Genomic DNA, 230,686 nt, shown 5'->3' on the forward strand with positions numbered 1-230,686 from the left:
ATCGCAAGAAAGGCAATGGTGGCTATGGCTCCGGTGAGCACCTCTTCCCATCCCGAACAGAGAAGTTAAGCCCGGACGCGCCGATGGTACTGGGGTCACACCCGGGAGAGTAGGTGGCCGCCAACACAACAACAAGACGCCCCCTGTTAGAGATAGCAGGGGGCGTTCTTGATTTAGAGGCTATCCTAATCTAGTAGGCGAGGCGTAACTAATCCAGCGGCAGCGTATCTAAACTTTCCGGTGTACCTTTCTTTGATCTCAGAGAGATTTTGAAATGTAGTATTACTCGCGCAGTTGATGCAGGTTATGGGTCAGAAATTCTTCCCAGGTTGAAACAAACCCTTTATCGGCCCATGGAAGATTTTCCTGTAATAATAGTTCGAATCTTAAGCGATATGAATCTTTTTCGAACGAATCGAAACTGAAAGGGAGCTTTATAACTTGAGAATTTCCTGGTTTGATGCTCAAATCATTTATCTCTCCCTGCTGAACTACTTTTTCCCCATCAAGTATTTTCCATTGTAACAGTACTTTGTCCAGCACAGCAAAATCCTGAAGATTAACCACATTAATACTGTTGTCTTTGCTGAGCTTTATGCTTACCGGCTGATACTCTTTTTTAAATTCCTGCAAACTCTCCGCGGAAAATTGCTCTAATTGTGGAGCAGAGGGAGGGAGATTAGCAATAGCCTTATTTTTGATGTTATTTAACACCGGCCTTTCTGGATCCAGGACTTTAAGGCTATCCTGTAAAGCAGAAACCCAGGGTTTTGGAGCATCAAAAATATTGTTTTCTGTAGCCCACGCTATCAGTGAGGGCCTGTTTCTGAGTTGGTATAGCATAGACAAACGCTGCTTGAGCCAAATATTGCCATCAATGTCACCCTCGCTGATTGGCTCCTGATCTACATCTAAGTACTGAATAAGATATAAGCCATACTCATCGGCTAAATCATACAAGTCATTATTGGCAGGTAAACCATATACACGTATGGTGTTAAAATGATGTTGCTTCAATTTTATCACGTAGGTTCTTAACTCTTCTGTTGTGGGCGCCGGAGCTCTTAATGGAGGGTGTATATAGGCAACTGCTTTGAGCCGTACAGGAATATTATTTATTCTTAGCTCGCCCTTTTTTAGCTCAGCTATTCTTAATCCTACTTTTTCGCTTATGACTTCAGATGCATTATAACGGGAGGAGTAAGCACCAGAGGTGACAAGAAAAAGGTTAGGTGTTTCAGCGGTCCATTTGTAGGAGTAAACTTCACGGTTAACATAAAAGAAATGATGATGACCTTTTATAGGCTCTTGATTGCCCTGCTTTGTACTGTCAGCTATAATATGGGTCACTACTTTACCGCTGAAGTCCCTGACTTTTTCCTCCCTTCTGATGAAGGAGGCATACCGGGGGCTTTGGGCATGATTTTTCATTCTGAAGCGGTAGGACCAGTTCAGGCCCCTGTAATTTTCTGGATAGGTGTGGAATACTCTTACACGGGAAGCTACAAAACGAATATCAGGGGTAGCTATAAGAAAGAATCTGTAGGCTAAACTATCTATATCGCCTGCATCCTGTTCGCTTGTTATCTTTATAGTTGTAGCTCCTCCTTTAGCTTTCAAAAAAGGCGAGATTCTTATTTGAGTATCTACACCTGGCGATGCCAGTTTTGACTTGTACCCGTTTACCTCTATTGTAAAAGAAGTCTTAGGAGAAAGTATCACCAGAAACTGCTCCTTCCCCAGCCACTGAGAGGGTGTTTCTGCTAAAGTAGAAAACACGGTGACTTGTGCTGTTTTTCCTGTTGCGGTTTTAACTTGCTGGGCCGCTTTATTCCACTTTATCTGTTTCACCCAAGTTGATGATACCGGCTCAAAGGTTAAAGCCTCTGCTTCGTCTTTAAAAGGAATAGTGACTTGCCCATGTTCTATTAAACTATCTGCAATCAGGGCTTCTTCTCTTGTCTGGGCCAGCGAGCCGAAAGCTATTACCTGAAATAATAATATGAACGGCAGAGTTCTCCTGATGCATAAGAAAAACAACCCTACAGGAGTCAATGTATTCCCAGAAGCTAACCTTTTACACATTTCTGGCATTTCGTGAAGGGGATTCGTCTAAGGAATATGAAGCTATCCAACTTTAAAAAGGTAGTAATAAAAGTGGAAACGTCACAGAAATGGGGTATAAAATACGCTGCCCCACCTAATTTTCAGGCTACACTTTCGTTATAACATCATTATACACTTCAGGAGAGGCAACACAATGAAAGAAACATCAGATAACTGCTGATTCAGTTTATGAGTATAGCAGTAAGCTGGCTGTTGTTTTTCAGGGCTTTCCTCTTTAACTTGTCTTATGGCTTTTTTATACCCGTCTTTTCTGTTTGCGCTTGCTGCTATCGCTGTGCCTGTTGTGCTACATTTAGTGCAACTGAGGCGGGCGAAGCGGGTTATATTCAGTAATGTTCGGTTTATTCAGGCTTCTAAAGACCTGACGGCCAGCCAGCGTAATTTAAAAGAGCTGCTGATACTGCTGTGCCGTATTCTGTTCATTGTTTTCCTGGTGCTGGCTTTTGCGCAGCCTTTTTTGCCTGCTTCTAACGCTGTTGCTCCTGCGGATGCGTCCCAGGTGGCGATTATAGTGGATAATACTTACAGTATGCAGAATGTGCACGAGCAGCAGGATTTGTCTCTCCTCAACGTTGCCTCAGACAGAGCGAAGGATATTGTAGGTATGTTTCCTGCATCTACTGCTTTTAAAGTAGCATCCAGCAACAGGGCAAAGCATGGTGCCGCTGTACAGGCTGCGGAAGCTACAGGTTACCTGGAGGAACTGGACTTTTCAGCTAAACAATATTCGGCTGTTGTACCCTCTGCTATTAGTCAACCGGCACATACCTTTATTCTTTCCGACTTTCAAAGAAGTACGTTTCAGCCTTCGGAACTTGCGAGGTATGACAGCACCACACAGGTCCATCTGGTACCTATTGCAGCAGCAGCCACTGGGAATGTTGGCATCGACTCTGTTTATCTGGAAGATGAGTTTATCAGGCCGTCAGCAGAAAATATCCTTCATGTGAGCTTGTTTAATGCCGGAGAAGAGGCTGTAGAAGGGGTTCCGGTAAAACTGATGATAGAGGACCAGCAGGTAGCGGCGCTTAGCGTGGACTTGCCGCCACAACAGGCGACAGAAGCGGTCATGAACTTTAGAGTAAACGGAGCAGGTGCCAAAAAGGCCTATGTGCTGGTAGAGGATTACCCTGTGGAGTTCGACAATACATACTATTTTGTTTTGTCACCCTCCACAGAAGTGAATGTTACTGAAGTGGCGGAAAGTCCTGCTAATTCGCTTCAGCGCCTGTACCAGAACGAACCTTTCTTCCAGTTTACTTCCTATAGTGCGGGCAATATCAATTATGCGCAGGCGGGTACTTCCGATATTATTATACTGAACGGTGTGTCTGACCTTTCGGCTGCCTTAGCCGCTACTGTTACCAACTTTGTGGAGGCAGGAGGTACGGTGGCTGTTATTCCTCCGGCAGGAGGCGAAGTGGCGGGCTATACTACCTTGTTTCAGAACCTGAACATACCTGCCAGCTTTACAGGAGCAACAGCGGCAAGCAGTAAAACAAGCCTGGCAGCGCCAGACCCGAATAATCCTTTTTTCCGGAGTATTTTTTCTGATTATGACCCTAAGATGCAGATGCCTGCTGCAGTGCGCAGTATTGCCTGGAACAGAGCATCAGAAGACATTCTGAAATACAGGGGAGGCGCATCTTTTATGTCAAGGTTCGATAGGGGCAGCGGCCATGTATACCTGATGGCGGCGCCGCTTCAGGAAGATTACAATGCGCTGGCAAACCATGCCCTGTTTGTGCCCATCATGTATAAACTGGCCATCAGTAGCTATAAGCAGCAACAAGCGCTGGCCTATACCTTGTCTGCCAACACCATACAAGTGCCGGCCATCAACAGAAGGCAGCAGGAAGGGGTATACGCACTGCAAAAGGACAGCCTTGCCTTTATACCAGAACAGCAGGTGCGGGGCGGGCGGCTATACTTCAATACACCAGCCGATATGGATGAGGCTGGTTTTTATACGTTGCAGCTTCAGGATTCCACTATCACGACTTTGGCCTTTAACTATGGCAAAGATGAGTCTTACCTGGCACAGTATACGCCGGATGAACTGAAAGCCTTGGTAGGGGCAAGCCGCCAGAATGTGCATGTCTACGAAAGCGGAGATGCTTTTTCAGTGAAGGGCGAGTTCGAAAAAAGTTATTTTGGCGTAAAGCTTTGGAAATATTGCCTAATATTGTGTCTGTTTTTCCTGATGGCCGAAATAGCACTTATTAGATTCCTCTAAAATGAAAATACTTCTCCAAGCAGCAACTATCTATCACCCACAATCTGAACATCATCTACAAAAAAAGAACATCCTGATCCAGGATGGCATCATCACTTACATAGGCTCCGAAACGCAGGAAGCGGATGAAACTATCGCAACCGAAGGACTTTGTGTTTCTGCAGGATGGATAGACATGTTTGCCTTTGTGGGAGAGCCGGGGCTGGAGTACAAGGAAGATTTGCATTCCATAGCTGCTGCAGCGGCGGCTGGTGGCTTCACGGAAGTGGTGTGCCTGCCAAACACAGAGCCGGTTGTGCAGACGAAAGGAACTGTAAATTATGTAAAAAGCATCGCGCAGCAATTGCCTGTGAGCCTTTTGCCGGCAGCAGCTATTACAGTAGATACCCATGGCAAAGACCTGACAGAAATGATTGACCTGCACCAGGCAGGAGCCGTTGCTTTTACAGATGGCACCAAGCCGCTGCAGGGGGCGGATGTACTGCTGAAGGCACTGCAGTATGTGCAGCTGTTTGACGGATTGCTGATGAACAAAGCCGAGCATACGCGCCTGACAGATCACGGGCAAATGCACGAGGGCGAGGTAAGCACCCGCTTAGGGATGAAGGGCATTCCTGCGCTGGCGGAAGAAGTAATGGTCACGCGCGATTTGCAGTTGCTCGCCTACACTGGAGGCAGGATGCATTTTTCACTGCTCTCTACGGCGGCAGCCATCGAGGCAGTCCGGGAAGCGAAAGCGGAAGGCCTGCACGTAACCTGCGATGTGGCCAGTTACCAGGCAGCTTTCACAGACGAGACCGTCTCACCTTTTGATACCAATTATAAAGTAGCCCCGCCTTTCAGAAGTGAAGCCGATGTGGCGGCCATAAAGCAAGGGCTGCAGGACGGAACAATCGATGCCCTTGTATCGGCACATATGCCACACGATACAGAAGCGAAGCGTCTGGAATTTGACCTGGCCGATTTCGGGATCATCAATTTAGAGACGTCCTTTGCTGTGGCAAACAGCACCCTTTCGGGCGTGTTATCGACGGAGCAGTTGGTAGTAAAGTTTACCTCCGGCCCGCGCGGGGTTCTGCGCCTGCCTGAACCGCAAATAGCGGAAGGAGAGGCCGCAAACCTGACGCTCTTCAACCCGAATGCCCCCTGGACCCCATCTGAAGCAGCCACGAAGTCTAAGTCAAAAAACAGTCCTTTCTTTGGCCAGGAGCTAAAGGGGAGGGTAATCGGGACGATACACAAAGGGCAGGCGGTGCTCAATCAGTCTTTTTAATATATTTATACTTATATTGAGCTTGTGTTGGCAAAAGCCCAACAGGGGCGAATTAGCAAAATGCTGAATCAGACAATTATCAGGGTTGGGATACGCTACGGCGTGTTGTGTAGTCTGGCTTGTTTCTTACTGGTGGTAGTCCTTTACTTTATGGGGTATAACCCGTTTGGTAACGCAGGTCGCCTGACGTACCTGCCCATACCTGTATTTATATTTCTTGCCATCCGCTACTTTAAGTTGTTCAACGAGGGCAACATGAGCTTCGGAAAAGGCTTTAGAGTGGGGCTGTCGGTGGCATTTTATACGGCCATGGCGACCGCCATGCTTATTTTCCTTTTCATTTACCTGGTAGGGCCAGAGGTGATACAGGCCCATGTGGCAGAGATGAGGGCTTTACTGGAGGAGACGAGGGAAGAGCAGGTGAGAATGTTGGGGGAAAGCCTCTACGAAGAAGGGTATAAAGCACTGGATTCTTTAACACCGAGTATGCTGGCAGCGGATGATTTTGTGCGGCGGATGTTTGTGGGAGGGATATTTTCATTGATAGCGGCCGTTTTCTTTCGTAAGTAAAACGTAAACCTATAAACACTAACAACATGACCACCATTGAAAAACAACCCTCTGTAGCCTCTGTAGCCCTTAAGTATGGTTTACTCTTTGGTCTGATAGGTGTCGTCTTCCAGGTTATCATTATGGTAACCGATTTAGGAGATAACCGCTGGCTCAGCAGCCTGGCCTATATCATCCTGATTGCCGGTATCGTGATGGCCATGAAAAACTACAAAGAGCAGAACTTCGGCTACATGTCGTATGGGCAGGGGCTGGGGATTGGCACTTTGTTAGGAGCCGTTTTTGGCTTTATGACGGGCTTGTTCACTTGGGTATACACGGAGTTTATAGATACCGAATATATGGCACGCATGATGGAGAAGCAGCGTGTGCAGATGCTGGAGCAGGGAATGACAGATGAACAGGTGGATGCAGGTATGGCGATGGCAGAGAACTTCCAGGGCCCGTTAACAATGATTATCGGCGGAACAGTCATGACTTTAATTTTTGGCTTTATCTTATCTTTGATCATCTCAGCGATAATGAAGAACAGCCGTCCGGAGTTTGAATAAAACATGCAGTATCCTTATGATATTTCGGTCGTGGTTCCCCTCTTTAATGAGGAGGAATCGTTGCCTGAACTTGTGCGCTGGATTAAACGCGTGATGCACGCGCACGAGTTTTCTTATGAAGTGATTTTAGTTGATGACGGCAGCACCGACCGCTCCTGGGACGTGGTGTGCAGCCTGAGTGCCGAAGACAACACGTTGAAGGGCATCAGCTTTAACCGTAACTACGGTAAATCGGCAGCGCTGAACGAAGGCTTTAAGCGCTGTTCCGGCGAAGTGGTGATTACCATGGATGCCGACCTGCAGGACAGCCCGGAGGAGATCCCGGCCCTGTACGATATGATCAAAAACCAGCGCTATGACCTAGTGAGCGGCTGGAAAAAGAAGCGCTACGATCCGCTGAGCAAAACAATCCCTACAAAGTTTTTTAACGCCGCTACCCGCAAGTTATCAGGCATTAAACTGCACGACTTTAACTGCGGCCTGAAAGCGTACCGCCAGCTGGTGGTAAAAAGTATTGAGGTGCACGGCGAAATGCACCGTTATATACCTGTTATTGCGAAGTGGAACGGTTTTACCAGAATAGGAGAGAAGCCCGTACAGCACCAGGAGCGCAAGTATGGCACCACCAAATTTGGCCTGGAGCGCTTTGTTTACGGTTTCCTCGACCTGCTTTCTATCACGTTTGTCAGCCGCTTTAAGAAGCGCCCGATGCACTTCTTCGGCACCATGGGTACGCTCATGTTTGTGGTAGGCCTCGGCATCACTGTTTGGCTGATAGCTCAGAAGATGTTCGGGGTTTACTTCGAAGGCCGTGTTCGCGACATCGTAGACCAGCCACTTTTCTTCCTGGCATTGGTGGCCGTAGTACTGGGAGTGCAATTGTTTCTGGCAGGTTTCCTGGCCGAAATGATCTCCATGGCCTCCAGCAAAAGCAACGAGTACCTTATCCGGGATAGGGTCGGGTCGTTAAGGAAATAAGAGGGGCAACAATGGGAAAGCGGGTAATTATTGTAGGGCCGGCACACCCGTTGCGCGGCGGCGGCATGGCCACTTTCAACGAGCGCCTGGCCTACGCCTTTCAGGAGGCAGGCGATGAGGTGGAGATCGTCACCTTCAGTCTGCAGTACCCTTCGTTCCTGTTTCCGGGCAAAAGCCAATACACGGATGAGCCTGCCCCGGAAGCCCTTCAAATCAAAGTACTGATCAACTCTGTAAATCCTGTCAGCTGGTGGCGCGCCGGCAATTATATCCGGAAGCAGAAGCCTGATCTGGTTATCTTTCGCTATTGGCTGCCTTTTATGGGGCCATCCCTTGGCACGATAGCACGCATCATCCAGAGAAACAGGCACAGCCGCATACTGGCTATCACAGACAACGTGGTGCCACATGAAAAGCGCCCGGGCGATGTGCCTTTCACAAAGTACTTTCTCAGTGCCTGCCAGGGCTTTATCACGCTCTCGCGTTCGGTGCTACAGGATTTAAAGCGTTTTGAGCCAAAGAAGCCAGCAACATACCTGCCACACCCGCTATACGATAATTTTGGCGAAGCCGAAACCAAAGCAGCCGCCTGTGCTGCTCTGGGTCTCGATCCGCAATACAACTACCTCCTGTTCTTCGGGTTTATCCGGGCCTATAAAGGCTTGGACCTGCTGTTGCAGGCCCTGGCAGAACCCATACTACAGCGCCCGGATATAAAGCTCATTGTGGCAGGTGAGTTTTATGAAGATGCCGCCCAATACCACGCCCTCATTCAAAAACTGAACCTGCAGGACCGCCTGGTGCTGCACACTGATTTTATACCTAACGCCGCTGTGCGCCATTATTTCTGTGCCGCTGACCTGGTGGTGCAGCCTTATAAGCATGCCACGCAAAGCGGCGTAACGCAGGTCGCCTATCACTTCAACAAACCTATGGTGGTGACGAATGTAGGAGGGCTTCCAGAATTGGTGCCGGACGGGGAGGTGGGACATGTAGTGGAGCCGCAACCTCAGGCGATAGCGCAGGCTATCCTTCGTTTTTATACTTCGGAACAAGGAGAGACATTCTCTCAGAACATAAAAGGCTACAAAAAACGCTTTAGCTGGTCCCACTTTGTGCAGGCTATCGGGGAAATGGCAGCTAAGCTGTAGCCCGATTTATTCACTCTCGCTTCTATAAAATTTTATAAGGATGCAAGTGATGCTTCACCGCTGAATGTGCCTTCCATTCTCTCTTTGGCTGTTTTGTAGCCCCAAAAATATCCTCTTCAATTTTAAAAACAGAATATTTGTTATAACACTTGTCTATATTTTATAATGAACTTAACTTACTGAAGAATTCATTCAAATTATACAATATAGCAAATGCAGCCGGTAAAACTAAAGTACCTGGTTCTGATAGGCCTAGCGCTACAGCTTTCCTTTTTATCCACAGGTATAACCCATGCACAAAATGATCCGGCACTGGCAGATACTGCGTTCCTGCAAAGCTCAGTACAGCACGCTCTGGCAACTTACGAGGAGGCAGTAGGAGTTCGAACGCATTTATATAACGGCACAGAGTATGTCGACTATAAAAAGCCTCATCTCGAAGGCGATCAGTTTTTCACTTCAAAGGCGGTAATACGGGGAAACATTTTTTACGATGGCGCCTGGTATACGCAAGTACCTCTGCTGTATGATGTAGTAACCGATGAAGTGATACTGCCTCATAACAGCAGCGGCTTGATGATGAAGCTTATCAACGGGAAGATTGACACCTTTCAACTACACGGACACACTTTTGTGCACCACAAAGCAGATAGTACCGGCCAAACCATACTACAGCCCGGATTCTACGATTTAATGTATAGCCAGGACACCCAGTTCCTGGTAAAGAGAAAAAAGGAGATGCAGGACAGAGCGACGCAGAATGGCATGGAGGGCGAGTTCAGGATGGTAGATAAGCTCTACATCCGGAAAGACGGGCAATTCCACCGGGTACACAGCAAGCGGTCTGTTTACAAAGTGTTCAAAGATAAAAAGAGGCAATTGAAAAAATATGCATCTGCACAGCGCTTTAAATTCCGGAAGCAGCGGGAAGAAGCCATACTTGCCTTAACCAGATATTACGATAACTTGTCTGCTGAAGAGGCACAGCGCAGTGATAACTAAAATAATCTACGTCCTATACTTCCATGCTTAAATCAACCCGCCTGAAGTGCCAACTGTAACGAACAAACTTATGACCCACCTGTACCGCTCCATTTTATCTCTTCTTGTGGTTTTGTGTTTTGTGGCGCAGGGGCAGGCGCAGCAAACGAGAACAGCCTTTATTAGCGGTAACTTTACGTCCGCTACTTTTGAGGAGTTTGCCCGTGAGGTGGAGGCGCAGACCAATTACCACTTTTACTTTGACGCTACTGCTGTCGACAGCCTTTCTGTTACACTGCAGGTAAAGGAACAGCCGCTTTCAGACGTACTACGCCAGGTTTTTCAGAATACAGACTTCCAGTTTGCCATAGACGCCACGCAGCGAGTATTTATCACGAGGGGCACGCAGCTCAGTGTAAGCCTGCCAAAGAATTTCTTCGAGCCTATGGAAAGCACAGCGGAAAGCGCACCACAGGTAGCAGCTACCCGATTACAGGGCGAGGAAAAAGAAATTAAAAAAGCGGGCTCAGAGCTAAAGCTTTACGAGATAGGTGTAAAAAGAGAGGGCGCAACAGGTAAAGCGAACCTGGCCGGGCACCTGCGCGATTCTAAAACCGGCGAACCGATTATTGGTGCGGCAGTATACATCGAGTCCCCGCTGATAGGCACCACTTCCGACCAGTACGGCTACTACTCCCTTACCCTGCCTGTGGGCCGCCACGAGCTGAAAGTAAAAGCCATCGGACTGCAAAACACGAGGCGCCACATCATGCTGTACTCCGAAGGAAAGCTGAACATTGACATAGCCGAAGATGTGCGGACGCTGAAAGAGGTGCTGGTAGAGGCGGAAAAAGACAAAAATGTGTCGGGGCTGCAGATGGGTATGGAAAAGCTGGACATCCGCACCATCAAACAGGTGCCCACGGCTTTCGGCGAAACAGATATCTTACGTGTGGTGCTTACGCTGCCGGGTGTAAAGTCGGTGGGAGAGGGTAGCACAGGCATGAACGTGCGCGGAGGCAGCACCGACCAAAACCTGATTCTGTTTGATGATGCCACCATTTACAACCCGTCGCACCTTTTTGGCTTCTTTTCAGCCTTCAACCCCGACATTCTGAAAACGGTAGAGCTTTATAAAAGCGGCATTCCGGCTAAGTATGGCGGTCGCCTGTCGTCGGTGCTGGAGGTAACAAGCCGCGACGGTAACAAAAAAGAGTTTGCTGGTTCTGGTGGTATCGGTTTGCTCACGAGCAGGCTTACCCTGGAAGGACCCATCAGGAAAGACAAAACATCCTTCCTCATCGGGGGCCGCAGTACCTATTCTGACTGGCTGTTGAAAAAACTCCCGAATAAATCATTTAACGAAAGCTCTGCCGGCTTCTACGATATCAACGGGCACATCAGCCATGAGATAAACGAGAAGAACACGTTATACCTGAACGGCTACCTGAGTAAAGACAGGTTTCAGTTGGGTGCCGACACCTTATACCGGTTCAGCAATCAGGCGGCAAGCCTGAAGTGGAAGCATATCTTCCAGAACAAATTGTACGGCGTACTCACGGGTGTTTACAGCCACTATGATTACGATGTAACCAGCAAGAAAAACCCAGTGAATGCCTCCAGGCTTACCTTCGGTATAAACCAATCGAACCTGCAGGCCGACTTTAGTTATTTCCCTACTTCCAAGCATACAGTGGATTTTGGCGCAAGCTCTATTCTCTACAATGTAAACCCGGGCACCCTAACGCCCAATAGTCCTGAATCGCTGATTGCGCCGAACAGGCTACAGGCAGAGCGGGCCATTGAAAGTGCCATCTATGCTTCTGACCGTTTTGATATAACCCGCCGTTTCTCAGTTTCTGTGGGACTGCGCTACTCGTTCTTCAATGCCATGGGGCCACGGTCCGTTAACAATTACGCCCCCGGAGCTCCTAAAACGGAGGGCACGATACAGGATACGGCTGTTTATAAATCAGGCGATGTGTTTGCGACATACCATGGGCCGGAGTACAGGCTGTCGGCTAGGCTTGGGCTAACCGATAATTCCTCCGTGAAGTTAAGTTTCAACCGCATGCGGCAGTACATTCACATGCTTTCCAATACTACTTCCATTTCGCCCACAGATGTGTGGAAGCTGAGTGATGCGAACATCAGACCACAGGTAGGCGACCAATTGGCATTGGGTTATTACAGAAATTTCAGGGCCAACACGATTGAGTTCTCCGTGGAGGGATATTATAAAAAGATGCAGGATTTCCTGGACTACAAGAGCAGTGCTACCCTGGTCATGAACCACCACATAGAAACGGATGTGGCAGGCGCAGAAGGCAAGGCCTATGGCGTGGAAGTGATGCTGCGGAAAGCAACCGGCAAAATGAATGGTTGGGTGAGCTATACGTATTCCCGCACGCTGGTGCGCCTGGATGACGCGGAGACCGGCGAAAAGATAAACAACGGTGAATACTACCCCAGCAATTTTGACAAGCCGCACGATTTTACCCTTATCAGCAACTACCGTTTCAGCCAGCGTTTCAGCACCTCGGTTAACTTTACCTACAGCACCGGCCGGCCTATAACCCTGCCGCTTGCCAAGTATACCCTGGGCAACAGCCAGCGCATTTATTACTCTGACAGAAACGCCTACAGGGTGCCCGACTATTACCGCCTGGACCTGGCACTAAACATAGAGGGTAACCATAAAATAAAAAAACTGGCGCACAGCTCCTGGACGTTGGCAGTCTATAACCTGACCGGGCGGCGAAACCCTTATTCCATTTACTTCAAAGCAGAGGAAGGCAGAATAAACGGGTATAAGATGTCCATCTTCGGCCAGCCTATCCCCACCATCACCTATAACTTTAGATTTTAATGCAGATGTATACCCGACGTCTTAAAAGTATAATTTGCTGCTGCTTACTGCTGCTTGTTGGTTGTGTGGAGCCCTATGCACCGGAGGTAATTGAGGGGCCGAATCACTACCTGGTGGTGGATGGTTTAATAAACGGAAACGGTATTACAACTGTAAAGCTGTCGCGCACGCAGAACATCTCAGAAGAGAGTATGCCTATGGCAGAGATGGGCGCTACACTACTGCTGGAAGAGGAGCAGGGGGCACAGTATCCGCTGTATGAGACTGATCCTGCTATGTATGTCAGCAACAGCCTTAACCTGGACCATACCAAAAAGTACAGGCTCTACATCAGGTTGTCTACCGGCAGGGAGTATGTCTCTGATTTTGTTGACGTAAAGCAAACGCCGCCCATTGAAAAGGTTAGCTGGGAGGCGCTGGACAACAGTCTGCAGATTTATGTCAGCAGCCGTGATCCGCAGAATAATACGCAGTACTATCGCTGGGAGTACGAAGATACCTGGGCCTATACGGCGGCTTTATATTCAAACATTAAGTACGATGAAGCCACCGGGACAATTGTTGCGCGTGGCCGTGGCGATGAAAATATTTATAACTGTTGGAGATCAGACAGCTCAAAAGACATTAAACTGGGCACCTCTGCCAAGCTCAGTCAAGATGTTATCCATGAATACCCAATCCTGACGCTGCGTGCTCTCTCGGAGGAGCTGCGCATAAAGTACAGCATCCTGGTAAAGCAGTATGCGCTCACGCAGGAGGCATACCAGTACTGGGAGGCGCTCCGGAAAAACACCGAGGGCATTGGGACGCTGTTCGACCCGCTGCCTGCCCAACTGACGGGAAATGTGCATAGCCTGGCAAACCCTGATGAGCCGGTGATTGGTTATGTCGGGGCCTCATCAGTGCAGGAGAAGCGGATTTTTGTAAGCCGGGACGAACTGCCGAAGGAGTGGCGGTATTTTTATCCTACCTGTCAGATGGACTCGCTGCTGCCAGCAGAAGGGGAGACTTTAGCCGATTTAGCAGTTCGTTTTAAAGGCGGAAATTACATGCCTGTCACCGAGATTTATCCTCCCCAAGGAGGGATTGCTCCCATCGGCTATATGGGAGCTACAAAAAGGTGTGTTGACTGCCGGACACGTGGCACCAACGTGAAACCTGATTTTTGGGAGTAAATCAACACCGATACATGAGAACAAACCACATGAAAGCGCTACACAGTACAGCACATACTGCTGCCAGGAGAGGCTTATACCTTTTGCTAAGTGCTGTGCTTGTACTGGCTGCAACAGGCCCTACGCTTGCCCAGACCGAGACATTAAAAAGTATTGTACAGGGCTTTGACGCCTACCGCAGCAAGGCTCTGCAGGAGAAGTTGTACCTGCACCTCGACAGGCCATTCTACGCTTGCGGGGAAACCATGTGGTTTAAGGTCTACAACACAGACGGGACCTTGCACAAGCCGCTCGACCTGAGTAAGGTAGCTTATGTAGAGGTGCTGGATGAGAGCCTGAAACCGGTGCTGCAGGGCAAAATTGCTTTGAAGGACGGCACAGGCAATGGTTCTTTTACGCTGCCTGTCTCGCTGACCTCTGGCAACTATAAAGTGCGTGCCTACACCAGCTGGATGAAGAACTTCGAGCCCGATTTTTATTTTGAAACGCCTGTCACGGTCGTCAACTCTTTTACCAGCCTTGGCCTGCCTCCTGTGCAGGATTCGGCCACTTACGCCATACAATTCTTCCCGGAAGGTGGAAGCCTGGTGCAGGGTATATCCGGCAAAGTAGCTTTCCAGGGAGTGAACAGAAAGACAGGCAAGGGCATAGATTTCACCGGAAAAGTAGTTGACGACAATGGTGTGGAGGTGGCGCAGTTTCGCTCCCACAAGTTCGGCATCGGGCAGTTTACTTTTATACCGGTTGCCGCTGCCACGTATACGGCCCTTATAGAACTCCCAAACAGGAAAGTGCTCCGGCAGAGACTGCCCCAGGTGTACGAACAGGGGTACAGCCTGCACCTGGAGGAGTATAATGCAGACCAGCTACAGCTAACTGTTGCAGCCACCGGTCAGCAACCAGAGGCGGTACACCTGCTGGGGCATGCCCGGCAAATAATAGGGGTGGCTGAAAGTGCAAGACTGCAGCAAGGTATCGCTACTTTTGTGGTGGATAAAAGTAAACTGGCAGAGGGTGTTAATCATTTCACCGTTTTCAACAGCCAAAAGCAGCCGGTTTGTGAACGCTTATACTTTAAGCGCCCGACACAAAAGCTGCAGGTGGATGCTAAAACAGACAAAGACCTATACACAACAAGAGAAAAGGTAACTGCCAACCTCCTGACGCAGGCACAGGAAGGGCAGGCAGTACCTGCTAACCTGTCGGTGTCTGTTTACAAACTGGATTCTTTACAGGGAGAGAGTGCCACCGATATCTATTCCTATCTGTGGCTAACTTCTGACTTGAAGGGAACGGTGGAACAGCCGGGGTACTACTTTACAACGTCAGGCCCGGAAGTTGATGAAGCCATAGATAACCTGATGCTCACACACGGCTGGAGTCGCTTCCGTTGGGAGGATGTGCTGCCGGAGCAAAACACCAACTATAAATTCCTGCCGGAGTATGATGGCCATTTTATCAGGGGCAAGATTACAGACGCTGAAACGGGTGCTATTGCCCCCAATATTACCACCTACTTAACTGCCCCCGGCAAGCATGTGCGCCTCTACAGCGCCACTAGTAATAAAGATGGTTTGGTGCAGTTTCAAGCGAAGGACTTTTACGGGCCAAAGGAAATTGTGGTACAATCCAACTTTCTGAAAGACAGCACCTATCATTTTGAGGTCTTTAGCCCCTTTTCAGATAAGTATGCTGCCAAACCACGGCCGGGTTTAGATATAGCAGAGCACCTGCAGCAGGAGCTGACACAGCGGCATATCGGGGTGCAGGTGCCCTATTCCTATCACGAAAAACACCTGAATATATACCGGGCGCCGGGCATTGATAGCACAGCCTTTTATGGCAAAGCAGATGCCACTTACCTGCTGGATGATTATGTTCGCTTTAAGGTAATGGAGGAGGTGATGCGCGAGTATGTGCCGGGTGTGCAGGTGCGCCTGCGAAGGGGCAGTTTTCACTTCAATGTATTAGACTCCCCGAATTCCTCCCTTTTCCATACAAACCCGCTGGTGCTGCTGGATGGTGTTCCTGTTTTTGACATTGACAAAATTATGGCGTTCGACCCCCGAAAGGTCCGGAAGTTAGAGGTGTTTACCAGTAAGTACTTCCACGGGCCACATGTATACACCGGCCTTGTCAGCTATACTACTTACCAAGGCGATTTGGCAGGCTTTCAACTGGACCCGCGCTCGCTGTTGATGGAGTACGAAGGCCTGCAACTACAGCGGGAATTCTACGCCCCTTCATACGACAACGAACAGCAAAGGCAAAACCGCCTGCCTGATTTCCGGAACCTGCTTCACTGGTCACCTGATGTAGTGACCAAAGCAGATGGTAAGACAGCACTTAGCTTTTTTACCTCAGACGAGGCTGGGAAGTATATGATTGTAGTGCAGGGAATGACGAAGAGTGGCCTGACAGGTAGCAAAGCATTTACGTTTGAGGTAAGGCAGCAGCCACTTTAGAGACTGTTCTGGAATATCAGTCACTAAGTAAATAGTGACTGATTGTAGAGCCCGAGTCAAAACTGATGCTGTGAGCTTTACTTTGGCCATGTAAAGTAAAAGGTGGTGCCCTGGCCAGCATCTGATTCTATCCAGACCTTACCGCCTTTGTCTTCCACTATTTTCTTTACAGTGGCGAGGCCAATACCAGATCCATGCTTTTTGCTGGCATCCCGGAGCAGGCGCTCAAACATAGCAAAAACTTTTTCCTGGTGTTGCAGCGGAATACCCGGGCCATCATCCTTCACACAGAAAGTGTAATATTTCTCTGACTCTTCGTCTATGCTAACCCATAGGTTTCCTTTGCCTGTGTGGTGGTATTTAAAGGCGTTGGAGATAAGATTGGCAAAAACCTGCTGTAACAGCACTTTCTCGGTAGTAAGAACCGGTAAGTCAGGTGAAACATGCGTCTTCATTTCACGGCCTCCGGAATGCTCCGCTATCAGGCCCTGTACCATGCCGTATACATCAACTTCCTCTTTAGGCAAGTCTTTTACTTGTGTCATGGAATACTGCAGGAGCCCTATGACCAGTTCTTCCATGGCAGCGGCGCTGTCTTTTATCAGCAGCAGGTTACTGGCCATGTTGGCGAAGTCCTTCGCAGCTAAATCATCCTGCAGCCATTCTATAATGGTGCTGATGTTCATGATAGGCTCCTTCAGATCATGTGATACCATGCGCACAAACTGTTCAAGCTTTTCGTTTGCCACCTTTAGCTGTAGCTTCTCTTTTTCCAGTTGCTCTTGTTTCAGGCGTAGCTCAAAATTCGCAACTACCTGTCGCGCCAGTGTATTTAAGGCATTCCGCTGCACCTCCGTGAGCTGCCTCGGAACAGTATCAAGTACGCAGAGGCTGCCGAGGTTATAGCCATTATCGGTTAAAAGTTGTGCGCCAGCATAAAACCTGATGTAGGGAGGGCTGGTCACAAGTATATTTTGCCGGAAGCGTTCATCTTCCAGGGTATCCTCAATCTCCAGAATATTGTTTTGAAGGATTGTGTGCTGGCAAAACGAGACAGAACGGGGCAGTTCACACACCTCTGTACCTACTTTGGACTTAAACCACTGTCTTTCTTCCGTAACCAGTGTTATAAGTGAAATGGGAGTATCGCAAATATGTGCGGCAAGCGCAGTGATGTCATCAAATTCTTTTTCGGCGGGGGTGTCAAGTATGTTAAATGCTTTCAGCGCCCTCAGTCTTTCTACTTCCAGCTTTTCAGTGATAGCCATTTTTAATGTTTCCTGTATAAATGTAATATCATACTAATTACATTTATATTTATATACGTAATTTTAAGCATTTGTGTATAAAAGGTATGTCTTTCAGAAAGGCAGAAGAATGAAAGATACCTCTGGTCAGGCATTCCAGATATATGACAATACTTTTATAACGTAGCAGAGGTGCATTAAATTATAGCTCAGGAAGCTTGTGAGTTATAAGCCTGAAAACGAGGAAGCCTCTGTGGGTATTCCACAGAGGCTTCCTGTATAAATAAATTCAAGTCTACAGCAGTGCTACACCTGTATAGTTGAAGGGCGATATCTGCTTCAGTTCTACTTTAATCTCATCAGTTACCTGCAGTGTTTCGATGAAATCATGGATGCGCTGTTCTGTTATCTTCTCATTTTTTCGGGTCAGTTCTTTCAAAGCCTCGTACGGCTGCGGATAGCCTTCACGGCGAAGCACTGTCTGAATTCCCTCTGCCACAACAGCCCAGTTATCCTCCAGGTGCCTGTTTAAAGCGGCCTCGTTCAGTTCTAGCTTTCCGATACCACGCTCCAATGATTTAAGGGCAACGATGATATGCGCCAATGGCACCCCCACATTGCGGAGAACGGTAGAGTCTGTCAGGTCGCGCTGCAGGCGGGAGATAGGCAATTTAGCGGACAGGTGCTCCAGCACAGCATTGGCAATGCCCAGGTTCCCTTCAGCATTTTCAAAATCAATCGGGTTTACTTTATGTGGCATCGCCGATGAGCCTACTTCACCTGCTTTGATTTTCTGCTTGAAGTAACCCATGGAGATGTACTGCCATATATCGCGGGAAAAGTCTGTCAGAATAGTATTCAGGCGTTTCAGGCCATCAAAATAAGCGGCCAGGTTATCGTAATGCTCAATTTGGGTGGTATACTGGCTGCGGTGCAGACCAAGGGCCTCCTGCACAAAGCGGTTACCGAACTCAGGCCAGTTAATGCCCGGGTAAGCCACGTAATGGGCGTTGAAGTTACCTGTGGCACCCCCAAACTTAGCTGAAAAGGGCACCTGGCGCAGTTGGTTTAGCTGCACCTCCAGGCGCTCGGCAAATACCATAAACTCTTTGCCCAGGCGGGTAGGGGAAGCAGGCTGGCCGTGCGTATGCGCCAGCATCGGGATGTCCTTCCAGGCCTGTGCCAGCGATGCCAGCGTCTGCTGCAGGTTCTGGTATGCCGGTTGCAGCACCTGCTCATTGGCTTCACGCAAAGAGAGTGGAATAGCGGTGTTGTTTACGTCCTGCGAAGTCAAACCAAAGTGGATGAACTCTTTATAGTCGCTCAGACCCAGGGCATCAAATTTATCTTTAATGAAGTACTCTACAGCCTTTACGTCGTGGTTCGTTACCTTTTCCGTTTCTTTTATAGTGAGGGCGTCTTCCTCTGAGAAGTTCTCATAAATAGCGCGCAGCTTTGGAAAGAGGCTGCTGTCTACCTGCTGCAGCTGCGGCAGGGGCAGCTCACAAAGCGCAACAAAATACTCCACCTCTACCAGCACCCGGTAGCGGATAAGCCCAAATTCTGAGAAATAAGCGGCAAGTTCAGTAGTATGGCGGCGATAGCGGCCATCCACCGGCGAAATAGCAGTAAGTGATGTCAGGTTCATACTGTAGATAATTCTTTGTTCAAAGATACATAGCTTTGCCACAGGAAGCCAAAGGCCTGCCAGCTGATTTAACGCTTAAGATACTTTTTTAAGGAATTAGATGCGCTAAGAGATTGTTAGCTATCTAGTTAAATAAATAGTAATTGTGCAGCTTTGGCACTATGCTTGTATAAAGGGCTTATAACATATATCTTAAGCTACATACACCCGTAATAGAGGAGGTTGTTGTATTATTGTAGCGCTGTATGTGTTCATTAGGGCAGCATGCATTGTAGATACAAAACATAATTTTAATTCGCATCAGAACATTTTGGACCATCGATTAAGAAACAGACTTATAGCTGTGTTTGGAGGTATCATTGCCTTCTTCCTGCTACTCATCGTACTTCTTTTTGTCTTTAGAGGTAGAGTGTTAGACTATACCATCGACCGCGTTGTTACAAGGGTGGAAAATAAATACCCTGCTGATTTCAATATAGGCAGTGCTGAGTTTACAGATTGGACCTCTGTGGTGCTGACAGATATTTCTTTTGTGCCGCATGGCCTCGATACGCTCTTTACAACTGATAGCGTAAATGCCACTGTCTCCTTCCGCTCTATTTTCGCCGGACGGGTTGTATTTAAGCGCCTGGAGGTGGCTAACAGTTATCTGACAGCTGTTAAAAGCGGAGACAAAACCAACTTTGGCTTTCTGTTCAAGAAAGAAGAAACGCAAGAGCCTGTGGATACAACTGGGGAGGGCCGCAACTATGGCGAATTGCTGAACCGCGTGATTGAAACGGCTTTCGAGAATGTGCCGGACCAGGTGGATTTCAGAAATCTGAATGCATCGTACGTTTCTACGAACCGCACCATCGACGTAAAGATGCCGTATCTGCGCATGGACGACGGTGAAATAGACTCCCAGGTGTCTGTCCGCACGGATTCACTGGTAAACAATATGCGCGTGCACGGCACCATCGACCCTCGCGCTTATCGGATTGCAGGTAGTTTGTATGGCTTTGACAACAGAGGAATTCGGCTGCCTTATGTAAAAAATAAGTTCGATGCGGAGGTGGCCTTCGATACGGCACATTTTAGCCTCGATAGCAAAGAGTTCAGAAACGAGAGGCTGACGATGCGTGGAAGTGCCATGGTGAATGACTTGATCCTGAACCACGAAAAGCTGGCAGGCGAAGATGATATACATGTGGAAGAAAGCGCAGTGGACTATGTGGTTACACTGGGGCCGAACCTGTACGTGATAGACAGCCTGACAGAAGTGCGTGTAAACAAGGCTAAGGCTAACATTTATGCCTCCTATCAGAATGAAGACTCCAAGGTTATTGACCTAATGGTGAAGACAGAGCAGATTCCTGCCAATGATTTCTTCCAGTCTCTGCCGACGGGTTTGTTTGAGAACCTGGAGGGTATAAAGGCACAGGGCCAGCTGCAGTATGACATGAAGTTCCACGTGAACATGGATAGCCTGAAGCAGGTAGCCTTTGATTCTGATCTGGATGCCTCAGAAGACTTTAAAATATTAGAATGGGGTAACACCAACATTGAGAAGATAAACGGTACGTTCATGCACACGGTGTACGAATACGGCAAACCGGTTCGCACCTTTCCGGTAGGTCCTTCCAACCCCTTTTATAGCCCCATCAACCAGATATCACCGCACTTGCGCAATGCCATTCTTTCTGCTGAAGATGCCGGGTTTTACAGCCACAACGGCTTTCATGAAGAAGCGTTCAGGCAAGCGATTGCAGAAAACCTGGAGGAAGGGGAGTTTGCCCGCGGAGGCAGCACCATCTCCATGCAGCTGGTGAAGAATGTATTCCTGTCGCGTAAAAAGACGGTGGCCAGAAAGGTAGAGGAGGCTATTATTGTATGGTTGATCGAAAATCAGGACCTTGTCTCGAAGCACCGCATGTTCGAAGTATACCTCAACATCATTGAGTGGGGGCCGGATGTGTACGGAGCCAAGGATGCGTCTAGGTTCTACTTCGGAAAGCAACCGTCAGAACTGAACGTGGCAGAAGCCATCTTCCTGACAAGCATTATTCCAAGCCCGAAACGGTTCCGCGCCTCCTTCGACAGCTACGGCAACCTCCGAAGCCATAAGCACGGCTATTACAGGCTGATTGGCGGACACATGCGCCGCCGTGGCCTCATTACGCAGGAAGAGTATGAAAACCTGTACCCGAACGTGCGCCTCTATGGCCGCGCCCGCGATTTGATTGTAACAGCCCAGGATACGTCTGTTGTGGAGGAAGACACCACACAGTATGAACTGGAAACAATAGACCTGCTGGATTTCTAAGCTTAACTGGCAACCTATACCTAACGGCCCCGCATTAAAACTGCGGGGCCGTTATTCATTTAGCGTGGCAAAGGATTTAGTTTTATACTTGCTGTATGAAAAAAGAGCAAAAGGTAGCAGAAGATGCTGTAGGCCTTATTCCGAGGGTTGGCGCTCTGGCTGCCCGCGCGGGTCTGGATTGGTTTCTGCTGGCCCTGGTTGGCATGATTGTGCTGGCATACCTGTTTCCGCAGGGGGGGATAGACCGTGAGCCATTGTCCTTAGGCGACGTGGCAAACTATGGCGTGTCGGTGATTTTCCTATTCTATGGATTGCGCTTGAGCCCGGAGAAGCTGAAAGCCGGCCTGAGTAGCTGGCGGCTGCATGTGGTGGTGCAGCTCAGCACTTTTGTGTTGTTTCCGCTGCTGATTTTGCCGCTGCATACTTTCTTTGAGGGCGGTGACAAAGAAATGCTTTGGCTGGGCACATTTTACCTGGCAGCCCTGCCATCCACGGTTTCCTCTTCCGTGGTGATGGTGTCGATAGCAGGAGGAAATATTCCGGCAGCCATTTTCAACGCCAGCATCTCCAGTCTGCTGGGTATTTTTATCACGCCCCTCTGGATGGGCCTCTTCCTGACCGCCAGCACGGAGGGCTTTGATATCTGGAGTGTGATGGGGAAGTTGATTCTGCAGGTGCTGCTGCCGGTGGTGCTGGGTATTGTGCTGCACCGCTACTGGGGCAGCTTTGCGGAGCGTAACAAAAAGAAGCTCCGTGTTTTCGACCAGATCATTATTTTGCTTATCGTATACACCTCCTTTTGCGAGTCCTTTGCCCGCAGAATGTTCAGTGGCTATAGCTTAACAGACCTGCTTTTACTTAGCACAGCCATGATAGGCCTGTTCTTCCTGGTGTACGGCATCACGAACGGCATCAGCCGCCTCCTGGGCTTTAACCGCGAGGACAGGATTACAGCTATCTTTTGCGGCTCCAAGAAATCACTTGTGCATGGTACGGTTATGTCGAAGGTGCTTTTCCCGAATGCCAACATGGTCGGAATCATCCTGCTTCCGATCATGATATACCATGCGCTGCAGCTTTTAGCAGCCAGCATTATAGCACAGGCTACTGCCCGTAAAGCCGGGCTGGAGGTGCAGGGGGAGTAGGAGGAGCAAGCCATCTGCTTCAGGAACCATCATAAAAAAGCCTGCCAGCAAATGAATGCTGGCAGGCTTTTTTATATAAATAATGATACCCTTAGGCTACTTTCTTCTGGAGCAGCGCCTTTTCTTCTTCCGTATGCAGCAGTTTCTTGTCCAGTATAAACGGGCCAAACGGCAGCAAAGAAGCGATGACACCAGCTGCCACTTTCATGATAGACCAGCGGTGCACCAGCGTTACCTGTAGCAAGGCCACCATGTAAAGTATAAACAGCACACCATGCGCCCAACCTACATACTTCACGACTTCAGGTATGCCAAACATGTGTTTTAGCGGCATACCGATGCCTAAAAGGAGCAGGTAAGAAATACCTTCGTAAATGCCCACAGTCCGGAGGCGGGAAATAGGAGTTTTCATGAGATAAACTTTTCTTTGTTGATGCTGCTATGCAACAGCGCAAAGGTAAAAAACGTGCCCTGCCTGCCACAACAAAAAGAGACATTATCTGCTTTTCAGAGCTTGGCTTTTTACTTTATCGCCTCTTTTTTAGGCGAAGTAGCAGCAGCATTTATCACTTCGTTCTGCACACCAATAGAGTGTTGATGGATAGCATCTAAGATAGCTCTGATAAAACCTTCGTCCACACCTACCTCGTTTGCCAGTCTTACTCTGTCCTCCACAAGCTCCTTCCAGCGGCCTGCCTGAAAAATATCCAGTGCGTTTGCGCGTTTGTACTCTCCAATTCTTTTAGACACGTCAGAGCGAAGGAACAACAGGTTAATAAGGTCATGGTCTAAACGGTCGATCAGGCTGCGCAGGTCCTGGAGTTGTTCCGGGCTTGCTACATGCTCGTGGTCAAGGTCTAAGGCATTCAGTAATTTGGTGAGCCCCTCCGGCGTTACCTGCTGCGATGCATCGCTCAGGGCCACATCCGGGTTAATGTGCGACTCAATCATCAAGCCATCAACGCCCAGGTGCAGCGCCTGCTGGCTCACAGTCTCTAATAAATCGCGGCGGCCTGCAATATGGCTTGGGTCGCAGAACAAAGGAATACCCGGCGCCAGGCTGCGGATTTGCTGAATGGTTTCCCATTTCGGGTGGTTGCGGTACGGTTTGTTGTTTGGTGTAGAGAAGCCCCTGTGTATCAGGCCAAGGTCCGTGATCCCGGCACGATTCAGACGCTCCAGGGCACCTAACCAAAGTTGTATATCAGGGTTCACCGGGTTTTTCACCAGTACCGGAATGTCAACACCCTGTAGGGCATCTGCCACTTCCTGCACCGAGAATGGGTTAACCGTGGTGCGTGCGCCCACCCATAGGATGTCTACGCCATACTCCAGTGCCTCTTCCACGTGCTGCGCGTTGGCTACTTCTACAGCCGTTGGCAGGCCGGTTTCCTGCTTTACAGTGCGCAGCCACTCTAATCCAACTCTACCCACACCCTCGAACAGACCTGGACGGGTGCGTGGCTTCCAGATACCTGCTCTGAAAATATGCACGCGGTGGTCGTTTATCAACCCGCGGGCTGTCTGGAGCATCTGTTCTTCACTCTCGGCGCTGCAAGGGCCACTGATGAGCGTAGGTATTGTACTACTCTTTAATATTTTGGAATCGGTAGTAATGTTTAGGTTTGAATTATTTGAGCTCATGGCTAACTGTAAGTATAGTATGTTGTTTAATTCTTTTAATTGCTTCTTCTAATTGGCCCGCTGATACACAAAGCGATACGCGCAGATATCGTTCCCCCTGGGTGCCGAAAACTTTTCCTGGCGTGATAAAAACACCTGGTCCGTATAGGATTTCGTCGAGGTAAGCCTCCACATCGGCTATATGGTCCGGCACGCGCGCCCACACAAACATGCCCACCGTGTGCTTCTGATACTGGCATTCCAGCGTATCTAATAACTGGTGCACGAGTACTTTACGCTTGGCATACTCTTCGTTGCGGGCTGCGTGCCACTCATTGTCATTTTGCAGCGCCTCTATGGCCGCCTGCTGTACCGGTAAAAACATGCCCGAGTCCATGTTGCTCTTCACCGCCAGGATGGTAGAGAGGTATTCGGGGTGGCCCAGCACCATGCCTACACGCCAGCCCGCCATGTTATGCGACTTACTCAGGGAGTTGAGTTCCAGGCAGCATTCCTTCGCGCCTTCCATACTGAGCAGGCTGAGCGGCGACTGGTTTGGCAGCACAAGGCTGTATGGGTTATCATTAATCAGCAAAACCTGGTGCTGTTTGGCAAATGCTATTAGCCGTTCAAAAAGTTCTGCTGTGGCTTCTGTGCCGGTAGGCATGTGCGGGTAATTTATCCACATCACCTTTACATTGCCTGCTTTAATTAATTGCAGCAATTCCTCCTCTTGTGGCAGCCAGCCATTTTCCTCATCCAGGGTATAGGAAACAGGCTCAGCACCAGCCAGACGGGCCGCAGCGGCATAGGCAGGATATCCGGGGTTTGGCACCAGTACTTTATCGCCGGGGTTCAGGAAAGCCATGGAAATATGGGCGATACCTTCTTTCGAACCCATCAGCGGCAGCACTTCGGCCTCTGTGAGGGCTACACTGTAGGCCTGCCCATACCAGGTGGCAATAGCCTCCCGCAACGAAACAATCCCGTTGTAGGACTGGTAACCGTGGCTTTGTGGTGCGGCTGCACTATTAGTGAGTGCTGCCACTGTAGCTGCGGAAGGCAGTTGGTCGGGGTTGCCGATGCCCAGGTTGATAATCTGCTTTCCTTTGGCGGCAAGCGCCCGCACTTCGGCCAGTTTCCTGGCGAAGTAGTACTCCTGCACGTGCTGGAGGCGGTCTGCTTTCGGTATAATCATGGTTTTAATGCTGTAGTAAGCTGTTTACCTTTTTCTTAGGGTTCGGATGCTCCGGATACTTTGTTTTCTGATAAAGCCCCAATAATCGCTGGTATTCTACTAATGGCTTCAGCGTGTCAATTGTCTCCTTCAGATTTTCGCTCGATGTTCCCTCCAGTTCGATGACCATATAATGTGCGTGGCTGCGTGCAGTAGCCGGTAGCGTCTGTATCAGCGCTACATGAATGTCGTGCGTATGCAGCTGCGAGAAAACATCTGCCAAAGAACCTTCGTGCGATACCTGCAGGAGGAGTGTAGCTTTGTTTATATAAGTCTCTCTTTCCTGTGGCTGCTCCCTGTTCACCACCAGGAAACGGGTGAAGTTATCGCGCCGGTCTTCAATGTTCTCTGCCAGCATCTCCAGGCCGTATAGAGCGGCGGCCTGCTTGCTTGCAATGGCTGCTACGCCTTCCAGGCCTTTTTCTCTTATCTCTTTTGCGCTATCAGCTGTATCGTGGCTTTCCTGCAACTGCAGCTGTGGCTGCTGTGTCAGAAACTCCATGCACTGGTTCAGGGCCATCGGGTGTGTCACCACTTTTATCAGGTCCTGCAGTTGCTGCCCCGGCAGCGCCATCAGGTTCTGCTCAATCGGCAGCCACAACTCACCGGTCACAAACAGGTTGAACTGGTGCAGCAGGTTGTAGTTAGGGAGAATGCTGCCCGCCAGGGTATTTTCCACGGCCATCACGGCCTGGTCGGCTTTCCTCTGCTCCAGCACCTCGCATAGCTGCCGGAACGACTGGCAAGGCACACTCGCTACTTCATGCTGCGGAAAGTACTGCTGGGCTGCCACCTCGTGGAAAGAGGCCGGGCCTCCCTGAATCGCTACTTTTAGTTTCTGTGTCATATAAAGAAAAAGCCCCGCTTTAGGCGGGGCTCTCTGAGTTCTATACTTTGATGCACTTACGCAATAGCATATCTCTGGAGCCCCGGCGGAGTACCAAAAAAGTAGTAGCTAAAGTAAAATGTAATGTGCTGAATCATGTCTTGTTTTAATTTCTGTGCTAAACTTACGCATGTAAATTTACAAAATCAAAATTGGAGGGAATAATTTTCTGATAAATTCGGGAAAAGCAGTGAAACTGCTTAAAACAGATGTAAAAGAATACTCCCTTAAAAGCAAAAGCACCTTCCTCTTATATGTTTGAGGAAGGTGCTTTTGCTTTTAAGCCACAGCCGATGCTCCAAGGCCACCGCTTTGGGAGTTTTGCTGTTGTATTGCGCTTAACACCGATAACACAAAGCCTTTGTCCACTGCATTCGGGTCAGCCTGCTGCAGCCAATCGTTTATTTGCTTCTGCCATTTCTGCGTTATCTGCAGGTTTGGCTGCAGGTCGCCCATCCGGCGCTGGCTTATCTTCTTGGAAACCTCAGTCCGGCGCAACAGCAGTTCCAGCAGCGCGTCGTCGAGGCTGCCTATCTGCTGGCTCAGCTCGTCGAGTTGTTCTACCAGTTCCGTAGTGCCTCCCAGTTTGGCGTTGGAGACCACGGCATTCACGAGCAAATCAAGTTCCTGCGGCAACAGCTGCTGCTGCGGGCTGCTTAGCGCTGCCGCCGGGTTCATATGCGATTCAAAGAGTAACCCATCTGTTCCCAAATCCACCGCCTTCTGGCTTACCGGGTAAAGCAGGCTGCGGCGACCAGCAATATGGGCCGCATCACACAGCACAGGAAGTTGTGGGTATAGCTCCTTCAGCTTAAGCATGTGGTCCCAGCGCGGGTGGTTGCGGTACGGCGACTGCTCATCTGTGGAGAAGCCCCTGTTAATCACCCCAAAATCAGTAAGGCCAGCGTATTGCAGACGCTCCAGCGCCCCAATCCAAAGTTCCAAGTTTGGGTATACCGGGTTGTTTACCAGCACAGGGGTATTAGTGCCTCTCAGTACAGCGGCTATTTCTTCTATGGCAAACGGGTTTACAGTAGCCCTGCCGCTGATGGTCAATATATCAACTCCATGCTTCAGGGCCTCTTCCGCGTGCTGCGCGTTGGCTACTTCACAGGCAGTTTGCAGGCCTGTCTCTTTCTTTACCATAGCCAGCCACTGTAGCCCCACCGTGCCCACCCCCTTAAAGGAATCAGGGCGCGTGCGCGATTTCCAGATACCCGCTCTGAAGACTGACATGCCCTGGATGTTCTTTAACTGCTGGGCTGTCTTTAGCATCTGTTCCTCGCTTTCGGCACTGCATGGGCCAGCAATCAGCACTAATTTACCGTCTGCGTTCCGAAAGCTGCTTTCTGGTGCTAAACTGATGGTGGTTCTACTTGCTTTCATGGTTAGGCATGTTAAGAATTTTACTTTCTGAGGCTTGTTTTGTAATGAATTGATAAATGGTTTGAATAAAAAAAGCCCTGCAACTTGCGGGGCTTCCTAGGTGGTGTTAGTCCGAAAACTTTGTGCAACGCACTACCATTGGAGCCCCGCATGGGGAACCTTAAACGGATTGGAGAGAATTTGCGCGACAAGCCTGTTCATATATTTCTTATTTTGAATCAAAGTAAATAAATATTTCTTATGTATACAAGTTAAATTAAAATTTGTTGATTTTTTTTCAACAAATTTTAATGATGATTGCTAAATTACTATTTGCTACTCTTTAATCGGAGGCTCTGGCAATTCCTCCTCCGGCTTAGGATACATAAGTGAGGCAATAACTGAGATAGCCAGTATAGCACCTACCACCAGCAAAGCATAGCGCATATCTATTTCTACAATGTCGCTTAGCAACAGTTTGGCGCCTATAAACACTAAGATAGCCGACAAGCCGTAGTGCAGGTAGTGGAACAGCTGCATAATGCCTGCTAAGGCAAAGTACAGCGCCCGCAGCCCTAACAAGGCAAACACGTTAGAGGTGTACACAATAAAAGGGTCTTTCGAGATAGCCAGAATAGCCGGAATAGAATCGGCGGCAAACACCACATCCGTGCTTTCCACCATAATAAGCACCAGGAAAAGTGGTGTGGCGTAAAGCTTGCCATTCTGCTTCGTGAAGAACTTTCCTCCATCAGGTGTTTTCGAAATGCGCATGTGCTTGCTTACCCAACGCACCAGGGGGTTGTCTTCCGGGTGCAACTCTTCAGCGCCGTGCGAGAAAAGCATCTTTACTCCTGTAAAAATCAGGAAAGCTCCCAGGATGTAGATGATAAAGTGAAACTTAGCAATAAGTGCTACACCTACCAGGATGAATATTCCCCGTAGCACCAGCGCCCCGATAATACCCCAGAAAAGGATCTTGTGCTGAAACTTGAGCGGTACTTTAAAGTAGCTGAAGATCATGATAAACACGAAGAGGTTGTCGACACTCAGGGATTTCTCTATCAGATAGCCTGTCAGGAACTCGAGGGCCGGGCCGGGGCCCTGCCAGTAATAGATGACTGCATTAAAGCCCAGGGAGAGCATAATCCAGAAAAGGCTCCAGAGCAGTGCCTCTTTTATCTTTACTTCATGCTCTTTGCGGTGAAACACAAACAGGTCCAGCCCAAGCAGCAGGAGCACGAAAGCGTTAAATAAAATCCAGAAAAGGATATTGTTCATAATAGCGAGGTAAACGGGTGTTACTTCTAAAAATCAGAGGTACTGTTGTAATTGTAACCCGTAAATTTAGTGGAAAAGGCTACAGTTCTAAAGAAAGAGGAAGAATTATAATTTGACCTGAAAAGGAGCCGGGAAAGAGGCCTGTCCGTAACCTGCTACTGCTCAATAATGAAGCAGGGTATCCCGGAGGCACTGCTGACGAACTAACAAAAGCACAGCAGGAAAACGTGATAGCCTGCCATTCATCGGCATAATGAAATCAGGGCAAAGGAAGGACGTTGGTTGTTAGCTAATACCTGTCGAAGTGGCGGAAGTAGCTGTTTATTTTCATTTGCAGCACCCCTAGTACGGCCTCCTTAAAGATACCGGACGACATTTTAGATACTCCTTTTGTGCGGTCTGTAAAGATGATAGGCACTTCCTTTATCTTGAAGCCGTACTTGTAGGTCAGGAACTTCATCTCTATCTGAAAGGCATAGCCTACAAAGCGGATATTGTTCAGTTGTATAGTTTCGAGCACTTTGCGGCGGTAGCACTTGAAGCCGGCCGTTGTGTCGGCAATCGGCATGCCGGTGACCATGCGCACGTAGGAGCTTGCAAAGTAAGACATCAGCACGCGGCTCATAGGCCAGTTCACCACGTTTACACCCTGTATGTAGCGGCTGCCGATGGCTACGTCGTAGCCGTCGATGGCGCAGGCATGGTACAGGCGTATCAGGTCGTCGGGGTTGTGTGAGAAGTCGGCGTCCATCTCAAAAATATACTCATAGCCCCGGTGCAGGGCATACTTAAAGCCGTGGATGTAGGCAGTGCCCAGGCCTAACTTCCCTTTGCGGGTTTCGAGGTGCAGGCGCCCGGGGTACACAAATTGCATGTCCCGGACAATGTCAGCTGTGCCGTCCGGTGAGCCATCGTCAACAATCAACAGGTCGAACGGGTGCGCCAACAGCATTACCTTCCGGATCATTGCCTCAATATTCTCCCGTTCATTATAAGTTGGGATGATCACCAACGAGTCTTTCATGCCTCAAATATAGGCAATCAGCTATTGAGGACATGAGGGCGCTTTAAATTAATTTTGTGAGCGAGCTCCTTTGCATAGTGAATACAATTTGCCACAGACACCCCCGATTGCCAGTTAGCAGCGATAAAAAGGCCTTCCTGCTCCAGGTCTTTGGCCATCGTATGGGCGTCCTCTATATGCATGTCGTATTGCGGAATAGAATGCTTCCAGAGGTAGGCGTGCTGAAAGTTGGGCTTGTCAGCGGAGATACCATGGAGTGCCGATAGCTCTTCGTGCACTCCCTGCAGCAGCTTTGGCCGCTCCATCAGCGCCTTCTCCGGCGACTGGCTTCCGCCTACAAAGGTTGTAAACAGCACCTCATGGGGGCGGCAGCGCCCGTCAAAAACAGAACTGCTCCAGACAGAGCCTGTGGCAAAAGCAGACTCTAGCTGCGGGTGCAACGCTCCAAAACCCTTGGGGGAGTGTGTGACGTCTTTGCGGTTGTACACCGTGTGCACCACTGCCAGTGGAGGGTAGTGGATATTCTGCATCGCTGCTGAAAGACCGGGAAAGGTGTACTGCAGGAGCTCTGCTGCCTGGTAAGCGGGAAGTGCGAGCACCAGCAGGTTGTACTCTTCGGTATCGTAGTCGCCGGGGGAGGCGCAGGAAATGATATACTTACCCTGGCTGCGCGTAATCATCTCCACACGGTGCTCAGTATGCAGCGAGATGAGCTTTCCGGCAATGGCCTTGGGCAAAGTGCGCATGCCTTTGGCAAACGAAAACGTCTTCTGCCGGACATAGCTGTTTTTCTGCTGCACCAGCCCCTTCAGCACGGAGCCATACCGCATCTCCAGTTCTTTAAGCCTGGGAAGCGCCTTCTTTATAAGCAGCTTCTCCGGATCTCCCGCATAAATTCCGGGCATAAAAGGGCTGACAGTATACGCTGCCATCTTACCGCCAAAGCGCCGCTCAAAGAATTGCGCTACTGTTTCATAATCTATGTCGGCAGGTGGTACGTCTTTCTCTTTCAGGATGCGGTACTTTGATTTCCAGGAGAAAAAATCACTGGACAAAAGCGAAAAAGGGGAAGATGGCAACCTTGTGTAACTGCCGGCGCGCAGCACATAGCGGTGATCGTGCTCGGGGGCGGCATGCATCACTTCCCGCTCCAGTTTCAGTTCCCGCACCAAATCCTTCAGCTCAGGCGTGCTTTGCAGCGAGTTAGGACCCATCTCCAGCAGGTACTCATGCACTTTTACCGTCCGAATGTTGCCGCCCACGTGTGTGGTAGCCTCAAACAAATCATACGGAATGCCCAGCTTCTGTAGGTAGTATGCCAGTGCTAACCCCGATATGCCTGCTCCAATTATTGCTACTCTCATCCAAGATAATTTAAGTCCCTGATGTACAGTCGGCCAGTGCCGAAAGAGATGTTTTCATCTACAGCAACAGTGCCTTGCTGCTGCTTCAGGCCTGTTCCTCTTCTGTGTATTTATACGTAGAACGTCTGCTTTTCTTAAAAGTATGCATGCTATCCATCCTGATGTTTATTTTTTAAAAGTCTGCTCTCTGTGCTGTCACTATAAACTCCTTCTACCACCGTTAAAAATATTGTTTCATAGCCTTATTAGGAATTAGCGATATGCCTTTTGGTATGTACAAACATGCTCTTATAGCATAAGAAAAGCTATTTCAAAAATAACGTCTGATTTTGCCTGCTTACTTCTAACACCTGGTGTTAGGGTAGGCCGCTGGTAAATAAATCTTTAATTTAGCGCCTCAAACATTACCTGTTCACTCATGCAAAAGAATAAATGTGTCTTCCTGGATCGCGACGGTGTGCTCAACCGCGAACGGGGAGACTATACTTATAGGCTGGAGGATTTTGAGGTGTTGCCCCGCGTACCGGAAGCCCTGGCGCTGCTGAAAGAAAATAACTACCTGCTGATAGTGATTACAAACCAGGCTGGCGTTGCCAAAGGTCTGTACCAGCGGGCAGATGTACTGGGTTGCCACCAGAAACTGCAGGAGTCATGTAATACACTGATTGATGCTATATACTATGCACCAAACCATCCAGCGTACTCTGAGTCACTGTCGCGTAAGCCGGACAGCCTGATGTTTGAAAAGGCTATTGCTAAATATAACATAGATCCGGAAGCGTCGTGGATGGTGGGAGATTCCCTGCGCGACCTGCAGGCTGCCGCCAAAGTGGGCGTGGCCTCTGTTCTGGTAGGAGAGCAGCACCTTGCGCAGACACACCCATGGCAGGCGCGGGACCTTTGGGAGGCCGCACAAATAATACTTCAGGAAACAAAAAAGCCGGCGTAGGGCCGGCTTTTTATATGGATAGGAATGAGGTTCAGTTTAGCCTTTGGCTACCTCAGTTGCTTCGTTAGCAGGGGTGGTAGCCGGTGCTTCTTCCTGTGCCGGTGTTTCAACAGTTGCATAGTTGTAAGCCGGGCAATAAGTCTTGCAAGAGGACACGCCCAAGGCTAAGCACAGGGAGCCCAATAAAATAACTTTCTTCATGATCGTATACTTTTCAGAGGATTTCAAATCAAAAATAATTCAATTAGTTTAAAAGGCAAACTATTTTCCTATAATATTCAGTTTTCTATATTATGCTTCCACTTCGTAGCCTAGTATCTTCAGCATAGACTCAGGTGTTTGTTCCGGAGCAAACTGCCAGTGCTTTAGCTCACCGTTCTCATCGCGGTCCACCAGAATGTGCTGCGGCGACGGAATCAGGCAGTGTTTAATGCCGCCGTAACCACTTAACTGCTCCTGGTAAGCCCCTGTATGGAAGAAACCAATGTAAAGCGGCTCGTTCTTTGGAATCTTCGGCAGGAATACCTGGAAAGAGTGCATCTCCGAGTTATAGTAGTCCTGGCTGTCGCAGGTCATGCCGCCTAACTGTATTCTACGGTACTCTTTGTCCCAATGGTTAACTGACAGCAAAGGCCAGCGCTGGTTAAGCGCCCAGGCATCCGGCAGGTTCGTGATAAAAGAACCATCAATCATGTACCATAGTTCCTTGTCGTTCTGAAGTTTAGCATCAAGCACAGAGTAAATGTTAGCGGCGCTTTCGCCTACTGTGAAAATTCCGAACTCTGTAAAGATGTTTGGCTCCGGCACCCCCTCTTCGGCACAGATACGCTTGATGGTACGCAGGATCTCCTGTATCATGTAGTTATAGTCGTAATCTACCTGAATAGAGGTTTTGATAGGGAAGCCTCCACCAATGTCCACTGTGTCCAGCTCCGGGCAAACTTTCTTCAGTTCGCAGTATTTGCGTAAAAACCTGCTCAGCTCAGACCAGTAGTAAGAGGTATCCTTGATGCCTGTGTTAATAAAGTAGTGAAGCATTTTCAGCTCAAACTTAGGGTTAGGCTTAATCTGCTGCTCATACAGGTCGATTACGTCATCGTAGCGCACACCGAGGCGGGAGGTATAAAACTCGAACTTTGGCTCTTCGTCAGAGGCCAGTCGGATGCCTACCTTCGTCTTCACGTTCACGTTCTCCTTGTAATACTCAATTTCGCCCAGGTGGTCGAGTATAGGCATGCAGTTTACGAAGCCTTCATTCAGCAGTTCTGAGATCCACTGGCGGTAGCGCTCGCGCTTAAAACCGTTACATATAATATAGGTGTTCTTGTCTATCTTGCCCTTCCTGTGCAGCGCACGCACAATCTGCATGTCGTAGCCGGAAGATGTCTCGATATGGACACCGTTTTTCAAAGCCTCCTCCATTACAAAAGAAAAGTGAGAAGCTTTTGTACAGTAGCAATAGGTATATGTGCCCTTATAATCAAGCTTTTCTATGTTCTCCGCGAACAAGCGCTTTGCCTTCTGAATCTGGGAACCGATTTTGGGTAAGTATGTTAATTTAAGAGGAGTGCCATATTCTTTGATGAGGTCCATCAGTGGAATACCGTTGAACTGCAATTCATCATCTACTACCTGGAACTCATCTGTAGGAAAATCAAATGTCTGATGTATGAGGTCTGTGTATTTATCCATTTATAGTGGTCGTGATATAAGAAAAAATGCAATATTGACTGTTATTTACCATCTTTGCAAAAAGTTTGTTCAGATAATGTAAGGCGCAGTCTGATATACTGTGATTCAAACAAAAAAGCTCATAAAATAAATTCACCGGCGTTTTGCATTTAGCAACGACAGCTATTCGCAAAACAGGTGCCAGAGAAGAGCTAACGTAAAAATATGAAGAAAATTAAACTGATAGAAGTAAGATCGGAGCTGGGTGCCGGAACAAGGGGGGCGAGTATGGGCATTGAGGCCTTGAAGGTGGCGTGCCTGGACAAGGGGTCTGATTATTTCAAGCGTTTCAACTCTGTCAGCGTACCCGACCTCAACTACACCCTTTTTGACAAGGATGTTTTCCCTAATGCGCACCGTATCGACAGTATCCTGACGGTGCAGAAGAACATCGTGAATGCCGTAGAGCAAACCATCGGCATGGGCATGTTCCCGCTGGTGCTGGCCGGAGACCACTCCAATGCACACGGCACGATAGCCGGCGTAAAGGCCGCTTACCCGGATAAAACGCTGGGCGTTATCTGGATTGATGCACACGCTGACATCCATTCGCCGTACACCTCTCCATCTGGCAACGTGCACGGTATGCCGCTGGCCATGGCCCTGAACATCGATAACCTGGATCGCCAGATAAACGACCCTGCACCGGAGACAGTTTTCTTCTGGAACTCGCTTAAGAAACTAGGCTATGAGGGACCAAAACTAAAGCCCGAGCACCTGGTCTACATTGTAGTGCGCGACACGGAGGAGCCGGAGGACTACCTGATGGAGAAGCATGGCATCAAGAACTTTACATATAAAGAGTTTGCTCAGAAAGGAGCTCAAAAGGTGGCCGAAGAAACGCTTGAGCGCCTGCGCGACTGCGACATTCTTTACGTGTCGTTCGACGTTGACAGCCTCGACTCCAAGTTCTCTAAAGGCACCGGTACTCCGGTAGAGGTTGGCCTAACGGTAGAGGAAGCACAGGAACTGAACTTCAGCCTGCTGCAGGACTCCCGCGTGGTGTGTTATGAAATGACGGAGATAAACCCAACATTGGATACAGAGAACACCATGGCCGAGAATGCCTTCGAAATTCTGGAGACGGCCACTACTGCTATTTTACACCGAGAGTTAAAAAGTACAACGATACATTAATGCAACTTCAAAACGTCCTTAGCCAAAGCATCAGTCAGGCGCTGCAAGCTTTGTTTTCTATTTCTGTTGATGCCTCACAAATTGCCCTGCAGCCTACCCGAAAGGAGTTTGCAGGAACCTTTACCTTCGTTACCTTCCCATACACCAAACAAGTAGGGAAAGGCCCGGAGCAAATAGGCCAGGCGCTGGGAGAGTACCTGAAGGAAAACACGACAGAGGTAAAAAACTTCAACGTAGTGAAAGGTTTCCTGAACCTGGAGATAGAAGAGAAGGAGTGGCTGCGCCTGTTTAGAGGATTGATGCAGGACGAGAACTACGGACAGGGGGAGCCGAGCGGCCGGAACGTGATGGTGGAGTATTCCTCACCCAACACAAATAAGCCTTTACACCTGGGCCACCTGCGCAACAACTTCCTAGGCTACGCTACAGCAGAAATTCTGAAAGCGAACGGCCACGAAGTGATGAAGGTGAACCTGGTAAACGACCGTGGTATCCATATCTGCAAATCGATGCTGGCTTATGAGAAGTTTGGTAATGGCGAAACACCGGAAAGCAGCGGCATAAAAGGCGACCACCTGGTGGGCAAATACTATGTGCTGTTCGACAAGGCTTATAAAGAGCAGGTAGAGGAACTGGTGGCGCAGGGCATGGACAAAGAGGAAGCCAAGAAAAAGGCCCCGCTCATGCTGGAGGCACAGGACATGCTGCTGAAGTGGGAGCAGGACGATGAAGCCGTGGTTGACCTCTGGAAGCAGATGAACAGCTGGGTGTACGCTGGCTTCGACCAGACTTACCGCAACATCGGCGTTGATTTCGATAAATTCTACTACGAGTCCCAGACCTATACCCTAGGTAAAGAAAGGGTAGAGGAAGGCTTGCAGAAAGAGGTTTTCTTTAAAAAGCCGGACGGTTCTGTGTGGGTAGACCTGACAGGCGAAGGGCTGGACGAGAAACTGCTGCTGCGCGCTGACGGCACCTCCGTATACATTACCCAAGACCTGGGCACGGCAGAGCTGAAGTATAATGATTTCCCCTATGACCAGTCAGTGTACGTAGTGGCCGATGAGCAGAACTACCATTTCCAGGTGCTGCAGGCTACGCTGAAGAAACTCGGCAAGCCTTATGCGGAAGGTATTTACCACTTGTCTTACGGCATGGTAGACCTTCCTTCCGGCAAAATGAAATCCAGGGAGGGTACGGTAGTGGATGCGGATGAGCTGGTGCAGGAGATGATTGACACGGCACGGCAGCAGACGGAAGAACTGGGGAAAATTGAAGGCTTTACAGAAGAGCAGGCGAAGGAGCTTTACCATACCCTGGCGATGGGCGCCCTGAAGTACTTCCTGCTAAAGGTAGATCCGAAGAAACGCATGCTGTTCAACCCGCAGGAATCTATTGACTTCCGTGGTAATACAGGGCCTTTTATTCAGTACTCGCACGCACGAATTTCCGCTATACTTCGCAAGGCAGGCGAAATGGGTATAACCGTGGATGTTTCTGCTTTTGATAAAGTGGAAAATCTGCACGAGACGGAGCAGGAGGTGATTGTGCAATTGGTGAACTACCCGGCTGTGGTGAAAGAAGCAGGCAACCTGTTTGCGCCATCCGTAATTGCGAACTATGGATATGAGTTGGCAAAGGCATACAACCGCTTTTATCAGGAGGTGTCTATCTTCAACGAAACAGACGAGCAGGCGCGAAACTTCCGTATAGCCCTGTCTGCCATGGTAGCCCGCTTTATCCGGCACAGCATGAGCCTGTTAGGTATTGAAGTGCCGGAGAGAATGTAAAATGTTTCTGCCAGTTTTAGGGGTTGAATTTGCCGCATGTTTTGCGAAACATGCGGCAGACTTTTCTGTTAAAGGAGCAGCTTAAGAGGTACTTTATATAATTTAGTCGTATACCATGACCAAAACTTTTACTTTGATATTACAGGTAGCAGCGCTGATGGGCCTGCTCAGTACTTTAGTAGCTTGCCAGAACAGCGCAAGCCAGAACTTAACCTCAGATTCAGAAACTATGGCAACAGAAACAACCTCAAACCCGAATGCACAAACCAGCGACTTTTATGGCTTCCAGATGAAGACACTGGATGGCAAAAACGTGGATTTCTCTGATTACAAAGGCAAAAAAGTGCTGCTGGTGAACACTGCCTCTGAATGCGGCTATACGCCGCAATATGCCGAGCTGCAGCAGTTGCACGAAGCACATGGTAACGAGGTAGTGGTACTTGGCTTTCCGGCAAATAACTTTGGAGGCCAGGAGCCAGGCAGCAACGAGGAGATTGCGTCATTCTGCCAGAAAAACTATGGCGTTACCTTTCCAATGTTCGAGAAAGTATCCGTGGTAGGCGAGGACAAGCACCCACTCTTCACCTGGTTGCAGCAAAACGCTCCAAACAACGAGGAGCCAGCCTGGAACTTCAGCAAGTACCTGGTTGATGAAAACGGTAATGTGGTAGCCTTTTACCCATCCAAAGTGAAGCCGATGGATGAGCAACTGCTAACTGCTATCAAGCAATAATTACGTTATGTGTCGAGGCATCAAATTGCCCTCACTTATCTGCTAATAAAAGTTGAACAATACATCTCAACAAACTACTTCCCCAAATCCAGGTCTGGCAAAGGCCTGGATTTCGGCTTTTAGGCCACGTACCCTTCCGCTGGCGCTTTCCTGTATCGGCATGGGAGGATTTATGGCAGCCGCTCACAATCAGTTTAACGGCACTATCGTCAGCCTCTGTGTGCTAACCACCCTTTTTCTGCAAATACTCTCGAACCTCGCCAACGACTACGGCGACACTAAACATGGAGCCGACAGCGTGCACCGTGAGGGGCCGAAGCGGGCGGTGCAGGCCGGGTATATCAAAGCGGAGCAGATGAAGAAGGGGATGTTGGTCTTCAGCCTGCTCTCTCTGGTATCAGGACTGCTTTTGCTGTGGGTGGCTTTCGGAACAGAGGGCATACTGCTGTTTCTGGTGTTCCTGGTACTGGGGCTGGCTTCTATCTGGGCTGCCATCAACTATACCGCCGGCGACAAACCCTATGGCTACGCCGGCCTGGGCGATATTTTTGTATTCATCTTCTTTGGCCTGGTGGGTGTGCTGGGAACTTACTTTCTGCAGGCGCAGGAACTGGAGGCGATGGTGATACTTCCGGCATTGGTCTGCGGTTTTTTCTCCACAGCCGTGCTCAACGTCAACAACATCCGCGACATTAAGTCTGACACCCTGGCTGGCAAGAACTCTATACCCGTGCGGCTAGGGCCAAAGAAAGCCCGTATTTATCACGTGATGCTGCTATTGGGTGGCGTGGCAAGTGCTTTTGCTTACGTATTATTGAATTACGAAAGCCCCTGGCAGTTCCTGTTCGCGCTTGCCCTGTCGCTGGTGCTGGTGAACGGTATAAATGTTTGGCGCAAGCAGACCTCTCAGGAACTGGACCCTTACCTGAAGCAAATGGCCCTGACAACGCTGCTGTTCGTGTTGCTGTTTGGGATAGGTCAGGTGGTGTAGTTGATATAGTTTTAAAAGTCCGCCAGTATTAGTTCAGGCTAAGAAAAGCATGATAATGTATGAAGTATGAATCATACATTATCATGCTTACTGCTTGGAAAGGTATAACAATTTGGGGGCGAGTTTGGGCTCAACTAGCCAATGTACTGCAAAACTGCAGCAATTTCTTCAAATCCTGCTCGTCACTCAGATCAGGAGAATGCTCCTTTAAATAAGCGTTTATTTGCTTTCTGTGTTTAGGGAATAGCTTCAGGATACTCGGTTTGTTCACTCTATGAAACTGGTTTCTTTCGTCTATCAGAAAATAGGCTACCTTCTCTGAAAAAACCACATCACCTTTTTGCTCCAGCGAATAACTTTGGCTGTTGCTGCCTATTACCGTGCTTGTATTTCTGATAGAGGAGGCTCCGGACGCCTGACCATAAGCTCCTACCTTGTCGGCTCCGGCAAATTCAAGCTTTTGTCTCTTTCCCAGTTTTACGGCATTGAACTCTGCCACAACTTCCAGAAATTCCTCTTCCTGGTTATGCAGATAGGTACTTTCTCCTACTAAAACTGATACAAGCGAAGGTTCACCAGCCAAGGCCATGGTATCTCCTTTGGGAGTGATAAACTGCACTTCTCCCAGCAAGTTATTATAATTGAATGTAGCCGACGTGAAGTTACCGTTCATGTAAACTACCTTCCCCTTTTGAAATGAAGGGTAGCGGTACTGAAGCTCAACAGGAATCACTTTAACAGGACTTTCTCCGGTTTTAACCCGGAAAGTTGTGGCAGTCTGCTGGGCCTGTACAAAACTGCCGCCGCTTAAAAATATAAATATGACAATGCACCATCCTGTTCTTTTCATAGCTACACAATTTAGACTGATTAAGTGAACCTGTTTTAGATCAAACGTTTATGAATTTAGTTCTTTTTGAGGATAAAAGTGTAAACGCAGGTATAAATTTTAATTATTTATCCGATGCTGAATATTCTCAAGAGTTGATACAAAGTTGTTTAGCAGTAGTGACATCTGCTCTTTAGCAACTGGCACGTTACCCTAGGGTTGCCCCAGCCACTCATATGAGTAACTGAGGCATGCAAGTTTTTTAAAGCTTCTCCATATCAGTTTCCATTCCCGCCGCCACTGGTGCTATCTCCACCACCGCTCTTCATGTCGTCGTTTCTTATGCCGCGTCTGGTGCGTTTGATATCCTCTTTCAGCTTCCCGAATTTGTAGCTGAAACCGATGCTAATGCGGCGGCGCACGTTGCGGGACTCGTTGCGCTGAAAGAAGTCCGGTCCGCTTAACTCGCTGTAGTAGGTGAAGTATTTGTCAAGCGGACTCTGCACCGAGAGGTTGATGCTGGCTTTCTCATTCTTCAGGAAGCTTTTGCTCACAGAAGCACCGTTCCAAAACTGCCCGGAGGACCTGCCCTGCAGCAAAACACGCGGCGCATAGTAGCCCATGTTTACACTGGCACGCCAGTTCTTCTCAAACCTATAGCTGAAGTTGCTGAACATATAGCCGCTTATGCCACTGTTCTGAAGATCGATGCCGTTTATGTTGCCGCTGAGATCGCTGTAGGAGAGGGATCCGTTCAGGTTCATGCTAAGCTTCTGGAACAGGGTGGCATTACCGCTTAGCGAGAGGGTGGTGGTGCCGTTCTTGCCGATGTTGCCAAAGGTGGTGCTACTTACTGAATCTGCCGGGTTATAGCTGGTATAGCTCTGGATGGCATTGTTAGTAAAGGCGTGGGTAAGGGTGCTGTTGATGGAGTTGCTCCCCTTAAAAAAGCTGTGTGACAGGCTGAGCACGTGGCTTGTCGCCGCCTCCAGGTTAGGGTTACCAAAGGAGACGCTCTTTTCAGTCAGCCTGTTAACGTATGGGTTCAGGTAGTACAGGCCCGGCCGCTCGATTCGCTGCGTATACGAGGCTTTTAGGGTAGCCATGCTCTTCAATGTGCGGGTAAGGGTGATGTTCGGGATCAGGTTCAGGTAATCTTGCTCGGCCACCGAGCCGGATGATTTAAAATTCGCATCTACCACCGTCTGCTCCAGGCGCGTACCCAGGCGCAGCCCCCACTTGTCGAAGCGCAGGCTGGCGGAGGTGTAGGCGGCGTAGATATCCTGGCTGTAATCGAATTCGTTGCTTAGCCCCGGCACTTCCTCGAAAGTATCGGTTTCCGCGTTATAGTTGCGGTAATAGTAGTCGCTGCCGTTGTCGCGCAAAATGGTTTTGGCGCCAACCTCCAGGGTGTGCTTCTTAAACGGGTGCACATAGTCGGCCTGGTAGGTTTGTTCTAGTGATTGACCGTCATTGAGTGTGCGGGTTTCTGAAGGTCCGGAATAGTTCAGGATAGGGTTAAACAGCAGGTCAGCCTCGCTTCCGTCCTGACTGTCCCCAAGCTTGTAAGAGAGTGTAAGGAGCTGGTTTTTATTGCGCTTAAAGGTGTACTGGTAGTCGAGGCCTATTTCGTAGTTGTACCAATGGCCAGAAGAAGGGTTAATGCGCTCGTAGGCTTGCGTCCGGTTGCCCGCCCGGTTCAGTTCCTCCACTGTCTGCAGCCCCTGCGATTCATAGTCATTCCCATTAAGGCTGAACTTTGCGGAAAGCAGGTTCAGCGTGTCAATCTCATAGCTCAGCTCACCGGACACATAGCTATAGTAACTTTCGCTCAGGCCCGAACCCAACTGCACCGTCTTTGCACCGGTGTTTTGGTTGATGCGTTCAAAAGAGGAGGTATAGCCCGGGCTGGTGAATTTATTTGTGCCACCGTACGCAGAAAGGCCGAACTTGCCCATTTTAGCGGTTACGTTGGCGGAGCCGCTTCTGCTGTCTGGTGTGCTCTGCGATAGGTAGATGCTGCCATTGTAGCCGTTACTGGGCTTGCCGATGGTAATGACATTGATAATGCCTCCAATGCCATCGGCGTCATATTTGGCAGGCGGGTCTGTGATGACTTCTATGCGTTTGATGGTGCTGGCCGGCATGCTGCGGAATACGTCTTTGGGGCTGCGGGCAAAGAGGGTAGAGGCCTTGCCGTTCACAAGCACCTTAAAGCTGCCGCTGCCGTTAAGCTGAATGTTCTCTTCGGAGTCGACGCTCAACATCGGTACTTTTCGCAGCATATCGAGGGCTGTAAGCGTCTTGCTCTCCGGGTCAAACTCTACATTGTAACTGATCTTGTCGATGTCCTGGGTAATGAGCATTTTCTCGGCTGTTACCTCTACTTCCTGCAATTGCCTGGCGGAGCTGGCAATAATGATTTGACCCAGGTCTGCCACAGAACTGCCAGGTTCCAATACAGGAAGTTCTAGCAGGAACGGCTTATAACCAACATAGGTCACGATGAGCTTGTACTTAGCCAGCGGCAGGCCTGTTATCTCAAACTGGCCATTATCCTGAGTAAAGGTAGTTTTGACCGGTTCGTCTTTGTCTGGCTTACTAACCATAATGGTTACATAGCTGAGCGGTTTCTGATTGGCAGAATCAACCACCACACCTTTGATGGTGCCGGTTGCGGGGCTCTGGGCCCAGGTAATAGAGCTGAATAGCAGGCACAAAGCCAGCAGCAGAGTTTGTTTCATGTGTGTATAGGTAAATTAGTGGAGCATGCTAAACATCCAGCTGAGGACAGGCAATGCCTGTACACTCACTTCCAGGTCCTCACAAATTTCCTTTTACACATCAGGCAGCCTTGCCTGGCTCTATCCCAAAAGCTCTTTGATGGAAAGTAAAGTCATCATTGCTAATGCTTTACCTGTACAAGGTAGGAATATTTTTCAAACTATAACTATAGTTAAGGGCTTTTTTTGTTTAAACAACAAATTTTTTTTATCGAAGGCAGTGCTTACCAATACTTCTGAGGAAATCTTGGGGAAGTACAAGTATTAAAGTCGTCTCAAAGGCAGCATGAAAAGAAAAGCCGCTCGATATGGAGCGGCTTTTATGCTTGTAAAATACTTTTACTTTATGATGGTGTGGCTCTGTACCAGTTTGCCTCCTTTGCTTTCTATATCTGCCTTCGCTTTGTCAAAACCTTCCGGGCTTATGGCACGTGTGGCATCTTCTATGACAAAAGCTTTAAATCCTTCCTGTAGAGCGTCCTTAGCGGTAAAATACACACAATAGTCAGCGGCCAGGCCAGCCAGGTATACTTCTGTTACCTCCTTGCTCCGCAGGTAGTCTGTCAGGCCAGTACTCTTGAGATGACCGTTGTCATAGAAGCCGCTGTACGAGTCAATTTCTGGGCTCATGCCCTTCCGGAAGATCACTTCCACTTTGCGCATGTCTACCGCTTCTGAAAATGCGGCGCCGTTTGTACCCTGCAGGCAGTGGTCCGGCCAAAGTACCTGTTCCAGTCCCTGCAGTTCAATCACCTCAAAAGCACTTTTGCCGGTGTGGTTAGAGGCAAAGCTTTTGTGGTTTTCCGGGTGCCAGTCCTGTGTCGCCACTACCAGGTCGAACTGCTCCTGCAACTTGTTTACAATAGGGATAATGGCGTCGCCTTCGGGCACAGCCAATGCGCCACCCGGTAAGAAGTCATTTTGTATATCGATTAATAAAAGGGCCTTCATGTATTTTCTGCTGTTGTTTTACCTGTGTCAGTGCTAAGGGAGATAGTTTGTTCTGATTACAGAAAAATTACCATCGGTATCGCTCCAAAACAGCCAGAGCCGCTTACAAAGCGGCTCTGGCTGTTTATGACTTGTTTATTTATGATGCAGGCTGGTTTTCCTCTTTCGGCCCCTGACCTGATGCACCACCCTTACGGTTCCGGTTTCGGTTGTTGCTTTTTCGCCTCTTGTCACCGCTTCCTTCGCCTGATACAGCTGCCTTGTCTCCTCCTTCGGGGCGAGGGCGAGGCGTATGGTTCGCAGCCTTTATCGGCCTGTTATTGCCTTCGTCTTGTCGCGGACCTGCTGGCTTACTGCCTCCCCTGTGGTGCTTGCTGCGGTGGTTTTTATCACTGCCTCCTGAACCAGGGCGGTTTCCGCCTCTTTGGCGGGGGCTACCGGCATCATAGCGTTTGCCGGGGTCATAGGCCGGGCCGGGGCCGAAATCTTCCGGCAGTGGCAGCTTGGGCACTTCCCGCTCAATCAGGCGCTCCACTTTCTGCACGCGGTACATGTCTTTCTCGTTTACAAAGGTAATGGCCATGCCGGTAGAGGAGGCGCGGGCTGTGCGCCCCACACGGTGCACATAATCCTCAGCGTCCTGCGGCATGTCAAAATTTACCACGTGGCTCAGGCTGTCTATGTCGATGCCCCTGGAAAGGATGTCAGTGGCTACCACAATCTGGTACTGCTTGTTTTTGAAACCCTGCAGTGCCTTCTCACGCTCGTCCTGCGTCATATCTGACGAGATGCCCTCGGCGGTAAAGCCCATCTTCTGCAGCGAGCGCACAATCTGGTTTACATTTGACTTTCGGGAGGTGAAGATGATCATGCTCTGGACCTCCAACTCACGCAGCAGGTGCTCTAGCAGGGGCAGCTTCTGGTTATCGTAAGTCAGGTAGATACGCTGATCGATGCCCTCGGCCGGTTTGGCGACTGCCAGGTTTATCTCAGCGGGGTCTTTCAGAATCTGCTGTGCCAAATCCCGGATTTTACGGGGCATGGTGGCCGAGAAAAGAAGCGTCTGGCGCTGCTTTGGCAGCTGGCCAATTATCTTCAGGAGGTCGTCCATAAAGCCCATGTCCAGCATCTTGTCTGCCTCATCCAATACAAGGTGGTTCAACTGGTCCAGCTTTACGTAGCCCATGGCAAGGTGCGAGAGCAAACGGCCAGGCGTGGCAATAATGATATCGGCACCAGTGGTGAGGGCACGCTTCTGCTGATCCCAGTCATCTCCTTTGTTGCCTCCGTAGATGGCAATGGAGCTTACTGAGGCAAAATAGCCGAAACCTTCCACCTGCTCATCTATCTGTTTAGCCAGCTCACGCGTTGGCACCAGAATCAGGGTGCTGGTATGGTCGTAGCTCTCATGGGAGATGCGATCGATAAGGGGGAGCAGGTAAGCCGCTGTCTTGCCGGTGCCCGTCTGGGCGCAGGCAATCATGTCTTTGCGGTCAAGTATAAGTGGAATAGCCTGTTCCTGCACGGGGGTGGGGCTATTATAGCCCATAGAATTAATGCCCGTTAGTACGTCGTCGTGTAGGTTAAATGAACTGAAATTCAAAATATGGGTGTGTTATGTTTCATCTAATAACTCTTACACAAGTATTATGTAGAGTGTCTGCATGGTAAAGATAACATAAATAAAGAATTGTTGCTCTAAAGTAACATCGTAAACAATTTTTATCTAAAATATTTTAATTTGTTACATAGTATTATATTTGTATAAACTATAACATTTATATATAGTTTTCAAAATATTTAAAACTTTAGTGCTGCTCCTGTGCCTGCTATATCAGGATGGGATTATGTAATATTAAATAATATTAATACTTATATATTATAATATTTATTTAAAAAGTTATAGATGCTGCAACCTTGTTTCGGAGCAGGCGTAAAACTTCATGTATTTTGAAAGCAATACCATCTAATTTAATATATCTTAATTTATATATTCATGAAAAAGGTTATACAAGATTCCCCTAACTTCTTTTTGCTGTTAGGCGTGAACATCATCAATGCCATCTTTATGTTTATGTTATAAGCAGCGCCTATACATAAACATATACTACTATACTCCACTGAAAGAGCAGCCTTGCCACAGCGCAGGACTGCTCTTTTTTATGCATCCGAAGGAAAATATGCTTTACTTAGGCTTGTTGCCTGAAAAGGAGAATAGTAAGTTTCACTTATCTAAAATATACCTCAGTACATGGCAGGACATAATAAATGGTCGCAGATAAAGCGCAAGAAAGGCGCTCTGGATGCTAAACGCTCCAAGATATTCACGAAACTGATCAAAGAGATAACGGTATCGGTGAAAGAAGGAGGTCCTGACCCTGATGCTAATCCGCGCCTGCGCCTGGCTATACAGCAGAGCAAGGCTGCCAATATGCCGAAAGACAATATAGAGCGCGCCATCTCAAAAGGGGAAGGCACAGACGGCGATTACAGTGAGGTGACGTATGAAGGGTATGCTGTAAATGGCGTGGCTGTATTCATAGAATGCCTGACAGATAACATTAACCGTACGGTACAAAACCTGCGCACTATCTTTAACAAAGGGAATGGCAGCCTGGGTGTAAATGGCTCTGTTGAGTTTCTGTTTGACAGGAAAGGTGTTTTTGCAGCAAAACAAAATCCAGAGCAACCTGTGCAGGAGGAGGAACTGATGCTGGAACTGGCAGATGGCGGTGCCGAGGAAGTAGAGTTTGAGGAAGATTATATTACCGTATACTGTGCCATGGAAGATTTTGGGGCGATGCAGAAGAAAATAGAGGAGCTGAACCTGGACCTGGAAAGTGCCGAACTGCAGCGAATACCACAGACAACCGTAACCGTAGACGACCCCGAGGCGGTGCGCCAGATACTGAAGTTACTGGATGCCCTCGAAGACGATGACGACGTGCAGAAAGTGTACCACAACCTCGAACTTAGCGATGAGGTGCTGGCCGAACTGGAGTAGGTTGTTGACATGATATTTATGATAAGACGGAGACCTATGTGTTTCCGTCTTTTTAGTTTTAGAGCCCTGTCAGTTAACATCAAAGCGGCTTAGCCACAGATTGGCACTATCAACAACGCCCCTTAGATTGGGCCACCCTGTCTGTCTGGAACATAACAGATAAATTGTTAGGTTTGTGAATAGTGACAAATATATACCATTGGGCGAATGCCTGAGACATTAGCAGTGTAAACATGCAGAACCCAATTTTCAAAGATATGCTGGTGCTGGAGCTGGCAAGCGTGCTGGCAGGGCCAAGTGTGGGGCAGTTCTTTGCGGAGCTGGGGGCCAAAGTTATTAAAATAGAGAATGCTGCCACGCAGGGGGATGTAACACGCCGCTGGAAAGTCAGTAGTGAACCTGCCGACACAGATACACCTGCTTACTTCTGTGCAGTCAATTGGGGGAAGCAGTCATTGCCACTGGACCTGACGTGCCAGGATGACCTAAGGCAACTTTATAAGCTTGTAGAGCAGGCTGATGTTGTGATTGCCAGCTACAAACCCGGGGACGCCGAAAAGCTGAAGGTAGATTATAGCGTACTTAGCAGCATAAACCCGCGCGTGATCTACGGCCATATCACGGGTTATGGACCGGACGATGAACGGGCAGGCTACGATGCCGTGGTACAGGCCGAGAGTGGCTTCATGTACCTGAATGGGGAACCTGACGGAGCACCCACTAAAATGCCGGTTGCGCTGATGGACATCCTCACGGCGCACCAGCTGAAGGAGGGACTGCTGGTGGCGCTGCTGCAACGTGAGCGAAGCGGAAAGGGGCAGTTGGTGCAGGTGTCGTTGCTGGAGGCGGCGGTGTCGGCGCTGGCAAATCAGGCCACAGGCTTTCTGGTAGCTGGGCACAACCCGCAGCGCCTGGGCTCAGAGCACCCCAGCATTGTGCCTTACGGCAGTGCCTATACCACCAAAGAAGGAAGACAACTGGTGCTGGCTATCGGCGACGACCGGCAGTTCAGAAAGCTGTGTGCGGTGCTTGACGCACCGGAAATTGCCGATAACCCGAAGTACAGCACCAACTACAATCGGGTGCAGCATCGTAACGAAATAAACGAACTGCTGCGTAGTCTGATATTGGAGCAGGAGCGGGAGCCCTTGCTCCAAAAGCTTCATCAGCAACACGTGCCGGCAGGCGCTGTAAACACCATTCCCGAAGTATTTGAGTTACCACAGGCACAGCACATGCTGTTGCATCATCCGGAGGTGAAGCCGGGAATACGGCAGGTGGCCTTTCAAATGGCAGGCCAGGACCGAAGAGAAATCACGCCACCGCCAGGTTACGGAGGGAAAACGTAAGAAGTTGGCAGGCTTCAAGGAGAGGGGTATTATTTTACTTGTGTTACTTACTGGTTGCCAACTGTTCTGGGGAGTACTTAAACAAAGTACCTGTTTCAGGTGTAAATTATAGCGATCAACACGTTATTGAATACCGTATAATGGATTATGGAAGATAAATTAGATGACATTATAAATGGCCTGCATCAGAAGTCCAAGACAAAGCAGGCTATTTACCGCAATACCAAAGAGACGTTCAACCGCATGAAGGAGATTTCGCAGGAACTGGTTGCGGAGCTGACAGAGCGGATTACCAGATTAGATGGCGATGTGCTTATTGAATATAAAAATGTAGGAGAACATGAGTTTCAAGTAAAATTCTCCGGTGATCTGCTTGTATTCGTGATGCATTCCAACATTATCACGTTCCCGGATGATTATGAAATTATGCGGAGTAACTATGTGGAGGAAGACTTCCGTCGCAGGTTCTTCGGGCATATTATGGCTTATAATTTTATGGCTGATACCATCAAGTATAACCGGTTAGATGATCCTGGTTACCTTGTTGGGCGCATGCTCATTAATATAGACAAGCACTTCTGTATAGAGGGAGTGAGACAACTGGACCTGCCGAAAGAAAAGATTTTGAATATGGAAGAAAACAGGATCAGCGATAAGGCACTGCGTACTATAGTGGAAAGCGCGATGATTGCAGCCGTAAACAATGACCTGATGGGGCAGGACGTAAGCGATATTGAACGCACCACGCTGAAGCAGAAACTTGAAAACTCGCAGCTGACGAAGCCACGCAAGCTCGGTTTCCAAATCAGTCACGAGCTGACGCATTAAGCAAAGCAGCTATAAGAAAGCGCCTGGGCTATTTAGCCCAGGCGCTTTCTTATAGACAACAGACAAACTGTTGCCTTCGTTCTGACAAAGCTGTGGCAGCTGCTCTATTTGCTAAATCCGTACATGAAATGGCATGGGCAGAGAGTGTTTATCCCTTCTTAGATGCAGTACTGAATAATGTAGCCTGCTAAACTACATCAGTTCAGACAGCTCCAGCCAGCGGAATTCTTTCTCCTCCAAGGTATCGTTAATACTCTCCAGCTCGGTGGCCCAGGCGGTAAGCTGCTCATGGTCGGTAGTGGTGCCAGCGGTCATGGTCTCTGTTAGTTCAGCTTTTCGGCTCTCCAGCTTCGCAATATCCTTTTCCAGCTGCTCATACTCCTTTTGCTCTGCATAAGAGGCTTTGCGTTTGTTGTTGTTGGCTGTCTCTTCTTTTTTTGCTGCCGGTGTTGCCACTGCAGGCGCGGCAGCGGCTTGTTTGGCCTCTTCCCGTTCCTGCTCTTTCTGCCATTCACGGTAGTCGGTGTAGTTGCCCGGGAAGTTGCGGATCTCGCCTTCGCCTTCAAAAACAAAGAGGTGCTCCACCAGCCGGTCCATAAAGTAGCGGTCGTGGCTCACAATAAGCAGGCAGCCCCCGAAATTGAGGAGGAAATCTTCCAGAATATTCAGCGTGATGATATCCAGGTCGTTGGTCGGCTCATCGAGAATGAGGAAGTTCGGGTTCTTGATGAGTACGCGTAACAACTGCAAACGGCGTTTCTCGCCTCCGCTCAGTTTGCTTACAAAGGTATACTGCTGTGCCGGAGGAAACTGGAAGTGTTGCAGAAACTGGCTGGCTGTAATCACCTCGCCATTGGCCATTTCCACAACCTCAGCAATGTCTTTTACAATATCAATCACACGCTGATCTTCCCTGAACGTGAGTTCATCCTGCGTATAATAACCGAAAACAGTGGTTTGACCAGGGTCTATGTATCCGGAATCCGGCTGTAGCTTACCTGTCAACATATTCAGGAATGTCGATTTGCCGGCTCCGTTCGGGCCAACAACGCCTATTCTGTCTTTCTTCTTGAATACATAGGTAAAGTCGTCCACAATCTTCTTTTCACCGAAAGACTTAGAAATGTGCTCTACCTCGATGATTTTGCCGCCCTGCCGCGTGGTTTTAACAGATAGCTCCAGTTGCGGACCAGATGTTTTCTTTGCTGCCTTTTCCTTTAGTTCCTCGAAGGCGTCCACTCTGTATTTCGCTTTGGTGCCACGTGCCTTCGGCATGCGCCGGATCCACTCCAGTTCTTTGCGCATCAGGTTGCGGGCCTTCTCTGTCTCGGCTACGGCAGCCTCCTCGCGTTCCGCCTTCTTTTCAATAAAATAGCTGTAATTGCCTTTGTAGGTATAAATTTCGCCGTTGTCGAGTTCCGCAATTTCATTGGCTACTTTATCCAGGAAATAGCGGTCGTGGGTCACCATCAGCAGTGTGGTGTTCTGTGTCGACAGCATTCCTTCGAGCCACTCAATGGTATCGAGGTCCAGGTGGTTGGTTGGCTCGTCCATAATTAGCAGATCGGGTTCCTCTATCAGTACACGGGCCATGGCCACACGCTTGCGTTGCCCCCCCGATAGGTTTTTGATGACCGCATCCAGGTTGTTGATGCCCAGCTTCGAAAGTACCTGCTTTACCTTTACTTCAAAGTCCCAGGCCTGCAACTCATCCATGCGCTCCATCAACTCCTGCATCTTTTCGCCGGTGGTGTCTGGGTTTGCCATAGCGGCTTCATAGTCCCGAATAAGGTCCAGCGTCTCGTTCTGGCCGGAAAAAATATTCTGGTGTACCGTCAGTTCCTCATCGAACGCAGGATTCTGTCCTAAGTAGCCGATAGTGACCTCTTTTCGCACGCTCACACTTCCTTCATCAGGAGGCAGATGACCAGCCAGTACGTTCAATAAAGTAGTTTTGCCGGAGCCATTCACACCCACTAAAACGATGCGCTGGCCCTGGCTGATGCCGAAGTTCAGGTTCTTGAAAAGCCAGCGTTCGCTGAAGCTTTTGGATATATTGTCTGCTGATAGGTAATTCATACTGCAAATTTAGCTATTTATCTGCACAGGTGCAGGCAAAATAAAACAGGCCAGCCATTTGGCCAGCCTGCTTCTATAATAGAGTTTTTTGCTAATTAACGTGCTCTTTCTTCCTGCGCATGCTCTCTTCTATATGATTCGCTCGGTATACGGTGTGTGGTAAGTGAAGCCAGAATAGCGAATATACCGAAAATCAAATGCGGCGTGTATACTGCATCAGCAAACCCAAACATCCATGGTGTTAGCGCTAATATAACACCAGCACCGAAGTCAAGCATCAGGTGGGTTTGCATTGGTATCTTCTTTATGATACCTACCTCGTAATCGGTCATTACAGTTAGCGCTGTAAGTGCTATACCTATTACCACAGCCGTCCATGTAGCGTAGCTAACATCGCTGAAGCCGAATAACCATGGTGATATAATTAGTAATGGTCCGTAAATATAGTCTAATATCCCGTGAAAACGGGTTGGAATAAATCTCATAATAATCCTCCTTTCAGTTTGTTACAATACACGTTTATACGATTAACTGAAAAAAGGGAGACAAAAGAATGCAATTTTTTTGGTGAATGGATGGTTAGTCTGTCACAACTACTGTGCGCGAAAGGTAATCGTGCAGTGTTTGCTTGCGGCGCGTAGAAAGCAACAGCAGGAAACCCAGGCACAGCGGTATAATAGAGAGAAATTTAGAGAAATAGCGAAGGTTTGCCCTTGCAAAACTGATGCGCTTCCCCCGTAAGTCGGTTACCCGCAGCCCCAGGGTATATTTGCCGATGGTGGCCTGTTTAAGCGAAGAATGCAATACCGTAAAATAAAGCCAGTGCATGACCAGGAAGTACGGGTTAAGGAACAGGAGCTTACTTAAATCAAACAACTCCTCCAGGCTTACCCCATTCTGAAAGATATCCTGCCAGGTATATGCCTGTTGTGGAGCGTCACTAATGCCATAGAGCACAAAAGAGTAAGAAAATACAAGGAGTGTGGTATCCACCAGAAAAGCTATGAGGCGTGCAGTTAAGTTGCCATATAAAGCAGCTTTTTTTACTGTAGGTGCTGGTAGCGTAAAAGTTCTCTGCATAACAATGTTTGTGTTTTCTTCGTCAGGCTGCCTTGCTTTCTACTCTTTATTTCTTCATCAAATGATATCCCTCTGAACCAATTCCTTTGAACAAGTCTGTTGTTGAGGTTATTCAATTCTAAATTAGAGTTATTGTTTTAAAGCAACAAATATTTAAACATAATTAATTTCGCTGCTGGTGGTGTGGTACCTATGGTTTTTATAGTTTAATTTTTCTGATGAGGAATGGATTTCCAGTAAAGGGCGGAAAGTAGGAAACTAACCTATTTTGATAAGCTAAGTGGCTTTTGCTGGCTTTTTATTTAAATTCGCTCTCTATGGTTCAGGATAAAAAAGAGAGGCCCATCGGCATTTTTGATAGCGGCATTGGCGGACTGACAGTTGCGCAGGCCATCATCAACGTATTACCGAACGAGCGCCTGATATACTTCGGCGACACCGCCCATTTGCCTTATGGTGACAAGTCTACAGCCGCTATACAGTCGTATGCCGTTAAAATCTGTGATTTGCTCATAAAACAGCACTGCAAGCTCATTCTGATTGCCTGTAACTCGGCCTCGGCAGCAGCCTATGAACTGGTGAAGGAGTATGTTGGGAGCAAAGCAAAGGTGCTGAATGTTATCGACCCTATTGTGCAGCACATAGGGCATACATACCCCAACAAAACAATTGGCCTGATTGGCACCAAACAAACGGTAAACTCTAATGTGTACCGTAAAAAGGTGGATGAATTGGATTCGGCTATCAATCTGAAGTCGCATGCGACGCCTTTACTGGCAGCTATGATAGAGGAGGGTTTTTTCAATGATTCTATATCGGAGAGTGTCATCCATACCTACTTGTCTGATCCGGACCTGCAGGGCATCGAGGCGCTCATACTTGGGTGCACGCATTACCCGCTCATCAAGAAGCAGATTGAAAACTTCTATGAAGGAGAGGTAGATGTGCTGGACGCCAGCCAGATTGTGGCGCAGCATGTGAAGGCTTACCTGGAGCAGCATGGCATGGCCTCGGATAAACTGGTGGGAGACCATAAGTTCTACGTGTCCGACTTTACCCGTTCTTTTGAGGAAAGCACCCGCATTTTCTTTAAGCGCCAGGTACACCTGGAGCATTATCCGCTGTGGGAGTGAGGGTTATCCGGTTGATAGCGTCTGAAACCTGATTAAAATTGGGGAGAACTGGTGAAAATCAGTAATATTTCCTCTCAAGCTTTACAACTACGCCATCGTTTCCGTAGAAAAGAATACCTTAAACCACACCCGAGTATAACAGATGAAAAAAAGATACCTCTCTATTGGCGACTTCAAGCGGAATGCCTTTATAGTGGCCGCCGCCGCTTGCATGGGCCTGACCAGCTGTGGAAACAGTGGCAGCCAGGACGAATGGAATGCAGATAGCGAAGTAGCTGTGCCGGATGGCATTGTAACTGAACTGACGGAGGAGGCCCCGGACCAATGGAAAATAACAGATGAACGCACCACAGCTCCCGGCCAGAGTATGGCCATACTGAAGCACAACGATGGTCGTGTAGACACGCTGCAGGGGCTGGAACTGGAGAATCAGATGAAGGCACTCGCAGAAAACCAGCAAACTTACCAGCAGGGTGGCTTTGGTTTGGGCAGTGTGCTTTGGTGGAGCGGAATGGGCTTTATGGCCGGCCGTATGATGTCACCCCGCCCTGCTTACTATGCCAACCCGAACCTGATCAACCGCACAGATAGCTGGCGCCAGAATGTACAGAGCTACAGGCAACGCACCACAGCGCCAGCCTCTGGCCGGAGTGGCTTCTTCAGAGGCCGCAGCGGCGGGGCCGGGTCCTAAATTTGTACGCTCAGAAAAACACACGATTGACTATGGGAAATAAGACCGTACGCCTGACCAAGCATACAGGCGACGTGGAAACTGCTGTGCGCGGCCTGGGTTGGGAATGGTGCGTAGAAGACGGTTGTGCGAACTACGTGCCTGGTGAGGCTGTGGTAGTAGCCGAGAAAGAGGCGGATGCCTTATTAGATGCCGCCGATACACTGTACGACATGATGGTGCAGGCGGTACCGGATGACCTTCCCGACGCATTTCTGCATGTACTAGGTATACCCGAAAAACTTTGGCCCCTGGTGCGGCAGTCCTGGAACGACGAGCGGCACTGGCACCTGTATGGCCGTTTCGATTTGGCACAAACCCCGGAAGGACCAAAACTGATAGAGTTCAATGCTGATACGGCGACCTCTATACCTGAAACTGCTGTGGTGCAGTGGGCGAGCCTGGCCGCTGCCGGTAAGAATGACGCCAATCAGTATTCCGGCTTGTACGAAGCACTGGTAGAGCAGTTCAAAACCTGGCGCATGCTCAATGATGATCTCCCACCCGCTTTGTTGCTAACTTATATTGGAGGCAGTGATGAAGATGAGACAAACTGCGCTGTGCTAGCCCAGGCTGCCCGCGAGGCAGGCTTTGATGCCCACCTTTGCCCCATTGAAGAAGTGACTGTTTCCACGGAAGGCGCTGAGAAAGGCATATGGGCACAAGTAGAAGCGGAGCAGTGGCAGCAGTTTCCGTTCCTTTTTAAGCTGCTGCCCTGGGAGCAGATTGCCTGGGAAGAGCCGGAGCTACTCGAGAGCCTGACGCTGCTTTCCCGTACCCGCAATGTAGTCATCGCCAACCCCGCTTATACCTTACTTTTCCAGAGCAAAGGAATGCTGGCGTGGCTCTGGAAAGCTTACCCCTACCATCCGTTACTCTTAGAAGCAGACTTAGAGCCTATAAGTGGCAAGTATATCCGCAAACCATATTTTGGGCGCGAGGGGCAGAGTGTGGAAGTGGTGGACAGAGTGCGTGTCACGAAAATGGAAGGAGAATACGATGCCCAGAAACAAGTGTACCAGCGCTGGTGCGACCTGCCGGAAGACACAAACAACTACCAGTATCAGGCAGGCGTTTTCTGGGCAGGAGAGGGCTGTGCCATCGGTTTCCGCCGCGAGAAGGGCATTATCACCAACCTGTCGCAGTTCGTGCCACACCTGGTGGAGGGGTAGGTGATGAAGATAGTCATTGCCCCGGATTCATATAAAGGCAGTCTGTCCGCTAAGGAAGCCGGCAACACTATCAGAGAAGCCTTTATGCTTGAAATGCCCGGAGCAGAAGTGGTCGTCATACCCATGGCCGATGGAGGGGAAGGTACTTTGGACTCCCTGCTTTTCTCTACGAACGGGGAAAGAGTGAATACTGTGGCAACCGGCCCCTTAGGAGAGCAAATCCATACCTGCTACGGCATTTTAGGTGACGGAGAAACGGCAGTGATTGAAATGGCCTTGGTGGCGGGGCTGCCGATGGTGCCGGAGGATATGCGAAATCCCACGCTGACCACTACCTTCGGACTGGGCGAATTAATAAATCAAGCTATAGACAAAGGGTTGCGAAAATTCATTGTCGGTTTAGGAGGAAGTGCCACAAACGATGGAGGGCTGGGTATGCTACAAGCCTTAGGAGCGGCTTTCTTGGATCGGAATGGAATTAATGTAAAGCCAATAGGCGAGTCACTGCAGCAGATTATTGCTGTTGATTTTACAAATCTTCACCCGAAGCTGAAGGAATGCACGTTCAGGATTGCCAGCGATGTGGAGAATCCGCTATGCGGAGAAAACGGCGCCTCTTACGTTTTTGGTCCGCAGAAAGGAGCAACAGAAGAACAGATACGGGTTCTGGATGAAGGTATGAGCAATTATGCCAACCTGGTAGAGGAACATCTCAAAACAAAATTACAAAACATACCTGGTGCAGGCGCCGCAGGAGGCCTGGGGTTTGGGTTCCTGGCTCTGGGAGCCGAAATCTTATCGGGTTCTCAGGTAGTAGCTGAGGCAGCCGGACTGGAAAATCATATTAAAGAAGCGGATTGGGTCATAACAGGAGAGGGGCAGAGTGATTATCAGACACTCTATGGCAAAGCACCCTTTTATGTGGCAGGCCTGGCGGAGAAATATGGTGTTGGCACCATTCTGATTTCGGGAGGATTGGGAAAAGGGCATGAGCAACTGCTGGAGCATTTTGTGAGCTGCCATTCCATTGTCAATGCCCCGATGCCCCTGGAGAAAGCCATCGCACATGCGCAGCCTCTTCTGTTTTCCTGCGCACGAAACATAGCCCGTTTAATCAACAGAGCATCTCAATCTAAATAGCCCGCTGTTAACTTCTCCATGGTACAAGGCCCCTTGCTTTTTCTGATTCTGCTGCTGGGCGTTGGGTTCATTGTACTGGCAACTGCTAAATTCAAGCTTCACCCGTTTCTGAGTCTGCTGATTGCTGCCTTTGGCGTCGGCATAGCCGCTGGCCTGCCTTTGAGTGAAGTGGTAAAAGCGATAAACGAAGGCTTTGGAGGCCTGATGGCTTATATAGGAATAGTAATCGTGGCAGGTACGGTTATCGGGAAAATTCTGGAGAAGTCTGGGGCGGCTCTCCGTATGGCAGAAGTGGTGTTGCGGATAGTTGGAGAGAAACGACCGCAACTGGCTATGTCGCTCATCGGGGCCATTGTAAGTATACCTGTGTTCTGTGACTCTGCCTACGTTATTATGGCCAGCCTGAAAAAATCGCTGGCGCACCGGGCAGGGGTTCCGCTGGCCTCTATGTCTATCGCCCTTGCAACGGGTTTATACGCCACGCATACGCTTGTTCCACCAACGCCGGGACCTATCGCTGCTGCTGGCAATATCGGAGCCAGTGGCTATCTCGGCACTATTATATTGATAGGTTTAGTGGTGTCCGTGCCCGTGATGGCAGTTGGGTATCTGTGGGCAATTAAAGTAGCGTCTACCATTAAAATTAAAGGAGAAGACGAAGTGGTGTACTCCTATGAGGAGGTGGTGAGGGAATTTGGGCAACTGCCTTCTGCCGCTAAAGCATTCACACCTATTTTCCTGCCCATCATACTGATAGGAATAGGTTCAGTAATAAGCTACCTGCAATATACAGGAGGTATAGCGGAGTTTCTTCTTTTTCTGGGCACACCCGTCGTGGCCTTGCTTATAGGAGTCTTTGCTGCTTTCCCCCTATTGCCAGCATGGAACGAGGAAACCTTAACCGGCTGGATAGGCGAAGGCCTGAAAGATGCAGCCATCATCCTGTTGCTGACAGGTGCAGGAGGAGCTTTCGGTTCAGTTATTAAAGCAACGCCTGTAGCGGGTTTGATACAGGATTTTGCAGCAGGCGAATCGCTGCACGGCGCTTTCATTTTACTCATACCTTTCTTTGTGGCCGCTGCCTTAAAAACGGCACAAGGGTCTTCTACAGCAGCGCTGGTCATTACCTCAGCACTTGTAGCACCCATGCTGGCAGAGGCAGGTATTACAGGTGCGGTACCATTGGCCTTAGTGGTCATGGCTATCGGGGCAGGCGCCATGGCCGTAAGCCACGTCAACGACAGCTACTTTTGGGTCGTAACACAATTCAGCGGCCTTAAAGTAACCGATGCTTACAAAGCGCATACCATGGCTACTTTGATGCAAGGCATTGTCGCTATCCTGGTGACGATGCTGCTCTGGTTTGTTTTGGTCTGAAATATGGCCCAATATAGCTGCGCAACAGTGCATGCATTCTGTTTTAGATGCGGCTTTGCATCTTGCCGTATTCTCAAAATCTCAATTACCATACCTGCTTATTAGCACATTCGCATATTAACTCCTAACTTTGCTTTCTTAAAACAACCAGAACGCCTATGCTCGCTTTCCTGCTGACACTTATGCTCTTGCTCGGAGTGGTAATTGTGCTGGCGTACGCAGAGCGGAAGGTGGCGGCCTTCATGCAGGACCGTCTGGGGCCAACCGAGGCAGGCCCTTATGGCTCGTTGCAGGCGGTGCTAGATGTGCTTAAGCTGCTGCAGAAAGAAGATATTGTGCCTGCCCTGGCTGATAAAGGCCTCTTTAAACTGGCACCCATTCTGATTTTTGCCGCTGTTTTTGCTGGCTTTGCAGTAATTCCTATCTCACCTACGCTGGTACCTGCAGGTATTGGCATCGGTGTATTTTACCTCCTGGCTATCATTTCGCTGGATGTGATTGGGCTGCTGATGGCAGGCTGGGGTTCGAATAACAAGTATGCGATGTTGGGAGCGATGCGATCGGTGGCGCAAATTGTGTCTTATGAAATTCCGGCCGGATTGGCTATTCTCTCTGCTGTCATGGTGAGTCAGTCGCTCGATTTCCAGGAAATTAGTTACCAGCAGGGTGTGCTCATGAATGCTTTCCCGGGAATGGGCTATGAGACAAACTGGTTGTTTGGAATTCAGGCATTGGGCATAGACACTACGAATATCGGAGGCATTACTACCTGGAACATTTTCCGGGCTCCCATGCTACTGGTGGCTTTTGTGATATACTTTATCGCATCGCTGGCAGAGAGTAACCGGGCTCCGTTCGACATACCGGAGGCAGAGTCGGAACTGGTGGCAGGTTTCCACGTGGAATACTCCGGCTTCCGCTTCGCGGTACTGTTCCTGGCAGAATACAGCATGATGGTGTTGGTGAGCCTGGTGGCAGTTATCCTGTTCCTGGGCAGTTGGAATACTCCTTTGCCAAATATTGGCTCCGTAGCCCTTGCCAACTGGACTACCGGTACGATAGGTGAAATTTCCGGGAACCTGTGGGCGGCTTTCTGGTTAATCTCCAAAACTTTTGTGCTGCTATTCGTGCAACTGTGGGCCCGCTGGACGTACCCGCGCCTTCGCGTAGACCAGCTCATGTACCTGTGCTGGAAAGTACTGACACCGGTAGCCCTGGTGGTTGTGCTGTTAGCAGGCGTATGGCGATTATTGATGATATAGGAAGAGTTAGAGAGTTAGAAGGTTAATGAGTTAGAAAGTTGAAATAGTTGGATACTGTCTTTTTAAGCTCTTTTCTGCCGCAGGGTTTTATTTTGTGGTTTTTAATGATGCAGGTTTTGGACTTGCGTTGCTGTAGTATGAAGTAAGCGTTCACATTTGAAATCTTACTTATTTTTCCTCAAGATGAAGTCTTGTGGTTGAAATATATGGAAACAATAAAGAAAGAAGCATATAAACATAAAAGTGGGTTCTGGCATGTGGTGAAGTCGCTGGTGAGCGGCGCGCGCCTGACGCTGCGCCACTTCGCAAATGCAAACAAGCGTCGCAAACCGGTATATGTGTCGGACGATAGCTATTTTAAGCAGCCGGATGGCCTGGCTACGCTCACGTACCCGTACGAAGCGCTGCCTATACCTGACAACGGGCGGTACCGCCTGCACAACGAGATAGAGGATTGCATTGTATGTGACCTTTGCGCAAAGGTATGCCCGGTGAACTGTATCACTATTGAGTCGGTGAAGGCGACAGAAGACATCGGCGTAACATCAGACGGGACAAAAAAGCGCCTGTATGCGCCGGTGTTCGACATCGACATGGCCAAGTGCTGCTACTGCGGCCTCTGCACCACTGTTTGCCCAACCGACTGCCTCACCATGACGCCGGTATACGATTTCAGCGAAGTGAATATCAAGAACATGATTTACCATTTCACTGACTTATCCCCGGAGCAGGCACAGGAGAAGCAGCGACTCTTTGAGAAACAGCAGGAAGAAATGGCCGCCGCAAAAGCTGCTGCATTGGCGGCTAGGAAGCAGCAGGGATAATTGCATAGACCTCGCAGTGTGCGCAGCTCCTGCGAGGTCTTGCTTGCTACGTGGCAAAGGATTTTGGCACCAGACGCTCGCAGGAACGAGGTCTTTTGAGCAATTTGTATTGAAACCTTACATTGATACTTGGTCAATGTCAACTGATAACTGAAAAGGATGCTTTTCTACTTATTCGCCTTACTGGCGGTACTTTCGGGGACTTACATGGTGCTGACGCGCAACCTGTTGTATGCAGGCTTTTCGCTGCTGGTCACCTTGCTGAGCGTGGCTGGCATATACGTGCTGCTGTTCGCTGATTTTGTGGCGGTCACGCAACTGATGGTATATGTGGGAGGCGTGCTGGTGTTGATTCTGTTCGGTATCATGCTGAGCAGCCGGGTACACGACCAGTCAGTCATGTCGGAGAGCGTGAATAAGGTGTGGGGTACGGTGATTACTTTCCTGATACTGGTTGGCCTGTGCTATACCATTTTGCATGCAAACCTCCACATGCTCCCCTGGCTGGAAACAGCTGATATGGATGTGTTGGGGCTGGAGAAAAGCACGGTACATATTATTGGCATAAAGCTGATGACGGATTTTATAGTGCCTTTTGAAGTAGCCTCGCTGCTCTTGCTGATTGCCCTGATGGGAGCCGCTTATATTGCCACTGACAAACAAAAAGTATAGAAATGGAGGGAGTCCCTTTAGAACATATCCTGATTTTGAGCGCTTTGCTTTTCAGCCTGGGCATACTGGCCGTCATTACGAAGCGGCATGCCGTGGTGGTGCTGATGGGGATAGAACTTATCTTCAACGCCGCTAACCTGAACCTAGTCGCTTTCAGCCGCTTTGATCCGCTGCTCCTGCAGGGGCAGTTGTTTTCGCTGTTCGTGATGTTGGTGGCTGCCGCCGAGGCTGCTGTGGCCCTTGCCATAGTGCTGCGCGTGTACCAGCTCTTTAAAACGGCCAACCTGAATCAAATCAATCACCTAAGCAAATAAAGGGACACGTTGGAGCTATCTTCACTTTTAGAGCCACTGCCGGGCACAGCGCAAACCACACTCGCGTTAATAGTGCTCCTGCTGCCCCTGTTGGCTTTTTTGATTCTGTTCTTTTTTGGCAGACGCCTGCCCCGCCGCGGTGATTGGCTGGCGGTAGGTCTTTCTGCGCTTTCCTTTGCTCTGTCGGTGTGGCTCTTCACCCAGACCTGGAACACCACCACCTTCCACAGCCGCACAGTGTGGTTTAGTATGGCATCCATAGGCGGTACGTTGGCTGATTTTACAGCAGGCATTCTGCTAGATAACCTGACAGTGCTGATGCTGGTTATTGTCACTTTTACCTCCACACTGGTGCAGCTCTTTTCAATAGGCTACATGCACGGCGACAGGGGCTATAGCCGATACTTCGCTTACCTGGGGCTGTTCACGTTCAGCATGCTGGGCATTGTGCTTGTGGACAACCTGCTGCTGCTTTTCATGTTCTGGGAGTTGGTGGGCCTGTCGTCTTACCTGCTGATTGGATTTTGGTTTACGCGACCTGCAGCCATTGCGGCAAACAAGAAAGCCTTTCTGGTGAACAGGGTAGGGGATATCGGCTTGTTGCTGGGCCTCTTCGCCTTTTATACCTATTTTCGCACATTTGACTTAGAGGTTCTGCGAGCACTTATAGGGGCAGGCAACTGGACAGACGAAGGCTTTGCGGTTTCATATATACTGAACGGGCAGCAGTGGCGGGTTGAGATGGGACCGGTGTTGCTGACACTGGCTGGTTTAGGTTTGTTCATGGGTTGTGTGGGTAAATCAGCGCAGTTTCCGCTGCAGGTGTGGCTGCCGGATGCCATGCAAGGTCCTACTCCTGTTTCTGCCCTCATCCATGCCGCCACCATGGTAGCGGCTGGGGTATACTTACTTGCCCGCTGCTATGCCTTTTTTACCACAGATGCACTCACCGTTATAGCCATCGTCGGCGCTATCACAGCTTTATTAGGTGCTGTTGCTGCACTTACGCAATACGATATAAAAGCAGTACTGGCTTTCTCTACTATTTCACAGTTGGGATACATGGTGATGGGCATGGGTACTGGCGCACACGATGCCTCGCTCTTCCATCTCACCACACACGCTTTCTTCAAGGCTGCGCTCTTCCTGAACGCCGGTATCATCATACATGCCATGCACCGCGGCCTGCACCACACGCATCAGCCACACGGCATAGATCCGCAGGATATCCGGAATATGGGTGGCCTGCGGAAGGCGATGCCGCTCACATTCTATTCCTATTTACTGGCTGCCGCAGCCCTTGTGGGTTTGCCTTTGTTCTCTGGTTTCCTTTCCAAAGATGCAATTCTGTCCGGCAGTTGGGCCTGGGCACAAAGCATGAGCGCTAACGGCAACAGTTTCTACTATATTGTTCCGGTTATCGGTTTTACGGTGGTGCTGCTGACGGCTTATTACATGGGAAGGCACATGTGGTTTATGTTCTTCGGTTCCTTTAGACTGCCGTTTGATGTGCGGGAACTGCGGGTATCGGCAGGGCAGGAGCTGGAGCGCGTGATGGCGCTACCGGTGGTGTTGCTGGCCATACTTTCCATAGGCATTTTCTTTTCCCTGAACCCGCTCGACTTCAGCAACAGTTGGGTAATGCAAGGCATCGGCCTCGAAAAACTTACAACAGGTGGCGCTCTGCTGGCAGACAACCTGCTGCAGGCGGTCGTGGCGCAGGACGAGGCAAATCATACCGCCCACCTGGTAATTGGTGTACTCTCAGCGCTGTTGGGTGTGGCAGGTGTAGGCTTAGCTATTGGCAAATACAGAAACAAGTCAGGTGAAGCCTTACTGCAGGAACACCCACAGAGCACCTTTGCCAGGTTCTCTTATAACCACTTTTACCTCGACCAGTTTTACGCAAAAGCCTTTGTAAGGCCCAGCCTGCTACTGGCCCGCGGCCTGTACCGGATGGATAAGCGTGTGATAGATTATACCCTGAATTATGGCAGTAAGTGGCTGGTCGTGTTGGCAAAGGTAATCGGAGGGTTCGATCGTTTTGTGGTGGATGGACTGGTATGGCTGGTGGCTGCCGCCTCCAAATTGCTAGGCCGCGTTGGGCGTGGCTTGCAGAATGGCCAGGTGCAATCTTACTACGCTTACTCTCTCTTCGGATTTATTTTGATTATACTATACATCCTCGTGTTTTGATGATTAATTTCGCGTGCAGAATACGAAGATGTGGGGATAAGAAAATTTCTAAGACGCTCATGGATACAGGTTATACCGTCTTATGTCCTTCGTCTCAATACTTGTGTCTATAAATATTGATGAACTTTATACTCAGTAGTCTCATTTTTACACCTTTGCTGGCGGCGCTTGTTGTACTGGTTATGCCTGCGCACCTGCACAGGCCGATAAAGGCAGTGGCGCTTTTGGGAACACTGGTGCAGATGGGGCTGGCTGTCTTTTCATACGTAAATTTCGATGGCGGCGCCTTTGCGAATGGGCAGCAGGGCTACCAGTTTGTGGAGAAGCTCAACTGGATTGGCTTTTCGCTCGGCAACCTGGGGCTGTTCCAGATTGAGTACTTTGTGGGTGTGGATGGTATCAGCATAAGCATGGTGCTGCTCACAGGTATTATTGGCGTGATCGGAATTATCTCCTCCTGGACCATCACCAGGAATGTAAAGGGGTATTTTCTGCTCTACCTGCTATTGCTCACCAGCGTGATGGGCTGCTTTTTAGCGCTGGATTTCTTCCTCTTTTACCTCTTCTTCGAATTCATGCTGTTGCCGATGTACTTCCTAATCGGTATCTGGGGCGGCCCGAGGAGGGAGTACGCAGCCATCAAATTTTTTATATATACCCTGGTTGGCTCGCTTTTTATCTTGATAGTGATGATTGGGCTGTATACTTCTGTAATCGACCCGGTGGCGACAGCAAGGCAGTTGGGGCTGCTGGAGCGTGATATGGCTGCCTCTCCGGATGTGATACGGCAGGTGCAGCAAATGCTGCAGCAAGGCGCTATCAGCACCCAAGGCATGGTGCATACCTTCAGCATTCCGGCCATGATGGAAGCGGCTAACTTTCTGCCTGATAGCCTGTTGCATGTGGTGTCGCGGGTAACACTTTGGGACCTGCCGATACGGTTTGTTGCTTTCCTGCTGCTGTTGGCTGGCTTTGCCATCAAGGTGCCGGTGGTGCCGGTGCATACATGGCTACCCGATGCTCACGTAGAGGCGCCAACGCCTATCTCTGTACTGCTGGCTGCTATACTACTAAAAGTAGGTGGCTACGGCCTTATTCGCATTGTGTATCCGGTTTTTCCGGATGCAGCAGCTTATTTCTCGGTATTGGTGGGCAGTTTAGGGGTGCTGTCTATAATTTATGGTGCCCTCAACGCCCTGGCCATGAACGACCTGAAAAAGCTAATTGCCTATTCTTCGGTGTCGCATATGGGCTTTGTGCTGCTGGGGCTGGCCTCTCTCACCACAGAGGGGGTGAATGGCGCTGTTTACATGATGTTCAGTCATGGTATTATCTCTGCGATGCTCTTCCTGGTGGTAGGGGTGATATATGACCGGGCACATGACCGTATGATACAAAACTTCAGAGGCTTAGCGAACGTGATGCCTGCCTATACTACGTTTGTAGTGATTGCTTTCTTTGCCTCTTTGGGCTTGCCTGGCTTTTCCGGGTTTATAGCCGAGCTGCTGGTGCTGGTAGGAGGCTTCAGTGCACCTGAGGCCACAGGTATGTTGCCCCGCTGGCTCACCATTGTCGCTGTGTTTGGCTTACTGTTAGCGGCTGCTTATTATCTGTGGGCCCTGCAGCGCATGTTCTTCGGCAAGTTCTGGGTATACCCTGAATTGCGCGAAAGCGCCGTTATCACAGACTTGAACTTCCGTGAGTACCTGATGCTCGTGCCTCTAACCCTGCTGGCCCTGCTCTTCGGCATCTTTCCACACCTTCTCCTGGATAAAATAGGTGTTGCCGTAAATGGGTTTTCAGAATTAGTGTTGCAGAACGGGCAGGAGCAACTGAATATCGTTTTATCTTCCATGGTACGCTAAGTGAACGAGCAGGCAGTCTATCTATCAGAAACTATTGATGCCATTGTAGCGGGTGCCGGATCCCTGGTGCCCGAACTGCTGCTGGCGGTCTTCTTCCTGCTGCTCGTTACCCTGGATCTGTTTAAGTCTCCAACTATAAAGCGACTGCTGCCGTGGCTAGCCCTCACCGGATTGTTCGCTTCGTTGCTGCTGCAAATTCTAGGGGGCTATACTGCCGGTGATGAGCTCTTTCTCAACCTGCTGCTTTCTGACGGGCTGGCTCGGTATGCCGGTATACTCTTTAGTGCGGCAGGCATTTTTACTATTCTGCTCTCCTTACAGAACAGGCCGCTGGAGCATTTGCAACAAGGCAAAGGAGAGTACTATGCCTTAATCCTGATGCTGGTGCTGGGGCTGAACCTGATGGGCAAATCGGTAAACCTGCTTATGGTTTTCCTGGCCATAGAAACCGTTTCTATTGCCTCCTATATCCTCACCCTTACACTAAAACACGAAAAGCGCGCGGTGGAGGCGGGCTTAAAATATATACTATATGGTGCGCTTTCGGCAGGAGTGATGTTGTACGGCATGTCTTTTTTCTACGGTCTGACAGGCACACTCAATTATTCCTCCGAAGTATTCAGAATTGGGCTGTTGCAGGCGAACACCTTGCTGGTAACGGTGGCGGCGGTACTTGTTTTCGCCGGGTTCTTCTTTAAGATATCAGCGGCACCGTTTCATTTCTGGGTGCCGGATGTGTACCAGGGGGCACCGCTCCCTGTTGTGGCGCTGTTCTCCACAGGGCCTAAGATGGCGGGTATTATCGTGATACTTCGTTTTGTAAGGCCATTCGAAAATCCGTTGGCTTATGCTGATGTGCAGTTGTTTTTAGGCATTGCAGCCATTGCCACACTTGTTATTGGTAACTTTACAGCGCTTTGGCAAGATACACCCCGCAGGCTGCTCGCGTATTCTTCTGTATCACACGCCGGTTTTCTGCTGACGGGACTGCTGGCTTTTAACACAGATTATACATTGAGTGTGCTGTTTTACCTCACGGTGCTGCTGTTTATGAATTTCGGTATTTTCCTGTTTCTGCAATTGTCAGAAGATATTTTCAAGGTTCAGAAGCTGGAGGACTTTGCCGGTCTTGGCCGCGCCCATCCATTTATAGGAATTATGGCGTTGCTGTACCTGCTGTCACTGACTGGTTTGCCTCCTCTGGCAGGATTTATGGGGAAGCTGCTCATCTTCAGTAACGTTTGGGAGGCTTATACATTGGGCGAAAATACCCTCTTGCTAACCTTATTAATCGTCGGAATTTTACTGACAGGGGTGGCGCTATTCTATTATATCAAGATACCATACTACCTTTTCTTTAAAAGGAATTTTCGGGAAGAAAATTTAGTTACTTCACTGTCAGATAAACTGCTGCTTGCGCTGTTTGCCCTGCCGCTGCTGGTCCTGTTTTTTAAACCTGACCTGCTGCTAAACTGGATGGAACAACTGCTGGCCCAGACACTTTAAAATTTAATAGCACCCATGAGCGACGCTATAAAGCATGAATGTGGTATTGCCTTAATCAGGCTTAGAAAGCCCATCGATTATTATGTGGAGAAGTACGGTACTCCTATGTACGGTATTAACAAGCTGTACCTGCTGATGCAGAAGCAGCACAACCGGGGGCAGGACGGTGCCGGCGTAGCCAGCATCAAAATCAATGCGCTGCCCGGAATAGAATACATCAGCCGCTTCCGTTCTGTTAAGACACGTGCCATCGACAGCATTTTCGGGAAGATTGGCAAGGAGTACAAAAACCTGAAGGAGGAGTATCCTGACCGAGCCGATGATACTGCATGGATCTGGGAGAACACGCCTTTCCTGGGAGATGTGTACCTGGGCCACCTGCGCTACGGCACGCACGGTATAAATAGTGTGGACAACTGCCACCCGATGGTGCGCGAGAACAACTGGCGCAGCCGCAGCCTTGCTGTTGCCGGTAACTTCAACATGACGAACGTGGATGAGCAGTTTGAAAAGCTACTGGAGTTGGGGCAGCATCCGAAGCAGAAGTCTGACACCATTACGGTACTGGAGAAAATCGGCCATTTCCTGGATGAGGAAAACCAGGATAAATTTACGCACTTCAAAAAAGGCGACTATACCAATAAAGAAATCACACAGTTGATTGAGGAGAACCTGGACCTGCAGCGTGTATTGCGCCGTGCAAGCCGCGATTTTGATGGTGGCTATGCCATGGCGGGGCTTACCGGCTACGGTGCCTCTTTTGTATTGCGTGACCCCAATGGTATCCGTCCGGCTTATTTCTACGCTGATGATGAGGTAATTGTGGTGGCATCTGAAAAACCAGCAATCAAGACTGCTTTCGATATCGAGTACAGCGATATACAGGAAATAAAGCCGGGGCACGCACTGATTGTAGACAAAGCAGGCAACCCGAAGCATGTTGAAGTGGTGGAGCCTCGTGAGAAACTTTCCTGCAGCTTCGAGCGCATCTACTTCTCCAGAGGCAACGACCCTGAGATTTATAACGAGCGCAAGAACATGGGCAAACTGCTGTGCCCGCAGATTCTGGAAGCCATCAACTACGACCTCAAGAACACGGTGTTCTCTTATATCCCGAACACAGCTGAGTCTTCGTGGCTGGGAATGATGAAGGGGATTGAGAACCACTTGCGGGAGTACCGCAAAAGAGCTATCCTGAACCAGGAACTGACAGAAGATCAGCTGGATGAAATTCTGCAGTTTAAGCCACGTGCCGAGAAACTGGTGATAAAGGATGTGAAGCTTCGTACATTTATCACAGACAACGATAGCCGCGACGACCTGGTGACGCACGTATACGATACAACCTATGAGGTGGTGAAGAAGGGGATAGACACCCTTGTGGTGCTGGATGATTCGATTGTGCGCGGTACCACATTGGAGAAAAGCATTATCAAGATGCTGGATAAACTGGAGCCTAAGAAGATTATCATTGTTTCCTGCGCTCCTCAAATCCGCTACCCTGACTGCTATGGCATTGATATGTCGCGCATGAAAGAGTTTGTGGCTTTCAGAGCGCTGCTGGCTCTGCTGAAAGACCGCGGGTTGTACTTCAAGGCGGAGGAAATATACGAGAAATGTACAGCCCTTGCAGGTACACCGGCATTTAGGGAAGCAAACTATGTGCAGGAGCTGTATGATATGTTTACAGCAGATGAAATATCCGCTAAAGTTTCTGAGATTGTGAAAGCACCGGATGTAAATGCCGAAGTGCAGGTTATTTACCAGCGCATCGAAGATTTGCACCTCGCTTGCCCGAACCATAAAGGCGACTGGTACTTCACTGGTAACTACCCGACTCCGGGTGGAACAGGCGTAGTAAACAGAGCCTTCATGAACTTTATGGAGAACAAGTTAGCGCGAGCTTACTAATGCTGTTATAATTTTTGACTTAGCTGTGCAATAAGGTACAGCTCAAAAGGCTGCTCTGGATTATCAGGGCAGCCTTTTCTTTTTTTATTATGATGCATGAAGAATATTTTTAATGTATAGTTGAACTTTATAAAGAGCTATCAGGTTGGGTTGCTGTTGTATCGGGGAATAGTTAAATATTTTCATTGCCTGATCATAAAGTAGTAAACCTCTTTATAAAGAATGAATAATAATTGTACTTCCCTCCGGCAGTTATGTGTGGCTTTCATATGCATAGCAGCAGTTCTTTTACCTGAATCTACAAATGCACAAATCAGCATGGGAAGAGAGCTTACAAACTATACGCAAGATTTTAATTCGCTACCTGCTGTGAATGATGGAATCTGGGAAAATGGCACCAGTTACATGGACAGCTGGTTTGTGCAGCGTACGAAGGAGACGAACACCATTGTAGCAAGCCCAGGGAATAACATTGCCGGCAACCTCTATAGTTTTGGTTCAGACAACTCTATAGATCGCGCTTTGGGTGCACAGAGTTCATATAATGCGGGAGAGTTTGCCTGGGGTGTACTGTTGCAGAACAATACAGGAGATACAATTCACACTGTTGATGTCAGCTTTTATGGTGAGCAGTGGCGCATTTCCAACATAGATGCCGGAGAGCACAAAATAGATTTTTACTATGCTGTCAGCAGTGACAAAGAAGCCTTTCAATTATCACCTAGATCTGATAAAAACTGGATACCTTATCCTGCGCTTAATTTCAATGGTCCGCACTTTTATACAAGAGGAAGAGCATTAAACGGAAACAATGCAGCGAACAGAAGACTGATGGAGGCCGTGTTGACGGTAGACATACCGGATGGGCACTACCTGATGCTGCGCTGGAAAGATGATAATGAGTATGAGGTTGATCACGGTTTGGCAATAGATGACTTCAGCATTACCTGGAGTGTGAAGCCGGATGAACCAATTGTGGTGCTGCCAGTCGAGTTAGCGCGCTTCACTGCCAAGGTTAGTGGCCCTGTGGTAGATCTGCAATGGTTAACTGCTTCAGAAATGCAGAATGATTATTTCTCCGTGGAGAGAAGCTCAGATGGTCAGGCTTTCGAAAGTATTGGCAGAGTGGCTGGTCACGGAACTACCGCTATAGGCGCTGCTTATAAGTTTGCTGATAACCATCCTTTGGCTGGGATTTCATACTATAGATTAAAGCAGGTGGATGAAGATGGTAGCCACGCTTACTCCGCTGTTGTAGCCGTGACACGCGCTGCGGGCTTAAAAGTAGCTAAAGTTTATCCTACAATTACAACTGATAAGCTGCAGGTTAGTGTTGAACAAACGGGTGTTATGCATCAGGTGTTGGTATTGGACATGCTGGGAAAGCAGTGGCTTCTGGAAGCGCTCGACAATACTGCCCTCCATCATACCATAGATGTGAGCAATTTAAGAGGTGGCAGTTATGTGCTGGTACTGCTGGATGAACAGGGGCAACGCCAGACAACCCGCTTTATAAAAAACTAAAAATTTCTCCCCTTATAATGAAGAAGGCCTTGCCATCAATAGCAAGGCCTTCTTCATTATAGAACTGTAAAAAACTTATACAGAGAAGCTGTCGCCGCAGCCGCAGGTGCGGGTAGCATTCGGGTTGTTGAAGTAAAAGCCTTTACCGTTCAGGCCATCGGAGAAATCAAGTTCCGTGCCTGCCAGGTATAGAAAGCTCTTCATATCTACTACTACCTTCACGCCTTTGTCTTCAAACTCCTGGTCCATCGGCTTCACTTCATCGTCGAAGTCAAGGTTATAGGATAGGCCGGAGCAACCACCACCTGCAACAGAAGCGCGCAAGCGGTACGTATCGTCCAACTGAGCATCCTGCTTCAGCTTTCCTACCTTCTCTTTTGCTTTATCTGAAACTGTGATCATAACATTATTATTTTTAAGAGACAGGATTCAGCACCACGCTAAAAACGGTGATGGTGTTCATGTCTCGGCCATAGTATAATTTATCGAGTGCCTCATACATATTACGTGCCCGGAAATAAGAAGTGTTCAACTCTTTATTGTCGCGGGATATCCACTGCACCGTATAGGAACCTTCCTCGTCGCGGTAGTTCTGTACGTATGCCAGCATCTTTCGCAGCACGTCCACCCGGTCATACCCCACTTCAGAGTGAAACAGGAACGATTGGTGGTGGCGCGGGTTTACTGTAATCAGGTCGAGGCGCTCTTTGTTGTCGATGTGCCTGAATTCAAAAAGCAGACTGTTGCCGCTTATGCCTAAGTGGTTTTCAATCTGCTTTTGAATGCGTGCACTTTCAACATGCACATCTGTGTTTTTTGACTCCATTGAGTCCGTGTCTTAGTGGTGCGACTTGGCTAACTCCAGTGCTGGCAAGCCATTCTTTACTCTGTAGTCGTTAATAGCAGATTTGATGGCATCCTCAGCCAATACAGAGCAGTGAATTTTTACCGGCGGTAATGCCAGTTCTTCCACAATTGCCATGTTGTCAATCGACAATGCCTCGTCTACTGATTTACCTTTCAGCCACTCTGTGGCCAGAGAAGAAGAAGCGATAGCAGAACCACAACCGAAAGTTTTGAACTTCGCGTCTGTGATAATCTGGTTTTCATCTACTTCAATTTGAAGGCGCATTACGTCACCGCACTCAGGGGCACCTACAAGGCCGGTACCCACAGTTGCCTTAGATTTGTCAAGCGTACCTACGTTACGTGGGTTGCTATAATGATCAATTACTTTATCTGAATAAGCCATAGCTATATTTAATTACAAATGATGAATTATTAATTATGAATTGAACCAGAAATTACAAATTATGAAATTCTACTCTTAGAACCATTCATAATTCATAATTTCTAATTCGTCATTTATTTCCTAGTGTTCTGCCCACTCAATTGAGTCAAGGTCTATACCTTCTTTAAACATCTCCCAAAGCGGGGATAGTTCACGAAGTTTGGAAACGGCTTCTTTCACGTGACCAATGGCATAGTCAATTTCCTCGTCCTTCGTGAAGCGGCTTAGGCCGAAACGCAGGGAAGAATGTGCCAGGTCATCACTAAGACCCAATGATTTTAATACGTAAGAAGGCTCCAATGAGGCTGAAGTACAGGCAGATCCGGAAGATACAGCCAGGTCTTTCACACCCATCATCAAACCTTCACCTTCCACATATTTGAAAGAGATGTTGGATACGTGCGGCAGACGGTGCTCGCGGGAACCGTTTACATAAGACTCTTCAATGGTGGTCAGTTCTTTTTCTAAGCGGTCGCGCATGGCAGAGATACGGGCCGTATCTGACTCCATATCCTGCTTAGCTATTTCGGCAGCTTTACCAAGGCCAACAATACCAGGCACGTTCAGCGTACCGGAACGCATGCCGCGCTCGTGGCCGCCACCGTCCATCTGGGCTGTTACTTTTACACGTGGGTTCTTACGACGCACGTACAAAGCACCAACACCTTTCGGGCCGTACATTTTATGAGCCGAGAAAGCCATCAGGTCAATACCGTCAGCTTCTACGTCCACCGGAATTTTACCTACTGCCTGTGTAGCATCTGTAAAGAACAGGATACCGTGCTTTTTGGCAATAGCAGAAATTTCACGGATTGGCTGTATAACACCAACTTCGTTGTTGGCATACATGATAGAGATAAGGATAGTTTTGTCAGTAATGGCCTCCTCCAGTTCTTTCAGGTCGATAAGACCTTCTGAGTTTACCTGCAGGTACGTTACTTTACCGCCAATTTTCTCAATGTGTTTGCAAGTGTCCAGTACGGCTTTGTGTTCTGTAGTAACCGTGATAACGTGATTGCCTTTAGAAGCGTACATTTCGTAAACTCCTTTGATGGCTAGGTTATCAGACTCTGTAGCACCAGAGGTAAAGATTATTTCTTTTGGAGAACAGTTGATAAGCGATGCGATTTGATCGCGGGCATAGTCAACGGCCTCTTCCGCCTGCCAGCCAAACGCATGGTTACGGGAAGCAGCGTTTCCGAACATGTTTGTCATGTAAGGCAACATCGCCTCCAGTACACGCGGGTCTAACGGCGTAGTGGCATTGTTATCCAGGTATATAGGAAGTGTTAGCATAGCACTGTTTTTTTCTATTTATTGTCTGTTTTATAAACAGTTGAAAGAAATTATTAGTTTTGATTTCACGCAAAATTACTAAAAAAAGCTTACTTAGACTAATTACAAATTCAAAATGCGCAACGTAGAACACATAGGGATAGCTGTGAAGGATTTTAGCGAGGCAAATGCTTTGTACTTCAAACTTCTGGGAGTAGAACCCTACAAGACCGAATTTGTTTCGTCTGAAAATGTGAATACTTCCTTCTTCAAAGTAGGCGATACGAAGATTGAACTATTGGAAGGAACGACAGAGGACAGCGCCATAACCAAATTTATTCAAAAGCGTGGAGAAGGTATCCATCATATCGCCTTCGAGGTAGACGATATACTAAATGAAATGGAGCGCCTGAAGCAGGAGGGGTTTACATTGCTAAACGAAACGCCAAAAAAAGGAGCCGATAACAAACTGGTGTGTTTTGTGCACCCCAAAAGCGCCAACGGTGTACTGATAGAACTGACGCAGGAGATAAAATAAACTGCTGAACTGTTGATTGATAAATTGCCTGTTTGGGAAGCAAGCCACGGCAACTTCAGTTTAGCGAATCAACAATCAACAACAAACAATTAACAATTAAATAAATGAGCCAGCTGATAAAAGCGGTACAGGCAGCAGAAGACGAACTGCTGGTGGGGAACGTAATACTTTACCCCACGGATACTGTGTGGGGAATTGGTTGTGATGCAGAGAATGGAGCTGCCGTGAAGAAAATCGTTGAAATAAAAGAGCGCGATGCCTCCAAAGCGATGATTCTGCTGGTGGCAGACCAGCAAATGCTGCTGCGCTATATAGAATCATTACCTGCTGATTTTCAGCAATTCGTTGAAGAGCAGGAGCGGCCTACCACCTACGTTTTTTCGAATCCCCAGAATTTACCCAAAGAAGTGTTGGCTGATGACAACACTGTAGCCATCAGGATAGTGAAAGACGAGTTCTGCCATCGCTTGTTAAGGCAGATTGGGCGGCCTTTGGTTTCTACATCTGCCAACATTAGCGGTGAGCCTGCGCCCAAAACTTTTGCAGATGTTTCCGAAGAGATAAAGAAACGCGTGGATTTTATAGTTAACTGGCGGCAGGAGGATGCAATGGAGTCAAAGCCATCACGCATTATAAAAATCAATCCGGACGGTAGCCAGAAAGTACTGCGGGATTAAGCACGCATACCTCTCCAGATAAAACGATGGCATTGGCAATTCGGAGCACGCAATTCGTATTTGATAAGGTAATCCTTAATTTTGCACCTCAGGCCGCGCCACCGTTGCCTGAGGTTTTTGATTTTTAGAGATGGATAAAGCAGAACTACCGAAACACCCGATTTTTAATGTTGTAGCCGAGGCGGCCGCTGAGTTAAGCACCGATGCCTACGTAATCGGAGGCTTTGTGCGCGACCTTATACTAAAACGACCGTCCAAGGATATAGACATTGTGTGTGTAGGTGATGGGATTGCCCTGGCTGCCATGGTGGCTCAGAAACTGCCGCATAAACCCAAAGTATCCATCTTTAAAAACTTCGGAACGGCCATGCTGCGGGCGGATGAGTGGGAGGTAGAGTTTGTAGGGGCCCGCAAGGAGTCTTACAGAGCGCATTCCCGCAAGCCGGAGGTGGAGCAGGGTACGCTGGATGATGACCTGAAGCGGCGCGACTTTACCATCAACGCATTGGGTATTAGCCTGAATAAACAGAACTACGGCGAGCTGATAGATGAATTCGACGGTATAAAGGATATGAAGCGCAAGATTATCCGGACGCCACTGGAGCCGGGTATTACTTTTTCGGACGATCCGCTGCGTATGATGCGTGCCATCCGTTTTGCTTCCCAACTTAGCTTTGATATTGATCCTGATACCTTTGATGCCATCACCGATAACAAAGAGCGAATCAAGATTGTATCGCAGGAGCGTATTACAGACGAACTGAACAAGATTATTCTCTCGCCCACACCCTCTTATGGGTTTAAACTTCTGTTTGTGTCCGGGCTGCTGGAAATCATCTTCCCGAAGATGACAGAGTTGCAAGGTGTGGAAACGATCAACGGCAATTCGCACAAAGACAACTTCTATCATACGCTTCAGGTGCTCGACAACGTGGCGGAGATGTCGGATGACCTGTGGCTGCGCTGGGCAGCCATCATGCATGACATCGCCAAACCCGACACCAAGCGCTACTCGCCCAAAGTGGGCTGGACCTTTCACGGCCACGAAGACCGTGGCGCCCGCATGGTGCCCAAGCTTTTCAAAGATTTAAAGCTGCCCCTGAACGAGCACATGAAGTTTGTGCAGAAGTTGGTAAAACTGCACCTGCGTCCGATAGCTCTGGTAAAAGAAACCGTAACAGATTCCGCCATACGTCGCCTGCTTTTTGAAGCGGGTGACGATGTGGAGGCACTCATGGCTTTGTGCCGCGCCGATATCACGTCTAAAAACGATACGAAGGTAAAGCGTTACCTGCAGAATTTCGATAAGGTGGAGAAGCGGCTGGTAGAGGTAGAGGAAAGCGATAAACTGCGCAACTTCCAGCCAGTAATTACGGGTGAAGTAATAATGGAAACTTTTGGGTTGAAGCCATCTAAAACGGTAGGAGAACTGAAAGAGGTGCTAACGGAGGCGATTCTGGAAGGCAAGGTCAGAAATGAGTTTGACGAAGCCTTCGCCTTCCTGTTAGAAAAAGGGAAGGAGAGGGGGCTTCGCCAGGGGCACTCATCAAACAACAACTAAACTAATTTACTTTTATAATAACGCAAATATCAGGCGTTATTATATAGTGTTACCTTATACTTCTGGCCTATATCTTTGAAAGCGTACTTTATGTCCAGCTTCAAATAGTCTTTCAGTTGCAGATTTACTTGATCTGGTAGTTAGGCGCTGCATTGCCGGAGTTTCTTTCCAGTTTAGGTAAGAGAGTAATTTTCCGTCGCAGGCTGTGGTGTTTTGATGCTGTGCCACGGCTTCAGGAGACATGCTTAACACCACAGTAGCGGCAGTTAGGAATAGGAAAGGCTTATTTTTCAAAATAGTTTTAGATTGTACTAGTGGCAGGTAAATAGAGCGGGTTGAGGTGTCTCAAAACTCAACCCGCTATTTTCATAGTTTAGGCACGGCTTGCTTTCCTAGCGGCGTTTCACGCTGCTGGGGCCGTTGCTGTCGATGGTGGTGTCGGAGGGGTTGCCTCTGTAGGTGATGCGGCTGGCGCCGGATGCCTGGGCACGAAGCTTGTTGGTGGCGTATACTTGTGCGGCACTGGCACCCGTTACGTCAGCATCTACTGAAGCTGCCTGAAGTCCGTCCGCATCCACAACACCGGCTCCCGTAGCATCCAGTTCAAAACTTTCGGTGCGGCCGGTAAACTTGCTGATAGAGGCTCCGGCAATATCTACTTTCAGGTTGCGTACATTCACATCAGCAGTAGACCTGATGGCACCTGCAAAGTTCATCTGGAGGTCGTCCGAACTGATTCGGCCAATATCTGCTTTGATGGCTCCGCTTAGGTCGATGCTTCTGTAATCCGGTGCTACAATTTGTATCAGCACTGGGTTTCGATCATCGAAAAGGTTAAAGTTCTCCTCAGCATAGCGGACGCGCAGCTCCTGGCCACTTTTTTCAATTGACAAAAGTCTGAGTTCTTTGTCTTCGCCTCGCACCCGTATGCTGTAGTTGCTGCCTTGCTTGATTTGTACATGGTATGGTCCGCTCACAGTTACCTCACTGAAATCGTCAAAATCAAAGGTCCTGGCGTTGCTGCTATACGCTTCCTCGTCGAGCAGCACGCTGCCGCTTATTCCCTCAAGGTCCATGGACAAGTTTTCGGAGTCTGCCTCTTCCGTATCCAGCGTATCTGCGGCACAGGTAAGACACTCCAGTTGGTCGCCGCTTGCCTGCCAGGTGTTGCGCACAATCTTGTCTACACTGTAACTCTGGGCGAAAGAGGCGCTTGGCAACAGGTACGTAAACGCGCGGGTCAGGCGCAAGGGCTTGTCTTGCGGGAGCATGAGCGTAATACTTAGTTCCTGATCGCGGTAAGCAGCATTTTCTCTAAACTCATAGCTGTTATCGAAGCGGAGCGTTGAGTCCTGCTGAACCACGCGGTATGTGATCATGCTGGCATTTTGCTTCGCCTCCTCTTCTGTTCTGCCTTTAGCCTCTGCTCGTTGTATAATCTCGATATTATCGCTGTTGTGGGCGCGTACATCGATGTAGACGTTATCATAGTTTGTGTTTGTGTCGTATGCGTCCAGCGTAAGAGTGCCATAGTTAGCCACAGGAATGGTTTTAGAGGTAACTACCTCGCCAGAGCGACGGAAGTTGGTGCTATGCATCGCGATAGTTGCAATCATAGTGAAAAGGCTCACGAGCCACACCGCAAACAAAGACCAGCCAACAAAGGGGCGCAGAAAAGTGCGTTTTACCAGAAGGCTCACGCTCAGTATAATCAGTAACAGAAGCGGAATTAAACCTACAAAAAAGCCTGCCACCAGTCCGAGCCTGGGAAAGCCCCCGAGATACACGGAGGCCGGAAAATCACCAGGAAAGATAAATTGGGGGTCGTCTACTAAGCCAAGGGAAACAAAAAACGTGGAGAAGAGGGCGATGGTCAGGCCAATGGATACAACCAGCAGTATAACACCGGCTCCAATACGGATAAGCGTGATCAGGAAGGCGAAGATAGGGCCGAGGGCCTTCCCGAGCCAGTTAAAAAGCTGGGAGATAAGGCGGAAAGGCAGCAGGATGACTTTAGCCAGTTGACTTTCCTCGCCGTTGCTGTCCTTCATGTTCAGGTTGTCTTTCAGCGTTTTCTCTATACCAGCCAGCGTTACGGGGTCACCCTGCATCTGCAGGCGCTCGGATAGGGTAACGGCTTCGGGCATGGCCACCCAAAGCACGATGTATGCAATAATACCAAACCCGCCAGCGAAGATTAGGGCGATAAACAGGACGCGGATCACAGCTGTATCTACACCAAAGTATTTGGCAATACCGCTGGCTACCCCCGCCAGTTTCTTGTCTTCAGGGTCGCGGAACAGCTTTCTGGCTGTTGTCTCCGGCAGTTGGTCATTTTCCGGCATGGCAATCCAGAGTACAACATAGAGGATAATGCCTGTTGCAGCTGATATGCCCGCAGACGCAATGCCTAATAAAACCAACAGCACAAAGAACAGCCTTACCCAGAGCGGGTCTGCATTCAGGTAATTGGCTAAACCAGAGGCGACGCCGGCAATAACTTTGCGGTTAACGTCCCTGAAGAGTTTTTTAGGGCCTGCTGTATAGGCGCCGGAGGTTTCATGTGTTCCGTAGGCTCCATCATATGTTTCTTCATATGCTCCTTCGTAGGCAGTTGGGGCTGGCTGCGGGTTTGGAATCCCTTCTTCTATTGGGTCCAGCACCTCAAAATCTGTCACACTGCCCATGCGCCCTATCAGGTATTCCACATCCTCCTGAGAGATGACCTGCTTGCCCGGAGAAAGCCGCGCGGAGAAAATCTCGGCAATGCGTGCCTCGATGTCGGCAACAATTTCCTCATGGCCTTCATAATTGGAGAAGTATGTTCTGATGGAGGCAAGGTATCTGCTGAGTTGCTCATAACCATCCTCCTCTATATGAAAGATGATGCCTTGCAAGTTGATGCTTATATTCTTTTTCATGATTGCTGCGCTTTCTTGTTTTGGATAATGTAATCAGTGGAGGCAACTAAGTCTGACCAGGTTAGCCGGAGTTGTTCTAAAAACTCGCGCCCGGTCTCGGTAAGGGTGTAATATTTGCGGGGCGGCCCTGAAGTTGACTCTACCCAGTTGTAGTCGAGAAGCGACGCGTTCTTGAGGCGGGTGAGCAAAGGGTAGAGTGTGCCCTCCACAACGATCATTCTGGCCGCTGTTAGCTCTTCCAACATGTCGGACGCATATACTTCACCACGAGAGATAATCTCCAGGATGCAGAACTCCAGAATTCCCTTCCTCATCTGCACTTGTGTGTTTTCTACTTTCATGATGATTCCGTTATAATGTTGAAGTAAAGATAATGAAAGGTACTATGTAACGCAAGGTACTGTATAAAAATAATTACGGAAGTTTTTTTTATTAGTTATCCAGTTCTCGGTTTATCTTGAATATTCAGTATTTTTGATTAAAATTAAAGTGCACCAAAAACAACTAAAAAGCCTTAGCCTGTGTTGCTTAGGGAATTTATGAGTCAGGAGATCCGCTTCAAGATTGTTAAAAGAGTGCAGTAAAATTTTGCTATTGATATAATATATACCTCCATACATGATCAGATTCACCCTTCGCTGTTTCATGGCCGCTCTGTTTATTATAGTATGGTCAGCTGCTGCAGCACAAGTGTCCGCTCCGAAATACAGCAATGAGTTTCTGAACATCGGAGTAGGAGGGCGTGCGCTCGGCATGGGCAATGTGCAGGCAGCTATCGCCAACGATGCCAATGCTGGCTACTGGAACCCTGCCGGCTTGCTGCGTCTCCAGAACAGGTACAATGTAAGCCTGATGCACTCGGAGCTTTTCGCGGGCATTGCCAAAAACGACTTCGCCAGCTTTGCCATGCCCCTCGACACCAACAGCGCCCTCGCTGTCTCTGTTATCCGACTGGCTGTGGACGATATTGCGGACACGCGCCGGCTGCAAAACGAGTACGGCTATATCCAGTATGACAGTATCCGGTTCTTCTCAGTCGCCGATTACGCCATGCTCCTATCCTATGCCCGCCGGAGTAACCTGGTAGAAGGGCTGATGCTGGGTGCCAACGCAAAAATTATTTACCGGAATGTAGGCCAGTTTGCCAATGCCTATGGTTTTGGAGTGGATGTGGGCGCGCAGTTGCAGCGCGATAACTGGCAGTTTGGCCTGATGGCAAAAGACATCACCACCACCTTCACCGCCTGGACGCACAACATAGAGGAACTGGAGGAGGCATACCAGCAAACCGGCAACGACTTGCCCGAAAGCACTGCCGAGCTAACCCTTCCAAGAGTAGTGCTGGGCGTCGGGCGCTCATTTCAGTTCAACGATAAATTCTCGGCTCTCATCGCAGCAGATTTTGACTTCACCTTCGACGGGAAGCGAAATGTGCTCCTGAAGTCTGATGTTGTGTCATTGGACCCGCATATAGGCCTTGAACTAGCCTATGCTAACGCTGTCTTTGTAAGAGGGGGAATCAACAACTATCAGGAAACCATGAATTTTGACGGAGGCACTACTAAACGCCTGCAGCCTAACTTTGGGATAGGCGTTAAAACCGGAGGCCTTCTCCTGGACCTTGCCCTTTCCCGTGTCAACAACAGCGAGAGCAATGCCATAGGCGGTACCAACACGTCGTCAGTCATCGTTTCCCTCGGTTACTCTTTCGATAAATAAAATATTTGCTATACCAGGCAGAAAACAGATAAGCAATACATAATGAAGCGACTACTACCCGCACTCCTACTTCTCCTGACTGTCATTGCGGGAGGTTCCGCAAAAGCGCAGGAAGTATACGGAAACGAGTGGATTGATTACTCCCAGACTTACTATAAAATTAGCGTTGTCAATACTGGCCTGCACCGCCTCAGCTACGGTTTCTTAGACAGCCTGGGCTTGAGTAGTGTAAACCCGCAGCACCTGCAGCTCTTCCGAAGAGGCAAAGAAGTCTCCATTTATGTTGCGGGTGAGTCTGATGGCAGATTGGACACGCAGGATTATGTAGAATTCTACGGCGAGCGCAACGACGGAGCTTTGGACAGTGAACTGTATAAGAATCCAGCCCACCAGGTACACCAGTTCTACAGCTTATATACCGATACAGCGGCCTATTTTCTCACAGTGAATGCGGCAGGAGGCAAGCGCATGCGGGAGTCAAATCCTGCCATTGCCGGCCGCACGCCGGAGCCGTACCATTTGCAGAAGGCGCTAACAGTAAGGACCGACCGCTTTAACTATGGAAAGTTCTACGATGTCTCTACTCGCCATGTAAGAATGCCTTGGATGGATGAAGGGGAAGGGTATTTTTCACACTACTATATCGCACCTACTAGCTATGAAATAAATAATATCACCAATGTAGAGCCTAGTGGTCCAAAACCTTATGTTGAGTATGCAACTGTTGGTGCATATCAGGAATATCATAAGTTTAATGTGAATGTGATTACTACCACAGGTAGCAGAAAGCTTAACTACTTTGAGTATGATTTTTTTGCTTCTGCAAAGGATCGACAACGCGTTGAGTTTAGTGATATTAATGAGCAGGGTAAATTTGTTATTCAGATAGCGCCTATACCCACTCCAACGAAAGGAAACGCCATTAGCTTTGCATATGGCAGACTTACATATCCTCAGAAACCAATATTTACAGGAACCGCTATGTACCTGTATACTGATTCAACAAGAAACATAAACCCCTTCTTTAATTTTTCAAATATTCCTGCTACAACTGTTGCTTATGATATTACTGATCTACAAAATATAGTAAGAATAGAAGGACATTCAAGCGGTACAACGAAGGGTTTTGTAATAGAAACTGATAATGCCAGAACACATAAACTACTTGTTGCGGATGCTTCTAAATCGCTAAAGCCTGTAAAGGTGAGCAGGAACGGAATTACGTTCCGTGCTATAACTCCAAGCGCTCACAACTACATCATCTTAACCAATAAGCGCCTGATGAAAGTGGCTGGCAACAGCAAACTTCCTGCTCCCAAGGAATATGCTGCATATCGATCTTCAACTGCCGGAGGAGGATATGATACATTGCTTGTTCAGATGGAGCAGGTGGTTAATCAATTTCATTATGGTGACTACTCCTCTAATGCCATCCGCCGGATGGTGCGATTCATGGGTACTTCCCCAAAGCCTACGCATTTGTTTATTATTGGTAAAGGAGTAACATACGCAAATGATGAATATAGAGATAAATACTATACAGGAAAATTCAGTTATTATCAGGTGGGCGCACGTCACCCTAAGGTCTATGAAATGGATTTGGTGCCTACAGGTATCTCTCCTTCATCTGATTTAGTATTCTCTGCAGATTATAAATACAGTTCTTATACTCCTGAAGTTCCTGTCGGCAGGCTCTCTGTCACCACACCAGAGGCTATCATCGCTTACCTTAATAAGGTAAAAGAGTATGATGCCGCTAAAGAGGGAGAGCCATGGCGAAAGAATATCCTACAGCTTGGCGGTGGCAAATCAAGAGATGAAATCAGGGACATTACCAGCTATCTTAAGAGTTACGCAGCTATAGCAGAGGGACCTTTATTAGGAGCTGTTGTTACAGAAAGGTATAGGAAGAATGTGAGTGAGGTAACTGAGTTCATCAATGTTTCTGAACAGGTAAACAAAGGTCTATCCATGCTGACATTTTTTGGACATAGTTCTACAAGTACTAATGACCTGGACATAGGCTATGTATCAAGCGCTGTTAACAATTATCAAAACAAAGGCAAATATCCTATTATTTTAATGAATGGGTGTAACCTGGGGAATAGCTTCGTTCCTGATTATGTTTCATTTGGAGAAGACTGGTTGCGTACAGCTGATAAGGGCGCTGTTGCTTTGATTGCACACATAGATACAGGAGGCGACACCTATCTGAACATGTATTCCACTAACTTTTATAAGGTAGCTTTTCAGGATCCTGCGTTCTACGGGGCCACCTTGGGTGCTGTCCAGCAGGAGACTATAAAGCGAGTTATGCGCCAATCAGCAAGCCCCTGGGCCATCGCCATGGTGTTAGAGATGACGTTGCAAGGTGATCCGGCCCTTAAGCCATACAACCCGAGTAAACCCGATTATGTAATAAAAGAGAACAATTTTAAGGTGACTGGCTTTGATGTAGGAGCAGTAACCGCCGCCGCTGATTCATTTATGGTGGCCTTTGATGTGGATAATTTGGGAAAAGCCATAACCGAACCCATCTATGTTTCTATTAAAAGAACCTTGTCTGATAACAGTGTTGTCCACCAGGAAGATATCCTGATTGACCCGATTATCCAGGGAAGAAGGGTGACACTTAAACTGCCTAATAAGGATGTGTTGGCAGTGGGGGTGAATACCTTTGAGATAACACTGGATAGCCCCAATGCTGTAGAGGAGTTGAACGAAGAAAATAACACAGCCGTGTTTCAGCACTTTTTCCCCATCAGTGGTATCGTAACTGTTTACCCTTCTAAGTACAGCATCGTCGGAACAGATAAAGTGAAACTAGCAGTGCAGGCAACGACTCTAAGCGAAAATCAGGGATTCTATTTTGAAATGGATACCACCACATCATTCACTAGTCCGCTGCGCCAGTCACAGACCGTGGCCAATGCTGAAGTGCCTGTATGGGAGGTATCGCTGCCTGCTGCCAGCAGCGACAGTGCGGTGTATTACTGGCGCGCCCGCTTTACTAACTACGAGGCAGGAGAGGACACTGTCTGGGCTAATAGCTCTTTCAGGCATATTACCGGTGCCAAAGGCGGTTGGTCGCAAAGCCACTTCGGGCAGTTTCAGGATGCAGAGACTGCAGGCTTTGATTCACTGTCAGAGAGCGACAGGACATGGCAGTATAGGAATGTTCAAAAGTTCATAGAAGTCAAAACTGTGGGAGGCGATACTAGATTTTCCTTCTCGCATCATGGTGTATTTATGAATGGAGCGCAAGAGCTGAGTGGTTCATGTGGCAATCCTGAGGGTTCTTCATTTGCCAGAATGTATTTCATTGTTATTAATAATGTCACTTTAGAAAATGTTACTTCGCTGCCTGGTCAAACTTTTTGTAATGCTGTGCCTTATCTGTTTGACACGGGAAACCTGTCACAGGCCGCCAATGTGGCTAAGATAAAAGCTTTCCTTGACGCTGTGCCAGCAGGTTACTACGTGGCAGCTATCAGCATCAATAAGGTACCTTTCCATACATTCTCTGCCGAGGTAAAAGCAGCTTTCAACAGTATAGGCTCAAGCCTGATTAATACACTCCCTGCCAATGTACCCTTTGCGATTGTAGGCCAGAAAGGAGCTGCGACAGGTACAGCACAGGAAATGACGGCGTCGGCAGATGATGCAACACCTGCTACCTCTCAGGCTATAGCGCTTAGTGCTACCTTAAGGTCAGCAAGAGCAGCCGGAACCATCACTTCTGTTGCAGTTGGGCCTGCCTTGCAGTGGGAGACATTGCACCACAACATAGAACGCTTCAAAGGTGGTGATGACAAGTATACCTTAAGTGTGATTGGTGTTGATACGACGGGTAAGGAAGCCGTGCTGGTGGAAAAAGTGCAGGAGAAAGTGATAGATATTTCCTCTATTGATGCTAAACTGTACCCTAATCTGAAGCTTACTGCTTTCCTGTCTGATTCTACAGCCCGAACTGCACCGCAGCTAAAGCAGTGGTTTGTGCTTTACGAGGGCGTTCCGGAGGGTGTCGTTAGGCCAGACCTGGTAAAGGTGAGTTCTGCACTTTTGTCTGAGCAGGCAAGCGGAGGACGCATTACGGCACCCATGGCCTTTGAAAATATTTCGCATACCGCTTTCCGTGACTCTGTCGTGGTGGAGGTAACACTATCTGGTGATGGGCTTCAACCAACTGTCTCTCGGTTTAAAATTAAACCTGTAGCTGCCGGGGAAACTGTTACCTTCAATTACACTACATTAACGCAGGAACTGGAAGGGGATTACAAGCTGAGCATGTATGTGAACCCGCGTCTGCAACTAGAGCAGCATTACTTCAACAATATTTACGAAGTGAACTTCAGTGTAAAGCCAAAGCTGCACCCTATCATGGATGTAGCCTTTGATGGCGTTCATATCCTGGATGGCGACCTTGTTTCGCCAAGCCCGGTGATAAGTGTTACGCTAAAAGATGAGAACCGCCATGCGTTCCTGCAGGACCCATCAGCCATGTCCATTATCTTAATTACAAGCCTGGAAAATGGCGTAAAAGAGGAAAAAGAGGTGTCGCTTGTAAATAACCCACAGGAGGTTACCTATGTTGCCGCCACAGAGCAGAATGACTTCAGACTAGAGTATAAGCCCTTGAAGCTGGACGATGGGAAGTACAGCATGGAAGTGAGAGCCAAGGATGCAGTCGGTAAGGCTTCTGGTATATCACCCTACAGAATAGGCTTTGAGGTAGTGAGTGAGGCTGGAGTAACAAACTTCTATCCGTTCCCGAACCCGTTCTCCTCTAAAACCAACTTTATCTTCACGCTTACCGGCAGCACGATACCGGAGCACATGAAAATCCAGATACTCACAGTGACAGGTAAAGTGGTAAAGGAAATCATGAAAGAAGAGCTGGGGCCGCTGCGCATTGGCAATAACAAGACAGAATATGCCTGGGATGGTACCGATATGTACGGTGACAAGCTGGCAAACGGCGTGTACCTGTACCGGGTGGTAATGAGCAGAATTGATGAGGAAATGAAGCACCGCAACACCTTCGGTGACAAGGCTTTCAAGAATGGGTATGGGAAGCTGTACATTCTGAGGTAAACCAAACTATTAAGCAAAAAAGCACGAGGGCAGCTAGTTTAGCTGCCCTCGTGCTTTTTACAAGTCGGCTCCTTTCTATTCGGGAGGAGAGGCTTCTTGCTGTCTTTATTTCCGCTTCAATGTTAAGAAGCTGTAACTGTACTTGTTTTTCTCGTCTGGTTCATGGTGCTCCTGCTCTACTGTTTCCCAATCCTCCACCTTCAGTTCCGGTAGATATGCATCTCCTTCAAAGGTGTGGTGGATGCGGGTAAGGTAAATCGTATCTGTCAGGGGGAGTGCCTGCTTGTAGATTTCTGCGCCGCCAATGATGCAAATCTCTTCGTCCAGTTGCTTTGCCTGTTCAATCGCCTCCTGCACGGAATGTACTACGATACACCCTTCTGCTGCATAATCCTTTTGCGTAGTAATAATAATAGAGGTACGGCCGGGTAAGGGCTTTCCAATCGACTCATAGGTTTTGCGGCCCATCAGAATAGGATGGCCCATCGTGATTTGCTTGAAGTGGCGCAGGTCGGCAGGGAGGTGCCAGATTAAGCCATTGTCTTTCCCGATGACGTTATTTTCGGCGGCGGCTACAACTATTGCAATCATTTATCTATACATTAAAGGTGTAACCTCTCAATAAATCCTGCACCGGCATGCGTTTCTTGCCTTCCATTTGCAGGTCAAGCACCGAAATGGCACCAGCAGCAGTCTGGACATGCAGGAACGTTTTGTTGTCAGTTTTCAGCTGTCCTGGTGCTAAGCCATAATCCATGTTTTCTAAGGCCTCAGTTCTGAAAATCTTAAAGATTTTGTCATTAAAGCGGGTCCAGGCGGCAGGGTAGGGACTAAGGCCCCGGATAAAGTTTCGCACCTGTTGGGCAGGCTGATTCCAGTTAATCTCGCAGGTCTCTTTGTAAATTTTGGGGGCATGCTTCGTTTCAGCAGAGGTAACCTGTGGCTGCGGTTGCACCTCGTCACGTTCAATGGCCTGAACGGTGCGCAGGGCAAGTCTGGCTCCTTCATACTTCAGTTTCTCGTACACCGAGCCAAAGTCATCTTCCTCTAAAATGGGCACGCGCTCCTGGAAAATAAGGTCACCGGTGTCAATCTCGTGTTTCAGGAAAAAGGAAGTGACACCTGTTTCTTTCTCACCGTTAATAATGGCCCAATTGATTGGAGCAGCCCCTCTGTATTGCGGCAGCAGCGAACCGTGTATATTGAAAGAACCCAGTTCCGGCATTGCCCACACTACTTCGGGCAGCATCCGGAACGCCACGATGATCTGCAGGTTCGCCTTATAACTTCGTAGTTCGTCAAGGAAAGACTCTGCTTTCAGATTTGTCGGTTGCAGCACCGGAATATTTTGACTCACGGCATACTCTTTCACCGGTGACTGGTGAAGCTTCTGCCCCCGGCCTGCAGGCTTATCCGGCGCTGTGATAACGGCTACTACGTTATACCTATGCTCCACAAGTGTTTGCAGGGTAGGCACGGCAAAATCCGGAGTACCCATAAACACAATTCGTAAATCTCTTGTCATCGTTAGTTATTTTCAGGGTAAAGCAGGTACTGCTCACGGAGGCTCTTATAATTAGATAGTGCTGGCTCCCAACTGGCGCGTATTTCCGCCTCCGTTTTACCGGCTTTTATCTGCTCCCGCAGTTGGCTGGTGCCTGCCAGTTTTTCAAAAAAATTATTGAAGAACTTGTCCTTTTGTGTCGAGTGCTGGTACATCTCCTGCAGGTAAGCCAGCGTGAACGGCTGTGCTTTGGCTGGATCTGTTAAATCCATTCCGTAGCAGGTTTGCCCTTTGTGAGGTGGGTTTGTGGCTCCTGCAGTGCTCTCCGGTGTAAACTTAAACGTTTTAACAGTATAGTAGGGGCTGCCAATAACCTGAAACGGCGAAGGAGTACCGCGGCCAACACTCACGTTTGTACCCTCGAAGAGGCATAGCGACGGGTATAACGTAATAGCCTGTGCGTTCGGCAAGTTCGGAGACGGTTTGACAGGCAGTATATAAGCTGTGTTGTGTGTGTAGTTTGCCACCGGAACCACCGTCAGGTCCGCTTGTCGCTGCCCCTCCAGCCATTTCTCACCGTTTATCATTTCGGCCAATTCTCCCACCGTCAGGCCGTGTACAATCGGGATAGGGTGCATGCCCACAAACGACTGTTGCTCCTTCTCCAGCACTGGTCCGTCTACGTAATGGCCATTTGGGTTCGGGCGGTCCAGCACCAGCACAGGCTTGTTGTTTTCTGCGGCGGCCTCCATTACATAGTGCATGGTGCTGATGTAGGTATAGAAGCGGGCGCCTACATCCTGAATGTCAAAAACCAGCACATCCAGATTGTTTACCTGTTCCGTTGATGGCTTCTTGTTCTTGCCATAGAGTGATATGATGAGCAGACCGGTGCGGATATCTTTTGCGTCTTTGACATATGCACCGGCATCGGCTTCGCCCCGGAAGCCATGTTCTGGTGCGAAAATTGTAACCACATCCACGCCCCTGCTCAATAAGGTGTCGACTAAATGCGTTTGGCCAACGACCGATGTTTGGTTTACCACGAGGCCCACACGCTTGCCCTTCAACTGGGGCAGGTACAGTTCCAGTTGTTCTGCGCCTGTCTGCAAAGGTCTGACCTGTGGGGCTTGCTCAGGTTCAGCAGTCATAGTTTGCTCTGTAGGCTGAGGTTGTGGTACTGTGGCAGGCGCTTGTATAGGGGCACAATTGCCCAGGGCCAGCAGGAATGAAGTATATAGTATTAGCATGGGCTGTGTCATAGTCATAAGGTAGAAGTCAAAATTCATACCTATCTTTAAAGCTGTTAAGAAATAAGGCGAGTGAATATCTCCAAATATATATCTGATAAAATATCAGAAGTACAAACCGGCTCATTTACGTCGTCGGTTACAAAAATAGCAATAATCAGCATAGCTGCAGGCATTGCGATCATGATCGTGTCTTTTGCTATTCTGGAAGGCTTCCAGTACGAGATTAGACAGAAGATTTTTTCCTTCGGGGCACACCTGCAGGTGAGCAAATACGACACCAATAATTCACTGGAAGGGGCACCCATCAGCCGGAACATCGGGGTGGCAGATTCCGTGGCAGGTATTGAGCGGATTCAAGCTTTTGCCCGCAAAACAGCCATCATAAAAACGGACGATGAAGTACTCGGGGTAGTGCTGAAAGGAGTGGGAGAAGACTATGACATGAACTCCATGCAGCAGAACCTAAGGTCTGGTGAGCTGATTTCGTATACAGATACGGCATCGTCCAAAGAAGTGCTCATCAGCCAGAGCGTGGCAAGTAAGCTGAGTCTGGAAGTAGGCGACGAGGCCATTTTTTATTTTATACAAAATCCGCCACGTGCCCGGAAGTTACAGGTAAAAGGCATTTTCAATACAGGTTTAGAAGAGTTTGATGAGGTCTTTGTGATCGGTGATATTCAGCTGATACGCGAGCTGAACAACTGGCCCGATACACTGGTGGGAGGTATCGAGATTGTGCTTAAAGACTTTGAGCAGATAGACCAGGCGGCAGATCAGGTGTTTGAGCAAATGAACTACGATTTACAACTGGAGAAAATAACAGATCGGCACGCACAGCTATTCGACTGGCTAAAGCTGCTGCGCAAAAACGTGGTCATTTTTCTGGTGCTCATCATTTTTGTAGCTTCATTTAACATGGTTTCCACGGTATTTATCATGATTATTGAGCGGATAAATATGATAGGAGTGCTGAAAGCTGTGGGCGCTACCGATGCGCAGATTCGGGAGGTCTTTTACTTTCGCGGTCTGAAACTTACTATCAAAGGACTGATTTGGGGGAATATAATTGGCCTTGGTTTCTGCGCCATCCAGTACTACTTCAAAATCATTCCGCTCGACCCGGAGAATTACTACATGGACACAGTGCCTATTAGTTGGAACGCTGGTATCATCATTGGACTTAATGTTATTACCCTCCTGCTCACCATGCTGGCTATCCTTATACCTGCTGCCATGGTTTCTCGCATCAGGCCGGTGAAGGCGATTAAATTCGATTAGGAAAGTTGCTGGATAGTTAATTGTGGAGACATTAGAGTCTCTTCTTCCCATAAAGCAAAAGCCCCGCGTAACAGCGGGGCTTTTGCTTTATGGGAAGAGAATTTCAAAATCAAAACTTATGTTCTGCTGTTCTGCTGTACGGTAACCATCTCCCGTTTCTGCACCGGAGCTGGTGCTTTCACACCGTTTTGTTCAAAAGTTATTTTCACGCGTTCGTTCATCTCCCAATTCAGCGGCCAGAACTCTTCCTTCTTTGCCCAGAGACGCATGCTGATGGTGAGGGAGTATTCAGTGAAAGCGGTGACAGCAATCACGGGGGCCGGCTCAGGCAGGATACGCGGTTCTGTTTCAATAAGCCCCTGGAGTAAGTGCTTTACAGCTACCAAATCGTTTTCCGGGCTTATAACAAGGTTAAGTTCCATGCGGCGTATCGGCTCTACAGAATAGTTGACAACCACGCTGGAAGCCAGCGGGCCGTTTGGCATGTAAATAACCTGATTATTACCCGTTTTAATAACCGTGTTGAAGATGTTAATCAGGTGCACCGTGCCCGCCTGCCCCTGTGCCTCAATAAAGTCGCCTACTCTGAACGGCTTGATGGTAAGAATGAGTACGCCCCCGGCAAAGTTAGAAAGGCTGCCCTGAAGCGCCAGGCCAATCGCAAGGCCGGCAGAACCCAGCACAGCGATAAAGGAAGTCATTTCCAAACCTAATTGTGCCACCACCAGCACAATCAGCAGTACCCACAGGGCTACATTGATGATACTGCCCAAAAATGGCCGCAGCGACTCATCCACTCCTTTGCGCAGCATGAGGTTCTGTAACAGCCTGTTTAAGCGTTTGACAACCCAGGTGCCAATTATTAAAATTACTACTGCCACGACAAGCCTGAAGCCATAAAGCATGACAATGTTTAACACCATATCGCGGATGGAATCGATGTCCAGCACCATATTTTGATTACGTATGTAAGCTTAAAAATAAAAGGCGCTGCCCGCTAAAGCAGCGCCAAAAGGTGGCAATTTTACTTAAAATTAGAGGAATTTGCAAGCTTATGCCAGGTGGCGGCACTGCAGTATAAGGTTCGGATTGGGGCAAAGTTGCCTGTACTTATCTTTTTCTGCCGATGTGGCCACGCCCGGGTAGTCACCCTGTTTGCCTTCCATAGAAGCCATCACCTGGAAGTGCAGGTGCGGAGGCCAATGGCCGTTTTCCGGGTACGGGCCGACTTCGGCAATCTTGACGCCTTTTGCAAAGTGCTGGCCTATTTGCAGCCCCTGCAGCGAAGTGCGGGTCAGGTGGCCGTAAAGGGTATAAAAGGTGATGCCCTCTAGTTCATGCTGCAGAATAATGGTGGGGCCGTAGTCGCCGAAGTTATCGTTATCCGCGAAAGAATGCACCACGGCATCTAAAGGAGTGAAGACAGCGGTTCCTGCCTCCAGCCACACATCTACACCCAGGTGCAGGTTGCGGCTTTCGGAGGCTACATCAAAATGCTGACTGCGGCGGTATATGAACCGATCTTCTAAATAACCGCCCACACCTACGGTGGCTCCCTTTGCCTGCAGCATCTTCTGCACTGCCGCGTTAAAAGCTGCTGTATCCTGTAGGTCTGTTTGTTGCAGCAGGGTGTTGGCTGCTGTGAAATCTAAGGTGCAGACGTTGTCAGCATTCAGGTCGGCAGCCAGTACAGGGGCAAAGGCATAGCTGTGCCTGCTTAGTGTTTCGCTAAGTTTATTTGATTGTTGCATGAATAGGAGGAGGATGAAAAGAACCTCCTGCAAGTATAAGCAGAAATAGGAGCTTGTTTGAATTTTATTTTCCTGAAAGCGAGCTTTGTCAGGACTTAAAAGCACACATTTGCTTTCAAGGATAATATTCAGACTAACTCTTTACTTACAACTTCTTCCTCTACATGTTTGGAGAGAGTTTTAAGGCTTTTTGTCTTGCCGAAAAGCTCTTCGGATTTCTTACTGTAGGCAGAGGCTGCTTCCTGCAATGTCTCGAAGGTGCCCAGGTTGATGCGCTGCTTGTTGAAATGAATGATGGCACGGTACTTTTGCGCTTCCTTGTGCACTCCGCGCACACCCAGTTTGTTTCCTGTTTTGGAGGTGTTGCGAACAATTTTACAAAGCGGTGCCCACTCCAGGTTTTCGAGTCGGCAGTCCAGTTTGTTTCCGTTCTTGAAGTGTACGTAGAGCTTCAGGTCGCTTTCAGGCTTCTTGAGCAGCTGCTCCCCAATCATTTTATGCAGGTAAATCGTCTCGTTGCGGTACTTGCCGTTTTTGAGAGGCCAGTTCTTCTGAAAGAAGGCATAGCCGTTGGAGTGGATGCGCAAATGCTTCAGAAACTCTATCTGTTGCAGGTACACGTTTTTCTGTATGTACTCGTAGGTTCTGTCGTCTACGACTACCGTTTTTTCACAGTTTTTGAGGGTTAATTTGTACAGCATGTTGTTTTCATTAATACAAGGACCAGGTAAGAGGCATAGGCAGTTGGCAATTCGCCGTACTACTGACGCAGCGTGCTGTAAAGTTGCAGCTTTTTTTATATCTATTACAACTAATATTCATAAAAAATGTTATTCTTTTTATGAAATACTTCCTGTATAGCCAATTTCTATACGCATATTTCTCAGAACAGTCCGGATTCTTGTAACTTTCAGCTTTATATGTAGTTCTTAAGCAAGATAATTTAGCGATAACATAGTACAAACATGAGTAGTCCTTACCTCAACCTGAAGGTTGTAGCTATCACAAGAGAAACACCAGATGCCATTACCATACATCTTGAGCATCCTGAAAAGAAAAGCATCACCTATAAACCCGGTCAGTTCCTGACGCTGATTTTGCCCATTGATGGCAAGGAAGTACGCCGTTCTTATTCCCTGAGCAGCACGCCACATGAAGCCCCCCGCCTTGCCGTAACGGTTAAACGTGTGGATGGAGGCCTTGTGTCAAATTATTTAATAGAGCACCTGCAGGTTGGGCAGGAGGTAAAAGTGATGGAACCAATCGGTAACTTCTACCTTACCTGCGCCCCTACAAACCAGCGCCAGGTTATTCTGTTTGGTGCCGGCAGCGGCATTACGCCGCTCATGTCTATATTAAAGGCAGTACTGGCAGAAGAGCCAAGCAGCAAAGTGACGTTACTGTATGGCATCCGCGACGAAAACACTGTCATTTTCAGAGAGCAGTTACAGCAGCTAAAAGCTGCTAACCCCAACCGCCTGCACGTGGAGTATATTTTCAGCCAGCCGAAGCATGACTGTGAGCACCGTGGCCGCATGAACCAGAGCCTCATCCTGAAGATTCTGGAGCGCCTGCAGTTAACCAGGGTTCAGGAGGCTGTTTATTATATGTGTGGTCCGGAAGGAATGATGCAGGAGGTGCGGCATGCGCTGGAGGTATTGCATGTGCCGGCAGAACGCATTTTCCGGGAGAGTTTTGTGAGCAGCAAGCAGGCAGGGCAGCAGGAGGACGAGCAAACTTCTCATGGCGAGGTAACCCTCCTGGACGACGGAGATATTACGACACAAAACGTGACCATTATATACGAAGGCGCAGAATATACTGTAAAAGTGGAGCCTGACCAGACGATACTGGAGGCGGCCCTGGATCAGGATATTGACCTGCCATACTCCTGCCAGGCAGGCTTGTGTACTGCCTGCCGGGGCAAATGCCTGAGTGGTAGAGTGCACCTGGAGGAGAGTGATGGTTTATCTGACGCTGAGATAGAAGAAGGCTATGTGCTGAATTGTGTGGGGCATCCTGTAACAAGTAATGTGATAATAGAAATCGGGTAAGCGATTTATAACGTATACAAAGGCAGCGCAACTTAAATATTATTTGTGGCGCTGCCTTTTTTTTGTACTTTCGTAAGAAGTCAATATATTGTGTTTTCAAAATATTTATTGCCATAACAACAATGCAAACAACCGAGCTGGCAATTCCGAAACGGAAGCCAAGGGTATACCTATCAGAGGATTTTAAAATAGAATCCTGGCAGACTTTGCAGCCATACTTTGATGAGCTGAAAGCGCGCGAAATAAATTCAGTGGAGGAACTGGAGAAGTGGATGCAAGACCGAAGCGAGCTGGAAAGTGTGCTGTCTGAGGACCTTGGCTGGCGCTACATCCGAATGACCTGCGACACACAAAACGAGGAAACCACAAAGGCGTTCCAGTATTTTGTTTCAGAGATTGAGCCTCAGATTGCACCCTACGATCATGAGCTTAATCTGAAGCTGATGCATTCACCTTACGGGAATGGCCTCGACAAGGAAAAGTATAAAATCTATCTGCGTGGAGTAGAGCGCGCATTGGAAATTTTCCGGGAAGAGAACATTCCGCTGCAAACCGAGATAAGCACGAAGCAGCAGCAGTACGCGGCCATAACGGGAGCCATGACTGTGACACTGGACGGTGAGGAGATGACGCTGCAGCGTGCCGCCGACCGACTGAAGAGGACAGATCGTGCCGTGCGCGAGGAGGCATGGAAGGCTATACAACAGCGCCGTTTCCAGGACCGCGAGAAGCTGGATAGCCTCTTTGATGAGCTATTGCACCTCCGGAACCAGGTTGCCCTGAATGCGGACTTCCCCAACTTCCGTGACTATATGTTTGCCGCCCTTGGCCGCTTCGACTATACCCCACAGGACTGTTTTGATTTTCATCAATCCATACAAGAGACCATTGTGCCATTGCTCACGAAGATAGATGAGGAGCGCAAGTCCAAGTTGGAATTAGAGCAACTGCGGCCCTGGGATTTAGACGTGGACCCAAGCGGCAGAAAACCACTGGAACCGTTCCGTAAAGGCGAAGAACTGCTGGAGAAAACAGTGCAGGTATTTTATAACCTGGACACTTTCCTGGGCGACTGCCTTGCTACCATGCGGGAGATGGGGCACCTGGACCTGGAGTCAAGAAAAGGGAAGGCGCCGGGCGGGTATAACTATCCGCTGGATGAAATAGGGGTTCCCTTCATTTTCATGAATGCTACCTCCAGCCTCCGCGACGTCATTACGATGCTGCACGAAGGCGGCCACGCCGTACATTCCTTCCTGACAAGGGAAATGAGCCTGAATGCCTTCAAGCATCCGCCTTCTGAAGTAGCTGAACTGGCCTCCATGTCAATGGAGCTAATCTCGATGGATTACTGGGACACCTTTTTCGAGGACGAAGATGAACTGCGTCGTGCTAAGCGCACGCATCTGGAGAGTGTGCTGGAGACATTCCCCTGGGTGGCGACGGTGGACAAGTTCCAGCACTGGATTTATGAGCACCCGGAGCAGACCCCGGAGCAGCGCCATCAGGAGTGGATTAACATTTTTGAGAAATTCAACCACAAGCTGGTGAGTTGGGACGGACTGGAACAGTTCAAGCCTTTTACCTGGCAGAAACAGCTGCATATCTACGAGGTGCCGTTCTATTATATAGAATATGCCATGGCGCAGCTAGGCGCTATTGCCGTCTGGAAGAACTACAAAGAAAATCCTGCTGAAGGGCTGGCCGCTTATAAACGTGCCTTGAGCCTGGGCTATACCGTCTCCATTGGGGAAGTGTATGAGGCTGCCGGTATTAAATTCGATTTCAGCACAGACTATATCAAGAGCCTGGCAGATTTTGTACAGGCTGAGATGGAAAAGATCTAGCCCTCTTCCGTAAAGCTATATGAGAAGCCCCGCAATTACATGCGGGGCTTTTTGTTTTTAGATAAGATTGGCGTGTATGAAACTGCTCAATATGAACAGCACAGGAGCAAAGGTCGTACAAAGCAGTATGAAAACAATCTATACGAGTATTTATATAGGGTTGCTGCTATGGATAACAGCCGCCTGTACGACTGATCCAACCAACAATACAGCAACAACAACTATACCCTCCGGGCCTGTAGATGTGGGTGTGGGGGGAGGTATGTTGCCGAACAGCATGCCTTACGTGGTAGGCACCTGGCACGGGGTAATCCCTTGTATCGACTGCCCCGGCATTACTTATGACCTTCAACTGAATGAAGATAATACTTTTGAAGAGACGCGGGTTTATCAGAACAGAGATATGGGAGAAACTATCCGGACTGGTACCTGGCGAATAACGGATGAGGGTGTGCTGGAGTTAAACAACAGGGATGCTGAACCGACACGGTTTGGCCTGTCTACGGCGGGTGAACTGAACATGCTGGACGAAAGCGGCAATCCCCTTGAGACACCGATGACGGACATGTACCGGTTGAGGAGAGATCCTGAGGTGGCAGAATCAGACACGCAGCTATGGACTGGCAGAGTGGGGGTTGACTTTGTAGCGACAGGGAATGAACCAGGCTGGTTGCTGGAGATTGACCTGGAAGAAGGGATGTATTTTAAAACGCTTCCTTCGGAGACAATTTCATTAAGCGCTCCTTTACCAGCGCCTGCCACAGAAGGAAACACGACAAGGTATCGTGCCCAGACAGATGATGGCGAGCTGGTGGTGGAGCTGACAGAGACGCCGTGCACGGACACCATGTCTGGCAACATGTTCCCTTATACCGTTCAGGTTATAGCGAAGGGAGAGCGCTTTGTGGGCTGTGGGAAATACCTTGGGGAGGCAGGTCGCCAGTAGGGTGTAAAGAGCAGAGGCCCCGGCATATGTATAGCCGGGGCCTCTGTTAATGCTGCCGCTCCATCCCTGGCCCGGCAGGTAAAGTTTGTTCTTTTACGGTGTTGTAAGGTGAGATTTAGGTAATGTTGTGTCTGTTTTAGTTTTTAAGCCCATTAGCAGCATTAGAGATAAATTGCCGGCGATTTCTGCTGGCGTCATCTTGCCTTCCGGCTTGTACCAGGTATGAATCCAGTTCAGACCTGAAAGTATGGTTAAAGCTGCAAATTTCTCATCTGGTACTGTAAACTCTCCGTTCTCTATGCCAGTCCTTATTATTCTGCGGAAGCGCGCCTCATACGTATCGCGCAGAGATAAAAACTGGCTGTGAAAAGGTTCGCTCAGGTGGCGCCACTCGTGCAGAAATACAGCAGAAGCCTCTGTGTTATTGGTGAGTACCTGTACGTGGGCAGCAATAGCATGCTGCAATCGCTCCGTAGCCGTGCCCCCTGTTGCCTCTGCGGCATCTATGGCCTCGAAGAACTCATCTGCCATCCGGAAACAAACCCGCTGCAGAATCTCTTCCTTCGATTTGATATGAGAGTAAATACTGGCAGCCTCTATGCCCAGGGCATTTGCCAGGTCACGCATGGATGTAGCAGAAAAACCCTTCGACTTGAAAAGCGCTGTGGCCGTCTGCTCTATTTGTTTTTTTCTGCTCAATATTATTTCTGTTTGTTCTTACCAAAGATAGCGAGCCTAACAACCGTTAGCAAATTTGTTTTTTGTTAACCCTTTCCCAGGCGCACATACTGGCAATATGGGTGTTGGCAGGTACTTATGATGTACAGCAGCTGTGAAAAGGTGGAGTGTTTTTTGCTCTGTTGAGTAAGATACAAGGTGCGTTTTTGCCGGGGCCTCTGCTTATTTTCTAAAGCTTTTTGAATAGGCTTGCGTATTTGTGTAACCTTGTCTATCTTTTTTAAGCTATACCTGTTATAGATACGGAGAATGAAATTATGACTGACCTGACAAATACAATAGAGAAGCAGACGATGGAGTTTGTGCATTACGAAGTGAAAGAGCGTGTAGGGTACATTACCCTTGCCCGTGCAGAGAAACGCAATGCCCTTAACTTTGAGGTGGTACTGGAACTGAAGCGTGCCTTTGCCAGAGCTGAAGATGATGAGGCCTGCAAAGTGATTGTGCTGCGTGCGGAAGGGAAGGTGTTCTGTGCCGGAGCTGATTTGGAGTACATCCAGCGCCTGCAGGAAAACGATTACCAAGACAACCTGTTAGACTCCACTCATCTGATGGAGTTGTTTCGCATGATTTATACCCTGAAGAAGGTTGTAATTGCCCAAATACACGGGCATGCTATAGCCGGAGGCTGTGGACTTGCAGCTATCTGTGATTTTGGCTTTACCGTACCCGAGGCAAAGTTTGGCTATACGGAGGTAAAGATCGGCTTTATCCCTGCCATTGTAAAGGTTTTCCTGCTGCGTAAAATCGGCGAATCAAGAGCCAAGCAACTGCTGCTTACCGGCGACCTGATTTCTGCAGAAGAGGCAGAACGGTACGGACTGGTACACTATGTGGTGCCGGCAGCAGAACTGGAAGAGCATGTTTTTGCCTTTGCTCAAAAACTTTGTAATGAGAATTCCCGTCAGTCGATGGAAGTTACCAAAGAGATGATAGCCCGCGTGCAGTCGATGGGCCTGGAAGAAGGCCTGCAGTATGCTTCTGAAATGAATGCAGTGGCCCGTAGTAGTGCAGATTGCCAACGCGGTATTGCTGCTTTTCTGAAAAAAGAGCCGATTAATTGGTAGCCCTTTGTTTAATTTTTTAAACTATTTGTTAAACTTGCTGTTCTTTGGGTATGCTGACTGGTATCTGGATCATGCTGGTGACTTTTGTGGCAATGGAAGGCGTGGCCTGGGTCATGCACAAGTATGTGCTGCACGGGTTTTTATGGTTCCTGCACAAGTCACATCACACGCGTCATAATCATGCTTTTGAGCTCAATGACCTGTTTTTTGCCTACTATGGCACCCTGGCGATGCTGTTCTTTATTTTTGGCAGCGACCCTATTGATTACAGGTTCTGGATTGGGGCGGGAGTAACACTTTATGGCGTAGCCTACTTTCTTATTCATGATGTATTTATACACCGGCGCATTAAAATTTTTGGGAATACGTCTAACGTTTACCTGAAAGCGTTAAACATGGCGCACAAGGTGCATCACAAAAAGAATGGAAAGTACGACTCAGAATCCTTCGGAATGCTTTGGGTGGCACCACGGTATTATAAGACAGCATACGAAATAGTTAAAAATAAGGAAAAGCGTGGCGCAATACACAATCAAAGAACTTGAACATCTTTCTGGAATTAAGGCGCATACCATCCGTATCTGGGAGCAGCGCTATAATATTCTTAACCCCAAGCGCACCGATACCAATATCCGTTACTACGACGATGCAGACCTTAAATCACTGCTGAACATTTCGCTGCTGAACGAGCGGGGCTACAAAATTTCTAAGATAGCCCAGATGGAGCCTGATCAGATACTGAACAAGGTGACACAGCTCTGCGATGTTCCCTGTGAGTGCTCCCACCATATAAATATCCTTGTTTCCGCGATGGTAGACATGGATGAGGTGAAGTTCGAAAAGCAGCTTTCCACAGCCACCCTGCAACTGGGCTTGCATCAGGCAATGGAGCAGGTTGTGTACCCTTTCCTGCACAAAATCGGCATCCTATGGCAGACAAACAATATTACTCCCGCACACGAGCACTTTGTAAGTAACCTGATCCGGCAGAAATTGATTGTTGCTATAGATGGGCAGGTACTGCGCCGAAAAGAGAATTCCCCCACTTATCTGTTGTATTTGCCAGAAGGAGAATTGCATGAACTGGTGCTGCTCTACATGAACTATATTCTTAGAGCTAGCGGGCAGCATGTGGTGTACCTGGGGCAAAACCTTCCTTTTAAGGATCTGGAAATGACGCATGAGCAGTTTCAGGCAGAATACATCTGCACCGTAATGACTGCTTTGCCTGAGAGGGATCAGGTACAGCTGTATCTGAACAGACTTTCCCAGCGTTTCCCGCAAAGCACCATTTATGTGTGTGGCTTCCAGGTACAGCATGATTTTCTTGTTTTCCCTGAAAACGTGGTGCGCCTTGGTCGTATGCAAGACCTGGTAGATAAACTAAAGTAAAAAATATCCCGCTAACTGTGCTCCTGCCCCTGTCATATATCCGACAGGGGCAGGAGTTTTTTTTTGCTGTTCATCTTATATATAGGTACATACACAGGTTTTTATAAGTCGTTTGTCGTTATTGTTTAACATTAATTGAAAATAAGTTAAACAGTATTGGTTAAAAATCTATTGATTGCGTATATTTGTTTATGCTTTAACCTTAAAAGTATAAACAAATGACTGCAATAGAATTTAATAATCTTGTACAAAATGTGGTGCTGTCTCTTCGTCCGGTAGCGATGAATCTGACACGGGATGCGGATGATGCGAAGGATCTTGTGCAGGAAACAATGCTGAAGGCGCTCACTAACCGCGATAAATTTAAGTCAGGGACAAACCTGAAGGCATGGTTGTACACCATCATGCGCAACACGTTTATCAACAACTACAATAAAATAACAAAGCGCAGTAGCAACATCGACAGCTCAGAGTACCTGCAGTACCTGAACACCGATGAAAGCTATATCACGCAGAACAAAGGCACGGCAACTTTCGTCATGAATGATATAAACAAAGCGATTGCCAACCTGAGCGAGGAGCACAGGACGCCTTTTATGATGTATTACATAGGTTATAAGTATCTTGAAATAGCAGAGAAACTTGATATTCCGATTGGTACCGTAAAAAACCGCATCCACATTGCCCGCAAAGAGCTGAAGCACGCGCTCAAAGTGTATAACCGGGATATTTAGTCAGACATATTAAAACCTGTACCTCTCTGCATGGCGCAAAAAAAGATAATTGTAATCGGATCTGGTTTCTCAGGTCTTTCGGCGGCAACCTGCCTTGCCGATCAAGGTTATGACGTGACGGTACTGGAAAAGAACAGCAGCCCCGGGGGCCGGGCCAGAAGCTTCTCAGCAGAGGGTTTTACTTACGACATGGGCCCCAGCTGGTACTGGATGCCCGATGTGTTTGAGTCCTACTTCCGCCGCTTCGGCAAAACCACCTCCGACTATTATGACCTCCTGCGGCTGGACCCATCCTATACCGTCATCTTCGGTGAAGACGATTTCATGGAAATTCCCGCCTCTATGTATAAGATGCGCGAACTCTTTGAGAGTCTGGAGAAAGGCAGTGCCAACGCTTTAGATAAGTTTCTGGAGCAGGCTGCTTATAAGTATGAGGTCGGAATTAACCAGCTTGTTTACAAGCCCGGCAGGTCCGTCACTGAATTTATGAACCTGCGCCTTTTACTGGATGTGCTGCGCATGGATGTTTTCCAGTCCATACACAAGCACATCCGCCGCTTCTTCAGCCACGATAAGATTCTCAAGCTGATGGAGTTTCCGATTCTTTTCCTGGGTGCACTGCCCCAGAATACGCCAGCCCTTTACAGCTTAATGAACTATGCCGACATCAGCCTGGGCACCTGGTACCCGATGGGCGGCATGCATAAAATAGTGGAGGGTATGGTGAATCTGGCTGAGGAGAAAGGTGTGACATTTTTATATGACCAGGATGTACAGCGCATAGACGTGCAGGACGGGGTGGCAAAGCAGGTGCTGACAGCCACAGATATTTTTGAGGCAGATGTGGTGGTGGCAAGTGCCGACTATCATCATGTAGAGAAAGAACTGCTGCCGAAAGCTTCCCAGAGCTACTCTGACGATTACTGGGATAAACGTGTGATGGCGCCTTCTTCCCTGCTGTTTTACCTGGGTGTGAACAAGCGCCTGCAGAACCTGCAGCACCATAACCTGTTTTTTGATGAAGACTTCGGGCCGCATGCCCATGAGATATATACAGACCCCAAATGGCCGAATAAACCACTGTTCTATGTTTCTGCTCCTTCCGTTACAGACCCATCTGTAGCGCCAGAAGGCTGTGAGAACCTGTTTGTGCTGATACCTGTGGCGCCAGACCTGCATGACACGGAGGAGGTGCGGGAAAAGTACTACCACATGGTGATGGATAGGCTGGAGCGGCTTACAAAGCAGGAAATACGTAGTCATGTAGTATACAAGCGCAGCTACGCCCATAAAGATTTTATAAACGATTACAATGCTTTTAAAGGCAATGCCTACGGACTGGCCAATACCCTGATGCAGACAGCACTGCTAAAGCCTAGCCTGAAGAGCAGGAAAGTAAAAAACCTTTTTTATACCGGGCAGTTAACTGTTCCCGGCCCAGGTGTGCCGCCCTCCCTCATATCAGGGCAGGTGGTGGCGAAGGAAGTAGCGAAGGAATATGCCGCGCCCGTAGCCGTAAAAGTATAGTGTACCTAAACCAACCAAGTGCATGGAGCTATTTAAGGAATGTTGCTTAAAGTGCAGCAAAATCATCACAGAGGCGTACAGTACCTCGTTTACATTGGGTATAAAAACGTTGCACAAAAAGTTTCATATGCCCATCTACGCTATCTATGGCTTTGTGCGCACTGCCGATGAAATTGTAGACACCTTCCATGACTTTGATAAAAGAAAGCTGCTGTCAGATTTCAGGAAACAGACGTTTGAGGCAATTGACAGTGGCATCAGTTTAAACCCAATACTGCACGCCTTTCAGGGTGTGGTAAAAGAATACAACATCGACAAGGAATATATTGAAGGCTTTTTGAGGAGTATGGAGATGGACCTGGATGATCATGTGTATGACCGTTCTCTTTACAAGGAATACATCTATGGTTCAGCTGAAGTAGTAGGGCTGATGTGCCTGAAGGTGTTTTGTGAGGGAGACGCAGAAATGTTCGAGCGGTTGAAAAAGCCTGCTGCCAGCTTAGGGTCTGCCTTTCAGAAGGTAAACTTCCTTCGCGACATGAAAAGCGACTATAACGACCGCGGCCGGGTTTACTTCCCGAAAGTAGAGTATGTGAACTTTAGTAACGACTGTAAGGTTGAGATTGAGGAAGATATCCTGAGAGACTTTGAGGATGCCTACGCCGGGATTATGGCTTTGCCGCGCTCTGCGCGCATGGGCGTTTACCTGGCCTACGTCTACTACCTCAAACTCTTCCGGAAGATACAGAAGCTTCCGGCAACCCATATATTGAAAGAGCGCGTAAGAGTACCTGATAATACAAAGCTGGCACTTCTGCTCGGCTCGTATCTCAAGTACAGATTAAACGTATTCTAATTCATGTCAAAAAAAGTTCTTTTCCTGTTTCTGCTGGTCCTCCTATACAGCAGCGCGTGGGCCGATGACACCCGCTACAATGTTTCGAAGTTGCGCTTGCAGTACCTGCAGGCAAGCAAAGAGGAAGCAGTGGCCAAGCAGTTTCATAAGAAAATGAGCGCCTACAATGATGATGACCCGCTGTTGCTGGCCTATAAAGCGGCATCAGAGGCGGTAATGGCCAAATATGTGTGGAACCCTTACAGCAAACTGAAGCAGGTAAAAACCGCTAACGCCATTTTTGAGGACGCTGTAGCACTAGACAACGACAACGCAGAGATACGTTTTCTTCGGTTTACCTTACAGCACTATGTGCCGCGCTACCTGAATCTGAGCGGACAAGTGGAGGAGGACAAAAATTTAATTATCAGGAGCCTTCAGGACTACCCGAACTCCGGTATGTCGAAGCCGCTGGCACGCACCATACGCGATTTTATGCTCACAAAGGACCATTGCACAGAAGCCGAGAAGAAAATATTGCGCAACATCAGCATCTAAATGTACATCTACCTATACCTCAATATTTTCACCATACTTTTCCCGCTGCTGCTTTCTTTTGATAAGAAAGTAGCTTTTTATAAGAACTGGCCGGCATTGTTTCCGGCCATACTTGTAAATGCCCTCGTGTTTATGGCTTGGGATGCCTGGTTTACAGATTTGGGCGTATGGGGGTTCAATGAGGCGTATCTGACGGGGATTTACCTGTTTAACCTGCCACTGGAGGAGGTACTTTTCTTTATCACAGTGCCGTATGCCTGCGTGTTTATATATGATGTGCTGAATGCCTATATCCCCAAAGACCTGCTGCAGCCTTACGCCAAACCCATAGCGCTTGTACTGATGCTGGTGCTGCCGCTCATCGCAGTCTTTCATATGGCACAGCTTTATACTTCTATTACCTTTACAGCGCTTGCTTTGCTGCACCTTGTGCACCTGCGCTACTTTGGCACACGCTACCTGGGGCGGTTTTACCTGGCTTACCTCGTGCACCTGGTGCCTTTCCTGCTGGTAAACGGCGTCCTTACCTATCTGCCCATCGTATGGTATAACGATGATTATAACCTTGGTTTGCGGATTGTTTCCATACCTGTAGAAGATAGCATGTACTCTATGCTCATGCTGCTGCTAACTATCTCTGTGTATGAAGGTTTGCGGCAGCGAAAAACAGTTAAACAATATGCGTCTTTAGCTGTATAAGATAGTATATGCAAAGCCTAAGTGTAACCATCGATTCAAACTCCGGATTCTGCTTTGGGGTGGTGTATGCCATTCAGATGGCAGAAGATATTCTGGATGAGCAGGGATACCTTTTCTGCTTAGGCGATATCGTGCATAACGATGAAGAGGTAGAGCGCCTGCAGAAGCGGGGTCTGCGCATTATCGACCATGCCCAGATGGCGGAACTGCACAACGAGGCGGTTCTGATCAGGGCACATGGAGAGCCGCCGGAAACATACCAACTCGCGCTGCAGAACAACCTCACGCTGGTTGATGCCTCGTGCCCTGTGGTGCTAAAGCTGCAGAACCGCATCAAGACCTCTTTCGACAAAAAAGACAAGATTTTTATCTACGGCAAACACGGCCATGCGGAGGTAATGGGGCTGTTGGGCCAGACAAGCAACGAGGCTGTTGTTTTTGAGAATATGGAGGAGTTGCTACAGCATGAGTTGCCGTCAAACATCACGCTCTACAGCCAGACCACCAAAAGCACCGACAGCTTTTACAAGATAAAAGGAGAACTGGAAGAGCGTGGTTACGAGGTAAACGCCAACGATACTATTTGCCGCCAGGTGTCCAACCGCGACAAGGACCTGCGTGTATTTGCAGCCAAATTTGATAAGATACTCTTTGTGTCCGGTACCAAATCCTCAAACGGAAAGGTGCTATACCAAGTCTGCAAAGACACCAATCCGAATACTCATTTTATCTCAAAAGTAGAAGAACTGAAGCCGGAGTGGTTCCAGCCTGGCGATACGGTCGGCATTTGTGGTGCTACTTCCACGCCCATGTGGCTGATGGAAACAGTGCGGGACGCTTTGGAGAGTTTTAAATTATAAAGCATAACTTCGAGCGAAGCGAATGCTGTGCCTACGGGTATCTGATTGATAGGTAATTATAATATGGCGATAAAAAGGCGGAATGACTTGCGTGGTGTAGTGATAGCGGCAGTAGTGGTGGTCCTTTGGACTGGGCTGCTGGTGTACCTGCTGCAATGGCCCGTCGACTTCTCCTCTCCACTTACTTATCTCTTCATCCTGTTGCAGACGCACCTTTACACCGGCCTTTTTATTACCGCGCACGATGCCATGCATGGTGTGGTGGCGCCGGGTCGGCCTAAGCTGAACAGAGCGATTGGTACCGTTACGGCGCTTCTGTTTGCCTATAACTGGTATCCGCGACTTTTGCCCCGGCACCACCAGCACCACCGCCACGTGGCCACGGAACATGACCCGGATTATCATGCTGGCTCTTTCTGGCCCTGGTACTTTAGTTTTCTTAAGCAATATATCACCTGGTGGCAGATTCTGCTGATGGCTATCACATTTAATGTACTCAAGCTATTTTTCCCGCTGGAGAATGTTGTCCTCTTCTGGATGTTGCCGGCTATCATGGCTACTTTCCAGCTCTTTTACTTTGGTACTTACCTGCCCCACCGTGGGGAGCATTCCTCAGATAATCCACATAAGTCCGGAACACAGGCTAAAAATCATGCCTGGGCCTTTATGAGCTGCTATTTCTTTGGCTACCACTACGAGCACCACGACAAGCCTTACCTGCCCTGGTGGCAGTTATACAAAGCAAAAAGCTGAAATTTGCCCAATTTTTAGGCGGTAAAATATAATATAGCGGAGATTGAAACAGCTTGTGTTAAAGTGACGTAAGGATAGGGATTTGACTCTACTGCTTTCGGCTTCACCTAAACCTATATTTCTTTTTCGGCCATGATAAAAACCTTTACAAGAGCAGCCTTCCTCCTGGCATTTATTCTTTTTCAGCTTACTTCGCTGTCTGCTTCCGCGCAGGGAGTCTTTGCCAACAAGGATCCCGGTTCTTTAAGGGCAAGTGTGAGTTATGTGTATCTTTCTGATTTCGATAGCCAGGGACTTATGTTTAGCAACCGGCTGCATCACTACCTCGGAGAGCGCTTTGGCATAGGTGTAAACGTAGGCATGCTATCAGGATCGCGGTACGATAAAACCAGTGAGATTTATACCATAAAAAGCACCTACTATATGGGTGGTTTTGAGTTAAACTATGATTTGCTGCAGAACGAGACGCTTGTTTTTCGCATAGGAGGCGGAATGACAGGACGGCATCGTTCCGAGATAAACACTGATCCGGAAGATATAGGGACAGTAGATGGCTCTGTCGTGCATATCAGAACGGCTGATGTCGGGGTTACAGGGTTTATAGAGAATGACTTCGGTGTTTTCCGCAATGGCGTGGCGGGAGGTAGGATAGAGTACCTTTACTATACTAAAGGTTCGCCTGTACTTGCCGTTGGTTTACATATGGGATTCACTTTCTAAAAAGTACAGCTTATATAAAACAGAAAAGGGACCATCACTGGTCCCTTTTCTGTTTTATATAAGCTGCTTAATGATCGCCGGCTTCTTTCTTGCAGCAATCATCCAGCCTGTTGTAGGCACGCTCCTGGGCTGGCTTGTCATCAGCGTCATAGCCTGTCTCTGTTACAGCCTTGCGTACATTGTCAGCATTTGTTTTACGGCTATCGAATACCACCGTTAATACTTTCGACTTTACGTCTAAAGACGATGACTTTACGCCTTTCTCATAGGCCATGGCCTTCTCCATAGTCTTCTTGCACATGTCGCACACCGCTGAAGTCTTGATGCTAACTGTCTCCTGGTTCTTGGGCTGTGTTTGTGCGTTCGCACTCATGCTCATAAGTGCTATCAACATGGATAAGAGCAGCATTTTTTCCTTTGTCATGATAATCTGTGTTTAATTAGATATGAATTTAAGAATTTAGTCAATCTTAAAGCGCAAGCCAGCGTAAATCACGCGTCCTGTGATAGGTCCCCACACCATGCTGGCATCAAAATTTGAGCCAAAGGGGTCGCTTGCACCAACAATCGGATTGGGTTGCCGGTAATTCAGGAGATTTTCTCCACCTACATAAACCTCCCAACGTTTAAAGGCCCTTGTTACCTGCGCGTTCGTAGTAAAAAACCTGTCCGATTCGCGCATGTTCATGGCTGCGCCACTGTCTTCTATAGAAGCGAGCGGCATCAGGCCGAAATATTGTGTGGTAAGGTCTGCGCGCCATTTATCGAATGGCGTGGCAAAGCCCAAGTTCACGAAAAACCGGTGCTCTGGAATCATCGGTTTTTGCACCAGTTGTCCGCTGTAGGTTGTCTTTACATCGAAGTATTTATAAGCAGCCTTTACATCAAAACCTTTCAGTACCTCGTATTGCAGTTCTGCCTGGAAGCTCTTAGAGAACGAGCGGCCGCTCAGGTTGTAGAACATAACCCGTTTTGGATCCGTGTACATATCGGCCACCACCTGGTTTGTGAAAGTTGTATAGTAGTAGTCTGTGATAAAGGTGCCTGGTCTTCCGCCTAGCGCAAAGTAATGGGTAAAGGAGCCACCCAAATTCCAGGCTTCCTCTGGCTGCAACTCCTCCCTGAACTCAATTGCGCGGGAACTGACAAGGGCTGCCGTGTTTTCTGCAACAGGATTGGCTACTCTAAACCCTTTGCCAGCCGCCAGTCGGAAAATAGTGTTTTTGGTCGCATCAAATTTTACGTTCAGTCTTGGGGTAAAGATGGTTCCAAACAGGTTGTGGAAGTCTACGCGGGAGCCAGCCACTATCGTCAGGTTGTTGGAGTTGTTGTACACATACTCCAGAAACGCCCCCGGCACACGCTCTGTCCGGCCAAAAGTGCTATCAGTTAAAGTCTCTGTATAGCTGTCGTAGTTGTAGCTGAGGCCTGCCTTATAGGTGTGGCCGGTGTGGCCGATGATGGACTGGAAAATTAACCGGGCAGAACCGCTGTTCTGTTCTCCGTCATAATTGCGCAAGCCGTATTGGGCGTCAAATTTATGATGTGTGAGAGAAGTAATGGCGCCAATGCTCTGGTAAGGCTTGCCTGGAAATGTATAGGAGGTTTTGTTGTAGGCGGTAAGCCTGTCGGTTTCAGATTCGGTACCATAATGAGGCTGCTGCTCCTGTGGGGTATTTTCATCATACTCCAGCTGGCCACCTATTCTGGTCTCACGCAAAGCACCCACGCCAAACTCTGATACAACGGCTTTGTGCTCATACTTCCACTTATTGAACATGTTGTACTGTGTGCCCAGCGAAAGGTCCATAAAGCCGTCCTTGTTGCGATCTACGCGGTTGCCAAGGTGGTCGGTGTGCAGCATCAGGATAGTGCTCCACTTATCGCCTACTTCCGTGGCCACATTCACGTTGGCATCAAAGCGGGCCAGGCTGTTACCATACACATTTACAAAAAGCCGCTCCGCTTTTGCCGGGTCTTTCAGCATCACGTTCACCTGCCCGGAAATGGACTCATAGCCGTTCAGCACAGAGCCTGTGCCTTTGATGATGTCGATGGACTGAATATAGGTGCCGGAGAGGTAGTTCAGGCGGTAAGGCGTGGCCAGCCCACGCAGGGCAGGAATGTTGTCCGTCGTCAGCAGCGTATAAGAGCCATCCAGGCCCAGCATTTGAATCTGCTTTGCTCCGGATACGGCGTCCGTGGTGGACACTTCTACAGAGGCATTGGTCTCAAAGCTCTCTGCCAGGTTGCAGCAGGCCGACTTCTCCAAATCGCGGGAGGTGATAATCTGGGAGTTGGTGGGTGTGAGGGAGGAGTAGCGGGTTTGCTGTCCTTCCACTACCACTTCCTTTAGAGAACCGGATGCTGCCAGCGGAATGGAAACGAAGTCTTTCCCAGCTACCTGAATAGTATCAGGGGTATAGCCAATATAGGTGACGATGATCTCAGGGCTTATGGCATCCTGTTTCTGAAGAACAAAACTGCCGGTGGCATCGGTGGCCGTGCCAATGCTGGTGCCTTTCCAGACTACATTAGCCCCTATGATGGGATCAGAAGTATTGGCACTGTCTACCACTTTGCCCTTCAGTTCCTGGGCGCTGGCTGACAAGGTGAAGATAAAAAGGGCAGCTATAGCTGCTATATAATGAAGCGGATTGCTCAGATTATTCAGTAACATGCTTTTTGATAATTTGAATTTCAGACGTAAAAATCACGGCTAACGTGGGAAATGCTCCCACTTCAGCGGTTTTCACCCGAATATCAAATTATCAGTACCTGGAGGAGGTGCAGGAGCCTGCGCCCGTAAAGTGGGGGCGAGGAATCGGCATAGGTAAGGAGGCGCTGGTCTGTTGGCAGGCTGTTCAATACACCTTCGAACACCGGTTTTACCTCTTTATGAAAGAAAACAGGCAGCGCAATTGCCAATGCTTTCTGCGAGGAGACTGTCTCCAGTTTGGCAAAAGTCACCTCTTCTGTGCAGCAGCTATCTTCCTCATTGGCAGCCTTCTCACCCTCGCAGCAGCCGTCGGCATGAGCCAGTGCTTCCACCTGTCTGAGCCCTGTCATCAGGCACAGTTGCTCACTTAGCGCAATGCCCACAGACCCCAGCAGAACGCAGAGGGCAAGCAGTAGCGGAACGGTATGGCGCAGGGTGGTTTTCACATTGCAAATATACACATTTCCCCCACTTTGTCCCACATTTGCCATTTTCTCCCACTTTTGTTGAAGAACCAGATATACTAAAATTAGTTGTTTTCTATATTTTATTTATAACATTGTTTTTCAATGAGTTATGATTTAGTGCCTCGTAGTATAAGCAAACGCCGCAACTGGTGCAAATAAACTTATACCCAAAATATAGACGTGGAAATGTGGATAATGTGGATAAGTGGGGTGGATAACCATAATTTATCCACAAAGTGGTAAAAAGTGGTAGATTGTGGTTGTGGAGTTTTGCTGATTCGCTACATTTGTATAGTCCAAAGTCTATACAGTCAGAACCTCGTTGCCTATGAACTTTCTCTCCGGCGAATATGAGTGCAAGATTGACCCCAAGGGACGATTAGTTTTACCTGCAAAGATAAAAGCTAATCTGCCAGAGGAGTCAGGCAACCATGTTGTGCTTATGAGAGGATTTGAGCCATGCCTGGTGCTGTACCCAAAGGCGGAGTGGAAGGTGATTTACGATAAAGTGGCTGGGCTTAACGAGTTCAACGAAGAGTACCGTCACTTTCAGCGGAACTTCTTCCGGGGTAACACCGAGATTGAGCTTGATGGCACAGGCCGTTTTATCGTGCCGAAGACGATGGCGCGGTTTGCGGCGCTGGAGAAGGAGGCCATCGTGGTAGGGCTTGGGAACCGTGTAGAGATATGGAACCCGGACCAGTATGAGGACTTCCTGATAAAGGACCAACAGAATTTCTCACAGCTCGCCCAGAAGTTTTTGGGTGATAAACCGGCTGAAGAGCCGCTGATTTAATTAATGGAGTACCATCGCCCAGTCATGTTAGAGGAGTCTGTAGAGGCCCTGGCTATTAAACCGGAAGGTATCTATGTAGACGTGACCTTTGGAGGAGGTGGGCATTCTTCCCTTATCGCAAGCAAGCTTACAGCCGGTAAGCTCTATGGGTTTGACCAGGACAGGGACGCGCAGGAGCAGTCGGAGAAGCTGGATAGTGCTACGTTTCAGTTTGTGCGCGCCAACTTCCGCGATTTAAAAAAGTACCTGCGGCTTTACCGGGTAAAGGAAGTAGACGGTGTGCTGGCTGATTTAGGTGTTTCGTCGCATCAGTTTAATGTGCCGGAGCGCGGCTTCTCTACCCGTTTCGATGGTCCGCTGGATATGCGGATGAATGCAGAGGCGGGCACAACAGCGCAGGAGGTGCTGGAGACTTACTCGGAAGAGCAACTGCATCGCATCTTCGGGATATACGGAGAGGTGAAAAATGCGAAGACGCTGGCCCGCACTGTGGTGGAAAAACGGAATCGGGTGCCGCTGCAGACGATAAATGATTTTAAAGAAGCCATCAGGTCCTGTACCCCAAAAGGGAAAGAGAATAAATACCTGGCGCAGGTGTTCCAGGCGCTTCGCATCGAAGTGAACGACGAGATGAAGGCGCTGGAGGAAATGCTGGAGCAGGCAACAGAGCTGCTGAAGCCGGGAGGGCGGCTGGTGGTGATTTCGTATCACTCGCTCGAAGACAGGCTGGTGAAGAATTATATTGCCAAAGGCAAGTTCTTTGGAGAAGTGGAGAAAGATCTGTTCGGGAATGAGATAAAGCCACTGGATGCGGTGTACCGCAAGCCGGTTACACCAACGGAGCAGGAGTTGCTGGAGAACAGCCGCTCCAGGAGCGCCAAGCTAAGGGTGGCAGAGAAGAGAGCAGAGAGCTGACAGATAAATGCAGAGTATTAGCTAAAGGAAACAAATTATTATGGCTTCAAATGTACTAACAAAGAAAGCAGGCGCATCTAAGGGAAACCTGGTGCGTGTGAAGCCAGAGCCTGAAGCTCCGAAGCCAAAAAAGGCCAGAGGCTTCAGCTTATTTGCGCTGCTTGATAAATATGCCAACGTAGATGCCTTGTTTGAGCATGGTGTGCCGCTTAAATTTATGCCGCACGTCCTGTTCCTGACGGGCATTACCCTTTTCTATATCGGCAACACCCACTTCGCCGAGAAAACAATCCGCAAGATTGATAAAGTCAAAATAGAGACAGAAGACCTTCGTGCAGACTTCACCACGCTCAAGTCTGAATATATGGAGGCTAGCAAGCAATCGGAGGTGGCACGTAACGTGGCGCCCCTCGGCCTGGTAGAAAGTTCTTCTCCACCTTTTCAAGTAATTGTACCTGCGGATGAATATTAAGAAATCCATACTCGTTAGGGTGCGGGTAGCCTTTCTGGTTATCTGCCTTTTCGCGTGTGCGATTGTTTACAAAATCGTGCAGATTCAGTTTATGGATGGCCAGAAGTGGAAGAGCATCTCCAAAGAGCGCCGCATCTACTACAAGCCGGTGGCGGCCACGCGCGGAAACATCTTCTCCGACAATGGCAGCATCCTGGCAACTTCACTGCCTTTTTACCGTGTGGCCTTCGACCCGACAGTGGCGAAGGCAGAGACGTTTAACAGCGGGGTGGATTCGCTGGCTTTGCTGCTCTCCAGGTTTTACGGTGATAAGTCTGCGGATCATTACCGCCGGAAAATAAAGAACGCGCGTCACTCAGACCGACGCTACATCCGCCTGAACAGCAGACAGATAAATTATCAGGACAAGAAAATGATGACACGCTGGCCAATCTTCCGGGAAGGAAAAGGCAGAGGCGGCGTGATCTTCGAGAAAGTAGAAAAGCGTTTCAAGCCTTTCGGCTTACTGGCCGACAGAACCATCGGCTTTATCAACGAAGATAAATACGGGGCAGGTTTGGAATATAGCTTCAATAGTAACCTGACAGGTACAGATGGGGAGGCACTCTTCGAGCGTATCGCCGGAGGAAGCAAACCAATCTACGACGGCACCGATGTAAAGCCGCAGCATGGGTACGATATCAAAACCACTATTGATATCAACCTGCAGGACGTAGCTGAAAACGCCCTTTACAAAGCCCTGGAGCGAACGAAGGCAGAGTATGGCTGCGTGATAATGATGGAGGTGAAAACAGGGGAGATAAAGGCGATAGCCAATCTTGGTAAAACCACCGGCGGCTACACCGAAGACTATAACTATGCAGTTGGTAACCAGGGACGTACAGAGCCGGGGTCAACGTTTAAACTGGCTTCTATGATGGCTCTTTTTGAATATGCTCCACAGATAAACCTGACGGATACAATTGACACAGGTGATGGCCGCTATCGCATTAAGAACACCATCATGAGTGATTCACACCATGGGGGCTTTGGCAAAATAACTGTGCAGCAGGTGTTTGAGAAGTCTTCTAACATTGGAGTGGCAAAGCTGATGGAGGCAAACTTCAGCCAGAACCAACGGGCATATGTAGACTATCTTCATAAATTCGGGCTGAGCAGTACGCTTGGCTTTCAGATGGACGGCGAGGCACGCCCCTACATGAAGAACCCGCAGGACAAGAACTGGTATGGCACTTCGCTAACCTCCATGGGCATTGGGTATGAGCTGAAGCTGTCGCCGCTACAGACGCTTGCTTTTTATAATGCGGTGGCAAATAACGGCGTAAAGATACAGCCGATCATTGTAAAGGAGATTCGTAAGGCAGACGACGTGATTCAGTCATTCAACACACGGATACTGAATGAGAAGATATGTTCAGACGAGACGCTGAAGAAACTGAAGATGATGCTGGAGGGGGTTGTGGAAAATGGCACGGCCAAAAACATCCGCAGCGCAGACTATAAAGTAGCGGGTAAGACAGGTACGGCGCGCAAAGTGAAGAACGGGCGCTACGTGCGCGAGTATTCTACCTCCTTTGCAGGCTATTTCCCGGCCGACAATCCGAAATACTCCTGCATCGTGATCATCGACAGCCCGAAAGGAGTGAATGTGTACGGGGGCGATGTAGCAGCGCCTGTATTTAAAGAACTGGCAGACAAAGCCTATGCCCGCGACCTGGCCATGCACAAACCGATGCATGCCCGCGTGGTGCCGGACAAAGAAAGCCTTCCGCTGGTGCCTGCCGGTAGCTTTGATGATCTGTCTGTTATCCTGAACAAGATGGGAATCAGCAATCATGCTACCGCCGGAGTGGATGAGGAGTGGGTGAAAGTGGAGCCACAGCGGCGCTCGCTTAACTTCAAGGCAAACCCGGTGCTGCAGGGGCAGGTGCCTGATGTAACAGGCATGACCCTGCGCGATGCGCTGTTTATACTCGGAAACCAACACCTGGAGGTGAGGGTGGAAGGATCAGGAAAGCGGGTGCACAGACAGTCCATGGCACCAGGCACTGAAATAGATAAAGATAAAACCATAACGATTACGCTTAGCTGATGCAGTTACTGCAAACCATACTGAAAGATGTAAAAGTGCTGGACACAAAAGGCTCGCTGGATGTGTCAGTGGCAGGTATTACGTTCGATTCGCGCCAGGTGCGGGAGAATGTAGTGTTTGTGGCAGTGCGCGGTGTGCAGACAGATGGCCATGACTTTATTTCAAAGGCAGAAGAGGCGAGTGCAGCGGCCATTGTTTGTGAAGCGCTGCCAGCGCAGCTTCAGCAAGGTATGACTTATGTGGTGGTGAAGGACTCAAAGGAGGCGCTGGGGCAGATGGCTTCAGCTTTCTACGATTATCCATCTAAAAAATTAAACCTGGTTGGCGTAACGGGTACAAACGGAAAAACAACCTCTGTTACCCTGCTGCACAAACTGTTCCGTGAACTGGGCTACCATGTAGGCCTGCTTTCTACGGTACAGAACCAGATAGATGAGGAAGTGATTCCAGCCACGCACACCACACCGGATGCTGTGAAGCTGAATGAGCTGCTGGCGCAGATGGTGAAGGCAGGATGCACGCATTGCTTTATGGAGGTGAGTTCGCATGCCATGGTGCAGCAACGCGTGGCAGGGCTAACGTTCGCAGGCGGTGTTTTTACGAACATCACCCACGACCACCTCGACTATCACGGCACATTCGACGAGTATATCAAAGCAAAGAAGTCTTTCTTTGACATGCTGCCAAAAGGAGCCTTTGCGCTAATCAACGCCGACGACAAGCGGGGACCGGTGATGGTGCAGAACACGCAGGCCAATGTGCATTACTTCGCGCTGCGCAAAGCGGTAGATTTTAAGGCCCGCATCATCGATAACACCATTCAGGGGCTGCACCTCGAGGTAGATGGCCATGAGATCTGGTGCAAGCTAATAGGTGCTTTTAACGCCTATAACCTATTGGGTGCTTATGGCGTGGCTGTGCTCATGGAAGAAGATAAGATGGAGACGCTTACTGTGCTGTCGAGCTTAAGCTCCGCTGCCGGCCGCTTCGACTATGTAGTGTCGGATGCGCAGATAACAGGTATCGTGGACTATGCCCATACGCCGGACGCGCTGGAAAATGTGCTGAACACAATTCAGCAGATCCGGAACCCGAACCAGAAAGTGATTACGCTGGTGGGTTGCGGCGGGAACCGCGATGCTGCCAAGCGGCCCGTAATGGCAGACATTGCCTGCCGCTTCAGCGACAAAGTGATTCTGACTTCCGATAACCCACGCTTTGAAGAGCCGCAGGCTATTCTGGAGGATATGCAGAAAGGGGTAAAGCCGCTTGATTATAAGAAAACATTATCGGTGCTGGACAGGAGAGAAGCCATAAAGACAGCCGTTATGCTGGCCGATGAAAATGATATCATTCTAGTGGCAGGCAAGGGTCACGAGACATATCAGGAGATAAAAGGCGTGAAGTACGATTTTGATGATAAGCAGGTGCTGCACGAGATGTTTCAGCAATTAGGTAAATAAGTCGGAACAACCGAATACAAAGAATAAAGCCAAGGGAAAACGATTACGATTAAATGTTATACTACCTCTTTACATATCTAGACCGCGAATTCGATTTTATCGGGGCAGGTGTATTCCAGTACATCACATTCAGGGCAGGTATGGCTACGCTTGTTTCGTTGCTGATCGCGATGATATTTGGCGGTAAACTGATAAAAGTACTCCAGCGCAAGCAGGTGGGGGAGAGTATCCGCGACCTTGGCCTGGAGGGGCAGATGGAGAAGAAGGGAACGCCAACAATGGGCGGTTTAATTATACTGCTTGCCATCCTGGTGCCTACGCTGCTTTTCGCAAGGCTCGATAATATTTATATCCTCCTGATGCTGGTATCTACCGTGTGGCTGGGTCTTATTGGCTTTTTGGACGACTATATCAAGATTTTCAGAAAGAACAAGGAAGGACTGGCCGGACGCTTTAAAATTTTGGGGCAGGTTGGCCTCGGGCTGATCGTGGGACTGACACTATTTTTTAACGATGATGTGGTGGTGAGGCAGTACCTGTTCAACGATGGTACTGTTTCGGCGGTGAACGCAACTGAAAGGTACTCGGACGTGCATAAGATGATTACGACCATTCCGTTCCGGAAGAACAATGAGCTGGATTATTGCAACCTGTTCGCTTTTGCCGGGCCGCTGTTTCAGGATTGGTCCTGCTACCTGTACATCCCGTTCGTGATCCTGATTATCACAGCAGTGTCAAACGGAGCGAACATCACAGATGGTATCGACGGATTGGCGGCTGGTACTTCGGCTATTATCGGCATGACGCTGGCGATATTCACTTATGTGTCTGGTAGCACCGTTTTCGCTGATTACCTGGATATTATGTACATACCGAATTCCGGTGAACTGGCTATTTTCTGTCTGGCCTTTGTGGGAGCCTGCGTGGGGTTCTTGTGGTACAACACCTACCCGGCGCAAGTATTCATGGGTGATACAGGAAGCTTAGCCATTGGTGGTATTATCGCGGTGCTGGCGCTGATTGTACGGAAAGAACTATTGATTCCTATACTATGCGGAATATTCCTGGTAGAGAACCTATCGGTGATGCTGCAGGTGAGCTACTTTAAATACACGCGAAAGAAGTACGGTGAGGGACGCCGTATCTTTAAGATGTCGCCGCTCCACCACCATTACCAGAAATCAGGCTATCACGAATCAAAAATCGTAGGCCGCTTCTGGATTGTGGGAATCATGCTGGCCATCTTAACACTGGCAACATTGAAACTACGCTAGTATGGTTAGTAGTTATTGGTTATTAGTGGGTGGTGCGTCATGAGTAGTATGGAAAGTTCAGACGAGGGTAGAAGTTATACCACTCTGGAGGTATGGAATAAAAGTAGAGCTTTAGTAAAGCATGTATATATGTTGACGAAGGCTTTTCCGAAGGAAGAAATTTTTGGACTAACGTCACAAGTGAGAAGTGCAGTAGTCTCTGTCCCTTCTAACATTGCAGAAGGCTGTGGCAGGCAGTATGCTAAGGAGGCTGTACATTTCTTTCATATTTCGAGAGGTTCACTCTACGAGACAGAAACACAGCTTTATGTAGCTGCCGATTTAGAATACATTACAATGGAGCAACTGAGAAATGTTTTGAGTGAGATTACTAGCTGTAAAAAGCTGCTAAACGGTTTCATTAAATATTATAAAGGACTTTAGTTAATCCTAATAACCAACAACTAAAAACGGATAACTAAAACGAAATATGAAAGTAGCAATACTTGGAGCAGGAGAGAGTGGTGTAGGGGCTGCTTTGCTGGCAAAGGCAAAGGGGCTGGAGGTGTTTGTGTCGGATATGGGGCAGATAAAGGAAAGCTACAAGGGTAAGCTGGCGGATGCTGCTATCCCATTCGAGGAAGGAACACATTCTTTTGACCAAATATTGAACGCTGATGAAATCATTAAAAGTCCTGGCATTCCTGATAAAGCTGCAATTGTACAAGAAGCAACCAAGAGAGAGATACCGGTAATCTCGGAAATCGAATTTGCCGGAAGGTATACAGATGCCAAATTCATCTGCATCACCGGAACAAACGGCAAAACGACAACGACGCTGCTGACATACCACCTGCTAAAAAACGCAGGACTGAATGTGGGTCTGGCAGGTAACATAGGAGAAAGCCTGGCAGAGAAAGTAATTGGGAACAAGTACGACTACTACGTAGTGGAGCTGAGCAGTTTTCAGCTCGACAATATGTACCAGTTCAAGGCGCATATTGCGGTGCTCACGAATATCACGCCGGATCACCTGGATCGCTATGAGTACAGCATGGACAAGTATGCTGCCTCCAAGTTAAGGGTGGCGCAAAATATGACAGGCGCTGATTTCTTTGTGTACAATGCCGATGACGAAAATATTGCCAAGGCCTTCCGTAAAGAGACGTTCGCAGGGACTGCAGTGCCTTTCACACTAAAAGGAGCAGGCAGTGGCAAAGTATTCCAAGAAGGTGAAAATATAAAAGTAGTGGTTGAGTTTTATAAGGGGGAAATAGACACTTCTAAATCCACTCTCATAGGCAAGCACAACCAATACAACACCATGGCAGCCGTAGCAGTGGCCAAACTGATGCAGGTTTCAGACGAAGCAATAGCGCAGGCCCTGGAGACCTTTCAGAATGCAGACCACCGCCTGCAGCCGGTAGGAGTGGCCAAAGAAGTTACGTACATCAACGATTCCAAAGCCACCAATGTAGAAGCCGTGTGGTATGCGCTGGAAGGCATTAAGCAGCCCATCATCTGGATAGCAGGTGGCGTGGACAAAGGCAATGACTACAGCACCCTGGTAGAACTGGCACGAGAGAAAGTGAAAGTGCTGGTGTGCCTGGGCAAAGACAACAAAAAGCTGCAGGAAACTTTCAAAAGAGTAGTGCCGATTATCGCGGAAACTACCTCTATTGAGTATGCCGTGCGCCTGAGCCGCTCACTGGCCACAGCCGGAGATGTGGTGCTGCTGTCGCCGGCCTGTGCAAGCTTCGACTTGTTTAAGAATTACGAACACCGTGGGCAGCGATTTAAGGAAGCTGTAGAGAAGATAGTGCTGAAGAAATAGAGGTAAAAAAAGCATAACCAAAGCCAAAGGTTTATGAAAAAGCAGTGGTTACAGAAAAACCTGAATGGAGATCCCGTGCTATGGGGAATCGTGATCGTGTTCTCACTGATCAGTGTGGCCGTGGTGTATTCTGCAACGGGTACGCTTGCTTACAAAAAGATGGAAGGCAACACGGAGTATTTCCTGTTCAAGCATTCTTTCCTGATCATTGTTGGCCTGGCCTTTATGTGGGCCGCCCATAAAATAAACTACCGCTATTACTCCAAGCTTTCGCTGATGGCGCTGCTGCTGTCAGCACCGCTGCTTATCGTAACCTATTTCTACGGTTCCAACATCAACGAAGCTTCCCGCTGGATTACCATTCCGGTTATTAACCAAACATTCCAGCCTTCGGATTTAGCAAAACTAGCCCTGATATCTTACCTGGCCAGCATGCTGTCGAAAAGACAGCAGGTGCTGCATGACCTGAAGGGGACCTTATTACCTATTTTCGGCTGGACAGTAGTTATATGTGCGCTCATTGCCATGACAAACACTTCTACTGCTGTATTGCTTTTCGGCACCTGCATGCTGCTCATGTTCATTGGCAGGGTGCCGGTTAAGTACTTGGCAGGCGTAATTGCAGTGGGAATAGTAGTAGGAGGTATAGGTTTGGCGGTGGGGCAGCGGATGGATACGGCCATCAGCCGTGTGCAGGATTTCATGGACCCGAACGAGGTGCCTTTTCAGCTGGAGCAGTCTTACATTGCCATTGCCACAGGTGGTGTGGTAGGCAAAGGGCCCGGTAACAGCGATCAGCGCGATATTCTGCCGCACCCTTACTCTGACTTTATTTACTCTATCATCCTGGAAGAATACGGTTTGATAGGAGGCGTGACAGTGCTGTTCTTATACCTGGCGCTCCTTTACCGGGGGCTCGTCACGGTGAGTAAGAGCAATGGGGCTTTTGGAGGACTGTTATCTGCTGGCTTGAGTTTTAGCCTTGTATTGCAGGGAATGGTCAACATGGCGGTAGCCGTAGGTCTGGGCCCAATTACGGGTTTGCCGCTGCCACTGCTGAGTATGGGAGGTACCTCCCTGATTTTTACCGGTATTTCCATCGGAATTATTTTGAGTGTAAGCCGTAACGAAAGCGAATTAGAACGTACAGCCATGGCGACTGCCACTGTAAATGCACCTGTTAACACACCTGTGAATGCCTGAGTCTAACAGACCATATCGTGTTATCATCAGTGGTGGCGGCACCGGCGGGCATATATACCCGGCTGTGGCCATTGCGAACCAACTGAAGGAGGTGAACCCGGAGGCGGAGATCCTGTTTGTGGGGGCGAAAGGCCGGATGGAGATGACGCGTGTGCCGGAAGCCGGGTATAAAATTGTAGGACTGTGGATTAGCGGCTTACAACGGCGCCTGACGCTGGACAACTTGTCGTTCCCGTTCAAGGTGTTTTCCAGTGTGCGTGCAGCCCATAAGATAATCCGGGATTTTAAACCGGATGCCGTAGTAGGAGTTGGTGGCTACGCTAGTGGGCCTTTGTTGTATGCGGCTACGGCCCGTAGAGTGCCGGCGCTTATTCAGGAGCAGAATTCTTACGCCGGCATCACCAACAAACTGTTGGCCAAGCGGGTGGACAAAGTATGCGTGGCGTATCCGAACATGCAGCAGTTTTTCCCGGCTGAGAAGCTGGTGCTGACAGGAAACCCGGTGCGCAGCGACATCATGAACAGCCAAAGTAAACGGCAGGAGGCGCTGCAGCACTTTGGCCTGATTGGAGAAAAGAAAACGATACTGGTCATCGGCGGTAGCCTTGGTGCCAGAACCATAAACCATAGCATCGCTGCCGGCCTGGAGAAAATCATTCAGGCAGGTTATCAGCTGATTTGGCAAACAGGAAGGCTCTATCATCCGGAGGCACAGGCGCTGGAAGAAAAGCATAAAGCGCAGGATGTACGCGCCTTTGACTTTATAAAGCGCATGGACTTAGCCTATGCCGCGGCCGACATCGTGATTTCCAGGGCAGGCGCTTTGTCTATTTCAGAGCTTTGTCTTGCGGGGAAACCCTCCGTGCTGGTGCCTTCGCCGAATGTGGCTGAAGACCATCAGACGAAGAATGCCATGGCGCTCGTGCAGCAAAATGCTGCCATACTGGTGCGTGATGCGGAGGCAGCTGAGAAGTTAGTACCTGCTGCTTTACAACTGGCGCAGGATGAGCAGGAGCAAAGGCGCCTGCGCACGAACATTCTGAAAATGGCCCGCCCGAATGCGGCGGCCGATATTGTGAACGAGCTAATCGGACTGATCAAGTGAAACTGGAAGACTATACATACATCTACTTCTTAGGCATCGGCGGCATCGGAATGAGCGCCATTGCCCGCTGGTTCAAAGCCAAAGGTTACCCGGTGTGGGGCTATGATAAAACCCGCACCACCTTAACCGAGGCGCTGGAGCAGGAGGGTATTGTGGTGCACTATGAGGATGATGTAAACCTGCTGCCGCAGGAAGTCTTGCAGCATAAAGAGGAAACATTGGTGGTATTAACACCCGCTATTCCGGCAGAGCACACCGAGTGGGCTTACCTGAAGGAGCAGGACTACACCATCAAAAAGCGTTCGGAAGTGTTGGGTATCATCACGGCATCGGCTTATACGGTTGCAGTGGCCGGAACTCATGGCAAAACGACCACTTCTTCCATCGTGACGCAGCTGCTGCATCATGCTGGTGTAGACTGTTCCGCCTTTTTAGGTGGTATCGCTACCAACCTGAATTCGAACCTGCTGATAGGGAAAGGAGCTGTTGAAAAAGAGGTGGTGGTAGTGGAAGCCGATGAGTATGACCGTTCGTTCCTGACGCTGTTTCCGGAAATTGCAATTGTAACTTCCGCAGACCCAGACCATTTGGATATTTATGGTGATAACGAGGAACTGATACGTACTTTTCAGAAGTTCATTAGCCAAATAAAGCCGGGCGGATACCTGTTTTTACACGAAAACACGGACCCGCGGCTGACGGAAAAAGTGCAGGAAGGCGTGCAGGTAATCAGGTACAGTTTGAACAGTGGAGAGGCTTACGCAGAAAACATTCAGATCAACGGGCGTTGGTTTGAATATAACATGGTGAGCCCGTTTGGTAACATCAGCGGTTTACGCCTTGGCGTACCGGGTTTCCACAACGTGGAAAACACCTTGGCGGCTACGCTGGCGGCGCAGGTATTAGAGGTTCCAGAGGAGGAAATTAAGCGCGGCGTAGCGGCGTACACGGGAGTGAAACGGCGTTTTGAATTTGTGTACGAAGGCAAGGGCAAAGTATACATCGACGACTACGCCCACCACCCGAAAGAGATAGATGCATTTATGACTTCGCTGCGGGCGCTGTATCCAAACAAGCAAATTTTAGTGATATTTCAGCCGCACCTTTTTTCGCGCACACGAGACTTTGCAGACGAGTTTGCAGAGAGTCTGAGCAAGGCTGATGAACTGATTCTGCTAGATATCTATCCGGCACGTGAGAAACCGATAGAAGGGGTAACTTCCGATATCATTTTGGAGCAGGTAAAGTGTCCAATTAAAAGCTTGGTTTCAAAAGAAGAAGTAGTCGAAAAACTGTCCAAAAACGGTAATTTTGACGTTTTAGCCACTATTGGAGCCGGTGATATAGATACGCTGGTAAGGCCATTGAGAAATTTTTTAGAAAATAACTGAGATGGGCTTGAATAGTAAAATAAAATCTTTAATTTTTGCAGGTTGTAGCATTATGTCCATTGGTGCTTTGGCTGGATTTGCTTCCTCACGGCAAAATGAAAAAATCTGTGAGAAAGTATCAATAATTATTGATAATGAGTACAATAATTACTTTATTGGGGATAAGGAAGTTCGGGACCTGCTAACACGTGAAGGTGAGCGGAAACTGGAGGGTCTTTATAACCAGGACATCGACCTGAAGAACCTCGAAAAGCGCATTGAAGCAAACAAGTTTGTGAAGGATGCGGAGGTGTACCGGGGCTTAGATGGAAACGTGCATGTAAAAGTAAAACAAACAAGGCCTATTGCTAGAATTATACGAACCGATCAACAAGACGTCTACATTGATGCAGAGGGTAACATCCTTCCTCTGTCCGACAGATACACCGCTCGTGTAATACCCATTACCAAGTCAGCACTTATCAAGTCATCTGACAAAGGATTCTTTCAGGATTCTATAGGCCAGTCTTACCTTTCCCTGCTGCAGTTCATCGAGAACGACCAGTTTTGGAAAGCCCAAATTGCCCAGATGCACATAGACGGCAGAGGGGAGGTGTCTTTTCTGCCGCAGGTAGGCGAGCACACCATCGAGTTTGGCAAGCCTGTACGGGTAGACCAAAAGTTTAAGAAGCTAATGATCTTTTATAAAGAGGTACTGCCTGTGATGGGTTGGGAAAAGTATAAAAGAGTGAACATTGAATATGAAGACCAGATAATTTGTGAATAACAGAAAAAAGATATGCAGAACGACAAAATAGTAGTAGGCTTGGATATTGGCACAACCAAAGTTTGCGCACTTGTAGGTCGTAAAAATGAGTTTGGCAAGCTGGAGATATTAGGGATGGGAAAAGCTACCTCTGAGGGGGTGGTACGCGGCATAGTAAGCAATATCGACAAAACAGTGGAAGCCATCCGCAAAGCGATTCGTCAGGCCGAGGAACAGTCGGGTATCAACATTGGTGTAGTGAACGTAGGCATTGCAGGGCAGCATATTAAAAGCCTGCTCCACAACGGCAGCATCACACGCCAGGTAACCGACCATGAGATTACGGTAGAGGATGTAAATCGCCTTACGAACGACATGTACCGGTTGGTGACACCTCCCGGAAGCGAGATCATTCACGTGATGCCGCAGGAGTATAAGGTAGATTATGAAGAAGGTATTGTTGATCCGGTGGGTATGTCTGGTGTGCGCCTGGAGGGGAACTTCCATATCATCACAGCGCAGTCCAACGCCATCAACAACATCAACAAGTGCGTATCGCGCGCAGGCCTGGAGGTTGACCAGCTGATCCTGGAGCCTCTGGCATCCAGCATGTCTGTGCTGAGTGAGGAGGAGAAGGAAGCAGGCGTGGCGCTGGTAGATGTAGGCGGCGGCACGACAGATGTAGCCATCTTTAAAGACAATATTATCCGCCATACGGCAGTTTTACCTTTTGGGGGAAATATCATTACCTCTGATATAAAGCAGGGCTGCATGGTGATGCAAAACCAGGCAGAACAGCTGAAGGTGAAGTTTGGCCGAGCTATCGCCGACGAAGCCTCCGAGAACGAGATTGTCTCCATACCTGGTTTGCGTGACCGTACACCGAAGGAGATCTCGCTGAAGAACCTTGCGTATATCATTGAGGCAAGGATGGAGGAGATTGTAGAATTAGTATATGCTGAAATAGTGCGCTCAGGTTATGGCAATAGCCTGGCGGGAGGCATTGTAGTAACAGGAGGGGGCTCCCAGTTACAGAACCTGGTGCAGTTGGTAGAGTACATTACGGGCATGGATACGCGTATCGGTTATCCGAACGAGCATCTGGGCAGGTCTAAGGTAGACGCTGTGAAAAGCCCGATGTATGCGACCAGTGTCGGGTTGGTGCTTGCCGGCTATCAGCCACTAGATCAGCGCGTGGACCATTACACAGCTGTTAATGAGCCTGTGTATCAGAAACAGCCAGAGCCGAAAAGCACACCTGGCAGCAGTAACAGTGGAGGTGGCCTTTTGCAAAAGCTGAAGGGCTTCTTATCAGACGACATCGACAACAAACAAAGTTATTAACCCATTTTAGAGCAGGAGAAAATAGCATGACTTCAATGTATTCATTTGACTTGCCGGCCAGTGGTAAGTCTATCATAAAAGTAATTGGCGTCGGGGGCGGTGGCAGCAATGCTGTAAACCACATGTATAGCCAGGGCATCAAAGATGTAGAGTTTATCATCTGTAACACGGATTCGCAGGCTTTAAAGAGCAGCAGCGTTCCAAACAAACTTGCTATCGGTCAGAACCTGACAGAAGGCTTGGGTGCAGGTGCTAACCCCGAAAAAGGTAAACACGCCGCACTTGAAAGCAAGGAAGAAATACGGGAGATGCTAAGCAATGACACTAAAATGGTGTTTATCACGGCTGGTATGGGCGGTGGTACCGGTACAGGTGCTGCCCCGGTTATTGCGAAAGTAGCCAAAGAACTGGGCATCCTGACAGTGGGTATCGTTACTGCTCCTTTCGTGTTTGAAGGTAAGAAGAAGAAAGTAGCGGCAGAGAACGGTATAAAGGAGCTGAGCGAAAATTGTGATACCATCCTGGTGATCCTCAACGACAAGCTGCGCGAGATGTTCGGAAACCTGACCATACGTGAGGCTTTCGCCAAGGCAGACAACGTGCTGACAACAGCTGCTAAATCCATAGCTGAAATCATCACGGTTACTGCTGAAGTAAACGTTGACTTTGAAGACGTTAAAACAGTTATGAAAGACTCTGGTGCTGCAGTGATGGGTTCTGCCACAACAGAGGGCGAGGGCCGTGCCCTGCGTGCTGCTGAAGAAGCACTTTCATCTCCTTTGCTCAATAACACCGACATCCACGGTGCACAGAAGATCCTGCTTTCAATTATGTCTGGCGAGCAGGCGGAACTGGAAATGGATGAACTGACTGAAATCACTGAGTATATCCAGGATAAAGCCGGTCAGGAAGCTGAAGTTATCTTCGGCCACGGTATTGATTCTTCTCTTGGTCAGAGCATCCGTGTGACGGTGATTGCCACTGGCTTCGCCAGTGACGCGGAAAGCATCATAGAGCCAAAAAAAACTTTTTTTGATTTAGAAAGCCAAAAAAAAATAGAGATAACTGAGCCTGTAAGACCAGAGCCTGCACAAGAGGTAGCTGCCTTTGTGTCGCGCCCTGTAGCGCCTGCTCCTGTGGTTACGCCACAGCAACCTCCTGTACAGCAAACACCGCCGCCAGCCGCGCCGCCAACATATGAGCAGCAGCCGGTGCACCGCCCGGAGCCGCAGCCAGTAAGGCCGCAGCCAATTATTTTTGAACTGGATGGCGATGTACAGAACCCAACCGGTTCTACGTACAATGCCCCCCGCGAAGACGATGGCCGTGCGGCACGTGAGCGCGAGGCGGCAAGCCGTTTAGCAGAAGAGCGTGAGTTGATGCAGCGTCGTGCGGAAGAGCGTCGTGAGCGTTTGCGCATGCTGAGTTCAGAAATCACTTCTGAGGCTATTAAAGAGAAGCTGGATGTACCTGCTTACCTGCGCCGCAATGTGGCGTTAGACAGAGTATCACACTCTTCTGAGCGTAACATCTCCCGCTTTAACCTCAACGACGACAATGAGATTTTAGGCGACAACCGTTTCCTGCACGACAACGTGGACTAAACGGATAGCAATCAATCCTAAACAGAAAGCCCCTGCATGCGCGCATGCAGGGGCTTTCTGTTTATACGCCTACCTGAAACGGAAAGAGAGAAGCCTCTAAAATCGAATAAGCTGATCAATATGTTCTTCCATCAGTTCATTGTAGAGGTCGCTGGTGATGATTTTGCCGTCAAAGTTTTTTTCGATGTGGGCAAACTTCAGCTTCATGGCCATGATGTGCATGCCCAGGTAATGCAGTATATCCGTGAGGTGGCTAAGGGCAAGGCCGCTGCCTTGCATACCCGACGATAAGCCAATCAAAGCCCCTTTCTTATCCTTAAACGGGCAGGGGTAGCTGAGCGCATCAATAAAAGCCTTTAATACGCCAGGGAAGGAAGAATTATATTCCGGAACCACGAAGACAAATTTCTCCGAATCCTCGATAACTTGAATAAGCTTATTGAATTCCTCATTCTTGCCTGTATTCTTGTACATCGCTGAAACAATGAAATCAGCAGGTAAGTCAGCTAAATCTATAATATGATAGGTCTCCTGCCGTGCGTCCAGCATAGAGGCGTATAAGTCAGCAATGGCTCTGGATCTGGAGGCGGGTCTGTTCGTGCCTGATATGATTGTGATCATATAATGTTTTCTTATATCTCCTTTAACAGTTTATATCAACATAGGTTATAAAGGAGGACGTTTTACTTATGTTCACTTCCGGTGCATGAAGCATAGAGGTAATGCACCGGGTAAAAATAAAAAAGGCGGGAACAGTAGCTGCCCCGCCTTTACTTATGGTTAAGGTTTATTAAGCTATGTTCTCAGAGGTTGCTTTTGCAACAATAAACTCTCTTCTGAGCTTATTGATGTTCTCCAAAGAGATACCAACCGGACACTCTGCAGCGCAGGCACCTGTGTTAGTACAAGCTCCGAAGCCTTCAATGTCCATCTGGGCAACCATGTTCTCCACACGCGTCTTGCGCTCAGTCTTACCTTGCGGAAGCAGGGCGAGCTGCGACACCTTTGCACTTACAAATAGCATAGCAGAGGCATTTTTACAGGCGGCCACACAGGCACCACATTGGATGCAGGTAGCTGCGTCGAACGCTTTGTCTGCTACTGTCTTTGGGATTGGAATCTCGTTGGCGTCCGGCACACCACCTGTGTTCACAGAGATGTAACCACCAGCCTGCTGGATACGATCAAAAGCAGAACGGTCCACCACTAAGTCCTTATGAACCGGGAAGGCAGCTGCTCTCCAGGGCTCGATGGTAATGGTGTCGCCATCTTTAAAGTGGCGCATGTGCAACTGACAGGTAGTGGTGCCCCGCTCCGGCCCGTGTGCACGGCCGTTGATGAACAGGCTACACGCTCCGCAGATACCTTCGCGGCAGTCATGGTCGAAGGCGATGGGCTCTTCGTTACGTACTTCCAGGTCATCGTTCAACACATCCAGCATCTCCAAAAACGACATGTCAGGAGAAACGTTCTTTACAGGGTATGTTACCATTTGACCTGCTGTATCTCTATTTTTTTGGCGCCAAACCTTTAGAGTCAAGGACATTGGTTTAGCATTTGGATTACTTCCAGCCATTTCTTTTAAATTAGAAATTATAAATTATGAATTAGAAATTATCAGAATTGATGCCCTTGTATAACAATTTTCTCAGGCTGTTCATTCTGATTTTGAATTTCTAATCTTTAATTATCATTATTTATTTATAGCTACGCTGCGTGAGTTTCACGTTCTCGAACTCGAGATCCTCTCTGTGTAGCCTTGGCTCGTTACCAACACCCGTAAACTCCCAGGCTGCCACATAAGCATAATTCTCATCATCACGCAGGGCTTCGTTTTCCGGTGTCTGAGACTCCTCGCGGAAGTGACCACCACACGATTCTTTTCTGCTCTGGGCATCATCTACCATTAGTTCAGCCAACTCAATAAAGTCAGCCACACGGTTGGCACGCTCCAGGGTCTGATTCAGCTCTTCGCCTACGCCGGTCACTTTCACATCACGCCAGAACGCTTCGCGTACTCTGCGGATTTCCTGTTTGGCAAATCTCAAGCCTTCTTCGTTACGAGCCATACCACAGTGTTCCCACATAATCAACCCTAGCTCCTTGTGGAAAGAATCTACGGTGCGGGTGCCCTGGATAGCGAGTAACTGGTTGTTTTTATCAATTACGGCCTGCTCTGCTTCTCTGAAGGCAGGGTGATCCGTTGGTACTTTATCGTAAGGCATCTTAGCCAGGTAATCACCAATGGTATAAGGAATCACAAAGTAACCATCAGCCAATCCTTGCATCAATGCTGAGGCACCAAGCCGGTTCGCACCATGGTCAGAGAAGTTGCACTCACCAGCGGCATACAAGCCCGGAACAGTTGTCATTAGGTTGTAATCTACCCAAAGGCCACCCATGGTATAGTGAACGGCCGGATAAATGCGCATTGGTTTTTCGTATGGGTTCTCATCCGTAATCTTGGCATACATCTCGAACAGGTTACCATACTTCGCTGCAATAGCTGCCTGTCCTTCACGCTTGATGGCATCTGCAAAGTCAAGGTATACTGCAAGGCCCGATGAACCAACACCGCGTCCTTCGTCACAAACAAGTTTTGCGTTACGGGAAGCCACGTCGCGCGGCACCAGGTTACCGAAAGCAGGGTACTTGCGCTCCAGGTAGTAATCACGATCTGCTTCTGCGATATCATTTACAGTGATTTCACCTTTTCTTAATCGCTGCGCCATCTCCACCGTCTTAGGCACCCACACACGTCCGTCGTTACGAAGCGATTCAGACATCAGCGTCAGCTTGGACTGGTACTCACCAGATACCGGGATACAGGTTGGGTGAATCTGCGTAAAGCAAGGGTTCGCAAACAAGGCTCCTTTCTTATAGGCTCTCCAGGCTGCCGTAGCGTTAGAACCCATGGCGTTAGTAGAAAGGAAGAACACGTTGCCGTAACCACCTGTTGCCAGTATCACGGCGTGTGCACTATGCGATTCAATTTTACCTGTAATCAGGTTACGAACCACAATGCCACGTGCTTTGCCGTCTACCATCACCAGGTCCAGCATTTCTGTGCGTGGGAACACCTTTACCTTACCGTAAGCCACCTGGCGGTTCAGGGCAGAGTACGCACCCAGTAACAGCTGCTGACCGGTCTGGCCGCGGGCGTAGAACGTACGCGATACCTGCGCACCACCAAATGAACGGTTGGCAAGCAACCCGCCGTAGTCGCGGGCGAAAGGCACACCCTGCGCCACACACTGGTCGATGATGTTAACCGACACCTGGGCCAGGCGGTAAACGTTTGCTTCGCGCGAACGGTAGTCACCTCCCTTTACAGTGTCGTAGAAAAGACGGAAAACAGAATCACCGTCGTTCTGGTAATTTTTTGCGGCGTTGATACCACCTTGTGCGGCAATAGAGTGCGCGCGGCGCGGAGAGTCCTGGAAACAGAACGCTTTTACGTTGTAGCCAAGTTCTCCCAGGGTAGCAGCGGCAGAAGCACCAGCTAAACCGGTACCAACTACAATTATATCGTATTTTCTTTTGTTAGCCGGGTTTACCAGCTTTACATTAAATTTATGCTTATCCCACTTTTCAGCTACTGGGCCTTCCGGGATTTTAGAATCTAATATCATAGCGAAATAAAAGACAGGTTAGTATAAAAAGAAGAAGTAAAGTGGGATAATGGCAAAGCCAAGACACACAATAACTGAAAACGCGTAACCAAACATCTGAATAAATGGCGTATATTTTTTATGGTCTAAGCCAAGGGTCTGGAAGCCGCTCTGGAAACCGTGAATCAGGTGGTAAGCCAGCGCCACCATCGCGAGCACGTAAATAAGTACATACCACCAGATCTGGAAAGACTCAACAACTCTTACGTAAAGGTTTTCATACTCTGCCCCCTCTATCACAACGCCTTCCAGGCCACCGAAGCGGGCAGGAACGAAGAAGTTCCAAAGATGAATGATGAGGAAAACAAGAATAACAGTGCCTAACAAACCCATGTTGCGGGAAGACCATGTGCTGTTTTCCTGCGGGCGAACCTCTGCGTATTCAATCGGGCGGGCTGCCTTGTTCTTACGCGTCAGCACGATAGCATCATAAATATGGAAAAGAAAGCCAAGCAGTAGTACTATTTCCATGATACGGATAACAATGTTGTTGGCCATAAAATAGGAGTAGAGGTTGAAGGCGGCCCCTCCGTCATCATAAAAAAGCTGCAGGTTACCAATAAGGTGTACTACCAGGAAAGAACACAGGAAAAGGCCCGTAATCGACATGATGATTTTGCGCCCCATTGTACTGGAAAACGTTTTAGTAAACCAACTCATTTGTGTTTGTTATAGGTTAAATAAATAAGGGTTTTTAATTACCAAAGGTAATAGCGGACCTTATATAAACCAATTTTAGCTTCATATTTTGAATCAATCTAAATTGTTACGCGTACCACAAAAGGTTACAGGTTTATAACCTCCCTGCAATCCTTTTGTTGACAATTTGTTGACAATAAAATCTAAAAAATTGAGTTTAGATAAATACCTATATTTACTACCTATATTTACCGCCAAATATATAATCGTATGCCAAACAGTTTACGCATGAAGTATTTGCTGCGCGGCAGTCTGTTGTTAGTGCTGATAGCATTGTGGGGAAGTTTCACGGAGGCACAGGCTACACATATCCGGGCAGGAGACATAACAGCAGTTCGCGATACCACTCCAAACCCTAATCCGCGGAGATTCTTTTTCAGAATGAACATTTTCACCGATCAGGCTTCTTCCGCTGAAGATCCGATCGTGTTTATGAACATGGGCGGAGGAGTAATATTAGAGGTTCCCCGCGACTCAGTGGTCGATATCGGAAACGAGACCGACAGAGAAGTATACATGTGGGAGTACACCTTTCCTTCTGACGGTACTTTCAGGGTATCCTGGGTGGGGGTAAACCGTAACCTCGGCATCCTGAACATGGCGCCGCCCTCAGATCAACGCTCCTTCTTTATTGAGACCGTCATCAACATCAACGCACTGCGGGGCTTCAACAGCACACCTATCCTGACAGTGGATCCAATAGATATTGCTGCAGTGGGACGAAGATACGTCCACAACCCCGGCGCCTACGATGCCGATGGCGACAGCCTCTCCTTTAAGCTGATTGTGCCCCGCTACGAGGACGTGAACGGCAACATCTCGCCCGTCCCGGGCTACAACCTGCCCCACCTCATCTTCAACTGTACGACCTCCGACGCTTCGGGCCCTGCAACCTTCTCACTGGACCCATTGACGGGTCAGATGACTTGGGACGCACCCTGCCGGCAGGGGGAGTACAACGTGGCCTTCGTGGTGGAGGAGTGGCGCATCTCGCCCAACGGCGGTGCCGTGAAGCTGGGCGAGGTGGTGCGCGACATGCAGATACTGGTGCGCGAGACGCCTAACCGTCCTCCTGTCCTGGAGCCGAAAGACACATGCATCGTTGCCGGCACAGAGCTTCGCGGGGTGGTGGTGGCCACTGACCCTGACGGGGATTTGATAAACCTGACGGTGGCGGGCTCTGGCATCGTGCCGCCGGCCACCTTCGAGCAGACGGTGCGCCAGCCGGGCGAGGCGCGGGGGCTTTTGAACTGGCTCACCGACTGCGGCGACGTGCGGGAGCGTCCCTACCAGGTGGTCTTCCGGGCCGAGGACGTGCGGCCGCCGGGCGAGACGCGGCTGGCCGACCTGCAGGCCTGGAACATCCGGGTGGTGGGCCCGGCGCCGGAGAACCTGGCCGCGCAGGGGGGTGACCGGAGCGTGACGCTCAACTGGGACCCCTACGCCTGCCAGAACGCCTCTGCCATCCGCATCTACCGGCGGGAGGGCCCCTCGGGCTTCGTGCCCGACGAGTGCGAGACGGGCGTGCCCGCCTCCACGGGCTACGTGCTGGTAGGGGAGGTGGAGGCCGGGGTGGCCACCTTCTTCGACGACAACGGCGGGGAGGGGCTGCAGGCCGGGGTGGAGTACTGCTACATCATCTACGCCGAGTTCCCGGCGCCGGCGCGGGGCGAGAGCCTGGCCTCCAACGAGGCCTGCGTGGCCATCAACCAGGACATCCCCTACCTGACCAACGTGACGGTGGACGAGACGGACATTGAGCAGGGGCAGGTGACGGTGCGCTGGACGCAGCCCGAGGTGAGCATGCTGACCCCGCCGCTGGAGTACCGCCTCTACCGCAAGGAGGGCATGGGCGCCGGGGAGGGCTTTGTGGAGGTGTTCCGCAGCCGCGAGATGGCTGACACGGTCTTCGTGGACACGGGGCTCAACACGCAGGAGCTGGCCTACCGCTACCGCCTGGAGTTCTACCAGTCTGAGGCCGGGGGCGAGCCCACGGAGCTGCGCGAGAGCGTGGAGGCCTCGAGCGTGCGGCTGGAGGTGGCGGCCGCTGCCGGCGACGAGGCGGCCCTGGAGGTGAGCTGGACGTACGAGGTGCCCTGGGACAACGGGGCCTTCCTGCACCGCATCTACCGGCAGGAGGGTGCGGAGCTGGTGCTCATCGACAGCGTGCAGGCCACGGGCTCGGGTGGCAGCTACCGCGACACGGGCGCCTTCGGGGGCCTGGGGCTGGAGCGGGGGCGCACCTACTGCTACGTGGTGGAGACGGCGGGGGGCTACGGCATAGCGGGCCTTCCGGAGCCTTTGCGCAACCGGAGCCAGGAGGCGTGCGCGCTGCTGGAGCGGGTGGTGTGCGCCCCGGAGCTGAGCGTGGACCAGCTCGACTGCGAGGCCTTCGCGCGCAACCCGCAGGAGCCGCCGTATGAGAACGTGCTCACGTGGGTGCCGCAGGTCACGGGCGACTGCACCGACCAGATAGCCTTCTACACGGTCTACTTCCGGCCCTCGCTGGAGGTGGAGTACGTGGCGCTGGGCACCACCGAGGAGACCACCTACACGCACGGGGGGCTGGAGTCGTTTGCGGGCTGCTACGTGGTGACGGCCACCGACACGGCGGGCCGGGAGAGCCCCCTGAGCAACGAGGTGTGCAAGGACAACTGCATCTCGTTCCTGCTGCCCAACATCATCACCCCGAACGGGGACGGGATGAACGACGTGTTCCGTCCCGACCGCAGGACGGCCTTCATCCGGAGCATGCACTTCAGGGTGTTCAACCGCTGGGGGGTGCAGGTGTACGAGCGGCGCGCGCAGAGCGGGGGCGACGACCTCTACATCAACTGGGCGGGGGTGGACAACGACGGCAACCGCCTCACCGACGGCACCTACTACTACGAGGCCGAGGTGGAGTTCCACACCCTGGACCCCAGCCAGGCCCGCGCCACCTACAAAGGATGGGTTGAGATCGTCAGATGATTATGAATAACAAAACAGAACAGCTGCAGGGGAAGCCAATCGTTTTTTACGATGGCACCTGCGGCTTTTGCCAGGCGAGCGTACAGCTGGTACTGAAACATAACAAGGGCCGCAATCTGAATTTTGCGGCCCTGCAATCCGGCGTGTTAGAGAACTTGGTTCCGCTTTCGCAACGCCCTGACCCACTGCCGGATTCAGTTGTGTTTTATGAGCAGGGCAGGCTTTTTACAGAGTCCGATGCGGTGCTTCGGATTGCACGTCACCTTAACTTTCCATTCCCGGTGCTTTACTATTTCCGGTTTATTCCTTTATCTTTCCGCAACTTCTTGTACCGCTTTATAGCCAGGCATCGCTATAAAATTGCCGGACAAACAGAAGCATGCATGCTGCCGAGCCCGGAAGAACGGGCGAGGTTTGTAGCTTAAATGGTTGAATTGATGAGTTGTTAGGGCTCATGTGTTTTGAGCAGCCATATAACGATTTAACCATTCAGCAATTTAGCTATCCAGGAAGGAAACGATAAACGAACAACAATAAACAATCAACGAAATGAAGGCATATGTTTTCCCGGGGCAGGGTTCTCAGTTTACAGGTATGGGGAAAGACTTGTATGAGCAGCACACCGAGGCAAAGAGGCTGTTCGACAAGGCGAACGACATTCTGGGTTTCAATATTACAGACATCATGTTCACTGGCACCGAAGAGGAGCTGAAGCGAACAAGAGTAACACAACCTGCTATTTTCCTGCATTCTGTCGCGCAGGCAGCAGTAGCCAAAGATTTCAATCCGGACATGGTGGCAGGGCATTCGCTCGGGGAATTTTCGGCTTTGGTTGCCAGTAAGGTGCTGAGTTTTGAAGATGGCCTGAAGTTAGTATACAAGCGTGCGCTGGCCATGCAGATGGCATGTGAGGCAAACCCTTCTACGATGGCGGCTATCCTCGGCTTGGAAGATGACAAAGTAGTGGAAATCTGCGCCTCCATTGAGGATGAAATAGTGGTAGCAGCAAATTTCAACTGCCCGGGCCAGTTAGTGATTTCAGGCTCCAACAGAGGAATAGAAATTGCCTGTGAGAAAATGAAAGCAGCAGGTGCCAAACGGGCGCTTCCCTTACCGGTAGGTGGTGCATTTCACTCCCCCCTGATGAAACCCGCAGAAGTAGAACTTGCGCAAGCCATTAAAGACACAACTTTTAGTGACGGTATTTGCCCTGTCTACCAAAATGTAGATGCCAGACCGCACACCGATCCACAGGAGATCCGGCAGAACCTGATTAAGCAATTAACGGCACCAGTGCTCTGGACACAGTCTGTACAGCAGATGGTTGCCGATGGCGCGACGCATTTTGTAGAATGTGGCCCGGGCAAAGTGTTGCAGGGCCTTGTAAAGAAGATAGACCGTACAGCAGAAGTAAGTTCTGCAGAGTAATATTCTCTATACCACCATCAGTTCAGAGTCCTTCCTTGCTTGTGCGGGGGAGGGCTTTTGTTTTTAGTAGGTGTGTAGCCGATTCAAAACGCAATAGAAAAAGTTTCGCTTAGGTTTGATGTAATAACATGAATAGATTGTATCTTAATAATATAAAATAAGTATATTTATCTTATTCAAGTTAATTGCACATCCCTTGATATATAACGATGCCATTTTTTCTTGACAAGAAGTATCTGTGGCAAATTGGTCTGCTATGGCTACTGGTGCTTTTGCTAGGCACTTTCACAGAGGCGCAGGCTACGCATATCCGGGCAGGAGATATTACGGCAAAGCGCGACACCACTCCTAACCCTAACCCGCGCCGCTTCTTCTTCACCATGACTATTTACCGGGATACCGGGTCAACTGAAAGGAATCTGACGGTAGATATCGATACAGGAGAAGGCATGTTAGAAGTTGATGTTGCTTCTGTTACGGATATAGGGAATGAAACTGAGCAGTGGGTCTATACCTGGGAGCATACCTACGGCTCTGACGGTACTTTTGTCATTTCGTGGAACGGCATTAACCGCAACAACTTCATCCTGAATATGGCGGCTCCCTCACAGCAGCACTCCTTTTACATCGAGACCGTCATTAACATCAACGCGCTGCGGGGCTTCAACAGTACGCCTGCCCTTACGGTGGCTCCCATAGATGTGGCGTTAGTCGGGCGTCGGTTCGTGCACAACCCCGGCGCTTACGACGCTGACGGCGACAGCCTCTCCTTTAAACTGATTGTGCCGCGCCACCGCGATGTGAACGGCAATATCTCGCCCGTTCCAGCCTACAGCCTGCCCCACCTGACATTCATCTGTGAGACAGGCGATGCCTGTGATACCGGCGGTGGTTCCGGCCCTGCCACCCTTTCGCTGGATCCATTGACGGGTCAGATGACCTGGGACGCGCCCTGCCGGCAGGGGGAGTACAACGTGGCCTTCGTGGTGGAGGAGTGGCGCATCTCGCCCAACGGCGGTGCCGTGAAGCTGGGCGAGGTGGTGCGCGACATGCAGATACTGGTAGAAGAAGCACTTAATTGTCCTCCTGTCCTGGAGCCGAAGGACACGTGTATTGTGGCCGGCACGGAGCTTCGCGGGGTGGTGGTGGCCACTGATCCGGACGGGGACCTGATAAACCTGACGGTGGCGGGCTCTGGCATCGTGCCGCCGGCCACCTTCGAGCAGACGGTGCGCCAGCCGGGCGAGGCGCGGGGGCTTTTGAACTGGCTCACCGACTGCGGCGACGTGCGGGAGCGTCCCTACCAGGTGGTCTTCCGGGCCGAGGACGTGCGGCCGCCGGGCGAGACGCGGCTGGCCGACCTGCAGGCCTGGAACATCCGGGTGGTGGGCCCGGCGCCGGAGAACCTGGCCGCGCAGGGGGGTGACCGGAGCGTGACGCTCAACTGGGACCCCTACGCCTGCCAGAACGCCTCTGCCATCCGCATCTACCGGCGGGAGGGCCCCTCGGGCTTCGTGCCCGACGAGTGCGAGACGGGCGTGCCCGCCTCCACGGGCTACGTGCTGGTAGGGGAGGTGGAGGCCGGGGTGGCCACCTTCTTCGACGACAACGGCGGGGAGGGGCTGCAGGCCGGGGTGGAGTACTGCTACATCATCTACGCCGAGTTCCCGGCGCCGGCGCGGGGCGAGAGCCTGGCCTCCAACGAGGCCTGCGTGGCCATCAACCAGGACATCCCCTACCTGACCAACGTGACGGTGGACGAGACGGACATTGAGCAGGGGCAGGTGACGGTGCGCTGGACGCAGCCCGAGGTGAGCATGCTGACCCCGCCGCTGGAGTACCGCCTCTACCGCAAGGAGGGCATGGGCGCCGGGGAGGGCTTTGTGGAGGTGTTCCGCAGCCGCGAGATGGCTGACACGGTCTTCGTGGACACGGGGCTCAACACGCAGGAGCTGGCCTACCGCTACCGCCTGGAGTTCTACCAGTCTGAGGCCGGGGGCGAGCCCACGGAGCTGCGCGAGAGCGTGGAGGCCTCGAGCGTGCGGCTGGAGGTGGCGGCCGCTGCCGGCGACGAGGCGGCCCTGGAGGTGAGCTGGACGTACGAGGTGCCCTGGGACAACGGGGCCTTCCTGCACCGCATCTACCGGCAGGAGGGTGCGGAGCTGGTGCTCATCGACAGCGTGCAGGCCACGGGCTCGGGTGGCAGCTACCGCGACACGGGCGCCTTCGGGGGCCTGGGGCTGGAGCGGGGGCGCACCTACTGCTACGTGGTGGAGACGGCGGGGGGCTACGGCATAGCGGGCCTTCCGGAGCCTTTGCGCAACCGGAGCCAGGAGGCGTGCGCGCTGCTGGAGCGGGTGGTGTGCGCCCCGGAGCTGAGCGTGGACCAGCTCGACTGCGAGGCCTTCGCGCGCAACCCGCAGGAGCCGCCGTATGAGAACGTGCTCACGTGGGTGCCGCAGGTCACGGGCGACTGCACCGACCAGATAGCCTTCTACACGGTCTACTTCCGGCCCTCGCTGGAGGTGGAGTACGTGGCGCTGGGCACCACCGAGGAGACCACCTACACGCACGGGGGGCTGGAGTCGTTTGCGGGCTGCTACGTGGTGACGGCCACCGACACGGCGGGCCGGGAGAGCCCCCTGAGCAACGAGGTGTGCAAGGACAACTGCATCTCGTTCCTGCTGCCCAACATCATCACCCCGAACGGGGACGGGATGAACGACGTGTTCCGTCCCGACCGCAGGACGGCCTTCATCCGGAGCATGCACTTCAGGGTGTTCAACCGCTGGGGGGTGCAGGTGTACGAGCGGCGCGCGCAGAGCGGGGGCGACGACCTCTACATCAACTGGGCGGGGGTGGACAACGACGGCAACCGCCTCACCGACGGCACCTACTACTACGAGGCCGAGGTGGAGTTCCACACCCTGGACCCCAGCCAGGCCCGCGCCACCTACAAAGGCTGGGTAGAGATTGTGAGATGATGAAAATTGCTTCGAAGGATAAAGGCGTCAGTAACCTTTATGTGTGAAGCATTACATATAGTATCGCATGAACTCAGAAAACAGAAAAGACGTGCTGAAGCTGCTAGATGCTGCGCATGCCAGCGTATCCTATGCCTGATATGCCCGAACCTCCAAGGTGTCGGGGCAATTCTCCAGCAAGTCTTCCACCGTTTTTCCCAGCACCGGGTGCACCAGCTGTGGAGCTATTTCTGCCAGGGGCAGCAAGGTAAAACGACGCAGGTGGAGTTGCGGGTGGGGGATAGTGAGGCGCTGGCTTTGGAGCACGAGCTGGTCGTAGAATAAAATGTCGATGTCAATGACGCGGGCGCCCCAATGCGCAAGGCGCACCCTGCCCAGTTCCTGTTCAATTGCGTTTACCTTTTGTAACACCTGTTCGGGCGCCAGTTCGGTTTGCACTGCTAACACCTGGTTCAGGAAGGCAGGTTGATCTGTGTTTCCCCAGGCGGCTGTTTCATATAGCTTTGAACATTGGGTGATGGGCCCAACTGCTGCGGCGATACTTTTACGGGCATCCGCTAAGTAAGCGCTGCGTTCGCCAAGGTTGCCGCCCAGGAGCAGGTATAACTCAGGCATGCTTTTGGAAAAAATCGATAGACATATCAGCGGCGGTGCGGGCTGCTTCCGGTAGTTCGCCGTGCTCGTAAGGGTGCGAACCGCCAAAGGAATGGTTTGCCTCTGGCAGGAGGTGCAGTTCTGCATCTGCTTTCCAGTTTCTCAGCGCATGGGCCATTTGCACGGGTACTGTCTCGTCCTGGCCACCATGCAGAATAAGCAAGGGCTGCTGCATCTTTTTGATAACTTCCGGAATGTCGAGGCGATGCTGGTTCTGATAGTAGTCTTCTACCATCTGGTAATAAAGAGGCATCTGCTGCCCTGTCCGGCTATTTATAATCCATTGCACGCCGTCCAGTTTCCATTGGTGCATCTGTTCTTTTGTCCAGCGTTGATCATAGTCACTCACAGCCGCCCAGGTGGCAACGGCTTTCACACGGGTGTCTTCGGCGGCTTTTAGTATAACAGCTCCGCCTCCGCGGCTGTGGCCAATCAGGTAAATCCTGTTCAGATCAAGTTCACTTTGCGTGATGGGTCCGGATGCATCATACAGCAAATCAATTAATGCCTGCAGGTCATCCAGTTCCAGGCTAAAGTTATTATTGCCAAAGGCCTCGAGGTCGTGCATATCGCTAGGATCCTCTACAGTTGTACCGTTGTAGGCGAAGTTGAACTTTATAAACGCAAACCCCTTTTCAGCAAAGTGACGTGCCAGCAGGTTAAAATGCCCCCAATCCTTAAAGCCTTTGAAGCCGTGCGTGAAAATGACAACGGGCTTTGGCTGGCCGTCGGGCATATAGGTGGCATCGGCGGTAAAAGGGCGTCCGTGTTCAGGGTATACTACAAAATCTACTTTCATCTGTTTAATTGTTAAATGGCTTCATTGTTAAACTGTTGATTTAGTAAATCACTAAATCAGGCGAACATTACTCCAGCACACTTGTCTGGCTTTTATAAGTTATCGACATCCTTAAAGTTTCAATTTCACCATTTTATTGAATGGCCTCCCGTTTTTAACACTGCATTGTAACAGCTGTTAAAGCAAAAGTGAGCGCGCTCATTTATTGCAGAATGAAAATGCCAGCCTGAACAAATAGCATTTTTCAGAAACCTCTCTTTTATCAAACAATTTAACCATTCAACCATTTAACAATGGAGAAAGCAGCAATCTAACAATTAAGCCGCAATTAAACCCCGTTTTGCTAACTCACGTTTGGAAACCACTGCAGCAGGTAGTAATATTGCGGACTTAACATATGAGCATCAGCCTAAAGGAAATACAAGCGCCTATTGCGCCGGAAATGGAGCTGTTCGAGAAGAAGTTCAGGACCTCGATGAAATCGAAGGTGCTGCTTTTGGATCGGATCATGAGCTACATCGTGAAGCGTAAAGGCAAGCAGATGCGTCCGATGTTTGTGTTCTTCACGGCCAAACTTTTCCGCCCTGACATCAGCGATGCTACCTACCGTGGGGCAGCGCTCATAGAGTTGTTGCATACCGCTACCCTTGTGCACGACGATGTGGTGGACGATGCCAATTACCGCCGCAGTTTCTTCTCCGTTAACGCCCTCTGGAAAAACAAGATAGCCGTGTTGGTGGGCGATTACCTGCTCTCCAAAGGCCTGTTGCTCTCGCTGCAAAACGATGATTATGAGCTGCTCAAAATTGTATCGAATGCAGTGAAAGAGATGAGCGAAGGAGAGTTGCTTCAGATTGAGAAAGCCCGCCGTCTCGATATCACAGAGGATGTATACTTCGATATTATCCGCCAGAAAACAGCTTCCCTGATTGCCTCCTGCTGCGCAGTTGGAGCTGCCTCCGCAGGTGCCTCCAGAGAAGAGGTGGAGAAGGCGCGGCTGTTCGGCGAGAAAGTGGGTATTGCCTTTCAGATAAAAGACGACCTGTTTGATTACGGTACTGCTGAAATCGGAAAGCCGGTGGGCATCGACATAAAAGAGAAAAAAATGACCCTGCCGCTGATTCACGCCCTCCGCAGTGCCGATTGGCTGACCAAGCGCCGCGTAATCTATAATGTGAAGAACAACAATGGCAACAGCAAGCGTGTGCAGCAGGTGATTGATTTTGTAAAATTATCCGGTGGTATTGAATATACCATAAAGTTAATGAACCAGTACCATGCAGAGGCGCTGGCAATTCTGAATACCTTCCCCCCATCCCCATCACGTGCCTCTCTGGAGCAGCTTATTGCTTATACCATTGAGCGGGAAAAATAAGTGTGCTATATAGCGGGATAAATTTAATTTTTTTGATATTAATAGTTCGTTAACTTTGCCTTATTGTACCTACATTGGTGCATGGATGCTCTCAGTTACAACTACTTATACTTGTTCTTATGAAGGTGCTACTCTGTGTTATCACATTGGTACTTATGCTGCCGTCTCTGGTGGTAGCGCAAGACCACGAACCGCAGTTTAAACATGAAAAGTACAAGCAGCCGACACAGCTTATTGCCGAAGGCTTGTTGCCTGAAGTGCATGAACTTTCTAAATTGTGTGTCAGCTCTGTAACGTTTGTGCGGTTTGTGGTTGGTGCAGACGGAAATGTAAAGAATGTTGCCTGCACCCAGGACACGCCTGCCGTTATTGCAAAATCTTTAAAGCAGACGGTGCTGGCAACGAACGGCCATTGGTCTCCAAGAGAGGTGAATGGCGTAGCCGTGGAAAGCAAGCCCTATCTGCTACCTGTGGTATATGATGTGAACTTCGGATGTCCGAAAAGCGGGCAAAGTGTGAGTAAGTTTGAAGACGCAATTCAGCATGTGCTGGTCTTTGATGATGGCACCGTGACAGAATCGATGGAGTGTACGTTACTGCCCCCTATGGTGCAGCGGTATGTGAAGAGTGAGTAATACATACTGGTTTCAGGATATACAGTAAAAGCCAGGAACGCAGCTTGTATTATGAAGGGTATTACCCTGTAGTAAATCAGAATAGCATATTTTGATTAGTTTAGGACTCGAAAAATAACCTATGAAATGAGCCTGAACACCAACACCTGGAACCGTATACGGTACACCCTGTACCTCCCTGTGTACGACTTTATTGCCGACCGCATTTTCCGGAAATACCGTCAACAATCCATTGATTTACTTCATGCAAAACTCACGGATGCCATACTGCTGCTGGGTGCCGGCACCGGTCTCGATTTGCCCTGCCTGCAGGGCTACGCGAACCTGACAGCCATCGATATTACACCGGGCATGGTTGCCAAACTCAGGGAGCGGGCGCAGCAACTTAACCTACCGGTGCGGGCACAGGTCATGAACGGGCAGGAACTGCAATTTGCTGATGCCACCTTCGATGCTGTGCTACTGCACCTGATACTGGCCGTTATCCCTGATCCGGTGGCCTGTATAAAAGAAGTGGAGCGGGTGCTAAAACCCGGCGGTACTGTGATGGTGTTCGATAAGTTCCTGCCTGACGGTCAAAAGCCCTCGCCGCTACGCCGGCTGCTCAACCAGTTTGCCAGCACCCTCTTCTCTGACATTAACCGCAGCATCGGTAACATCATCCGCCATACCTCACTACAGCAGGAACTGAATAAACCGGCAGCCTTAGGTGGAGCTTTCAGAATTGTGCGGCTGCGAAAGCCGGAGTAGGCCTGGACAAGCCTTCGGGTATTCTACCGCTGATTCTACTATAGAATAGAAATTTTATTAAAAGGTTTCTCTATTTAACAGGAGAGTAGTTATTAGGAGAAACTCCGTTTCCAACCTCCTGGAGGGGGCGGTTTTGTTACTTTCGCGAAGAGAAGGAATCGCCAGCTGAACTGCTTTATATTAATCGGGATATATAGTATATTCGCTAGTCCGGTTCCGTTTATACGACACCTGTTGGGCGGCTAAACGGAATAACTCCGTTTATACTTTAGTTGGGCTGTATAAAATTTATAATGTTGTAGAAAGGAATATAAATAAACCATTTTCTAAACATGCTTAAATAGCTGAGCAATTTTGAACAACCAATTCTCTATTTTTAACATGAAACAACTTTTGTTGGCAGCCTTTCTTTTCGCTGCTTTGCCTGTGTACTCTCAGAAAGGCAAAATTGAAATAGGAGTCGTTGATAACCTTTATTCCACTATACTAGGTGAAAACAGGCAGGTGTGGGTTCATATCCCCGCTCAACAAGAAGGTCATGAAATCTTCGCTCCCAAGCGATACCCTGTGCTTTATCTGCTTGACGGAGCTGGCACTTTCAGTCAGTGACAGGACTGCTACATTTCTTAAGCTCTGAGAACGGTGCTGGCATAGTCCCCGAGATGATTGTGGTGGCAGTTGTGAATACGAACAGGACGCGTGACTTTACTCCTACAAACTCAACAAAAGACTGGAATGGAAACGAGCAAAGGTACCTGAGAGAATCTGGAGGTGGCAAGGAATTCACTTCTTTTCTTGAGAAGGAGCTAGTCCCTTACATTGATTCTAAATACCCAACTGAGCAGTACCGCATGCTTGTAGGACACTCTTTCGGTGGGTTATTGGTAGTAAACACGCTCGTGGAACAGCCAAGCTTATTTAACGCTTACGTAGCTATTGACCCGAGCCTTTGGTGGGACGAAAAAGTTGTACTGAAGAAAGCTGCCACAGCGATTCAAAAAGACAGGATTGGTGACAGGAAGCTCTTCTTGGCGGTAGCGGACACAGTACTGGCTTCAGATAATGTGACGCACAGCAGGGCTAACATTGCCTTTGCAAAGATGCTTGAAGGTCAGGAAAGCACTTCTCTGACCTGGAAGTATTATAAGGGAGAGAATCATTTTACAGTACCCTTGGTGGCAGAAAATGATGCACTGCGTAGATTGCTAGAATATGAACCATTACCAATACCTGAAGAAGGGGTAGAATCGCATGCATTTCATGCAGACTTTGTAAGGCAGCACTACACACGCATCTCAGATAAAGTAGGATACAGGATGCTGCCTCCTGAAGACATGATATTTAGCTTTGCCCTAGCTTGCTTTTACCGCAAGATGCCCGAAAAAGAATATGGTTTTCTAAAGCTGAACATGGAGAGCTACTCTAACAGTTATAACGTGTACAAAAGCTTGGGCCAGTATTACGAAAAGCTGGGAGACAAAGTAAAGGCTATATATTTTTATGAAAAGGCAATTACCATAAAGGAAAATCCTGAGACTATGGATAAGCTTGCTAAATTGAGACAGTAAATAAGCTGCCACAGTTAGGTAAAAGCATATTCTAAAGCCAAGAGAATAACAAAGCCTAACCCTGCACATTCTCCATACTCGGCTACGCCTCGTTCGCAGCCTGTACTAACCCGTTGCTGATAATAAGAAAATAAAAGTGATTAAGAAACTAACACTTACCCTCTTTGCTGCAATCCTTCTTCTTACTTCACAAGTAGTTTTTGCTCAAAGTATAAGAAGTCCAAGAGTATTACCTGTCAAAGGAACCTACACGCATACCCAGACTAAAATTGAGTTTCCAAAAAACTTAATTGGATATGAACGAAGAGGAGTTTATTCCTTTGATAGAAAAAAATCTAATATAGGAGCCACTTACAAAAGCCAAAAAGGAGAGACTATTGTTTCAGTTTACCTGTACCCAGCAGGTGAAGGGAGTGAAAATCGCCTGAAGAATGGGTATTTATCGGCCCTGCAGGAAATCGCGACTAGTACCCGAAAGGGAATAACTGCTAATCAAAGCATTACATATCATAAAAAGGATGGATATAAGGTTAATGGCATAAGGGCAGAAGTTACGGACGTCAAAAAAAGCTCCAAGTCTCATCTATCAGTATTTGAGTGCGGAAAGTGGTTTTTTAAGCTTAGAATCACATCTGAGGTATTAGACTCAACTGGTATAAGCAATCTGGAAGGAGAAGTCTTGGATCAGTTTACACCGACCGAGCTAGTAAAGCAAAACCCTTTTGATTCTAAAGCTTCTATTTATTTTGCCCCTGCCGCTTTTGCAGATTCTCTAATGCTGGTTTCAGCAATGGGTGGTGCGTTCAAAAAGGTTCAATGGGCCCTAGAGAATGTCGACTCATTGGAGAGATCCGCAGGCTTTCCAGGTTTGTACTTAGAGCTACATGTAGAGTCGCTAAAGGAGTTTGCCCTTCAGGAGCAAGTCAAACATGACGTGAGAAAAAAATGGGCGCGGACACAAAGAACTACGGAGTATCTTTCTGAATTGAATGAGATCATTGAAAGCGGGTACCTAAAAGAGTTTATCATGGAACAATATGATATGATTATGATAGTCCCAGAAAACGTTAAACTTGACTTTGAGTCCTACCGACAATGGAAGCTTACCCACCCTATAAATATCAACCTGAATGAGAGATTCTATGTTATCTCCTACAAAGAGGAGTAGAAAAATTACAGTCGGCAACAACAACTATAGTGCATATACGCACCATAGCCCAGACGTTGAATCATATTGATAACAATGAATTTAAAACAAACTATCATCATCCTATTTCTACTAGCTGGATGCCAGTCTTCAGTTGATAGCGCTTCCGATGCATCAATCAACGAGCAGCAACCAGACTATGCAGCGCTACAAAGAGAACTGGAGGAAGTGTACGATATAGACCAAAGTATCCGCAACATTGACTGGGATACTATAAGTAGCCCTGAAGCAAGTATAGCTTATTCAATGAAAGTGATGTCTGTTGATTCGGCCAACCAGAAAAGGGTAATTCCTATAATTGAACAATATGGCTGGCTGCCGAAAAGCAAGGTTGGAGAAAAGGCTGCCAATTCCATATTTTATGTGGTACAACATTCTAACACAGAAACAATAGAAAAGTACCTTCCTCAGATGGAAACGCTGGCGAAGAAAGGCGAAGCAAGTGCTACTGATGCGGCAAAGATGCGCGACAGGCTACTGATGTTTCAGGGAAAGAAGCAGATTTACGGCACTCAGGCAGCGAGTTGGGTGCGTGCAGATGGCGGACAAGTTATCTGGCCCATTGAAGACGTTGAGTACGTGAACAAGCGCAGAAAAGAAGTAGGTTTCACGACAACAGTTGAGGAAAACGCTAAACAGCTAAGCGCTGAATATGATCCTAATGAAGAATTGCCGAAAAAGAACAACGCTACTCAACAATAGCTTCACGGTAGCTACGCCACCCCATGGCTTAGCTTATTGGCTATAAATTAAAACATAAAAAATTATGAAGACTATCCGATTGACAATTTTGATGAGCATTACACTATTCTTTACCTCATGTAAAGACGACTCTGTAAGACCAGTTGATCTGACCGGTGATTGGCAATCAGAGGAAATTTATGTAAATGGAAAGCTACAGAAAGACATTAGTAAGACAACTTGGCTACTTCTGAAAAAGGATAATATATATAAGAATAACTATATAACAGGAACATGGTCCCTGAATGAGAGAAATCTTGAGCTAACTCCTAATGAAAACTTATCACTTCAGCCCTTGCAGTATGAAGTCACAAAGCTTTCAAATGCTTCTTTGACCTTAGAAATAACCTTAACTGAAAGAGAATACAATTGGGACTTTGAGGACATAGAAGCAGATGAATTAATTACTGTCACTGAAAAGTATAGTAAGAAATAGTGTCAATAGCCAACACACTCTAAGCAAGCGCTGTCACCAATAAGTAAGTTTAAAAGCTCTTATCATCATATTCTAAAAGCCTGTACCTGAGCAGCGCCTTCTTAAAGCCGAGCCCGTTGCTCTTGCCTATTATAAACGGGCTTATGAGACAGCTAAAAAACATACTGCTCTATTCGCACTAAAAAGGGTACCCACTATAGCTATACAAGTGGATGCCCTTTTATCTTTCTTCCGCTCTAGCTTCTCTGGTAAATTTGCCATACCTGCCGAACAACCACTATATCACTTTTCCGCTAGCAGTTCCTCCATTGTCTTGTTGAAATCAGCTACCCAGGCTTGGTAGTATTCGCCGGTGCCGGGTCCGGAGAAGCCGGTGTGTATCTTGCGTACTTTCCCGTCTCTGCCTATAAAGATGGTGGTCGGGAACGACATCACGTGGTTGAGGGCAGGAAGAGCTTTGGCCGCTGCTTCTTTATCAGATACACCCGCAACCAGTAAGTCATAGTCAATGTCGAAGCGGTCTTTCATTTTCTGAAGGCGCGCAGCGGCTTTGTCAAACTCAGGGCTGCGTTCAAAGCCAAGGCCTATAATTTCAAGGCCGCGGTCTTTGTTCTCGTCATAGTAGGGCGACAGGAATTTAGTCTCGTCCATGCAGTTCGGGCACCACGAGCCCAGCAGCTGCACAAGTACCACTTTATCGTTGTACTTCGGATCTGATAAGGCGACCTGCTCACCTTCCAGGTTCGGGAAAGTAAAGACTAGTTCCTCGTAGCCGGGTTTCAGGTAAGTGAGGGTGTCGGCGCCGGCAAGCTGTGCCTGCTCATTGCGCCTGGCTGTCCAGCTTTCGTAATCGCTCATGCCGGAGTAAAAGTCACCTTGCAGGGTGCTGTCGCCGCTCGGTTGGGCTGTGAAGAGGTAAGCATGGTTGCCATCAAAAGTCGACAGCTTCAGTTGCGCCCCTTCCACCTGCCCTTCTAAGTAGCGGTAATCGCCTGTCTCCGTCAGAAAGGTGCCGGTTACATAGTTGTCATCCTGCTTAAACACACCGATGGCTTTGTAGCTGGCTCCTTCCTTATCAGTAAAAAGGACCTCCCATTTTCCATCGAAGTTATAGGTGGCAGGAGCAGGATTTGCTGCAAAGCGGTTTTGCTGGCCATGTGCTGCCACAAAAGGAACAGCGTAGGGCGTTTCAGCATCGTGCTTCACAAAACGGCCTTTCATCTTATCTCCGTTTACGCGGGTAATAAAATCCGCATCAAAAGTGTGCAAGGCTATTTTCAAAGAATCACCCTGTTGCTGTATGTCGTCCAGCAGAATGCGTTCTTCCCCGTTTATAAGGTACAATACGGTGCTGCCTTCTGTTTCTTCGGCTTCCATGATAAACGGGATTTCCTGGCCCTGCGCCTGCAAAGCCACGCGCCAGGTGCCTGTTTGTATAGATGTGGAGCTTTCTTCTGCAGCATCCACCGAAGTGCAGGAGCTTAAAATTTGGGTTACTGCTATTGCTAAAAACAAAATAAGGCTGGAAGGGGTATTAAGAAAGTGATGTTTCATGAGGAAAAATTTCGAAAATTTGTAGCTACAAAAATAAAGCATGCGTTTTAAAAAAACCGCATGCTACCTGCTGTGCTTAAAAATTATTGTTTCGTCTATATTCATGTATGTTAATGTTTTTAGAGATATATAGATTTCGTACCTTTGTGAACTTCTTAATAAAGCATTTAAATAACTAACAATAGCAAAACTATGGCATTTGATTTAGGAATGATCAAGGCAGTATATGCCGGCATGGGAGAGCGCATTGCTGCTGCCCGCAAGGCAGTAGGCCGACCGCTGACCCTAACAGAGAAAATCTTGTATTCGCACCTTTACGAAGGTCCGGCTAGAGGCGCACATGAGCGGGGGCAGTCTTACGTGGATTTTGCGCCGGACAGGGTCGCCATGCAGGATGCCACGGCTCAGATGGCGCTGCTTCAGTTCATGCAGGCTGGAAAGCCACAGGTGGCTGTGCCTTCTACTGTGCACTGCGACCACTTGATTCAGGCACGCGTTGGCGCAGACTCTGACTTACAGGACGCTTATAACGAGAACAAAGAAGTATATGATTTCCTTGCTTCTGTCTCTAACAAATATGGCCTTGGCTTCTGGAAGCCGGGTGCGGGTATTATTCACCAGGTAGTGCTGGAGAATTACGCTTTCCCGGGCGGTATGATGATTGGTACTGACTCACACACACCGAACGCAGGTGGTTTGGGTATGGTAGCCATTGGTGTGGGTGGTGCCGATGCTGTGGACGTAATGGCCGGCATGCCCTGGGAACTGAAATTCCCGAAAGTGATTGGTGTAAAGCTGACTGGTAGACTGAGCGGCTGGACATCTCCAAAAGACGTTATCCTGAAAGTAGCCGGTATCCTGACTGTAAAAGGTGGTACGGGTGCTATTGTGGAGTACTTTGGTGATGGTGCCGAGTCGATGTCTTGTACGGGTAAAGGTACAATCTGTAACATGGGCGCTGAGATTGGTGCAACGACCTCTGTTTTCTCTTACGATGCTAAAATGCGTGATTACCTGATGGCAACAGAGCGCCAGGAAATTGCTGACATGGCTGATGGCGTGGCAGAGCACCTGCGTGCTGACGACGAGGTGTATGCTAACCCGGCGGCTATTTACGACCAGCTGATTGAAATTGACCTTTCTACATTGGAACCACACGTAAACGGACCGTTCACGCCGGATGCAGCATGGCCAATATCTCAGTTTGCTTCCGTAGTGCGTGAGCACGGCTGGCCAGCTAAACTGGAAGTAGGTCTGATTGGTTCGTGCACCAACTCCTCTTACGAAGACTTAACCCGTTCTGCCTCTGTGGCGGCACAGGCGGTTGAGAAGCGTTTAGTGGCGCAGGCGGAATTCACCATCACACCTGGTTCTGAAATGGTACGCTATACCACAGCCCGTGACGGCTTGCTGGATACTTTCGCAGAGATGGGCGGTGTGGTGCTGGCAAATGCCTGCGGACCGTGCATCGGCCAGTGGGCCCGTCATACAGACGACCCGAAGCGCAAGAACTCCATTATTACTTCGTTTAACCGTAACTTCGCCAAGCGTAACGACGGTAACCCGAACACACATGCGTTTGTAGCCTCACCGGAAATTGTGACGGCCTTCGCTATTGCCGGTGACCTGACCTTTAACCCGCTGATTGATACGCTGACAAATGAGGATGGCGAGCAGGTAAGACTGGATGAGCCAAGAGGCATTGAGTTGCCAACACAAGGCTTTGCCGTGGAAGACGCTGGTTATACAGCCCCGGCAGAGGATGGCAGCCAGATAGAGGTGGTAGTTGACCCGGCATCTGACCGTCTGCAGCTACTCGAAGGCTTTAAGCCATGGGAAGGTACAGACCTGAAAGGCCTGAAACTACTGATTAAAGCGCAAGGCAAGTGTACGACGGACCATATCTCTATGGCCGGCCCGTGGTTGAAGTACCGTGGCCACCTCGACAACATCTCTAACAACATGTTGATCGGCGCCATGAACGCTTTCAACAGCGAGGCAAACAGCGTATACAACGATATGACCCGTGGTTACGATACCGTGCCTGCCACAGCACGTACCTACAAAGCTGCCGGAATCGGTACAGTAGTAGTAGGCGACGAGAACTATGGTGAGGGATCATCCCGTGAGCATGCTGCCATGGAGCCACGCCACTTAGGTGTTCGTGCCGTAATCGTGAAGTCATTCGCGCGTATCCACGAAACTAACCTGAAGAAGCAGGGGATGCTGGCACTTACTTTCGCCAATAAAGCAGATTACGACCTGATTGAGGAAACCGATACCTTCGACATTATTGGTCTGGAAGACTTTAGAGAAGGACAGCCACTGAAAGTGGTGCTGCACCACAGCGATGGCAGCCAGGATAGCTTTATGGTAAACCATACCTATAACCAGGGACAGATTGGATGGTTTAAAGCTGGTTCTGCGCTTAACCTTATCCGACTGAAAGAAAAAGGCGCTTAGGTTTAATTTCTGTACGTTATATAAAAAAGAGAAGGCCTCACTGGAAAGTGAGGCCTTCTCTTTTTACATGGTATAGCGTATGCTTACTGATTCTAATGCCTCACTAATATCCGCTTTACAGAACTGGTGTTATTATACATGATGTGGGCAATGTAAACGCCTGCCGCTAGTGTACTTACATCGTAATATAAATCAGAATCAGAAACATGCGAGGGTGGAGAAACGCTCTTGCCTGCCATGTCTGTCAGTGTCAGGCGCGGACTGGAGGCACTGTCATTCCAATCGATTGGTCTTGTAAGCGTAATGATGAGAAACTGGTCTGTCGGATTTGGGAAAACAGTTACCTGATCGGAGTAAACCTGCAGTTGCTTGGTGATAACGCTTTGTACGCAACCAAGGCTGTCAGATGCTGTGAGCGTCACCTCATACATGCCAATCTCTTTATAAGTGTGGCTTGGGTGAATATCTGTGGAGGTGGTGCCGTCTCCAAAGTTCCATTCTACTAAAGCCGTATGTTTGCTTTTGTTCGTTAGTTGTGTCGCCAGGCCAATGTTGCCGAACTCCTTAGAAAAATTAAAATCAGCAACAGGTTCGTCAGGTATAATATAGCTGTAGGGTACGGGTGTACTTTCAAATAAAGAATCGGCATTGGTGACATAGATGGTCCTGTTCTCATTCACTGACCCAACAGGAAGCGCATCTGCTGTGCCAATGAGTTGCGACTTGGCTTCATCCGCATAAAAGTTAAACACGCTGCCATTGTCCGGGGTAACCATAACGGGGGAGCCCGCGCAGATACCATGCTGTGTTGGTGTGGGCATAGGCCCGGATTTGATACTGATGTACTTCTCCTGCGCTGCCGCTGCATGCACTTTCAGCTTTGTCAGGTTATCAGCAGCCAGTAGCGCCACAGCTACTGTTCGTATCTCGCCTGGGGCAAGATCGGTGAGTGTGGCACCCACTATATGCGACACGTTGTTACCTGCTCTGCCGCCAGCCTTCACCCTGCTCACTCCGTTAGAAATTATCTTGTACTTTTCTGCATCCGTGAAACCGTCATCTACAGTCACAGTAGAGTCGTTCCCGCCCATATTGTCTATGGCATGATAAACCGGTTGGTCTTTTGTCAGAAGTTTAATGCCTGCATAAGGCAAAGCAGACCGCTTGTTGTAAACATAGCCGAGCTTTAGGGAATCGTCCCAGGCGGCGGCATTCTGCATATAGTTGCCAATGTCCCAGTCGGCAAAGAGGCCGGCGTGCACCTTTGCAATCGTATCAGGGGTTACGTTGGTTATCTGGTATTCGAAAATGATGTAGTCGCGGTCAGGGGCTTCCATCCAGGCAGAGGCCACCTGTTTTACCCTTACGCCCGCCTGCTTACTTCCGGTAGCCTCCATCAGCGTACGCGCCTCCTGTGTAGCTAGCGGCGTGTCGTAGCGCAGCCGAACGGGGCCTGATGAGATAAAGTTTGCATCGTTAAGCCATTTCTCATTATGAAGGTTGTCCGATACCTTGCCGGCGTCTGTCGCCACTACCAGACCTCCCTCAAACAACAAAGAAGGGCCGCCTTTGTATTTTACGCCAATGCCCTGCTTAAAATTAAGGCCGTTATAGCCAATGTTACCCACATTGTTCAGCGACACGTGGAGGTCGTTTGCGGTCAGGGTTACAAAGCTTGGGTTGATGACCAGTGTGATGTACTGAAAATCCTCATAGTCGCCGTCACTGAAGCCAAGGCGCAGGTGCACCGTGTGGTTGGTAGGCGCATCCTCAGCGATGTTCAGGATGAAAGGGCGCAGGCCAGAAGTGGCTGTGGCCATGGTGGCGACACTGCCCAGGTTCAAGGTGCCCCGCTCCATGCTGACATAGGTGGAGGCAGAGGTGAGCGTTACCTGTAGTGCTGTGGTGGGAGAAAGGTAGTTCAGGAAGCTGGTTTCCAAGGCCACTGTGCTGCCTGCATAAGCAATTTGTGTCGTTAGAGCCAGCCCGTACGAGGTACAACGCACCGATTTGAGGTTCTGCTGCTTCAGCGCCTTCTTCAGGTTAAAACGGCCCTTCCCTAATTTCTCAAGGTATGGCTGGTTGCCTGCAAGCTCGTAAATATCGTCTGTACTAACCCGGATTCGCTCTGCAGCCTGCCGGGCGTTGAGTTCCGGGTATTTCGCTCTCACCAGGGCCGCGCCTCCGGCTACAATAGGAGAGGAGAAAGAGGTGCCCCAGGCGCCACCGTAGGTACGGTCGTTGTTGATGGTGGCGGTGTAAATATTGTCGCTGGGCGCTGTCAGGTCTATACGGTAGCTATAGGTGTGGTCTTTGTACTTGACATCTTTGGCGTTGGTTCCTCCCACTGAAAGTACATTTTCATAAGAAGCCGGGTAGATGTCCAGCAGTTTGTTCGTGTTTCCTCCGGATGCTACAATCAATACGTCTTTATCCAGCGCAGCATAATTAATAATATCCTGCTCATACTGCGACTGCCCCTCACCGCCCCACGAGAGGTTAATGACCTTACATCCTTTATTAGCGGCGTACACAATGGCTTCATAACCGCCAAAGGAGCCGTTGGTAACAGACGAAAAAACCTTCAGGGGTAGAAACTTTGTGTTGTAACCCAGGCTGGCTATACCGCTGCCATTGTTCGTAGCACCAGCTGACACAGCGGCTACACTGGTGCCATGGCCTTTCCAGGGCGTATCGTCATCTACATTATTATCTTTATCAGCAAAGTCCCAGCCAGAGAAGTTGTCGATATAGCCGTCGCCGTCGTTGTCTATGCCGTCAACCGGATCATTGTAGTTGTGCTTCACTTTTGATTTCAGCTCTTCGTGCGTAAGCCGGAAACCAGTGTCCAGAATGGCAACTACCACATTCGTGTCGCCTTTTTCCACAGCCCAGCCTTCATAGGCCTGCAGCAGCTTCAGGTAATACTGTGTGGACTTGGTTGAGTCAGCAGCAGGGTCATTGGGTTGAGAAAGCGGTTCCCGCACGTAGAGCGGCTCTACATACACCACCAAACCAGTGCTCATCAGGGATTTTTGTACCTGGTCAAGGGTATAGCTCTCATCATACTTCAACTCATAAATCAGCGACAGGTCGACAGCGGGGGCGGCTCTACGCACATTGGCAGCCTGTGCTGCTGCTTTCGGGAACTTCTGCTGTACCTGCTGCGCACCTACCTCCTGCATGGCTGACTGAAGGATGCTGCCGGCGCTTTGGCTGCTACGCGCCATCTGGCCGAACTGAGGCTTTAGTTTATAGACCACGGTGTGCGGAACTGTACCGCTGCCGACGTTGCCCGGGCGTTGTGCATACAGCAGGGGGATAAACACAAAGGCTACAGCTACGCTCCATAAGATGCGTTTCAGCGCTATTAAAAGAGTAAGCATGTAATCAAATGAGCTTTGGTATTGGTGCGTGAAATATTATTTATCTTTTACTAAACGGGTAATGGAAGCGTGAAAAAAGTATAGAATGAAACCAAGTATGCTTTTAGTTTCTTTTATTTTTTCACAAACCTTTTCCTGATTCAGTACAGGAAACCCAAATTTCCTGTTAAGGATAGTATAAACATCATAATATGTTGCTATAAGTAAATGTATAATTAAAATTTGATTTTTAATACGGAGCGAAAGTATATATGTTCCATTATATAACCAAATAGCTATAGATATTAATTTTTTCGACATGCCTCGATCTACTACAGGCAGAGCATGCCTTAGTGAATTAGAATTGATAGTAGATGTTAATTTGGTGGGTATGCCTGCCTTCTTAAACCTCTCAGAGAAGATGCCCGCTTGTTGCGTTTACTTGTACCGGGCAGGTAATCAAAAGGGGTTACTTTCTTCAGAATTCAGAATTTGTGATCAGGGGCTTTAGCTGGGTACTTTACCGAAGCCGGTTGATGAGGAGGTTCAATAAAACACAGAAGCCCCTGCAATTGAGTTGCAGGGGCTTCTGTGTTTTATTTGAACAACTTGTTCAGGTCATCTTTCAGGTTTTCAAGCCCGCTTTGCAGATCCTGCCAGGTACTCTGCTTGTCTTCTGCATCAGCAAGTTTAGAGGCAATGAGTTCCCGCTTCTTCTCGAGGCCTGCAATGTGTTCGTGGTAGGTATGGTTCGAGTCAGCGGCAGTGGCATGTGCCCTTCCTTTCAGCACCTTTATTTTACTGTCTAACTCATCAAGACTTTTCTGTATCTCTTCGCGGGTGAGATTCGCAGGTGCGCGCATATGTTCAGGTTTCAGAGGGTAATGATCCATAGGTTTCAGATTTATTCATTCTACACGAGCCTTCCACAGGCATTTCTTTATCTTAATACTCTTCTCAGGAAAAAAAGATGTATTTGCAGCGGCACTACTTTAACCTTTTATACGCCAATAACAGCACGTAAATATAGAAAAGCGCATCTCCGGATGCTCTTTTCAGCTGAGGAAGATACCTGCTGTTGAAGCTATTAATTAAACGGGACTTCAAAAGAAGAATAGAATTTTCTTCATGCAATTGAGCCCAATTTGATATTTGAAGAAAGTACCCGATATTAGCGGAAGCGAATGATGTGCTTTACCCTGCTGTTTAGCAGAGGCCTTGCAACACTCGCTTAATGATACTAGCGTTAATGAAGGCAGCGACTTACCCAATGATTTCTTATAACACTCCTCTGGAACTGGTGCTATTGGTAGACGATGATGAAACAACAAACTACCTGAACAAGCGCCTGCTCAGTGAAATGCAGATAGCCAATGAAATATTGGTGTTGAAAAACGGGAAAGAAGCATTAGAGTACCTGGCCAGATCCTGTGCTGATGAGCCTGATGCCGCATTTAAATGCCCAGACCTGATTTTCCTGGACATCAAGATGCCGGTAATGGACGGGTTTACCTTCTTGGAAGAGTATGAAAAGCGTGGCTTTGATATGAAGGACCACATGATTATTCTGATGCTGACTTCTTCGGCCAGCTTTTATGACCTGGAGCGCCTGAAGAACTTTAAAAAGGTGCGGAAGCATTTTTCAAAAGCCCTTACCAAACACGATGTGCGGGATATCATGGATGAGTTTTTCAAGGTGAGAAAGTAGGTGCCGAAAACATTCCCTATAACACAGGAGGCGCTGCAATAACTTGCAGCGCCTCCTGTGTTATAGGGAATGTTTTCCTGTGCTTAGGAAGGGTCCTCAGCTATCAATTCGGTGGCAGGCCAAGTGAATACAAAGCGGCTGCCGCGTCCTTCCGATTCTATCCAAAGCTTACAGCCTTTTCGGCCAATGATCTTGCTAACAATAGACAAGCCAAGTCCGGAGGAGAGCGAACGTCTCACACTGGTGTCTAGCTCGTGGATGCTCAGCACCTGATGTTGTTTGTTTTTAGGTATGCCGGGGCCATTGTCCTGAATGGAAAAAGAAAGGAACTCCGGGTTTACCTCACAGGCAATTTGTAACAAAGCCTTGTCGGGTTGGTCGTGGTGTTGGATGCTGTTGCCGATGATGTTGCTAAAAACCTGGTATAGGAATATCTCCTCGGTATAAAGCACTGGTAGGTCTTCTGGTATACAAATCTCATAACCAGCAGGCACGTTTAGCGATGCCACCACCTGGTGCAGCAGCGTGTACAGGTTTACGGCGTTTTTCTGGATGTTTCGGTGGCCAGCTAGCGAATAAGCGAGTATTCCCGTAATGAGCCGGTCCATTTTATTTGTTTGCTGGCGTAGCATCGGGAACATCAGGGTCGCCTCCTCCAACAGATCATCTTCCAGGCAGGCCTCCAGCGCAGTGGCTATTCCGTTGATGTTTTGCAGTGGCGCCCGCAGGTCATGCGACACCGTGTGGGCAAAGGCATCCAGGCTTTCGTTAACGCGCTGCAGTTGGCTGTTTTTCTTGTCGCGCTCCTCCAATAGCATACCAATTTCTGAATTTGACTGCTGCAGCCTGATGTTTAGCCTCCGAATCTCCTGTAGTTGTTGCTCTGCCTCTATGTTGCGGAGGCGCAGTTGCTCCAGCAGATCCAGTAACTGCATATTCTGTTTCTTGATTTCGGCATAAGGCGAGATGCTGGTCTCCTGATCAAACTCCATCGTCCAGTTCTCCAGCAGTTGCTTTGTCAGGTTAGGCGCCTGGACCGGAAGCTTTTTGCGGAGCGTTACCCTGGTGCCTTTCTCAAAAGCACTTTCAATGTCAAAGAAGTCGGTAAGCTTTCTGGAGTTGATGATGCCGGACCCACGCCCGGCAGGAGAGGAGCCTCTTCCGGAAAGAATATGCTCGAGGTTGCCAATGCCGCGGCCCCTATCTGTGATAGAGGCCTCTAAATAATGAACGCCACCTTCTTCTGCCAGGCTGAAGTGGATGCCGCCGTTGCCGACATGCTCTATCACATTGCGGCAGATTTCGGAGACGGCAGTGGCAAACTTCGTTTGGTTCGCCTGCGCCATGCCCAGCCGCTCCGACAGTTGCATGGCCCTTTTATAAGCCAGTACCACGTCCAGTTCGTTCGTGATATTTATTTTGATTATACTACGTGACATTCCATTCTATATTTTGCCTTTACATACAACTACAAGTGTGTCGTCGGTCTTGCGGCTGTTGGTTTTATAAAGCACAGCAGCAATGGTGGTAGCGTGGTGGCGGTTCAGAGAGGGGAACTTTGACATATCCCATCGTGATTTTAGCCCGTCGGAGTGCAGGACCAATATGTTACTGCGCCCCCATTCAAGTTGCTGATTGCTGAGGGTGTTGGGTATATTATGCCCCAAAATACCGTTATAAGAGATAATATTCTTGTAGGCTGCTCCGGGCATGCTGCTATCCTGTGTAAACAGTTTTCCAGCAATGTTGCCAACGCCACAGTAGCCGATGCGGTATGTGCTGCCGCTGATGCTGGCCACAAGCCCTACTGCGCCGCGCGTGCGCTTGATGTTAGCGTGTATGTAGCGCAGCGCATCGGCAGGTGCTGTTGCCGGTGAGGCCATAAAGAGTTGGGCTGCCTGCCGGGATGCTTCGTGTGCGTTTGCGCCGTGCCCCAGGCCGTCTAAGGCCAGCAGGTGCAAGTCCGGGCCGCGCAGGGCCAGCGCAAAATTGTCTCCGCAAAAAGTTTCACCTGGCTTCGACACCATCACATGCCCCACCTCGTAGCGGATGATGTCTGCCGCCAAATCTTTCTTTTTGCCGGTTTTATATATTCTGGAGAGCACTATAGTGCCTATGCCTGGTTGTGAATAAAGATCAAATTCATCTGACTGCCTTTTAATTGCTCCCAGGCCTTCACCTGCCGAGCCATACGTGGAGACGCCATCTTCCTGCATGCGGGCAGGGTCAGACATGCCAGGGCCGTTGTCGAGGCAAAGAATCTCAATGCCGGTAACAGGGCTGCCGAGAGGCTTTACCAGCAGCTCACCGCCTTCAGTGGCAAACTTCACTAAATTGGTTACAAGTTCGGAGATAACGATGTTCACCCTGCCCACATCACCGGGCGAGAAGCCATAGCTCTCTACTAACCTGGTAATGTCTCGCTTTGCTATATTGGAATAGCTCTTGTCAGGAATCAGGAATTGTTGGTGTTGGTTAACGTCCATGTTTCCAGTGGGTAACGCTCACGCGGGTGCCTTCTCCCGGTTTGCTCTGTATTTCAAACTCATTTACAAGTCGCTTGGCGCCGGGCAGGCCGAGACCAAGGCTCTTCCCGGTCGAGAAGCCATCCTGCATGGCCTGCGGCACATCCGCTATGCCGGGGCCCTGGTCAATAAAAGTTAGTTTGACGCCGTTGCGGGCATTGTTACTGATAATTTCAATGATAACCTGCCCGCCGTCAGCATACTTGAGCATGTTTCGGACAAGTTCGCTGGCTGCTGTAATTAGTTTTGTCTGGTTTACAAGGTTCATTCCTATTTTAGTACTGTACTCGCGCACTCGGTTGCGAAAAAGGACAACGTCCTGTTCCCGCACGATCTGCATCGTGTCTTTATTCAGTACGATCATCCGGTCCTTCCTCTTCGTCCTGCTCCTGCAACTGGTCGGGCCCGATTTTGTCATGAAGTAAGTCCATGCCTTTTTCCACATCAAGTGCCGTGTGCACTCCCTGCAGCGTAAGGCCAAGTTCTACCAGTGTAATGGCAACGGCGGGTTGCATGCCCACCACCACTGTTTCTGCATCCATTATGCGCGACATAGAGGCGATGTTGCCTAATATGCGGCCCATAAAGGAGTCCACAATACTTACAGCTGATATATCAATAAGCACACCCCGCGCGCCTGTTTTGCTAACCATGGTAATAAGGTCATTCTCTAAATTCAGAGCCAGCCTGTCGTAAAGGTCTACCTGTATGGTGACCAGCAGAAAGGGGCCCATTTTTAATATCGGGATTCTTTCCATTTCCATGTTTAGCGTCTCAATCCGAAGTTGGCGTTTCTGGCGTTCGATTTTACTTCTATCTTATTCATGCTGAAGGCCAGCTGCAGCGCACTGGCCAGCGATGCTTTTGTTTTAATATTGGAGAGATCGATGCCCAGGTGTACAATTGTTTGCGCTATTTCAGCCCGTATGCCGCTGATGATACACTCGGCACCCATCAGGCGGGTGGCACTCACAGTTTTCATAAGGTGCTGGGCAACCAGTGAGTCAACGGCTGGCACGCCGGATATATCCAGAATGGCGATGTTGCTGCCTGTGTTTACAATCTCCTGCAGCAGGTTTTCCATCACAACTTGCGTGCGGGCACTGTCCAGGGTGCCAATAATCGGCAGAGCCAGAATGCCATCCCATACTTTGATTACAGGAGTGGATATTTCACTGATTTCATCGGATTGCCGTAAGATTACTTCCTCGCGGCCTTTAATGAAGGTCTCAAAGGTTATCACGCTGAGGCTGTCAAGCAGCCTGCTCACTAGTGTAACTTCCTTATAAAGCTGCTCATGCTGGCCAGCAAGTTCCTGCTCCAGCGTGTCGGCAATGGCTTGCTTCAGGCTGAGCACATACAATCCTGTTTCCCGAGGACTGAAGCCCTGCCGGGCACGGGTGACGGAGATGTCGCTAATTATTTCCGTTACAGGCTCATACTCTGCGGCATAAATATTGTCTACGTTGCCAGTTGCCATGGCACGGGCCAACCCGTTCAGTAACTCCTCTGATTGTTTGTGAAGGTCCTCATTTGATATCAGATCATCACGGAGTGCCTGGTCGGAGAGTTGGTTACTCATCCAGTTTTCGAGAATGGTTTTTTTCTTTTTCTGTATTATCTGAGCCGTTTTGTTCATGCTTGTGTCAAACGTTTTTGTGATAGCCTGAGAGTTCTTAATGTATGCCCGATACGCTGGCGCCGGGATGTGCGGTTAAAGGTAGACATTATGTGCTACATACTATCAAAATTTGTTCTTTACACCTGGTGAACTGTTATCGGCCCGGCCGGGCAACGCCATACAGGCCTTGTAGAGCGTAATAAGGCCTGTGTGGCGGAAATTTAAATAATTGCTCACAGCAAAAGATACGTATACAGGAACTATGAATAGTCAGAATAGAAATATGAAAACATTTTACCTCCAGTACATAGTACCAGCGTTACTTTTTCTGGTGGGATGCTCGCCATCGATACAAGTGAACACGGAGCCTGCTCCTGGTTTTCAGCTAAGCAACTATAACACGTTTGCTTTCTATGAGGTGGATGCCTCCGGAGAAGGACTGACACCAGCCTACCGGACGCAGGTGCAGTATCTGCAGCAAGCAATCTCAGACCAACTGGAGGCACGGGGTTTAACACAAACTACTTCAGATCCAGACCTGCTCATTAACCTGGGAATTGTGGTAACTGAAGAAGTACAGACGCGGGAGACGGATATCCGATCGGACCCACCAAACTACATCGGGCAGCGCCGCTATACCTGGAGGAGCAGAGAAGTAGAGGTTGGCAGGTACAGAGAAGGAACCGTATCGGTGCACTTCGTGGATAACGAACGTAACGAACTGGTATGGCGTGGCAGAGCAGAAGCCATACTGCAGCGCAAGCAGGCAAAACTCCAGGAACAGATCGTAGAGGGTGTGGAGGAAATGTTCCAGGAACTACCGCAGTAAACATATTATTAGTTGAAAAACCTATCCAACTAATAATATTTATCATAAGGTGGAACGCTGGTTCGTGCCTCCTGCCTGCACATCTATCACCCAACCTATCACAATGATGGCAGGGTAGGTGAGTTTATGCGTGTTTATAAGTTCAGGTAAATCTTTCACCCTGCCCACTGCAGACTTCTGGTGTGGTAGAGAGGCATGTTGTATTATCGCAACCGGCATGTCGCCTTTGCCTTCCTGCACATACACAGCGGCAATCTCCGGGGCTTTCTTCATGCCCATATAAACGATAACGGTTGCATTGCTCTGCATCGATAGCCTCAGGTCTTTAGAAAGGGAGCCGTCTTTTTTGGTGCCGGTTATAGCCCATACTCCTTCGCTTACGGCCCGGTGTGTAAGCGGTATGTCTTCAAAGCCGCTTGCCTGCATGCTGGTGATGCCGGGTATGTAATGTGTTTTAATGCCGTGCTCCCTGGCAAAGAGCACCTCTTCAAATCCTCTCCCGAAAATATAGGGGTCGCCGCCTTTTAGCCGTACCACGATTCCCTTGCTGTGGGCTTTCTCTAATATCAGTTCATGAATTCTTTCCTGTGGTGTATAATCGCCATAAGGCCTTTTCCCGACATATATCTTTTCGCAGTCTTCTTTTGTAATGTCCAGCAGTTCTATGTTAGCGAGGTTGTCATACAGCACTACATCTGCTTTCTGCAAAACTTTGAAGGCTTTTACAGTTATCAGTTCCGGGTCGCCGGGGCCAGCGCCCATTACATACAGTTCAGGGATTTTCTTTTGATGTGGCATATTGCTTCATTCTCCACATAAGTGGGTTATGCTATTATTAGAGTATACTAATCTGGCAAATGTAATGGTTCACTTCTCAGTTATAGTAGGGATGTTAAAAGTTTAGCCATTTCTTTAGCTTCTCCCAAACCTATCCTCCTGTATAACTACAACTCCTTCCTCTTTTGCTTATGCAGCACTACTCACTGTGCTACCTCTGCTTTCGAGTTATAACACCGGATAAATACCTGCTTCTGTCCCCCCGTTTTGTTTACCTGGTGATTAGTTGCTCACTCATGCTTTTGGGTTTTGTTTGTTAGCAATATACTATTTTTATCAACTAGGTTAAAGTTTAGAGATGCATAGTGTGTAGAAGGGGGTCGTTAGTGAATAATGTATTTTTTTTAATAATACCGTTTAGTATAAAGGGGTATGTTAATAGATTTAAGAGTATATTCATGAATATACCTGTGATTTGGTAAGGGTATTAAAAATAAATTAAAAATTTATAAAAATTTATTTTGTAGAATTAATACAATTAATGGCGGCTAAACAGGCTGTTTTTGTTGATAATATTAAAATTTAAACAAAGTGTCACCTTATTGCATATTTGTTAATACGAATCTGTTTTTGTGAAAAATTAGTAATTGTTAACTAAGTTTGGTTGAAAGGTTGTTAAAATAGGCCTGATAGAGTGGTAGGTTGTTAACTTCTTGATAGTATGTGAAGGATAAATCCTTACCGGCTCCGGACTTAACCTCAAATATAATTTTTAGATATGAATACGTCTCAGCAAGATCTCAAAACAGTAGTGGTGGTAGGAAATGGTATGGTGGGCTACAAGTTTTGCGAGAAACTGCTCGCTAAAACTTCAGCTTTCAACATTGTTGTTTTTGGAGAAGAACCGCGCCACGCTTACGACCGCGTGCACCTGAGCGAATACTTTAACGGGAAGTCTGCAGATGACTTGTCTATGTCGCACTTGGGGTGGTACAGCGAAAATAACATTGCCCTGCACCTCGGTGATACCATTACAGAAATCAACCGTTCTGAAAAAGTAATTCATTCCCTGAAAGGAGTTTTGCAGCCATACGATTACCTCGTGCTGGCCACAGGTTCATCTGCCTTTGTGCCGGATATACCCGGGGTGGAAAAAGACGGCGTGTTTGTGTACCGCACCATCGAAGATCTTGACATGATTCAGAACTATGCCAGGGCAGCCAGAAAAGGAGCTGTACTGGGTGGTGGTCTGTTAGGACTCGAGGCGGCAAAAGCGCTCATAGACCTGGGCCTGGAAGAAACACATGTAATAGAGTTTGCCCCACGCCTGATGCCCCGGCAGATAGACTCCGCTGGTAGCGCCATGCTGCAGGCTAAACTGGAGACACTGGATCTGAAGGTGCACATGAACAAGAGCACCAGCAGCATCCTGGGAGAAGGCAACATCAAAGGCCTTCAGTTTGCCGACGACACCTCACTGGAAGTGGATATGCTGGTGATTTCGGCAGGCATACGCCCGCGCGACGAGCTGGCAAAACTGGCGGGGCTGGAAACAGGAACCCGAGGTGGTATTGTGGTGAACCAGAAAATGCAGACCAGCGATGACAGCATTTTTGCCATTGGTGAGTGCGCCCTCTACGATGGAATGATTTATGGCCTGGTGGCACCGGGTTATGAGATGGCCGAAGTAGTTGCCGCACACTTATGCGCCGGTGAGCGCACTTTCAACGGCTACGACATGAGCACCAAGCTCAAGTTGATAGGTGTGGATGTGGCTAGCTTCGGCGACCCCTTCGTAACCGAGCCCGACAGCAGATCCATCGTTTTTGAGGACTCTCACAAAGGTGTTTACAAGCGCATCAATATCAGCAACGATGGTAAATACCTGCTGGGTGGCGTGCTGATTGGGGATGCAGACGCTTATAACATCCTGCTGCAAACGGTGAACAACAACATCCTGCTGCCGCCAAACCCGGAAGATCTGATTTTAGGATCTAGGGGAGGCGAAGCCAGTGCGGGAGCGGGTGTCGTAACGCTGCCTGATGAAGCCCTTATTTGTTCCTGCGAGGCAGTATCAAAAGGGGATATTTGCGGTGCCGTGACTGACCTGAACGTGACGACGGTAGAGGGAATGAAGAAGTGCAACAAAGCCGGTACAGGCTGTGGTGGTTGCGTTCCGCTTGTAAAAGACTTGATTCATGAGACACTCAAAGCAAACGGTACTTACATCAAGAACATCGTTTGCGAACACTTCGACTACTCCAGACAAGAGTTGTTCGACCTGATGAAGCTGAATAAGATTAAAACGTACGACGCTGCCTTAGATCATTTCGGTAAAGGGGATGGCTGTGAGTTGTGCAAGCCGACCGTTGCCAGCATACTGGCCAGCTTGTGGAACGACGTAATTGTGAAGCAGCATACCATCCAGGACAGCAACGACCGCTACCTGGCCAACATACAAAAAGGCGGCACTTACTCTGTTGTACCGCGCATACCCGGCGGCGAGATAACACCTGATAAATTGATTGTGATTGGGCAGGTGGCGAAGAAGTATAACCTGTACACCAAAATTACCGGAGGGCAGCGCATTGACTTGTTTGGCGCGCACCTCAGCGACCTGCCGGATATATGGTCAGAGCTGATAGATGCCGGATTTGAAAGCGGTCATGCCTACGGAAAGGCACTTCGCACGGTAAAGAGCTGCGTAGGCAGCACCTGGTGCCGCTTCGGTCTCCACGACAGTGTGTCGTTTGCCATTGAGATAGAAGAACGCTACCGTGGCATCCGGGCGCCGCACAAGATAAAAGGGGGCGTGAGTGGCTGCGTGCGCGAGTGTGCCGAGGCGCAGTCGAAAGACTTCGGCGTTATCGCCACAGAAAAAGGATGGAACCTGTACGTGGCCGGAAACGGCGGTTCTAAACCGCAGCATGGCCAACTATTGGCTACTGACATTGACAAGGAAACCTGTATCAAATACCTCGACAGGTTCCTGATGTTCTATATTAATACCGCTGATTCCCTTACCCGCACCGCCACCTGGCTGAACAAAATGGAGGGTGGCCTGAGCTATCTGAAAAACGTGGTGGTAAACGACAGCCTCGGCATCAACGCGCAACTGGAAGCGGAGATGCAAGGCCTGGTAGATAGTTACCACTGCGAGTGGAAAGAGGCGGTGGAGAATCCGGACCTGCGCAAGCAGTTCGCACACTTCGTGAATGCCCCGAAAGAGAAAGACCCGCATGTTGCTTTCGATACCATGCGTGAGCAGGTGAAGGCAAAGGAGTGGTAATACTTGAATAACAAGCCTTAAATCAAACATTAACCGAAAATACACAAGCATATGGAAGCAGTAATAGACGTAGCAGTTGAATGGGTATTTGTTTGTAAAACAGACGATATACCTCAGAATGGAGGCGGATGCGTGAAAGTGGGGGATGAGCAGATTGCCCTTTACAACTTCAGCCGCCGCGGAGAGTGGTATGCCACGCAGAACCTGTGCCCGCACAAGCAGCAGATGGTACTCTCAAGAGGTATGATTGGCAGCACCGGCGACACCTGTGAACCAAAAGTAGCCTGTCCTTTCCACAAGAAAACATTTTCTCTTCTTTCCGGCGAATGCCTCACAGGCGAAGAATATCAACTAAAAACTTATCCTGTAAAAGTGGAGGGAGACAAGGTGTACGTGGGTATTGAGTAAGGGCACAGCTGGTACACCATAAGCCCGGCCTTGTAACAAGCATCCTCATCCCATACCACCCCTTATATCCCGAATACTCACAAAACCGATGACATCAGAAAGCTTTTAATTCTGATGAAGTTCATAGCGGTTCTGAAAGTATGACGGCACTTGATAGCAAGAAAATTACTTGTCAGCGCTTCTTCACTTCCTGAAAAGATGAAGAAGCGCGGCTACTGAGATACAGTGCAACAACCTTAAAGACCTCGCAGCGTGCGCAGGCTCCTGCGAGTGTCTGAAGCAAAGGAAGCATGATGCATCTCAGCAGACAAGAAGCACCAAAATTTAATCAACACTTAATCAGCATACATGACAAGAAGCTTTACCCGTCTTATTTTACTTGCAACAAGTCTGCTGCTTATCAGTGCAGAAGCTTCCTTTGCGCAGTTCTCTTTATCAGCGGAGGTGAGGCCGAGGGCGGAATTCCGCGATGGCTTTAAAACAGTGCTGGCAGAAGGAGAGACCCCGGCTTTCTTTATTGAGCAGCGGTCCCGGCTTAACGCGAACTACCAGTCGGATAAACTGCGGCTGCGGCTGTCGTTGCAGGATGTGCGGGTGTGGGGAAATACCAGTCAGGTGTATAAATCAGACCCGAGCCTGTTCAATGTGTACGAAGCCTACGGCGAATATCAATTCACACCACGGATAGCTGTGAGGGTGGGCCGGCAGGAGCTGAACTACGACAACGCCCGCTTTTTAGGTAACCTGGATTGGGCGCAGCAGGGCCGCAGCCACGATGCTGTCAGGCTGATGTATGCTGACACTTCAGGCTTTGCCGTGCATGCAGGAGCAGCTTTTAACCAGCAGGTGCCTTTTGAGCCCGGGAAGTTAGAAGGCACTTTTTATGGCGGAGTGGATAACTACAAGACCATGCAGTATCTCTGGCTCCACAAAGAAGCCGGAGGAGCTAAATTCTCAGGTCTGTTCTTTAACGATGGGCGGCAGCGCACATCAGACTCAACTGTTTTCTTTCGCCAGACTTACGGCGTTCTAGGTGAACAAAGTCTGGGAGCCATCAAACTGGGAGGAGAGTTCTATTATCAAGGCGGGAAAGACCCGGCAGGCAGAACAGTACGTGCTTACCTGGCTGCGCTGAATGCTACGCTATCCACCAAACTTACCCCGGTAACATTAGGGGTAGACTACCTATCCGGGTCCGATGCCAACGATACCCGCAACAGAGCTTTTACACCCTTGTATGGCACCAACCACGCCTTCTACGGCTTCATGGACTACTTCTATGTAGGAAACAACCACGGCCAGGCAGGTCGTACGGCAGGCCTGGCAGATATTTATCTTAAAACCAATTTTAAACTAGGAGAGAAAAGCTCGCTCCTGGCGCACCTGCATCATTTCGAATCTCCGGCAACAGTTTACGCTCCGGTTGAGGGATCTGGTACACTGTCCTCGCGGCTTGGTGAGGAGATAGACCTCATGTATAGCCTGAATGTGAGTCCTGATTTTAATCTCAAAGTTGGTTACTCGCAACTATACGCCACAGAATCGATGGAGGCCCTGAAAGGCAGAACCGGAGATACCTTTAATCAGTGGGCCTGGGTTATGCTGACTTTCAAGCCTGTCTTATTTAAGCAGTAAGCACTCCCTGTTTCACCCGAGCCTACTTTCATCCATACATCTCACTTATTACTTTTTATTTATCATGAAAGCATCTAAAGGAAAAGCAACCTCCATTAATCTGTTTAGTCTGAAGTCGATTCCGATGCGAACGTTTCACCTTTCGTGGCTCGCCTTCTTTCTCTGCTTCTTTGGCTGGTTTGGCATTGCGCCACTGATGGCGGTGGTGCGCGAAGAGCTTAATCTTACAAAAGACCAGATTGGCAATATCATCATCTCATCGGTGGCTATCACAGTGATTGCCCGCCTTGCCATCGGCTGGCTTTGCGATAAAATCGGGCCGCGTATTTCCTACACTGGCTTGCTGATTTTAGGTGCGTTCCCGGTCATGTTCATCGGGTTCAGCAACAGCTATGAGTCATTCCTGCTTTTCAGGCTGGCGATAGGTGTCATCGGGGCTTCTTTTGTGATTACGCAGTACCATACCACAGTGATGTTTGCACCTAATGTGGTGGGTACGGCCAATGCCACCACAGCCGGTTGGGGTAACCTGGGTGGTGGCGTTACGCAAATGGTGATGCCGCTGATATTTGCAACTTTTGTAGGGGCAGGCTATGCACAAGGAATGGCTTGGCGCTATGCCATGGTCGTGCCGGGCATCGCCATGATTATATGCGGTATTGCCTACTACTTTTATACCAAAGACACGCCTACGGGCAATGTGTCTGACTTATCAGAAGCAGCGGCAGCGGCGAAGAAAAAAGACACAGTGTCCTTCTGGAAAGCAGCAGCCGACCGCCGGGTGTGGGCGTTGTTTGTACTCTATGGAGCATGCTTTGGCATTGAGTTGACTATTAACAACATTGCCGCCATCTACTACCACGACTATTTCTCACTTGACCTGGCAACGGCTGGTCTGATTGCTGGTTTGTTTGGTCTGATGAACATATTTGCCCGTACCCTCGGCGGATTCTTCGGGGATAAAGCCGGCATACGCTGGGGCCTTTCCGGCAGAGTATGGTTTTTGGGTGCTGTGATACTGGTAGAAGGACTCGCGCTGCTATTATTCTCCCGAATGACTGTACTGCCGCTGTCTATTATCGCGATGGTTGTCTTCAGCCTTTTTGTACAGATGTCTGAAGGAGCTACTTTTTCAGTTGTGCCTTTCATCAATAAAAAAGGAATGGGTGCTGTGGCAGGCATCGTGGGTGCCGGTGGTAACGCGGGTGCCGTGGCGGCAGGCTTCCTGTTCAAGGTCGAAAACCTGTCGTATCCGGACGCTTTGTTCATCATTGGTCTGGTAGTGGCCGGCACATCCGCCCTGACGCTATTAGTAAGATTCTCACCAGAGATGGAGCGTGAAGCACAGGAGGAAATGGATTCGCTGTTAGCGGAAAAGAAGGCAGACGAAAGAATCGCGGAGCCTGCTTTCCAGGTGGAAGAAGCCAGAAGGTAATCGTGCTATCCGGAAAGATAAGCGCTATAAATAGAAGTAGTGTGAAGGGTCCCCCTTTGAAGGGGGTAGGGGGATGATTTATTCATTCAGATACACAAAGTTTAATCTATGGCGCGAGGGTCCTCCCTCGTGTCTACTATTCCTGGGCCTCTGGCCCTTTGAGTCAGAGACTCAACATTTACCCTCCGTCGCGAATCTGGAGATTTGCGCCAGTAAAAGAGCAGCGAATGATTATTTGCAGGTGTAATCATCCCCCCACCCCCTTCAAAGGGGGACTAAGAAAACACCTGCGCAAAAACAGTAAAAAGAGGAAACAATGCCAGTAGATACTCAACAGAAGAATTCCTTTACCAGCACGTGTTGCTATTGTGGTGTGGGATGCGGTGTAGTGGTGAACAGGGAGAAGAACGGCACTGTTACCGTGGAAGGAGACAAAGCGCACCCTGTAAACAAAGGGATGTTGTGCAGCAAAGGCATGAACCTGCAGTACACGGTGAACGACAAAAGCGACCGGCTGCTTTACCCGGAGATGCGCTATAACAAGAACATGCCCCGGCAGCGCGTATCCTGGGATACCGCGCTGGAGCGTACGGCTGCTGTCTTCAGCACTTTCATTAAGAAGTATGGCCCAGAGTCTGTGGCTTTTTATGCCTCGGGGCAGTGCCTGACAGAGGAGTACTATGTTATCAATAAACTGATAAAAGGCTTTATCGGAAGCAACAACATTGATACAAACTCACGGCTGTGCATGAGCAGTGCGGTGGCCGGTTATAAAATGGCGCTCGGCGAAGACAGTGTGCCGATTTGCTATGATGACATTGAACTGGCGGACTGTTTCTATGTAACAGGTGCTAACCCGGCTTGGTGCCATCCAATTCTTTGGAGAAGGGTAGAGGCGCACAAAGCAGAGAACCCGGATGTAAAAATCATTGTGGTGGACCCGCGGGTAACCGATACCTGCGCCATTGCCGACCTGCACCTGCAACTCAACCCAGGTACCGATGTAACGCTGAACCATGCCATCGGCAGGGTACTGATTGAGAACGGCGACATTGACCTGGACTTTGTGCGGAACCATGCCCAGGGCTTCGAGCAATACCGCGAAGTGGTGTTTCAGAAAACCCTGGCGAAGTCTGCCCAGATATGTGGCTTGACAGAAGAGGAGATTCGCCTGGCAGCTTCTTACATCGGCAACGCCAATGGGTTTATTTCGATGTGGACCATGGGCCTCAACCAGAGTTCCAATGGCACAAACAAGAACCTGAGCCTGCTGAACCTGAGCCTGATTACGGGGCACATCGGCAAACCCGGTTCTGGCCCCTTTTCCTTAACTGGCCAGCCAAATGCTATGGGCGGCAGAGAAGTAGGCGGCTTGTCTAACCTGCTGGCAGCGCACCGCAACCTGAATGACCCGGCACACCGCGAAGAGGTGCAGAAGTTCTGGGGCGGTACGGTTATCTCAGAAAAGCCAGGGCTTACGGCCACCGAAATGTTCGAGGCCCTGAACGACGGGCGCTTGAAGGCTATCTGGATTCTGTGCACCAACCCGCTCACCAGCCTGCCAAACGTGCGCATGGCCGAGGAAGGCCTGAAAAAAGCGAAGTTTGTGGTAGTGCAGGAAATAAGCAATAAGCCGGAGACGCTGCAATATGCCGATGTGGTACTTCCTGCCGCTACCTGGGCAGAGAAAGAAGGCACCATGACAAATTCAGAACGGCGTGTCAGCTACCTGCACAAGGTAATAGACCCGCCGGGAGAAGCGCTGCCGGATGCTGAAATCATTTGCCGTTTCGCCCAAAAAATGGGCTACCGTGGTTTCGACTATCCCGGCTTTGCCGACATATATAAAGAGCATACGCAGTTAACCGCCGGCACTAACATCGATGTGAGCGGACTGAGTTACGAGTTGCTGAAAGCGAATAGAACAGTTCAGTGGCCTTATAAATCCGGCGAAGTTGGAGATGGCACCGCAAGGCTTTTCACTGATAAAGTATTTTATACCCCTTCCACCAAAGCTATCATTCATTCGCCTTCTGATGAAGTCAGCAGTGAGCAACCTGATGCCGACTTTCCGCTGATACTCACCACCGGCCGTATCCGTGACCAGTGGCACACCATGAGCAAGACCGGCAAGGTAAACAAGCTGAAGAAGCATATCTCGCAGGCTTTCCTGGAGATAAACCCTGCCGATGCGGAGCGTCTGAAGATAGCAGATGGTGATGTGGTGGAGGTAAAGTCGAGAAGGGGAGAGGTGCGCGTGAAAGCGACACTATCTCCCGGTATAAAGCAGGGCGTGGTATTCCTGCCGATGCACTGGGGCAAGATATTGGGCAGCGACCTGAACCGTGCCAACAACGTGACCAGCGATTTACTTGACCCTATTTCGAAAGAGCCAGACTTTAAATTCTGCGCTGTAGAAGTGCAGAAGTACCAGAAGCCATTCCAGCGCATTGTCGTGATAGGAGCCGGAGCGGGTGCCTACGGTTTTGTGAAGTCTTACCGTGAAATCAACGAGAACGACGAGATTACCATCTTCAGCAAAGAAGACTTCCCGTTCTACAACCGGGTGATGCTGCCGGACTATATCAGCGGAATGCAGAGCTGGCAACAGCTTGTGAAGATGAAAGACTCCGAAGAACCGGCTTATAATATTCAGCTGCTCAGAGGCGTGAGTGTAGAGCATATAGACCGGGAAAATAAGTTTGTAATAGATTCAAGGGGCATTCAAACAGAATATGATGTGCTGCTGATGGCAACAGGCAGCCGGGCAGCGGTACCGAAACATGTGCCGTCGTTGCCAGGCATCTTCACCATGCGCAGCCGCACCGATGCCGACAACTTCCGAAACCATGTGCCGGAAAACGCGCATGTGGTAATAGTGGGCGGTGGCTTATTAGGGCTGGAAATGGCGGCTTCGCTGCGTGAGATGGGGGTGAAAATCACCATCATTCAGCGGGTGTCGCGCTTCCTTGACAGGCAGCTTGACCCATTGGGTAGCCAGCTGCTGCACGAGGAAATGATTGACCAGGGCTGTGATATTTATTATAACGATGAGGTGCAGCTATACTATGGGCGGTCGAAACTAACAGGCGTGGGCTTGAAGAGTGGCCACCGCATAGACTGCGATGCCATGATAATTGCCATCGGCACCGTGCCGAACCTGGAGCTGGCCAGGGCCTGCGGCCTGGAGTGCAAGCGCGGCGTGCTGGTAAATGAGCGGCTGGAAACAAGTGACCCTGATATTTATGCCATTGGTGAGATAGCTGAGTTCAACGGGGTGCTGTACGGCATCACCGCTGCCGCCGAGCAGCAGGCAGATGTGGTGGCGCAGCACCTGAATGGGAACATTGCCAGCTACTACGAAGGCAGCACGTTCATGAACATCATCAAAATCCATGGCTTTGATTTGTGCAGCATTGGCTTGGCGGAGAGCCCGGATGAGGAGCGCTATGAGGAGATTGTTTTCATAGACAAGGCAAAACGCTATTACAAGAAGTGCATCATTCACCAGGACAGGCTGGTAGGCACAATTCTAATTGGCGATAAAACAGAGTTCCAGGAGTACAGGGAGTTAATCTCCAACAGAATTGAGTTGAGTGACAAGCGCCTGCAGCTTTTACGAAGCGGCCAAAAAGCAGAACCGGTGCTGGGCAAACTGGTATGTAGCTGCAACAACGTAGGCAGCGAAAATATCCGGCAGAAAATAGCAGAAGGGTGCAGCGATTTAAAACAGCTGTGTGCCCAGACAGGTGCCGGTACGGGTTGTGGTTCCTGCAGGCCGGAGGTAAAACAGATTTTAGATGATGCGCTGAAATTAGAGGTGCTGCATGTGCCGGAGGCGGTAAGCTAAACTAAAAAGCAGATGATATTGAAGAAGAACTTAGTAAAGATAAACCTGCCAGGAGGCATGGTGTCTGCCGGAGACTTGTACCGCATTCTGGACGCTGCAGAGAAAGCAGGTGTAGAAAATGTACGGTTTGGAAACAGGCAGCAGGTCATCTTTTATGTGGCGGAGGAGAAGTTAGAAGTTCTGAAACAGGATTTAATAGCGGCTGATATTATGTTTGAGCTGGATGCAGATATTCATCCGAACATCATCAGCTCTTATGCCATTGAGGACGTTTTTTACCATGCAGACTGGCTGCGGGAGGGTGTGTACAAAGATATTCTGGACTTATTCGATTACAGGCCCCAGCTAAAGATAAACCTGGTGGATAATAACCAGACCTTTTTTCCATTCTTTACCGGTAACCTCAACTTCATAGCCTCTGACACCAGTAATTATTGGTATCTGTACATCCGCTTTCCTAAAACAAATATCATTTACGCCTGGCCCTCGCTGGTTTACTCAGAGGATATTCCAAGTCTGAGCAGTGCCATCGAGAGCACCATTTTCGCAAACAAAGAGCAGTTCTACGACCAGCCTGCTATTGAGGGAAATGTACTGCATGGGCTTGTGAATGCTAGTGGCAACTTTGTCGTGCAGCCCGTTACGAAAGCTTTAAAACTTCCGGATTTCAAGCTTCCTTATTACGAGGGGTTCAACAGGTATGGCAACAAACTATGGCTGGGGATTTACCGCCGCGATGAACTCTTTTCAGTGGCTTTTTTAAAGGATGTTTGCAAAATATGCCTCAAAACAAGGGTTGGGCAGCTGTACACCACACCATGGAAGTCCATCATTGTGAAAGGCATTGAATTAACAGACCGCGACCTGTGGGATGTGGTGCTGTGCAAGCACCGGATAAATGTACGGCATGCCTCCAACGAACTGAACTGGCAGGTAGAGGATCTTTGCGATTACGGCCTGGACCTGAAGAATTACCTTGTCAGGATATTCAATGAAGAAGACGTGCGGACATATAGGTTGTGCTTTGCCATCAAAACACAGCCCAAAACAGGGTTGTTTGGCTCTATCATCATCCGTACACAGCAGCAGGACTTGCAGGGCATAGACCCCGCCACCGAACGTTTCGAGGTCTTGCACACCCGGGAGTTCAACCCTAACTCTAAGGAGTTTATCAGCTTCCGGAAAGACGTAACAAGGCAGGAGCTCAGTGCTTGCCTGATAGAGCTCTGCAACCTTTTCTATGAGTTGCAGAGTGAGCCGGAGTTAATGGCAGGTGCTGTATACTTAGAAGAAGAAGTGCCAGGCGAACCAGAGGAGCAGGCAACGCAACAGGTGTACCAATGCAAGAACTGCTTCACCGTGTATGACGAAGCATTCGGCGATGAGTTAAATCAAATAGCCGCAGGTACTCCCTTCGCAGTTATTGCAAACTATAGCTGCCCAACCTGTGAGGCTCCGAAAGAAGATTTTATGCCGGTAGAGATGCAGACTTTAACTGTAGGTATTTCCTGAAGTAGTGCTGTGCCTGTGTCATGGTATTCTGTTTCAGGCGAAGCTACAGTTTAGCTGCATCATAAAAGCAAAAGTCCCTGCCAGTGAGGTAACCGGCAGGGGATTTCGTTCTAACCGTTCTTATTCAAAAATGATGGTCCTGTTCCGGTACACAAACACCTGCTCATTCAATACCAGCTTCAAAGACTTCGCCAGTACATTCTTCTCCACATCGCGTCCGGCCTGCGTCATTTCCCTGGCACTGTGCGTGTGGTCCACAGGGATAACACTTTGGGCAATGATGGGCCCCTGGTCCAGGTCGTTGTTTACAAAGTGTGCGGTAGCCCCGATAATTTTAACGCCACGCTCATAGGCCTGCGCATAGGGGTTAGCACCTACGAAGGCAGGCAGAAACGAGTGGTGAATGTTCACAATGCGGTTGGCGAAATGAGACACAAAATCACCGGATAAGATGCGCATGTACTTGGCCAGCACCACAAACTCCGGGTCATACTGTTGCACTGTCTGCAGCACGGCTGCCTCATGTGCTTCCCTGCTGACCCCTTCGTGGCTGATATGATGAAAAGGCACATCGAATTTTATGGTCAGCTCTTCCAGTACATTATAGTTGCTGATGACGCAAAGGATGTTTGCATTCAGCTCGTTGAAAGCATGCCGGATGAGCAGGTCGCTCAGGCAGTGGTGTTCTTTCGTCGCCAGTAAGACGATGCTTTTCTTCCTTTTGTCCGTGAGCTTTAGCTCCACGCCTTCAGGTAATACCTCATACAAATCTTTCAGCAGCTCCTCCCGGTCAAACGCTCCTGAAAACTCTGTGCGCATAAAGAAGTGGTTGAAATTTCTTTCCACGAACTCGCCATTGCGGATAATGTTCAAATCATACTTGTTATACAAGATACTGGTAACCTTGAAAACAAGACCGCTTTCGTCCGGGCAGTTGATCAGGAGGATGTTTGATTGCATGGGTGTTAGTTTTGTTGCTTTTGCATTGTGTCATAGCTTTGTAGAAAGTGCCTTTGATATATTTAAGTTATATACCTTTCGAAGCTTTTCGCCTCGCCGGCGGGGCCTCACTTTTCTCCTTGATGAGAAAAGTAAGCAAAAGAATCAAGACAATTCGAAACTCGCTGAACGCTCAAACATCGAATTGTCATTTTGTGCACATGGCAAACTTTTCTGCTTCGTAGCTTTGTAGGGTTAATGTAATTCGCTAAGAATAAACTTAACCACTATCCATAAAACTCAACGCAACGCTTCATACAGCACCTCAATCGGATGCAGGGCTTTTCGGCCTGTGCCATCGTGTATTTGATGGCGGCAGCTGGTGCCGGGGGCGGCGATGATGACCTCTTCCGGTTGTTGCCGTACGGTTGGGAACAGCACCAACTCGCCCACCTGCATGGAGATATCATAGTGCTCGGCCTCGTAGCCAAAAGAGCCGGCCATGCCGCAGCATCCGGATGGAATGTTTTCCACCTTGTAGTTGGGAGGCAGGGTAAGCATCTGCTGGGTGTAAAGCACAGAAGAAAGTGCTTTCTGGTGGCAATGCCCGTGTAGCTTTATCAGCCGCGCCTCGTCTTTAAATAAATTCCTATCAATGTTGCCGCTGAGTATTTCGCGCGCTATAAACTCGTCGAACTGCAGGCAGTGAATAGACAAAGATTTAGCATCCTCCTCCTGGTCCGCGTCTACTAAATCAAGGTACTCGTCGCGGAAGGAAAGGATGCAGGACGGTTCTATGCCCACCAGTGGCGTGTCGCTGGAGATTAAATCTTTCAGCATGGCCACATTTTTCTGCGCCAGCTTCTTTGCCTCCCGCAGCAGGCCTTTGGACATGTAGGTGCGGCCGCTTTCCTCGTGCTTCGGAATCTCTACCTCATAACCCAGGCGCTCCAGCAGCAGCACCGCTGTTTTGCCGATGTGGGTGTCGTTGTAGTTAGTGAACTCGTCGCAGAAAAGGTACACTTTCTTCTTTGTCTTCTGCTGTCCGTTGCTACTGCGTGCTTGCTGCTTATGCTTTTTAAACCAGCTGCGCAGGGTAATTTCCTGCAGTAGCGGGAGGGTGCGCTTCGGGGCAAAGCCCATCATTTTCTTGGCAATGGCGGCAGTTGTCGTGTTCTTGAACAGGAAGTTGTAGACACCAGGAGCCATGGCAGCCAGTTGGTTTGCCTTGGTAAAGTTACCGACCATACGGGTGCGGAAAGGAACGCCGTTGGCATCGTAGTAGTGCTGCAGGAACTCCGACTTCAGCTTGGCCACGTCAACGTTGGAGGGGCATTCCGACTTACAGCCTTTGCAGGCAAGGCAGGTATGCATGGTATCCATGATTTCCTCATGGTCGAAACGGTTGTCTTTGTCAGAGCGGGTCAGGAACTCGCGCATCATATTGGCCCTGCCGCGGGTAGTGTCTTTTTCGTTGCGGGTCACCATATAGCTTGGGCACATGGTGCCGCCTGTCAGGTGCGTTTTGCGGCAGTCGCCGGAGCCGTTGCAAAGCTCTGCTGCCCGCAGTACGCCTCCCTGCTGGCTGAAGCGGAAAACGGTGTCGAACTCCGGTGTCTCCTGCCCCGGGTCATAGCGCAGGAAGGTGTTCATGGAGGGAGTGTTCACAATTTTACCAGGGTTGAAAATGTTGCCCGGGTCCCACACACGTTTCACTTCCTCTACTAACCTGTAGTTGTCTTCCCCGATCATGAAGGGTATAAACTCACCGCGCAGGCGGCCGTCGCCGTGCTCGCCACTCAGGGAGCCCCGGTACTTCTTTACCAGGTGCGCAATTTCGGTGGCGATGTCGCGGAAGAGCTTGTTGCCTTCTTCTGTTTTCAGGTTGATGATGGGGCGCAGGTGCAGTTCACCGCTGCCTGCGTGGGCATAGTGCACGCAGTATAGATTATACTGCTCCAGCGTCAGGTTAAACTCCCGGATAAATTCCGGAAGGTCCGCTACGTCCACCGCTGTGTCCTCGATAACGGCAACCGGTTTGGCATCGCCCGGCACATTGGAGAGCAGGCCGAGACCCGCTTTGCGCAGGTTCCATACTTTCTTTGTGTCAGGGCCTGTCACCAGCGGGTAATGGTAGCCCAGCTTATTTTTCTCCAGGTCGACCACGAGTGCCTGTGCCCGTTCCTGCACTTCTTCCAGAGTGTCGGCTCCAAGTTCTACCACCAAAATGGCTCCCGGGTCACCTTTTACAAAGAAACGGTTCTGGCTGTGCTCGATATTTGTTTTGGTACACTCGAGTATGTAATGGTCCATCAGTTCGCTGGCGCTGGGATTGTAGCGCAGCGCCACCAGGTTCGCCCGCAACGACTCATCAATGGTGTTGCAGTGGATGCACAGCAGCCCTGTTTCCTTTGGAGGGAGCGGATTTACATGCAGCTTTATTTCTGTCAGGAAAGCCAGTGTGCCCTCTGAGCCTGCCATCAGTTTACAGAAGTTGAAGGGCTCAGTACCGGCGGTGAAAGGCTCTGACTCCAGCAGCAGGTCGATGGCGTAGCCGGTGTTGCGGCGCTGGATGCTGGGCTTCGGGAACTCCCTCCGGATGTTCTCCTGTGATGGCACATGCGACAGCATTGCCTTCGTAGCCTGGTAAATCCGGGTTTCTAACTCTCCGGAAGTATTTTCACCCCTGCATTTTGCCTCAAACTCCTCCTGGCTCAGGACGCCAAATTCTGTTTCTGTGCCATCACTTAAGATGGCTTTAACCGATATAGTATGTTCGCGTGTGCTGCCATATACCACCGAATTGGAGCCACAGGAGTTATTGCCTACCATTCCGCCAATCATGGCCCTGTTTGCAGTGGATGTTTCCGGTCCGAAGTAAAGGCCGTGTTGCCTGAGGAAAAGATTCAGCTCATCCCGGATAACGCCTGGCTGCACCCGTACCCAATTTTCTTCCGGGTTCACCTCCAGAATTTGTGTAAAGGTGCGGGATACGTCCACTATAATGCCATTCCCTACCACCTGGCCAGCCAGCGAGGTGCCGGCTGTGCGTGGTATAAGGGAAGTGCCTTCCTGACGTGCAAAAGCAATCAGCTTTTTTATGTCCGCAACAGATTTCGGAAAAGCGACGGCCTGTGGCATTTCACGGTAGGCTGATGCATCTGTGGCGTACAACGTACGCATGGTGTTATCGAAATAAAACTCCCCTTCCAACTGCCCGGAAAGTTGTTTCAGTTTTTCTGAATTCATATAGTTCACGTTGCCTGCTGCAGCTTAGAGAGCGGTGCAGGCCGGTTAACAGGCTAATTTATTTAGGAGTATGTTTAAAATATATTTTTTGAGCTGGAAAGTGTGTGCTTTCAAAAATAAAATCCGAACATACTCTAATAATAGAATAGAAGATGTTAAGCTTTAAAGCAGTTTCTTGACGCTTTGTTCATGGAACAGCAGGCGCTTTGCTTTTTTAACAAATATTCTATTCCCGAAGGTAAGCAGCGGTAAGCGAAAGTCAAAGAGAGAAGGAGCAGCTTAAAAGACAATGTCTTGGATTCTAATGTAAGCCTCCTGCTATAGAAGAACATTCCAAAGGTGTTAGTGCAGGTGCAAAAGTGTGTAGAACGTACAGGAATGGGTGAAATTTGTAACCATGGGTTCTGATACCCTGTTAATTATAAACAGCATCCGAATTGAAAGTACATGTTGCATCAGGTGAAGAAAGGTAAATCTTGTTATGTTCAGACAATTCTTAGTACAGCTATTTTCGATAATACTCCTCCTCGTACTACAGTTCACGGCCATACCGGCTACACATGCTTCCGGAATTACCCAAGACGATGATACCGCACGCGTTGCTGTTACCATAGGCTTACTGGGGCACTACGGTTTCATCATCCCGCATTCAAGGGAAATCAGGGATGTGGCGGATGCTAATCCCTGGGGGACTGAAGTAGATATCGGGTTTCATTTTACAGATGCCAAATCCTGGCAATACCTGCAGGCTTATCCCCGGTTGGGCGTTTCCCTGGCGTATTACAATTTCGACAACCCGGAGGTGCTGGGCAATGCCTATACGCTGCTTGTATATGCGGAGCCTTTCTTGTCTGCGCATAAAGATTTCAGCTTCTCTTTTCGCCTCGGTGGCGGCTTAGCTTATATGGATAACGTGTATGATCCGGAAACGAACCCGGAGAACCTGTTTTACAGCACGGCCATCAGTTTTCCGCTGGAGGCAAACGTAATGGCTAACTACAGGCTGAACAGGCACTTCATGCTGCGGGCCGGCGGCACCTACAAACATATTTCAAACGCCGGTTTACGACAGCCAAACAAAGGCATCAACTTTCCGACGGCCACAGTGGGTGTGCATTATGCCATTCGGCCAGCCTCTTTCTCGGAAAGGCAACCGACAGAAAGTAGGGTACAGGACCATAAACGGAATTATCTGCTGGCGCTGCTCGCGTCTTACCAGGATCGGTCAGACGACCCTACCAGGCAACTCCCCCTTCTGGGGCTTACAGCTTATGTGAGCCAACCTATAGGCAGGCTCAGTGCACTTACCGCCGGTGCCGAGTGGGTTGCCGATTTTACTATCCGGAAACAACTGGAGCAGAATGGTGAGGACACTGATTTCCAGCGTGGCGCCTTGCTGGCAGGGCATGAGTTCCGCATTGGCAGGTTCCGGTTCAGTCAGCAGTTAGGAGTTTATGTGTATGCCCCTAATGCAGCCCGCGATGCTGTGTACCAGCGTTACGGGTTGGAGTATCATACCGGCAACAAAGCCTTCTTTGGCATTAACCTGAAGGCACACCGCCACGTGGCGGATTTCCTGGATGCGCGGATAGGACTGCGGCTGTAATCAGTACTGCACCTGGGCCACAACCTCTATGTCTCTTGGCTGGCTCAGTTTCATTTCTCTGTCTACCCTGAAGCTACCCACCGGCGTTTCTTCAATCGTTAACTGATCCAGCAAAAACCGCTCATGGTCTTTGTTCTCACTTGAAACAGCGCCCCATACCCAGGCCCTTTCTTCTGTGTCTTTTCCAAACACATAGGGCGACAGCGCTACCTGTTCTTCATGGCCATCCTCATCCCTGTACAGTACATCCAGAATCAGCTGGTCTTCTATGGCTTTGATGATGGTGCCTATTTTCCTGTTCCCCTCCAGGTAGTATATACCTTTTTCGGTGAGTCTGCCAGCGATAGGATGAACTTCGTCTTTATCTTTAGAGGTGTCGAAAGCAGTTGGTTCCTTGATTTCAATAAATCCATCCAGGTGCAGGTTATAGATAAAGGCTTCTGAAATTGCGGATGGGTCTCTTTTTATGAGTGGTGTCAGGTCATGAAACTTCCCGTCCCCATAAAATTCGTGCAGGTAGGTTAATACGGTGTTTGTCATCGCTTTTGTGTTTAAGTTTTATCTGTATGGCAGCTCTTCAGGCATACTCACGACAAGTCCTTTCACTTTTCCGGCAGTACACTTTTTGGGCCTGCTATGGGTGCTGAGGAAGTTTTTTGTATGCTGTGCTGGCTCTAAATACTTGTATGTTAAAAACAACAAAAGGTTCTGAGCGAACATAAAAAAGGCCTTATATATGAATTGTATAAGGCCTTCGGAAAAGTCGGAGTGGCGGGATTCGAACCCACGACCTCCAGCACCCCATGCTGGCGCGATACCAGGCTACGCTACACCCCGAATTTGTCGGCAAAATAAAAGGCTGGCACAACAAAAGCAAGCCTTTTAAGAGTGGAGGCCGGGATAAAAATCTGTGTCAGACTATCCATGCGATTCGCTAGCAGCAGGCAGAAACCTGGGCCATAGAACCGGTTTCTTCTATCTGGTTGGAAATCAAAAGCAATATCAGTTTGCCGTTGCTACCCGGGCTTCTTTCCTGAAAAACAATTGTGAAATAGGGATAAGCATAAATCCGGCGCAGGCAAAGGCAATGAACGACACCCTCAGGTTGAAGGCATGTGCCAGGTAGCCGATCATAGGCGGGCCAATCAGCATGCCGACCATACCGTAAGTGGCAATGATAGAGATGGCCATACCCGGTGAGTATTTTTTTGAGGCACCCGCTAAAGTGAATGTCATCGGGATAATAGCCGCTGTGCCGAATCCTACCAATGAAAACCCAATCATAGCAGGCCAGAAGCTTGGGAAAAGAATAGCCAGGCCAATACCTGAAAAGATGAATACGGCACTGAATATATAAGTGGCTGGCATACCTATTCTATCAATAATACGATCTGAAAGGAACCGCGAGAGCGCCATGCAAGTCATAAAGATCAGGTAACCGGCGGTAAATATATCTACCTGCACTACCTCCTGAAAGTAAATGCCACTCCAGTCAAACATACCGCCTTCGCAGATGGCCGCAAAAAAAACCATCAGTCCAAGGTACAGGATGTAAGGGTCCGGTTTACCGAAAGTCAGTTTATTCCCGGCAGTAGAACGGTCGTTTCGCAACAGAAATCGGTAGGTGAACAGCGTTGCCAGAATAACGGCGGCCGTTACAGACATCAGATGGGGTGTGATGGAAACATCCATCGCCACCAGCAGCGTTGTAAAACCAACGCCCACGATACCGCCTGTGCTCCAGAGTCCGTGAAAGGAGCCGTTGATTTTGCGGTCAAACTGCTTCTGAAGGGTGATGGCCTGTGTGTTCATGGCGATATTCAGTATCCGCATGCTAAAGGCAAACAGGAAAATCGCCATCACCAGTGTAAGCGTAGTAGTGGCAAAGCTGATGAGTGAGAGGCACAGCGCATGTACCACAAAACCTGCCGTCAGAGGTATCCTGCTGTCGTATTTGGTGACGAGCCAGCCGGAGAAGGGGAGGCCAATCAGGGAGCTGATGGGCATGGCGAGCAGGATGGTGCCCAACTCTGCTTCGTTAAAGCCAAAGGCGTTTTTAATGGTGGGGATTCTGGCTGCCCAACTAGAAAAGCAAAACCCGGAGAGAAAGAAAAATGCACTGAGGGAAACCCGCTGCCTGGCTTTTAAATCCATACGACACAATTTGAGCGAATGCAAATATCCTCAATAACGGAGACAAGCAGGTGTGTTTTGAAATAAAATTAGGGAAGCGTGCGCTGGAATACTGCAGACAACCAGGAAAGAGGGGCATAAATAAACCTGTAATATGTTTTGAACTTAAACAAGAGCAGGCTAATGAAAGCCGTAGAAATGTGCTGTAAAGTATCTGAAACTTCACGCGATTGAAGCAAACAAGAAATGTATCTTTTAGTATAACAGTCTATTAGCAGGTATTGAGCCATGCTACTGTTGCTGGTTCTGCTGCTTTCAGGGATTGTAAAACCATTTAAACCATTAGGATTTGGAAAGTTTTCTACAGGACCTTTCATTGGTATGGAACATTGTTATTTTTGTTTTAGCAGGTGCATTAGTTTGGGGAGCCGGTGTAAGGCTTTCTAAATACGCCGACAAAATCATTGACAAGACGGGTGTTTCAGAGGTCTTCATCGGCACATTAGGGCTTGCTGTCATCACCTCGCTGCCAGAGGTGGCCACTACCGTTTCAGCTACTCTGGTCAATAATGTGAGCATGGCCATCAATAATTTGTTTGGAAGTATTGCCTTACAAGTTACGGTCCTGGCTGTTGCAGATGCTTTTATTAAGGAAACTTCACTAAGTGGTTCGCTTGAAAATCCTGTGTCCCGGTTTCAGGCAATTTGCCTTTCTTTTCTACTTTCGGCGGCTGCCATTGCCATTCTATATGAAGACGTTGCTATTTTCCATGTAGGCCTTTGGTCAATTGTTCTTTTTTGTCTTTACCTGGCACTTTTCTACATCATTAATTACTTCAAAAGAATGAAGTGGTGGCTAACAGAACCGGAAGAGCGGGAAAGTATTGGCAAAGTAAAAGCCATAGTATCTAAAAGAATGGAAGAAATAGAGGAAGAGGAAGAAGAGGAGGCTGATGAAGGTGATAAAGATGAAGAAGATGAGGAAGAAGAGAAAAAATTATCCGAGGTTGTAATGTCGAAACTTGGCTTGTTCTTTTTGCTGTCTGCGCTTGGTATATTAGTTGGTGGCTATTTTGTAGCAAATTCTGCTGACATAATTGCTGAAAGAACGGGTATAGGCTCCAACTTTATGGGATACTTCTTTGTGGGCCTTACTACTTCACTTCCTGAACTAAGCACAACCATAAGCGCCGCAAAGCTAAAAAGGTATCGTATGGCCTTTAGCAACATATTTGGTACTAACCTTTTAAATGTTGGCCTAGTCTTACTCGCTGATTTGATTTATTTAGAGGGGCCGGCCCTGGATGAGGTAGGAAGCTTTGCCGCTGCCGGGGCTGTTCTGGGTATACTGCTGACAAGCCTTTACCAGATAGGTCTTACCATCAAATACAAGAAAACGTTTTTCAGGCTGGGTTTCGACTCAATTCTTGTTGTCATCTTTTATATAATAGGGGCGACTATCCTATTTAACATGCGGCAGGGCTAAATAAAGGGAGCATATTAAAATCAAATGGAAACTCCCGGTACCCCTTATAAATTGTAAGTAGGTACCGGGAGTTTCTATTTAGACTTGTAGTTAAGTAGTTAATTAAAGGAAGCGGAATGCTTTTGCAGACTCTTTAAGAGAGATAGCTAAAGCAGTACCCAATAAGCGCAATCAAGTACTAAAACTTATTTGATATACTTATCAAAGCTTCCTCTTTTGTCTTCTACCTTTCCTTTAGGGAAGGACAATGCAATGATAACAATTCCTGAAACCACGCCATTCCACATGGCAGTGTCATTGTCTGTTCCTAAAACCCAGGGAGCAGCTATGAGCCAAAGGCCGAACAGGACATGGAGGTAGCGCAGGGGGCGGGCTACTTCAGACATGGCAATTACGGCAAATGTCACAATAATGGCACCTGCCAGATGATTACTATCGGCTATGGTGCCACTGTACCCCAAAACACCGGGAGCAGCCATTACCCACATACCTATCAGCATGATGAGGAACAAATTCCAGGGTCTAAGCAACAGGTCGTTATAGGCTTCGCTGAAAGTAAGCTCCAGCAACGTTTCCGGGTTCTTCTTTTCTTCCATATCACCGCCTTTCATGGTACCACCAAACCAAAGGGATTTCCAGTAAGAGGTACCTCTCTCTTTTTTTTCATGCCGCATCAGCTGTATGGTAGCCAGCACTTCGTCAATTGTAAACGGAATCATTAGCAGGGAGATCATCGCGCTTGTAAGGCACAGGGTGCACCAGTGCCCCACCGACACCGGCTGAAGGATGACGAGCGTAATACTGACCACTCCGAGCGGGACGATCAGGATACCGAATATGATCACGACCCAGGGCATCGTACGCCAGCGATGTGTGCCTCCTGCTAGTCCAAATAACACATCAATGACATAGGAGAATGCTCCCAAGGTGGCATCAGACACTGGAAAAGACTCAGAAACATCAGACGTCAATACCTTGCGGGTACCATCCCCAAAAAAAGGATCCCACACGGTATTGATATATTCTAGCTGAAAGGCGCCCATGTAGCGTGCAACAAAAAAACCGACCCAGGCAAAAAAGATCACAGGTACGCGCTGGTTCCAGGAAGAGGGGTTATAACTCCAGCCAGCTGGGACATTTGGCCCCGGCTGTGCGAATAATTTGATTCCCGGCTGCCTGGGAATAACGATGCCGAAGACAACAACAAGGGTTCCAATAAGGTAATTATTCAGAAAGCCTGCACCTACCTCGGCCCAAAAAATCATGGGAGCAACAAAAAGCCAGACGCCTAAAAAGACAATTCCCCATTGTGCCCATAGCTTATAAGGTTTTAAAGCAAAATAGCTCAGCACAATCAGGATAATACCTGCCAGAATATCATTCCAAACCATCTCTGGCACCTTGTAGCCAAAGGTGGGAGGGTTGGCTATGAGCCAAAAGCCCAATGTAATAATGCAGTAATAAACCCAGCTTACTTTTTTATGATGTTCTTCATGTTTTTTTAGTTTCTCATCTGGAAACATATCCTTTTTTACAAAGAAGAGATTGCTAAAAGTAAGGTTCATGTTTTTTAAAGTTTACGTTTAAAACTGAAACTCTGGAAAAGCATAAAGGGGAAGAGAATGTTCCTGGAATATGCTCCCAAAAGTCTTTTCTGAACTATGCTTTTTTCGAGCCTAAACATTAAGATGCTGGGTGCCTGTTACCAAGGAATACGGTAAATGAGGTGAAGGTGTACAACTATATTTTGTTTGCTATTGTTTTGCGATAACCAACTGGCATTTAGTGTCATTCTTCGAGTGAACATCTCGGAGATTAGTATCCATCAGCTTTCTATGTTTTTTTCCGGAGAAGGGGAGGAGCCAACTGGTAAAAGCGGGTAAAGTACGTAGATGCCGTAATTAGTACTAGCTTATCTCAGTATAAATCATTCTTGCCAACTTCGTACATATAAGTTTAATGCCTTTATGCCTATGGAACATAAGCCTATCACAACCCAGGATGAGTACGACAAAGTAGCTGCCCGCATAGAACAGTTAAAAGATGGTGATGCGGGCTCGGAAGAAGCGGAAGAATTGAAGCTGTTAACGAAATTGATAATTGCCTACGAAAGTAAAAGACAGCAACCAGAAGAGTGAAATCTTAAAGATACTTCATGCAGGTCCCCCCGCATTTTGCCTCATTTTCAGAAGGGGGAAGGGCACCGTTTGTTTTGGCTAAAACAGAATGAACAGCCCTGCCTTTAAAGGAGGCAATTCTGACATTACGCATAATGTATGCGTAATGCCTTTGTAAGCCTAATCAGTGCCATGCATGTAGCAGGACCGTGTCAATTTTACAGCAGATTTAGTTTAATGCCACCATTGATTACCCTGCCATCAACCGGCGCATATATCTCATCAAAAACAGGAGTCGTTATGCTGCCACTATAGATACTGCCGAACCTGCTTTGCCTGGTGTCGAAAATATTCTCGAAGTTGAGGAACAGGGAGAACTTTGAAAACATTTTCTCTATCATTATCCCATTAATCCAATAGTCACGCCCTCTGCTGCCATCCGTAAGCCGCTGCGAACTGAAGTAGTAGGCTTCCAGGCCTATTCTGAAATTATCCTCCTTCTCCAGCATCAGCACGTTGTTTACTCTGTGCTTTGGGGTAAGCGGCATATCAGTTACGGTGCCATTGTAATGCTGCCTGGCGTCAGTATAGGTATAGCCTAAAAACAGCTTCACCCATTCGTATCCAAATTTCATGTTTGTTTCAACGCCTTTGGTGTCCACGTATCCGCTTGCGTTCCGAAACTCATAGAGGTTGTCAGCTCGCTGTGAAAGGATAAGCGGGTCGTTTAGATAGGTGTAGAAAAACATATGGTTAATGCTGAAGGTCACTTTGTCTCCGATGATGGTGTTGAAGTTGATGTCAGCGTTTCCACCGATGGATGTTTCCACCTCTGTTACCCGTGCGGCGAGCGGTAAAATATTCTGGAAGGTGATATTCTCTGCTTCCTGCGTGAAGATAGTCGGTGTCTTGTAGCCCATGCCTCCACCGATGCGGGAGGTCAGGCGGTCGCTTATTCTAAACAGTGCCGAGACACGTGGCAGTACAAACAATCCCTCAATCTTTTTTGCTGGCGCAGGCATTACATAGTCGGTCCTGAGGCCTGTTTCCAGCACAAACCAGTCTACGGGCGTGAAAGTGTTTTGTGCAAATGCGCCGATAATGGTGTTGTTGTAGTCTCTGGCTCCAACCGCATCCGCATTCTGCTCCGAGAATTTATCGGTCCAAAGGTTTGCACCCATTACCCAATCAGACCTGTCGCTGTTCAGGCTATACGCCACCTCACTGAAACTGGAAAGTTGCTCTCCTGAAAAGTCGTAGCCGGGAACAAAAATATCCCTGTTGAAAAAGCTAAGGCTATTCTTCACAGAAAGCATGGATTGGTCTGAGAGCCTGTGTTCGAGGTTGAACTGCGTGGAGTATCGTTTCGTGTTGTTCTGCTCAAAGTAAAGGTTGCCTTCAGCTCCATCGATGTAGCGTAAATCACCGCCCAGGCGCTCTTCCTGTGTTGCGTTCAGCCCCAGGTAAAGCTGCGTGCGCTCGCTTGGATAGTAATAGACACGGGGATTCAGTGTATACCTCTCAAACTCCGGGATGGCAGAGAAACCGATGTCAGCCGGGTCATAGGCGTTGTTCGTGTTTCTGGATGCAAAGACGGTTACGCCGAGCTTGCCAAACCTTTTTCCATAGAAGCTGCTCAGGTCAAGCCCTCCCGCACTGGTGGCATTGGCCATAAAGGAGAGTTCACCTTCTTCTGTTGGTCTCTTGGTAATCAGGTTCACCAGTCCTGCTATGGCACCGCCTCCGTAAAGCGTGGAAGAACTTCCTTTAATTACCTCCACCTGGTATAAGTTAAGCGGTGGAATCTGCATGATGCTAAGGCCACTGGAAAAGCCGGAGTAAAGCGGGAAGCCGTCCTGCAGTATCTGCGTATAACGCCCGTCCAGCCCCTGAATGCGAATGGTGGCGCTTGCGCTGGTAGCCGAAGTCTGCTGCGTCTGGATACCGGTGCTTTCACTCAGCAGCATCCTGATGTCTCCTGGTTTCATGTTCGCTTTCTCACCAAGTTCTTCCAGCGTAATGGCCTCGAGTCGTGTCGGAATATCTTCTATGGTACGGCTGCTGCGGGTGGTGGAGATAACCACCTCCTCCAGTTCCTCACCACCTGGCGCTAACTGCACCACAATGGGTGCTGACTGGGCAAGCGGGAACGTAAGCGTATCCAGCCTGTCTTCGTACCCGACATAGCTGTACCGGATGACCTGCCTGCCATCGGGAATTCCTGACAATTGAAGCGCACCGTCCGCACCGGCACTTGCGCCGATACCTGTTCCCATGACGGATGCTGTAGCACCAATCAAGGGCGCTTTTGTTTCGCTATCTCTGATGATAGCCTGAAGTGTATTTTGGCTATAGGCCATGGTATTGCCCAGCAAGAGGAGCAATACAAATATGTATTTGTTCATTTCTTTGAAAACTAATGCTATAAAATTTACAAGCGATACAGGCGTGTACCGCATTCCTTCCTGGTGACAGCGTGTCACGCTATAACATTAGCTTAGTTTTGGGGGCTGCCAGATGGCATGGTGGAATGGGGCAAAGAAGCTTTGCCTGTAGGTTGCAAAGAGATGACCGTTATGAGAAAGCAGGGGTGTTACAGGCGCTACTGCGAATCCGGACACCGTAAAGCCGATGCAGGAGGAGCAACTGTAGAAAGGGGAGCAAGCGTCAGCATCCTTCTCGTGGCTGTCGGCTTGTTCTGTCATCATCTCTTCACTGGCGCAGTTGTCGGTGAGGCAGCAAGGCATTACCGAGAGCGTAACTACTAACAGTGCGCATATGATTGTTAAGACTTTCACCCTACAAAAGTACTGATTCTCTCTATAGTTTCAAAGACAATGGCATGGTGCGGGCAGTTCACACACTTTCAAAAGTAAACGTTCCATCGCACATGCCACTCCACAGAATTAAACAGAAGGGTAAAACAGTTCATGAAATGAAGCGAATCTACTGCTGCAGCATAGAGGCACTGTAGGGGTTGGAGAGGAGTTCGCGGAATACCTCCCAGCGCTTTTCCGGGTTTGCTGCCGTACCACCCTGTGCCTCCACATGCTGGCGCACCAGTTCCTGCCCTAGGTTGTAGTTGATCACATAACTCCTGTAGCGGTCAAAAAAGCGGGTGCGTTGCAGTGCTTTGTCTTTGTCGTAGAAGTTATATTTTACCAGCAGGTCGGCGGCTTCTTCCCGGCTGATCTGGCCGTCTAGGTACAGGCGTGCTGCTTCGGTTCCTGCAAAGTCTAGCTGGGCAATTTTATTAAGAATAGCATAATAGCCTTCTGCCTCTTTCGGGTTCAGGCCTGCCAGCGGGAACAGTACTTCCTTCTCAAACTGAATACGTTCGGCGGCAGGAAAGGCAACCTCCACGCCGTAGTTGGCGCTGCCTTCCGCAATCAGCGACTGTGGGCTGAACAGCGGGTACACGGAATACTCTTTCCAGCCACGGTTGTTTACCAGTTCTTCCTCCAGCAGCACGTTGTACACATGGTGCCCCGGGTACCCCTCGTGTCCGGCCAGGTCTATGGCGCGCTCAATGTTGATCGGAAAATCTGTGTTAATCTGAATCAGGCTATAACTGTTGCCTTTAAAGTAGTTGTATCCTGACCACGGTTTGTCTGTGACATACTCTACCTTGAAGTTTTCATTTTCAGGCAAATCATAATGGGCTTTGGTTCTTCTGCGCGCCTCTGTGATGGCAGCCTGAAATACGGTGTCGAGTTTTTCCTTTGGAATAACGAATCGGAAGCGGTAAGCAGCCCAACGGTCTGCAATGCTGCCTTCACCAGGAAGCGCCGTATCCAGCGTCTGCAGCAGCGAATCGAAGTAAGTGAATTCGTAGTGCGGTGGTACGGCATCATAAAGCAGTTTTGCCTCTTCATCAAAAGAAAGCTTTCTGCCCTGCATCATCTCCACCTTCGTGATGCTGGCCAGCACCTGTTTCTGCAGCATCGCTATTCTTCTTTTCTCCAGCGCCGTTAGCCCGATGGTGTCCTGCGCCATAAGTCCTTGTTGTACCAGTTGTAACTCCTGCAGCAGCGTTTCTCCCGGAAAAGTATCAGCAGGAGCGGAGGTCGGCTTCCATTCTTCCGGACCATAATAGGCATCCACAAAGTCGCTGTCGTATTGGCCAATCCGCAGCAGCGTTTTTACATACTGTTCTGCCAGTACATCCATGGGTGGTACAGGTGCCTCCTGCTGCTTTGCAGGCGCACAAGCCCCGAGCAAAGCCAGGCAAACGAAGGGTAAGAGGTTCTTCAGGTAGTAGAACTTCATGTGGTGTCAGTTTAGCTAGAGCGCAAAAAGTAGTGTAAGCTAATATTTATATAAATAAAAATCCTGGGATGCTCAGAATATGTTTGTTGGCTTTGAGGCAGCACTTCTTCAGTAACCTTTCATGAGCCCAAATTCCAAGTAATTTAATCCTTTCTCAAACTATACTCCATTTAGAAGTAGGGAGGTGGATATCTAATAACACATTTCTGAAGCGAATAAGCATTATAGTATGGACATACCTAATATGTAACTCAAGTTGGGATTTTTTTTGTATCTGAAATGAACCCACCCCTAACCCCTCCGAGGAGGGGAATCTTCTTTCTAGGCCAAAATTCCCCTCTTGGGAGGGGTAGGGGTGGGTAATCAACGGTAGTGAAATGTGAAAATCGCAACTTGAGTTATGTATATAATCTGCACTGTGCTGCCTCTTTTATTCAGCTGTCAGTTACCATCTGCGACATACTTACCGGCTGCTTCCGACACCTGTTGCAGAATGTTCTTCAGCACAGGGCTGTTGTCGTTCTTGCGCCATGTCACGTAGAGGTTCATTTTGTAGGGTAGGGTGATAAAGCGCACATTGGGCAATGCACTGAAAGAGTAAGAGTACGGCAGGATGGACACGCCAAGCCCCTTGGAGACCAGCCCGAGAACCATTCCCCCGAAGTCCGTTTCGATGCGCACATCAGGCGTGAAGCTGTGGTCTTCGAGAATCTGCCGAAGGCTTGAGGTGTAAAATGTTGTCTGCGCCAGGTTTGACAGGATAAACTTCTCATTCTCTAAATCGTGAAGCCCCGTAAAGTTTTGCTCGTTTAAGTGATGGTTCGAGGGCACGACAAGGGCGAACGGCTCTGAGTACAGGCAGATTGACTGCAACGACGGGTTTCCAGCGGGGTCACGCCTGAACGCCATGTCCATCTGGTAACTTAACAGCAACTGCTCAAAGCTGATGTCGGTCGGCTCCACCAACTCCACCTTCAACTCCGGTAAGGTGCGGGATATACTGGCGATTAGATCTGGCATGAAGCCATACGTGATAGAACCGGGGTAACCGATTCTCACCGTGCCGAACGCCCCCTCATGTATCTTTCTCGCCTGCAGGTGGATGCGGTTTATCTCATCGAGCAGAGGCAGCCATTGGTCTCTGAGGAATGCACCAGCCTCGGTCAGTTTCACGCTCCGCTTATTTCTTTCAAAAAGCCGCACCCCAAGTTCATCCTCCAATGCTTTGATTTGCCTGCTGAGCGCAGACTGCGTGATGTACATGCGTTCGGCAGTATTCCAGAAGTGCAGTTCCTGTGACAGTGCCAGAAAGTATTTTATCTGCTGAATCTCCATTTACACTAATCTGATTTTCGCATTAGTCAAGCCAATATTAGCATTTTTATGCTCATCCGCATACACTTACTTTGCCATAACTATTAATATGCAACGCCATGGTGTCACAACGAAAACATGTATGGGAAGGGATAGGTTGGGTAGGAGCCCTCTTTTCGCTTTTGGCTTTTAGCCTGAACAGCCTGGGTGCTGTCAGCAGTCAATCTGTGGAGTATCTGGGGATGAATATCGTTGGCTGCTTCTTCATGATTCTATACGCAGTTTCAAAGAAAGCACACGCGAGTTGGGTGCTTAACGCCATCTTTTTATTAGTGGCTGTTTTTGCGTTGGTTAGGGTTTATATGATGCAACTATAACTGATATCCTGTAACGGTCAGTCAAGCATTCTATTAATCTTCTTAAATGGCTACTATGACAACAGCCAAACCATTGCTTCATCCCTGTTGGCGAAACTCTTAAACTCCAATGGCAGGTTCAGTTCTAGCCTAAGCTCTGCGGAAAGCTTGTCCGCCTGTTTCTCACGTTCAGTATCTGTGGTGCTGATGCGTGCTATTTTCTTCAGGCAGGTTTCTCTCATGTCTATGCCGAACTTCAGTGTAATGGCTTTGTAGGCTTCATCTTCAACCTCCATAACAGATTCGCTGGAATCAAGCAGAAGCTTTTTTATGTCGTAGTTTATGATGCTTTCAATGATAAGGCCCAAGCAAAAGCTCACGTCTTCCGTGCCAAACTCATGCACGTTCGGCATTGTGGTTGTTAAAATCCCAGTTTCAGGGTTATAATCAAGGGTGACTATGCCGCTGTAGATTATCATTACGTTGTTTAATAGCTTAAAAAGGGCGGTAGAACAAGCTATTAAGTTAGCACTTTCTCCGAATTTTTCAATGCATACGGGCTTTAGGGTATCCTTGAACTGAAAATTGGCGGCTACAGCGACTTAACTTGCCATTAGCCACTCCATGGCATCGGCCTTACTGGCGAAGTGACATTAGTTAAAACACCGCCTAATACAATAAAAAACGCCTTGCAAAGTCATTTTACAAGGCGTTTTCTTCCATTTGTGCACCCGAGAGGATTCGAACCCCTAACCCTCGGAGCCGAAATCCGATATTCTATCCAGTTGAACTACGGGTGCAGTGCGTGTGCAAAAATAGGAACTAAGCTGATAAAAGAAAACATTCGGCTGCAAAATTTCTACCTGCTTTTCCTTTCCTGTCATAGGCTGCTCACTTACAGCCCTTTGCTTGTTTTCTAAAACATTCCGCTTTGCTCTATAGTTAAATAGATAATACAGAACACAATTAAACGTATAAAAACACTATGGAGAAAATATATACGGCAGAGGTAACTGCCACAGGCGGCCGCAAAGGTCATGTAAAATCAACAGACGGCGTAATTGACATGGCCTTGACTGTGCCGGTAGGAATGAGCAGTGGAGGTAAGACAAATCCGGAGCAGCTCTTTGCTGCAGGCTACGCAGCCTGTTTTCAGAGTGCTTTGATGGTGGTGTCTGCGAAGCATCAGGAACAACTGGACCCCAGCTCAACCGTGACGGCACATGTTGATTTATTAAAGAAGGACGATGGAGGGTATGCCCTGGGAGTAAAGCTGGCGGTAGACCTGAAGGGCGTTGACAAAGACAAAGCTAAAAAGATGGTGGACGAAGCACATCAAATCTGCCCTTACTCTGTCGGCACACGCGGCAATATAGAAGTGGACCTGCAAGTCGTGTAAGTTTCTTTAAGTTAGAGAGTTAGAGGGTTAAAGAGTTAGAAAGTTATTTTGAGTTAGGAAGTTGAAGAGGGGAGACTGCTGCAATCAGTTTGTTGTATCCGGTGGGGTAGAGATGAAGGTAGGGCAGGGACAATTTATAGCAAACGTGAATTTCAGAAACTCTCTAACTCTCTAAATCCCAAACTTTCTAACTTTTCCTGCAAGCATATAAAACAGAAAAGGCTGCCAATTATGGCAGCCTTTTCTGTTTTATATGCTTGCAGGAAACTACGCTTCTGCTAATACTTGCTCTACTTTTTCAGCAGCTTCTTTTAATACAACAGCTGAGTAAACTTTCAGGCCGGACTCATCGATGATGCGGGCGCCTTCTTCCGCATTGGTACCTTGCAGACGAACGATGATTGGAACACGGATGTCGCCGATGTTCTTGTATGCTTCCACTACACCGTTGGCAACACGGTCGCAACGTACGATACCGCCAAAGATGTTGATCAGGATAGCCTTTACATTCGGGTCTTTCAGGATGATGCGGAAACCAGCTTCAACCGTCTGTGCGTTTGCCCCACCCCCTACGTCCAGGAAGTTAGCAGGCTCACCGCCGGAAAGTTTGATGATGTCCATCGTTGCCATCGCCAGACCTGCTCCGTTTACCATACAGCCAACGTTACCGTCCAGCTTTACATAGTTCAGGTTGTGCTCACCAGCTTCAACTTCCAATGGATCTTCCTCAGTGATGTCACGCAGGTTCGCCAGGTCTTTGTGGCGGAACAGGGCGTTATCGTCAAGGTCAACCTTTGCGTCAACAGCTAATATTTTATTGTCTGATGTTTTCAGTACCGGGTTGATTTCGAACATAGAAGAGTCCGTATCAACATAAGCCTTGTAGAGGTTGGTCACAAACTTCACCATCTCTTTAAAAGCAGCTCCTTCCAAACCAAAGGCAAAGGCAACTTTGCGGGCCTGGAAGCCCTGCAGCCCTACTGCCGGGTCAATCCACTCTTTGATGATTTTCTCAGGAGTTTTCTCTGCTACCTCCTCAATGTCCATACCACCTTCGGTAGAGGCCATGATCACGTTCATGCCTTTCGCACGGTCCAGCAGGATGCTCAGGTAATACTCTTTTGGCTCAGACTCGCCCGGGTAGTAAACGTCCTGTGCTATCAGCACCTTGTTTACTTTCTTGCCTTCAGGTCCGGTTTGGTGCGTTACCAGCTGCATGCCGATAATCTGCTCAGAAATTTCTCTCACCTGGTCCAGGTTCTTGGCCAGCTTTACACCGCCACCTTTACCACGGCCACCCGCATGGATCTGCGCCTTGATAACGTGCCAGCTGCTGCCAGTCTCTTCTGTCAGTTTCTTTGCAGCCTCTACAGCTTGCTCTGGCGTGTCAGCCACGATTCCTTCCTGGATGCGTACGCCATAGCCTTTTAAAATCTCTTTAGCCTGATATTCGTGTATGTTCATGCTTTCAGTTTTAATGGACGCCACGAAATTAAGTTTTTATTCCCTGAGATTCAAGAAAAGCTTTTTTTAAATATAAGCACGCTGGCCGCAGATACTGCGCCTGCTGTGTGTGTCGCTGCTCTTATTAATAGCGCCATTGCAACGTGGAAGGTCCTGAAGGAGTAAGTAAGGGAGTAATTAGATGAATCAACCTGAATATAGCAGACACTTATGCTTGATATTTATACTTACGCTAAACGAGTAGCTATTGCTGCTCTTATTGTACTTCTGATAGTCGCTGGCTTTTACATGCTGAGCCAGTACGGCTATTTCTTTCTGCTGGTGTTTGCCGGTATTCTGCTAGCGGTGCTCTTCTGCGGCATGACGGACTGGATAGTAAGGAAGGTGCATATGAAGCGGGCAATTGCTTTGGCGATCTCAGTGTTGTTCTTTTTCGGGTTGTTGTTTGCGGCTTTCTGGTTTGTGGCCCCCACCGTGGGGGAGCAGTTTCAGCAAATGAGACAGACCATACCTGAGTCACTAGACCGGGTACAGGACTGGCTCAGCGAGCAAAGATGGGGAGAGCAGTTGTTGAGTCAGATACCTGAGGACCCCAGCAGCATGCTTCCCGAGCAAGAGCAAATCCTGTCGCAGGCGGGAGGGGCCTTTTCCACTACACTCGGTTTCCTGGCAGATTTGTTCATTGTCATCATCACAGCCTTGTTTTTTGCGTCTGATCCGGCGCTGTATACCCGTGGTTTAGCCAAACTCTTCCCTGTCCGGACGCGCCCCCGTCTGATGGAAGTGCTTACCAGGTGCTACCATGACCTGAGAATGTGGTTGATTGGTATGCTGGCAGCGATGGCTATTATCGGGATAAGCACAGCAATCGGATACAGTATCATCGGTTTACCGATGGCATTTGCCCTGGCCTTGATTGCCTTCCTGTTTGCTTTTGTTCCCAACATCGGCCCCTGGATTGCGGGTATACCTGCCGTGCTGATTGGGTTGTTGGAAGGACCTGACATGGCTTTGACTGTACTATTGGTATATGGCGGTATTCAAATAGTGGAAAGCTGGATAATCACACCTATTATCTTTCAGAAAACAGTGGCACTGCCGCCAGCCTTGCTGCTTTTCTTTCAGGTATTACTGGGTTTGGTGCAGGGAGGCCTGGGGCTTTTAATGGCAGCGCCAATACTGGCTGTATTGTTGGTGTTTATACAGGAACTTTATGTAAAGGATGTGTTGGAAGCTAAGCCTGAGGATGCCAGCGCATCAGATGTGCCGGAAAGCGCCCGGGCGACTGCAAAGAGATAGCTTAATTTACAATTCGCCGTGCTGCCACAAAAACGATAGGGCGTTGCTAAAGTATAACCGTTGTTTTGTAGCTTTGGCAGACTCTTTGTATTCATCATACGCATACACAATACCCTTCTATAGTGCTGCAGGTAACAAACATATATAAGAAATACGGTTCGCTGGAGGTGCTCAAGGGCATCGATTTGACAATTTCCGCTGGTGAGGTAGTCTCTATTGTAGGGGCTTCAGGAGCCGGAAAAAGCACTTTGCTACACATACTAGGCACCCTCGACACAACAGACAAAGGCGAGGTGCTTTTTGATGGCAAAAACATAGCAAAGATGAATGCCTCTGAAATGGCGCGTTTCCGGAACAAGCACGTTGGCTTTATCTTTCAGTTCCATAACCTGTTGCCAGAGTTCACGGCTTTAGAGAATGCTTGCTTGCCTGGCTTTCTGGCCGGAAGGCCTGAAAAGGAAGTGCGGGAGCAGGCAGAGCAGCTCCTGCAGATGCTTGGCCTGTCGCACCGCCTGGAACATAAGCCCTCCGAAATGTCAGGTGGGGAGCAGCAGCGTACTGCCGTGGCCCGGGCGCTTATCAACTCTCCCCGCATTATCTTCGCGGATGAACCGAGTGGTAACCTCGATTCGCAGAATGCGCAGGAACTGCATGAGATATTTTTCCGCCTGCGGGATGAGTTTAACCAGACGTTCGTAATTGTGACGCACAACGAGCAGCTAGCTGGTATGGCCGATCGCACGCTGGTCATGAAAGACGGTGTAATAGTCGATTAAGTAATTTTCCGCCGGTTCATGAATTTGAATGATGAACGGTTTATGCGGATTTTTCTTGCCCAATCCGAGTGAGCCGTTCATTTATGAAACGGACATTTTTAAAGTACAAACCTTTAATTGGCAGCCATAAAAACCAGAACTATGCTAAAAGTAATAAGTATCTTGTTTGCTGTTGTTGGTTTGGTCTACTTCTTATTTTACCCATTTTTAAAGAACTCCATCAACAGGAAAAAGCTCTTTAAATGGTTCTTTATTCTGTATATTATCTCTCTTATTGTCTCTACTGTAGGAACCTATTTCTTATAAGCAGGACGGCCTGAGTTAGAAATAGGGGAAGTTCATCCCCTTCTTCATGCTTCGCTATCATGATGCTACAGACTCACTTTCTGGGCTGCAAACACTTAATTGCTGTAGTAAGTTTGATGGCGTCTGTACTCCGCGGTATCCAGTACATTATCACCATTTGTATCCCATAATGTGAAAGTACCGGTTATGTACTCCCGCTCCGTTAGCTGTCCGTCACCGTCTGTATCCCAGGTGTTGTACCAGCCCAGTTCAGCAAAGTCTCCGTCGAACTCTACCCTTTCTATAAAGCCATCGCCATCAGTGTCCCATGGTTGCCAATCTGCCGCATCTATACCATTACCATAATCTGACACCACCGTGGTCCACTCGCCCTGGGAGATCCTTCCATCGTTGTTCAAGTCCCAGATTTGATAGAAGCTGGCGGTAAATTCCTCCTCGTTCAGTAAACTATCTTCGTCTATGTCCCAGTCTTCATAGTACGTTGTGGTGCCGAAGGTTGTATAGTATTCTTCCTCATCCCAGGTTTCAGCCACAGCCACATCATCTGTAACAACCTCTTGCTCTACTACCTCTGTTTCTCCATTGCAGGCTGCCACTCCGGCCATAAAAAATAAACTTAGAATACTTCTTATCATCCTCAGGGAGTTTCGTTCTCCTTTTTTCATCAATCTCCTTTAGGTTTGTTAGCTAATTTAATTTTCAGGCGCTTGCTAAAACCTACGCGGCCTGTCAGATATCGTTCAGTGCAAAGTGCTGTAACTGCATGAAGATGAGTGTGAAAGGAACTTGCCTTAGAGGTAGCGGACAAGTAATAAGTGCATATAAATAGAAGGGAGTATAGTATATGTTGGAACAGACCTTAGTCCTGCATATATGGCATCATACGCTTGCTTCCTTTGCTGCCATCGGCATTAGTTGCGCCAACATTTCCTGGTGCCGGGTCAGCATGATGTGCAGTACAAAAGCCATGAGCACATAGTCCTCCACCGTGCTGTCTCTGAACGCCATGAAACTGCTAAAGCTGGTGGCGTCATGCTCCCTGATGTACGCGGTGAGCCGGGGTAGTACAGGTTTAGCGCCTCCCGCTTGCCCAGAGTGATCTTCAAGTAATCGTAAGCGGCTTTTTCCATCTTTTAACTGAAGTTTCCCCGCCTCCTGCGGGCTACCATTTCTTGGTAGCATCCTGTAAGTAGTTCTTATTTACAGGGCACAGGAAAAGCATGTATAGGTTAAGTTTGTTTTCATAGCCTGAAAAGGCAGGAGAGTTTCTTCAGTTTTAGTTCGTGCCGTATGTCTCCTGATACAGACAGGCAGCATATTCAGCCTCTTGCCAGCTGCTTTTGGTTTATTGCTTTGTTGGCTTTTCTTCCCTGATATTCCTTTCTTTTTCGCCCGGCTGCAAACCAAAGGCAATTATTGTTTCTTCTTCTTTCGGAATTAACTAATCTTAGTATAGTTAAATTGTGTGAATATTGTTTAACTATAGAAATATATGATTGTATATATGTGTTTAAAATATTCACTATTGGCTATTTTTCAGGCACGATTGCACGTATGGCAGGGCGTGTTTACCACAGGTTCCTTTTTTGCATCAAAGGAGAGGTACTGAGCCTAACATGCGAGTTTTAGTGCTGCCTTCCAAGGCTACCATAAGCCCTATTTCTGTTGAATAAAGGCATCTCCACGGGAACGCACCATTGAAGCAAAAAGGGAAATACGGTGCTACAAGAAACAGGACAGCTTTTCTTTTGAAAGAGGTTTCTCAATGTAACCAACCACAGGGAGCTCCTTTGCCCTTGCTAATTCCAGATCGTGCAGCGAAGAACTGAGGATGACAATCCTCATGGAGGAAGACTTCCAGTCAACGGACTTTTGCAGCTCCTCCAAAAGCGTAAAGCCGCCCATAACTGGCATATTAATGTCTAACAGGACCAATTCCGGGTAACGGCCGCTACAATACAATTCTCTGATTATGGCCAAAGCCTCCTGGCCGTGCTGCGCAGTCAGAATTTCGGCCTCTATACCCGACATCTTCAGCACTCTTTTAGATAAAAAGATGGAGAGGTTATCATCATCTACCAACAGAACTGTTTTAGGTTGTTTTAGTCCCTTTTTACCTGACTTTAACCCTGGCACATGTAAAAACTGATTTACAGGCGCAATTGCCTGGTAAATAAACTGATAATACTTTGTTAAATACATCTGTATTCTTTACTAATAATGTTTCCCATTAATCACCTTCTATTCAATAAGAACCCTCTACTTCAAAGGCCACGCGGGGCTTCATGATATTCCCTTTTTCTGCCATAGCCATTCCTGTGTGCTACCGGGTCGAAAATGTTCCCACCTTTATGTTGCCATTGAAATCAGGCTTTGATTTGCTGTATATTTCTTCTGCTCGTGTTTTGAGAAAGCAACCTATGGCATGACCACAGCTGTTTTTTGCAGGCGCTTTTCTGAGAGTAGTTTTCACAAAGCTTCCACCGTTTATACCTGGTTACTTAAACTTAGTGCCAATAATCCTGACACATCATAAAATATTTTTGCACCCTTATCTGCTCTTAATACTGCAGCAAAGTCTCCCTATAGTTTTTACTATCAACATTGGCAATCCACCAGCTATCAAGTAAGTTGAAAACAGGTAATTATCTGCAGAATACCTGATGGTATAATTTTGCGATTAAATATACATTGTCCGGGTAATAGACAGATGAGAAATTATATGAATGTACCGATTAGGTTAGTAAACAGCTATTTTATTAAGTGTGATGTTGTTGAAGCACCACTGTATGGGAGGTATAATAAGTTTCAACCCAGGTTGCACTACTCAACCTGCTGTTGCTAAACCATCCATTACTTCCTGGTGGAAAGGCATATTAATATGCCGGGCCATAATAGAGGAGGGGCTGTGCTTATGACAGGATAAAGCTTCCTGAGAGATAGGTGCCTGAACTGTAACTAACTTATGTTTCTAACAAATTCGAAAATAAAATTGGAATTATTCCAATTTAAAGTTAAATTTTATGCACAATTGAACCAGATGCTTCTTCTCTTCAGACTGTTTTTGAGACTGAGAATCCAGGCTCAAATCAAAGCATCTACAATGGAGCCGCGGCCTTAACCTATTAAGGAATACGTTTTTTATATATTTCTATTTTTCCTCTTTAAATCTTTATCAAAGCTCTCAGGCTGCTACTCAAAGCTGCACTACAGTATGAGGTGTAGCTCAGGATCCGACCAGTGACCCTTCTTTTGCTTTAGCCGCTTTCAGTTTATCAGTTCTTTCTAGCAGGTTTCCTTCATTTTTAAATCGCACGATATGCGCAAGATTCTACAAAATTCAATCTTACTGCTGTTGCTGACATTATTCATCCCGGGAGTGGAGGCATTTTCGCAGACAGCAGTTACGGTGTCTGGACAGGTGACGGATGCCAGCACAAGAGAGCCCCTAGTGGGTGTTAACGTCTATGTACGGGACAGGATGGTTGGTACCAGCACCGACAGCAGGGGCCAATACCGTTTAACTACCAACACGCCTACACCCTTCACCCTCGTGTTTTCAATGGTAGGATTCACACCACAGGAAATCAGCATTACAGAGAGCCGGTCAGATTTGGATGTTGCCCTTTCGGAAGGGCAGGTGTTAGGTTCTGAAGTGGTGGTCACGGCTTCCCGGGTAGAGGAAAACATCATGCGCTCACCTGTGAGTGTGGAGAAGATGGACGCGCGGGCGATACGTGAAACACCGGCCGCCAGCTTTTACGAAGGCTTACAGAACCTGAAGACCGTGGATATTATTACTTCCAGCCTGGGCTTTAAAATAATCAACACCCGTGGCTTTATGAGTACGTCTAACAACCGCTTTGTGCAGTTTATCGATGGGATGGATAACCAAGCACCGGGGCTCAACATTCCGGTCGGAAATATGGTCGGCATTTCTGATCTGGATGCCGAGAGCGTGGAGATTATTCCCGGAGCTGCTTCCGCCCTTTACGGACCAAACGCCTTTAACGGTGTAATTAACATGACCAGCAAGAACCCGTTCGACTACCAGGGCTTCAGTGCGATGGTAAAGCTGGGTGTGAACCACATAGATGGCCGTGATGCATCTCCCAGCCCGATGTACGAAGGCATGATCCGATATGCGAAGGCCATCAACAACCGTTTTGCCTTTAAAGTGAACCTGGCGTACATGACGGCACACGACTGGCACGCCAACAGTACCGAAAACGTAGACCCTTTATCCTACGCCACGCAGGGCAACGACCCCGACAACCCGGCTTACAATGCCTTGAACGTTTATGGGGATGAAGCAGTAACCAGTTTGCCGATTGGTCCTTTTGGCCTGCCGGTGCGGGTGGCCCGAACAGGGTACCTGGAAGAAGACCTGGTAGATTACGATACCTATAGCCTGAAGGGCGATGCCGCCCTGCATTACCGGGTAACGGAGCGGCTGGAAGTGATCTACCATTATAAATATGGTGCCGGTACCTCTGTTTACCAGGCGGCAAACCGCTACGCCATCAAAAACTTCACCCTGCAGCAGCACAAACTGGAGCTGAGAGGCAGCAATTTCTTTGCCCGCACCTATTCTACTTTCGAGGATTCGGGCGATTCTTATGATTCCCGATTCCTGGCCCTGAACCTGAACCGCACCTGGAAAAGTGACCAGCAGTGGTTTCAGGAATATGCCGCCGCCTACCTGGGTATTGTGCAAACCCTGACGCCGGGCAATCATGACGTTGCCCGTAGTTTCGCTGACAGGGGCCGTCTGGAGCCTGGCACACCTGAATTCGACCGGGAAAAAGAGCGGTTACAGGGCCTGACAGACTTCAGGAGGGGAGCCAAGTTCGACGATCAAACGAAGATGTACCATACCGAAGGCCAATATGACCTGAGCCGCTGGACGGGCAAAGTAGTAGATGTGCAAATTGGCGGAAATTACAGACTCTATGATTTGAACTCCAACGGGACTATCTTCAGCGACACTGTGGGCAATGATATCACCATCTACGAGTATGGCGCCTATGCGCAGGCCATTAAACGGCTTCTATCAGACAGATTGAAAATCACCGCCTCCCTGCGCTACGATAAAAACGAGAACTTCCAGGGCCGGTTTACACCAAGGGCTTCTGCTGTATTCACTGTAGCTGAAAACCATAATTTCAGGGCTTCTTTCCAGACCGGTTTCCGCAATCCCACGACCCAGGACCAGTTTATATTCCTGAATGTAGGCCAGGCCATACTGGTAGGCGGAGTTCCAGCCACCAGCCGCGGGCTTAACTTGTATGGCCCCGGCTCCAACACCATCACCCTGTCCTCCGTGCAGGCTTTCGGAAATGAAGTGCAGCTGGATGTAATTGAAGGGGTAAACAGCTCCCGGGCTGTTATCCAGAATGCGGGTATACTGCAGGCAGCAGAAGTAGACTATGTGAAGCCCGAGCAGGTGCGTGCGTACGAGGTAGGGTATAAGGGGCTGCTGCTCGACAAATCGCTTATGTTCGATATCAATTATTATTACAGCTCTTACAGGGATTTCATTTTGGGCACAACAGTGGTCCAGACGGAAAGCGACATCCAGACAAACCCCCAGGCTGCTGCTTTTGATATTGCCTTGAGCCGTTTCCAGCCCTACCAGCTTTATACGAATGCCGACCAGCAGGTGGCGGCGCAGGGGGCAGCACTTGGGGTAACCTATATCCTGGGTGGCTACACGTTTGGGGGAAACACGAACTGGAACAAACTGGACCTGGGAGAGGACGTTAACCCGGACCAGATAGCCGGTTTCAATACACCAGAATGGAAATTTAACCTGACGGTAGGCAACCGTAATGTGTACCGCAACCTGGGCTTTAGTGCCGCCTTCCGCTGGTCTGATTCCTATATCTGGCAGTCGTCCTTTATTGCAGGTATAAACGATGCCCTTATACCCTCTTACTATACCCTGGATGCCCAGGTAAGCTACAAGGTGCCGGCCATTAAGTCCATCTTCAGAATCGGGGGCTCTAATGTAACAAACAACCGCATCCGGCAGGTGTATGGCGGGCCTTATATCGGGGGGCTTTATTATGTGTCGATCACGTTTGACGAACTGCTGAACTGATTACTCCGCCTTTGTACAGATATGTTCAATTCAAAACCCATACGAGCATGAAAAACTTAAAAATATCCTGTCTGTCGCTGTTTTTGGTGAGCTTCTTGTTCTCCTGCTCCTATACGCCGCCTGAGCCGGCCGATGACCCAACCAACCCCCGTACAGCACCTGTAGCCGGAACAGCAGATTTCAGCAAATATGTAGCTGTCGGTAATTCTATTACAGCTGGATTCATGGATAATGCGCTTTATGAGGAGGGGCAGCAAAATGCTTATCCCGTAATACTGGCAGAACGCATGAAGCTGGTAAATGGCGGCGCGGCTTTCAATATGCCCGTATTTGCTTCTCCTACAGGAGCAGGTTTCAGTGGGTTTGTGCCGGGCACTACCACGCCGGTGGGGCGCTTCCGGTTTGTTCTGCCTACTTGTGCATCAAATCCCCTGGCAACCAACACCCTCGGTTTAACACCGGCTCCGATAGTACCCGGAGACAACCTGGCACCTTATGACGCGGACAGGGCCGCGCTGAACAATTTCAGTGCCCCAGGCACCAGGAGCTTTCATGTGCTTGTAAACGGCTATGGTGCCAGTCCGCAGCAGGGCAATCCTTTTTATTGGCGCTTTGCGTCGGCTCCTGCGGCCAGTGTGCTGGGTGATGCTCTTGCGGCCCAGCCAACATTCTTCTCCTACTGGCTGGGCCTCAGCGATGTGCTCTTTTACGCCATATCGGGCGGCTCGGGTAACGCGAACCCCGGTACGAACCCTGCTACTTACACAGCAAACGATATGACGGACCCCGCCGTGTTTGAAGCAGCGCTAAGTGCTTCGCTGAACGCCTTATTAAGCGGGGTGAACACCAAAGGGGTTGTGGCTACTGTCCCTGACCTTACAAAAGCACCTTTCTTCAGGGTTATCAACGATGCCCTGACAACAGGCGGAGCCAACTCGCCTTTACCTTTTGCCTTATCAGAGGAGCAGGCTGCTGCACTTAATGCAGGGTACGCGCAACTGGGACCCGCCGCGGCTGCCGTTAACTTCAGGGCCGGCAAGGTAAATTATCCTGTCATCACCACAGCCACAGGCCTACGGCACATGGACCCCGGCAGGGACTTTCTGGTGCTGACTACGCCGCAGGATTCGCTGCTGGCAGGTTCAATCAGCGCCTGTAATCCAGGGCAACGGGCAGGCTGGGGGATAACGAAGCCGATAGATAGCAGGTATGTGCTGGATGAAACGGAGGGAAACATGGTGAAAGCTCGAATAGAAGCTTTCAATACAGCCATCAGGGCAGCTGCAAATGCTGGAAACTATGCAGGTCGCTTGGCTGTGGCGGATATTTACCAACTGTATGAAGGGCTGGACAATAGCCGGAACAGCATTGCCCCGGGAGGCTATATTTCAGTAGACGGGATTCACCCTAATCCAATGGGGCAGGCCCTGATCGCGAATGAATTCATCGAGGCCATCAACGCTGAATTCGGCTCAACGCTGCCACCTGTTAACATCCGTAATTACCGGCAGAATATTTTGCCGGAGAGCTAAGAGAAGGTTGCTGATAATACAGCTCGGACTTCAAGAAGCAACTAGTTCACTATCCTTGTGAAATAAAGACTTGGTAAAACAAAGAGAGAGCTCAGCCGGCCGATCTGCAAAGCAGGGACGGGCGGCTGAGCTCTCTCTTTACTCTTATACCTTATTTAAAGTGTGGCAATGTCAATTACAAACCGGTACTTGACATCACTTTTTTCCATTCTCTCAAAAGCGTGATTGATATCTTTCATATCTATCACCTCCACATCAGAAGTAATTTTGTGGTCGGCACAGAAATTCAGCATTTCCTGTGTTTCGGCTATGCTGCCAATAATGGAACCCGCTATATTCCTGCGCTGGAACAGTAAGGGGAATGGAGAAGCCTGGATTTGCTCTGGGGGCACACCCAGGCAAATGATGGTCGCATCCGATTTTAGCATGTTCAGATAAAGATTGTAATCATGAGGCGAAGAAACAGTGTCGATAATATAATCAAAGTATCCAGCTAGTTTCTGGACTTGCTCCTCGTCTTTCGTGAATACAAATTTATGTGCTCCCAAGCTTATAGCGTCTTCTTTTTTTGAAGGAGACGTGCTCAGCACAGTTACTTCAGCCCCAAAGGCGGCACCAAATTTTACTGCCATATGCCCAAGGCCGCCCAGACCCACAACACCTACTTTATGCCCTTTCCCGATATTCCACTTTTTGAAAGGAGAGTAGGTCGTAATGCCAGCACAAAGTAGTGGTGCCACTTTCTCTAAGGGAAGCGTATCAGGTATACGCACCACAAAATCTTCATTCACAACTATCTGCTTAGCGTAACCACCATAAGTGATGGTTTTACCGTCTTTCTCATACCAACTGTAGGTTAGCACATTGCCGTTTGAGCAGTATTGCTCCAGCTCATTCTTGCAATTATCGCAGGTCCTGCAGGAGTCAACCATACAGCCTACACCAACGATGTCACCAGTTTTAAATTTTTTTACATGCTCGCCAACACTGGTAACGACGCCCACTATCTCATGCCCGGGCACAAGCGGATACATCGATATACCCCAGTCGTTTCGCGCAAAGTGTAAGTCTGTATGACATACCCCACAGTAGAGAATTTCCATTTGAACATCATGTGGTCCTGGCGCTCTTCTTTCAAGATCCCAGGGAGCAAGTCCGGAAGTAGCATCCTGGGCAGCATAGCTTTTTACATGAGTTGATTTTGTAGCAGTAGCTTTTTCGGTTGACGGTTCTGTTGTGAGCATAAGTGTTTTTTTTGAAGTGACTGATGAAGAAGAGTCAAAAGGACAGAGAGAAGAGTTTTAGAAGTAAAAGTCTTCTCTTACAGGAGGTTATGAAAAGGTAGGGGTAATCCCTAGGAATAGCTTATTCGCAGATTCCTCTCACGACATGCTATGAGAGTGATGGGTAAATATAAATAATTATTAGTAATGTAATATAAAATTCGAAAAAAAATTAAGCAAGTTTTATACAGGTTTTCGGTTGACATTTAACCAGGCAAGATTATTTGTTGAGGATGAAAAGATGCTCGTACTATGTGCATCCATGAACTGTTTAGGTTGCAAACAAATCCTTGCAGAAAATGCTGAGGGGTGAGAGATGAGTTCAGCTTCGAAGAACTGCCAAAAGAGGAGCAGCGACACTGGGAAGAAAGTGGAATGTTAGCATCTATAGACTACTTCCTCTACTATCTGAGCTGTGAGCAGCACTCTGCTTTATTTATGACGGAAGAGTTTTAGCAGAAAGACCGGGAAATACCGTTCTTTCTGATTTAATATAATCTCAGGCTTATATAGACCTGGTATGACGATATTATAACATAGATAAATTTAGCAATTGTTATATTTATGCGAAACTCGATAAACCTTTGCTAATGAAAATACAACAGATTCAAATAGTAGGAGTTGGAGGAATTCAAAATTTAGATTTGAACTTCCACAACCAAATGAATATTATTTGTGGGCCAAATGGAATTGGGAAAACAACAGCTCTTGAATCCATTGCTCATTTATTTTCATATGGGGAAACTTCAATCTTAAAAAGAAATGTAAAAGCTGAAAATAGCTTGATTAAAATCTATATACAGAACGATACTGGCTCTTTGCAAAACCATTCAGCTTCATTTAGTGCCTTCACTCCAGAAAAAAGAACTACTATACAAGGCTTGCATCAATTCTCTAACAAGCTAATATCCTTGAAAACTACTAGGTTGTTTGGGTATCAGCCTTTGCAGTCAATTACTAAGGACAGCAAAAAGGAACAGAGCCAATTATTTAATGATGCTAAATCAGGAATAAGTTTCACAGACGTTAAGAATTGGTTTGTAAATAGATACTTATATTCAGCTCATCCTGGTGCTTTGACTACAGAACAAATGAATAATTTTGTGTTTGCCAAAACTTGTTTCTCATTCTTGAATAAAGACTTTGCTTTTAGCAGAGTAGATGCCTCTTCAAATGAAATCATGGTCAACACTCCAAGTGGAGAAATTTATTATGAGTATTTATCCTCAGGCTTCAAGTCCATTCTATCTATATTATTTGGTATAATAAAAGAAATAGAATATCGCTTTACTGAGCCTAAATTACAAGCTAAAGATTTTAACGGAATTATTCTGATAGATGAATTAGAACTGCACCTCCATCCAGAATGGCAAGGAAAAATAATTTCAATTTTAAAGAAAGCTTTTCCTTTGGCTCAATTTATTACAACCACTCATAGCCCTCACGTCATACAAGCTGCGGACCCAAATGAAATTATAGCATTAGGTTTCAAGGATAATCATGTTATTCAAAGAGAGTTGCCGCAAACTGAATATGGATTCAAAGGATGGACTGTTGAGGAAGTTCTTTCAGATGTAATGGGCATGGGTAATACCAGAACAGAAGAGTTTAACAATTTGATAGTAAGATTTGAAAATTCTATTGATTCTAATGATTACTTAAATGCAAGACTCTCTTTTGATGAGCTTAACCTTATGTTACATCCACATAATCATTTAAGAAAACTTTTAAGCTTTCAATTAGCAGGAATCAAAGGAGAGTAATATGATAGGATTAAAAAGAACACATAGCCCTATAGTTCTAACTCCTGACTTTGTTTCCAGCCAAACAAGAACATTTAAAGTTACAGGGGAGAGCGTTTGGAATATCGAAGAAGTAAAGAAAGTGCTTCTTGAGTTAAGTTTTAATAAATGTGCCTATTGCGAATGCAATGTAACAGAAGAAAGTAAGTATCTTGAGGTAGAACATTTTGAAGATAAATCAAATCATCCTGACAAAGTTCTAGACTGGGATAATCTGCTTCCATCTTGTAAAAGATGTAATGGAAGTAAGGGTGCTCACAATGTGAATTATGAACCAATAATAAACCCATTTAAAGAAGATCCTAAGGAACATTTAAAATTGCACTTATACAGATTCAAAGGGAAAACCGAAATAGGCAAAACAACAATTGATGTTGTGAATTTAAATAATTCGGCCAGAGCTGTATTAAAAAGATTTGAAATAGGTGAAGAATTACAAAATAGTGTTGACCTCGCTTTTGAAAGATTAGAGGCTTACAAAGCAAATAGAATAACACAGAGGAAGAACAAATTATTAACGATAGTAGAAGAACTACTAAAGCTTTGCCAACCAGAATCGATTTACGCAGCAACTTGTTCCACAGTACTGCATCACAATGATGTATATCAGCAGATTGTTAATGAACTGAAGACTTTTGATTTATGGTCAGATAATTTTGAGAAACTTCATTGTCGTTCAAGAGGGATAATGTTAGAAACTCAATAAAAATGATAGCTGTATATATGTATAACAGTTTTTTAAACCTATAGACCAAAAATACTTTAATCCGTCCCCTACACCGTCCCCCAAAAACAAAAAAGCCCTGTAAATATTTGATTTACAGGGCTTTTTATCTATTAAAAGTACCCGGAGCCGGAGTCGAACCGGCACGAGTGTAACCTCATTGGTGTTTGAGACCAACGCGTCTACCAATTCCGCCATCCGGGCGTGTTTCCCTTTCAGGAACGTGCTGCAAACTTAGATAATGTTTCCTGAATTCGCAACAGATATTTTTTCTTCAGATAATAGGTTTTTACCTGCTGCAGGGCCTCGTCTTTGGTAACTCCATGAAGCTCAGGGTATCGTTGCAAAACCGGCAGAATATCATTGTCCAGCTGCGCCACCACACCGTTCGTTTTCTCGCCAATTTCATGAAACTTATCGGCGTCGAAGTCGAACTCCAGCTCCATCAGTTCCTCGTTTATGTCCATCATCTCCATCAGGAAGTCAGAGGGAATCTCGTTTTTGCCTTCCTCCAGTATGCCGTGCGCCTTCAGGATGTACTGCATGCGCAGGTCCGGGTCTGAGAGGGTGCGGTAGGCGTTCGTGTTCCGGGTGGAAAGCTGCAGAATCTCCTGCTGTTTCTCCTGCGGCTCGTTGGCGTAAAAGTCGGGATGGTACTCGCGGCTCAGTTTATAGTACGTATTTTTCAGCGCCTTCTCGTCCAGCAGAAAGCTTTCCGGTATATCGTAAATTTCGAAGTAGTTGCTCATTTATCAATTATCATTTTACATGTATCAGAAATGCGCTTGAAGCTCTCTTTCCTTATCAAAGGTACAGCAAATGGGGCAGGATTGTTCAAGCGTGTCCTATAAAGCTATTTTGGTGTTCCTGATAATTGACAAATATTAAATGATACCTGACAAGTTAAATCTCTACTGAAGTATAGGACCAGGCCTGCGGTTTATCGGCGAAAAGCTTTTTAGTAATTGGCCACACCTGCCCAAAGAGTTCTGAGTTGCGGTACTCGTTCAGGTGCGCTTCTGACTCCCAGAGGCTGTAGGTGCTGTACACGTTCGGTGTGTTTACATCCTGCAGCAACTCTACATGCTTACATCCCTCAAAGGCGCGTATTTTCTCTTTTGAGCTCCGGAATATTTCCAGAAACTCCTCCGTGTTCTCCGGTTTAAACGTCATCCTGACGATGCGAACTATCATGGTTGTTAGTTACTTGTTGTTCGTTATTCGTTGCTCGTTTAAATAGTAGCTGCTGTTGGACTCAGGTGCTACCAGAACAGAAAAAAGCTATCTAAATATTTTACATAGCCACTGCTCTTCGGTATGCGCTTAGGCACAAGCAGTCCCAAAGTACCACAAACTAATAACGAACAACCAACAACGAATAACGAAATTTAACTTCCCGGATAAAACCGCACATCCACCTGCGAGTCGAAGCCGAGGCCCAGTAACTCTGCGGCGTGGCCTTTGTTGATGCCGATGCAGAGCTGGCCCTGGCTGTTATAGATACAGCAGCAGTCGCCGTCGTCTACCTGGTTGTACGTAGGATAGATGCGGCCTACGGTTTCGCGTCCGAAGTGAATGGTGAAAGTGCGGCCGTGGGCGATGGTATCAATGCTGTCGGCAGTGATGTCTGTTATCAGGTTGCCGTAGCGGTCCACATGAATCACGTGCCCCGAAATAGAGTGGTCGCTCAGGCGCAACTGGCGGTTCAGCAGCTGCCTGTAGTGGCTGGTGTGCTCACCCAGTACCTCAATGTCACCCCCTTTAGCCAAGAAAACGGCGGCATTTGCCAGCAGGTCTTTCGCCGGGAAAGGCATCAGTTGCCGATCAGCCTTCAGTTCTACCACTATCTCAGGTTGCCCGTCTGTCAGGAGCGATAACAGGCCATTGTCTGCTAAAAGAAAGTAGTGCCCTTTGTACTTTGCTGCATGAAATTTGCCGTGTCTATTCCCGTGGGTGTCAATCGCGGCTAAATGCACCGTACCCTCCGGGAACTCCCGGTAAACAGAGCCAAGCACGAATTCGGCATGGGCAATGTTATAGGGTTCGATGGCATGCGACACATCCACGATGGTTGCCTGCGCTTCCTGAGAAAGAATTTTGGCTTTTACAGCGGCCACGTAGTGATCGTTATACCCAAAATCTGATGTAAACGTAATTACAGCCATAACACGAACTATAATCTTTGTGAATTTGTACTAATATAAACCAAATTTACTTAATTTAAAGAAAACATTACTCACAGACTATATAGAGGAGCAATAATTTGGTAGAGAAAATCATAACCTTAGAGAATATTTCTCTAATTGACTTTCTGGGGACAGAGAATCAAAATATAAAGCAGTTGGCTGCAGCCTTCCCGAGCAGTAAAATCATCTCGAGAGGCAATGAGATTAAAATACAGGGCCAGACGCCCGAGATAACGAAGATCCATGAAATACTGGGTTCTCTTATTGATCACTATCATAAGTTTGGAAAGATTACGCACAGCAGTGTAAATAGATACCTTTCTTCTGACTCTTTTACAGATGAGGAAGTAATTATTACTTCCCCGGACGTGATTGTGTATGGCAGTAAGGGCGGTATTATAAAAGCCAGAACAGCCAACCAGCAAAAGCTGGTGGATGCTGTAGAGAAAAACGACCTGGTGTTTGCCCTCGGGCCTGCCGGTACAGGTAAAACCTATGTTTCTGTGGCGCTAGCGGTGCGTGCGCTTAAAAACAAAGAAGTAAAGAAAATCATTATTTCCAGGCCAGTGGTAGAGGCAGGCGAAAGCCTGGGCTTTTTGCCCGGCGACATGAAGGAGAAGGTAGACCCTTACCTGCGCCCTATCTATGATGCCCTGGAAGACATGATTCCGGTAGAAAAGCTTAAATATTACCAGGAAAACAAAATCATTGAAATTGCACCCCTCGCTTACATGCGTGGCCGTACGCTGAACAATGCTTTTGTGCTGTTGGATGAGGCGCAGAATACCACCCCGGCGCAGATGAAAATGTTCCTGACGCGTATGGGGCCGAATGCCAAAGTAATGGTGAACGGTGACTGGTCGCAGGTAGACCTTCCGCGTAACCAGCGTTCCGGTTTAATGGAAGTGCTGAACATATTGCGCGGTGTAAAGGGCATCGGTTTCGTTGAAATGAGCGCGGAAGACATTGTGCGCCACAGACTGGTACGCGATATTGTGAACGCTTACACTAAGCTTGAAGAAGAGCGCCGTGCTTCCAGAGTCGAGGCAAAGTCAGCTGAAGATGACAGGAAAGAGCCCTCTTATGATCGGCGAAGAAAGTTCAACAGCGAATATTAAACTAACATAGCTTGTAGAGGCGCAACTTGTTGCGCCTCTATCTATTTTTATATGATTGAGCTAAAGCGAATAGACCAGGAGCAGGATCTGAAGGCAGCTTACAGCATCCGCGAGAAGGTTTTTGTAATAGAGCAGCAGGTGCCTGCCGATGCGGAGTATGACCAGTATGAAGGCACTGCTAAACATTATCTGGCAACCTGCGAGGGAGTACCTTGCGGCGCAGCCCGCTGGCGAGTGACAGACAAAGGCATCAAGTTGGAGCGCTTTGCGGTGTTGGCAGAATACCGCAATAAAAACGTGGGAGCAAAGCTGCTGGAAGCTGTGCTGCAGGATGTGCGAAAAGAACATGCAGCTAAAGAAATCTACCTGCATGCCCAGTTGCCAGCTGTAAACTTCTACAAGCGCCACGGCTTTGCAACAGAGGGTGATATGTTCAGCGAGTGTGATATTCAGCACTACAAGATGATTTTCAAAGGCTGATGCTGCGGTGGGCACCATACCCTTTTATCCGTATCACGCTGAGTTTGATAGCAGGTATCCTGCTGTACTTGATTTTAGGCGAAGACCTCCGTTACAGCGCGGAGGTCTTCGCCTTTTTTGTAGCTGCTTTCATCATAGCAGCTGTATACAGCTTAAAGGTTAAAGCTGGAGTAGCAACAAACACGGCCGGTATTGTGGGGCTGCTTTGTTTCATGGCCCTTGGTTTCTGGGCAACGCACCTGAATACGGCAAAAAATAACCCGCAGCACCTGTTGCACCTGTCCGGGCAACCAGCCTATTATGTAGGGGTGGTGGATGATTATGTGCTTCAGAAGCCCGGCTACCAAAGCACCGTCCTGCAGGTGCAGCAGGTGCAGGTAAACGGACAGTGGCAGCCAGCAGCTGGCAACGTGCAGCTTTCCATCCCCCACGATTCGGAGAAAGTGTATGAACTCAATTATGGCGATATGCTCCTGGTAAAAGGTGCTCCACAGGAAGTGGCGCCGCCTGGCAACCCCAATCAGTTCGATTACCGGCAGTACCTCGCCAACAAGGGCATTTACCATCGCCATTACCTGCAGGCGTTCCAGGCGCAGAAAGTTGCTGCGTCGCCACCTAACCCCCTGCTAGCAGCCAGTATGCACTTGCGCCGCAACCTCGATCAGTTGCTGCGGGAGAGGGTGGAGGCAAGGCGGGAGTATGCTATTTCCTCTGCCTTGATCCTGGGTGTAAAGGATGAGCTGGATAATTCTATCCGGAGCGCCTACGCCAGCACGGGTACCATGCATGTGCTGGCGGTGTCGGGGCTGCATGTCGGTCTGATTTACTTAGTGCTGGTATGGCTGTTCAGTTTCATGGCTCCCACTGTGCGGCAGCGGGTACTACAGGCAGCGCTGATACTTTCTTTTCTGTGGACCTACGCTTTCCTGACGGGCTTGTCACCCTCCGTGTTGCGGGCAGTGGTTATGTTCAGTTTCGTTACGGTGGGCACAGCCATCAAGCGGCAGACAAACATCTATAACACCATTGCCATAGCCGCCGCTGTGCTGCTCCTGCTGAACCCTTACAACCTAAAGGAGGTCGGCTTTCAGCTATCGTTCTTGGCCGTGCTGGGTATCGTGTACCTGCAACCGAAATTGTATCAATTGCTGGAGGTAAACAACTGGCTGCTGGATAAGGTATGGATGTATTTCACAGTGGCAGTAGCGGCACAAGTGGCTACGCTGCCGCTGGGGCTGTATTACTTCCACCAGTTCCCGGTATACTTCTGGTTTGCCAACCTGGTGGTGGTGCCTGCTGCTATGTTTGCCTTGTATACCGGTATCACTGCTTTGGCCCTTAGTTGGGTACCCGTGTTGAGCGGGCTGTTGTTTGCGCTACACGCCGGAATTGTCTGGTTGATGAACTGGTTTAACGGACTTGTTCAGAACTTGCCTTACGCCCTCCTCAACGGCATCGATATTACAGCATTGCAGACCTGGCTGCTGTATGGGCTTTTTATCACCCTGATACTTTTCATGGCACTCAAAAAGCTTCGGTACTTTGCCATGGCTACTGTGATAGTGGCAGTGCTGGCTGCACAGGAGGTGTGGGAAACAGTGCAGCAGAAAGAGCAGGAGCTGTTTACTATTTACAATGTGCGTGGGGCCACGGGTGTGGCGTTGGTGCAAGGGCAGCAAGCTACTGTACTGGCTGATTCCTTACTGCTGCTCAATGAAAGTGATTACACCTTTAACATTCAGCCGCACCTCTGGCATATTGGAGTAGAACAGCCACAGTTCGCTTCTCTGGGAGGAGGCGCTGCAATGGCAGCCACTTTCACCATGCTGCCTGACAGTAACAGCTTGCTGGTGTGGCAGGGGCAGCGCATGCTGCTGCTATCGCATCCCCCGCAGCTACTATCAAAACAGCCATTGACCCTTGATTACTTACTGCTACGCAATAACGTCCGCCTTAAGCCGCAGGATTTACAAAGCTATGCTCCCGGTAAAGTAGTATTGGACGCCTCTAACAGCCCCTGGTACCGCCAGCGGCTTCACCAGCAACTCGACACCCTTGGCATTGCTTATTATGATGTGGCTGATTCCGGGGCTCTGGTGGTGCGTTTGCGGTAATGCCTGCCTTTACTATTTCTGATGTACCGGGTCCAACCACCCCTGCCCCTCCTTGTCCAAGGAGGGGAGCCTGCTATTACTACTTCTGCTTGCCTAGGTTTACTATACCTTTACTTTCATTTTCTGTATATTAAATTAATAAAACAGACAATAATATAATGGCGCTGCATAATAGGAAGTATCTGAAGGAGAACAGAAGAGAGCTTAGAGGTAGTTTAACACCCGCTGAGGCAGAACTTTGGAAATATCTAAAGGAAGGTCAGATGGAGGGGCGAAAGTTTAGGAGGCAGCATAGTGTTGCTAACTATATTCTTGACTTCTACTGTCCTTCAGAAAGATTAGCCATAGAACTGGATGGACAAATCCACCAAAACTCCAACTCTGAGTATTTTGATGAGAAGCGGGACCAGGCACTGGAGAGCTTAGGTATAAATGTGCTACGTTTTGAAAACAAAGAGATATTCCAAAACCTGGAGGCCGTACTACAGGAAATCAGCAGTAGCTTCAGTAGGTAAAACTCCCCTCCTTAGACAAGGAGGGGCAGGGGTGGTTGGACCCGGTGCCGCGGTTTTCAGCAACAGCCCCCGTTATATGAATGAAAGACTTCTTCCCTCAATTTCCGTATCTTTGCACATCCAAAAGTTAAAACATTATGAGTGACTATACCCCGCTGAGCGAACTTGGTGAGTTTGGCTTGATTAAGCGAATAAAAGAGAAATTTGAGTTGCGAAATGCATCTTCGGTGAAAGGTATCGGTGACGATGCCGCCGTGCTGGAGCCGCAGGAGAAGCAACTGGTGGTGACAAGCGATATGCTGCTGGAAAGTGTGCACTTCGATTTAACCTTCTGCCCGCTGAAGCACCTGGGTTACAAGGCTGTGGCTGTGAATGTGTCGGATATTGCGGCCATGAATGCAAAGCCAACCCAAATTACAGTAAACATCGGTTTGGGCGCACGCTTTACAGTGGAAGCCGTGGAAGAACTATACGAAGGCATTCGCCTGGCCTGTGAGAACTATAACGTAGACCTGATTGGTGGCGATACCACCTCGTCCAGAGCGGGCCTGGTGATTAGCGTGACAGCGATAGGAGAGGTGGCTAAAGGAGAAGCCGTGTTGCGCAGCGGTGCCCAGGTGAACGACCTTGTTTGTGTGACAGGCGATTTAGGCGCTGCTTACCTGGGCCTGCAGGTGCTGGAGCGGGAGAAGCAGGCATTTATGGCCAACCCCGACATGCAGCCTGAGTTGGAGAACAAGCAATACATTGTGGGCCGCCAGTTGCGGCCAGAGGCCCGTATGGATGTGGTGTATGAACTGAAGGAGCTGGGTATCAAACCTACTTCGATGATAGATATTTCAGATGGCTTAGCCTCTGAGCTGATGCACATCTGTAGCCAGTCGGGAGTAGGCGCTACGGTTTACAAAGACAACCTGCCTGCCGACGGGCAAATGCTGGAGACGGCCGTGGAGTTTAACCTCGACCCAATTACCTGTATCATGAATGGCGGCGAAGATTACGAATTGCTGTTTACCATTCCACTATCTGACCATGACAAAGTAAAAAATCACCCGGACATCACCATCATCGGCAAGATAACCGAAGCAAGCGAGGGCGTGAACATCGCCAATAAGCACGGACAGGCATTCCCGCTAAAGGCGCAGGGCTGGAGCCATTTTTAGTGGCGTATCACGTATTTCGTATCACGATTTAGAGTGTATCTAGAATCCTAAAAACAGAAGAGGTTGCCCGAATGTGTCGGAGCAGCCTCTTCTGTTTTTCTTTCAGCAGCCGTTTTACGTGATATGAAATACGTGTTACGAGCTACGAAACATCAATCCTCCGGAAAAGGAATGAACACAAAGTTCTGGAAGTCTTCGTCTACCACGAAGAGGCAGCAGTACTCATCAGGGTCTTTGTAGGCGGCTTTAAAATCGTCTACTTTATCAGGCATCACCAGTTGCCGCTGCACGAAGTCTTCTAAGTAGGAAGCGTTGATGTGCCACTCCAGCGCCGCTTCCTCTTTTGCGAGAAAGACAGAACCCACCGGCACCTGTGTGCGGCTGAATACAAAAATCGGGTATTCTGATATTTTGCGTTTGCGCACCTGGTACGATGCTTCTTTCAGCGTCTCGGCCACCACCACAAAATCTTTGGAGATGGTGCCAAGGTATTTACCGTTTAATTCCGGATCGTTTTCCATATTTCTTTTTGCGTATCAGGTAGCACGTATCACGACAAAAGGCTTTCTAAATTTTACTTCTCCGTGAGCTTTGCCGACTTATAACAGGCCATAATCACGCAGAACACCGTCATCTCAGTGATGTCCTGATACGTGCTTCGTGATACGTGTGTCTATTTCGCTGTTAACAATACAATGTTTTCTACGTGGTGCGTCTGCGGGAACATGTCCACGGGTTGCACGCGGGCCACGTTATACTTAGCGGAAAGCAACTCCAGGTCGCGTGCCTGTGTGGCTGGGTTACAGCTTACGTACACAATACGCTCCGGGTGCACCTGCAACAGTTTTGCTATTACATCCTCGTGCATGCCGGCGCGTGGTGGGTCCGTAATCACTACATCAGGCCGACCATGGCGCTCCACCAGTTCATCCGAAAGAATGTCTTTCATGTCTCCTGCATAAAACGTGGTATTGGTGATGTTGTTGATCTGGGAGTTGATTTTGGCATCTTCAATGGCACTCGGCACATACTCAATACCAATCACCTCGCGGCACTGCCGGGCCACAAAGTTTGCAATCGTTCCGGCGCCAGTATACAGGTCATACACCAGTTCGTCTCCTGTCAAGCCTGCAAATTCCCTTGTCAGTTTGTAGAGTTCGTACGCCTGGTCCGCGTTGGTCTGGTAAAATGACTTTGGCCCCACGCGGAATTGAATGCCCTCCATCTCTTCGTGTATATAAGGCAAGCCATGGTAGCACACAACCTCCAGGTCATGGTAAGTCTCATTGCCTTTCGGGTTCACCACATACTGCAGTGAAGTGATTTCAGGGAATGTCACCTTCAGGTGCTCCATAATTCCCAGAATCGCCTCCCGGTCATCCCGGAATACCTGCAGAATCACCATCAGTTCCCCGGTGTTGGCTGTCCGGATGATGAGGTTGCGCAGGAAGCCTGCCTGCTTCACCACATCAAAGAATTCCAGCCCATGCTCCCGCCCATACTGACGCACTTCCAGGCGAATAGCATTCGACGGGTCCGGCTGCAGGTAGCAGTGCTGGATGTCCAGGATCTTATCGAAGCGGCCAGGGATATGGAAACCCAGTGCATTGCGGTCGAATTCCTCCACAGACTTTATCTGCTCGTTGGTGAGCCAGCCATTGGGCGAGAAGGTAAACTCCAATTTGTTACGGTAGTACCTTGTTTTGGCAGAGCCCAGGATGGGGTCAAACTCCGGCAACGCCACTTTGCCGATGCGCTCCAGGTTGTCCTTCACCTGCTTCTGTTTGTAATACAGCTGTGTGTCGTAGCCAATGTGCTGCCACTTACAGCCGCCGCATACCCCGAAGTGCTCACAGAAAGGCTCCACGCGCAGCTCTGAGTGCTCCCGGAAAGCAACAGGCACGGCCTCTAAAAAGCTTTTCTTTTTGCGGGTAACACGTAAGTCTACCACGTCGCCGGGAGCCACACCACTCACAAAAATCACCATATTGTTATGGCGCGCCAGGCATTTTCCCTCCGCCACCATCTCCTCGATTTTAATATTTTCGAGTATTTCGAATTTATTTTTCTTCTGTTTTCTCACAATGCTGCAAAATTAATCAAAATAGAGGAGAAAAGGGAGGGAGAGGTGATATGATGATGAAGAGAGTGGTTATGGGATAATGTAGGATGGGCTTAACTGAACAAAATTTTTAAGAAAAGTCCCAGCGGGACGACCTGTTGATAGAATTCAAATGCTATGGATTTTCCAACTCCGTAGGAGCGGCCTGTTAGGGATGTTGAACAGGCCGCTCCTACGGAGCTGAATATGCTTCTTTACCTTTCAAGCTATCAACAGAACGTCCCGCTGGGACTTGAAGCCAGTACAAAATAATTTAGTATCATCCCGATTGTGATTAACCTTTATGTGAATAAAAGGACACAGGTTGAACTGGAAGAGCAATTCAGATACAGTAGTCCCTTCCTCAAACAATCAACAAAAAGCAATTAACAATAACCTTTATCTTTGCAGCTCTAAATAAGGAACTTCATCAGCATGAAAGATAAAGTAGTTTTAATTACAGGCGGCACGTCCGGTATCGGGAAGGCCTGTGCCTTTGCTTTTGGCAGGGCAGGAGCGAAGGTGGTCTTTACAGGGCGTAATCTGCAGAACCTGGAGCAGACATCGCAGGAATTGGCAGCTGCAGGCATCGATAACCTGCCTGTGCAGGCCGATGTGAGCGTGGAGGAGCAGTGTGAGCAAATGGTGCAGAAAACAATGAACATGTACGGCCGCCTGGATGTGCTGATAAACAACGCAGGTATCTCGATGCGCGCCCTTTTTGAGGACCTGCACCTGGATGTTATCCGGAAGGTGATGGACATTAACTTCTGGGGCACCGTGTACAGCACCAAGTATGCGCTGCCTTACATAAAGGCGGGCAAAGGCTCTATTATTGGGATTTCCTCTATAGCCGGTTACCGGGGTCTCCCTGCCCGCACAGGTTACTCCGCCTCCAAGTTTGCCATGCATGGTTTCCTGGAGACGCTGCGAACCGAAATGCTGCACCAGGGGGTGCATGTAATGGTGGCCTGTCCGGGTTTTACGGCCTCCAACATACGAAACACCGCGCTGGCAGCCGACGGACTTCAGCAAGGGGAGTCGCCACGGGAGGAGGGAGCCATGATGACAGCAGAAGAAGTGGCAGAACGCATTCTGAAGGCCACAAAGCAACGCAAACGCGACCTGGTGATGACCTTTCAGGGGAAGCTGACGGTGTTCCTGAACAAGTGGCTACCCGGCCTCACCGATAAGCTGGTGTTCAATGTAATGGCGAAGGAGAAAGATTCGCCGCTCAAGAAATAGTTATTTGTTATTCGATTAACCAATAACGAGCAACGAATAACGAAGCTAGGGTAACTCCAGCAGGTTGCTTTTCCGGATAAAAGCTTTCTCGCCTTTCCACTCAATCTCGTACCAGATGTCCTGCTCTCCTCTTATGGGTACTTTATGTCCTTCGGTGGCCGTGGCCAGCCAGGAACCTCCGGCAGAGGGAGCTGACATAATGGCGACATGATTTTTCGTGATGATACCCGCATCTCCTAAATTCAGGAAGTTGATGTAGTAGAGTATAAACAGCAGGTACAGCGTATAACTGACTTGGAAGGTTTTGCTGAACCGGTGGCCCTTGCGCCATCTGAAGAACATGACAGTGGCTGTGACAACGGCAGCAAGCAGCATAAGCTCCAGAATACGCATATAGTGCTTGCTGAACTGCGTTTTAAAGAACTGCAGGTCGTTGTACTCGTAACCCTGGAGGCGGTGCGCCTGCGCCAGTTCTTCCATTTTTCGCAGTACCGAACGGCTTGGTTCTTTCGTATAAAAAAGATGCAGGTAATACATAGCACCGGTATAGTCGTGCAGGCCTTCTTTAATGTAAGCCATTTTCAGAAGCATCTGGGGCGAATACAGCTGCTCTTGTAGGATTTGCTCGTATAAAGTGAAGGCTTCTGTATAATGCTGTTTTTGAAATAAAGAATCTGCTGTTGCCAATGTTGTTTTATCTGCCTGAGCATAAGCTGGTTTTGCCAGAAAGGCCAAAAAAATGACTAAAAATGCAGATATTTTGAACCAAAGGTTTTGCATTTAAAAACTTAGCTGTTAGTTTTGCATCGCAATTCAGGGAAACGCCCTGAGAAATGCAAGTTAATAAAAAGATTCTGTAGCTCAGCTGGTAGAGCAATACACTTTTAATGTATGGGTCCTGGGTTCGAATCCCAGCGGGATCACAAAAGAAAGAAAAAGCCTTTTCTGAATGAAAAGGCTTTTTCTTTCTACTCTTGCTGAGCAGCAGCAAGATGAATTTATAGCTGAAACGGAAAATAACTTTTGGCTAATAAAAATTATTAACTACCTTTGCACTCCCAAATAACGGGAACTAGTACTGATTCTGTAGCTCAGCTGGTAGAGCAATACACTTTTAATGTATGGGTCCTGGGTTCGAATCCCAGCGGGATCACTTCTTAAGCCTCAAACCTACGTTTGAGGCTTTTTTTTTCTACTTTTGGCAATATTAGTATATTGCTATAGAACTTGAACAGCATCTAGCAGGAAATCTTTTCTTTCCCTCATAAACGACTACACGGGTAGGTATATCTATGGAGAACGCTATTAAAATTCATTTGCCGGTGTCAGTTTCATATCCGGCTTTGGAAGGGCTAATGCAGAAGAAAATGGTGGGTGACTATATTCCCAGGCAGGTAGGAGGAGAGACTACTCCTCCTTACGCCCAGATACTGGATGTTGGACTTGCAGGAAGCAGCACAGGTGACTATGATGTTATCCTCCGGATCAAACTGAAAATTCTCCGAACAGTTCTGAAGCGCGACCAGGTTGATTTATATGTTCTGGCAACACTCGGTTACGACAACGCAGCGCAGCAGCTGTATGTCCGGAAGTTTACGCTGGATGCCAAGACCTCCAGCGGTTTCTACAATACAGCTTTAGAGGTGCTGGTAAATAAAGTAGCTTATAGCCAAATTATAAAAAAGGCAAGAGTTAATCTGAGTGAGATCGTATCAGCAGAGCTGCTAAAAGCCAACGGCATGCTGGAAACAGGATTGGATTTGAAAGGCAATAAGCTAATGGGAGCTGTTCAGGAGGTTCGTGTACAGCATGTTACGCCTCAGCCTAAACAGGTGTCTCTTACGTTTGAACTGTTGGCGGATTTAAAACTTGAGATTCTTGATTTAATTAGCCTCATGCCACCAAAGTAGATGCTCATGCTTTTCACTAGCAAATTTAGTCCGAACGGGCTAACACATATATAAGCCCGGCTAATCACCCCGATTAGCCGGGCTTTATGCATCTAAAGCTTTTAGCGCTACGTTAGCTGCACCGTCCAGAACAGGTTGAAGTCCAGAACAGCTGGTGAAATTTCTTTAATGAAGCCAAGTCTTCTGAGGCTTAGCAGAGCAGGTAGAGAGTTAACTCGATGAGCGGTTAGTATACCTGCAGCTTTATAGCGAACCTACTGCTCCTCCAATTAAATTATTATATATATTACACATGTAATAACTGCGAAACTGTCCCCTTGAGGGTAGGGCCGTTTCATTCTAGCATATTCTCCCCTTGAGGGGAGCGGGAGGGGTGTTTACACCTGTGGAAAGAACGCAAATAGGGTAAATCAGGCAATATAGCTCCGAAATTTACACCCCTATAATCCCCTCAAGGGGATAGTCTTGGAGAATGAAACAGCCCTGCCCTCAAGGGGAGATTCTCTCTAGCAACTAAATTGGAGGAGCACTACTGAAGCTGTGTTGTCTTTCAGAACCAGCAGATAAGAGAACAGAAGGATATTGAGAAATAAATATAATTATTTTAATATAAAATTGACGTTATTATTGTGCAAATATTTTTATGCAAAGATGCTGAAAATATGCGATCTGTCTCCTGACAAGGAATTAATGTTCTTTCACATGCTTATTTAAGGCTTTGGTCACGCTTTATTGCTGAACCGCCATAAATAAAGATTAGATAATACTTTCTATTCTAAGTTATTAGCTATAGTAGCTATTTTTGTACTTGTTTTATGTGTTACCAAATCTTGCAAAATGAGAAAACTTTTACAAAGTATGTATGGCTTTGGCATACTCGCTTGTCTGGGAATGACAAGTGAGGCGTTGGGTCAGGATGTATTCATCAATGAAATTCATTATGACAATGCAAGCGCAGACGTTAATGAAGCCATTGAAGTTGCCGGACCTGCCGGTACAGACCTCACAGGATGGACCCTTGTGCTCTATAACGGCAACAACGGTGTAGCATATGACACCGAGGCGCTTGCTGGTGTTATCCCGGACCAGAACAATGGGTTTGGCACACTCTATTTCCCTATAGCAGGCATACAGAATGGTTCGCCGGATGGCGTTGCCCTCGTGAATGCTGCAGGAACTACAGTTCAGTTCCTGAGTTACGAAGGCGAGATGACAGCAGTAGGTGGCCCAGCAGATGGCATGAACAGCACCGACATTGGTGTAAGCGAGGAAGGCACTACACCTGAGAATTTTTCGCTGCAATTGGTAGGAACTGGCCGCACCTACACTGACTTTACCTGGGCTGCAGAGGCCTTGAGTACTTTTGGTTCTGTGAATACGGGCCAAAGTTTTGGAGAAGGCGGCGGCGGTACTGACCCTAACCCGGACCCTGACCCAGAACCGGAGCCGGAGCCAAAGCCGGCAACAGCCATTGTTTTCATCAACGAAATCCATTACGATAATTCAGGTGCTGACGAAGGAGAGGGTGTAGAAGTAGCTGGCTTGGCTGGCACCGACCTGACAGGCTGGCAACTGGTGCCTTACAATGGCAACAACGGTGGTGCCTATAGCACCCTTACCTTATCTGGTACTATTCCAAACCAGCAGTCTGGTTTCGGAACCGTTTTCTTCCCTATTAGTGGCTTGCAGAACGGAGCCCCGGATGGCATTGCCCTTGTTGATGCCGCTGGAAATATCATACAGTTCCTGAGTTATGAAGGAACTTTTGCAGCTACCGATGGTCCTGCTGCTGGATTAACCAGCACCGATGTGGGCGTGGAAGAGGGTAGTAATACACCAATTGGTTTCTCGCTTCAGCTGACAGGTACAGGTTCAGCTTATGAGGATTTTACCTGGGCTGCCGAAAATACTGCCACGTATAGTGCAGTAAACAACGGTCAGGTGTTCTTGCCTTTGCAGGACATCGTCTTCATCAACGAAATACATTATGATAACGATGGGGCAGATACAGGTGAGGCTATTGAAGTAGCTGGACGTGCAGGAACAGACCTTTCTGGTTGGAGCCTGGTATTGTATAATGGCAACAACGGTGCTCCTTATAATACAACCGGTCTTACAGGCACTATTCCTAACCAAAACAATGGCTTCGGCTTTATAAGTGTTACTTATCCCGCTAATGGCATACAAAATGGAGCTCCTGACGGTGTAGCCCTGGTAAACGCCGATGGCGAGGTTGTGCAGTTCTTAAGTTACGAAGGCGCCTTTACCGCTGTCGGTGGCCCTGCCGACGGCCTTGAAAGTACGAATATAGGAGTAGAAGAACCTGGTACAACTACTATCGGCTACTCTTTACAGCTTACCGGAGCTGGTTTTACTTATGAAGATTTTACATGGAGCGGACCCATCAACAGTACCTTTGGTGCTGCAAACGTAGGCCAGGACTTTGGTGGCGGAACATCAGACCCGGAGCCCGTTGAGCCACAGGAAGTAACCATTGCTGAAGCACGCAGTTTGCCTTTGGGAACACCTGTTATCGTAAACGGCACCCTGACCGCAACAGATCAGCTTGGTGGCCCTGCCTTTATCCAGGACAGTACAGGTGGTATCGCTCTTTTCGATTACCAGGTACACGCCGAAGACGCCTTCAGCATTGGCGACTCTATACAGGTAACAGCTTCTATCGGGGCCTTTAACCAGCAGGTGCAGTTAATAGACGTAACCAATCTAGAGAGCTTTGGACCTGCCACGCAACCTATAGCGCCTGTACAGGTATCTATCGCGGAACTGAACAGCTCGCTGGAAGGCCAGCTGGTGACAATACCTAATGCATCTTTTACAGACACCAGAGGCCTGCTTTTCCCGGAGAGCAACTACACCATCACAGATGGCACTGCTACCATAGATCTTAGAATCGACGGAGACGTGGAAAGCCTGGTGGGCCGTGAGATTCCGGATAACGCCGTGAACATTACGGGTGTTGTCGGAAGCTTCAGAGGTACGCTGCAGCTGTTGCCGCGCGCTATCGAAGATTTGCCAGGCACCACACCTTACGTGGCTGCGGGCTCTGAAATTCCACTTTCTACAACACTGGATGTGATGACCTGGAACATGGAGTTCTTTGGTTCTACCATTCCTACTTTCGGACCTACAGATGTGCAACTGCAGCTGCAAAATGCCGCCAGGCTAATTGACAGCTTAAATGCAGATGTTATTGCCGTGCAGGAAATTTCTGATGAGAATCTGCTGCAGCAGCTGGCAGACATGCTGGGGTACGTGCGGGTATGCTCTGATCGCTTTTCTTACTCCTTCAATGGCCCGGACCCAACGTTCCCCGAGCAGAGACTCTGTTTCCTCTACAATCCGGAGGTGATTACGCTTGTAAACGAGCGTGTTATTTTTGAGGAACTCTATGACGCTGCCCGTTCAGGTGACAGCACCCCACTGGATACTTACCCTACCTCTCCGTCTTCTTTCTGGTCGAGCGGAAGGCTTCCGTACATGATCACTGTGGATGCTACTATTGAAGGGGTGACGGAGCGGGTGCAATTGATTAACATTCATGCGAAGTCAGGCGCTAATAGCTCCGATCTCATCAGAAGAAGTTTTGATACGCAGGCACTGAAAGACACCCTGGATCAGTATTACCCTGATGCTAACATCATTCTGTTAGGTGACTACAACGATGATGTGGATGAGTCGATTGGAGGAGGGCCTTCTACTTACAGCAACTTTGTGCAGGCGGAAGATTTTAGAGTGGTTACGTCGACATTAAGTGAAGCCGGCCTTCGCTCTTTCATTACACGCGACAACGTAATCGACCACATTACCATCAGTAACGAGTTGTATGATGATTACCTGGCAGGCTCTGCTTCATTAGTGATTCCTTTCAACTGGATTGAAAATTACGCCAACACTACGTCGGACCACTTGCCGGTCTTCACACGGTTTGAACTCACGGAACCGCTCATGGTAGATGCAGGTCCTGATAAACTAGTGTATTACGGTTATGCTCCTGAAGCCTGCACCACGCTATCAGCCAGTGCAGCCACGGGCGGTGTGGCAGGTTATACCTATTCCTGGAGCAACGGCCAAACTGGTCAGACAATAGAGGTTTGCCCGCAGGAATCAACCACCTATACCCTGACAGTGACAGATGCAAGAGGTGTTTCTGTTAGTGATGAAGTGCAGGTATGCGTGGTAAATGTAAGCTGCGGCAACACAGACAATCCGAAAGTGCAGGTATATTATAACCCATCTGGTAATGAAGGAAAAGGCCATACGCTGTGTGTGTCAGAGAATGCGGTTCCGGCGCACCTGGCCTTGGGCGCTGTTTTAGGCGACGGCACTGCAACTTCCTGCGATGGCAGCCCGATTACACCCGGAGCGGTTAACCTAAAGGAACTCTTCTCGCTGCTCGTATACCCGAACCCGGTTGCGGATTACCTGAACATCGTTTCAGATAAGATAGCAGACTGTGAAGTAGAGGTAATGCTCTATGATATAAATGGGAATGAGGTGTATAAAAACAGCCATAGTATCCGTAACGGTAGCCTGAACATCGATATCCGAAATGTGCGCCTGAGCAAAGGGCTCAATTACCTGAAAGTGAAAAGCGAATTCGGGACCCAGACCATGCGAATTATCAAAAATTAAAACTGATAAAGTTAAATTATAAAAGCCCCGGCCTCAGAAGCCGGGGCTTTTTGTTTATAGCGAAAACGCGTATAGCTGTTAGTAAATCAACTTAAAAGAAACTCTTTAAACGGCTAAGCTTCGGTTTTATACAAGGTCTCGAAGAGTTTATGCTTGTAGGCAGGGTATTCCTTTAATACGGCAACCAGGGCAAATATTACACCGCCTATAATTAAAGGATAAAGCAGGTACAGCAGCGGGTGTATGCGGGGCAGCAACAGCATGCTGAACAGGAAAATTGCGATGAAATTGTACAGGTAAGATGTTTTAGTACTGAAACTGAACATGCCCCCTTTCACTGCTATTGGGCGCACAATAGAGGCGATAATGCCGAGGGGTGTCAGCACCAGAATAGAGGCAATGTACATCAGCACGATGAACAGCGCACTCTCGTGGTTAAAAAAGGTGACATACATAAACGTCAGTACTGCATCCATTAGCAGGGGCACACGCAGCGGCAGCAGGCTTGCCTTGATGAAATCTTTATAACTTCCGCTGCTACGCTCAATCGTTAACCACAGGTTGCGGTAAAAGCCCCAAACGTTGTTGAACACATAGGAGAATATCACCAGGGGGCCCACGAAAATCCACAGCGACAGTATTTCGTCAAAGATGTGGTTTCCCTTTTTTAGATAAGATACCGCATCAACTGCTAAAATCAGGACTTTGAACACCATGCCAAAAATAAGCATCTGCCTGGCCATCTTGTGGTTTTTGAAAAGGCGCCATCCGAGGCTACGGCGGGCATTGCTGCTGTAGTTTACTACTTTATGACGGGCATCGGCCGCGGCATGCTCTAAGAAATAACTAGCCGTGATAAAAAAGCCAAGTGCTGCGACATGCACCACCAGCATCAGCCAGTCTGAAGTGGGCCTGAACATGGGTACCCGCACCTGCAGCGCCACAAAAGCAGCCGCCATTACGGCAGCCATAAAAAGGTAGCTGTGGGTCCAGCGGATCTTGCGCTCCACAAACACCTGCAGCGAGCGGAGGGTGACGTGTGCTGTCAGTACCACCAGCAGGCTCTGCAGGAGATGCACAAAGTCATAGGCCGGTGCCATCAGGAACAGGAATATCAGGAAATTAAGCGCGATGAAGTAAAAAGGTGAAACCAGTTCGACCGCCAGTTCTGTCCAGAATTTCTGTAGCGGGGGAATAGGGTATATGCGCTGTATGATACCAGACTTGGGCACATACGCCGGGAAGAAGCCCCGCAGTATAATAATGACCAGCAGGAACAGGTTAGCATACTCCAGCACTTGTTCTGCACTTTGGCGTATACGGCCGCTTTCCTCAGCCAGCTGCAGCAAATAAGAGAACATTAAACTGTAAAAGCCAGCTAACAAAATGCCTAACCCAAGCAAAAGCCCCCGCTGCTTCGGCTTCTGCCTGAAAAAACTATCTATTCTTGCGCGGCATGAGAAAAGTATCAAATCCATCGGCATCGTCTCAGTTAAGCATCCAGTCCATGTTCGTGTCAGCGTTGTGGTGTGGCAGCAGTAACTGGAACAGCGCCTGGTCTATCAGGTTGGCACCGTTCATGGTAAATTCCTCCACTGATCCATTGTACATGAGCAGGCCATCGTTGAGAACGCCGATATGGGAGGCCACTCTCTCGACATAGTTCAGGTCGTGTGACGAAATCAGGATAACGCGGTTCGTGTTGCGGTAGCTGCGAATCAGGTTTACCAGCAATTGTGCTGCGATAGGGTCAAGACCCGTAAAAGGTTCGTCCAGGATGAGCACCTGCGGCTTGTGCAGAATGGCGGCAGCAATTCCTACCTTTTTCTTCATGCCTGTGGAGTAGCCGGCAATGTTCTTGTACAGTGATTCCTTGTCAGTGAAAAAGTAGTTTGTGAGGCTGGAGATGCGTTCTACTGCCTCTTTAGGGGAGAGGCGGTAGAGCTTTGCCACAAAATTGAGATACTCTAATCCTGTGAATTCTTCAATCAAAGGATTGTCTTCGCAGAGTGCTCCAAGGTTCTGCTTTAGCTCGAGTGGGTGGTGTTTGTAATCTTTGTCAAATAAAGAAATGGTGCCTGCATCAGGTTTTATCAGGTCCAGGATGCAATTTAGTAAGGTGCTCTTGCCAACCCCGTTTTTACCGAGCAGGCAATAACACTGGCCTTTTTCTATCTTTAAATCAAGCTCTTTTAAAACATGCTTTTTTCCGAACGCTTTCGTTAACCCACTTATCTCGATGCTCATATGCTTTCCCGTACGAATAAACCACAAAATTAATGCGCCACAACATGCCGCACCAGTATTAAGTTCGGTATAAACACTTTATAGTCCTAAACTAACAAAAGCAATACCCGACCAGCTTACTCTGACTCCATAGCTATGTCTTCTTCATCAGAGTGCCTGTAAGAAATTAAACACATATACTACGTTAAAGTTCTGTTATAATGCAATTTAAGACGAATTATAAAGAATTAATTCGTTTTTGAGGATTCAGCTTTGCAAATGTCCGCAACCCTCGCTACTTTTGCAACCACATTTTACCTGCGCACGTGGTGAAACTGGTAGACACGCCATCTTGAGGGGGTGGTGCCTTCGGGTGTGGGAGTTCGAATCTCCCCGCGCGCACTTTCTAAAACTGATACCCTCTATCAGTTAAACACAAAAAGCAGCGGAAGCTGCTTTTTGTGTTTATAGGTCTTTCTATTTTCTCTTGAACTCAATAAGACAATCCTATCCCGGCAGGCTGGCAAACGGATTCTCCGGCTTCACCAGCAGCACTTTCTCACGCTCTACTACCACGGCGCCGGGAGCTGAGCCTTTAGGCTTGCGCACCCACTTCTTAGGGGTATACATGACGGGGCAGAGGGAGTCGTTTTTACGCTTGCTGTAGTAGGCGGCCAGCTGCGCGGCTTTTTCCAGAACTGTGGTGGGAATGGTTTTACCAGCCTGGTGCTTTACAACCACATGCGAGCCGGAAACGTCCTTGGCATGCATCCAGATATCTTCTTTGTACGTGTGGCGCTGCGTGAGCACATCATTGTTTTTGGCGCTTTTGCCCACCAGGATTTTGTATCCTTCCGTCTCAAACACCCGGAAAGGAATCTCCTGTTGCTCCTGCTGCTTTGTGGAGAGCAGATGGCTATAGTCACGCAGGAAGTTTTTGAGCTGCTTGTTATCCTGCACTTCCGCCAGTGCCTGCAAGGCATCTTCCAGTACAATCAGCTCCTCTAATTTACGCTCTGTTTTCTGCTCCAGCTGTTTTACCTCCACATGCTGGTTTTTGGCTTTGCGATACAAGCGCTCCGCCTGCTTCTGCGGTGTCTCGTTTTGCTTTAGCTGATACAGACGCTGCTGGTCTGTGTAAAAGTCATATAACTCCACCTCGGTTGCACGGGGCGGTATATTGCTGAGGTTGGCCATCAGCACGTCTGCCGTCTGAGAATAGGACCGGTCGTGGCGCAGCTCCTGCAGCTTTTGCTCCGATTTCTCCAGCACGGCTTGTGTTACGTGCCGTTTTCGCTCCAGCTGCTGTTTCGCCTGCTCATACTGCCGCTCAAATCCTGTTTCGGATAAGTAGAAGCGAGTGTAATTATTCAGTGCCTCTAACGGATCTGCGTATGTATGTAGTATTTCTCCGATAGCCAGTAAAGAGAGGCGGAGCTTGCCAGCCAACCGGATAATATAGTATTCCCCGGGCGCTTCCAGCATCTCCAGCATGTCCTGCACCAGCTCCCACTTTGCCTCCAGAGAAAGTTGGCTGTAGTTACGCTCCTCAAGATAGGCAGCAGGTATTTCACCGAAGGTAGGGTATACTTTCCTGATGTTTCCCTGGGCAGCAACAAAGGCCTCGTAGTTCTGGGCCAGGGGGCGGTCCATTTGCAGTGGGTCCAGTTCTGCGTCGCTGCTAAACTTGTTGTGCAGTAGCTTCAGAGGCACAGAATCCTGATACAGTATAATGTTAGACCGGTTTCCGAACAGCTTAAAAAGCAACAGCAGGCCTCCGGAAAGCTTCAGGTAAAAGCTGCGCTCGTTCAGGTGTTGCACCACGGCCTCTACGGTATGCCCCTGCAACGGCTGCATGAGCTCTACTGTGTTAGCGCGGGCTCTTCTAAAGTCCGAAGGGAAGGAGAGGGAGGCAAAATGAGACGTGAGTAAAGCACGAATGTAGAACTCCTTGTTTGGCTGTGCGAAACCAAGCACAAGTTCATCCTTATTCTGGCTGAATGCCGTGGCTGCCTGCAGGCCCGTGAGTTTCGGGCGCAGCGCCTGTGTCAGTTGTCTTAAGAAGTAGTAGTTCTGATGCACTTATAGCTTTATCTGCAAACCGTCGTAACCCAAGCGGATAAACTCAGGCAGTTGCTGCTCTACCTCGCGGTGGAGACCCATCAGGTGACTGATGTGCGTCAGGTAAGCCCGCTCCGGCTGCAGTTCCTCCAGTAACTCCACGGCCTCCTGCAAGGAGAAATGGGATATATGCTTTTCAATTCGCAGCGCATCCAAAACAATCACCCTGGAGCCTTTAACCTTCTCCTTTTCCTCTTCAGAGATGTAGTTGGCGTCTGTGATGTAGGAAAAGTCGCCGATGCGGTAGCCGAACACAGGAAGTTTGTAATGCATGACCTGTATGGGCATAAAAGGGACTCCTTCTACCTCAAATGGCTCGTTGGTAACAGGGTGTAACTGTACCTGTGGAATACCGGGATACTTAAAGCCGGAGAAAATATAAGAAAACTCCTGCTTCAGCTGGTTCAGCACGCGCTCTTCGGCATACAGCGGCATGTCTTTCTGCTGCATAAAGTTATAGGCACGAATATCATCAAGACCGGCGGTGTGGTCTTTATGTTCGTGCGTAAAGACGAGCGCATCCAAAGATTTGATTCGCTCGCGCAGTACCTGCTCCCTGAAATCAGGGCCTGAGTCGATGATGATACTTTTATCACCCACCTGCAGGTGCACCGATACGCGCAGTCGCTTATCGCGGTAGTCTACAGAACGGCAGACCTTGCAGGTGCACCCGATAACGGGGACGCCCTGCGAGGTGCCTGTGCCTAATAATGTAACTTTCAAAGGTTGCTTTCCTGATTGCGTATTTGGAGATAAAGCTGCTTGTTCTTATCACTCAGCCTGCTTTCATCTACTGAAATAGTACGCAGGATATCATAAAGGCAATTGACTTTGCCTTCAAGGCTATAGTATTTGTTTACTACGGCCACTTTCATATCCTTTAATAAACAGTATCCTGCTTTAAAATTCCCTTTTTCGTAGCGCAGCACAAAGTCAGACTCTGCAAAAATATCCTCCAGCTTGTTTAAGAATGGCCGCGTGTACTTTAGCTCCATTTACTGTGCCGTATGTTTTTTTACTGTTAATACCAACGCATCAAAGTCCAGCGGCTTCGGCAGGTAATCGTTGATGCCGGCCTCTTTAAAGTCTTCCATGCTGTAGTTGTTGGCATTACCCGTAACCGCTATAATCGGAATATTGGCAATCTCCTTGTTCTCATGCGCACGGATTTCGCGGGTACAATCCATACCGCTTTTCACGGGGATGTTCAGGTCCATCAGAATTGCATCGATCTTGTTGTTCTCCACTTGTTTGATCACCTCACCGCCATTCTTGGCAGTCAGGATTTTGTACTTCTGGAGTTCCAATATCTTTTTTGTCAGGTTGAGGATGACGGAGCTATCCTCAGCGATCAAAATAGTTTTGCTTTCAGCCATGTGCTAACAGAGTATAATTTCTTTATATGATTTTCTATAGTTTTCGTAATGAGACTGCAATTTGGAGAAATTTTCATCTATATGCTCCAAATGGTTTTGTTTAATGTCATGCTCCAGTTGCTTGGCAAGTTCAGCGAGCAAAACAATACCCAGTGTGAAGCCAGTGCCCTTCAGTTGATGCAATGTACTTAAAATACCATTGTAATGTTGTGACTCCAGGTCTTTTTTGACCTCTTCAAGAAGTAAGGCAGCCTCTTCTTCAAATTCAGCGTACAGTTGATGCACAAAATCCGGCCCACCGATCTGTTTTAGCTGATCTACCACCTCTAAATCGATAATAGACTCAACCGCAGGTACTTCCTCTGGTGCAATATCATGCTGTGCTCCTGTGTTATGCTGATCATACCGGCCATGTTGCTCCCATTTCACAATAATAGCATGTAGGTCGGCACCCTTCACCGGTTTCGAAACATAATCATCCATTCCCTGGCCCATGAACTTCTCAGCGTCGTCTTTCATAGAGTATGCGGTCATGGCTACGATAGGAGGGCAGGCTTTTCCTAATTTTTCCTTTATGATCCTGGTAGCTGTAACACCATCCATCTCGGGCATCTGTATGTCCATGAAGATGATATTGTATTGGTTGCTGGTAGCCAGTTCAATGGCTTCGTAACCGTTAGAAGCAGTATTTATAATGCAGCCCAATCGCTCCAGGAGCTTTTGTGCCACGCGCTGGTTTATCTGGTTATCATCCACCAGCAACACAAAGGGAGGATTACTCAGGGTTTTAGGTTCAGTGCTTTCATGCAGCTGCTGGCGCTGCTGCTGTTCTTTTACCTCCGCTGCATTGGCCTGGCGCACTTTAATGTCAAACCAGAACACACTGCCAGCCCGGCCTTCAGACTCCACTCCAATGTCGCCGCCGAGTAGGTGCGTCAGTTGTTTTGAAATGGCTAAGCCCAGGCCTGTGCCGCCAAAGGTTTTGGTGGAAGTATTGTCGAGCTGCATAAAGTCATTGAACAGCAGCTGCTGGTCTTCCGGGGAAATGCCAATACCGGAGTCTTTCACACGCACATGCAGCCTGTAATATGTTTGATCGAGTTGCTCGGCATCCACACTGATACTTACATTGCCGGCATTTGTGAACTTGATGGCGTTGGATGTAAGGTTGGAAAGAATCTGCGTCAGACGGGTTTCATCTGTATAAACATACCTTGGCGTATTCGGGCTGATGGTGTAATCGAAGCTCAGGTCCTTTTGCTGCGCCCTGTTCACAAAAAGTGAATGGATTTTGCCCAGCGTCTCGTGCAGGTCTACGCCGCTATCGTGTGTTACGAGTTTGCCCGCCTGTATTTTACTCAGGTCCAGAATGTCGTTCAGAATGGCCAGCAGGGCGTCTGATGACTTGCGCAGGGTGTCGATATACTCACTTTGCTCCGGATCGGTATTCACCTGGTTGAGCAGGTCAATCATACCGATAATACCATTCATAGGCGTACGCAGTTCATGGCTCATGTTGGCAAGGAACTGGGTCTTCACCTTTAGCAGGTTTTCCGCTTCTTCTTTTGCCTTTAACAAGGCCTTCTGCGTGCGCTTGAGTTCTGACACGTCGCGGGCTACCCCTTCGAGTGCTGCTGGTTTTCCGTGTTCATCATAGGTAAGGCGGGAGTCGATAAGCACGGTTTTATGTTCTCCATCCTTGCAAATCAGCTCTACTTCCATATCACGGAAACTCTGCTCCTCCAGCACACGGCGGCGCAAACGTGCCAGGTCCTTTAGATTGGCAAAGAAGTTAATTGTCTTCTTTTGCAATACCTCTTCTTCGGTATACCCGAGTAATTGTGCAATGGAAGGGCTCACCAGCTCGATGACACCTTCCAAAGAGCTACGGTAATAAACGTCCTGGAACGACTCGAAAATACGGCGGAACTTCTTCTCGTTGTTGGCAAGGGCCAGCTGCGCCATTTTCTTGTCTGTCATGTCGAGGGCCATGCCGGAGATCTCCTCAAAGGTGCCATCCGAGAGGTAGATCGGGCTCAGGAATACTTCGCGCCAGATGCCGGTTTGCTGTATGTAT

General features: G+C 48.7%; 187 protein-coding genes, 6 tRNA genes and 1 rRNA gene (1 of these 194 cut by a window edge). 112 read left to right on the forward strand and 82 right to left on the reverse strand.

What is annotated here, in order from left to right; all coding sequences use genetic code 11:
- The first annotated feature begins 14 nt into the window (after window positions 1-14).
- Window positions 15-126, forward strand: a 5S ribosomal RNA gene (gene rrf, locus DXT99_RS06695).
- A 156-nt stretch (window positions 127-282) separates the two neighbouring features.
- Here the strand turns inward: rrf and DXT99_RS06700 are convergent.
- Complete coding sequence (locus DXT99_RS06700; RefSeq protein ID WP_115564772.1) at window positions 283-2,094, reverse strand: DUF4981 domain-containing protein; 1,812 nt, start codon at window positions 2,092-2,094, stop codon at window positions 283-285.
- Between the two features lie 259 nt (window positions 2,095-2,353).
- On the opposite strand from DXT99_RS06700, the gene DXT99_RS06705 reads away from it, so the two are divergent.
- The 10 genes from DXT99_RS06705 to DXT99_RS06750 all read left to right on the forward strand — a co-directional run bounded on the left by DXT99_RS06705 (window position 2,354) and on the right by DXT99_RS06750 (window position 16,376).
- Window positions 2,354-4,363 carry a BatA domain-containing protein gene (locus DXT99_RS06705; protein WP_115564773.1) on the forward strand — a complete coding sequence of 670 codons (2,010 nt, stop codon included), beginning with the start codon at window positions 2,354-2,356 and terminating at the stop codon, window positions 4,361-4,363.
- Between the two features lies 1 nt (window position 4,364).
- Window positions 4,365-5,636, forward strand: coding sequence for a dihydroorotase (locus DXT99_RS06710; protein WP_115564774.1), 1,272 nt, complete (start codon window positions 4,365-4,367; stop codon window positions 5,634-5,636).
- Window positions 5,637-5,696: 60 nt separating this feature from the next.
- Window positions 5,697-6,206 carry a DUF4199 domain-containing protein gene (locus tag DXT99_RS06715; RefSeq protein ID WP_115564775.1) on the forward strand — a complete coding sequence of 170 codons (510 nt, stop codon included), beginning with the start codon at window positions 5,697-5,699 and terminating at the stop codon, window positions 6,204-6,206.
- A gap of 26 nt (window positions 6,207-6,232) precedes the next feature.
- Window positions 6,233-6,757, forward strand: a complete 525-nt coding sequence (locus DXT99_RS06720; protein ID WP_115564776.1) for a DUF4199 domain-containing protein — start codon at window positions 6,233-6,235, stop codon at window positions 6,755-6,757.
- A 3-nt stretch (window positions 6,758-6,760) separates the two neighbouring features.
- Window positions 6,761-7,735: a glycosyltransferase family 2 protein gene (locus DXT99_RS06725; protein WP_115564777.1), complete on the forward strand. Its 975-nt coding sequence runs from the start codon at window positions 6,761-6,763 to the stop codon at window positions 7,733-7,735.
- An 11-nt stretch (window positions 7,736-7,746) separates the two neighbouring features.
- Complete coding sequence (locus tag DXT99_RS06730) at window positions 7,747-8,886, forward strand: glycosyltransferase (protein WP_115564778.1); 1,140 nt, start codon at window positions 7,747-7,749, stop codon at window positions 8,884-8,886.
- Between the two features lie 213 nt (window positions 8,887-9,099).
- A complete protein-coding gene (locus tag DXT99_RS06735; protein ID WP_115564779.1) occupies window positions 9,100-9,888 on the forward strand; it encodes a hypothetical protein in 789 nt (262 codons plus the stop codon).
- Between the two features lie 70 nt (window positions 9,889-9,958).
- Window positions 9,959-12,736, forward strand: coding sequence for a TonB-dependent receptor (locus tag DXT99_RS06740; RefSeq protein ID WP_115564780.1), 2,778 nt, complete (start codon window positions 9,959-9,961; stop codon window positions 12,734-12,736).
- A gap of 65 nt (window positions 12,737-12,801) precedes the next feature.
- Complete coding sequence (locus DXT99_RS06745; protein ID WP_181885051.1) at window positions 12,802-13,911, forward strand: DUF4249 domain-containing protein; 1,110 nt, start codon at window positions 12,802-12,804, stop codon at window positions 13,909-13,911.
- A gap of 14 nt (window positions 13,912-13,925) precedes the next feature.
- Window positions 13,926-16,376 (forward strand): hypothetical protein, encoded by a 2,451-nt coding sequence (locus DXT99_RS06750; RefSeq protein ID WP_115564782.1) that lies wholly within the window; start codon window positions 13,926-13,928, stop codon window positions 16,374-16,376.
- A 77-nt stretch (window positions 16,377-16,453) separates the two neighbouring features.
- On the opposite strand, the gene DXT99_RS06755 is transcribed toward DXT99_RS06750, so the two are convergent.
- Together DXT99_RS06755 and purB are read right to left on the reverse strand one after the other, a co-directional pair.
- Entirely contained in the window at window positions 16,454-17,644 is a 1,191-nt protein-coding gene (locus tag DXT99_RS06755; protein WP_115564783.1) for a sensor histidine kinase, read from the reverse strand.
- Between the two features lie 274 nt (window positions 17,645-17,918).
- Entirely contained in the window at window positions 17,919-19,271 is a 1,353-nt protein-coding gene (gene purB / locus DXT99_RS06760) for an adenylosuccinate lyase (RefSeq protein WP_115564784.1), read from the reverse strand.
- 310 nt (window positions 19,272-19,581) lie between these two features.
- Here purB and DXT99_RS06765 point away from each other — a divergent pair, with 310 nt between their 5' ends.
- Together DXT99_RS06765 and DXT99_RS06770 are read left to right on the forward strand one after the other, a co-directional pair.
- A complete protein-coding gene (locus DXT99_RS06765; protein ID WP_115565015.1) occupies window positions 19,582-21,576 on the forward strand; it encodes a biosynthetic peptidoglycan transglycosylase in 1,995 nt (664 codons plus the stop codon).
- A 95-nt stretch (window positions 21,577-21,671) separates the two neighbouring features.
- On the forward strand, window positions 21,672-22,721 hold the full coding sequence (locus DXT99_RS06770) for a bile acid:sodium symporter family protein (RefSeq protein ID WP_181885052.1): 1,050 nt from the start codon (window positions 21,672-21,674) through the stop codon (window positions 22,719-22,721).
- 91 nt (window positions 22,722-22,812) lie between these two features.
- On the opposite strand, the gene DXT99_RS06775 is transcribed toward DXT99_RS06770, so the two are convergent.
- The 8 genes from DXT99_RS06775 to hemG all read right to left on the reverse strand — a co-directional run bounded on the left by DXT99_RS06775 (window position 22,813) and on the right by hemG (window position 31,501).
- Window positions 22,813-23,133, reverse strand: a complete 321-nt coding sequence (locus tag DXT99_RS06775) for a DUF3817 domain-containing protein (protein ID WP_115564785.1) — start codon at window positions 23,131-23,133, stop codon at window positions 22,813-22,815.
- Between the two features lie 110 nt (window positions 23,134-23,243).
- Window positions 23,244-24,365 (reverse strand): chorismate mutase, encoded by a 1,122-nt coding sequence (locus tag DXT99_RS06780; RefSeq protein WP_115564786.1) that lies wholly within the window; start codon window positions 24,363-24,365, stop codon window positions 23,244-23,246.
- Window positions 24,352-25,542 (reverse strand): pyridoxal phosphate-dependent aminotransferase, encoded by a 1,191-nt coding sequence (locus tag DXT99_RS06785; RefSeq protein ID WP_115564787.1) that lies wholly within the window; start codon window positions 25,540-25,542, stop codon window positions 24,352-24,354. The genes DXT99_RS06780 and DXT99_RS06785 overlap by 14 nt, the downstream gene beginning before the upstream one ends.
- A 4-nt stretch (window positions 25,543-25,546) precedes the next feature.
- Complete coding sequence (locus DXT99_RS06790) at window positions 25,547-26,428, reverse strand: prephenate dehydratase (protein WP_115564788.1); 882 nt, start codon at window positions 26,426-26,428, stop codon at window positions 25,547-25,549.
- Window positions 26,429-26,746: 318 nt separating this feature from the next.
- Window positions 26,747-27,853: a 3-deoxy-7-phosphoheptulonate synthase gene (locus DXT99_RS06795; protein WP_246000507.1), complete on the reverse strand. Its 1,107-nt coding sequence runs from the start codon at window positions 27,851-27,853 to the stop codon at window positions 26,747-26,749.
- A 315-nt stretch (window positions 27,854-28,168) separates the two neighbouring features.
- A complete protein-coding gene (locus DXT99_RS06800) occupies window positions 28,169-29,113 on the reverse strand; it encodes a TerC family protein (protein ID WP_115564789.1) in 945 nt (314 codons plus the stop codon).
- Between the two features lie 289 nt (window positions 29,114-29,402).
- Window positions 29,403-30,137 (reverse strand): polyprenol monophosphomannose synthase, encoded by a 735-nt coding sequence (locus DXT99_RS06805; RefSeq protein WP_115564790.1) that lies wholly within the window; start codon window positions 30,135-30,137, stop codon window positions 29,403-29,405.
- 17 nt (window positions 30,138-30,154) lie between these two features.
- On the reverse strand, window positions 30,155-31,501 hold the full coding sequence (hemG, locus tag DXT99_RS06810) for a protoporphyrinogen oxidase (RefSeq protein ID WP_115564791.1): 1,347 nt from the start codon (window positions 31,499-31,501) through the stop codon (window positions 30,155-30,157).
- Window positions 31,502-31,919: 418 nt separating this feature from the next.
- On the opposite strand from hemG, the gene DXT99_RS06815 reads away from it, so the two are divergent.
- Window positions 31,920-32,450, forward strand: coding sequence for a D-glycero-alpha-D-manno-heptose-1,7-bisphosphate 7-phosphatase (locus DXT99_RS06815; protein ID WP_115564792.1), 531 nt, complete (start codon window positions 31,920-31,922; stop codon window positions 32,448-32,450).
- A 36-nt stretch (window positions 32,451-32,486) separates the two neighbouring features.
- Here DXT99_RS06815 and DXT99_RS26975 read toward each other — a convergent pair whose 3' ends face one another.
- Window positions 32,487-32,651, reverse strand: coding sequence for a hypothetical protein (locus tag DXT99_RS26975; protein ID WP_181885053.1), 165 nt, complete (start codon window positions 32,649-32,651; stop codon window positions 32,487-32,489).
- Between the two features lie 90 nt (window positions 32,652-32,741).
- Complete coding sequence (locus tag DXT99_RS06820; protein ID WP_115564793.1) at window positions 32,742-34,142, reverse strand: type III PLP-dependent enzyme domain-containing protein; 1,401 nt, start codon at window positions 34,140-34,142, stop codon at window positions 32,742-32,744.
- Window positions 34,143-34,346: 204 nt separating this feature from the next.
- Between DXT99_RS06820 and rocF the strand changes: the two genes are divergently transcribed.
- The 4 genes from rocF to DXT99_RS06840 all read left to right on the forward strand — a co-directional run bounded on the left by rocF (window position 34,347) and on the right by DXT99_RS06840 (window position 38,832).
- On the forward strand, window positions 34,347-35,318 hold the full coding sequence (rocF, locus tag DXT99_RS06825) for an arginase (RefSeq protein ID WP_115564794.1): 972 nt from the start codon (window positions 34,347-34,349) through the stop codon (window positions 35,316-35,318).
- Window positions 35,318-37,108 (forward strand): arginine--tRNA ligase, encoded by a 1,791-nt coding sequence (argS, locus tag DXT99_RS06830; RefSeq protein ID WP_115564795.1) that lies wholly within the window; start codon window positions 35,318-35,320, stop codon window positions 37,106-37,108. Before rocF ends, argS begins: the two co-directional genes overlap by 1 nt.
- Window positions 37,109-37,223: 115 nt before the next feature.
- Entirely contained in the window at window positions 37,224-37,841 is a 618-nt protein-coding gene (locus tag DXT99_RS06835) for a glutathione peroxidase (RefSeq protein WP_181885054.1), read from the forward strand.
- 52 nt (window positions 37,842-37,893) lie between these two features.
- Window positions 37,894-38,832: a 1,4-dihydroxy-2-naphthoate polyprenyltransferase gene (locus tag DXT99_RS06840; protein ID WP_246000509.1), complete on the forward strand. Its 939-nt coding sequence runs from the start codon at window positions 37,894-37,896 to the stop codon at window positions 38,830-38,832.
- A 130-nt stretch (window positions 38,833-38,962) separates the two neighbouring features.
- On the opposite strand, the gene DXT99_RS06845 is transcribed toward DXT99_RS06840, so the two are convergent.
- The 4 genes from DXT99_RS06845 to DXT99_RS06860 all read right to left on the reverse strand — a co-directional run bounded on the left by DXT99_RS06845 (window position 38,963) and on the right by DXT99_RS06860 (window position 44,998).
- The gene (locus DXT99_RS06845) at window positions 38,963-39,682 is read right to left on the reverse strand and encodes a hypothetical protein (RefSeq protein ID WP_115564796.1); all 720 of its coding nucleotides are present in this window, start codon (window positions 39,680-39,682) and stop codon (window positions 38,963-38,965) included.
- 257 nt (window positions 39,683-39,939) lie between these two features.
- The gene (locus DXT99_RS06850) at window positions 39,940-42,405 is read right to left on the reverse strand and encodes an outer membrane beta-barrel protein (protein WP_115564797.1); all 2,466 of its coding nucleotides are present in this window, start codon (window positions 42,403-42,405) and stop codon (window positions 39,940-39,942) included.
- Between the two features lie 378 nt (window positions 42,406-42,783).
- Window positions 42,784-43,395: a bifunctional nicotinamidase/pyrazinamidase gene (pncA, locus tag DXT99_RS06855; RefSeq protein ID WP_115564798.1), complete on the reverse strand. Its 612-nt coding sequence runs from the start codon at window positions 43,393-43,395 to the stop codon at window positions 42,784-42,786.
- Window positions 43,396-43,534: 139 nt separating this feature from the next.
- A complete protein-coding gene (locus tag DXT99_RS06860) occupies window positions 43,535-44,998 on the reverse strand; it encodes a DEAD/DEAH box helicase (RefSeq protein WP_394851321.1) in 1,464 nt (487 codons plus the stop codon).
- Between the two features lie 648 nt (window positions 44,999-45,646).
- Here DXT99_RS06860 and DXT99_RS06865 point away from each other — a divergent pair.
- The 3 genes from DXT99_RS06865 to DXT99_RS06875 all read left to right on the forward strand — a co-directional run bounded on the left by DXT99_RS06865 (window position 45,647) and on the right by DXT99_RS06875 (window position 48,576).
- On the forward strand, window positions 45,647-46,399 hold the full coding sequence (locus DXT99_RS06865) for a YebC/PmpR family DNA-binding transcriptional regulator (protein ID WP_115564800.1): 753 nt from the start codon (window positions 45,647-45,649) through the stop codon (window positions 46,397-46,399).
- 233 nt (window positions 46,400-46,632) lie between these two features.
- Window positions 46,633-47,748: a CaiB/BaiF CoA transferase family protein gene (locus DXT99_RS06870; RefSeq protein ID WP_115564801.1), complete on the forward strand. Its 1,116-nt coding sequence runs from the start codon at window positions 46,633-46,635 to the stop codon at window positions 47,746-47,748.
- A gap of 147 nt (window positions 47,749-47,895) precedes the next feature.
- Complete coding sequence (locus DXT99_RS06875; RefSeq protein ID WP_115564802.1) at window positions 47,896-48,576, forward strand: hypothetical protein; 681 nt, start codon at window positions 47,896-47,898, stop codon at window positions 48,574-48,576.
- 192 nt (window positions 48,577-48,768) lie between these two features.
- On the opposite strand, the gene DXT99_RS06880 is transcribed toward DXT99_RS06875, so the two are convergent.
- The 3 genes from DXT99_RS06880 to DXT99_RS06890 form a co-directional block, all read right to left on the reverse strand.
- Window positions 48,769-50,655: an ABC-F family ATP-binding cassette domain-containing protein gene (locus DXT99_RS06880; RefSeq protein WP_115564803.1), complete on the reverse strand. Its 1,887-nt coding sequence runs from the start codon at window positions 50,653-50,655 to the stop codon at window positions 48,769-48,771.
- Between the two features lie 95 nt (window positions 50,656-50,750).
- On the reverse strand, window positions 50,751-51,140 hold the full coding sequence (locus tag DXT99_RS28080; RefSeq protein WP_115564804.1) for an SPW repeat protein: 390 nt from the start codon (window positions 51,138-51,140) through the stop codon (window positions 50,751-50,753).
- Window positions 51,141-51,234: 94 nt separating this feature from the next.
- Window positions 51,235-51,735, reverse strand: a complete 501-nt coding sequence (locus tag DXT99_RS06890) for an RDD family protein (RefSeq protein WP_115564805.1) — start codon at window positions 51,733-51,735, stop codon at window positions 51,235-51,237.
- 317 nt (window positions 51,736-52,052) lie between these two features.
- On the opposite strand from DXT99_RS06890, the gene murI reads away from it, so the two are divergent.
- From murI to DXT99_RS06960, 14 genes are all read left to right on the forward strand, one after another.
- Window positions 52,053-52,868, forward strand: a complete 816-nt coding sequence (gene murI / locus DXT99_RS06895) for a glutamate racemase (RefSeq protein ID WP_115565020.1) — start codon at window positions 52,053-52,055, stop codon at window positions 52,866-52,868.
- A 142-nt stretch (window positions 52,869-53,010) separates the two neighbouring features.
- Window positions 53,011-53,559 carry a hypothetical protein gene (locus DXT99_RS06900; protein ID WP_115564806.1) on the forward strand — a complete coding sequence of 183 codons (549 nt, stop codon included), beginning with the start codon at window positions 53,011-53,013 and terminating at the stop codon, window positions 53,557-53,559.
- A 32-nt stretch (window positions 53,560-53,591) separates the two neighbouring features.
- Window positions 53,592-54,770 (forward strand): glutathionylspermidine synthase family protein, encoded by a 1,179-nt coding sequence (locus tag DXT99_RS06905; protein WP_181885055.1) that lies wholly within the window; start codon window positions 53,592-53,594, stop codon window positions 54,768-54,770.
- A gap of 3 nt (window positions 54,771-54,773) precedes the next feature.
- Window positions 54,774-55,910: a glycerate kinase gene (locus DXT99_RS06910; protein ID WP_115564808.1), complete on the forward strand. Its 1,137-nt coding sequence runs from the start codon at window positions 54,774-54,776 to the stop codon at window positions 55,908-55,910.
- 18 nt (window positions 55,911-55,928) lie between these two features.
- Window positions 55,929-57,287: a GntP family permease gene (locus tag DXT99_RS06915; protein WP_220273362.1), complete on the forward strand. Its 1,359-nt coding sequence runs from the start codon at window positions 55,929-55,931 to the stop codon at window positions 57,285-57,287.
- A 158-nt stretch (window positions 57,288-57,445) separates the two neighbouring features.
- Window positions 57,446-58,549 (forward strand): complex I subunit 1/NuoH family protein, encoded by a 1,104-nt coding sequence (locus DXT99_RS06920; protein ID WP_115564809.1) that lies wholly within the window; start codon window positions 57,446-57,448, stop codon window positions 58,547-58,549.
- Window positions 58,550-58,755: 206 nt separating this feature from the next.
- Window positions 58,756-59,373, forward strand: a complete 618-nt coding sequence (locus tag DXT99_RS06925) for a NuoI/complex I 23 kDa subunit family protein (protein ID WP_115564810.1) — start codon at window positions 58,756-58,758, stop codon at window positions 59,371-59,373.
- A 159-nt stretch (window positions 59,374-59,532) separates the two neighbouring features.
- The gene (locus DXT99_RS06930) at window positions 59,533-60,045 is read left to right on the forward strand and encodes an NADH-quinone oxidoreductase subunit J family protein (RefSeq protein ID WP_115564811.1); all 513 of its coding nucleotides are present in this window, start codon (window positions 59,533-59,535) and stop codon (window positions 60,043-60,045) included.
- Between the two features lie 2 nt (window positions 60,046-60,047).
- On the forward strand, window positions 60,048-60,359 hold the full coding sequence (nuoK, locus tag DXT99_RS06935) for an NADH-quinone oxidoreductase subunit NuoK (RefSeq protein WP_115564812.1): 312 nt from the start codon (window positions 60,048-60,050) through the stop codon (window positions 60,357-60,359).
- Between the two features lie 9 nt (window positions 60,360-60,368).
- Window positions 60,369-62,555: an NADH-quinone oxidoreductase subunit L gene (gene nuoL / locus DXT99_RS06940; RefSeq protein ID WP_246000514.1), complete on the forward strand. Its 2,187-nt coding sequence runs from the start codon at window positions 60,369-60,371 to the stop codon at window positions 62,553-62,555.
- Between the two features lie 119 nt (window positions 62,556-62,674).
- Window positions 62,675-64,420, forward strand: a complete 1,746-nt coding sequence (locus DXT99_RS06945) for a complex I subunit 4 family protein (RefSeq protein ID WP_115564813.1) — start codon at window positions 62,675-62,677, stop codon at window positions 64,418-64,420.
- Complete coding sequence (locus tag DXT99_RS06950) at window positions 64,421-65,926, forward strand: NADH-quinone oxidoreductase subunit N (protein WP_115564814.1); 1,506 nt, start codon at window positions 64,421-64,423, stop codon at window positions 65,924-65,926.
- A gap of 15 nt (window positions 65,927-65,941) precedes the next feature.
- Window positions 65,942-67,837, forward strand: a complete 1,896-nt coding sequence (locus tag DXT99_RS06955) for an amidophosphoribosyltransferase (protein ID WP_115564815.1) — start codon at window positions 65,942-65,944, stop codon at window positions 67,835-67,837.
- Window positions 67,838-68,155: 318 nt separating this feature from the next.
- Window positions 68,156-69,361, forward strand: a complete 1,206-nt coding sequence (locus DXT99_RS06960; protein ID WP_115564816.1) for a T9SS type A sorting domain-containing protein — start codon at window positions 68,156-68,158, stop codon at window positions 69,359-69,361.
- A gap of 75 nt (window positions 69,362-69,436) precedes the next feature.
- On the opposite strand, the gene DXT99_RS06965 is transcribed toward DXT99_RS06960, so the two are convergent.
- The 4 genes from DXT99_RS06965 to DXT99_RS06980 form a co-directional block, all read right to left on the reverse strand.
- Window positions 69,437-69,763: a HesB/IscA family protein gene (locus DXT99_RS06965; protein WP_115564817.1), complete on the reverse strand. Its 327-nt coding sequence runs from the start codon at window positions 69,761-69,763 to the stop codon at window positions 69,437-69,439.
- A gap of 13 nt (window positions 69,764-69,776) precedes the next feature.
- A complete protein-coding gene (locus DXT99_RS06970; protein WP_115564818.1) occupies window positions 69,777-70,187 on the reverse strand; it encodes a hypothetical protein in 411 nt (136 codons plus the stop codon).
- Window positions 70,188-70,199: 12 nt separating this feature from the next.
- Window positions 70,200-70,613 carry a Fe-S cluster assembly scaffold IscU gene (gene iscU / locus DXT99_RS06975; protein ID WP_115564819.1) on the reverse strand — a complete coding sequence of 138 codons (414 nt, stop codon included), beginning with the start codon at window positions 70,611-70,613 and terminating at the stop codon, window positions 70,200-70,202.
- Window positions 70,614-70,733: 120 nt separating this feature from the next.
- Window positions 70,734-71,948, reverse strand: coding sequence for an IscS subfamily cysteine desulfurase (locus DXT99_RS06980; protein ID WP_115564820.1), 1,215 nt, complete (start codon window positions 71,946-71,948; stop codon window positions 70,734-70,736).
- A 115-nt stretch (window positions 71,949-72,063) separates the two neighbouring features.
- Here DXT99_RS06980 and mce point away from each other — a divergent pair, with 115 nt between their 5' ends.
- The 3 genes from mce to DXT99_RS06995 all read left to right on the forward strand — a co-directional run bounded on the left by mce (window position 72,064) and on the right by DXT99_RS06995 (window position 74,703).
- Window positions 72,064-72,465, forward strand: a complete 402-nt coding sequence (mce, locus tag DXT99_RS06985) for a methylmalonyl-CoA epimerase (protein WP_115564821.1) — start codon at window positions 72,064-72,066, stop codon at window positions 72,463-72,465.
- Between the two features lie 104 nt (window positions 72,466-72,569).
- Window positions 72,570-73,142, forward strand: a complete 573-nt coding sequence (locus DXT99_RS06990) for an L-threonylcarbamoyladenylate synthase (RefSeq protein WP_115564822.1) — start codon at window positions 72,570-72,572, stop codon at window positions 73,140-73,142.
- Between the two features lie 130 nt (window positions 73,143-73,272).
- Entirely contained in the window at window positions 73,273-74,703 is a 1,431-nt protein-coding gene (locus DXT99_RS06995) for a CCA tRNA nucleotidyltransferase (RefSeq protein WP_115564823.1), read from the forward strand.
- A 392-nt stretch (window positions 74,704-75,095) separates the two neighbouring features.
- On the opposite strand, the gene DXT99_RS07000 is transcribed toward DXT99_RS06995, so the two are convergent.
- Both DXT99_RS07000 and DXT99_RS07005 read right to left on the reverse strand, forming a co-directional pair.
- Entirely contained in the window at window positions 75,096-77,624 is a 2,529-nt protein-coding gene (locus DXT99_RS07000; RefSeq protein ID WP_115564824.1) for a PspC domain-containing protein, read from the reverse strand.
- Window positions 77,621-77,965, reverse strand: a complete 345-nt coding sequence (locus tag DXT99_RS07005) for a PadR family transcriptional regulator (protein WP_115564825.1) — start codon at window positions 77,963-77,965, stop codon at window positions 77,621-77,623. The genes DXT99_RS07000 and DXT99_RS07005 overlap by 4 nt, the downstream gene beginning before the upstream one ends.
- A 277-nt stretch (window positions 77,966-78,242) precedes the next feature.
- Between DXT99_RS07005 and DXT99_RS07010 the strand changes: the two genes are divergently transcribed.
- Both DXT99_RS07010 and porU2 read left to right on the forward strand, forming a co-directional pair.
- Window positions 78,243-79,343 carry a putative type IX sorting system protein PorV2 gene (locus tag DXT99_RS07010; protein WP_246000515.1) on the forward strand — a complete coding sequence of 367 codons (1,101 nt, stop codon included), beginning with the start codon at window positions 78,243-78,245 and terminating at the stop codon, window positions 79,341-79,343.
- Window positions 79,344-79,385: 42 nt separating this feature from the next.
- Window positions 79,386-84,437, forward strand: a complete 5,052-nt coding sequence (porU2, locus tag DXT99_RS07015; protein WP_115564827.1) for a putative type IX secretion system sortase PorU2 — start codon at window positions 79,386-79,388, stop codon at window positions 84,435-84,437.
- A gap of 105 nt (window positions 84,438-84,542) precedes the next feature.
- On the opposite strand, the gene DXT99_RS07020 is transcribed toward porU2, so the two are convergent.
- The 3 genes from DXT99_RS07020 to DXT99_RS07030 are packed head-to-tail and all read right to left on the reverse strand — an operon-like array spanning window position 84,543 to window position 87,203.
- Entirely contained in the window at window positions 84,543-85,028 is a 486-nt protein-coding gene (locus DXT99_RS07020; RefSeq protein ID WP_115564828.1) for a dihydrofolate reductase, read from the reverse strand.
- A 4-nt stretch (window positions 85,029-85,032) separates the two neighbouring features.
- The gene (fmt, locus tag DXT99_RS07025; RefSeq protein WP_115564829.1) at window positions 85,033-85,962 is read right to left on the reverse strand and encodes a methionyl-tRNA formyltransferase; all 930 of its coding nucleotides are present in this window, start codon (window positions 85,960-85,962) and stop codon (window positions 85,033-85,035) included.
- A gap of 2 nt (window positions 85,963-85,964) precedes the next feature.
- Complete coding sequence (locus DXT99_RS07030) at window positions 85,965-87,203, reverse strand: exo-beta-N-acetylmuramidase NamZ family protein (RefSeq protein ID WP_115565023.1); 1,239 nt, start codon at window positions 87,201-87,203, stop codon at window positions 85,965-85,967.
- A gap of 60 nt (window positions 87,204-87,263) precedes the next feature.
- Between DXT99_RS07030 and DXT99_RS07035 the strand changes: the two genes are divergently transcribed.
- Complete coding sequence (locus tag DXT99_RS07035; RefSeq protein WP_115564830.1) at window positions 87,264-88,472, forward strand: ABC transporter permease; 1,209 nt, start codon at window positions 87,264-87,266, stop codon at window positions 88,470-88,472.
- A 116-nt stretch (window positions 88,473-88,588) separates the two neighbouring features.
- Here the strand turns inward: DXT99_RS07035 and DXT99_RS07040 are convergent, their stop codons facing one another.
- From DXT99_RS07040 to DXT99_RS07050, 3 genes are all read right to left on the reverse strand, one after another.
- Window positions 88,589-89,425 (reverse strand): mechanosensitive ion channel family protein, encoded by an 837-nt coding sequence (locus DXT99_RS07040; protein ID WP_115564831.1) that lies wholly within the window; start codon window positions 89,423-89,425, stop codon window positions 88,589-88,591.
- Window positions 89,426-89,524: 99 nt separating this feature from the next.
- Window positions 89,525-90,223, reverse strand: coding sequence for a peptidoglycan DD-metalloendopeptidase family protein (locus DXT99_RS07045; RefSeq protein ID WP_115565024.1), 699 nt, complete (start codon window positions 90,221-90,223; stop codon window positions 89,525-89,527).
- A gap of 128 nt (window positions 90,224-90,351) precedes the next feature.
- Window positions 90,352-90,924, reverse strand: coding sequence for an HNH endonuclease (locus tag DXT99_RS07050; RefSeq protein WP_115564832.1), 573 nt, complete (start codon window positions 90,922-90,924; stop codon window positions 90,352-90,354).
- Between the two features lie 264 nt (window positions 90,925-91,188).
- On the opposite strand from DXT99_RS07050, the gene DXT99_RS07055 reads away from it, so the two are divergent.
- The 3 genes from DXT99_RS07055 to DXT99_RS07065 all read left to right on the forward strand — a co-directional run bounded on the left by DXT99_RS07055 (window position 91,189) and on the right by DXT99_RS07065 (window position 95,070).
- Window positions 91,189-92,277 carry a ferredoxin--NADP reductase gene (locus DXT99_RS07055; RefSeq protein ID WP_115564833.1) on the forward strand — a complete coding sequence of 363 codons (1,089 nt, stop codon included), beginning with the start codon at window positions 91,189-91,191 and terminating at the stop codon, window positions 92,275-92,277.
- A gap of 122 nt (window positions 92,278-92,399) precedes the next feature.
- Window positions 92,400-94,124 carry a M3 family oligoendopeptidase gene (locus DXT99_RS07060; protein ID WP_115564834.1) on the forward strand — a complete coding sequence of 575 codons (1,725 nt, stop codon included), beginning with the start codon at window positions 92,400-92,402 and terminating at the stop codon, window positions 94,122-94,124.
- A 127-nt stretch (window positions 94,125-94,251) separates the two neighbouring features.
- Window positions 94,252-95,070, forward strand: a complete 819-nt coding sequence (locus DXT99_RS07065; RefSeq protein WP_181885056.1) for a copper resistance protein NlpE N-terminal domain-containing protein — start codon at window positions 94,252-94,254, stop codon at window positions 95,068-95,070.
- Between the two features lie 93 nt (window positions 95,071-95,163).
- Here the strand turns inward: DXT99_RS07065 and DXT99_RS07070 are convergent, their stop codons facing one another.
- The gene (locus DXT99_RS07070; protein WP_115564836.1) at window positions 95,164-95,769 is read right to left on the reverse strand and encodes a TetR/AcrR family transcriptional regulator; all 606 of its coding nucleotides are present in this window, start codon (window positions 95,767-95,769) and stop codon (window positions 95,164-95,166) included.
- A 332-nt stretch (window positions 95,770-96,101) separates the two neighbouring features.
- On the opposite strand from DXT99_RS07070, the gene DXT99_RS07075 reads away from it, so the two are divergent.
- The 11 genes from DXT99_RS07075 to DXT99_RS07125 all read left to right on the forward strand — a co-directional run bounded on the left by DXT99_RS07075 (window position 96,102) and on the right by DXT99_RS07125 (window position 104,953).
- Window positions 96,102-96,875, forward strand: coding sequence for an enoyl-CoA hydratase/isomerase family protein (locus DXT99_RS07075; protein WP_115565025.1), 774 nt, complete (start codon window positions 96,102-96,104; stop codon window positions 96,873-96,875).
- Between the two features lie 50 nt (window positions 96,876-96,925).
- Entirely contained in the window at window positions 96,926-97,420 is a 495-nt protein-coding gene (locus tag DXT99_RS07080) for a sterol desaturase family protein (protein ID WP_115564837.1), read from the forward strand.
- Window positions 97,392-98,267: a MerR family transcriptional regulator gene (locus tag DXT99_RS07085; protein WP_115564838.1), complete on the forward strand. Its 876-nt coding sequence runs from the start codon at window positions 97,392-97,394 to the stop codon at window positions 98,265-98,267. Before DXT99_RS07080 ends, DXT99_RS07085 begins: the two co-directional genes overlap by 29 nt.
- Window positions 98,268-98,485: 218 nt before the next feature.
- A complete protein-coding gene (locus tag DXT99_RS07090) occupies window positions 98,486-99,001 on the forward strand; it encodes an RNA polymerase sigma factor (RefSeq protein WP_115564839.1) in 516 nt (171 codons plus the stop codon).
- 30 nt (window positions 99,002-99,031) lie between these two features.
- Window positions 99,032-100,528: a phytoene desaturase family protein gene (locus DXT99_RS07095; protein WP_115564840.1), complete on the forward strand. Its 1,497-nt coding sequence runs from the start codon at window positions 99,032-99,034 to the stop codon at window positions 100,526-100,528.
- A gap of 22 nt (window positions 100,529-100,550) precedes the next feature.
- Window positions 100,551-101,384, forward strand: a complete 834-nt coding sequence (locus DXT99_RS07100) for a phytoene/squalene synthase family protein (protein ID WP_115564841.1) — start codon at window positions 100,551-100,553, stop codon at window positions 101,382-101,384.
- A gap of 3 nt (window positions 101,385-101,387) precedes the next feature.
- On the forward strand, window positions 101,388-101,921 hold the full coding sequence (locus DXT99_RS07105) for a hypothetical protein (protein ID WP_115564842.1): 534 nt from the start codon (window positions 101,388-101,390) through the stop codon (window positions 101,919-101,921).
- Window positions 101,922-102,620: a lycopene cyclase domain-containing protein gene (locus tag DXT99_RS07110; RefSeq protein ID WP_115564843.1), complete on the forward strand. Its 699-nt coding sequence runs from the start codon at window positions 101,922-101,924 to the stop codon at window positions 102,618-102,620.
- Between the two features lie 8 nt (window positions 102,621-102,628).
- Entirely contained in the window at window positions 102,629-103,480 is an 852-nt protein-coding gene (locus tag DXT99_RS07115; protein ID WP_115564844.1) for a 4-hydroxy-3-methylbut-2-enyl diphosphate reductase, read from the forward strand.
- 63 nt (window positions 103,481-103,543) lie between these two features.
- On the forward strand, window positions 103,544-104,233 hold the full coding sequence (locus DXT99_RS07120) for a fatty acid desaturase (RefSeq protein WP_115564845.1): 690 nt from the start codon (window positions 103,544-103,546) through the stop codon (window positions 104,231-104,233).
- Between the two features lie 132 nt (window positions 104,234-104,365).
- On the forward strand, window positions 104,366-104,953 hold the full coding sequence (locus DXT99_RS07125; RefSeq protein WP_115564846.1) for a hypothetical protein: 588 nt from the start codon (window positions 104,366-104,368) through the stop codon (window positions 104,951-104,953).
- A gap of 67 nt (window positions 104,954-105,020) precedes the next feature.
- Here DXT99_RS07125 and DXT99_RS07130 read toward each other — a convergent pair whose 3' ends face one another.
- The 3 genes from DXT99_RS07130 to DXT99_RS07140 form a co-directional block, all read right to left on the reverse strand.
- A complete protein-coding gene (locus DXT99_RS07130; protein WP_115564847.1) occupies window positions 105,021-105,377 on the reverse strand; it encodes a heavy-metal-associated domain-containing protein in 357 nt (118 codons plus the stop codon).
- A 36-nt stretch (window positions 105,378-105,413) separates the two neighbouring features.
- Window positions 105,414-107,633 (reverse strand): TonB-dependent receptor, encoded by a 2,220-nt coding sequence (locus DXT99_RS07135; protein WP_115564848.1) that lies wholly within the window; start codon window positions 107,631-107,633, stop codon window positions 105,414-105,416.
- An 83-nt stretch (window positions 107,634-107,716) separates the two neighbouring features.
- Window positions 107,717-108,163 carry an HYC_CC_PP family protein gene (locus DXT99_RS07140; RefSeq protein WP_115564849.1) on the reverse strand — a complete coding sequence of 149 codons (447 nt, stop codon included), beginning with the start codon at window positions 108,161-108,163 and terminating at the stop codon, window positions 107,717-107,719.
- Between the two features lie 304 nt (window positions 108,164-108,467).
- Between DXT99_RS07140 and mraZ the strand changes: the two genes are divergently transcribed.
- From mraZ to ftsZ, 14 genes are read left to right on the forward strand one after another with little or no spacing between them, the layout of a single operon-like run.
- Window positions 108,468-108,935: a division/cell wall cluster transcriptional repressor MraZ gene (gene mraZ, locus DXT99_RS07145; RefSeq protein ID WP_115564850.1), complete on the forward strand. Its 468-nt coding sequence runs from the start codon at window positions 108,468-108,470 to the stop codon at window positions 108,933-108,935.
- Window positions 108,936-108,938: 3 nt separating this feature from the next.
- The gene (gene rsmH / locus DXT99_RS07150; RefSeq protein ID WP_115564851.1) at window positions 108,939-109,850 is read left to right on the forward strand and encodes a 16S rRNA (cytosine(1402)-N(4))-methyltransferase RsmH; all 912 of its coding nucleotides are present in this window, start codon (window positions 108,939-108,941) and stop codon (window positions 109,848-109,850) included.
- 40 nt (window positions 109,851-109,890) lie between these two features.
- Window positions 109,891-110,322, forward strand: coding sequence for an FtsL-like putative cell division protein (locus DXT99_RS07155; RefSeq protein WP_115564852.1), 432 nt, complete (start codon window positions 109,891-109,893; stop codon window positions 110,320-110,322).
- On the forward strand, window positions 110,312-112,414 hold the full coding sequence (locus DXT99_RS07160; RefSeq protein WP_181885057.1) for a penicillin-binding protein: 2,103 nt from the start codon (window positions 110,312-110,314) through the stop codon (window positions 112,412-112,414). The genes DXT99_RS07155 and DXT99_RS07160 overlap by 11 nt, the downstream gene beginning before the upstream one ends.
- Window positions 112,414-113,877: a UDP-N-acetylmuramoyl-L-alanyl-D-glutamate--2,6-diaminopimelate ligase gene (locus tag DXT99_RS07165; RefSeq protein ID WP_115564853.1), complete on the forward strand. Its 1,464-nt coding sequence runs from the start codon at window positions 112,414-112,416 to the stop codon at window positions 113,875-113,877. Before DXT99_RS07160 ends, DXT99_RS07165 begins: the two co-directional genes overlap by 1 nt.
- 53 nt (window positions 113,878-113,930) lie before the next feature.
- On the forward strand, window positions 113,931-115,151 hold the full coding sequence (mraY, locus tag DXT99_RS07170) for a phospho-N-acetylmuramoyl-pentapeptide-transferase (protein ID WP_115564854.1): 1,221 nt from the start codon (window positions 113,931-113,933) through the stop codon (window positions 115,149-115,151).
- A gap of 48 nt (window positions 115,152-115,199) precedes the next feature.
- Window positions 115,200-115,574, forward strand: a complete 375-nt coding sequence (locus tag DXT99_RS07175; protein WP_115565027.1) for a four helix bundle protein — start codon at window positions 115,200-115,202, stop codon at window positions 115,572-115,574.
- A gap of 46 nt (window positions 115,575-115,620) precedes the next feature.
- Window positions 115,621-116,964, forward strand: coding sequence for a UDP-N-acetylmuramoyl-L-alanine--D-glutamate ligase (gene murD, locus DXT99_RS07180; protein ID WP_115564855.1), 1,344 nt, complete (start codon window positions 115,621-115,623; stop codon window positions 116,962-116,964).
- Between the two features lie 33 nt (window positions 116,965-116,997).
- Window positions 116,998-118,167, forward strand: a complete 1,170-nt coding sequence (locus tag DXT99_RS07185) for an FtsW/RodA/SpoVE family cell cycle protein (protein WP_115564856.1) — start codon at window positions 116,998-117,000, stop codon at window positions 118,165-118,167.
- The gene (gene murG / locus DXT99_RS07190; RefSeq protein WP_115564857.1) at window positions 118,160-119,272 is read left to right on the forward strand and encodes an undecaprenyldiphospho-muramoylpentapeptide beta-N-acetylglucosaminyltransferase; all 1,113 of its coding nucleotides are present in this window, start codon (window positions 118,160-118,162) and stop codon (window positions 119,270-119,272) included. Before DXT99_RS07185 ends, murG begins: the two co-directional genes overlap by 8 nt.
- Window positions 119,269-120,663: a UDP-N-acetylmuramate--L-alanine ligase gene (gene murC, locus DXT99_RS07195; protein WP_115564858.1), complete on the forward strand. Its 1,395-nt coding sequence runs from the start codon at window positions 119,269-119,271 to the stop codon at window positions 120,661-120,663. The genes murG and murC overlap by 4 nt, the downstream gene beginning before the upstream one ends.
- 1 nt (window position 120,664) lies before the next feature.
- Window positions 120,665-121,429: a cell division protein FtsQ/DivIB gene (locus DXT99_RS07200; protein ID WP_115564859.1), complete on the forward strand. Its 765-nt coding sequence runs from the start codon at window positions 120,665-120,667 to the stop codon at window positions 121,427-121,429.
- Between the two features lie 12 nt (window positions 121,430-121,441).
- Window positions 121,442-122,752, forward strand: coding sequence for a cell division protein FtsA (gene ftsA / locus DXT99_RS07205; protein ID WP_115564860.1), 1,311 nt, complete (start codon window positions 121,442-121,444; stop codon window positions 122,750-122,752).
- Between the two features lie 26 nt (window positions 122,753-122,778).
- Window positions 122,779-124,356 carry a cell division protein FtsZ gene (gene ftsZ, locus DXT99_RS07210; RefSeq protein ID WP_181885058.1) on the forward strand — a complete coding sequence of 526 codons (1,578 nt, stop codon included), beginning with the start codon at window positions 122,779-122,781 and terminating at the stop codon, window positions 124,354-124,356.
- Between the two features lie 96 nt (window positions 124,357-124,452).
- On the opposite strand, the gene DXT99_RS07215 is transcribed toward ftsZ, so the two are convergent.
- The 4 genes from DXT99_RS07215 to DXT99_RS07230 form a co-directional block, all read right to left on the reverse strand.
- Complete coding sequence (locus tag DXT99_RS07215; RefSeq protein WP_115564862.1) at window positions 124,453-124,977, reverse strand: NADPH-dependent FMN reductase; 525 nt, start codon at window positions 124,975-124,977, stop codon at window positions 124,453-124,455.
- Between the two features lie 169 nt (window positions 124,978-125,146).
- A complete protein-coding gene (locus DXT99_RS07220) occupies window positions 125,147-125,902 on the reverse strand; it encodes a succinate dehydrogenase/fumarate reductase iron-sulfur subunit (RefSeq protein ID WP_115564863.1) in 756 nt (251 codons plus the stop codon).
- A gap of 151 nt (window positions 125,903-126,053) precedes the next feature.
- Window positions 126,054-127,988 carry a fumarate reductase/succinate dehydrogenase flavoprotein subunit gene (locus tag DXT99_RS07225; protein WP_115564864.1) on the reverse strand — a complete coding sequence of 645 codons (1,935 nt, stop codon included), beginning with the start codon at window positions 127,986-127,988 and terminating at the stop codon, window positions 126,054-126,056.
- Window positions 127,989-128,006: 18 nt separating this feature from the next.
- On the reverse strand, window positions 128,007-128,687 hold the full coding sequence (locus DXT99_RS07230) for a succinate dehydrogenase cytochrome b subunit (protein WP_115564865.1): 681 nt from the start codon (window positions 128,685-128,687) through the stop codon (window positions 128,007-128,009).
- Between the two features lie 420 nt (window positions 128,688-129,107).
- Here DXT99_RS07230 and DXT99_RS07235 point away from each other — a divergent pair, with 420 nt between their 5' ends.
- From DXT99_RS07235 to DXT99_RS07250, 4 genes are all read left to right on the forward strand, one after another.
- On the forward strand, window positions 129,108-131,696 hold the full coding sequence (locus DXT99_RS07235; RefSeq protein ID WP_115565028.1) for a T9SS type B sorting domain-containing protein: 2,589 nt from the start codon (window positions 129,108-129,110) through the stop codon (window positions 131,694-131,696).
- A 2-nt stretch (window positions 131,697-131,698) separates the two neighbouring features.
- Window positions 131,699-132,121 carry a thiol-disulfide oxidoreductase DCC family protein gene (locus tag DXT99_RS07240; protein ID WP_246000518.1) on the forward strand — a complete coding sequence of 141 codons (423 nt, stop codon included), beginning with the start codon at window positions 131,699-131,701 and terminating at the stop codon, window positions 132,119-132,121.
- A gap of 124 nt (window positions 132,122-132,245) precedes the next feature.
- Window positions 132,246-133,124 (forward strand): ACP S-malonyltransferase, encoded by an 879-nt coding sequence (gene fabD / locus DXT99_RS07245; protein ID WP_115564867.1) that lies wholly within the window; start codon window positions 132,246-132,248, stop codon window positions 133,122-133,124.
- Between the two features lie 209 nt (window positions 133,125-133,333).
- On the forward strand, window positions 133,334-136,108 hold the full coding sequence (locus tag DXT99_RS07250; protein WP_115564868.1) for a T9SS type B sorting domain-containing protein: 2,775 nt from the start codon (window positions 133,334-133,336) through the stop codon (window positions 136,106-136,108).
- A 129-nt stretch (window positions 136,109-136,237) separates the two neighbouring features.
- On the opposite strand, the gene folK is transcribed toward DXT99_RS07250, so the two are convergent.
- Window positions 136,238-136,723, reverse strand: a complete 486-nt coding sequence (gene folK / locus DXT99_RS07255) for a 2-amino-4-hydroxy-6-hydroxymethyldihydropteridine diphosphokinase (RefSeq protein ID WP_115564869.1) — start codon at window positions 136,721-136,723, stop codon at window positions 136,238-136,240.
- Complete coding sequence (locus DXT99_RS07260) at window positions 136,716-137,561, reverse strand: alpha/beta hydrolase family protein (RefSeq protein WP_115564870.1); 846 nt, start codon at window positions 137,559-137,561, stop codon at window positions 136,716-136,718. The genes folK and DXT99_RS07260 overlap by 8 nt, the downstream gene beginning before the upstream one ends.
- Window positions 137,562-137,958: 397 nt before the next feature.
- Here DXT99_RS07260 and DXT99_RS07265 point away from each other — a divergent pair, with 397 nt between their 5' ends.
- From DXT99_RS07265 to DXT99_RS07300, 8 genes are all read left to right on the forward strand, one after another.
- Complete coding sequence (locus DXT99_RS07265) at window positions 137,959-138,936, forward strand: polyprenyl synthetase family protein (RefSeq protein ID WP_115564871.1); 978 nt, start codon at window positions 137,959-137,961, stop codon at window positions 138,934-138,936.
- Between the two features lie 119 nt (window positions 138,937-139,055).
- A complete protein-coding gene (locus tag DXT99_RS07270; protein ID WP_115564872.1) occupies window positions 139,056-139,571 on the forward strand; it encodes an energy transducer TonB in 516 nt (171 codons plus the stop codon).
- 126 nt (window positions 139,572-139,697) lie between these two features.
- Window positions 139,698-140,321 (forward strand): class I SAM-dependent methyltransferase, encoded by a 624-nt coding sequence (locus DXT99_RS07275; RefSeq protein WP_115564873.1) that lies wholly within the window; start codon window positions 139,698-139,700, stop codon window positions 140,319-140,321.
- 381 nt (window positions 140,322-140,702) lie between these two features.
- The gene (locus tag DXT99_RS07280) at window positions 140,703-140,930 is read left to right on the forward strand and encodes a hypothetical protein (RefSeq protein ID WP_115564874.1); all 228 of its coding nucleotides are present in this window, start codon (window positions 140,703-140,705) and stop codon (window positions 140,928-140,930) included.
- Window positions 140,927-141,889, forward strand: a complete 963-nt coding sequence (locus DXT99_RS07285) for an alpha/beta hydrolase-fold protein (protein ID WP_147294183.1) — start codon at window positions 140,927-140,929, stop codon at window positions 141,887-141,889. Before DXT99_RS07280 ends, DXT99_RS07285 begins: the two co-directional genes overlap by 4 nt.
- Before the next feature lie 136 nt (window positions 141,890-142,025).
- Complete coding sequence (locus tag DXT99_RS07290; protein ID WP_115564876.1) at window positions 142,026-143,057, forward strand: hypothetical protein; 1,032 nt, start codon at window positions 142,026-142,028, stop codon at window positions 143,055-143,057.
- A 75-nt stretch (window positions 143,058-143,132) separates the two neighbouring features.
- Window positions 143,133-143,798: a DUF6624 domain-containing protein gene (locus DXT99_RS07295; protein WP_115564877.1), complete on the forward strand. Its 666-nt coding sequence runs from the start codon at window positions 143,133-143,135 to the stop codon at window positions 143,796-143,798.
- A 64-nt stretch (window positions 143,799-143,862) separates the two neighbouring features.
- Window positions 143,863-144,273, forward strand: a complete 411-nt coding sequence (locus DXT99_RS07300; protein ID WP_115564878.1) for a hypothetical protein — start codon at window positions 143,863-143,865, stop codon at window positions 144,271-144,273.
- A gap of 282 nt (window positions 144,274-144,555) precedes the next feature.
- Here the strand turns inward: DXT99_RS07300 and DXT99_RS07305 are convergent, their stop codons facing one another.
- Window positions 144,556-145,740, reverse strand: coding sequence for a peroxiredoxin family protein (locus DXT99_RS07305; RefSeq protein WP_246000520.1), 1,185 nt, complete (start codon window positions 145,738-145,740; stop codon window positions 144,556-144,558).
- 279 nt (window positions 145,741-146,019) lie between these two features.
- Here DXT99_RS07305 and DXT99_RS07310 point away from each other — a divergent pair, with 279 nt between their 5' ends.
- Window positions 146,020-148,290, forward strand: coding sequence for an aconitate hydratase (locus DXT99_RS07310; protein WP_115564879.1), 2,271 nt, complete (start codon window positions 146,020-146,022; stop codon window positions 148,288-148,290).
- A gap of 92 nt (window positions 148,291-148,382) precedes the next feature.
- On the opposite strand, the gene DXT99_RS07315 is transcribed toward DXT99_RS07310, so the two are convergent.
- Together DXT99_RS07315 and DXT99_RS07325 are read right to left on the reverse strand one after the other, a co-directional pair.
- Window positions 148,383-151,676, reverse strand: a complete 3,294-nt coding sequence (locus tag DXT99_RS07315) for a S8 family serine peptidase (protein ID WP_115564880.1) — start codon at window positions 151,674-151,676, stop codon at window positions 148,383-148,385.
- Between the two features lie 575 nt (window positions 151,677-152,251).
- The gene (locus DXT99_RS07325; protein WP_115564882.1) at window positions 152,252-152,548 is read right to left on the reverse strand and encodes a sll1863 family stress response protein; all 297 of its coding nucleotides are present in this window, start codon (window positions 152,546-152,548) and stop codon (window positions 152,252-152,254) included.
- 341 nt (window positions 152,549-152,889) lie between these two features.
- On the opposite strand from DXT99_RS07325, the gene DXT99_RS07330 reads away from it, so the two are divergent.
- Entirely contained in the window at window positions 152,890-153,363 is a 474-nt protein-coding gene (locus tag DXT99_RS07330) for a response regulator (RefSeq protein ID WP_246000521.1), read from the forward strand.
- An 83-nt stretch (window positions 153,364-153,446) separates the two neighbouring features.
- Here DXT99_RS07330 and DXT99_RS07335 read toward each other — a convergent pair whose 3' ends face one another.
- The 5 genes from DXT99_RS07335 to DXT99_RS07355 are packed head-to-tail and all read right to left on the reverse strand — an operon-like array spanning window position 153,447 to window position 157,527.
- Window positions 153,447-154,802 (reverse strand): ATP-binding protein, encoded by a 1,356-nt coding sequence (locus DXT99_RS07335; protein WP_115564883.1) that lies wholly within the window; start codon window positions 154,800-154,802, stop codon window positions 153,447-153,449.
- 6 nt (window positions 154,803-154,808) lie between these two features.
- Complete coding sequence (locus tag DXT99_RS07340; RefSeq protein WP_115564884.1) at window positions 154,809-155,849, reverse strand: ATP-binding protein; 1,041 nt, start codon at window positions 155,847-155,849, stop codon at window positions 154,809-154,811.
- Window positions 155,839-156,252, reverse strand: coding sequence for an anti-sigma regulatory factor (locus DXT99_RS07345; protein WP_181885059.1), 414 nt, complete (start codon window positions 156,250-156,252; stop codon window positions 155,839-155,841). Before DXT99_RS07345 ends, DXT99_RS07340 begins: the two co-directional genes overlap by 11 nt.
- On the reverse strand, window positions 156,236-156,646 hold the full coding sequence (locus DXT99_RS07350) for an STAS domain-containing protein (protein WP_115565032.1): 411 nt from the start codon (window positions 156,644-156,646) through the stop codon (window positions 156,236-156,238). Before DXT99_RS07350 ends, DXT99_RS07345 begins: the two co-directional genes overlap by 17 nt.
- 8 nt (window positions 156,647-156,654) lie before the next feature.
- A complete protein-coding gene (locus DXT99_RS07355; protein WP_115564885.1) occupies window positions 156,655-157,527 on the reverse strand; it encodes an STAS domain-containing protein in 873 nt (290 codons plus the stop codon).
- Window positions 157,528-157,792: 265 nt separating this feature from the next.
- Here DXT99_RS07355 and DXT99_RS07360 point away from each other — a divergent pair, with 265 nt between their 5' ends.
- The gene (locus tag DXT99_RS07360) at window positions 157,793-158,338 is read left to right on the forward strand and encodes a DUF4136 domain-containing protein (protein WP_115564886.1); all 546 of its coding nucleotides are present in this window, start codon (window positions 157,793-157,795) and stop codon (window positions 158,336-158,338) included.
- 42 nt (window positions 158,339-158,380) lie between these two features.
- Here the strand turns inward: DXT99_RS07360 and cobA are convergent, their stop codons facing one another.
- Entirely contained in the window at window positions 158,381-159,136 is a 756-nt protein-coding gene (cobA, locus tag DXT99_RS07365) for a uroporphyrinogen-III C-methyltransferase (RefSeq protein ID WP_115564887.1), read from the reverse strand.
- Window positions 159,137-159,893: 757 nt separating this feature from the next.
- Between cobA and nirB the strand changes: the two genes are divergently transcribed.
- The 6 genes from nirB (at window position 159,894) to DXT99_RS07395 (ending at window position 171,244) form a co-directional block, all read left to right on the forward strand.
- Entirely contained in the window at window positions 159,894-162,404 is a 2,511-nt protein-coding gene (gene nirB / locus DXT99_RS07370) for a nitrite reductase large subunit NirB (RefSeq protein WP_115564888.1), read from the forward strand.
- A 51-nt stretch (window positions 162,405-162,455) separates the two neighbouring features.
- The gene (gene nirD, locus DXT99_RS07375) at window positions 162,456-162,812 is read left to right on the forward strand and encodes a nitrite reductase small subunit NirD (protein ID WP_115564889.1); all 357 of its coding nucleotides are present in this window, start codon (window positions 162,456-162,458) and stop codon (window positions 162,810-162,812) included.
- Window positions 162,813-163,160: 348 nt separating this feature from the next.
- Window positions 163,161-164,447, forward strand: a complete 1,287-nt coding sequence (locus tag DXT99_RS07380) for an alginate export family protein (protein ID WP_181885060.1) — start codon at window positions 163,161-163,163, stop codon at window positions 164,445-164,447.
- A 64-nt stretch (window positions 164,448-164,511) separates the two neighbouring features.
- The gene (locus tag DXT99_RS07385; RefSeq protein ID WP_181885061.1) at window positions 164,512-165,882 is read left to right on the forward strand and encodes an MFS transporter; all 1,371 of its coding nucleotides are present in this window, start codon (window positions 164,512-164,514) and stop codon (window positions 165,880-165,882) included.
- A gap of 316 nt (window positions 165,883-166,198) precedes the next feature.
- Window positions 166,199-169,732, forward strand: a complete 3,534-nt coding sequence (locus tag DXT99_RS07390; RefSeq protein WP_115564891.1) for a nitrate reductase — start codon at window positions 166,199-166,201, stop codon at window positions 169,730-169,732.
- 18 nt (window positions 169,733-169,750) lie between these two features.
- Entirely contained in the window at window positions 169,751-171,244 is a 1,494-nt protein-coding gene (locus DXT99_RS07395; protein ID WP_220273363.1) for a rubredoxin, read from the forward strand.
- A gap of 120 nt (window positions 171,245-171,364) precedes the next feature.
- Here DXT99_RS07395 and purU read toward each other — a convergent pair whose 3' ends face one another.
- Window positions 171,365-172,204 (reverse strand): formyltetrahydrofolate deformylase, encoded by an 840-nt coding sequence (gene purU, locus DXT99_RS07400; RefSeq protein WP_115564893.1) that lies wholly within the window; start codon window positions 172,202-172,204, stop codon window positions 171,365-171,367.
- Window positions 172,205-172,483: 279 nt separating this feature from the next.
- Complete coding sequence (locus DXT99_RS07405) at window positions 172,484-175,432, reverse strand: FAD-binding and (Fe-S)-binding domain-containing protein (RefSeq protein ID WP_115564894.1); 2,949 nt, start codon at window positions 175,430-175,432, stop codon at window positions 172,484-172,486.
- 481 nt (window positions 175,433-175,913) lie between these two features.
- Here DXT99_RS07405 and DXT99_RS07410 point away from each other — a divergent pair, with 481 nt between their 5' ends.
- Entirely contained in the window at window positions 175,914-177,038 is a 1,125-nt protein-coding gene (locus DXT99_RS07410; RefSeq protein ID WP_115564895.1) for an acyloxyacyl hydrolase, read from the forward strand.
- On the opposite strand, the gene DXT99_RS07415 is transcribed toward DXT99_RS07410, so the two are convergent.
- The 3 genes from DXT99_RS07415 to DXT99_RS07430 all read right to left on the reverse strand — a co-directional run bounded on the left by DXT99_RS07415 (window position 177,039) and on the right by DXT99_RS07430 (window position 179,192).
- Entirely contained in the window at window positions 177,039-177,578 is a 540-nt protein-coding gene (locus DXT99_RS07415) for a hypothetical protein (RefSeq protein ID WP_115564896.1), read from the reverse strand.
- A gap of 223 nt (window positions 177,579-177,801) precedes the next feature.
- A tRNA-Pro gene (locus DXT99_RS07425) sits at window positions 177,802-177,875 on the reverse strand.
- Between the two features lie 165 nt (window positions 177,876-178,040).
- On the reverse strand, window positions 178,041-179,192 hold the full coding sequence (locus DXT99_RS07430; RefSeq protein ID WP_115564898.1) for an MFS transporter: 1,152 nt from the start codon (window positions 179,190-179,192) through the stop codon (window positions 178,041-178,043).
- Between the two features lie 328 nt (window positions 179,193-179,520).
- Here DXT99_RS07430 and DXT99_RS07435 point away from each other — a divergent pair, with 328 nt between their 5' ends.
- The gene (locus tag DXT99_RS07435) at window positions 179,521-180,657 is read left to right on the forward strand and encodes a sodium:calcium antiporter (RefSeq protein WP_115564899.1); all 1,137 of its coding nucleotides are present in this window, start codon (window positions 179,521-179,523) and stop codon (window positions 180,655-180,657) included.
- Window positions 180,658-180,842: 185 nt separating this feature from the next.
- On the opposite strand, the gene DXT99_RS07440 is transcribed toward DXT99_RS07435, so the two are convergent.
- Complete coding sequence (locus DXT99_RS07440; RefSeq protein ID WP_115564900.1) at window positions 180,843-182,222, reverse strand: SPW repeat domain-containing protein; 1,380 nt, start codon at window positions 182,220-182,222, stop codon at window positions 180,843-180,845.
- Window positions 182,223-182,630: 408 nt separating this feature from the next.
- Between DXT99_RS07440 and DXT99_RS26980 the strand changes: the two genes are divergently transcribed.
- The gene (locus tag DXT99_RS26980; protein WP_181885062.1) at window positions 182,631-182,795 is read left to right on the forward strand and encodes a hypothetical protein; all 165 of its coding nucleotides are present in this window, start codon (window positions 182,631-182,633) and stop codon (window positions 182,793-182,795) included.
- Between the two features lie 197 nt (window positions 182,796-182,992).
- On the opposite strand, the gene DXT99_RS07445 is transcribed toward DXT99_RS26980, so the two are convergent.
- The 4 genes from DXT99_RS07445 to DXT99_RS07460 all read right to left on the reverse strand — a co-directional run bounded on the left by DXT99_RS07445 (window position 182,993) and on the right by DXT99_RS07460 (window position 188,378).
- Window positions 182,993-185,179, reverse strand: coding sequence for a TonB-dependent receptor (locus DXT99_RS07445; protein ID WP_115565034.1), 2,187 nt, complete (start codon window positions 185,177-185,179; stop codon window positions 182,993-182,995).
- A gap of 87 nt (window positions 185,180-185,266) precedes the next feature.
- Window positions 185,267-185,572, reverse strand: a complete 306-nt coding sequence (locus tag DXT99_RS26825) for a DUF6660 family protein (RefSeq protein WP_317048131.1) — start codon at window positions 185,570-185,572, stop codon at window positions 185,267-185,269.
- A gap of 148 nt (window positions 185,573-185,720) precedes the next feature.
- Window positions 185,721-187,043, reverse strand: coding sequence for a hypothetical protein (locus DXT99_RS07455; protein WP_181885063.1), 1,323 nt, complete (start codon window positions 187,041-187,043; stop codon window positions 185,721-185,723).
- 441 nt (window positions 187,044-187,484) lie between these two features.
- Entirely contained in the window at window positions 187,485-188,378 is an 894-nt protein-coding gene (locus DXT99_RS07460; RefSeq protein ID WP_115564902.1) for a LysR family transcriptional regulator, read from the reverse strand.
- Between the two features lie 98 nt (window positions 188,379-188,476).
- Between DXT99_RS07460 and DXT99_RS07465 the strand changes: the two genes are divergently transcribed.
- The gene (locus DXT99_RS07465; protein WP_115564903.1) at window positions 188,477-188,734 is read left to right on the forward strand and encodes a CBU_0592 family membrane protein; all 258 of its coding nucleotides are present in this window, start codon (window positions 188,477-188,479) and stop codon (window positions 188,732-188,734) included.
- 53 nt (window positions 188,735-188,787) lie between these two features.
- Here the strand turns inward: DXT99_RS07465 and DXT99_RS07470 are convergent, their stop codons facing one another.
- Entirely contained in the window at window positions 188,788-189,192 is a 405-nt protein-coding gene (locus DXT99_RS07470; protein WP_115564904.1) for a hypothetical protein, read from the reverse strand.
- A 247-nt stretch (window positions 189,193-189,439) separates the two neighbouring features.
- Window positions 189,440-189,513, reverse strand: a tRNA-Arg gene (locus DXT99_RS07475).
- Between the two features lie 185 nt (window positions 189,514-189,698).
- Here DXT99_RS07475 and DXT99_RS07480 point away from each other — a divergent pair.
- Window positions 189,699-190,112 carry an organic hydroperoxide resistance protein gene (locus DXT99_RS07480; protein ID WP_115564905.1) on the forward strand — a complete coding sequence of 138 codons (414 nt, stop codon included), beginning with the start codon at window positions 189,699-189,701 and terminating at the stop codon, window positions 190,110-190,112.
- Window positions 190,113-190,379: 267 nt separating this feature from the next.
- On the opposite strand, the gene sucC is transcribed toward DXT99_RS07480, so the two are convergent.
- The gene (gene sucC, locus DXT99_RS07485) at window positions 190,380-191,576 is read right to left on the reverse strand and encodes an ADP-forming succinate--CoA ligase subunit beta (protein ID WP_115564906.1); all 1,197 of its coding nucleotides are present in this window, start codon (window positions 191,574-191,576) and stop codon (window positions 190,380-190,382) included.
- A gap of 210 nt (window positions 191,577-191,786) precedes the next feature.
- Here sucC and DXT99_RS07490 point away from each other — a divergent pair, with 210 nt between their 5' ends.
- Both DXT99_RS07490 and DXT99_RS07495 read left to right on the forward strand, forming a co-directional pair.
- Entirely contained in the window at window positions 191,787-192,875 is a 1,089-nt protein-coding gene (locus tag DXT99_RS07490; RefSeq protein ID WP_115564907.1) for an AI-2E family transporter, read from the forward strand.
- Window positions 192,876-192,997: 122 nt separating this feature from the next.
- Window positions 192,998-193,651 (forward strand): ABC transporter ATP-binding protein, encoded by a 654-nt coding sequence (locus DXT99_RS07495; RefSeq protein WP_115564908.1) that lies wholly within the window; start codon window positions 192,998-193,000, stop codon window positions 193,649-193,651.
- A 401-nt stretch (window positions 193,652-194,052) separates the two neighbouring features.
- On the opposite strand, the gene DXT99_RS07505 is transcribed toward DXT99_RS07495, so the two are convergent.
- The 3 genes from DXT99_RS07505 to DXT99_RS07515 form a co-directional block, all read right to left on the reverse strand.
- A complete protein-coding gene (locus tag DXT99_RS07505) occupies window positions 194,053-194,622 on the reverse strand; it encodes an EF-hand domain-containing protein (RefSeq protein WP_115564910.1) in 570 nt (189 codons plus the stop codon).
- A gap of 214 nt (window positions 194,623-194,836) precedes the next feature.
- On the reverse strand, window positions 194,837-195,139 hold the full coding sequence (locus tag DXT99_RS07510) for a hypothetical protein (RefSeq protein ID WP_115564911.1): 303 nt from the start codon (window positions 195,137-195,139) through the stop codon (window positions 194,837-194,839).
- A 540-nt stretch (window positions 195,140-195,679) separates the two neighbouring features.
- The gene (locus tag DXT99_RS07515) at window positions 195,680-196,159 is read right to left on the reverse strand and encodes a response regulator (protein ID WP_115564912.1); all 480 of its coding nucleotides are present in this window, start codon (window positions 196,157-196,159) and stop codon (window positions 195,680-195,682) included.
- Window positions 196,160-197,276: 1,117 nt separating this feature from the next.
- Here DXT99_RS07515 and DXT99_RS07520 point away from each other — a divergent pair.
- Together DXT99_RS07520 and DXT99_RS07525 are read left to right on the forward strand one after the other, a co-directional pair.
- The gene (locus DXT99_RS07520) at window positions 197,277-200,060 is read left to right on the forward strand and encodes a TonB-dependent receptor (protein ID WP_115564913.1); all 2,784 of its coding nucleotides are present in this window, start codon (window positions 197,277-197,279) and stop codon (window positions 200,058-200,060) included.
- Between the two features lie 47 nt (window positions 200,061-200,107).
- Window positions 200,108-201,592, forward strand: coding sequence for an SGNH/GDSL hydrolase family protein (locus DXT99_RS07525; protein WP_115564914.1), 1,485 nt, complete (start codon window positions 200,108-200,110; stop codon window positions 201,590-201,592).
- A 155-nt stretch (window positions 201,593-201,747) separates the two neighbouring features.
- On the opposite strand, the gene DXT99_RS07530 is transcribed toward DXT99_RS07525, so the two are convergent.
- Window positions 201,748-202,836 (reverse strand): NAD(P)-dependent alcohol dehydrogenase, encoded by a 1,089-nt coding sequence (locus tag DXT99_RS07530; RefSeq protein ID WP_115564915.1) that lies wholly within the window; start codon window positions 202,834-202,836, stop codon window positions 201,748-201,750.
- Between the two features lie 629 nt (window positions 202,837-203,465).
- Here DXT99_RS07530 and DXT99_RS07535 point away from each other — a divergent pair.
- Together DXT99_RS07535 and DXT99_RS07540 are read left to right on the forward strand one after the other, a co-directional pair.
- Window positions 203,466-204,638, forward strand: a complete 1,173-nt coding sequence (locus DXT99_RS07535; RefSeq protein WP_115564916.1) for an AAA family ATPase — start codon at window positions 203,466-203,468, stop codon at window positions 204,636-204,638.
- A gap of 1 nt (window position 204,639) precedes the next feature.
- On the forward strand, window positions 204,640-205,383 hold the full coding sequence (locus DXT99_RS07540) for an HNH endonuclease (protein WP_115564917.1): 744 nt from the start codon (window positions 204,640-204,642) through the stop codon (window positions 205,381-205,383).
- Window positions 205,384-205,521: 138 nt separating this feature from the next.
- On the opposite strand, the gene DXT99_RS07545 is transcribed toward DXT99_RS07540, so the two are convergent.
- The 4 genes from DXT99_RS07545 to DXT99_RS07560 form a co-directional block, all read right to left on the reverse strand.
- Window positions 205,522-205,605: transfer RNA gene (locus DXT99_RS07545), tRNA-Leu, on the reverse strand.
- An 11-nt stretch (window positions 205,606-205,616) separates the two neighbouring features.
- Window positions 205,617-206,150 (reverse strand): Fe-S protein assembly co-chaperone HscB, encoded by a 534-nt coding sequence (gene hscB, locus DXT99_RS07550; RefSeq protein ID WP_115564918.1) that lies wholly within the window; start codon window positions 206,148-206,150, stop codon window positions 205,617-205,619.
- A gap of 154 nt (window positions 206,151-206,304) precedes the next feature.
- On the reverse strand, window positions 206,305-206,595 hold the full coding sequence (locus DXT99_RS07555) for a putative quinol monooxygenase (protein ID WP_115564919.1): 291 nt from the start codon (window positions 206,593-206,595) through the stop codon (window positions 206,305-206,307).
- A gap of 194 nt (window positions 206,596-206,789) precedes the next feature.
- Window positions 206,790-207,566, reverse strand: coding sequence for an SAM hydrolase/SAM-dependent halogenase family protein (locus DXT99_RS07560; protein WP_115564920.1), 777 nt, complete (start codon window positions 207,564-207,566; stop codon window positions 206,790-206,792).
- 98 nt (window positions 207,567-207,664) lie between these two features.
- Here DXT99_RS07560 and DXT99_RS07565 point away from each other — a divergent pair, with 98 nt between their 5' ends.
- The 5 genes from DXT99_RS07565 to thiL all read left to right on the forward strand — a co-directional run bounded on the left by DXT99_RS07565 (window position 207,665) and on the right by thiL (window position 212,977).
- Window positions 207,665-208,705 (forward strand): PhoH family protein, encoded by a 1,041-nt coding sequence (locus DXT99_RS07565; protein ID WP_115564921.1) that lies wholly within the window; start codon window positions 207,665-207,667, stop codon window positions 208,703-208,705.
- Window positions 208,706-208,756: 51 nt separating this feature from the next.
- Window positions 208,757-209,185, forward strand: coding sequence for a GNAT family N-acetyltransferase (locus tag DXT99_RS07570; RefSeq protein WP_115564922.1), 429 nt, complete (start codon window positions 208,757-208,759; stop codon window positions 209,183-209,185).
- Window positions 209,185-211,299 carry a ComEC/Rec2 family competence protein gene (locus DXT99_RS07575; RefSeq protein ID WP_115564923.1) on the forward strand — a complete coding sequence of 705 codons (2,115 nt, stop codon included), beginning with the start codon at window positions 209,185-209,187 and terminating at the stop codon, window positions 211,297-211,299. Before DXT99_RS07570 ends, DXT99_RS07575 begins: the two co-directional genes overlap by 1 nt.
- 158 nt (window positions 211,300-211,457) lie before the next feature.
- Window positions 211,458-211,814, forward strand: a complete 357-nt coding sequence (locus tag DXT99_RS07580) for an endonuclease domain-containing protein (protein ID WP_115564924.1) — start codon at window positions 211,458-211,460, stop codon at window positions 211,812-211,814.
- Between the two features lie 137 nt (window positions 211,815-211,951).
- The gene (gene thiL, locus DXT99_RS07585) at window positions 211,952-212,977 is read left to right on the forward strand and encodes a thiamine-phosphate kinase (protein WP_115564925.1); all 1,026 of its coding nucleotides are present in this window, start codon (window positions 211,952-211,954) and stop codon (window positions 212,975-212,977) included.
- Window positions 212,978-213,129: 152 nt separating this feature from the next.
- Here the strand turns inward: thiL and DXT99_RS07590 are convergent, their stop codons facing one another.
- A complete protein-coding gene (locus DXT99_RS07590; protein ID WP_115564926.1) occupies window positions 213,130-213,498 on the reverse strand; it encodes a hypothetical protein in 369 nt (122 codons plus the stop codon).
- Window positions 213,499-213,650: 152 nt separating this feature from the next.
- Complete coding sequence (gene rlmD / locus DXT99_RS07595; protein ID WP_115564927.1) at window positions 213,651-215,060, reverse strand: 23S rRNA (uracil(1939)-C(5))-methyltransferase RlmD; 1,410 nt, start codon at window positions 215,058-215,060, stop codon at window positions 213,651-213,653.
- 453 nt (window positions 215,061-215,513) lie between these two features.
- Here rlmD and DXT99_RS07600 point away from each other — a divergent pair, with 453 nt between their 5' ends.
- Window positions 215,514-216,323 (forward strand): SDR family oxidoreductase, encoded by an 810-nt coding sequence (locus tag DXT99_RS07600; protein WP_181885064.1) that lies wholly within the window; start codon window positions 215,514-215,516, stop codon window positions 216,321-216,323.
- Between the two features lie 45 nt (window positions 216,324-216,368).
- Here DXT99_RS07600 and DXT99_RS07605 read toward each other — a convergent pair whose 3' ends face one another.
- Window positions 216,369-216,902, reverse strand: a complete 534-nt coding sequence (locus DXT99_RS07605) for an SH3 domain-containing protein (RefSeq protein ID WP_246000523.1) — start codon at window positions 216,900-216,902, stop codon at window positions 216,369-216,371.
- A gap of 271 nt (window positions 216,903-217,173) precedes the next feature.
- Between DXT99_RS07605 and DXT99_RS07610 the strand changes: the two genes are divergently transcribed.
- The 4 genes from DXT99_RS07610 to DXT99_RS07625 all read left to right on the forward strand — a co-directional run bounded on the left by DXT99_RS07610 (window position 217,174) and on the right by DXT99_RS07625 (window position 222,886).
- A tRNA-Lys gene (locus tag DXT99_RS07610) sits at window positions 217,174-217,246 on the forward strand.
- Window positions 217,247-217,403: 157 nt separating this feature from the next.
- Window positions 217,404-217,476: transfer RNA gene (locus DXT99_RS07615), tRNA-Lys, on the forward strand.
- A 139-nt stretch (window positions 217,477-217,615) separates the two neighbouring features.
- Entirely contained in the window at window positions 217,616-218,233 is a 618-nt protein-coding gene (locus DXT99_RS07620; RefSeq protein WP_115564930.1) for a DUF4403 family protein, read from the forward strand.
- A gap of 837 nt (window positions 218,234-219,070) precedes the next feature.
- Window positions 219,071-222,886 carry a DUF5689 domain-containing protein gene (locus tag DXT99_RS07625; RefSeq protein ID WP_147294185.1) on the forward strand — a complete coding sequence of 1,272 codons (3,816 nt, stop codon included), beginning with the start codon at window positions 219,071-219,073 and terminating at the stop codon, window positions 222,884-222,886.
- A gap of 113 nt (window positions 222,887-222,999) precedes the next feature.
- On the opposite strand, the gene DXT99_RS07630 is transcribed toward DXT99_RS07625, so the two are convergent.
- Together DXT99_RS07630 and DXT99_RS07635 are read right to left on the reverse strand one after the other, a co-directional pair.
- Entirely contained in the window at window positions 223,000-224,364 is a 1,365-nt protein-coding gene (locus DXT99_RS07630; protein WP_115564932.1) for a hypothetical protein, read from the reverse strand.
- Window positions 224,365-224,374: 10 nt separating this feature from the next.
- Window positions 224,375-225,133, reverse strand: coding sequence for an ABC transporter ATP-binding protein (locus DXT99_RS07635; protein WP_115564933.1), 759 nt, complete (start codon window positions 225,131-225,133; stop codon window positions 224,375-224,377).
- A gap of 299 nt (window positions 225,134-225,432) precedes the next feature.
- Between DXT99_RS07635 and DXT99_RS07640 the strand changes: the two genes are divergently transcribed.
- Window positions 225,433-225,514: transfer RNA gene (locus tag DXT99_RS07640), tRNA-Leu, on the forward strand.
- A 105-nt stretch (window positions 225,515-225,619) separates the two neighbouring features.
- Here the strand turns inward: DXT99_RS07640 and DXT99_RS07645 are convergent.
- The 5 genes in view from DXT99_RS07645 to DXT99_RS07665 are tightly spaced (at most 3 nt apart) and all read right to left on the reverse strand, a layout consistent with a single transcriptional unit that may run on beyond the window.
- Window positions 225,620-227,194 carry an NFACT RNA binding domain-containing protein gene (locus DXT99_RS07645; protein ID WP_115564934.1) on the reverse strand — a complete coding sequence of 525 codons (1,575 nt, stop codon included), beginning with the start codon at window positions 227,192-227,194 and terminating at the stop codon, window positions 225,620-225,622.
- Window positions 227,195-227,956 (reverse strand): MBL fold metallo-hydrolase, encoded by a 762-nt coding sequence (locus DXT99_RS07650; RefSeq protein WP_115564935.1) that lies wholly within the window; start codon window positions 227,954-227,956, stop codon window positions 227,195-227,197.
- A complete protein-coding gene (locus DXT99_RS07655) occupies window positions 227,953-228,228 on the reverse strand; it encodes a hypothetical protein (RefSeq protein WP_115564936.1) in 276 nt (91 codons plus the stop codon). Before DXT99_RS07655 ends, DXT99_RS07650 begins: the two co-directional genes overlap by 4 nt.
- Window positions 228,229-228,609, reverse strand: a complete 381-nt coding sequence (locus DXT99_RS07660) for a response regulator (protein WP_115564937.1) — start codon at window positions 228,607-228,609, stop codon at window positions 228,229-228,231.
- Window positions 228,610-228,612: 3 nt separating this feature from the next.
- Window positions 228,613-230,686, reverse strand: the end of a protein-coding gene (locus DXT99_RS07665; RefSeq protein WP_115564938.1) for a PAS domain S-box protein. The gene runs 3,170 nt beyond the window's last position; the window shows 2,074 of its 5,244 coding nt (coding positions 3,171-5,244); its start codon lies off the right edge, out of view — the gene reads right to left on this strand; it ends in the stop codon at window positions 228,613-228,615.

Source organism: Pontibacter diazotrophicus, from assembly GCF_003367245.1.
Lineage (GTDB): Bacteria > Bacteroidota > Bacteroidia > Cytophagales > Hymenobacteraceae > Pontibacter > Pontibacter diazotrophicus.

What these genes read in the sequence shown, in the direction of transcription:
- DXT99_RS06700 (WP_115564772.1), bottom strand. Translation starts at nt 2,094, where the DNA reads ATGCCAGAAATGTGTAAAAGGTTAGCTTCTGGGAATACATTGACTCCT.
- DXT99_RS06705 (WP_115564773.1), top strand. Translation starts at nt 2,354, where the DNA reads ATGGCTTTTTTATACCCGTCTTTTCTGTTTGCGCTTGCTGCTATCGCT.
- DXT99_RS06710 (WP_115564774.1), top strand. Translation starts at nt 4,365, where the DNA reads ATGAAAATACTTCTCCAAGCAGCAACTATCTATCACCCACAATCTGAA.
- DXT99_RS06715 (WP_115564775.1), top strand. Translation starts at nt 5,697, where the DNA reads ATGCTGAATCAGACAATTATCAGGGTTGGGATACGCTACGGCGTGTTG.
- DXT99_RS06720 (WP_115564776.1), top strand. Translation starts at nt 6,233, where the DNA reads ATGACCACCATTGAAAAACAACCCTCTGTAGCCTCTGTAGCCCTTAAG.
- DXT99_RS06725 (WP_115564777.1), top strand. Translation starts at nt 6,761, where the DNA reads ATGCAGTATCCTTATGATATTTCGGTCGTGGTTCCCCTCTTTAATGAG.
- DXT99_RS06730 (WP_115564778.1), top strand. Translation starts at nt 7,747, where the DNA reads ATGGGAAAGCGGGTAATTATTGTAGGGCCGGCACACCCGTTGCGCGGC.
- DXT99_RS06735 (WP_115564779.1), top strand. Translation starts at nt 9,100, where the DNA reads ATGCAGCCGGTAAAACTAAAGTACCTGGTTCTGATAGGCCTAGCGCTA.
- DXT99_RS06740 (WP_115564780.1), top strand. Translation starts at nt 9,959, where the DNA reads ATGACCCACCTGTACCGCTCCATTTTATCTCTTCTTGTGGTTTTGTGT.
- DXT99_RS06750 (WP_115564782.1), top strand. Translation starts at nt 13,926, where the DNA reads ATGAGAACAAACCACATGAAAGCGCTACACAGTACAGCACATACTGCT.
- DXT99_RS06755 (WP_115564783.1), bottom strand. Translation starts at nt 17,644, where the DNA reads ATGGCTATCACTGAAAAGCTGGAAGTAGAAAGACTGAGGGCGCTGAAA.
- purB (WP_115564784.1), bottom strand. Translation starts at nt 19,271, where the DNA reads ATGAACCTGACATCACTTACTGCTATTTCGCCGGTGGATGGCCGCTAT.
- DXT99_RS06770 (WP_181885052.1), top strand. Translation starts at nt 21,672, where the DNA reads ATGAAAAAAGAGCAAAAGGTAGCAGAAGATGCTGTAGGCCTTATTCCG.
- DXT99_RS06775 (WP_115564785.1), bottom strand. Translation starts at nt 23,133, where the DNA reads ATGAAAACTCCTATTTCCCGCCTCCGGACTGTGGGCATTTACGAAGGT.
- DXT99_RS06780 (WP_115564786.1), bottom strand. Translation starts at nt 24,365, where the DNA reads ATGAGCTCAAATAATTCAAACCTAAACATTACTACCGATTCCAAAATA.
- DXT99_RS06785 (WP_115564787.1), bottom strand. Translation starts at nt 25,542, where the DNA reads ATGATTATACCGAAAGCAGACCGCCTCCAGCACGTGCAGGAGTACTAC.
- DXT99_RS06790 (WP_115564788.1), bottom strand. Translation starts at nt 26,428, where the DNA reads ATGACACAGAAACTAAAAGTAGCGATTCAGGGAGGCCCGGCCTCTTTC.
- DXT99_RS06795 (WP_246000507.1), bottom strand. Translation starts at nt 27,853, where the DNA reads ATGAAAGCAAGTAGAACCACCATCAGTTTAGCACCAGAAAGCAGCTTT.
- DXT99_RS06800 (WP_115564789.1), bottom strand. Translation starts at nt 29,113, where the DNA reads ATGAACAATATCCTTTTCTGGATTTTATTTAACGCTTTCGTGCTCCTG.
- DXT99_RS06805 (WP_115564790.1), bottom strand. Translation starts at nt 30,137, where the DNA reads ATGAAAGACTCGTTGGTGATCATCCCAACTTATAATGAACGGGAGAAT.
- hemG (WP_115564791.1), bottom strand. Translation starts at nt 31,501, where the DNA reads ATGAGAGTAGCAATAATTGGAGCAGGCATATCGGGGTTAGCACTGGCA.
- DXT99_RS06815 (WP_115564792.1), top strand. Translation starts at nt 31,920, where the DNA reads ATGCAAAAGAATAAATGTGTCTTCCTGGATCGCGACGGTGTGCTCAAC.
- DXT99_RS26975 (WP_181885053.1), bottom strand. Translation starts at nt 32,651, where the DNA reads ATGAAGAAAGTTATTTTATTGGGCTCCCTGTGCTTAGCCTTGGGCGTG.
- DXT99_RS06820 (WP_115564793.1), bottom strand. Translation starts at nt 34,142, where the DNA reads ATGGATAAATACACAGACCTCATACATCAGACATTTGATTTTCCTACA.
- rocF (WP_115564794.1), top strand. Translation starts at nt 34,347, where the DNA reads ATGAAGAAAATTAAACTGATAGAAGTAAGATCGGAGCTGGGTGCCGGA.
- argS (WP_115564795.1), top strand. Translation starts at nt 35,318, where the DNA reads ATGCAACTTCAAAACGTCCTTAGCCAAAGCATCAGTCAGGCGCTGCAA.
- DXT99_RS06835 (WP_181885054.1), top strand. Translation starts at nt 37,224, where the DNA reads ATGACCAAAACTTTTACTTTGATATTACAGGTAGCAGCGCTGATGGGC.
- DXT99_RS06845 (WP_115564796.1), bottom strand. Translation starts at nt 39,682, where the DNA reads ATGAAAAGAACAGGATGGTGCATTGTCATATTTATATTTTTAAGCGGC.
- DXT99_RS06850 (WP_115564797.1), bottom strand. Translation starts at nt 42,405, where the DNA reads ATGAAACAAACTCTGCTGCTGGCTTTGTGCCTGCTATTCAGCTCTATT.
- pncA (WP_115564798.1), bottom strand. Translation starts at nt 43,395, where the DNA reads ATGAAGGCCCTTTTATTAATCGATATACAAAATGACTTCTTACCGGGT.
- DXT99_RS06865 (WP_115564800.1), top strand. Translation starts at nt 45,647, where the DNA reads ATGGCAGGACATAATAAATGGTCGCAGATAAAGCGCAAGAAAGGCGCT.
- DXT99_RS06870 (WP_115564801.1), top strand. Translation starts at nt 46,633, where the DNA reads ATGCAGAACCCAATTTTCAAAGATATGCTGGTGCTGGAGCTGGCAAGC.
- DXT99_RS06875 (WP_115564802.1), top strand. Translation starts at nt 47,896, where the DNA reads ATGGAAGATAAATTAGATGACATTATAAATGGCCTGCATCAGAAGTCC.
- DXT99_RS06880 (WP_115564803.1), bottom strand. Translation starts at nt 50,655, where the DNA reads ATGAATTACCTATCAGCAGACAATATATCCAAAAGCTTCAGCGAACGC.
- DXT99_RS28080 (WP_115564804.1), bottom strand. Translation starts at nt 51,140, where the DNA reads ATGAGATTTATTCCAACCCGTTTTCACGGGATATTAGACTATATTTAC.
- DXT99_RS06890 (WP_115564805.1), bottom strand. Translation starts at nt 51,735, where the DNA reads ATGCAGAGAACTTTTACGCTACCAGCACCTACAGTAAAAAAAGCTGCT.
- murI (WP_115565020.1), top strand. Translation starts at nt 52,053, where the DNA reads ATGGTTCAGGATAAAAAAGAGAGGCCCATCGGCATTTTTGATAGCGGC.
- DXT99_RS06900 (WP_115564806.1), top strand. Translation starts at nt 53,011, where the DNA reads ATGAAAAAAAGATACCTCTCTATTGGCGACTTCAAGCGGAATGCCTTT.
- DXT99_RS06905 (WP_181885055.1), top strand. Translation starts at nt 53,592, where the DNA reads ATGGGAAATAAGACCGTACGCCTGACCAAGCATACAGGCGACGTGGAA.
- DXT99_RS06910 (WP_115564808.1), top strand. Translation starts at nt 54,774, where the DNA reads ATGAAGATAGTCATTGCCCCGGATTCATATAAAGGCAGTCTGTCCGCT.
- DXT99_RS06915 (WP_220273362.1), top strand. Translation starts at nt 55,929, where the DNA reads ATGGTACAAGGCCCCTTGCTTTTTCTGATTCTGCTGCTGGGCGTTGGG.
- DXT99_RS06920 (WP_115564809.1), top strand. Translation starts at nt 57,446, where the DNA reads ATGCTCGCTTTCCTGCTGACACTTATGCTCTTGCTCGGAGTGGTAATT.
- DXT99_RS06925 (WP_115564810.1), top strand. Translation starts at nt 58,756, where the DNA reads ATGGAAACAATAAAGAAAGAAGCATATAAACATAAAAGTGGGTTCTGG.
- DXT99_RS06930 (WP_115564811.1), top strand. Translation starts at nt 59,533, where the DNA reads ATGCTTTTCTACTTATTCGCCTTACTGGCGGTACTTTCGGGGACTTAC.
- nuoK (WP_115564812.1), top strand. Translation starts at nt 60,048, where the DNA reads ATGGAGGGAGTCCCTTTAGAACATATCCTGATTTTGAGCGCTTTGCTT.
- DXT99_RS06945 (WP_115564813.1), top strand. Translation starts at nt 62,675, where the DNA reads ATGAACTTTATACTCAGTAGTCTCATTTTTACACCTTTGCTGGCGGCG.
- DXT99_RS06955 (WP_115564815.1), top strand. Translation starts at nt 65,942, where the DNA reads ATGAGCGACGCTATAAAGCATGAATGTGGTATTGCCTTAATCAGGCTT.
- DXT99_RS06960 (WP_115564816.1), top strand. Translation starts at nt 68,156, where the DNA reads ATGGGAAGAGAGCTTACAAACTATACGCAAGATTTTAATTCGCTACCT.
- DXT99_RS06965 (WP_115564817.1), bottom strand. Translation starts at nt 69,763, where the DNA reads ATGATCACAGTTTCAGATAAAGCAAAAGAGAAGGTAGGAAAGCTGAAG.
- DXT99_RS06970 (WP_115564818.1), bottom strand. Translation starts at nt 70,187, where the DNA reads ATGGAGTCAAAAAACACAGATGTGCATGTTGAAAGTGCACGCATTCAA.
- iscU (WP_115564819.1), bottom strand. Translation starts at nt 70,613, where the DNA reads ATGGCTTATTCAGATAAAGTAATTGATCATTATAGCAACCCACGTAAC.
- DXT99_RS06980 (WP_115564820.1), bottom strand. Translation starts at nt 71,948, where the DNA reads ATGCTAACACTTCCTATATACCTGGATAACAATGCCACTACGCCGTTA.
- mce (WP_115564821.1), top strand. Translation starts at nt 72,064, where the DNA reads ATGCGCAACGTAGAACACATAGGGATAGCTGTGAAGGATTTTAGCGAG.
- DXT99_RS06990 (WP_115564822.1), top strand. Translation starts at nt 72,570, where the DNA reads ATGAGCCAGCTGATAAAAGCGGTACAGGCAGCAGAAGACGAACTGCTG.
- DXT99_RS06995 (WP_115564823.1), top strand. Translation starts at nt 73,273, where the DNA reads ATGGATAAAGCAGAACTACCGAAACACCCGATTTTTAATGTTGTAGCC.
- DXT99_RS07000 (WP_115564824.1), bottom strand. Translation starts at nt 77,624, where the DNA reads ATGAAAAAGAATATAAGCATCAACTTGCAAGGCATCATCTTTCATATA.
- DXT99_RS07005 (WP_115564825.1), bottom strand. Translation starts at nt 77,965, where the DNA reads ATGAAAGTAGAAAACACACAAGTGCAGATGAGGAAGGGAATTCTGGAG.
- DXT99_RS07010 (WP_246000515.1), top strand. Translation starts at nt 78,243, where the DNA reads ATGATCAGATTCACCCTTCGCTGTTTCATGGCCGCTCTGTTTATTATA.
- porU2 (WP_115564827.1), top strand. Translation starts at nt 79,386, where the DNA reads ATGAAGCGACTACTACCCGCACTCCTACTTCTCCTGACTGTCATTGCG.
- DXT99_RS07020 (WP_115564828.1), bottom strand. Translation starts at nt 85,028, where the DNA reads ATGATTGCAATAGTTGTAGCCGCCGCCGAAAATAACGTCATCGGGAAA.
- fmt (WP_115564829.1), bottom strand. Translation starts at nt 85,962, where the DNA reads ATGACAAGAGATTTACGAATTGTGTTTATGGGTACTCCGGATTTTGCC.
- DXT99_RS07030 (WP_115565023.1), bottom strand. Translation starts at nt 87,203, where the DNA reads ATGACACAGCCCATGCTAATACTATATACTTCATTCCTGCTGGCCCTG.
- DXT99_RS07040 (WP_115564831.1), bottom strand. Translation starts at nt 89,425, where the DNA reads ATGGTGCTGGACATCGATTCCATCCGCGATATGGTGTTAAACATTGTC.
- DXT99_RS07045 (WP_115565024.1), bottom strand. Translation starts at nt 90,223, where the DNA reads ATGCAACAATCAAATAAACTTAGCGAAACACTAAGCAGGCACAGCTAT.
- DXT99_RS07050 (WP_115564832.1), bottom strand. Translation starts at nt 90,924, where the DNA reads ATGCTGTACAAATTAACCCTCAAAAACTGTGAAAAAACGGTAGTCGTA.
- DXT99_RS07055 (WP_115564833.1), top strand. Translation starts at nt 91,189, where the DNA reads ATGAGTAGTCCTTACCTCAACCTGAAGGTTGTAGCTATCACAAGAGAA.
- DXT99_RS07060 (WP_115564834.1), top strand. Translation starts at nt 92,400, where the DNA reads ATGCAAACAACCGAGCTGGCAATTCCGAAACGGAAGCCAAGGGTATAC.
- DXT99_RS07065 (WP_181885056.1), top strand. Translation starts at nt 94,252, where the DNA reads ATGAAAACAATCTATACGAGTATTTATATAGGGTTGCTGCTATGGATA.
- DXT99_RS07075 (WP_115565025.1), top strand. Translation starts at nt 96,102, where the DNA reads ATGGAGTTTGTGCATTACGAAGTGAAAGAGCGTGTAGGGTACATTACC.
- DXT99_RS07080 (WP_115564837.1), top strand. Translation starts at nt 96,926, where the DNA reads ATGCTGACTGGTATCTGGATCATGCTGGTGACTTTTGTGGCAATGGAA.
- DXT99_RS07090 (WP_115564839.1), top strand. Translation starts at nt 98,486, where the DNA reads ATGACTGCAATAGAATTTAATAATCTTGTACAAAATGTGGTGCTGTCT.
- DXT99_RS07095 (WP_115564840.1), top strand. Translation starts at nt 99,032, where the DNA reads ATGGCGCAAAAAAAGATAATTGTAATCGGATCTGGTTTCTCAGGTCTT.
- DXT99_RS07100 (WP_115564841.1), top strand. Translation starts at nt 100,551, where the DNA reads ATGGAGCTATTTAAGGAATGTTGCTTAAAGTGCAGCAAAATCATCACA.
- DXT99_RS07105 (WP_115564842.1), top strand. Translation starts at nt 101,388, where the DNA reads ATGTCAAAAAAAGTTCTTTTCCTGTTTCTGCTGGTCCTCCTATACAGC.
- DXT99_RS07110 (WP_115564843.1), top strand. Translation starts at nt 101,922, where the DNA reads ATGTACATCTACCTATACCTCAATATTTTCACCATACTTTTCCCGCTG.
- DXT99_RS07115 (WP_115564844.1), top strand. Translation starts at nt 102,629, where the DNA reads ATGCAAAGCCTAAGTGTAACCATCGATTCAAACTCCGGATTCTGCTTT.
- DXT99_RS07120 (WP_115564845.1), top strand. Translation starts at nt 103,544, where the DNA reads ATGGCGATAAAAAGGCGGAATGACTTGCGTGGTGTAGTGATAGCGGCA.
- DXT99_RS07125 (WP_115564846.1), top strand. Translation starts at nt 104,366, where the DNA reads ATGATAAAAACCTTTACAAGAGCAGCCTTCCTCCTGGCATTTATTCTT.
- DXT99_RS07130 (WP_115564847.1), bottom strand. Translation starts at nt 105,377, where the DNA reads ATGACAAAGGAAAAAATGCTGCTCTTATCCATGTTGATAGCACTTATG.
- DXT99_RS07135 (WP_115564848.1), bottom strand. Translation starts at nt 107,633, where the DNA reads ATGTTACTGAATAATCTGAGCAATCCGCTTCATTATATAGCAGCTATA.
- DXT99_RS07140 (WP_115564849.1), bottom strand. Translation starts at nt 108,163, where the DNA reads ATGGCAAATGTGGGACAAAGTGGGGGAAATGTGTATATTTGCAATGTG.
- mraZ (WP_115564850.1), top strand. Translation starts at nt 108,468, where the DNA reads ATGAACTTTCTCTCCGGCGAATATGAGTGCAAGATTGACCCCAAGGGA.
- rsmH (WP_115564851.1), top strand. Translation starts at nt 108,939, where the DNA reads ATGGAGTACCATCGCCCAGTCATGTTAGAGGAGTCTGTAGAGGCCCTG.
- DXT99_RS07155 (WP_115564852.1), top strand. Translation starts at nt 109,891, where the DNA reads ATGGCTTCAAATGTACTAACAAAGAAAGCAGGCGCATCTAAGGGAAAC.
- DXT99_RS07160 (WP_181885057.1), top strand. Translation starts at nt 110,312, where the DNA reads ATGAATATTAAGAAATCCATACTCGTTAGGGTGCGGGTAGCCTTTCTG.
- DXT99_RS07165 (WP_115564853.1), top strand. Translation starts at nt 112,414, where the DNA reads ATGCAGTTACTGCAAACCATACTGAAAGATGTAAAAGTGCTGGACACA.
- mraY (WP_115564854.1), top strand. Translation starts at nt 113,931, where the DNA reads ATGTTATACTACCTCTTTACATATCTAGACCGCGAATTCGATTTTATC.
- DXT99_RS07175 (WP_115565027.1), top strand. Translation starts at nt 115,200, where the DNA reads ATGGAAAGTTCAGACGAGGGTAGAAGTTATACCACTCTGGAGGTATGG.
- murD (WP_115564855.1), top strand. Translation starts at nt 115,621, where the DNA reads ATGAAAGTAGCAATACTTGGAGCAGGAGAGAGTGGTGTAGGGGCTGCT.
- DXT99_RS07185 (WP_115564856.1), top strand. Translation starts at nt 116,998, where the DNA reads ATGAAAAAGCAGTGGTTACAGAAAAACCTGAATGGAGATCCCGTGCTA.
- murG (WP_115564857.1), top strand. Translation starts at nt 118,160, where the DNA reads ATGCCTGAGTCTAACAGACCATATCGTGTTATCATCAGTGGTGGCGGC.
- DXT99_RS07200 (WP_115564859.1), top strand. Translation starts at nt 120,665, where the DNA reads ATGGGCTTGAATAGTAAAATAAAATCTTTAATTTTTGCAGGTTGTAGC.
- ftsA (WP_115564860.1), top strand. Translation starts at nt 121,442, where the DNA reads ATGCAGAACGACAAAATAGTAGTAGGCTTGGATATTGGCACAACCAAA.
- ftsZ (WP_181885058.1), top strand. Translation starts at nt 122,779, where the DNA reads ATGACTTCAATGTATTCATTTGACTTGCCGGCCAGTGGTAAGTCTATC.
- DXT99_RS07215 (WP_115564862.1), bottom strand. Translation starts at nt 124,977, where the DNA reads ATGATCACAATCATATCAGGCACGAACAGACCCGCCTCCAGATCCAGA.
- DXT99_RS07220 (WP_115564863.1), bottom strand. Translation starts at nt 125,902, where the DNA reads ATGTCCTTGACTCTAAAGGTTTGGCGCCAAAAAAATAGAGATACAGCA.
- DXT99_RS07225 (WP_115564864.1), bottom strand. Translation starts at nt 127,988, where the DNA reads ATGATATTAGATTCTAAAATCCCGGAAGGCCCAGTAGCTGAAAAGTGG.
- DXT99_RS07230 (WP_115564865.1), bottom strand. Translation starts at nt 128,687, where the DNA reads ATGAGTTGGTTTACTAAAACGTTTTCCAGTACAATGGGGCGCAAAATC.
- DXT99_RS07235 (WP_115565028.1), top strand. Translation starts at nt 129,108, where the DNA reads ATGAACATTTTCACCGATCAGGCTTCTTCCGCTGAAGATCCGATCGTG.
- DXT99_RS07240 (WP_246000518.1), top strand. Translation starts at nt 131,699, where the DNA reads ATGAATAACAAAACAGAACAGCTGCAGGGGAAGCCAATCGTTTTTTAC.
- fabD (WP_115564867.1), top strand. Translation starts at nt 132,246, where the DNA reads ATGAAGGCATATGTTTTCCCGGGGCAGGGTTCTCAGTTTACAGGTATG.
- DXT99_RS07250 (WP_115564868.1), top strand. Translation starts at nt 133,334, where the DNA reads ATGCCATTTTTTCTTGACAAGAAGTATCTGTGGCAAATTGGTCTGCTA.
- folK (WP_115564869.1), bottom strand. Translation starts at nt 136,723, where the DNA reads ATGCCTGAGTTATACCTGCTCCTGGGCGGCAACCTTGGCGAACGCAGC.
- DXT99_RS07260 (WP_115564870.1), bottom strand. Translation starts at nt 137,561, where the DNA reads ATGAAAGTAGATTTTGTAGTATACCCTGAACACGGACGCCCTTTTACC.
- DXT99_RS07265 (WP_115564871.1), top strand. Translation starts at nt 137,959, where the DNA reads ATGAGCATCAGCCTAAAGGAAATACAAGCGCCTATTGCGCCGGAAATG.
- DXT99_RS07270 (WP_115564872.1), top strand. Translation starts at nt 139,056, where the DNA reads ATGAAGGTGCTACTCTGTGTTATCACATTGGTACTTATGCTGCCGTCT.
- DXT99_RS07275 (WP_115564873.1), top strand. Translation starts at nt 139,698, where the DNA reads ATGAGCCTGAACACCAACACCTGGAACCGTATACGGTACACCCTGTAC.
- DXT99_RS07280 (WP_115564874.1), top strand. Translation starts at nt 140,703, where the DNA reads ATGAAACAACTTTTGTTGGCAGCCTTTCTTTTCGCTGCTTTGCCTGTG.
- DXT99_RS07295 (WP_115564877.1), top strand. Translation starts at nt 143,133, where the DNA reads ATGAATTTAAAACAAACTATCATCATCCTATTTCTACTAGCTGGATGC.
- DXT99_RS07300 (WP_115564878.1), top strand. Translation starts at nt 143,863, where the DNA reads ATGAAGACTATCCGATTGACAATTTTGATGAGCATTACACTATTCTTT.
- DXT99_RS07310 (WP_115564879.1), top strand. Translation starts at nt 146,020, where the DNA reads ATGGCATTTGATTTAGGAATGATCAAGGCAGTATATGCCGGCATGGGA.
- DXT99_RS07315 (WP_115564880.1), bottom strand. Translation starts at nt 151,676, where the DNA reads ATGCTTACTCTTTTAATAGCGCTGAAACGCATCTTATGGAGCGTAGCT.
- DXT99_RS07325 (WP_115564882.1), bottom strand. Translation starts at nt 152,548, where the DNA reads ATGGATCATTACCCTCTGAAACCTGAACATATGCGCGCACCTGCGAAT.
- DXT99_RS07330 (WP_246000521.1), top strand. Translation starts at nt 152,890, where the DNA reads ATGATACTAGCGTTAATGAAGGCAGCGACTTACCCAATGATTTCTTAT.
- DXT99_RS07335 (WP_115564883.1), bottom strand. Translation starts at nt 154,802, where the DNA reads ATGTCACGTAGTATAATCAAAATAAATATCACGAACGAACTGGACGTG.
- DXT99_RS07340 (WP_115564884.1), bottom strand. Translation starts at nt 155,849, where the DNA reads ATGGACGTTAACCAACACCAACAATTCCTGATTCCTGACAAGAGCTAT.
- DXT99_RS07345 (WP_181885059.1), bottom strand. Translation starts at nt 156,252, where the DNA reads ATGATCGTACTGAATAAAGACACGATGCAGATCGTGCGGGAACAGGAC.
- DXT99_RS07350 (WP_115565032.1), bottom strand. Translation starts at nt 156,646, where the DNA reads ATGGAAAGAATCCCGATATTAAAAATGGGCCCCTTTCTGCTGGTCACC.
- DXT99_RS07355 (WP_115564885.1), bottom strand. Translation starts at nt 157,527, where the DNA reads ATGAACAAAACGGCTCAGATAATACAGAAAAAGAAAAAAACCATTCTC.
- DXT99_RS07360 (WP_115564886.1), top strand. Translation starts at nt 157,793, where the DNA reads ATGAAAACATTTTACCTCCAGTACATAGTACCAGCGTTACTTTTTCTG.
- cobA (WP_115564887.1), bottom strand. Translation starts at nt 159,136, where the DNA reads ATGCCACATCAAAAGAAAATCCCTGAACTGTATGTAATGGGCGCTGGC.
- nirB (WP_115564888.1), top strand. Translation starts at nt 159,894, where the DNA reads ATGAATACGTCTCAGCAAGATCTCAAAACAGTAGTGGTGGTAGGAAAT.
- nirD (WP_115564889.1), top strand. Translation starts at nt 162,456, where the DNA reads ATGGAAGCAGTAATAGACGTAGCAGTTGAATGGGTATTTGTTTGTAAA.
- DXT99_RS07380 (WP_181885060.1), top strand. Translation starts at nt 163,161, where the DNA reads ATGACAAGAAGCTTTACCCGTCTTATTTTACTTGCAACAAGTCTGCTG.
- DXT99_RS07385 (WP_181885061.1), top strand. Translation starts at nt 164,512, where the DNA reads ATGAAAGCATCTAAAGGAAAAGCAACCTCCATTAATCTGTTTAGTCTG.
- DXT99_RS07390 (WP_115564891.1), top strand. Translation starts at nt 166,199, where the DNA reads ATGCCAGTAGATACTCAACAGAAGAATTCCTTTACCAGCACGTGTTGC.
- purU (WP_115564893.1), bottom strand. Translation starts at nt 172,204, where the DNA reads ATGCAATCAAACATCCTCCTGATCAACTGCCCGGACGAAAGCGGTCTT.
- DXT99_RS07405 (WP_115564894.1), bottom strand. Translation starts at nt 175,432, where the DNA reads ATGAATTCAGAAAAACTGAAACAACTTTCCGGGCAGTTGGAAGGGGAG.
- DXT99_RS07410 (WP_115564895.1), top strand. Translation starts at nt 175,914, where the DNA reads ATGTTCAGACAATTCTTAGTACAGCTATTTTCGATAATACTCCTCCTC.
- DXT99_RS07415 (WP_115564896.1), bottom strand. Translation starts at nt 177,578, where the DNA reads ATGACAAACACCGTATTAACCTACCTGCACGAATTTTATGGGGACGGG.
- DXT99_RS07430 (WP_115564898.1), bottom strand. Translation starts at nt 179,192, where the DNA reads ATGGATTTAAAAGCCAGGCAGCGGGTTTCCCTCAGTGCATTTTTCTTT.
- DXT99_RS07440 (WP_115564900.1), bottom strand. Translation starts at nt 182,222, where the DNA reads ATGAACCTTACTTTTAGCAATCTCTTCTTTGTAAAAAAGGATATGTTT.
- DXT99_RS26980 (WP_181885062.1), top strand. Translation starts at nt 182,631, where the DNA reads ATGGAACATAAGCCTATCACAACCCAGGATGAGTACGACAAAGTAGCT.
- DXT99_RS07445 (WP_115565034.1), bottom strand. Translation starts at nt 185,179, where the DNA reads ATGAACAAATACATATTTGTATTGCTCCTCTTGCTGGGCAATACCATG.
- DXT99_RS07455 (WP_181885063.1), bottom strand. Translation starts at nt 187,043, where the DNA reads ATGAAGTTCTACTACCTGAAGAACCTCTTACCCTTCGTTTGCCTGGCT.
- DXT99_RS07460 (WP_115564902.1), bottom strand. Translation starts at nt 188,378, where the DNA reads ATGGAGATTCAGCAGATAAAATACTTTCTGGCACTGTCACAGGAACTG.
- DXT99_RS07465 (WP_115564903.1), top strand. Translation starts at nt 188,477, where the DNA reads ATGGTGTCACAACGAAAACATGTATGGGAAGGGATAGGTTGGGTAGGA.
- DXT99_RS07470 (WP_115564904.1), bottom strand. Translation starts at nt 189,192, where the DNA reads ATGATAATCTACAGCGGCATAGTCACCCTTGATTATAACCCTGAAACT.
- DXT99_RS07480 (WP_115564905.1), top strand. Translation starts at nt 189,699, where the DNA reads ATGGAGAAAATATATACGGCAGAGGTAACTGCCACAGGCGGCCGCAAA.
- sucC (WP_115564906.1), bottom strand. Translation starts at nt 191,576, where the DNA reads ATGAACATACACGAATATCAGGCTAAAGAGATTTTAAAAGGCTATGGC.
- DXT99_RS07490 (WP_115564907.1), top strand. Translation starts at nt 191,787, where the DNA reads ATGCTTGATATTTATACTTACGCTAAACGAGTAGCTATTGCTGCTCTT.
- DXT99_RS07505 (WP_115564910.1), bottom strand. Translation starts at nt 194,622, where the DNA reads ATGAAAAAAGGAGAACGAAACTCCCTGAGGATGATAAGAAGTATTCTA.
- DXT99_RS07510 (WP_115564911.1), bottom strand. Translation starts at nt 195,139, where the DNA reads ATGCTACCAAGAAATGGTAGCCCGCAGGAGGCGGGGAAACTTCAGTTA.
- DXT99_RS07515 (WP_115564912.1), bottom strand. Translation starts at nt 196,159, where the DNA reads ATGTATTTAACAAAGTATTATCAGTTTATTTACCAGGCAATTGCGCCT.
- DXT99_RS07520 (WP_115564913.1), top strand. Translation starts at nt 197,277, where the DNA reads ATGCGCAAGATTCTACAAAATTCAATCTTACTGCTGTTGCTGACATTA.
- DXT99_RS07525 (WP_115564914.1), top strand. Translation starts at nt 200,108, where the DNA reads ATGAAAAACTTAAAAATATCCTGTCTGTCGCTGTTTTTGGTGAGCTTC.
- DXT99_RS07530 (WP_115564915.1), bottom strand. Translation starts at nt 202,836, where the DNA reads ATGCTCACAACAGAACCGTCAACCGAAAAAGCTACTGCTACAAAATCA.
- DXT99_RS07535 (WP_115564916.1), top strand. Translation starts at nt 203,466, where the DNA reads ATGAAAATACAACAGATTCAAATAGTAGGAGTTGGAGGAATTCAAAAT.
- DXT99_RS07540 (WP_115564917.1), top strand. Translation starts at nt 204,640, where the DNA reads ATGATAGGATTAAAAAGAACACATAGCCCTATAGTTCTAACTCCTGAC.
- hscB (WP_115564918.1), bottom strand. Translation starts at nt 206,150, where the DNA reads ATGAGCAACTACTTCGAAATTTACGATATACCGGAAAGCTTTCTGCTG.
- DXT99_RS07555 (WP_115564919.1), bottom strand. Translation starts at nt 206,595, where the DNA reads ATGATAGTTCGCATCGTCAGGATGACGTTTAAACCGGAGAACACGGAG.
- DXT99_RS07560 (WP_115564920.1), bottom strand. Translation starts at nt 207,566, where the DNA reads ATGGCTGTAATTACGTTTACATCAGATTTTGGGTATAACGATCACTAC.
- DXT99_RS07570 (WP_115564922.1), top strand. Translation starts at nt 208,757, where the DNA reads ATGATTGAGCTAAAGCGAATAGACCAGGAGCAGGATCTGAAGGCAGCT.
- DXT99_RS07575 (WP_115564923.1), top strand. Translation starts at nt 209,185, where the DNA reads ATGCTGCGGTGGGCACCATACCCTTTTATCCGTATCACGCTGAGTTTG.
- DXT99_RS07580 (WP_115564924.1), top strand. Translation starts at nt 211,458, where the DNA reads ATGGCGCTGCATAATAGGAAGTATCTGAAGGAGAACAGAAGAGAGCTT.
- thiL (WP_115564925.1), top strand. Translation starts at nt 211,952, where the DNA reads ATGAGTGACTATACCCCGCTGAGCGAACTTGGTGAGTTTGGCTTGATT.
- DXT99_RS07590 (WP_115564926.1), bottom strand. Translation starts at nt 213,498, where the DNA reads ATGGAAAACGATCCGGAATTAAACGGTAAATACCTTGGCACCATCTCC.
- DXT99_RS07600 (WP_181885064.1), top strand. Translation starts at nt 215,514, where the DNA reads ATGAAAGATAAAGTAGTTTTAATTACAGGCGGCACGTCCGGTATCGGG.
- DXT99_RS07605 (WP_246000523.1), bottom strand. Translation starts at nt 216,902, where the DNA reads ATGGCTTACATTAAAGAAGGCCTGCACGACTATACCGGTGCTATGTAT.
- DXT99_RS07620 (WP_115564930.1), top strand. Translation starts at nt 217,616, where the DNA reads ATGGAGAACGCTATTAAAATTCATTTGCCGGTGTCAGTTTCATATCCG.
- DXT99_RS07625 (WP_147294185.1), top strand. Translation starts at nt 219,071, where the DNA reads ATGAGAAAACTTTTACAAAGTATGTATGGCTTTGGCATACTCGCTTGT.
- DXT99_RS07630 (WP_115564932.1), bottom strand. Translation starts at nt 224,364, where the DNA reads ATGGATTTGATACTTTTCTCATGCCGCGCAAGAATAGATAGTTTTTTC.
- DXT99_RS07635 (WP_115564933.1), bottom strand. Translation starts at nt 225,133, where the DNA reads ATGAGCATCGAGATAAGTGGGTTAACGAAAGCGTTCGGAAAAAAGCAT.
- DXT99_RS07655 (WP_115564936.1), bottom strand. Translation starts at nt 228,228, where the DNA reads ATGGAGCTAAAGTACACGCGGCCATTCTTAAACAAGCTGGAGGATATT.
- DXT99_RS07660 (WP_115564937.1), bottom strand. Translation starts at nt 228,609, where the DNA reads ATGGCTGAAAGCAAAACTATTTTGATCGCTGAGGATAGCTCCGTCATC.